This window comes from Pseudomonas sp. NFR09, assembly GCF_900111535.1.
Taxonomy (GTDB): domain Bacteria; phylum Pseudomonadota; class Gammaproteobacteria; order Pseudomonadales; family Pseudomonadaceae; genus Aquipseudomonas; species Aquipseudomonas extremorientalis.
On sequence record NZ_FOIH01000010.1, the window covers coordinates 111,226 to 306,360 of the forward strand.

General features: G+C 60.5%; 172 protein-coding genes, 2 tRNA genes, 1 other RNA gene and 2 pseudogenes (1 of these 177 only partly in view). 100 read left to right on the forward strand and 77 right to left on the reverse strand.

Annotation, left to right across the window (positions count from 1 at the left end; genetic code table 11):
• The 8 genes from rodA to BMX59_RS21995 form a co-directional block, all read left to right on the forward strand.
• Positions 1 to 94: the final stretch of a rod shape-determining protein RodA gene (rodA, locus tag BMX59_RS21960; protein WP_042570827.1), read on the forward strand. It extends 1,010 nt beyond the left edge of the window; 94 of the gene's 1,104 nt are visible here — the last part of the coding sequence; its start codon lies off the left edge, out of view; its stop codon occupies positions 92 to 94.
• A gap of 17 nt (positions 95 to 111) precedes the next feature.
• The gene (gene mltB, locus BMX59_RS21965; protein ID WP_071489891.1) at positions 112 to 1,122 is read left to right on the forward strand and encodes a lytic murein transglycosylase B; all 1,011 of its coding nucleotides are present in this window, start codon (positions 112 to 114) and stop codon (positions 1,120 to 1,122) included.
• Positions 1,122 to 2,120: a septal ring lytic transglycosylase RlpA family protein gene (locus BMX59_RS21970; RefSeq protein WP_071489892.1), complete on the forward strand. Its 999-nt coding sequence runs from the start codon at positions 1,122 to 1,124 to the stop codon at positions 2,118 to 2,120. Before mltB ends, BMX59_RS21970 begins: the two co-directional genes overlap by 1 nt.
• 179 nt (positions 2,121 to 2,299) lie before the next feature.
• On the forward strand, positions 2,300 to 3,457 hold the full coding sequence (locus tag BMX59_RS21975; RefSeq protein WP_071489893.1) for a D-alanyl-D-alanine carboxypeptidase family protein: 1,158 nt from the start codon (positions 2,300 to 2,302) through the stop codon (positions 3,455 to 3,457).
• Between the two features lie 84 nt (positions 3,458 to 3,541).
• Complete coding sequence (locus BMX59_RS21980) at positions 3,542 to 3,823, forward strand: DUF493 domain-containing protein (RefSeq protein WP_071489894.1); 282 nt, start codon at positions 3,542 to 3,544, stop codon at positions 3,821 to 3,823.
• Entirely contained in the window at positions 3,823 to 4,470 is a 648-nt protein-coding gene (gene lipB / locus BMX59_RS21985; RefSeq protein WP_071489895.1) for a lipoyl(octanoyl) transferase LipB, read from the forward strand. Before BMX59_RS21980 ends, lipB begins: the two co-directional genes overlap by 1 nt.
• Positions 4,471 to 4,496: 26 nt before the next feature.
• A complete protein-coding gene (gene lipA / locus BMX59_RS21990; protein ID WP_166794335.1) occupies positions 4,497 to 5,498 on the forward strand; it encodes a lipoyl synthase in 1,002 nt (333 codons plus the stop codon).
• Positions 5,499 to 5,646: 148 nt separating this feature from the next.
• Positions 5,647 to 6,567: a S66 peptidase family protein gene (locus BMX59_RS21995; protein WP_093125691.1), complete on the forward strand. Its 921-nt coding sequence runs from the start codon at positions 5,647 to 5,649 to the stop codon at positions 6,565 to 6,567.
• A 111-nt stretch (positions 6,568 to 6,678) separates the two neighbouring features.
• On the opposite strand, the gene BMX59_RS22000 is transcribed toward BMX59_RS21995, so the two are convergent.
• From BMX59_RS22000 to leuS, 5 genes are all read right to left on the reverse strand, one after another.
• Positions 6,679 to 8,004, reverse strand: a complete 1,326-nt coding sequence (locus BMX59_RS22000; protein ID WP_093125696.1) for a lytic murein transglycosylase — start codon at positions 8,002 to 8,004, stop codon at positions 6,679 to 6,681.
• Between the two features lie 61 nt (positions 8,005 to 8,065).
• On the reverse strand, positions 8,066 to 8,230 hold the full coding sequence (gene arfA, locus BMX59_RS22005; protein ID WP_003176285.1) for an alternative ribosome rescue factor ArfA: 165 nt from the start codon (positions 8,228 to 8,230) through the stop codon (positions 8,066 to 8,068).
• Positions 8,231 to 8,313: 83 nt separating this feature from the next.
• Positions 8,314 to 9,351: a DNA polymerase III subunit delta gene (gene holA / locus BMX59_RS22010; RefSeq protein WP_058427766.1), complete on the reverse strand. Its 1,038-nt coding sequence runs from the start codon at positions 9,349 to 9,351 to the stop codon at positions 8,314 to 8,316.
• Between the two features lie 39 nt (positions 9,352 to 9,390).
• Positions 9,391 to 9,996 (reverse strand): LPS-assembly lipoprotein LptE, encoded by a 606-nt coding sequence (lptE, locus tag BMX59_RS22015; RefSeq protein ID WP_093125699.1) that lies wholly within the window; start codon positions 9,994 to 9,996, stop codon positions 9,391 to 9,393.
• Between the two features lie 88 nt (positions 9,997 to 10,084).
• On the reverse strand, positions 10,085 to 12,691 hold the full coding sequence (gene leuS / locus BMX59_RS22020; RefSeq protein WP_093125702.1) for a leucine--tRNA ligase: 2,607 nt from the start codon (positions 12,689 to 12,691) through the stop codon (positions 10,085 to 10,087).
• Between the two features lie 261 nt (positions 12,692 to 12,952).
• On the opposite strand from leuS, the gene BMX59_RS22025 reads away from it, so the two are divergent.
• Positions 12,953 to 13,270, forward strand: a complete 318-nt coding sequence (locus BMX59_RS22025) for a hypothetical protein (RefSeq protein WP_093125706.1) — start codon at positions 12,953 to 12,955, stop codon at positions 13,268 to 13,270.
• A 98-nt stretch (positions 13,271 to 13,368) separates the two neighbouring features.
• Positions 13,369 to 14,130 (forward strand): YdcF family protein, encoded by a 762-nt coding sequence (locus BMX59_RS22030; protein ID WP_092248156.1) that lies wholly within the window; start codon positions 13,369 to 13,371, stop codon positions 14,128 to 14,130.
• A gap of 62 nt (positions 14,131 to 14,192) precedes the next feature.
• On the opposite strand, the gene lnt is transcribed toward BMX59_RS22030, so the two are convergent.
• From lnt to miaB, 5 genes are all read right to left on the reverse strand, one after another.
• Positions 14,193 to 15,716, reverse strand: a complete 1,524-nt coding sequence (gene lnt / locus BMX59_RS22035) for an apolipoprotein N-acyltransferase (protein WP_092248159.1) — start codon at positions 15,714 to 15,716, stop codon at positions 14,193 to 14,195.
• An 8-nt stretch (positions 15,717 to 15,724) separates the two neighbouring features.
• The gene (locus BMX59_RS22040; RefSeq protein WP_010206772.1) at positions 15,725 to 16,564 is read right to left on the reverse strand and encodes an HlyC/CorC family transporter; all 840 of its coding nucleotides are present in this window, start codon (positions 16,562 to 16,564) and stop codon (positions 15,725 to 15,727) included.
• A gap of 41 nt (positions 16,565 to 16,605) precedes the next feature.
• Complete coding sequence (gene ybeY, locus BMX59_RS22045; protein WP_093125711.1) at positions 16,606 to 17,064, reverse strand: rRNA maturation RNase YbeY; 459 nt, start codon at positions 17,062 to 17,064, stop codon at positions 16,606 to 16,608.
• Positions 17,057 to 18,061 carry a PhoH family protein gene (locus BMX59_RS22050; RefSeq protein ID WP_092248165.1) on the reverse strand — a complete coding sequence of 335 codons (1,005 nt, stop codon included), beginning with the start codon at positions 18,059 to 18,061 and terminating at the stop codon, positions 17,057 to 17,059. The genes ybeY and BMX59_RS22050 overlap by 8 nt, the downstream gene beginning before the upstream one ends.
• A 203-nt stretch (positions 18,062 to 18,264) precedes the next feature.
• The gene (miaB, locus tag BMX59_RS22055; protein ID WP_093125715.1) at positions 18,265 to 19,593 is read right to left on the reverse strand and encodes a tRNA (N6-isopentenyl adenosine(37)-C2)-methylthiotransferase MiaB; all 1,329 of its coding nucleotides are present in this window, start codon (positions 19,591 to 19,593) and stop codon (positions 18,265 to 18,267) included.
• 131 nt (positions 19,594 to 19,724) lie between these two features.
• Between miaB and BMX59_RS22060 the strand changes: the two genes are divergently transcribed.
• Positions 19,725 to 20,051 carry a DUF1820 family protein gene (locus BMX59_RS22060; RefSeq protein ID WP_003194436.1) on the forward strand — a complete coding sequence of 109 codons (327 nt, stop codon included), beginning with the start codon at positions 19,725 to 19,727 and terminating at the stop codon, positions 20,049 to 20,051.
• A gap of 8 nt (positions 20,052 to 20,059) precedes the next feature.
• Here the strand turns inward: BMX59_RS22060 and BMX59_RS22065 are convergent, their stop codons facing one another.
• From BMX59_RS22065 to BMX59_RS22080, 4 genes are all read right to left on the reverse strand, one after another.
• Positions 20,060 to 20,614 carry a tetratricopeptide repeat protein gene (locus tag BMX59_RS22065; protein ID WP_071489908.1) on the reverse strand — a complete coding sequence of 185 codons (555 nt, stop codon included), beginning with the start codon at positions 20,612 to 20,614 and terminating at the stop codon, positions 20,060 to 20,062.
• A gap of 225 nt (positions 20,615 to 20,839) precedes the next feature.
• Positions 20,840 to 22,123, reverse strand: a complete 1,284-nt coding sequence (gene hemL / locus BMX59_RS22070; RefSeq protein WP_092248174.1) for a glutamate-1-semialdehyde 2,1-aminomutase — start codon at positions 22,121 to 22,123, stop codon at positions 20,840 to 20,842.
• Positions 22,124 to 22,134: 11 nt separating this feature from the next.
• Complete coding sequence (thiE, locus tag BMX59_RS22075; protein ID WP_093125718.1) at positions 22,135 to 22,764, reverse strand: thiamine phosphate synthase; 630 nt, start codon at positions 22,762 to 22,764, stop codon at positions 22,135 to 22,137.
• Positions 22,765 to 22,782: 18 nt separating this feature from the next.
• The gene (locus tag BMX59_RS22080) at positions 22,783 to 23,580 is read right to left on the reverse strand and encodes a hydroxymethylpyrimidine/phosphomethylpyrimidine kinase (protein ID WP_093125722.1); all 798 of its coding nucleotides are present in this window, start codon (positions 23,578 to 23,580) and stop codon (positions 22,783 to 22,785) included.
• Positions 23,581 to 23,855: 275 nt separating this feature from the next.
• Between BMX59_RS22080 and BMX59_RS22085 the strand changes: the two genes are divergently transcribed.
• The 4 genes from BMX59_RS22085 (at position 23,856) to BMX59_RS22100 (ending at position 30,330) form a co-directional block, all read left to right on the forward strand.
• On the forward strand, positions 23,856 to 26,246 hold the full coding sequence (locus tag BMX59_RS22085; protein ID WP_093125726.1) for a hybrid sensor histidine kinase/response regulator: 2,391 nt from the start codon (positions 23,856 to 23,858) through the stop codon (positions 26,244 to 26,246).
• Positions 26,247 to 26,315: 69 nt separating this feature from the next.
• On the forward strand, positions 26,316 to 27,971 hold the full coding sequence (locus tag BMX59_RS22090) for an acyl-CoA dehydrogenase family protein (RefSeq protein WP_092248186.1): 1,656 nt from the start codon (positions 26,316 to 26,318) through the stop codon (positions 27,969 to 27,971).
• Between the two features lie 179 nt (positions 27,972 to 28,150).
• Positions 28,151 to 29,623, forward strand: coding sequence for an AMP nucleosidase (amn, locus tag BMX59_RS22095; RefSeq protein WP_161630243.1), 1,473 nt, complete (start codon positions 28,151 to 28,153; stop codon positions 29,621 to 29,623).
• Between the two features lie 71 nt (positions 29,624 to 29,694).
• Positions 29,695 to 30,330 carry a pseudouridine synthase gene (locus BMX59_RS22100; RefSeq protein WP_093125731.1) on the forward strand — a complete coding sequence of 212 codons (636 nt, stop codon included), beginning with the start codon at positions 29,695 to 29,697 and terminating at the stop codon, positions 30,328 to 30,330.
• Here the strand turns inward: BMX59_RS22100 and BMX59_RS22105 are convergent.
• The gene (locus BMX59_RS22105) at positions 30,325 to 30,534 is read right to left on the reverse strand and encodes a DUF2788 domain-containing protein (RefSeq protein WP_025999909.1); all 210 of its coding nucleotides are present in this window, start codon (positions 30,532 to 30,534) and stop codon (positions 30,325 to 30,327) included. The genes BMX59_RS22100 and BMX59_RS22105 overlap by 6 nt on opposite strands.
• Before the next feature lie 199 nt (positions 30,535 to 30,733).
• The gene (locus BMX59_RS22110; RefSeq protein ID WP_003194418.1) at positions 30,734 to 31,213 is read right to left on the reverse strand and encodes an Lrp/AsnC family transcriptional regulator; all 480 of its coding nucleotides are present in this window, start codon (positions 31,211 to 31,213) and stop codon (positions 30,734 to 30,736) included.
• A gap of 397 nt (positions 31,214 to 31,610) precedes the next feature.
• Here BMX59_RS22110 and BMX59_RS22115 point away from each other — a divergent pair, with 397 nt between their 5' ends.
• On the forward strand, positions 31,611 to 32,639 hold the full coding sequence (locus BMX59_RS22115) for a DUF6515 family protein (RefSeq protein WP_093125734.1): 1,029 nt from the start codon (positions 31,611 to 31,613) through the stop codon (positions 32,637 to 32,639).
• On the opposite strand, the gene BMX59_RS22120 is transcribed toward BMX59_RS22115, so the two are convergent.
• A complete protein-coding gene (locus BMX59_RS22120) occupies positions 32,636 to 33,529 on the reverse strand; it encodes a cation diffusion facilitator family transporter (RefSeq protein ID WP_093125738.1) in 894 nt (297 codons plus the stop codon). The two genes, BMX59_RS22115 and BMX59_RS22120, sit on opposite strands and share 4 nt — an antisense overlap.
• A gap of 9 nt (positions 33,530 to 33,538) precedes the next feature.
• On the reverse strand, positions 33,539 to 33,958 hold the full coding sequence (locus BMX59_RS22125; protein WP_071489917.1) for a polyribonucleotide nucleotidyltransferase: 420 nt from the start codon (positions 33,956 to 33,958) through the stop codon (positions 33,539 to 33,541).
• Positions 33,959 to 34,082: 124 nt separating this feature from the next.
• Here BMX59_RS22125 and hrpB point away from each other — a divergent pair, with 124 nt between their 5' ends.
• Positions 34,083 to 36,593 (forward strand): ATP-dependent helicase HrpB, encoded by a 2,511-nt coding sequence (gene hrpB, locus BMX59_RS22130; RefSeq protein WP_093125742.1) that lies wholly within the window; start codon positions 34,083 to 34,085, stop codon positions 36,591 to 36,593.
• Between the two features lie 122 nt (positions 36,594 to 36,715).
• Here the strand turns inward: hrpB and BMX59_RS22135 are convergent, their stop codons facing one another.
• Both BMX59_RS22135 and BMX59_RS22140 read right to left on the reverse strand, forming a co-directional pair.
• Complete coding sequence (locus BMX59_RS22135; RefSeq protein WP_092248198.1) at positions 36,716 to 37,804, reverse strand: endonuclease/exonuclease/phosphatase family protein; 1,089 nt, start codon at positions 37,802 to 37,804, stop codon at positions 36,716 to 36,718.
• Positions 37,805 to 37,844: 40 nt separating this feature from the next.
• On the reverse strand, positions 37,845 to 38,504 hold the full coding sequence (locus BMX59_RS22140) for a YciC family protein (protein ID WP_071490028.1): 660 nt from the start codon (positions 38,502 to 38,504) through the stop codon (positions 37,845 to 37,847).
• Positions 38,505 to 38,679: 175 nt separating this feature from the next.
• Between BMX59_RS22140 and BMX59_RS22145 the strand changes: the two genes are divergently transcribed.
• The 3 genes from BMX59_RS22145 to BMX59_RS22155 all read left to right on the forward strand — a co-directional run bounded on the left by BMX59_RS22145 (position 38,680) and on the right by BMX59_RS22155 (position 40,649).
• Complete coding sequence (locus tag BMX59_RS22145; RefSeq protein WP_068932002.1) at positions 38,680 to 39,417, forward strand: DUF2076 domain-containing protein; 738 nt, start codon at positions 38,680 to 38,682, stop codon at positions 39,415 to 39,417.
• A 118-nt stretch (positions 39,418 to 39,535) separates the two neighbouring features.
• Entirely contained in the window at positions 39,536 to 40,012 is a 477-nt protein-coding gene (locus BMX59_RS22150; protein WP_025858209.1) for a LabA-like NYN domain-containing protein, read from the forward strand.
• 25 nt (positions 40,013 to 40,037) lie between these two features.
• Positions 40,038 to 40,649 (forward strand): 3'-5' exonuclease, encoded by a 612-nt coding sequence (locus tag BMX59_RS22155; RefSeq protein ID WP_092248204.1) that lies wholly within the window; start codon positions 40,038 to 40,040, stop codon positions 40,647 to 40,649.
• An 80-nt stretch (positions 40,650 to 40,729) separates the two neighbouring features.
• Here the strand turns inward: BMX59_RS22155 and BMX59_RS22160 are convergent, their stop codons facing one another.
• Together BMX59_RS22160 and BMX59_RS22165 are read right to left on the reverse strand one after the other, a co-directional pair.
• Positions 40,730 to 41,413 carry a cyclase family protein gene (locus BMX59_RS22160; protein WP_092248207.1) on the reverse strand — a complete coding sequence of 228 codons (684 nt, stop codon included), beginning with the start codon at positions 41,411 to 41,413 and terminating at the stop codon, positions 40,730 to 40,732.
• Positions 41,403 to 41,858, reverse strand: a complete 456-nt coding sequence (locus tag BMX59_RS22165; protein ID WP_092248210.1) for an Lrp/AsnC family transcriptional regulator — start codon at positions 41,856 to 41,858, stop codon at positions 41,403 to 41,405. Before BMX59_RS22165 ends, BMX59_RS22160 begins: the two co-directional genes overlap by 11 nt.
• A 160-nt stretch (positions 41,859 to 42,018) precedes the next feature.
• On the opposite strand from BMX59_RS22165, the gene yedA reads away from it, so the two are divergent.
• Together yedA and BMX59_RS22175 are read left to right on the forward strand one after the other, a co-directional pair.
• Complete coding sequence (gene yedA, locus BMX59_RS22170; protein ID WP_092248213.1) at positions 42,019 to 42,915, forward strand: drug/metabolite exporter YedA; 897 nt, start codon at positions 42,019 to 42,021, stop codon at positions 42,913 to 42,915.
• A gap of 48 nt (positions 42,916 to 42,963) precedes the next feature.
• A complete protein-coding gene (locus BMX59_RS22175) occupies positions 42,964 to 44,298 on the forward strand; it encodes an RNA helicase RhlE1 (RefSeq protein ID WP_071489925.1) in 1,335 nt (444 codons plus the stop codon).
• Between the two features lie 120 nt (positions 44,299 to 44,418).
• Here BMX59_RS22175 and BMX59_RS22180 read toward each other — a convergent pair whose 3' ends face one another.
• Positions 44,419 to 45,645 (reverse strand): TIGR03862 family flavoprotein, encoded by a 1,227-nt coding sequence (locus BMX59_RS22180; protein WP_093125757.1) that lies wholly within the window; start codon positions 45,643 to 45,645, stop codon positions 44,419 to 44,421.
• Positions 45,646 to 45,811: 166 nt separating this feature from the next.
• Positions 45,812 to 46,732: a histone deacetylase family protein gene (locus BMX59_RS22185; RefSeq protein ID WP_093125762.1), complete on the reverse strand. Its 921-nt coding sequence runs from the start codon at positions 46,730 to 46,732 to the stop codon at positions 45,812 to 45,814.
• Positions 46,733 to 46,807: 75 nt separating this feature from the next.
• Here BMX59_RS22185 and BMX59_RS22190 point away from each other — a divergent pair, with 75 nt between their 5' ends.
• The 3 genes from BMX59_RS22190 to BMX59_RS22200 are packed head-to-tail and all read left to right on the forward strand — an operon-like array spanning position 46,808 to position 48,881.
• A complete protein-coding gene (locus tag BMX59_RS22190; protein ID WP_071489928.1) occupies positions 46,808 to 47,377 on the forward strand; it encodes a GNAT family N-acetyltransferase in 570 nt (189 codons plus the stop codon).
• A 38-nt stretch (positions 47,378 to 47,415) separates the two neighbouring features.
• Positions 47,416 to 48,285, forward strand: a complete 870-nt coding sequence (gene tesB / locus BMX59_RS22195; RefSeq protein WP_025858197.1) for an acyl-CoA thioesterase II — start codon at positions 47,416 to 47,418, stop codon at positions 48,283 to 48,285.
• A complete protein-coding gene (locus tag BMX59_RS22200; RefSeq protein ID WP_093125766.1) occupies positions 48,282 to 48,881 on the forward strand; it encodes an HAD family hydrolase in 600 nt (199 codons plus the stop codon). The genes tesB and BMX59_RS22200 overlap by 4 nt, the downstream gene beginning before the upstream one ends.
• A 99-nt stretch (positions 48,882 to 48,980) precedes the next feature.
• Here the strand turns inward: BMX59_RS22200 and BMX59_RS22205 are convergent, their stop codons facing one another.
• The 3 genes from BMX59_RS22205 to BMX59_RS22215 are packed head-to-tail and all read right to left on the reverse strand — an operon-like array spanning position 48,981 to position 51,313.
• A complete protein-coding gene (locus tag BMX59_RS22205) occupies positions 48,981 to 49,955 on the reverse strand; it encodes a hypothetical protein (RefSeq protein WP_093125769.1) in 975 nt (324 codons plus the stop codon).
• On the reverse strand, positions 49,956 to 50,843 hold the full coding sequence (locus BMX59_RS22210; RefSeq protein WP_092248227.1) for a KPN_02809 family neutral zinc metallopeptidase: 888 nt from the start codon (positions 50,841 to 50,843) through the stop codon (positions 49,956 to 49,958).
• A gap of 53 nt (positions 50,844 to 50,896) precedes the next feature.
• Entirely contained in the window at positions 50,897 to 51,313 is a 417-nt protein-coding gene (locus tag BMX59_RS22215; RefSeq protein WP_071489932.1) for a membrane lipoprotein lipid attachment site-containing protein, read from the reverse strand.
• Between the two features lie 184 nt (positions 51,314 to 51,497).
• On the opposite strand from BMX59_RS22215, the gene BMX59_RS22220 reads away from it, so the two are divergent.
• Positions 51,498 to 52,376: a DMT family transporter gene (locus BMX59_RS22220; protein ID WP_071489933.1), complete on the forward strand. Its 879-nt coding sequence runs from the start codon at positions 51,498 to 51,500 to the stop codon at positions 52,374 to 52,376.
• Between the two features lie 13 nt (positions 52,377 to 52,389).
• On the opposite strand, the gene BMX59_RS22225 is transcribed toward BMX59_RS22220, so the two are convergent.
• On the reverse strand, positions 52,390 to 53,724 hold the full coding sequence (locus BMX59_RS22225) for an MFS transporter (protein ID WP_093125775.1): 1,335 nt from the start codon (positions 53,722 to 53,724) through the stop codon (positions 52,390 to 52,392).
• A 220-nt stretch (positions 53,725 to 53,944) separates the two neighbouring features.
• On the opposite strand from BMX59_RS22225, the gene quiC reads away from it, so the two are divergent.
• Positions 53,945 to 55,846: a 3-dehydroshikimate dehydratase QuiC gene (gene quiC / locus BMX59_RS22230; RefSeq protein ID WP_093125780.1), complete on the forward strand. Its 1,902-nt coding sequence runs from the start codon at positions 53,945 to 53,947 to the stop codon at positions 55,844 to 55,846.
• A gap of 78 nt (positions 55,847 to 55,924) precedes the next feature.
• Positions 55,925 to 56,566, forward strand: a complete 642-nt coding sequence (locus tag BMX59_RS22235; protein WP_093125784.1) for a TetR/AcrR family transcriptional regulator — start codon at positions 55,925 to 55,927, stop codon at positions 56,564 to 56,566.
• A 138-nt stretch (positions 56,567 to 56,704) separates the two neighbouring features.
• Here the strand turns inward: BMX59_RS22235 and BMX59_RS22240 are convergent, their stop codons facing one another.
• Both BMX59_RS22240 and aroQ read right to left on the reverse strand, forming a co-directional pair.
• Positions 56,705 to 57,553 carry a shikimate dehydrogenase gene (locus BMX59_RS22240; RefSeq protein ID WP_093125788.1) on the reverse strand — a complete coding sequence of 283 codons (849 nt, stop codon included), beginning with the start codon at positions 57,551 to 57,553 and terminating at the stop codon, positions 56,705 to 56,707.
• A complete protein-coding gene (aroQ, locus tag BMX59_RS22245; RefSeq protein WP_010206717.1) occupies positions 57,550 to 57,999 on the reverse strand; it encodes a type II 3-dehydroquinate dehydratase in 450 nt (149 codons plus the stop codon). Before aroQ ends, BMX59_RS22240 begins: the two co-directional genes overlap by 4 nt.
• Positions 58,000 to 58,205: 206 nt before the next feature.
• Here aroQ and BMX59_RS22250 point away from each other — a divergent pair, with 206 nt between their 5' ends.
• The 9 genes from BMX59_RS22250 (at position 58,206) to BMX59_RS22290 (ending at position 68,857) form a co-directional block, all read left to right on the forward strand.
• Positions 58,206 to 58,727 (forward strand): RNA polymerase sigma factor, encoded by a 522-nt coding sequence (locus tag BMX59_RS22250; protein WP_092248238.1) that lies wholly within the window; start codon positions 58,206 to 58,208, stop codon positions 58,725 to 58,727.
• 63 nt (positions 58,728 to 58,790) lie between these two features.
• Positions 58,791 to 59,789, forward strand: coding sequence for a FecR family protein (locus BMX59_RS22255; protein WP_093125795.1), 999 nt, complete (start codon positions 58,791 to 58,793; stop codon positions 59,787 to 59,789).
• Positions 59,790 to 59,939: 150 nt separating this feature from the next.
• Positions 59,940 to 62,597 carry a TonB-dependent receptor gene (locus tag BMX59_RS22260; protein WP_093125800.1) on the forward strand — a complete coding sequence of 886 codons (2,658 nt, stop codon included), beginning with the start codon at positions 59,940 to 59,942 and terminating at the stop codon, positions 62,595 to 62,597.
• Positions 62,598 to 62,678: 81 nt separating this feature from the next.
• Positions 62,679 to 63,299, forward strand: coding sequence for a heme acquisition protein HasA (locus BMX59_RS22265; RefSeq protein ID WP_093125807.1), 621 nt, complete (start codon positions 62,679 to 62,681; stop codon positions 63,297 to 63,299).
• Between the two features lie 162 nt (positions 63,300 to 63,461).
• Positions 63,462 to 65,198: a type I secretion system permease/ATPase gene (locus BMX59_RS22270; RefSeq protein ID WP_093125810.1), complete on the forward strand. Its 1,737-nt coding sequence runs from the start codon at positions 63,462 to 63,464 to the stop codon at positions 65,196 to 65,198.
• The gene (locus BMX59_RS22275; RefSeq protein WP_093125815.1) at positions 65,195 to 66,520 is read left to right on the forward strand and encodes an HlyD family type I secretion periplasmic adaptor subunit; all 1,326 of its coding nucleotides are present in this window, start codon (positions 65,195 to 65,197) and stop codon (positions 66,518 to 66,520) included. The genes BMX59_RS22270 and BMX59_RS22275 overlap by 4 nt, the downstream gene beginning before the upstream one ends.
• A complete protein-coding gene (locus tag BMX59_RS22280; RefSeq protein ID WP_093125819.1) occupies positions 66,517 to 67,830 on the forward strand; it encodes a TolC family outer membrane protein in 1,314 nt (437 codons plus the stop codon). Before BMX59_RS22275 ends, BMX59_RS22280 begins: the two co-directional genes overlap by 4 nt.
• A gap of 134 nt (positions 67,831 to 67,964) precedes the next feature.
• Positions 67,965 to 68,393 (forward strand): DUF4160 domain-containing protein, encoded by a 429-nt coding sequence (locus tag BMX59_RS22285; RefSeq protein WP_093125823.1) that lies wholly within the window; start codon positions 67,965 to 67,967, stop codon positions 68,391 to 68,393.
• A complete protein-coding gene (locus BMX59_RS22290; RefSeq protein WP_093125831.1) occupies positions 68,390 to 68,857 on the forward strand; it encodes a DUF2442 domain-containing protein in 468 nt (155 codons plus the stop codon). The genes BMX59_RS22285 and BMX59_RS22290 overlap by 4 nt, the downstream gene beginning before the upstream one ends.
• Here BMX59_RS22290 and trmA read toward each other — a convergent pair.
• Together trmA and BMX59_RS22300 are read right to left on the reverse strand one after the other, a co-directional pair.
• Positions 68,840 to 69,919, reverse strand: coding sequence for a tRNA (uridine(54)-C5)-methyltransferase TrmA (trmA, locus tag BMX59_RS22295; protein WP_093125837.1), 1,080 nt, complete (start codon positions 69,917 to 69,919; stop codon positions 68,840 to 68,842). The genes BMX59_RS22290 and trmA overlap by 18 nt on opposite strands.
• The gene (locus BMX59_RS22300; RefSeq protein WP_058427718.1) at positions 69,916 to 71,211 is read right to left on the reverse strand and encodes an NCS2 family permease; all 1,296 of its coding nucleotides are present in this window, start codon (positions 71,209 to 71,211) and stop codon (positions 69,916 to 69,918) included. The genes trmA and BMX59_RS22300 overlap by 4 nt, the downstream gene beginning before the upstream one ends.
• A gap of 173 nt (positions 71,212 to 71,384) precedes the next feature.
• Here BMX59_RS22300 and BMX59_RS22305 point away from each other — a divergent pair, with 173 nt between their 5' ends.
• From BMX59_RS22305 to BMX59_RS22320, 4 genes are all read left to right on the forward strand, one after another.
• On the forward strand, positions 71,385 to 71,831 hold the full coding sequence (locus BMX59_RS22305) for a DUF4879 domain-containing protein (RefSeq protein ID WP_092248266.1): 447 nt from the start codon (positions 71,385 to 71,387) through the stop codon (positions 71,829 to 71,831).
• 96 nt (positions 71,832 to 71,927) lie between these two features.
• Positions 71,928 to 72,434, forward strand: a complete 507-nt coding sequence (locus tag BMX59_RS22310; protein ID WP_071493627.1) for a (2Fe-2S)-binding protein — start codon at positions 71,928 to 71,930, stop codon at positions 72,432 to 72,434.
• Complete coding sequence (locus BMX59_RS22315; protein WP_092248269.1) at positions 72,431 to 73,420, forward strand: FAD binding domain-containing protein; 990 nt, start codon at positions 72,431 to 72,433, stop codon at positions 73,418 to 73,420. Before BMX59_RS22310 ends, BMX59_RS22315 begins: the two co-directional genes overlap by 4 nt.
• Positions 73,417 to 75,600 carry a xanthine dehydrogenase family protein molybdopterin-binding subunit gene (locus BMX59_RS22320; protein WP_093125845.1) on the forward strand — a complete coding sequence of 728 codons (2,184 nt, stop codon included), beginning with the start codon at positions 73,417 to 73,419 and terminating at the stop codon, positions 75,598 to 75,600. Before BMX59_RS22315 ends, BMX59_RS22320 begins: the two co-directional genes overlap by 4 nt.
• Positions 75,601 to 75,720: 120 nt before the next feature.
• Here BMX59_RS22320 and BMX59_RS22325 read toward each other — a convergent pair whose 3' ends face one another.
• Entirely contained in the window at positions 75,721 to 76,971 is a 1,251-nt protein-coding gene (locus tag BMX59_RS22325; RefSeq protein ID WP_093125849.1) for an MFS transporter, read from the reverse strand.
• Between the two features lie 319 nt (positions 76,972 to 77,290).
• On the opposite strand from BMX59_RS22325, the gene BMX59_RS22330 reads away from it, so the two are divergent.
• The 3 genes from BMX59_RS22330 to BMX59_RS22340 are packed head-to-tail and all read left to right on the forward strand — an operon-like array spanning position 77,291 to position 79,919.
• Positions 77,291 to 78,730 carry a cytochrome ubiquinol oxidase subunit I gene (locus BMX59_RS22330; protein WP_071489952.1) on the forward strand — a complete coding sequence of 480 codons (1,440 nt, stop codon included), beginning with the start codon at positions 77,291 to 77,293 and terminating at the stop codon, positions 78,728 to 78,730.
• A gap of 1 nt (position 78,731) precedes the next feature.
• On the forward strand, positions 78,732 to 79,739 hold the full coding sequence (cydB, locus tag BMX59_RS22335) for a cytochrome d ubiquinol oxidase subunit II (protein WP_092248277.1): 1,008 nt from the start codon (positions 78,732 to 78,734) through the stop codon (positions 79,737 to 79,739).
• A 12-nt stretch (positions 79,740 to 79,751) separates the two neighbouring features.
• Positions 79,752 to 79,919: a DUF2474 domain-containing protein gene (locus BMX59_RS22340; RefSeq protein WP_071489954.1), complete on the forward strand. Its 168-nt coding sequence runs from the start codon at positions 79,752 to 79,754 to the stop codon at positions 79,917 to 79,919.
• A gap of 66 nt (positions 79,920 to 79,985) precedes the next feature.
• Here the strand turns inward: BMX59_RS22340 and BMX59_RS22345 are convergent, their stop codons facing one another.
• The gene (locus BMX59_RS22345) at positions 79,986 to 81,110 is read right to left on the reverse strand and encodes a methyltransferase (protein WP_092248281.1); all 1,125 of its coding nucleotides are present in this window, start codon (positions 81,108 to 81,110) and stop codon (positions 79,986 to 79,988) included.
• A 160-nt stretch (positions 81,111 to 81,270) separates the two neighbouring features.
• Entirely contained in the window at positions 81,271 to 81,981 is a 711-nt protein-coding gene (locus BMX59_RS22350; RefSeq protein ID WP_092248284.1) for a helix-turn-helix transcriptional regulator, read from the reverse strand.
• Between the two features lie 380 nt (positions 81,982 to 82,361).
• Here BMX59_RS22350 and BMX59_RS22355 point away from each other — a divergent pair, with 380 nt between their 5' ends.
• Positions 82,362 to 83,138, forward strand: a complete 777-nt coding sequence (locus BMX59_RS22355; RefSeq protein ID WP_093125859.1) for a ferredoxin--NADP reductase — start codon at positions 82,362 to 82,364, stop codon at positions 83,136 to 83,138.
• 43 nt (positions 83,139 to 83,181) lie between these two features.
• Here BMX59_RS22355 and mscL read toward each other — a convergent pair whose 3' ends face one another.
• Entirely contained in the window at positions 83,182 to 83,598 is a 417-nt protein-coding gene (mscL, locus tag BMX59_RS22360; RefSeq protein ID WP_071489958.1) for a large-conductance mechanosensitive channel protein MscL, read from the reverse strand.
• A 287-nt stretch (positions 83,599 to 83,885) separates the two neighbouring features.
• Between mscL and katB the strand changes: the two genes are divergently transcribed.
• The 4 genes from katB to BMX59_RS22380 are packed head-to-tail and all read left to right on the forward strand — an operon-like array spanning position 83,886 to position 88,169.
• The gene (katB, locus tag BMX59_RS22365; protein WP_071489959.1) at positions 83,886 to 85,427 is read left to right on the forward strand and encodes a catalase KatB; all 1,542 of its coding nucleotides are present in this window, start codon (positions 83,886 to 83,888) and stop codon (positions 85,425 to 85,427) included.
• A 58-nt stretch (positions 85,428 to 85,485) separates the two neighbouring features.
• Positions 85,486 to 86,025: an ankyrin repeat domain-containing protein gene (locus BMX59_RS22370; protein WP_092248290.1), complete on the forward strand. Its 540-nt coding sequence runs from the start codon at positions 85,486 to 85,488 to the stop codon at positions 86,023 to 86,025.
• A gap of 35 nt (positions 86,026 to 86,060) precedes the next feature.
• Entirely contained in the window at positions 86,061 to 87,428 is a 1,368-nt protein-coding gene (gene radA / locus BMX59_RS22375; protein ID WP_049711449.1) for a DNA repair protein RadA, read from the forward strand.
• Between the two features lie 15 nt (positions 87,429 to 87,443).
• A complete protein-coding gene (locus BMX59_RS22380) occupies positions 87,444 to 88,169 on the forward strand; it encodes a hypothetical protein (protein ID WP_093126025.1) in 726 nt (241 codons plus the stop codon).
• Positions 88,170 to 88,173: 4 nt separating this feature from the next.
• Here BMX59_RS22380 and BMX59_RS22385 read toward each other — a convergent pair whose 3' ends face one another.
• Positions 88,174 to 88,542, reverse strand: a complete 369-nt coding sequence (locus BMX59_RS22385; protein WP_058427704.1) for a PilZ domain-containing protein — start codon at positions 88,540 to 88,542, stop codon at positions 88,174 to 88,176.
• A gap of 174 nt (positions 88,543 to 88,716) precedes the next feature.
• On the opposite strand from BMX59_RS22385, the gene BMX59_RS22390 reads away from it, so the two are divergent.
• The 3 genes from BMX59_RS22390 (at position 88,717) to yjiA (ending at position 92,093) form a co-directional block, all read left to right on the forward strand.
• Positions 88,717 to 90,783, forward strand: coding sequence for a carbon starvation CstA family protein (locus BMX59_RS22390; RefSeq protein WP_058427703.1), 2,067 nt, complete (start codon positions 88,717 to 88,719; stop codon positions 90,781 to 90,783).
• A gap of 15 nt (positions 90,784 to 90,798) precedes the next feature.
• A complete protein-coding gene (locus BMX59_RS22395; RefSeq protein ID WP_003194308.1) occupies positions 90,799 to 90,996 on the forward strand; it encodes a YbdD/YjiX family protein in 198 nt (65 codons plus the stop codon).
• 137 nt (positions 90,997 to 91,133) lie between these two features.
• The gene (gene yjiA / locus BMX59_RS22400) at positions 91,134 to 92,093 is read left to right on the forward strand and encodes a GTPase (protein ID WP_093125864.1); all 960 of its coding nucleotides are present in this window, start codon (positions 91,134 to 91,136) and stop codon (positions 92,091 to 92,093) included.
• A gap of 183 nt (positions 92,094 to 92,276) precedes the next feature.
• Here the strand turns inward: yjiA and glyA are convergent, their stop codons facing one another.
• On the reverse strand, positions 92,277 to 93,530 hold the full coding sequence (gene glyA, locus BMX59_RS22405) for a serine hydroxymethyltransferase (protein ID WP_093125868.1): 1,254 nt from the start codon (positions 93,528 to 93,530) through the stop codon (positions 92,277 to 92,279).
• Between the two features lie 229 nt (positions 93,531 to 93,759).
• Complete coding sequence (locus BMX59_RS22410) at positions 93,760 to 97,611, reverse strand: sensor domain-containing protein (protein ID WP_093125871.1); 3,852 nt, start codon at positions 97,609 to 97,611, stop codon at positions 93,760 to 93,762.
• A 287-nt stretch (positions 97,612 to 97,898) separates the two neighbouring features.
• On the opposite strand from BMX59_RS22410, the gene ettA reads away from it, so the two are divergent.
• The gene (gene ettA / locus BMX59_RS22415; protein WP_071489964.1) at positions 97,899 to 99,563 is read left to right on the forward strand and encodes an energy-dependent translational throttle protein EttA; all 1,665 of its coding nucleotides are present in this window, start codon (positions 97,899 to 97,901) and stop codon (positions 99,561 to 99,563) included.
• A gap of 245 nt (positions 99,564 to 99,808) precedes the next feature.
• Positions 99,809 to 101,146, forward strand: a complete 1,338-nt coding sequence (gene gdhA, locus BMX59_RS22420; RefSeq protein WP_093125875.1) for an NADP-specific glutamate dehydrogenase — start codon at positions 99,809 to 99,811, stop codon at positions 101,144 to 101,146.
• Here the strand turns inward: gdhA and BMX59_RS22425 are convergent.
• Positions 101,143 to 101,631, reverse strand: a complete 489-nt coding sequence (locus BMX59_RS22425) for a GreA/GreB family elongation factor (RefSeq protein WP_071489966.1) — start codon at positions 101,629 to 101,631, stop codon at positions 101,143 to 101,145. The two genes, gdhA and BMX59_RS22425, sit on opposite strands and share 4 nt — an antisense overlap.
• Before the next feature lie 70 nt (positions 101,632 to 101,701).
• Positions 101,702 to 102,058, reverse strand: coding sequence for a hypothetical protein (locus BMX59_RS22430; RefSeq protein WP_093125878.1), 357 nt, complete (start codon positions 102,056 to 102,058; stop codon positions 101,702 to 101,704).
• A gap of 427 nt (positions 102,059 to 102,485) precedes the next feature.
• Here BMX59_RS22430 and BMX59_RS22435 point away from each other — a divergent pair.
• Positions 102,486 to 102,659, forward strand: a pseudogene (locus BMX59_RS22435) (DUF3077 domain-containing protein); the annotation flags it as partial.
• Positions 102,660 to 102,698: 39 nt separating this feature from the next.
• Here the strand turns inward: BMX59_RS22435 and BMX59_RS22440 are convergent.
• From BMX59_RS22440 to BMX59_RS22455, 4 genes and pseudogenes are all read right to left on the reverse strand, one after another.
• A pseudogene (locus BMX59_RS22440) lies at positions 102,699 to 103,785 on the reverse strand (type I restriction endonuclease).
• Positions 103,786 to 104,001: 216 nt separating this feature from the next.
• Entirely contained in the window at positions 104,002 to 104,301 is a 300-nt protein-coding gene (locus tag BMX59_RS22445) for a chorismate mutase (protein WP_092248313.1), read from the reverse strand.
• 158 nt (positions 104,302 to 104,459) lie between these two features.
• Positions 104,460 to 106,313: an Lnb N-terminal periplasmic domain-containing protein gene (locus BMX59_RS22450; RefSeq protein ID WP_093125883.1), complete on the reverse strand. Its 1,854-nt coding sequence runs from the start codon at positions 106,311 to 106,313 to the stop codon at positions 104,460 to 104,462.
• Positions 106,314 to 106,406: 93 nt separating this feature from the next.
• Positions 106,407 to 106,895: a DUF3015 domain-containing protein gene (locus BMX59_RS22455; RefSeq protein ID WP_015885974.1), complete on the reverse strand. Its 489-nt coding sequence runs from the start codon at positions 106,893 to 106,895 to the stop codon at positions 106,407 to 106,409.
• Between the two features lie 267 nt (positions 106,896 to 107,162).
• On the opposite strand from BMX59_RS22455, the gene BMX59_RS22460 reads away from it, so the two are divergent.
• Together BMX59_RS22460 and BMX59_RS22465 are read left to right on the forward strand one after the other, a co-directional pair.
• The gene (locus BMX59_RS22460; protein ID WP_093125887.1) at positions 107,163 to 109,601 is read left to right on the forward strand and encodes a Lon protease family protein; all 2,439 of its coding nucleotides are present in this window, start codon (positions 107,163 to 107,165) and stop codon (positions 109,599 to 109,601) included.
• Positions 109,602 to 109,983: 382 nt separating this feature from the next.
• A complete protein-coding gene (locus BMX59_RS22465; RefSeq protein WP_058427690.1) occupies positions 109,984 to 110,292 on the forward strand; it encodes a PA4575 family protein in 309 nt (102 codons plus the stop codon).
• A 3-nt stretch (positions 110,293 to 110,295) separates the two neighbouring features.
• Here BMX59_RS22465 and BMX59_RS22470 read toward each other — a convergent pair whose 3' ends face one another.
• On the reverse strand, positions 110,296 to 112,119 hold the full coding sequence (locus BMX59_RS22470; protein WP_083351507.1) for a hypothetical protein: 1,824 nt from the start codon (positions 112,117 to 112,119) through the stop codon (positions 110,296 to 110,298).
• A 166-nt stretch (positions 112,120 to 112,285) separates the two neighbouring features.
• Between BMX59_RS22470 and BMX59_RS22475 the strand changes: the two genes are divergently transcribed.
• Positions 112,286 to 112,774 carry a TIGR00645 family protein gene (locus BMX59_RS22475; protein ID WP_071489973.1) on the forward strand — a complete coding sequence of 163 codons (489 nt, stop codon included), beginning with the start codon at positions 112,286 to 112,288 and terminating at the stop codon, positions 112,772 to 112,774.
• A 15-nt stretch (positions 112,775 to 112,789) separates the two neighbouring features.
• Here the strand turns inward: BMX59_RS22475 and BMX59_RS22480 are convergent, their stop codons facing one another.
• The 9 genes from BMX59_RS22480 to BMX59_RS22520 form a co-directional block, all read right to left on the reverse strand.
• Positions 112,790 to 114,223 carry an ArnT family glycosyltransferase gene (locus tag BMX59_RS22480; protein WP_093125891.1) on the reverse strand — a complete coding sequence of 478 codons (1,434 nt, stop codon included), beginning with the start codon at positions 114,221 to 114,223 and terminating at the stop codon, positions 112,790 to 112,792.
• Between the two features lie 116 nt (positions 114,224 to 114,339).
• A complete protein-coding gene (locus BMX59_RS22485) occupies positions 114,340 to 115,365 on the reverse strand; it encodes a hypothetical protein (RefSeq protein WP_093125895.1) in 1,026 nt (341 codons plus the stop codon).
• Positions 115,366 to 115,477: 112 nt separating this feature from the next.
• The gene (locus BMX59_RS22490; protein ID WP_093125900.1) at positions 115,478 to 115,729 is read right to left on the reverse strand and encodes a DUF6124 family protein; all 252 of its coding nucleotides are present in this window, start codon (positions 115,727 to 115,729) and stop codon (positions 115,478 to 115,480) included.
• A gap of 669 nt (positions 115,730 to 116,398) precedes the next feature.
• A complete protein-coding gene (locus BMX59_RS22495; RefSeq protein ID WP_093125904.1) occupies positions 116,399 to 118,267 on the reverse strand; it encodes a DUF2075 domain-containing protein in 1,869 nt (622 codons plus the stop codon).
• A gap of 24 nt (positions 118,268 to 118,291) precedes the next feature.
• Positions 118,292 to 118,675: a nucleotide pyrophosphohydrolase gene (locus BMX59_RS22500; RefSeq protein WP_093125908.1), complete on the reverse strand. Its 384-nt coding sequence runs from the start codon at positions 118,673 to 118,675 to the stop codon at positions 118,292 to 118,294.
• 396 nt (positions 118,676 to 119,071) lie between these two features.
• Positions 119,072 to 119,468, reverse strand: a transfer-messenger RNA (tmRNA) gene (gene ssrA, locus BMX59_RS22505).
• Between the two features lie 104 nt (positions 119,469 to 119,572).
• Complete coding sequence (locus BMX59_RS22510; RefSeq protein ID WP_010206635.1) at positions 119,573 to 119,851, reverse strand: hypothetical protein; 279 nt, start codon at positions 119,849 to 119,851, stop codon at positions 119,573 to 119,575.
• Positions 119,852 to 119,988: 137 nt separating this feature from the next.
• Positions 119,989 to 122,799, reverse strand: coding sequence for an FAD-binding and (Fe-S)-binding domain-containing protein (locus tag BMX59_RS22515; protein ID WP_093125912.1), 2,811 nt, complete (start codon positions 122,797 to 122,799; stop codon positions 119,989 to 119,991).
• Between the two features lie 70 nt (positions 122,800 to 122,869).
• Positions 122,870 to 124,564 carry a lactate permease LctP family transporter gene (locus BMX59_RS22520; RefSeq protein ID WP_071489983.1) on the reverse strand — a complete coding sequence of 565 codons (1,695 nt, stop codon included), beginning with the start codon at positions 124,562 to 124,564 and terminating at the stop codon, positions 122,870 to 122,872.
• A 249-nt stretch (positions 124,565 to 124,813) separates the two neighbouring features.
• Here BMX59_RS22520 and BMX59_RS22525 point away from each other — a divergent pair, with 249 nt between their 5' ends.
• Positions 124,814 to 125,581 (forward strand): GntR family transcriptional regulator, encoded by a 768-nt coding sequence (locus BMX59_RS22525; RefSeq protein WP_092248351.1) that lies wholly within the window; start codon positions 124,814 to 124,816, stop codon positions 125,579 to 125,581.
• Positions 125,582 to 125,618: 37 nt separating this feature from the next.
• On the opposite strand, the gene smpB is transcribed toward BMX59_RS22525, so the two are convergent.
• On the reverse strand, positions 125,619 to 126,101 hold the full coding sequence (gene smpB, locus BMX59_RS22530) for an SsrA-binding protein SmpB (RefSeq protein ID WP_058427663.1): 483 nt from the start codon (positions 126,099 to 126,101) through the stop codon (positions 125,619 to 125,621).
• A 166-nt stretch (positions 126,102 to 126,267) separates the two neighbouring features.
• On the opposite strand from smpB, the gene BMX59_RS22535 reads away from it, so the two are divergent.
• Both BMX59_RS22535 and BMX59_RS22540 read left to right on the forward strand, forming a co-directional pair.
• Complete coding sequence (locus tag BMX59_RS22535) at positions 126,268 to 126,702, forward strand: type II toxin-antitoxin system RatA family toxin (RefSeq protein ID WP_093125917.1); 435 nt, start codon at positions 126,268 to 126,270, stop codon at positions 126,700 to 126,702.
• Positions 126,695 to 126,997, forward strand: a complete 303-nt coding sequence (locus BMX59_RS22540) for an RnfH family protein (protein ID WP_092248354.1) — start codon at positions 126,695 to 126,697, stop codon at positions 126,995 to 126,997. Before BMX59_RS22535 ends, BMX59_RS22540 begins: the two co-directional genes overlap by 8 nt.
• 63 nt (positions 126,998 to 127,060) lie before the next feature.
• Here BMX59_RS22540 and BMX59_RS22545 read toward each other — a convergent pair whose 3' ends face one another.
• Positions 127,061 to 127,588, reverse strand: a complete 528-nt coding sequence (locus BMX59_RS22545) for an outer membrane protein assembly factor BamE (RefSeq protein WP_071489987.1) — start codon at positions 127,586 to 127,588, stop codon at positions 127,061 to 127,063.
• Between the two features lie 98 nt (positions 127,589 to 127,686).
• On the opposite strand from BMX59_RS22545, the gene fur reads away from it, so the two are divergent.
• On the forward strand, positions 127,687 to 128,091 hold the full coding sequence (gene fur, locus BMX59_RS22550; protein WP_003194220.1) for a ferric iron uptake transcriptional regulator: 405 nt from the start codon (positions 127,687 to 127,689) through the stop codon (positions 128,089 to 128,091).
• 87 nt (positions 128,092 to 128,178) lie between these two features.
• Here fur and recN read toward each other — a convergent pair whose 3' ends face one another.
• A complete protein-coding gene (gene recN / locus BMX59_RS22555) occupies positions 128,179 to 129,852 on the reverse strand; it encodes a DNA repair protein RecN (protein ID WP_092248357.1) in 1,674 nt (557 codons plus the stop codon).
• A gap of 254 nt (positions 129,853 to 130,106) precedes the next feature.
• On the opposite strand from recN, the gene grpE reads away from it, so the two are divergent.
• The 8 genes from grpE (at position 130,107) to BMX59_RS22595 (ending at position 140,571) form a co-directional block, all read left to right on the forward strand.
• Positions 130,107 to 130,664: a nucleotide exchange factor GrpE gene (grpE, locus tag BMX59_RS22560; RefSeq protein WP_093125925.1), complete on the forward strand. Its 558-nt coding sequence runs from the start codon at positions 130,107 to 130,109 to the stop codon at positions 130,662 to 130,664.
• A gap of 102 nt (positions 130,665 to 130,766) precedes the next feature.
• A complete protein-coding gene (dnaK, locus tag BMX59_RS22565) occupies positions 130,767 to 132,683 on the forward strand; it encodes a molecular chaperone DnaK (protein ID WP_092248363.1) in 1,917 nt (638 codons plus the stop codon).
• 317 nt (positions 132,684 to 133,000) lie between these two features.
• A complete protein-coding gene (dnaJ, locus tag BMX59_RS22570; RefSeq protein WP_071489991.1) occupies positions 133,001 to 134,125 on the forward strand; it encodes a molecular chaperone DnaJ in 1,125 nt (374 codons plus the stop codon).
• Positions 134,126 to 134,135: 10 nt separating this feature from the next.
• A complete protein-coding gene (gene dapB / locus BMX59_RS22575) occupies positions 134,136 to 134,942 on the forward strand; it encodes a 4-hydroxy-tetrahydrodipicolinate reductase (protein WP_092248366.1) in 807 nt (268 codons plus the stop codon).
• A 259-nt stretch (positions 134,943 to 135,201) separates the two neighbouring features.
• Complete coding sequence (gene carA / locus BMX59_RS22580; RefSeq protein WP_071489993.1) at positions 135,202 to 136,338, forward strand: glutamine-hydrolyzing carbamoyl-phosphate synthase small subunit; 1,137 nt, start codon at positions 135,202 to 135,204, stop codon at positions 136,336 to 136,338.
• A 105-nt stretch (positions 136,339 to 136,443) separates the two neighbouring features.
• On the forward strand, positions 136,444 to 139,665 hold the full coding sequence (gene carB / locus BMX59_RS22585) for a carbamoyl-phosphate synthase large subunit (protein ID WP_010206612.1): 3,222 nt from the start codon (positions 136,444 to 136,446) through the stop codon (positions 139,663 to 139,665).
• Positions 139,662 to 140,138, forward strand: a complete 477-nt coding sequence (gene greA, locus BMX59_RS22590; protein WP_060752268.1) for a transcription elongation factor GreA — start codon at positions 139,662 to 139,664, stop codon at positions 140,136 to 140,138. The genes carB and greA overlap by 4 nt, the downstream gene beginning before the upstream one ends.
• A 28-nt stretch (positions 140,139 to 140,166) precedes the next feature.
• A complete protein-coding gene (locus tag BMX59_RS22595) occupies positions 140,167 to 140,571 on the forward strand; it encodes an MFS transporter (protein ID WP_092248371.1) in 405 nt (134 codons plus the stop codon).
• A 9-nt stretch (positions 140,572 to 140,580) separates the two neighbouring features.
• On the opposite strand, the gene yhbY is transcribed toward BMX59_RS22595, so the two are convergent.
• On the reverse strand, positions 140,581 to 140,889 hold the full coding sequence (yhbY, locus tag BMX59_RS22600; RefSeq protein WP_093125936.1) for a ribosome assembly RNA-binding protein YhbY: 309 nt from the start codon (positions 140,887 to 140,889) through the stop codon (positions 140,581 to 140,583).
• Between the two features lie 106 nt (positions 140,890 to 140,995).
• Between yhbY and rlmE the strand changes: the two genes are divergently transcribed.
• The 16 genes from rlmE to BMX59_RS22680 all read left to right on the forward strand — a co-directional run bounded on the left by rlmE (position 140,996) and on the right by BMX59_RS22680 (position 157,219).
• Positions 140,996 to 141,646, forward strand: a complete 651-nt coding sequence (gene rlmE, locus BMX59_RS22605; RefSeq protein WP_010206606.1) for a 23S rRNA (uridine(2552)-2'-O)-methyltransferase RlmE — start codon at positions 140,996 to 140,998, stop codon at positions 141,644 to 141,646.
• A 200-nt stretch (positions 141,647 to 141,846) separates the two neighbouring features.
• Positions 141,847 to 143,757 carry an ATP-dependent zinc metalloprotease FtsH gene (gene ftsH, locus BMX59_RS22610; protein ID WP_058427653.1) on the forward strand — a complete coding sequence of 637 codons (1,911 nt, stop codon included), beginning with the start codon at positions 141,847 to 141,849 and terminating at the stop codon, positions 143,755 to 143,757.
• 8 nt (positions 143,758 to 143,765) lie between these two features.
• The gene (gene folP, locus BMX59_RS22615) at positions 143,766 to 144,617 is read left to right on the forward strand and encodes a dihydropteroate synthase (RefSeq protein ID WP_071489995.1); all 852 of its coding nucleotides are present in this window, start codon (positions 143,766 to 143,768) and stop codon (positions 144,615 to 144,617) included.
• 16 nt (positions 144,618 to 144,633) lie between these two features.
• Positions 144,634 to 145,971, forward strand: a complete 1,338-nt coding sequence (gene glmM, locus BMX59_RS22620; protein ID WP_093125940.1) for a phosphoglucosamine mutase — start codon at positions 144,634 to 144,636, stop codon at positions 145,969 to 145,971.
• 66 nt (positions 145,972 to 146,037) lie between these two features.
• Positions 146,038 to 146,793, forward strand: a complete 756-nt coding sequence (tpiA, locus tag BMX59_RS22625) for a triose-phosphate isomerase (RefSeq protein WP_058427650.1) — start codon at positions 146,038 to 146,040, stop codon at positions 146,791 to 146,793.
• Positions 146,794 to 146,797: 4 nt separating this feature from the next.
• Positions 146,798 to 147,181 (forward strand): preprotein translocase subunit SecG, encoded by a 384-nt coding sequence (gene secG, locus BMX59_RS22630; RefSeq protein ID WP_003194191.1) that lies wholly within the window; start codon positions 146,798 to 146,800, stop codon positions 147,179 to 147,181.
• Between the two features lie 22 nt (positions 147,182 to 147,203).
• Positions 147,204 to 147,289 (forward strand) — tRNA-Leu (locus BMX59_RS22635).
• A gap of 96 nt (positions 147,290 to 147,385) precedes the next feature.
• Positions 147,386 to 147,462 (forward strand) — tRNA-Met (locus tag BMX59_RS22640).
• Positions 147,463 to 147,602: 140 nt separating this feature from the next.
• Positions 147,603 to 148,061, forward strand: coding sequence for a ribosome maturation factor RimP (rimP, locus tag BMX59_RS22645; RefSeq protein ID WP_003235029.1), 459 nt, complete (start codon positions 147,603 to 147,605; stop codon positions 148,059 to 148,061).
• 47 nt (positions 148,062 to 148,108) lie between these two features.
• On the forward strand, positions 148,109 to 149,590 hold the full coding sequence (gene nusA, locus BMX59_RS22650; RefSeq protein ID WP_025857112.1) for a transcription termination factor NusA: 1,482 nt from the start codon (positions 148,109 to 148,111) through the stop codon (positions 149,588 to 149,590).
• Positions 149,591 to 149,617: 27 nt separating this feature from the next.
• Positions 149,618 to 152,143, forward strand: a complete 2,526-nt coding sequence (infB, locus tag BMX59_RS22655; RefSeq protein WP_071489997.1) for a translation initiation factor IF-2 — start codon at positions 149,618 to 149,620, stop codon at positions 152,141 to 152,143.
• Between the two features lie 159 nt (positions 152,144 to 152,302).
• Positions 152,303 to 152,698 carry a 30S ribosome-binding factor RbfA gene (gene rbfA, locus BMX59_RS22660; RefSeq protein WP_093125945.1) on the forward strand — a complete coding sequence of 132 codons (396 nt, stop codon included), beginning with the start codon at positions 152,303 to 152,305 and terminating at the stop codon, positions 152,696 to 152,698.
• Between the two features lie 3 nt (positions 152,699 to 152,701).
• A complete protein-coding gene (truB, locus tag BMX59_RS22665; RefSeq protein ID WP_043051764.1) occupies positions 152,702 to 153,619 on the forward strand; it encodes a tRNA pseudouridine(55) synthase TruB in 918 nt (305 codons plus the stop codon).
• A gap of 115 nt (positions 153,620 to 153,734) precedes the next feature.
• Positions 153,735 to 154,004 carry a 30S ribosomal protein S15 gene (gene rpsO, locus BMX59_RS22670; RefSeq protein ID WP_003177875.1) on the forward strand — a complete coding sequence of 90 codons (270 nt, stop codon included), beginning with the start codon at positions 153,735 to 153,737 and terminating at the stop codon, positions 154,002 to 154,004.
• 194 nt (positions 154,005 to 154,198) lie between these two features.
• Positions 154,199 to 156,304, forward strand: a complete 2,106-nt coding sequence (gene pnp / locus BMX59_RS22675; protein WP_092248380.1) for a polyribonucleotide nucleotidyltransferase — start codon at positions 154,199 to 154,201, stop codon at positions 156,302 to 156,304.
• A 294-nt stretch (positions 156,305 to 156,598) separates the two neighbouring features.
• Positions 156,599 to 157,219: a BON domain-containing protein gene (locus BMX59_RS22680; protein ID WP_071489999.1), complete on the forward strand. Its 621-nt coding sequence runs from the start codon at positions 156,599 to 156,601 to the stop codon at positions 157,217 to 157,219.
• A gap of 162 nt (positions 157,220 to 157,381) precedes the next feature.
• Here BMX59_RS22680 and BMX59_RS22685 read toward each other — a convergent pair whose 3' ends face one another.
• The 14 genes from BMX59_RS22685 to dksA form a co-directional block, all read right to left on the reverse strand.
• Positions 157,382 to 160,300, reverse strand: a complete 2,919-nt coding sequence (locus tag BMX59_RS22685; protein ID WP_093125951.1) for a DUF748 domain-containing protein — start codon at positions 160,298 to 160,300, stop codon at positions 157,382 to 157,384.
• An 88-nt stretch (positions 160,301 to 160,388) separates the two neighbouring features.
• Complete coding sequence (locus BMX59_RS22690) at positions 160,389 to 161,405, reverse strand: class I SAM-dependent rRNA methyltransferase (RefSeq protein WP_093125956.1); 1,017 nt, start codon at positions 161,403 to 161,405, stop codon at positions 160,389 to 160,391.
• Between the two features lie 57 nt (positions 161,406 to 161,462).
• Positions 161,463 to 162,332 (reverse strand): oxygenase MpaB family protein, encoded by an 870-nt coding sequence (locus tag BMX59_RS22695; protein WP_093125959.1) that lies wholly within the window; start codon positions 162,330 to 162,332, stop codon positions 161,463 to 161,465.
• Between the two features lie 16 nt (positions 162,333 to 162,348).
• Positions 162,349 to 164,304 (reverse strand): acetate--CoA ligase, encoded by a 1,956-nt coding sequence (acs, locus tag BMX59_RS22700; protein ID WP_093125963.1) that lies wholly within the window; start codon positions 164,302 to 164,304, stop codon positions 162,349 to 162,351.
• 105 nt (positions 164,305 to 164,409) lie between these two features.
• Entirely contained in the window at positions 164,410 to 166,074 is a 1,665-nt protein-coding gene (pgi, locus tag BMX59_RS22705) for a glucose-6-phosphate isomerase (protein WP_071490004.1), read from the reverse strand.
• A gap of 224 nt (positions 166,075 to 166,298) precedes the next feature.
• On the reverse strand, positions 166,299 to 167,150 hold the full coding sequence (gene panC, locus BMX59_RS22710; RefSeq protein WP_093125969.1) for a pantoate--beta-alanine ligase: 852 nt from the start codon (positions 167,148 to 167,150) through the stop codon (positions 166,299 to 166,301).
• Positions 167,147 to 167,947, reverse strand: coding sequence for a 3-methyl-2-oxobutanoate hydroxymethyltransferase (gene panB / locus BMX59_RS22715; protein ID WP_092248400.1), 801 nt, complete (start codon positions 167,945 to 167,947; stop codon positions 167,147 to 167,149). The genes panC and panB overlap by 4 nt, the downstream gene beginning before the upstream one ends.
• A gap of 214 nt (positions 167,948 to 168,161) precedes the next feature.
• Positions 168,162 to 168,659, reverse strand: a complete 498-nt coding sequence (folK, locus tag BMX59_RS22720; RefSeq protein WP_092248403.1) for a 2-amino-4-hydroxy-6-hydroxymethyldihydropteridine diphosphokinase — start codon at positions 168,657 to 168,659, stop codon at positions 168,162 to 168,164.
• A 2-nt stretch (positions 168,660 to 168,661) separates the two neighbouring features.
• Entirely contained in the window at positions 168,662 to 170,056 is a 1,395-nt protein-coding gene (locus BMX59_RS22725) for a polynucleotide adenylyltransferase PcnB (protein WP_071490008.1), read from the reverse strand.
• A gap of 708 nt (positions 170,057 to 170,764) precedes the next feature.
• Positions 170,765 to 172,195: a sigma-54-dependent transcriptional regulator gene (locus BMX59_RS22730; RefSeq protein ID WP_093125975.1), complete on the reverse strand. Its 1,431-nt coding sequence runs from the start codon at positions 172,193 to 172,195 to the stop codon at positions 170,765 to 170,767.
• 22 nt (positions 172,196 to 172,217) lie between these two features.
• Complete coding sequence (locus tag BMX59_RS22735) at positions 172,218 to 175,172, reverse strand: sensor histidine kinase (RefSeq protein ID WP_162276390.1); 2,955 nt, start codon at positions 175,170 to 175,172, stop codon at positions 172,218 to 172,220.
• The gene (locus tag BMX59_RS22740) at positions 175,156 to 175,332 is read right to left on the reverse strand and encodes a hypothetical protein (protein ID WP_003176118.1); all 177 of its coding nucleotides are present in this window, start codon (positions 175,330 to 175,332) and stop codon (positions 175,156 to 175,158) included. The genes BMX59_RS22735 and BMX59_RS22740 overlap by 17 nt, the downstream gene beginning before the upstream one ends.
• A 62-nt stretch (positions 175,333 to 175,394) precedes the next feature.
• Positions 175,395 to 176,282 carry a tRNA glutamyl-Q(34) synthetase GluQRS gene (gene gluQRS / locus BMX59_RS22745; protein WP_093125979.1) on the reverse strand — a complete coding sequence of 296 codons (888 nt, stop codon included), beginning with the start codon at positions 176,280 to 176,282 and terminating at the stop codon, positions 175,395 to 175,397.
• A gap of 83 nt (positions 176,283 to 176,365) precedes the next feature.
• A complete protein-coding gene (gene dksA / locus BMX59_RS22750; protein WP_058427634.1) occupies positions 176,366 to 176,809 on the reverse strand; it encodes an RNA polymerase-binding protein DksA in 444 nt (147 codons plus the stop codon).
• 319 nt (positions 176,810 to 177,128) lie between these two features.
• Between dksA and BMX59_RS22755 the strand changes: the two genes are divergently transcribed.
• Entirely contained in the window at positions 177,129 to 178,301 is a 1,173-nt protein-coding gene (locus BMX59_RS22755; RefSeq protein ID WP_071490012.1) for a pyridoxal phosphate-dependent aminotransferase, read from the forward strand.
• Positions 178,301 to 179,011 carry a DNA/RNA nuclease SfsA gene (sfsA, locus tag BMX59_RS22760; protein WP_093125983.1) on the forward strand — a complete coding sequence of 237 codons (711 nt, stop codon included), beginning with the start codon at positions 178,301 to 178,303 and terminating at the stop codon, positions 179,009 to 179,011. Before BMX59_RS22755 ends, sfsA begins: the two co-directional genes overlap by 1 nt.
• On the opposite strand, the gene BMX59_RS22765 is transcribed toward sfsA, so the two are convergent.
• Positions 179,008 to 179,325: a Rieske (2Fe-2S) protein gene (locus BMX59_RS22765; RefSeq protein WP_071490014.1), complete on the reverse strand. Its 318-nt coding sequence runs from the start codon at positions 179,323 to 179,325 to the stop codon at positions 179,008 to 179,010. The two genes, sfsA and BMX59_RS22765, sit on opposite strands and share 4 nt — an antisense overlap.
• A 155-nt stretch (positions 179,326 to 179,480) precedes the next feature.
• On the opposite strand from BMX59_RS22765, the gene BMX59_RS22770 reads away from it, so the two are divergent.
• Genes BMX59_RS22770 through BMX59_RS22780 form a run of 3 tightly spaced genes read left to right on the forward strand, consistent with a single transcriptional unit; the run spans position 179,481 to position 182,160 of the window.
• Positions 179,481 to 180,359: a heme/hemin ABC transporter substrate-binding protein gene (locus BMX59_RS22770; RefSeq protein WP_093125988.1), complete on the forward strand. Its 879-nt coding sequence runs from the start codon at positions 179,481 to 179,483 to the stop codon at positions 180,357 to 180,359.
• On the forward strand, positions 180,356 to 181,393 hold the full coding sequence (locus BMX59_RS22775; protein WP_071490016.1) for a FecCD family ABC transporter permease: 1,038 nt from the start codon (positions 180,356 to 180,358) through the stop codon (positions 181,391 to 181,393). The genes BMX59_RS22770 and BMX59_RS22775 overlap by 4 nt, the downstream gene beginning before the upstream one ends.
• Positions 181,393 to 182,160 (forward strand): heme ABC transporter ATP-binding protein, encoded by a 768-nt coding sequence (locus tag BMX59_RS22780; protein WP_093125991.1) that lies wholly within the window; start codon positions 181,393 to 181,395, stop codon positions 182,158 to 182,160. The genes BMX59_RS22775 and BMX59_RS22780 overlap by 1 nt, the downstream gene beginning before the upstream one ends.
• Before the next feature lie 245 nt (positions 182,161 to 182,405).
• Here the strand turns inward: BMX59_RS22780 and BMX59_RS22785 are convergent, their stop codons facing one another.
• The 3 genes from BMX59_RS22785 to BMX59_RS22795 form a co-directional block, all read right to left on the reverse strand.
• Entirely contained in the window at positions 182,406 to 182,678 is a 273-nt protein-coding gene (locus tag BMX59_RS22785) for a TfoX/Sxy family protein (RefSeq protein ID WP_092248424.1), read from the reverse strand.
• Positions 182,679 to 182,870: 192 nt separating this feature from the next.
• Positions 182,871 to 183,215, reverse strand: coding sequence for a pentapeptide repeat-containing protein (locus BMX59_RS22790; RefSeq protein ID WP_071490019.1), 345 nt, complete (start codon positions 183,213 to 183,215; stop codon positions 182,871 to 182,873).
• A 93-nt stretch (positions 183,216 to 183,308) separates the two neighbouring features.
• Positions 183,309 to 184,865, reverse strand: a complete 1,557-nt coding sequence (locus BMX59_RS22795; protein ID WP_093125998.1) for a bifunctional aminoglycoside phosphotransferase/ATP-binding protein — start codon at positions 184,863 to 184,865, stop codon at positions 183,309 to 183,311.
• A 118-nt stretch (positions 184,866 to 184,983) separates the two neighbouring features.
• Here BMX59_RS22795 and mrcB point away from each other — a divergent pair, with 118 nt between their 5' ends.
• The 9 genes from mrcB (at position 184,984) to msrQ (ending at position 194,802) form a co-directional block, all read left to right on the forward strand.
• Positions 184,984 to 187,308: a penicillin-binding protein 1B gene (gene mrcB / locus BMX59_RS22800; protein ID WP_071490021.1), complete on the forward strand. Its 2,325-nt coding sequence runs from the start codon at positions 184,984 to 184,986 to the stop codon at positions 187,306 to 187,308.
• A gap of 16 nt (positions 187,309 to 187,324) precedes the next feature.
• On the forward strand, positions 187,325 to 188,059 hold the full coding sequence (locus BMX59_RS22805; protein ID WP_093126001.1) for a tetratricopeptide repeat protein: 735 nt from the start codon (positions 187,325 to 187,327) through the stop codon (positions 188,057 to 188,059).
• Positions 188,059 to 188,388, forward strand: coding sequence for a YqcC family protein (locus tag BMX59_RS22810; protein ID WP_071490023.1), 330 nt, complete (start codon positions 188,059 to 188,061; stop codon positions 188,386 to 188,388). Before BMX59_RS22805 ends, BMX59_RS22810 begins: the two co-directional genes overlap by 1 nt.
• 431 nt (positions 188,389 to 188,819) lie before the next feature.
• Positions 188,820 to 190,544, forward strand: coding sequence for an acetolactate synthase 3 large subunit (locus BMX59_RS22815; protein WP_071490031.1), 1,725 nt, complete (start codon positions 188,820 to 188,822; stop codon positions 190,542 to 190,544).
• Positions 190,545 to 190,546: 2 nt separating this feature from the next.
• Entirely contained in the window at positions 190,547 to 191,038 is a 492-nt protein-coding gene (gene ilvN / locus BMX59_RS22820) for an acetolactate synthase small subunit (RefSeq protein WP_003176102.1), read from the forward strand.
• 47 nt (positions 191,039 to 191,085) lie between these two features.
• Positions 191,086 to 192,102: a ketol-acid reductoisomerase gene (gene ilvC, locus BMX59_RS22825; RefSeq protein ID WP_003176099.1), complete on the forward strand. Its 1,017-nt coding sequence runs from the start codon at positions 191,086 to 191,088 to the stop codon at positions 192,100 to 192,102.
• Positions 192,103 to 192,247: 145 nt separating this feature from the next.
• A complete protein-coding gene (pssA, locus tag BMX59_RS22830) occupies positions 192,248 to 193,105 on the forward strand; it encodes a CDP-diacylglycerol--serine O-phosphatidyltransferase (protein WP_093126005.1) in 858 nt (285 codons plus the stop codon).
• Between the two features lie 63 nt (positions 193,106 to 193,168).
• Positions 193,169 to 194,182, forward strand: coding sequence for a protein-methionine-sulfoxide reductase catalytic subunit MsrP (msrP, locus tag BMX59_RS22835; RefSeq protein ID WP_093126009.1), 1,014 nt, complete (start codon positions 193,169 to 193,171; stop codon positions 194,180 to 194,182).
• Positions 194,182 to 194,802 (forward strand): protein-methionine-sulfoxide reductase heme-binding subunit MsrQ, encoded by a 621-nt coding sequence (msrQ, locus tag BMX59_RS22840; protein WP_093126014.1) that lies wholly within the window; start codon positions 194,182 to 194,184, stop codon positions 194,800 to 194,802. Before msrP ends, msrQ begins: the two co-directional genes overlap by 1 nt.
• Positions 194,803 to 195,135 lie beyond the last annotated feature (333 nt).

The window sequence follows — 195,135 nt, forward strand, 5'->3', positions numbered from 1 at the left end:
TAGCTACGGCGGAACTTCGCTGGTGACATTGCTGTCAGCGTTTGGGGTTTTGATGTCGATTCATACGCATCGCAAATGGATCGCACAGGTTTGAATAAGGTGAAGATGTCAATGCAAGTAATGCGCGGCTGGGCGACTCGGCACGCGTCCTGGATGGGCCTGATTGGGCTGCTGGGCGCAACGCAGGAGGCGCAGGCCGGTGACTATGATGGTTCACCCCAGGTCGCCGAATTTGTCGGTGAGATGACCCGCGACTATGGTTTCGCCGGTGAACAGCTGATGGGCGTGTTCCGCGAAGCGCAGAAAAAGCAGGCGATCCTCGATGCCATCTCGCGCCCCGCCGAACGTGTGAAGCAGTGGAAGGAATATCGCCCGATGTTCCTCACCGACGCCCGCGTGGCCCGTGGCGTGGACTTCTGGCGCCAGCACGAGGCCGTGCTGGCTCGCGCCGAGCAGGAGTACGGCGTGCCGGCCCAGGTCATCGTTGCGATCATCGGCATTGAAACCTTCTACGGGCGCAATACCGGCAGCTATCGGGTGATCGACGCCTTGTCGACCCTGGGCTTCGATTATCCGCCCCGCGCCGAGTTCTTCCGCAAGGAACTGCGCGAGTTCCTGCTGCTTGCCCGCGAAGAGCAGGTCGACCCGCTGAGCCTCAAGGGTTCCTATGCGGGTGCGATGGGCTTGCCGCAGTTCATGCCGAGCAGCTTCCGCGCCTATGCAGTGGACTTCGACGGCGACGGGCATATCAATATCTGGAGCAACCCCGACGACGCCGTCGGCAGCGTGGCCAGCTACTTCAAGCGCCATGGCTGGGTCGCCGGCGAGCCGGTGGTGATCCGCGCCGATGTCAGTGGGGACCGCGTCGATGAAGGTCTGACTCAGGGCATCGAGCCGGCCAAGACGGTCGGGGAGTTGCGGGCGCTGGGCTGGTCGAGTCAGAATGCGCTGCCTGACGATATGCCGGTCACGGCATTCCGCCTTGAGGGCGAAAACGGCCCGGAATACTGGATGGGCCTGAAGAATTTCTACGCAATCACGCGTTATAACCGCAGTGTGATGTACGCCATGGCCGTGCATCAGCTGTCAGACATGCTGGTCCAAGCACGGGGCACTAAGTAATGCGGGCATCGCCGTTCAATCAACCGCTCAAGCTGGTGGCGTTCGTCGCGTTGTCCCTGCTGGTCGTCAGTTGCTCCACCAGCCGCGGTCCGGCGCAGAAGTCCGGGGGCACCGCAGTTCGTTCCCAGCCGGGCCTGGACATCAACCGTGCGCACAAAGACGGCGCGCCGTGGTGGGATGTCGATGTGTCGAAGATCCCGGACGCCACGCCCACCCTGCACACCGGTGCCTACAAGGCCAACCCGTACACCGTGCTGGGCAAGACCTATTTCCCGTTGCAGGACTCCAAGACCTACGTGCAATCGGGCACGGCTTCCTGGTACGGCACCAAGTTCCATGGCCAGAACACTGCCAACGGCGAAGTGTATGACCTGTATGGCATGAGTGCGGCGCACAAGACCCTGCCGCTGCCGAGCTATGTGCGGGTGACCAACCTGGACAACAACCGCACGGTGATCCTGCGCGTGAACGACCGTGGCCCGTTTTACTCGGACCGTATCATCGACCTGTCCTACGCCGCCGCGAAGAAACTCGGCTACGCCGAAACCGGCACTGCGCGGGTCAAGGTCGAAGGCATCGACCCGGCGCAGTACTGGGCCCAGCGCGGCAAGCCGGCGCCGTTGATGCTCAACGAGCCGCAGACACCACAACCGCAAATTACCGCATCGGCCGGCAAGGTCGAGCAATGGACACCGCCGCCACAGCAGCACGCCCCGGACACCGTGGCTGTGCCGCAGGCTGCCCAGGGCGCGTCGCTGGCTGGCGGCCAATACTTGCAGGTGGGCGCTTTCGCCAACCCGGATGCGGCAGAACTGTTAAGGTCCAAGCTCAGCAGCATGGTCAACGCGCCGGTCTTCATCAGTTCCATCGTGCGTAACCAGCAGACATTGCACCGTGTGCGCATGGGCCCGATCGGCTCGCCGAGCGAAGTGGCGCAAGTGCAGAACAGCGTGCGCCTGGCCAACCTGGGGCAACCCAGCGTGGTCACCGCTGAATAAACAGAATTGATGGTTCTGGCCCGTGCGCGGGGCAGGGCTGTGGTTGTTGGCTCGTTGAACAATAAAAACCCGGGGGCAAGGGGTGAGCGGGCAACCGAACACGTGACAGTCTGGTAGCGGACTGTCTGAATAAGTTTTGCCCGCGAGGGCAAGTTTCCATAAGCAATTTCGAGAGACGGATGAACATCACCACCTTAGCCAAACGCACGTGCCTGCTTCTTTCGCTGATCATCACCCCGGCCGCCTGGGCGGTTGAAATGGTGCCGGCTTCCCCGCAACTGGCTGCCAAGGCCTGGGTCCTCATGGATGCCGCCAGCGGCAACGTGCTGGTCGAGAACAACGGTGACCAGCGCCTGCCACCGGCCAGCCTGACCAAACTGATGACCGCCTACATCGCGACCCTGGAAATCCGTCGCGGCCAGATCGGCGAGAACGACCCGGTTACCGTCAGTGAAAACGCCTGGCGTACCGGCGGTTCGCGGATGTTCATCAAGGTGGGTTCGCAGGTGACTGTGAGCGACCTGCTGCACGGCATCATCATCCAGTCCGGTAACGACGCCAGCGTCGCCCTGGCCGAGCACATCGCCGGCAGCGAAGACGCGTTCGCCGACATGATGAACAAAACCGTGGCCGACCTGGGCATGACCAACAGCCACTTCATGAACCCGACCGGCCTGCCGAACCCGGAGCACTACTCGTCGGCGCACGACATGGCGATCCTGGCGCGCGCGATCATTCGTGTCGACCCGGTGCACTACGCGATCTACTCCCAGAAGGAGTTCTTCTGGAACAACATCAAGCAGCCTAACCGCAACCTGCTGCTGTGGCGCGACAAGACCGTCGACGGTCTGAAAACCGGCCACACCGAAGAAGCCGGCTACTGCATGGTGTCGTCCGCTGTGCGCGACGGCCAACGCCTGATCGCCGTAGTCTTCGGCACCAACAGCGAGCAGGCCCGTGCGGCCGAGACGCAGAAACTGCTGACCTACGGTTTCCGTTTCTTCGAAACCCAGACCTTCTACCAGAAGGGTACTGAGCTGGCGACCGCGCCGGTGTGGAAGGGCGCTACCTCCCAAGTCAAGGCCGGCCTGGCTGAAGACCTGACCCTGACCATGCCTAAAGGCCAGCTGAAGAAGCTCGCTGCCAGCATGACCATGAACCCGCAACTGGTTGCGCCCATCGCCAAGGGCGACGTGATCGGTAAAGTCGAAGTGAAGCTGGACGACAAGGTGGTGCACAGCGCCGACCTGATCGCCCTGGACGCCGTCGACGAAGGTGGTATCTTCCGCCGCGTGTGGGATAGCATCCGTCTATTCTTCTACAGCCTGTTCAACTGATTGTGTGCACCTGCAAGGCCCCGTGTTGATCCGACGCGGGGCTTTGCCCGTCGCCACGGCTTACGCTTACGAGGCCGTTACGCCATGACCGATAAAGAAGCAGAAGTAAAGGCGCCCAAGATCGAGTTCCCAGTGACGGATTATCCCGTCAAGGTGATCAGCGATACCGGCGTGGGCCGTAAGGACACGATTCTCGCGATCGTTCGCAAATACGCGACGATCAATGACAACCGCGTGGACGAGCGTCAAAGCTCGACCGGCAAATACACCACGATCCAGTTGCACATCGTTGCGACGGATCAGGACCAGCTCTACAACATCAACAGCGAACTGCGGGCTACCGGCTTCGTGCACATGGTGCTGTGATGTCACAGGTCCTGGGCTTTCGCGAGCTCGGCCGGATGGACTACGAGCCCGTCTGGCACGCCATGCAGCGCTTCACTAACGAGCGCGGCACGTCGGCCCCCGATGAGATCTGGCTGGTGGAACACCCGCCCGTGTTCACCCAGGGCCAGGCCGGCAAGGCCGAGCATCTGCTGCTGCCGGGGGAAATTCCGGTGGTGCAGGTCGACCGAGGTGGCCAAGTGACTTACCATGGGCCCGGCCAACTCGTGGCTTATTTGCTGCTGGATGTGCGCAAGCTGGGGTTTGGCGTGCGCGACCTGGTCAGCCGCATGGAGGCTTGCCTGATCGAGCTGCTGGCCAGTTACGGAGTGACTGCTGCGGCCAAGCCGGATGCGCCGGGTGTGTACGTTGATGGCGCGAAGATCGCCTCCCTGGGGCTGCGGATTCGCCACGGCTGTTCCTTTCATGGCCTGGCCCTGAACGTGGACATGGACCTGGCACCGTTCCGGCGGATCAACCCGTGTGGCTATGCCGGGTTGGCGATGACGCAACTGAGCGACCACGCCACACCGATTAAATTTGCCGAGGTAAGTGCCCGGCTGCGTGCGCAGCTCGTCAAACACCTCGACTATGCTGAGCAGACGACCCTTACGGGCGGAATCGACTGATTATGACTACTGATGCAGTGCAAACCATGATCCCGACGGTGGACGTTACCGAACGCCCAGCCCCGGCCCCGCGTGCCAAGGTGGAAGCCGGCGTCAAGCTGCGCGGCGCCGAAAAGGTTGCACGCATCCCGGTGAAGATCATTCCGACCACCGAACTGCCGAAGAAACCCGACTGGATCCGCGTGCGCATCCCGGTTTCGCCGGAAGTCGACCGTATCAAGGCGCTGCTGCGCAAACACAAGCTGCACAGCGTCTGCGAAGAGGCCTCCTGCCCGAACCTGGGCGAGTGCTTTTCCGGCGGCACCGCCACCTTCATGATCATGGGGGATATCTGCACCCGTCGTTGCCCGTTCTGCGACGTTGGCCACGGCCGTCCGAAGCCACTGGACGTCAACGAGCCGGAAAGCCTGGCCATCGCCATCGCCGACCTGCGCCTCAAGTACGTGGTGATCACCTCGGTAGACCGCGACGACCTGCGTGACGGCGGTGCCCAGCACTTTGCCGACTGCATCCGCGAAATCCGCAAGCTGTCGCCGAACGTGATGCTCGAAACCCTGGTGCCGGACTACCGCGGTCGCATGGACGTGGCGCTGGAAATCACCGCAGCCGAGCCGCCGGATGTGTTCAACCACAACCTGGAAACCGTGCCGCGCCTGTACAAGGCTGCCCGCCCCGGTTCGGACTACCAGTGGTCGCTGACCCTGCTGCAGAAATTCAAGCAGATGATGCCGCACATCCCGACCAAGTCCGGCTTGATGCTGGGCCTGGGCGAGACCGACGAAGAAGTCATCGAAGTCATGAAGCGCATGCGCGAACACGACATCGACATGCTGACCCTCGGCCAGTACCTGCAACCGTCCCGCAGCCACTTGCCGGTGCAGCGTTTCGTGCACCCGGACACCTTCGCCTGGTTCGCCGAGGAAGGCTACAAGATGGGCTTCAAGAACGTGGCGTCCGGCCCGCTGGTGCGTTCTTCGTACCATGCGGACGAGCAGGCCAAGCTGGTCAAGGCAAGCCTGGTTTCCTGATAGCGCTGTGAGCGGCACCGCAGGTTAATGTGGGAGGGGGCTTGCCCCCGATAGCGGACTGTCAGTCAGCACTTCTGATACTGATACACCGCCATCGGGGACAAGCCTCCTCCCACAGTTGTTTCGCGTTAGCCAAGGAGAGTCGTGGATGACCGCTGCAGTACCTGCCCTCCGTAGCGAAGGCACCATCGCCCTGATCGCCCCCGCCGGCCCCGCCACCCTGGACGTTGAAAAAGCCGGCCAATGGATGCGCACCCGCGGCTACGACCTGCGCATCTTCCCGGGTGTCTATGAACGCGACGGCTACCTCGCCGGCAGCGATAAAACCCGCCTCAACGACCTGCACACAGCTTTCGCCGACCCTGAAATCGACGCCATCTTCTGCCTGCGTGGCGGCTACGGCACGCCGCGCCTGCTCGATAGCCTGGACTTCGACCTGCTACGCGCCAATGCCAAACCCTTCGTGGGTTACAGCGACATCACCGCGCTGCACCTGGCAATCAGCCGTTACGCCGGCTTCGTGACCTTCCATGGGCCGATGCTCAACGCCGATCTCTTGGGCGACAAGCAACCACCTACCGAGTCTTCATTGTTCAGCATGCTGCGCGGCCAGTTGGGCGCTGGCAGCGAGTTGATGCACCCCGTGGCGTGCCCGCTGACCACAATCGAGCCTGGCATTGCCTGTGGGCGCTTGCTGGGTGGCAATCTGTCGATGATCGCGGCAGTCATGGGCACACCCTTTGAGATCGACGCAGATGGCATCATCCTGTTGATCGAGGACGTCAACGAGCCGATCTACCGTATCGACCGCCTGCTGACGCACCTGCGCCTGGCGGGCAAGCTGGAGCAGGTCGCCGGCGTACTGGTAGGGGACGTGGCGGGTGTGGATCAGGTTGCGCTGGAGCGCTTGCTCAAGCAGACCTTCGAGCCATTGCGCATCCCGGTGTTGTCCGGTTGGCGCAGTGGTCATTGCGACCCGAACCTGACGTTGCCGATGGGCGCATTGGTGCGGTTGGATGCGGGGGAGCAGCGGGTGGTGTTGGAGCAGGATGTGGTGTTCAAAGCCTGAGCTTTTTAGTCTGTCAGTCCGTCATCGGGGGCAAGCCCCCTCCCACAATGGAATGCTGTCGAAATGTGGGAGGGGGCTTGCCCCCGATAGCGATAGCCGCCATAGGCAGCTCTATCGATTCTGCAACGACTCCAGCAGCTTCACGGTCGGATACCCATCCGCCGGCCAGCCCAAGGCCTGCTGCGCCGCACGAATCGCCTTGCGCGTATTGGCGCCGATAATCCCATCCGGGTTGCCCGCGTCATAGCCGTTGGCACTCAAGGCCGTCTGCAAGTCGATGCGCTGTGAGCGGCTCAATGGCAGCTCATCCTTCGGCCAATCGCCACGGATCACTCCACCGCCACCAAAGCGTTCCGACAACAAGCCAACCGCCAGTGCATAGGACGAGGAGTTGTTGTACTTGAGGATCGCGCGGAAGTTATCCAGCACCAGGAACGCCGGGCCACGGTAACCGGCCGGCAATAGCAGCGCAGCGGAGAGTTGGTCGACGTTGGGTGGCATGCTTGCGCCGGGCGGCAGTTGGATACCCAGTTTCAGCCATTCTGCGACCGTCTTGCGGATGCCGCCATCGGCCAGGGCGTAATCGAAGTTCGCCGGCAGTTGTTTCACTTCGAAACCCCACGGTTGGCCTTTCTGCCAGCCGGAGCTCTGCAGGTAGTGTGCGGTGGAGGCGAGGGCGTCTGACGGGCTGTTCCAGATATCGCGGCGACCGTCGCCATCGAAGTCGACGGCGTGGGTGTTGTAGGTGGTTGGGATAAATTGGGTCTGGCCCATGGCGCCGGCCCAGGAACCTTTCATCTGGTCGGCCTGGATATCGCCGTGCTGGATGATCTGCAGCGCCGCCAGCAATTGCGCCTGGGCAAATGCCGGGCGGCGGCCTTCGTAGGCCAGGGTCGCCAGGGAGCGGATCACCGAGTTGTTGCCTTGGAACTGGCCGAAGTTACTTTCCATGCCCCATACCGACACCAGCGCCTGGCGGTCGACGCCATAACGTTGTTCGATGCTTTGCAGGATGTCGGCGTACTTGACCAGCAACGCCTGGCCGTTGCGCACGCGCACGGGCGACAGGGCGCCGTCGAGGTATTCCCACACCGGGCGGGAAAACTCCGGCTGGCTGCGGTCGGCGCGGATCACCGCCATGTCGGGTGTGACGTTGGCGAATGCGTTGTCGAACACGGTGGCGGTGATGCCGGCCTGCAGGGCTTGCACGCGAAAGGCCGCCTGCCATTCGGCGAAGGTCTGGGTCGGCTGGATATCAAGATTATCCACAGCCAGCGGGGCCACGACAGCGGGCGCAACCACAGGGGCGGTCTGGAGCTTGGGCAGCGGTTGAGCGTCGGCGGCGGTGGGTTTCTCCGCACAGGCGACGAGCAGGATGAGGCTGGAGGCAGCGATCAATTGGCGAAAGTGCCAACGACGGGAAAGACTAGAGGGCATGCACAGGTCCAGGGATTGCAAATCAGGTGCAGACCTTATCATGCCAGAGGGCTGCTTGCCTTCAGGCAGCCAGAAAGTAAGAAGCCTCCCAGCTATTAGACTGGAAGGCTTCGCGGCGGTAGCTGCCTTTGCCCTTGCCGGCGCGTTCCTGACGGCTACGGAACAGAGGCTGGGCGATGATGGATTTGGCCTTGTTGGGGCCATGCTTGGATGGCTTTTTGCTCATGGTCGTTACTCTCGTTGGGTGGTTGAAGCGGTGCAAATCATCTGCCGATGTTGCGCCGCTGTAAAGCCCTTCGAGAGGTAGGACTATTCTGCCGGCAATGTCAGGCGCTGGCCGGCCATCAACAATGATAAACGGCTCAGGCTCATCCACGGCGAACCCGCCGCCTGGCCCTTGATCTGCGCGTCGATGCGTTGCGCTTCCAGCAGCAATTGCGCCCAGCGTTGCGCCGAGTGCCGCTGCAGTGCTTTGCTCATCAAGGGTTTGCGCTTGTCCCACACCGGTGGCTTGGCCTGGCTGAAGCATTTGTCCAGCGGCGTACCCTGGCTGTATTGCAGGGCAATATTGGCCAGCACCCGCAGTTCCCGGGCCAGGGCCCAGAGAATCACCGGCGGTTCCACGCCTTCGCCGCGCAGGCCTTCAAGCATACGCAAAGCGTGGGCGGGTTCACCGTTGAGGATCGCATCCACCAGCCCGAACACATCGAAGCGCGCGCTATCGGCCACGGCGCCCTGGACGGTCTCGACGGTAATCTGCCCGTCTTCGGCCATCAGCTTGAGCTTTTCGATCTCCTGGGCAGCGGCCAGCAAATTGCCTTCAACCCGGGCGGCGATCAACTCCACTGCGTCCTGGGTCGCCGACAGTCCCGACTGCGACAGCCGCTGGCGAATCCATTGCGGCAACTGGCTGCTGTCCACCGGCCAGATCTGGATGAACTGGGTCTGCGCCCCTTCCACCAGGGCCTTGCCCCACTTGGTTTTCTGCGCGCTGCCATCAAGCTTGGGCAGGCTGATCAACAGCACGGTGTCTTCGGCGGGGCGCGAGCAGTATTCCATCAGGGCGGCCGCGCCTTTGTCGCCAGGCTTGCCCGAAGGCAGGCGCAGTTCCAGCAGGCGCTTCTCGGCAAACAGCGACATGCTCGCACCGGCCTGCAGCAGCGTGCCCCAGTCGAAGCTGGCGTCGGCGCTGAAGACCTGGCGTTCGTCGAAACCTTGCTGGCGTGCCGCCGTGCGAATGGCGTCGGCGGCTTCCTGACACAGCAGCGGATCATCACCGCTGACAATGTAGACAGGCGCAAGGCCACCTTGCAGGTGTTTGGCGAGTTGGGCAGGGGCGAGTTTCATAGGCGGGGTAAACGGGGCGCTTGGGGCGCCCCGTCCGGCTTACTCGACAGGGACTTCAACAGGCGACTGTTTCGGTGTGTTGTCTTCGTACTCTTTGGCAGCTTTCAGCGCGTCGGCCTCGGCCTTGGCCTTGTTGTCAGCCTGTTGCTGCAGGGTCTCCAGTTGTTCCGGAGTCAGCATCGACAGGCGCAGCACAATGCGCTGTACCAGTTCGCGACGCATTTCCTTGCGCACCTGCTGGATTTCGGAGTCCGAACCCACCAGGTTGTTGCCATCGTGGCTGACCACTTTCTGCACCTGGATCTTGTCACCCATCAGCGGCAGATGATCGCGGCCCTGGATTTCGAAGTTGAGCGCAGTGTTCAGTTCGATGTCGGACGCACGCCCGGCGCTGGCGTAGCTCAGGTTACGCTGGGTTTCTCTTTCGTCCACCAGGAACAGTTTGTACGTCGCGCCGGTGTAGACGTGCACGCCGCTGTTTTCCAGCACCTGACGCAATTGCGTCACCGTATCGCCGTAGGCGTTGCGGGCGCTGACGTCGAGTTCCTTGATCGTCAGGTCATTGGTGGCAGTACCGCGCAGCTGGAAGCCGCATGCGCTCAGCAGCACGGCAAGGCCCATCACCAGCAAATTGCGTTTGATCATTTTGTTGCTCCCCTTGAAACCATGTGGGCCTTATCGAGGCCCTGAAGGCTTTGTTCGACGCAGGGCCCAAGCCCTGCGCCCGATCCGATTAGCTCGCGACGATATTGACCAGTTTGCCAGGCACCACGATCACTTTGCGAATCGTCAGGCCTTCGGTAAAGCGCAGCACGTTTTCGTTGACGCGGGCAGCCGCTTCAACGTCTTCGCGGCTGGCGGTGGCTGGCATGTCGATCTGGCCACGCAGTTTACCGTTGACCTGGATCACCAGTTGCAGCGTGTCCTGTACCAGGGCGCTGTCATCCTGCACCGGCCAGCGCGCATCGATGACGGCGTCGTTGTGGCCCAGGCGGTTCCACAGGTCGTGGCTGATGTGCGGCGTGATCGGCGCCAGCAGCAGGGTGACCGTTTCCAGGCCTTCCTGTACCAGTGCGCGATCCTGCTCAGTCACTTGTGGGGCTTTTTCCAGCACATTCATCAGCGTCATTACCTGGGCGATGGCGGTGTTGAACTTGTGGTTCTGGCCCACGTCCTGGCTGGCTTGCTTGATGGCCAGGTGGGTGCTGCGGCGAATGAGTTTCTGCTCGTCGCTCAAGGCGGCCACGTCCAGTTTGCCCGGCAGGCCCTGGCTGATGTGAGCGTGCGCCAGGCGCCAGACGCGCTTGAGGAAACGGTGCGAGCCTTCGACGCCGGAGTCGGACCATTCGGCGCTCATGTCAGGCGGCGAGGCGAACATCATGAACAGGCGGCAGGTGTCCGCGCCGAACTGATCGATCATCGACTGCGGGTCAACGCCATTGTTCTTGGACTTGGCCATCTTCTCGGTGCCGCCGATTTCCACCGGCAGGCCGTCGGCGATCAGCTTGGCGCTGATGACCTTGGCTTTGCTGTCGCGCTCAAGCTCGACGTCTGCCGGGTTGAACCAGGTGTAGGCGCCATTGGCTTCACGGCGATAGTAGGTCTCGGCGACCACCATGCCCTGGGTCAGCAGGTTCTTGAACGGCTCATCGGAACTCACCAGGCCTTCGTCACGCATCAGCTTGTGGAAGAAGCGCGCGTACAACAGGTGAAGGATGGCGTGTTCGATACCGCCGATATACTGGTCAACCGGCAACCAGTGGTCGGCCGCGGATTTCTCTACCAGGCCGCCTTCATAGTGCGGCGAGGCGTACCGGGCGTAATACCACGAGGACTCTACGAAGGTGTCCATGGTGTCGGTTTCACGTTTGGCAGGCGCGCCGCATTTGGGGCAACTGCATTCGTAGAATTCGGGCATGCGCGCCAATGGCGAACCGGCGCCGTCCGGCACCACGTCTTCCGGCAGGACGACTGGCAGTTGATCTTCCGGTACTGGCACGTCGCCACAGCTTGCGCAGTGGATGATCGGGATCGGGCAGCCCCAGTAGCGCTGGCGGCTGATACCCCAGTCGCGCAGGCGGAACTGGGTGCGCGAGGCACCGAGGTTTTTCTTGATCAGGGCGACTTCAATGGCGTCGAAGGCGCCCTGGAAGTCCAGGCCATCAAACTCGCCGGAATTGATCAGCTCACCGTGCTCGCCGTAGGCGTCCTGCCACGGGGCCGGGTTGGTGTCGCCCGAGCTGGTACGCACCACGGACTTGATTGGCAGGCTGTACTTGGTGGCGAATTCGAAATCGCGCTCGTCGTGAGCCGGCACAGCCATGACAGCGCCATCGCCGTAGTGCATCAGCACGTAGTTGGCCACCCACACCGGCAGCTTTTCACCGGTGAGTGGGTGCTCGACGAACAGGCCGGTCGGCAGGCCTTTTTTCTCCTGGGTGGCGACGTCGGCCTCGGCCACGCTACCGCCTTTGCATTCGGCGATGAACGCCTGCAACTCAGGGTTGTTCTGTGCAGCCTGGGTGGCCAGCGGGTGTTCGGCGGCCACGGCGACGTAGGTCGCGCCCATCAGGGTATCCGGGCGGGTGGTGAAGACTTTCAGTGCGCCCGCTTCGCCGATCGAGTCGACGTTGTACGGGAACTGCACTTCCATGCCCTTGGATTTGCCGATCCAGTTGCGTTGCATGGTCTTGACCTGCTCCGGCCAGCCCGGCAGGTCGTCGAGGCTCGACAACAGTTCATCCGCGTAGGCGGTGATCTTGAAGTAGTACATCGGGATTTCGCGCTTTTCGATCAGCGCGCCGGAGCGCCAGCCGCGACCGTCGATCACTTGCTCGTTGGCAAGGACGGTCTGGTCGATCGGGTCCCAGTTCACGGTGCCGCTTTTTTTGTAGATCACACCTTTTTCGAACAGGCGCGTGAACAGCCATTGTTCCCAGCGGTAGTAATCCGGCTTGCAGGTGGTGACTTCGCGGGACCAGTCCACCGCCAGGCCCAGGCTGCGCAGCTGGGTCTTCATGTAGGCGATGTTTTCGTAGGTCCACTTGGCGGGGGCCACGTTGTTTTTCATCGCGGCGTTTTCCGCCGGCATGCCGAAGGCGTCCCAACCCATGGGTTGCAGGACGTTCTTGCCTTGCATGCGCTGGTAACGGGAAATCACGTCGCCGATGGTGTAGTTACGCACGTGCCCCATGTGTAGCTTGCCGCTGGGGTAAGGGAACATCGATAGGCAGTAGTAAGTCTCCTTGCCTGGCTGTTCACTGACTTCAAAGGACTTTTGCTCGTCCCAGAAGGTTTGGGCGGCATTTTCTATTTCACGGGGCTGATATTGTTCGTGCATGGCTACTTTTGAACTGAATAGGGGTGGCCTAATCCTCTTCGGTGCAACATTCAGGTTGATCGACACCAAAAAGCGGCGCGTCCGTGCCCAAACCCTGCGGGAAGTGGAGTTACAGGAAGCGCCGTAGCATACATGACCCCACTCTATCGAGGGAAACCCTGATTGCTCTGGCAGGGCCGTCTGTCGCGGCGCCGGGCAGGCGCAGCCACGGGGGCTACGCTGTTTATTGGGGAGCAAGTCTTTCTTCAATGAGGTGAGGGGATGGTTGAATCGCAGCGAATCGTAACGAAACCGGAAATCTACGAAGGACTGATCGACCGATTGGGTCGTGCATTGGATGCAGCGAGGACAGCGGGCCGATTGCGTGATGAACGGCCTGTGGAGTTGGAACTGCGCGGTTTGACCCGTGCGGAGCTGGAACTGATCAAGGCTTTTCTGGAACGGAATGGGCGCGGTGCGCCTCCTCTGGTGGCAACCCCGCCACTCAAGGAGCCCACGCACTCTGCCAAGGTGGTGTGGCTCAAGGACTTGTCGGTCGGTCGCGGCCCGGAAAAACGCCGCTTCGTACGCTACAAGTAGTTCACTCCCCCAGAGCAACACCTTCGCGTCATGTCACGGTAAAGATTGTCGCTAAACCCCGTTACACCTTAGGCTTCGGGCATCTTTGGAGATGCCCGATGCCTATTCGTTACTTCATCAAACAACTGCTCCTGCCGCCCGGCATTCTTTTGCTGTTGCTGGCCCTTGCCTGGTGGTTTCGGCGCAGCCGGCCACGCTTGGCGGGTTGCTGCTTTGCGCTGGGGTTTGGCGGTATGTGGCTGATCAGTCTGCCGGTGATGGTGGAGTGGGGCGCGCGAACCCTGGAAACCGAGCCGCCGTTGGCGCGGGAAGACTGGTCGACGCTGGCGCAGCGCGCCGATGCGATCGTGGTGTTGGGCTCCGGGCGGGAGCGCGGGGACCCGGCCTGGGGCACCGATCAGCCGACGGGTATCGGCCTGGAGCGCCAGCGCTATGCCGCACGATTGGCCAAGGCCTCCGGGCTGCCGGTGCTGACTACCGGCGGCCTGCATTACGGCACACCGCCCAGCGAGGCGGAACTGATGGCGGTATCGATGCAGGATGACTTCGGCGTGACAGTGCGCTGGAAGGAAGAACGCAGCCGAACCACCTGGGAAAACGCGCAGATGAGCGCGGAAATTCTCTTGCCCGAAGGCATCAGTCGCGTGGTGGTGGTGACCCAGGCCTGGCACATGCCGCGTTCGGTGTGGAGCTTCGAGAAGGCCGGTTTCACCGTGGTGCCTGCGCCGGTGGGCTTCCTGGGCGTGGATAACGCCCGGCCACTGGGTGGCTGGATGCCTGAGTTCGTATCAGTGTGGCGCAGCGGGCAGTTGATCAACGAAGCGGTGGGGCAGCTGGGTTATCGGTTGTTCTATCGATAACACGGCAGATCAACATCTGGGAGGGGGCAACCCCCCCTCCCACATTGGTTATGGGTTGTCTGTCAGACGGTTTTGGACATGCGGCCCGCCAGCAGCGCCCAACCGAACAGCCCCAGGCACAGGATGATCAACGGCCACGAACGCCATTGCAGGTACGGCGTGAGGTTGTGCATCGGCACCACTTCGCCGTAGAGAATGCCGCGTTCGAATTGCGGGATCTGCGCCGTGATCTGCCCGAACGGGTTGATCAGGCCGGTCACGCCATTGTTGGTGGCGCGGATCATCCAGCGCCCGGCTTCCAGCGCACGCATCTGCGCCATTTGCAGGTGCTGCAACGGGCCGATGGAGCGGCCGAACCAGGTGTCGTTGCTGATGGTCAGCAGCAGATCGCTCTGGGCCGACAGGCCGGCGGCGAATTCCGGGTACACCACTTCGTAGCAAATGAACGGCGCAATCTGATAACCCTTGGCCTGCAGCATCGCCTGGTCAGAGGGACCGCGGGCGAAGTCCGACATCGGTAGATCAAAAAAGGCAATCAGGCCACGCAACATGTCCTGCAGCGGCACGTATTCACCGAACGGCACCAGCTTCTGCTTGAGGTAGGTACCGTCGCCTTCGCCGACCACGGTGATGCCATTGAAGTAGCGCTTCTGGTGGTGCACTTCCTGGCGAATCGGTACCCCGGTGATCAGCGCGGTGTGCCGGTCGGCGGCGAACTTGCCCATCATGCCCAGGTAGCCTTCGACAGACTCCTTGAGCACCGGCACCGCCGTTTCCGGCCATACCAGCAAGTCGACACGCTTGGAGCTGAAGCTCATGTCGCGATACAGCGCCAGCTGCGCGTTGAGCTGCTCCGGGTCCCACTTCATGCTCTGTTCGACGTTGCCCTGGATGGCGGCCACGCTCAGCGGCGCGCCGGACGGACTGGTCCAGGCGTGATGCTTGAGTGCCAGGCCGATCGCCCAGGGTGCTACCAGCAATACCAGGCCGGCACCGATAAAGGCGTTGCGCTTGCCGGCCAGCAGGCGCGGCAGGTTGCACAGCAGGGCGGCGGTGAGTGCCAGGGCAAAGGAGATCAGCCACATCCCGCCCAGCGGCGCGAGGCCGGTGAGCGGGCCATCGAGTTGGCTGTACCCGGAATACAACCATGGGAAACCGGTGAGGAACCAGCCGCGAAATGCTTCCTGGCCCACCCACAACGCCGCGAAGGTCAGGGCATCGGCCAGCGGCGCTTCGTTGCGACGCAACCAGCGCGCCCACAGCCAGGCGGGCAGGGCGAAGAACCAGGCGATGGCGGCGGTGAACAGCAGCATCAGGAACCCCGCCAGCAGCACCGAAGCGCCGCCGAAGTGGTGGATGCTGTAGTAGATCCAGCTGGTGCCGGCGCCGAACAGGCCGAAGCCGAAACACCAGCCACGGCCCAGGGCCTGGCGTGGGCTCAGTTCCCGCAGTCCGACATAGAACAGGCCGACCGCCACCAGCGCAAAAGGCCACAGGTCGAACGGCGCCAGCGCCAGGGTGGTGATGGCGCCGGCCACCACGGCCAGCAAATTACCGGGCCAGCCGGGGCGGGTTAGGCGCTGCATGTCATTCCTTAGCGGGCAATTGGTGTCAGGCGGATCAGGTGGATGCGACGGCTGTCGGCATTCAGGATACGGAAGCGATACGCGCCGATCTCGGTGGTTTCGTTACGCTTGGGCAGGTGCCCGAACGCACTCATCACCAGGCCGCCGACGGTGTCGAACTCATCGTCGGAGAATTCGCTGTCGAAGAACTCGTTGAAGTTCTCGATCGGCGTCAGCGCCTTGATCAGGAAGTCACCGCTGGGCAGTGGCTTGATGTAGCTGTCTTCTTCGACGTCGTGTTCGTCTTCGATATCGCCGACGATCTGTTCCAGCACGTCTTCAATCGTCACCAGGCCAGCTACGCCGCCGTATTCGTCGATCACAATGGCCATGTGATTGTGGTTGGCGCGGAATTCGCGCAGCAACACGTTCAGGCGCTTGGATTCAGGCACGAAGGTGGCCGGACGCAGCAAGTCCTTGATATTGAAGCTGTCGCCGTTCTCCTTGAGGATCAGCGGCAGCAGGTCCTTGGCCAGCAGGACGCCCATGACATCGTCATGGCTTTCACCGATCACCGGGTAGCGCGAGTGCGCCGAGTCGATCACGGCCGGGAGGAACTCCCGTGGGGTCTGGGTCGCCTTGATGCTGATCATCTGCGAGCGGGGGACCATGATGTCCCGTACTTGCAGGTCAGCCACCTGGATGGCGCCCTCGACAATGGCCAGCGCTTCGCTGTCCAGCAACTTGTTCTGATGGGCCTCGCGCAGCAGCTCCAAGAGCTCCTGGCGGTTTTTCGGCTCGTGGGCAAAAGCCTGGGTCAGTTTACCCAGCCATGACTTCTGCCCGTTGCTCGATCGGTCTTCGCTCATAGCGATTACTCTGAATCCTTTATTGTTACAGTTGAGTGTTTTTAAGCTTCATCGTCGGCATATGGGTCCGGATGACCCAATTCTGCAAGCAACGTTTGTTCCAGTGTTTCCATTTCCTCGGCTTCCTCATCGTCTATATGGTCGTAACCCAAGAGATGCAAGCAGCCGTGGATGACTAGATGGGCCCAGTGGGCTTCAAGTTCCTTGCCTTGTTCCTTTGCCTCGCGCTCCACCACGGCGACACAGATGACCAGATCGCCCAGCAACGGGATATCCAGCAGCTCATCCGGCACATCGGCGGGGAAGGACAGCACATTGGTCGCGTAATCCTTCTGGCGCCAGGTGTGATTCAGTTCGCGGCCCTCGGGCTCGTCCACCAGGCGAATGGTCAGTTCCGAGTCGGCGGTGCGCTGGCGCAGGGCCAGGGCGCACCACTGACGGAACTGGGCTTCGCTGGGGGCGGGCGCTTCGGTGGCCAGCTGCAGGTCTAGCTCAAGCATCGCGGCGAAGGTCCTTGGCCGGTGCATCGTCGCGATGGTCGAAGCGCTCGTAGGCTTCGACGATGCGCTGCACCAGCGGGTGACGAACCACATCCTTGGGCATGAAGTGCGTGAAGCTGATGCCCGGCACGTCCTTGAGCACCTCGATCACCTGGGCCAGGCCCGACTTGGTGCCTTTGGGCAGGTCGACCTGGGTGACATCGCCGGTGATCACGGCGGTGGAGCCGAAACCGATGCGGGTGAGGAACATCTTCATCTGCTCGACCGTGGTGTTCTGGCTTTCGTCGAGGATGATGAAGCTGTTGTTCAAGGTACGACCACGCATGTAGGCCAGCGGGGCGATCTCGATCACCTGGCGTTCGATCAGCTTGGCCACGTATTCGAAGCCGAGCATCTCGTACAGTGCGTCGTAGAGCGGGCGCAGGTACGGGTCGATTTTCTGGGCGAGGTCGCCGGGCAGGAAGCCGAGCTTCTCGCCAGCCTCGACCGCCGGGCGTACCAACAGGATGCGGCGCACTTGCTCGCGTTCCAGCGCGTCGACTGCGCAGGCCACGGCCAGGTAGGTCTTGCCGGTACCGGCAGGGCCGATGCCGAAGTTGATGTCGTTGCCGAGGATTTCCTTGACGTACTTCTGCTGATTCAAGCCGCGCGGGCGAATCATGCCTTTTTTGGTACGCAGGGCCACGCTGGCTTCGGCCACGGGGTTATTGGCCAGGTCTTCGACGGCCGATTCCTGCAGGTACAGGTGCACGGTTTCCGGCGACAGCTCGCTACCCTTGGTTTCGCGGTAGAGGCGGCGCAGCAGGTTTTCTGCGGACGTGGTGTGTTGGGGTTCACCAATGAGCTCGAACTGATTGCCGCGGTTGCGGATCTCGATGCTCAGGCGTTGCTCGATCAGGCGCAGGTGCTCGTCGAACTGTCCGCACAGATTGGCGAAACGGCGAGCCTCAAAGGGCTCGAGGAGAAAACGATGGGGTTCTGCTATGGGTGCGTTCAAGGTTGTTTTTAGCCGCCCTTTGGCTGTTGAGGTGAAAGAGAGAATAACGCCAGCTGCCCGTGCGCGAAAGCACTTACGTCATCGGAATGTTGCACGGTCAGAATGTGGGAGGGCGCTTGCCCCCGATAGCGCCGGTTCAGATAAAACATCTGTGTCTGACACGCCGTCAGCGGGGGCAAGCCCCCTCCCACCTAATCAGGCAATTATTGCCGCAATGACCCGCGCAACGAATGCGGCTGCGCCGCATCGATGTGCACATCGGCAAACTGGCCGATCAGGGTTGGATTATCGCAACGGAAGTTTACGATTCGGTTGTTCTCGGTACGCCCCTGCAATTCGCCCGGGTCTTTTTTCGAATAGTCGGTGACCAGGATGCGCTGGACAGACCCGACCATTTGTCGGCTGATCTCGAAACCCTGCTGGTTCAAGCGGTGTTGCAGCGCATTGAGGCGCTCTTTTTTCAGCGCTTCCGGGGTGTCGTCCGCCAGGTCGGCCGCCGGGGTGCCGGGGCGTTGGCTGTAGACGAACGAATAGGAGAAGTCGAAGCCGACATCTTCGATCAGCTTCATGGTCTGATCGAAGTCTTTCTCGGTCTCGCCGGGGAAGCCGACGATAAAGTCCGAACTGATGCAGATGCCCGGCACCGCTGCGCGCAATTTGCGCAGTTTGGATTTGTATTCCAGGGCGGTGTGGTTGCGTTTCATGGCCGCCAGGATGCGGTCCGAGCCCGATTGCACCGGCAAGTGCAGGTGCTTGACCAGTTCCGGCACTTCAGCGTGGGCCTGGATCAGGCTGTCGGAGAACTCCAGCGGGTGTGAGGTGGTGTAGCGGATGCGCTCGATACCGTCCACGGCAGCCACCACGCGGATCAGCTCCGCCAGGTCGGCCAGGCGGCCATCCTCGGTCAGGCCGCGGTAGCCATTGACGTTCTGGCCCAGCAGGGTCACTTCGCGCACGCCGTTTTCGGCCAGGTGGATGATTTCCGACAGCACATCATCAAATGGCCGGCTGACTTCTTCACCGCGTGTGTAGGGCACCACGCAGAAGGTACAGTACTTGCTGCAGCCTTCCATCACCGACACATAGGCGCTTGGCCCATCGATACGGGGTTCGGGCAAGTGGTCGAATTTTTCGATCTCCGGGAACGACACATCCACCTGCGGCAGCTTGGTAGCGCGTGCGGCATCGATCATTTCCGGCAGGCGGTGCAGGGTCTGCGGGCCGAAGACCACGTCGACATAAGGTGCGCGGTCGCGGATCGCGGCGCCTTCCTGGCTGGCCACGCAACCGCCGACGGCGATCACCATGTCCGGGTTGGCCAGTTTCAATTCGCGCCAGCGGCCCAGTTGCGAGTACACACGGTCCTGGGCCCGCTCGCGGATCGAGCAGGTATTGAGCAGGATCACGTCGGCATCTTCGGCGCGGGCGGTGACTTCCAGGGCCTGGTGTTCGCCCAGCAGATCGACCATGCGCGAGCTGTCGTACTCGTTCATCTGGCAACCGTGGGTTTCGATGTAAAGCTTCTTGGCCATGGGAATCGTCAACTGGTGGTAAAGAACCGCGCATTATAGGGGGCATGCCCATTGGTTCCTAGCGTTGTGCATCGGGTGCCATGCTATAGTTCGCGCCCTCTTTTATATCCCCGATGTGTTGTTCGCCCACCATGACCAAACGTGAAGCTCCAATCTACAAGGTGATTTTCCTCAACCAGGGCCAGGTGTTCGAAATGTACGCCAAGCAGATCTATCAAAGTGATCTGTGGGGTTTCCTGGAGGTGGAAGAGTTCGTCTTTGGCGAGCGCACCCAGTTGGTCGTCGACCCGGGCGAAGAGAAGCTCAAGGCGCAGTTCGAAGGCGTGGTGCGCAGCTTTGTGCCGATGCATTCGATTGTGCGCATCGATGAAGTCGAGCGCCTGGGCACGCCGAAGATCAGCGAGGCGCGGGGCACCAGCAATGTGATGCCATTTCCGATGCCAATGCCGGAGAAGTAGGGCGGCTGTCAGGGCAGCGGTGAGAAGGGCGAACGCCCATCGGCGCTCTGCAGTTCCAGAAGGTAGTTGCGGAAAATCTGGCCCAGCACCTGGGTCGCCACTTCCAGTTCATCGCGCTGCATGTGCTCGGCGACTTCGTCGGCGGTGTCCAGCGCGTCTTCAGCGCCGTTGACCGCGGCCATTTTCAGCACGATGTAGGCCTGGACGTTGTTGGCCGGCACGCCTTCGCCCTTGAAGAACATGTTGCCCAACTGGAATTGCGCTTGGGCATGGCCCTGCAACGATGCTTTCTCGAAGTAGCTCAAGGCCTTGTTGAGGTCGCGCGCAGGGTTCTTGCTGTCGTGGAAGTACTCGCCCAACTCGTATTGCGCCTGCGCATCCCCGCCGTCGGCCTGCTTCTGGCACGCGCTCAGGGCTTCGGCCTGGCTGTCTGGCTGGGTATTGAGGGTGCAACGACCCATCGCTGGGATTAACAACGAGTTGCCGCCTGCTTGTGCATGTGCCAGCAGCGGCTGAAGGAGCAACAGGCAGCCCAGAACCAGGGTGCGGCCGGTGCGTTTCATGGGAATCGACTTACCTCTGACGGGGCACGCGGACCCTCGGGGGATCCAATAAGCGCGCATTATGAAATAAGCAGGCCTCTGCTTACAAAGTCTTTACTCGTTTTTCTGCTGCTTGGGCAAGTTATCTGCCGGATTGCAGGTGAATTCTCGGAAAAACTCGGAAATATCTGTAAGCAAAGTAGCAAATCAGACACCGTTTGCGGGGTGCCTGATGGTTGCGGCCTGTTACTTCAGTGCGGCGAAGGCGCGTTCGGCGGCGTCGAGGGTCAGTTTCAGCTCGGCTTCGCCGTGGGCGATCGAGGTGAAGCCGGCTTCGAAAGCGCTCGGTGCCAGGTATACGCCGCCTTCCAGCATCAGGTGGAAGAAGCGTTTGAACAGACCGGCATCGCTGCCCATTACGTCGTCAAAAGTGACGATATCGTCGGCACCGCTGAAGTACAGGCCGAACATACCGCCCGCCTGGGTGGTGACAAACGGAATGCCGGCGGCATCGGCGCGCTGTTGCAGGCCGTCGAGCAGGCGCGTGGTGTAGTCGGTCAGCTCGGCGTGGAAGCCCGGGCGGCTGATCAGGCGCAGGGTGGTCAGGCCGGCGGCCATGGCCAGTGGGTTACCCGACAAGGTGCCCGCCTGGTACACCGGGCCCAGCGGCGCGATGTGTTGCATGATCTCGCGCTTGCCGCCGAAGCAACCCACCGGCATGCCGCCGCCGATGATCTTGCCGAAGGTGCTCAGGTCCGGCGTGACGCCGTAGTGCGCCTGGGCGCCGCCGAGGGCGACGCGGAAACCGGTCATCACTTCGTCGAAAATCAGCACCACGCCGTGTTTGTCGCACTGTTCGCGCAGGCCTTCCAGAAAGCCTGGCGCGGGCGGCACGCAGTTCATATTGCCGGCCACCGGCTCGACGATGATGCAGGCCACGTCCTGGCCCACTTCATTGAGCATCTGCTCGACGGCGGCGATGTCGTTGAACGGCAGGGTCAGGGTGTGCTTGGCAAACGCGGCAGGCACGCCCGCCGAGCTAGGGACACCTTGGGTCAGCGCGCCAGAACCGGCCTTGACCAACAGGCTGTCGGAGTGGCCGTGGTAGCAGCCTTCGAACTTGATGATGCTGTCGCGGCCGGTGAAACCACGGGCCAGGCGGATTGCGCTCATGGTGGCTTCGGTGCCGGAGCTGACCATGCGCACCATTTCCATCGACGGCACGATCGAGCAGACCAGGTCCGCCATCTCGGTTTCCATGGCGGTCGGCGCGCCGTAGGACAGGCCGTGTTCCAGTTGCTTGCGCACCGCGTCCAGCACGTCCGGGTGGCTGTGGCCGAGGATCATCGGGCCCCAGGAGCCGACGTAGTCCACGTAGCGCTTGTCATCTTCGTCGGTGACGTAGGCGCCTTCGGCATGCTTGAAGAACAGCGGCGTGCCGCCCACGCTCTTGAACGCACGCACGGGGGAGTTCACACCGCCGGGGATGTGTTTCTGGGCATTGGCAAACAGCGTTTCGGAACGGGACATGATCGGGCTCTCTAAACTGAAATTTTAAGAAGGTCGTTGAACGCTCGGGCGCGGCGCGTGACTTCCTGGGTGCTATCGGCGCCAAACAGGCCGTGCACCACCGCCAGCAGGTCGGCACCGTGGGCCACCAGGGGTTCGGCGTTCTCCAGGGTGATGCCGCCGATCACGCAGATCGGCAGCTGCAGGCGCGCACGGGCCTGGGCCAGCATTTCGACGGTGGCGGCCGGGGCGCCGGGCTTGGTACTGGAATTGAAGAAGCGACCGAAGGCGACGTAGCTCGCACCTTCCTTGGCAGCCTGCTCGGCCAGTTCGATCTGGCTGTGGCAGGTGGAACCGATGATGGCCTTGGAGCCGAGCAGGGCACGGGCCGGGGTCAGCGGGCCGTCGGTCTGGCCCAGGTGCACGCCGACGCCGAGGCGCGCGGCCAGTTCGGCGTCGTCGTTGATAATGAGTTGGGTTTTGTAGCGCGAGCACAGCTCCCGCAGCTTTTCTGCTTCACGCAGGCGCCGGGCTTCGTCGCTGCTTTTGTCGCGGTATTGCAGCAGGGTCACGCCACCGTCCAGCGCCGCTTCGACGTAGGCGAGGAATTTGCCGGCCAACAGTTGGCTGTCGGTAATGGCGTAAAGGCCACGTAGTTTCATCAGGCAGGCCTCGTGCTGTTAAGAGCAGAAATCCAGCGGCAGACGGCGCGGCACGAACTGGCCCTGGCCGAGTTGTTCAGCGTCACGCAGGGTGCGCCAAGTGTAGTTGAGGGCCGATTGCACGGCGCTCACCAGGCCTTCGCCTTGGGCGATCCGGCCCGACAGGGCACTGGCCAGCGTGCAGCCCGAACCGTGATAACTGCCAGGCAGGCGCTGGCAGGTAAAGGTCTGGCGCGTGCCGTCGCGGCTGTAGAGGCGGTTGTGTACTTCGTGCTCGTCGCCATGCCCGCCGGTGATCAGCAAATGCCTGATATACGGCAGCAGCTTCTCGGCGCATTCGTCCGCCGAGCCTTCCGGCAGCTCGGCGAGGATGCGCGCTTCGGGCAGGTTCGGCGTGGCGATCAGCGACAACGGCAACAGCCGCTCGCGCATCGCATAACCGACCTCGTCCTTGCCCAGGCTACCGCCGCCACCGGCGCGCAGTACCGGGTCGCACACCACCGGCAGGTGCGGATGCGCCTGCAGCAGTTCGACCACGGTGTCGACCATCGCGGTGGAACCGAGCATGCCGAGCTTGACCGCCGCCACTTCGGAGTCGCCGAGCACGGCATTGGCCTGGGCCAGTACCCATTCGCGGTCGAGCACGCGGAAGTCGCTGACGTTGACCGTGTTCTGCACGGTCAGTGCGGTGATGGCCGGAGCCGCATGGCAACCCTGGGCGAGCAGGGCTTCGATATCTGCCTGCAAGCCGGCGCCACCACTGGGGTCATGGCCGGAGAGACAGAGGACAACGGGGCGAGAGCTGTAGATATTCATGGTGCGCGAGCTTACCACCAAACGCTTTTGGCGGGGCTGTTGCGCGAAAGAGGATTTTCACCGCGGGTGGAAGGTTTCAGCAATCCAGGTCAGTGCATGAATATTGCTGAAAGCACCGTTCTAGAGCCTTTCAAAAAATTATTTCAATGGTGTCCAATAGCCTTTAGTGGCTATGCTAAAGTGGATCCAAACTACTAACTGTATTGCCGGTGTACGTCTTCTCAAAAGGAATGGGGGGCTTTTTGACATAACCGGGCAGGCCACGCTGGGGCTCTATGCGCTATTTGCTGATTTTATTGTTGTGCGGGCTGCCGCTGCTCGCCAGCGCCATCGAGTTCAACCAGGACACGCGAAGCCTGCCGCTGGGTCGAGCCTTGCAAGTGCTCGAAGACCCGACCGATGCCCTCACGATCGCCGATGTCAGCGCACCCTCTGCCGTCACGCAGTTCAAGCCCCACGATAAAGACACGCTCAACGCCGGTTACTCACGTTCGGTGTTCTGGCTCAAGGTCAATCTGCACTACCTGCCTCAGAATCCTGAAGCCCAACGCACCTGGTTGCTGGAGCTGGCCTACCCGCCGCTCGACCATCTGGACCTGTACCTGCCCGACAGCACAGGCACCTATCGCCTCGCCGGGCGCACAGGGGATGCGCTGCCGTTTGCCGCCCGTGAGATTCGCCAGAACAACTACCTGTTCAAGCTCGACTTCACGCCGGGCGAAGCGAAAACCGTCTACCTGCGCCTGCAAAGCGAAGGCTCGATCCAGGCGCCCTTGACGCTGTGGTCCAGCACCGCCTACCTGGAACAACAGCCGCTGCGCCTGTATGTGTTGGGCCTGATCTACGGCGTGTTGCTGGGCATGCTGGTGTACAACCTGTTCATCTATCTCAGCGTGCGCGACACCAGCTACCTCTATTACATCCTGTATATCGCTTCATTCGGCATGTACCAGCTGTCGGTCAACGGCGCGGCAGTGGAGTACTTCTGGCCGGACAACCCCTGGTGGGCGAATGCGGCGACGCCGTTCCTGATTGGCTCGGCCGCGTTGTTCGGCAGCCTGTTTGCGCGCAGCTTTCTGCACACGGCCCAGCACAGCCGCTGGATCAACCGTCTGTTGCTGGGGCTGGTGGCGTGTGGCGGTGTGGTGATGCTGCTGTCGTTGATGACCAGCTACGCCCTGGCGCTGCGCCTGGCCACCGGCTTGGCGCTGGTATTTACCGTGACCATCTTTGTCGCGGCCATCAAGGCCTGGTATTGCGGGCAGCGGGTGGCGCGCTATTTCATCATTGCCTGGTCGGCGTTCCTGCTCGGCGGGGTGGTCAATACCCTGATGGTGCTGGGCTACCTGCCGAATGTGTTCCTGACCATGTACGCCAGCCAGATCGGTTCGGCGATCGAAGTAGCGTTGTTGTCCCTGGCCCTGGCCGACCGCATCAACGCAATGCGTGAGCAACAGGCGCAGATCCTGTTCGATGCCAGCCAGAAGCTCGAAGTGCTCAACCAGCAATTGGCCCGCAGCAACCGCCTCAAGGATGAATTCCTCGCCACCCTGACTCACGAACTGCGCACCCCGATGAACGGCGTGATCGGCTCCCTCGAACTCATGCAAACCGTGCCGCTGGATGCGGACCTGGCGCAATACCAGCAAACCGCTGCCGGCTCGGCGCGGGACATGATGCGCATGGTCAACGGCATCCTCACCCTCACCGAGTTGCAGGCCGGGCGCCTGGTTGCGCGGCCCGAGGTGTTCAGCCTGCGCGGTACGCTCGACACCTTGCGCCAGCAGTTCAGCGCCAGCGCCCAGAGCAAGGGCCTGGCCTTTTCCATCGATGTGGCGGACGAGCTGCCGGACCGCGTGCTGGGCGATGCCGACAAACTGCTGCAGTGCCTCGATTGCCTGCTGGATAACGCCTTCAAGTTCACCCACGAAGGTTCGGTGCGCCTGCGGCTGGTCGGTGTGCCCCACAGCGATGGTCGCCTTCGCCTGAGTTTTATCGTCACCGACACCGGGATCGGCTTTGCTTTCCTTGATGAAGCCACCCTGTACCAGCGCTTCTTCCAGCTGGATGGCTCCACCACTCGCGAGTACGGCGGCCTGGGCATCGGCCTGGCCATCTGCCGGCAACTGGTCGAACTGCTGGGCGGGCGCCTCACCCATCATTCCGAGCCGCGCAAAGGCAGCCGCTTTCAGCTGGAAGTAGAGGTCAGCCCGGTCCCGTCCGAGTCAAAGCCTGGACCGGACAAACAACGTGCGCCCCAGGAATGCTCGGTGCTGCTGGTGGATGACAACAGCGTCGGCCAGTTGGCGGTGCGCGGTATGTTGCTCAAGCTCGGTTACCGGGTGAAAACCGTGGACAGCGGCCCGAGCGCGCTGGCGGCGTTGCAGGCAGCGGATTTCGATGCAGTGCTGTTGGATGTTCCAGAAGGCGGTTTCTCGTTGTGCTGTCAGATTCGTGCGTTGCCTGGCTGCGGCGAATTACCGGTGATCGCCTTGAGCTCGTCACTGAATGTGTCGGAGCGCGAGGGCTGCCATGGCATCGGGATTTCCGAGCGCCTGGCCAAGCCAGTACGTTTCGAGGCGTTGCAGGTGGTGTTGGAGCGTCGGTTGTTGTGTCCGTTAGAGGGCAAAAGCGCCGGACAATCGGCGGGTATGTCACTTTTTTAAGCGGTATGACGGTGCTTAACTGAAATGCAGGCCTCAACTGAACGTGGCCTTTTTTCTTGGAGGCCCGTCATGAACCTGCATCAATTTGCCGAAACCCACGACGTCACCAACCAGCCGCCGTCCCTGGACGGCACCAACCTGTACCGTATCGATCTGCCCCTGCAGGAATGGTCGCGCCGCTTTGGCGCCGGCTGGGCGCAGGCGCGTATCGACGCCTACGGTGCGTTGGCGGGTGGGCCGTTGATGGAAGCCGGGTTCCTGGCCAACCAGAACAAGCCGGTGTTCAACAGCCATGACCGTTATGGTCGTCGCATCGACCTCGTGGAATTTCACCCGGCTTATCACGAGCTGATGCGCACCGCCGTCGAACACGGCCTGCCGTCACTGCCCTGGGCCCATCCGCAGTCCGGCGCCCACGTGGCCCGCGCCGCCATGACCTACCTGCACAGCCAGGCCGAAGCGGGCACCGGCTGTCCGCTGACCATGACCTTCGCCTGTGTGCCGGCGCTGCGTTTGCAGCCGGACCTGGCCGATATCTGGCTGCCGAAAGTCCTCGGCACCCAATACGATTCGCGCAACGTTGGCATCGCCCACAAGGCCGGTGCCACCATCGGCATGGCCATGACTGAGAAGCAGGGCGGCACCGATGTGCGTGCCAACACCACCCGGGCATATCCGGTGGGCGCTGGCGGGCCAGGGCAGGCCTATGAACTGGTGGGCCACAAGTGGTTCTGTTCGGCACCGATGTGTGATGCGTTCTTGACCCTGGCGCAAACCGACAAGGGCCTCACCTGTTTCCTGCTGCCCCGGCACCGTCCGGATGACACACGCAACGAGTTCTACATCCAGCGCCTGAAAAACAAACTCGGCAACTGCTCCAACGCTTCCAGCGAAGTCGAATTCCGTGGCGCCCTGGCCTGGATGATCGGCGAAGAAGGCCGTGGCGTGCCGACCATCATCGAGATGGTCGCCATGACTCGCTTCGATTGCATGGTCGGCTCCAGCGCCCTGATGCGCCAGGCGCTGACCCAGGCCAGCCATCATTGTGCCCATCGTTCGGTCGGCGGCCGCGTGCTCAGCGAGCAGCCGTTGATGCAGAACGTGCTGGCGGACCTGGCGCTGGAAAGCGAATCCGCACTGGCCCTGAGCCTGCGCATGGGCCGGGCGCTGGATCATCTGGACGATGAACAGGAAGCCAAGTTCGCCCGGCTGGTGACGGCGGTGGGCAAGTATTGGATCTGCAAACGTGCGCCAGCGATGATCAACGAGGCCGCTGAGTGCATGGGCGGCGCGGGGTATGTGGAAGACAGCATTCTGCCGCGCCTGTACCGTGAGGCACCGGTGAACTCGACGTGGGAAGGGTCCGGCAATGTGCAGTGCCTGGACGTGCTGCGGGCGTTGTCGAAAGAGCCGGGCGTGCTGGAGGCGCTGTTTGTCGAACTGGGCGATGGGCACGGCGACCGGCAGCTGGCGCGGCATATCGAGCAGTTGAAGTCGGCATTCATGGACACCCAGGACATCCAGTACCGTGCGCGGCAACTCACCGAAGACATCGCCGTGGCATTGCAGGCCAAGTTGTTGCTGGAGGCGGGGAATGCGGCGGTGAGTGATGGGTTTATTGCCAGTCGGTTGGGTGGCTTGTCTGGCCGTGTGTATGGAACCTTGCCACGCGGCGTAGATGTGGAGGCTCTCATCGCCCGCTCCACCCCCAATCTATCGGACTAAAATGCGGTAAACATGTGGGAGGGGGCTTGCCCCCGATAGCGGTGTGTCAGCGATAGATGTGTTGGCTGACAATCAGCTATCGGGGGCAAGCCCCCTCCCACATTTACCGCATTCCAACTCTGGTGTTTCGGTGAGGCCGGTATACAGGCAAGATAAAGGCCTGCAAGTCAGAACACAGGATGCTTACCGTGACCGAAGCTTTTGTTGTCGTTCAAACCGCTGAAGAAGCCGTGGACCGGCTGGCGGCCCTGCACGAGCGTGCCACTGGCGCGCTCAATCAAGCCCTCAAGCAATACCTCAAAGACCGCGTCGAGCCCGACGCCGAACAACGTGCGCTGTTTCGCTACCCGGAACTGCGCCTGACCTACCATTGCCACGGCGAAGTCCCACAGACCACCCGGGCGTATGCCAAGGTCCAGTTGCCGGGAACCTACAGCGTCACCGTCACCCATCCTGCGGCGTTCCGTAAATACCTGCTGGAGCAACTGGTGCCGTTGATGCACGACTTCACCGTGACCGTGGAAGTCGGCGTGAGCCAGCAGAACATCCCGTACCCGTACGTGGTGGAGCAGGGCGACGAACTGGCCGGTTCCGGCGTGACCGCCGCGACCCTGGCCCGTGTATTCCCCAGCACCGACCTGTCGGCCGCCACCGATGGCATCGCCGACGGCTTGTACGACTGGGAAAACACCGACCCACTGCCCCTGGCACTGTTCGATGCGGCCCGCGTGGACTTCTCCCTGCGCCGCCTGGTGCACTACACCGGCAGCGACTGGCGCCATGTGCAGCCGTGGATCCTGCTGACCAACTACCACCGGTATGTCGACCAGTTCATCCTGCATGGCCTGGAGCAACTGCGCAGCGACCCGCGCTTTATCCGCATGGTGCTGCCGGGCAACGTGGTGATCGACAAGAGCATGGATCACGGCGAGGCGTCGGCAATTGCCGCCGGTGTGGTGTGGCACCGTTACCAGATGCCGGCCTATCACCTGCAGGCCACTGATGGCCATGGCGTGACCCTGGTGAACATCGGCGTCGGCCCGTCCAACGCCAAGAACATCACCGACCACTTGGCCGTGCTGCGTCCGCATTGCTGGTTGATGATCGGCCACTGCGGCGGCCTGCGCCAATCCCAGACCATCGGCGACTACGTACTGGCGCACGCCTACATGCGCCGCGACGGTATTCTCGACCGCGTGGTGCCGCCGAACATCCCGATCCCGGCGCTGGCTGAAGTGCAGCTTGCGTTGCAGCAAGCGGCGGCTAACGTTACCGGCGAAAAAGGCGAAGAGCTGAAAAAACGCCTGCGTACCGGCACCGTGTTGACCTACGACGACCGTAACTGGGAATTGCGCTGGGCCCAGGAACGCCCACTGATCAACCTGTCCCGCGCCGTGGCCGTGGACATGGAGAGCGGCACCATCGCCGCGCAAGGCTATCGTTTGCGGGTGCCGTACGGCACCTTGTTGTGTGTATCGGACAAACCGCTGCACAGCGAAATCAAGCTGCCGGGTTCGGCCAACGCGTTCTATGAGCGTGCGGTCAGCCAGCACTTGAAGATCGGCATCGAGGCGGTGGACCTGTTGCGCACCGAACTCAACTCGCTGCACTCGCGCAAACTGCGCAGCTTCGACGAGCCGCCGTTCCGCTAAGCGGTTGGGATGGTCATTTAACGGTCAGGCCACTAGCATTGTCGGTCCTGACCGTTAGATGTTCCTTTGCCATGTCCCGTCCCACCCGTCCCGATTCGCGCCGCCCTGGCGTGAACCCCCCGTATTCCGCTGCGCGGCGTGTCGCCAAGGCGCCTCCGGCCGAGCCGAAGTTGATCCTGTTCAATAAACCGTTCGATGTGCTGACCCAGTTCAGCGACGAAGGCGGCCGCGCGACGCTCAAGGATTTCATCGATATTCCCGGCATCTACCCGGCGGGCCGTTTGGACCGTGACAGCGAAGGCCTGCTGCTGCTGACCAATGACGGCCAGTTGCAGGCACGGATTGCCGATCCCAAACATAAACTGGCGAAAACCTACTGGGTGCAGGTGGAAGGCGAACCCACCGAAGAACAGTTGCAACGCCTGCGCAAAGGCGTCGAACTGAACGACGGCATGACCTTGCCCGCCGAGGCTCGGCAGTTGGATGAGCCCGAGCTGTGGCCGCGCAACCCGCCCGTGCGCTTTCGCAAAAGCGTCCCGACGCATTGGCTGGAACTGGTCATTCGTGAGGGGCGCAACCGACAGGTACGGCGCATGACCGCTGCTGTCGGTTTGCCTACTTTGCGTCTGGTGCGCGTGCGGATTGGCGATTGGTCGATCGACGGCCTGGACCAAGGCCAGTGGAAGGAAGTGCCGGCGCGCTTATAAGGCGCCGGACTCGATCAGGCCGATCACCACGCTCTTGATGATGAACGCGGCCACGCCCAGGCCCAGCACGAAGAACAGAATGAACGAGCCAAAGCGCCCGGCCTTGGACTTCTTCGCCAGGTCCCAGACGATAAAACCCATGAAAATGATCAGGATCGTGACCAGGCCGGTCATCATCCATTCTTCGAAGAGGGCGGGGTCGATGTTGTTCATGGGGGATTTTTCCGACAGGGCAGGCGGGCAGTATACGGCAGCGTTACCGACGCAACATTGACCTGGATCGAAGTGCAATCCAAATGTGGGAGGGGGCTTGCCCCCGATAGCGGTGGGTCAGTTGATAAATAACTGACTGACACTCAGCCATCGGGGGCAAGCCCCCTCCCACATTTGACCTTCACCGATCTTAAGTGCGCAGGTGGGTCAGGGGCAGTTCGGTGCTGTTCAATACCTGATTGAGCACAAAGCTGGAGCGCACGCTGGTCACACCTTCGATGCGGGTCAAGTGCCCGAGCAGCAATTTCTGGTAGTGGTCCATGTCCGGCACCACCACCTTCAACTGATAGTCCGCATCCATCCCCGTCACCAAACTGCACTCCAGCACCTGGGGCAGGGTGCGGATCGCCGCCTCGAAGTTCTCGAAACGCTCGGGGGTGTGGCGGTCCATGCCGATCAGCACGTAGGCGGTCAGGCTCAGGCCGAGCATCTTTCGGTCGAGCAACGCGACCTGGCGGGCGATGTAGCCGTCATCCTCCAGTTGCTTGACCCGGCGTGAGCAGGGCGACGGCGACAAGCCGATGCGTTCGGCCAACTCCTGGTTGGAGATCCTCGCGTCGCGCTGCAATTCCGCCAAAATACTCAGGTCGTATCGGTCAAGCTTGCTCATTGGGTTGGCCTTTGTCGTAACTATTGCGGCGAATTATCCATGAAGGGTTAAAAATTGCGCAAGCACTGTTTATTGACGCAATCTTCGCAATCATCTGTCGGGCGCCTACGGGTATCTTTATCAACAGAATCACCGCCTGGACAACAGTCCACAGCAGCCCGCCCAATCAGGCTCGCTGCGGCCGCTACCCCAGCAGGGTTGAGCCGGCCTCCAGGCTGCACACTGTCCATAAGACGGCGTGAGGTGAGCCAACGTCAAAAGCGTTGAGCCAGGACGAAGTTCTCAAGGGGTGGCCGACGGGTCACCCCTTTTCTTTTGCCTGCTGATAACCTGTGCGAGAACCGGGCCTGGCTTTTCCAGTCTCATGGACAGGCCCTAATCCGCAGTGAGGAATAGCATGAAGCGCATCTGGCGTATGGCAGGTGTAGGTTTGCTGGTGGTTACCGTTGGCGCCCAGGCAGTGGCCGACGAACGTGACAACGGGCCGCGTGGTGAAGGCGGTGGTCAGCATGAAAGAGGGCCGGAGGGCGGACGGCCAGGGGGCAATGAACAGCCGCGCCCCCAGAGCAACCCGCCACGGCCGGAGAACAATCAGCCACGCCCGCAGAATCAGCACTTTGATCGCGGCGGCCAGAACGGTGGCGGCCAATGGCAGGGACGTCCCCAGGGCAATGAGCAGGGGCGGCCGGTGCAACCCCCACCGCCACAACCGTCGAACAACCTGCCGATCCAGGGCCGCCCCGACACCGTACGCCAGACCCAGGAGCCCCGTCAGGGCTACTACCGCGACATCCCGCGCCGCAATGACGGCAATCCACACTGGGAAGCCGGCGGGCCCGGCTCGCGTCCCGGCGACAACCGCTGGCCAGGGCGCCCCGACGGCCACGGCAATGGCTGGGGCCCAGGCCCGCAACATCGCCCAGGCTATGTGATCGACCGTTTCCCCGACCGCAACTACCGTGTGCCTTACCGTGGCCAGGATTACTTCTACTCCGGCGGCTATTGGTATCGCCCGCAAGGCCCGCGTTATGTGGTGGTGACGCCACCGTACGGCATCCGTGTGCATTACCTGCCGGACTACGCGCGTGAAGTGTGGGTGGGTGGCGCGCTGTTCTTCCTCGCCGCGGGTGCCTATTACACCTACGAAAGCAGCTCCCAGCAGTACGTGGTCGTGCAACCACCGACGCAGGTGCCGCCGCCGCCCGCGCCGCAAGGCAATGGCTATGACGTGGTGGCGTACCCCGTCAACGGCCAATCGCCGGCCCAGGTGCAGCAGGACGGTTATGACTGCTATCGCTGGGCGGTGCAGCAAAGCGGTTTCGACCCGCAGCAAGTGACCTACGCCCCCGACCCTGCAGTGGTGCAAACCTATCGCCAGGCCCAGGGCAACTGCCTGAGCAGTCGCGGCTATCAGGTGCAGTACTAGGGTTTATTGCCCGTGACCACTTCCCGTGGGTCGGCGTGCACCAGCACTTCGGCACGCGGGTAGGCTTTGTGAATGGCATCGGCGGCCTGGTCGCTGATGCCGTGGGCCACTGACAGCGTCAACTCCCCCGGCAATTCCAAGTGCAACTGTACGAACCAGTGGCTGCCGGAAATCCGCGTGCGCAAATCATGGGCGCCCAACACTCCGGGCACACCACGGGCCAGTTCCAGCATGTGCTGGCTGACCTCCGGCGGCAGCTCCTCGTCCATCAGTACTGCAAAACTTTCCCGGGCGATCTGGATCGCGCTCCACAAGATATAAGCGGCAATGCCCAGGCCGAACCAGGCGTCCACCTGATGGTAGCCAAACCCTGCCAGCACCAGCGCCACCAGGATGCTGCCGTTGAGCAGCAGGTCCGAGCGATAGTGCAGTGAGTCGGCGCGCACGGCGTTGGAGCCGGTTTCGCGGATCACCCGGTGTTGCAGCATCAACAAGGCCACGGTCAGGACCAGGGAAAACACAATCACGCCAATGCTCAGCCACGGTGCGCCGACCGGCTCCGGGTGTTGCAGGCGCTGGTAGGCCTGGAACGCGATCAACACCGCACTGCCGCCGATGAATAGCGCCTGGGCCATGCCGGACAGCGACTCAGCCTTGCCATGCCCATAGCGGTGATCGTCATCGGCCGGGCGCAAGGCGTAGTGCACCGCGAGCAAATTCAACAGCGAGGTCACGCCGTCCAACAGCGAATCGGTCAAGCCGGCGAGCATGCTCACCGAGCCGCTGAGCCACCAGGCGATGGCCTTGGTGATAATCAGCGCACAGGCCACGCCCACCGAAGCGCGGGTGGCCAGGCGCAAGAGCCTGGCGTGTTCGGGACTGCTGGTCATGGACAGTCCTTATGCGGCGGGTTGCAGGCCCAGGGACGCGAGTTGCTGCACACTCCCTTTGAACTGGATCATGCGCGGGTCGTCCAGCGGCAGGCTGCGGCCGGTTTCCTTCTGGATGATGCTTTGCAGCTTGGCATTGTCGACCTTGCCGTCGGCGCCAATGGCGTCGTGGAGTTTGGCCGGGTCGACCTGGGCAGTCTTGCCCGGTTCGAAATAGATGGCGCCGGTGGCGAAGTCCACGCCGAACGCGATCAGGCCGGGGATCACATAGAACAGCAGGCCCACGGCGTCGAGCACGGCAATGGTCGGGTCGATCTTGCCGTCGATCTGGCCACGGCGGTCGGGGTAGAAAATCGACCCGCAGGCGGTGAGTTGGCTCAGCAGGGTGACGGCGAGGACACCGCCGATGACACGGGAAGCGATACGCATGGGGACTCTCCTGAACACGGTGGATACGCGACTATATAGCAACGGCCTTACAGCAATGGCCTTGAGACCATCGTCGGCATTCGGCAGTTCGCCGTTATACTCGCCGCTCTGCTTTGGAGCCAGTATGAATTCGTTGCCGATCGATGAAGTTTTACCCGCACTGCGTGACGCCTTGGCGAATCGCCATGAAGCCGTGCTGGAAGCACCGCCCGGCGCCGGTAAAACCACCCGTGTGCCTTTGGCGTTGTTGAACGAGCCCTGGCTGGCCGGGCAGACCATCCTCATGCTCGAACCCCGCCGCCTGGCCGCCCGTGCCGCCGCCGAACGCCTGGCCAGCGAGCTGGGTGAAAAGGTCGGCGAAACGGTCGGCTATCGCATCCGCCTGGACAGCAAAGTCGGCCCTGACACCCGTATCGAAGTGGTCACCGAAGGCATCCTCACCCGCCGTCTGCAGGACGACCCGGCGCTGGACGGTGTGGGCCTGTTGATCTTCGACGAGTTCCACGAGCGCAGCCTCGACGCCGACCTGGCGCTGGCCCTGAGCCTCAACGGCCGCGAACTGTTTCGCGATGAGCAACCGCTGAAGATCCTGCTGATGTCCGCCACTCTGGAAGGCGAGCGTCTGGCCAGCCTGCTGGATGACGCGCCGATCCTGCGCAGTGAAGGCCGCATGTTCCCGGTGCAGATGCGCTGGGGCCGCCCTTATCAGCCCGGTGAATTCATCGAACCGCGGGTGGTGCAAACCATCCTCGAAGCCCTGCACGACGAAACCGGCAGCGTGCTGGTCTTCCTGCCAGGGCAGGCAGAAATTCGTCGGGTCCACCAGCAACTGGCCGACGTCCTCGGCGAGCGCCCCGATGTGCTGTTGTGTCCGCTGCATGGCGAGTTGGACCTCAACGCTCAACGCGCCGCCATCGACCCGGCGCCCGCCGGTAAACGCAAAGTCGTGCTGGCGACCAACATTGCCGAGACCAGCCTCACCATCAACGGCGTGCGCGTGGTGATCGATGCCGGGCTGGCACGCGTACCGCGTTTCGACCCGGGCAGCGGCATGACTCGCCTCGACACCCAGCGCATCTCCCGCGCCAGCGCCACCCAGCGCGCCGGTCGGGCAGGGCGCCTTGAGCCGGGCGTGTGTTATCGCCTGTGGTCCGAAGACCAGCATGAAGGCCTGGCCGCCTACGGCAGTGCGGAAATCCTCGCCGCCGACCTGGCGGGCCTGGCCCTGCAGCTGGCGCGCTGGGGCGTTACACCCAATCAATTGGTGTGGCTGGATGTGCCGCCGACCGCCGCGTATGCCCAGGCCCAGGATTTGCTGGTGCGCCTCGGTGCGTTGAATGACGACACACTCACCGCCCACGGCCAGAAAATGGCCGAACTGCCGGCCCACCCGCGTATCGCCCATCTGCTGTTGCGCGGGCAGGACCTGGGGCTGGCAAGCACCGCGTGCGATGTCGCCGCGCTGTTGGGCGAGCGCGATATCTTGCGCGGCAGCGGTGCGGACTTGCACAGTCGCTTGGCGCTGCTGTCCGGTGAAGAGCGCTCGCGCGGTACGCAAGGCGGCGTGCAACGGGCCAGGCAGTTGGCCCGGCAATACCGCGGCTATTTAAGAGGGCAGGCGACTCAAGCAGTGGCCGACCCCGATCATCCGCGCTGGCTCGGCGCCTTGCTGGCACTGGCCTACCCGGACCGCGTTGCCCAGCAACGTCGCCCAGGCGGTGCCGAGTACCGCCTGGCCAACGGCCGCGCGGCGCTGTTCGCCGAGGCCGATAGCCTGATGAAACAACCCTGGCTGGTCATCGCCGACCTGGGCAGCCGCCAGGGCCAGCGTGAAGAGCGCATCTACCTGGCGGCGGATTTTGACCCGGCGCTGTTCGACACGGTGCTTGCCGAACAAGTGCGCAGCGTCGATCAACTCGACTGGGACGAGCGTGAAGGCGTGCTGCGCGCCGAGCGCCAACGCAAAGTTGGTGAGTTAGTGCTCAGCCGCGAACCCCTCACCGGCCTCGATGAGTCCGCGCGCAGTCAGGCACTGGTCAACCTGGTGCGTCGCAAAGGCCTGGAACTGCTGCCGTGGACGCCGGAACTGCGCCAATGGCAGGCCCGCGTCATGCTGCTGCGTCACCTTGACGCCGGCAAAACCAGTGAATGGCCGGATATCAGCGACAGTGCCTTGCTCGCCAGCCTCGAACACTGGCTGATGCCCTACCTGGGCAAAGTGTCGCGCCTGAGCCATTTCGCCAACCTGGATATCTCCAGTTTCCTGCACAACCTGCTGCCGTGGCCGCTGCCCCAGCGTCTCGATGAACTGGCGCCGCAGCATGTGAAAGTGCCGTCGGGCTCGTCGGTGCGGCTGGACTACAGCGAACAGCCACCGATCCTCGCGGTGCGCTTGCAGGAGTTGTTCGGGCTGGCCGACACCCCGCGCATTGCCGGTGGGCGCCAGGTGGTGAAGCTGCACCTGCTGTCCCCGGCGCGACGGCCGGTGCAGGTCACCCAGGATCTGGCGAACTTCTGGCGCAGCACCTACGCCGAGGTGAAGAAGGATCTGAAGGGGCGCTATCCCAAGCATTACTGGCCGGATGATCCGTTGGTGGCCGAGGCAACAGCGCGGATCAAACCCCGCAAGTCGTAACACCACAGGGTCCAAATGTGGGAGGGGGCTTGCCCCCGATAGCGGTCTGTCAGCTAGAGAGGTATTGGCTGGCACACTGTAATCGGGGGCAAGTCCCCTCCCACATGGGTTTGTGGTGTTGGTTATGGCGCGGCCGGTAGCAGGAACCGGGCGATCACCGGCAGGTGGTTGGATATCCGCAAGGTGTCTTCCTGCCGCACTTTCGCCTCGACCCGCTTGATCCGTGGGCTGTAGAACAGGTAATCCAGCGTGCGGTCCGGCCCGTCCACGCTTGGGTCGTTAGGGAAGTGCGTCAGCCACTTCTCACGGTCGATGCCGCTGGATTGGCTGTTGCTCGGGACCATCGGGTATTTGTCCCACAGCAGATGCAGCTCGCTGTCCGGCGAATACTGCCCGCGCTTGCCGGCGTCCAGGCGCAGGAATTGGCCCAGGGGCAGCAGGTTGAAATCCCCGCCGATCAGCCAGGGCGTGCCGCGCCCTTCGAATTTATCCAGCAGCTTGACCGTGGTCTGTACTTGTTCCAATACCGCGCTGCGCCCTGGGGCGTCACCGTCCAGGCGCGTGTTGAGCACCGCCAGTTGGCCGCCGTCGCTCAGGGGCAGGTAAGTCAGCAGCAAGGCCGGCTTGGGCTGGAACTGGCGGCTGAGGATGTTGGCATCGGACGCCGGCAATTGCAGGCGTTCGGCGTGTTCGATCTGATAGCGGCTGAGTGTCGCGAGCTTGCGGCCGACGCTGCCGAAGATATGCCAATCGGGCACGAAGTCGGCTTTCCAGTCGAAGGCCTGGGCGCTGCATGGGTACAGGTCGACCAGGCGTTCCTGCAGCAGGGCCAGTTGGTCCTGATAGTGGGAAGGCTTGGCGTTTTCGTCGAGCTCCTGCAAGAGCAGGATGTCGGGTTGTTCGTCGCGGATCACCCGCGCCACTTCGTCAAGGCTGGCGGCCATGTCTTCCACGGTAGGCCGATCATCCGGGCCGCTGCCATCGGCCGTGTCGTACCAGAACACGTAGTTCTTGCCGGCCAGGTATTGCACGTTCCAGGTCATGACCTTGAGCGCCTGCCCCGGCAGCAGCGTGGGCGCACGCGGCGCAACGCAACTCACCGGCAGGGTTTCCTTGGGCTCGGGACGCCAGGTCAGGCTGTAGACCATGGCTGCAAACAGCCCCGCGATGATCAGCAGGCTCAGCAAGGTGATGCGCAATAAACGGGTCATCGGCTCGGCTTATAGCGTTTCAGAAGTGGCACGGAGCATATCACCGCGCGTCGGCATCGCCACCGATCAGCATGAATAAACGGAACAGTACCACGCTGGTAAACAGCTGCAGGAAGCTGTGGGCGCTGTCCAGTAACAGGCCCAGCAGCGGCGCGGGCTCGGGGTAGGCCGCTACGCTGGCGCCCTTGAGCAGCCACAACGGCGTCATCACACACAGCAGGCACACCAGGATCCGCCAGAAATGCCCACGGCTCAGGCGGAAACTTTCCTTCATCGCCTCCAGCGCTGGCATGCCGCGCAGCACCAGCAGGTACTCGGCAAACGCCAGCACCACCATCAGCCACAGGCCCGGCAGGAAATACAGCGACAGCCCCAGCAGGATCAGCAGTGTGCTCATGGCCGTCAGCAGGGCAAAGCGCGGCCACAGGGTCAGGGCCATGGCCCAGACATCCTTGGTGCGCGGCGACTCGCCACGGGTGCGGGCATCCAGAAACAGGATCAAGGCCCCGGTGTACAGCGGGTACACCAGCAACCCCACCACCACGCTGTAGCCGGGGAATGCATCCTCGCCCACCACGTGATTCAGCACCTGTTGCAGCAGGGCTTCGAAAATCACCAACGGCAAGCACAACTGGACGATGGCGCCCAGGTTGCGTTGGGTGAAACGGAAGGAGTCGCGCAGCACGTCTAACGGATTCATCAAGTTCATCGCAGGCCTGAAAGCAAGGGCAACACTTTAACCGATCATCACCGGCGGTGAGCAAACGTAAACCTTGAGTAAAGACCATTGAAACAACTCGTAACACCCCCATAACTAGAGCGGCGCCTGATGACAGGCACACCACGATTTCTACCGGCAATCTAACGAGGTCGCCATGAACAGCGAAGAGCAAACCCTGATCGATGGACTGTTTTCACGGTTGCAACAAGCCGAAACGGACTCAGCCCCCCGCGACGCCCAGGCCGAAGCGCGGATCAAGGAGCACATGACGCGCCAACCGGCGGCCGGGTACTACATGACCCAGTCGATCCTGGTGCAGGAACATGCGCTCAAGAGCCTCGACGCGCAGAACAAGCAGCAGGCGCAGCAGATCCAGCAATTGCAGGATGAACTGCAGAGGGCCAAATCCGCGCAGCCTGCTCCGGCGAGCAGCGGCGGTTTCCTGTCGAGCATCTTTGGCGGCGGTGGTTCCCGTGATCAGCAGCCGGCTCAAAGTGCACCGCCGTCTTCTGGTGGCGGCTGGCGCGAACCGGCGCGGCCTGGGTTCAGCCAACCTGCCCCGCAGCAGAATTATCAACAGCCTGCTCCAGCCGCTCCGGTGGGCAGCGGTTTCCTCGGCGGCGCGATGAAAACCGCAGCCGGCGTGGCCGGTGGTGTATTGCTGGCCGAAGGCATCAGCAGCCTGTTCAACCACAACTCGCAACAGCCGCAAGTCGTGGAAGAAATCATTCGTGAGGAGCCAGCGCCTGCCAGTGACAACGGCAACTGGGGCAATGATGACCAGAAATACGCCGGCAACGACAGCTGGGGCAGCAACAATTCGGACAGCTTTGCCGACAGCGATTATTCCGACGATTCTTCCTCCTTCGGCGACGACGATTCCTTCGTCTGACCTACCTTGGCCCGGGGCGCTGCGTCGCCCCGGTCTGATTTTTCCCGGCAACCCTCTCGCGGCTGGCATACTTGCACCCTTTCCGGGCCCTGGCGCCTGGCTGTCATGAGGAAGTGCGGTGAAGAAAATTGCAGTGTTCGCCGATGTGCAAAACCTCTACTACACCGTCCGCCAGGCCTATGGTTGCCACTTCAACTACGCCGCGCTGTGGGCTGACATCAGCGCGCGCGGGCAGATCGTCGAGGCGTACGCCTATGCCATCGACCGTGGCGACAGCAAGCAGCAGCAATTCCAGCAGATCCTGCGCAACCTGGGCTTCACGGTAAAACTCAAGCCCTACATCCAGCGCAGCGACGGCTCGGCCAAGGGCGACTGGGACGTGGGCATCACCCTCGACATCATGGACGCCGCCGACCACGTCGATGAAATTGTGCTGGCCTCCGGCGACGGTGATTTCGACATGCTGCTCGACCGGGTTATCCACAAGCATGGCGTCGAGGCCGTGGCCTATGGCGTACCGGGGCTGACGGCCAATTCATTGATACGCGCCGCCAGCCGCTACGTGCCGATCGAAGGCGCTTTGTTGCTTAAATAGATCTTCAGATGGAGTTGGAACAGGTTTGGAACGTATAGCGGTCATCGACTTTGAAACCACCGGCATCACCCCGAGCAGCCGTTGCCGGGCCACGGAAATCGCGGTGGTCATCCTTGAGCGTGGCCAGATCGTGGACCGCTACCAGAGCCTGATGAAAACCGGCGTGCACGTGCCGGCGTTTATCGAACAACTCACCGGCATCAGCAACGCCATGCTGCGCAGCGCGCCGCCGGCGGAGCGGGTGATGAACGAGGTCAATGAGTTCGTCGGGACTACGCCGCTGATGGCGCACAACGCTGCGTTCGACCAGAAGTTCTGGGATTACGAATTGGGCTTGATCCGCCGCACGCGTTTGCAGAAGTTTGCGTGTTCTCTGTTATTGGCGCGACGCCTGATGCCGTCGGCGCCAAACCATAAGCTCGGCACGTTGAACGCCTTCGCTCAACTGCCCCACACCGGCCAGGCTCACCGCGCGCTAGCGGATGCGGAGATGGCGGCCAACCTCACGGCGCACCTGGCCCAGGAGCTGCGCCGTACCCACGGCTTGCGCGAACTGTCCCACGACCTGCTGTGCACCTTGCAGAAAGTGCCGGCGGCGAAGATCAATGAGCACTTGAAGAAGCATCGCGGGTTCTGACCTCGCCACACGCTCCAGAACACTGGGCTCTGAATGTGAAACTCAACATGTGGGAGCCGGGTTTGCCCGCGATGTCGTCGTCAGGGGATAAACGCTATCACCGATGCGGGTGAGCCCGAACCGCCTTCCAGTGCCAGGACGCCGATCACTAATGTGGCTCCTTTGACCGGCAGTTGGTCGAGGTTGGTCAGGCACTCCAACACAATCCCGTCCCCGGCCAGCACCGCACGATTCGTCGCAAATGCAGTGCTCTGCCCCGAATCAATCCCGTGGGTATCAATGCCTACACCGGCTACTTGGCGCTGCGACAACAGAAATTGAATTGCCGCCTCGCCGATCCCTGGGAAATGCGAGCCTTGGGCGTCCTGGCGGAAGAACGCCGCCGGATCATTCCAAAGGTGCTGCCAGCCGGTGTACATCAGCACCACGCAGCCCGGCTCGATAAGCCCGTGCTGGTATTCCCAGTCTTGAATGTCCTGCACGCTGATTTCGTAGTCTGGCGTGCATCGGGCCCGTACGTCGATGACCACCGCATGCCGCACCAGGTCGTGGGGTTGATAGCCGTCGATGCCTATGCCATCAGCATAAAAGCTGTTCGGCGCGTTCATGTGGGTGGCGCTGTGTTCGCCCATGCTGAAACGGCGCAGGAAGTAGCCGTCTTTGCTCAACGACGCTATGTCTTCGAACACCACCGGCGGATCCCCTGGCCACAACGGAATACGCGGGCTGATTGGATGGCTGAGGCTGACGACCTTACCCACCATTTTTCACCTCCAGTTGAGCCAACGGCACCCGCCTCTCTATCGCACTCGACAAAATAATCGAGGTCTTGCTGAACCCGAACTTCGCGATCCGGTTGATCAAATTCTCCAACTCCGGCATCGACCCCACCGCCGCCTGCATGATCACGCACGGGTCGCCGGTCACCCGATGGCATTCTGTCAGCTCGGGAATTTCCGCCAGCGCGTCGTACACCTTCTGACTGCCATGATTGGTCAACCGCAGTTCAATCACGCACTGGATCGGCAACCCCACCTTGGATAAATCCACCTTGGCCTGATACCCGGTGATCACCCCGCTGGCCTCCAATTTGGCCACGCGTTCGGCCACGGCAGGGGCGGAGAGGTTTACCGTGCGGGCCAGTTGCGCGTAGGACGCGCGGCCGTCTTCGAGCAGGGCGCTGAGGAGCATGCGGTCGTATTTGTCCATGATAAGGCTCCGGTTACGCGTGACTTTCGAAAGCACGGTTTATAGCCTTCACAACCATGCTTTGAAAAGTGTAACGGCGTTTTAAACAGGTTTTGTAACTTATGTTTAACGACCTGTCTTTTTAGAATAAGCCTCCCATCTCCTGCCATAGAGCTGCCCAATGCCTGGCCCACGTCGCTTTCCCTTACCGTTGATCGCCGCTTTTTTTGCGCTGTATGTGATCTGGGGGTCCACCTATCTGGTGATTCGCATCGGCGTTGAGTACTGGCCGCCGTTGTTGCTGGCGGGGATTCGTTTCTGCACGGCGGGGGCGTTGATGTATGGCTTCCTGCGCTGGCGTGGGGTGCCGGCGCCGACGTGGCCGCAGTGGAAAGCAGCCGGGATGATTGGTCTTTTGCTGCTCACCGTGGGCAACGGCGGTGTCAGCGTGGCGGAACACATGGGGGTGTCTTCCGGCGTGGCGGCGCTGGCCGTGGCGACGGTGCCGTTGTTCACCTTGCTGTGTGGGTATTTCTGGGGCGCGCGCAACACTCGCTTGGAGTGGGCGGGGGTGATTCTGGGGATCATCGGCATCGCCATGCTCAATATGGGCAGCACGTTGCAGTCGAGCCCGATGGGTGCTGTGTTGCTGTTGGTGGCGGCGGCTTCCTGGGCGTTTGGTTCGGTGTGGAGCCGGCAATTGCCGTTGCCCCAGGGCGCGATGGCCAGTGCTGCGGAGATGCTGGTCGCCGGTGTGGCGCTGTTGTTCGTCAGCGCGCTATCCGGTGAACGCCTGCAGGCCGCGCCGCCGCTGGAAGGCTGGCTGGCCCTGGCCTATCTGACGGTATTCGGCTCGATCATCGCCTTCAATGCCTACATGTACCTGCTCAAGCACGTACGCCCGGCGGCGGCGACCAGCTATGCCTACGTCAACCCGGCGGTGGCGGTATTGCTGGGGATTGTATTCGTGGGCGAGACCATCGGGCTGGAAGAAGCCCTGGCGATGCTGGTGATCATTAGCGCCGTCCTGCTGATCAGCCTGCCCCAGTGGCGCAAGCCCAAGCCGGAAATAAGGTAAACTGCGGCGCATTGCGACCTTGCGCTGAATTTTTCCTACGGTAAACACATGACTTTCGCCACCCTTGGCCTGATCGAACCTTTGCTGCGCGCCCTTGAGACGCTTGGCTACCAGACCCCGACGCCGGTGCAGGCGCAAGCCATTCCGGCAGTGCTGGCCGGTCGCGACCTGATGGCCGCGGCCCAGACCGGCACCGGCAAGACCGCCGGTTTCGCCCTGCCGCTCCTGCAACTGCTGACGATGGAAGGGCCGAAAGTCGCCGCCAACTCGGCGCGTGCGCTGATCCTGTGCCCGACCCGCGAGCTGGCCGAGCAGGTGCACGCCAGCGTCGCCGAGTACGCCCAACACCTGCCACTCACCACCTACGCGGTGTACGGCGGCGTGAGCATCAACCCGCAGATGATGAAGCTGCGCAAGGGCGTCGACATTCTGGTCGCCACGCCCGGTCGCCTGATCGACCTGTTCCGCCAGAACGCGCTGAAGCTCAACCAACTGCAAACCCTGGTGCTCGACGAAGCCGACCGCATGCTCGACCTGGGCTTCTCGGAAGAGCTGGCGAACATCTACCGCATGCTGCCGAAAAAGCGCCAGACCCTGCTGTTCTCCGCGACCTTCTCCGATGACATCCGCCTGCTGGCCGGGCAGATGCTCAACGACCCGCTGAGCATCGAAGTCAGCCCGCGCAACGTTGCTGCCAACACCGTGAAGCAGTGGATCGTGCCGGTGGACAAGAAGCGCAAGCCGGAGCTGTTTGTGCACCTGATGCGCAAAGGCCGCTGGAAGCAGGTGCTGGTGTTCGCCAAGACCCGTAACGGCGTGGATGCGCTGGTGGATAAGTTGCAGGGCCTGGGCATCAATGCCGACGGCATCCATGGCGACAAGCCTCAAGCGACCCGCCAACGTGCGCTGGACCGTTTCAAATCCAGTGAAGTGCAGATCCTGGTAGCCACTGATGTGGCAGCCCGTGGCCTGGACATCGAAGATTTGCCGCTGGTGGTCAACTTTGACTTGCCGATCGTGGCTGAAGACTACATCCACCGAATCGGCCGTACCGGGCGTGCGGGCAATACCGGTGAGGCGATTTCCCTGGTGTGTGCCGATGAAGTGAACATGCTGTCGGCCATCGAGATGCTCACGCGTCAGACCCTGACCCGCAAGATGGAGCCGGACTTCGAACCGGAGCACCGCGTGCCGGACACCGACGCCAGCGGGCAGGTGGTAAAGAAGCCGAAGAAACCGAAGAAGCCTAAAACGTCCGGTGGTGGCGGTAAGCGCAACCTGGGCAAGTGGGTGGACAGCGGTGAAGTGACGCCGGCGGAGCCTTCGATCAAGCCGGTGCGCAAGGTGCCCGTTTTTAATACCGGGCCGCGCAAGAAGAAGTAAGTTCTTCAGCGCGGCTGATGGCCTCATCGGGGGCAAGCCCCTCCCACACTTTGATTTGTGAATACAGTCAAATGTGGGAGGGGGCTTGCCCCCGATGGCGGCTTTGAATTCACCGCAATCTCAGCGATTGAGCCACTCCAACATCCCCCGCCCAGCTGCCCGGCCGCTGGCAAAACACCCCGTCAGCAAATACCCCCCGGTCGGCGCTTCCCAATCCAGCATCTCCCCCGCACAAAACACTCCCGGCAACTGCTTGAGCATCAAGCGCTCATCCAGCGCCTCAAACGGCACGCCGCCTGCGGTGCTGATGGCCTCATCCATCGGCCGTGTCTTCACCAGCGTCAATGGCAGCGCCTTGATCGCCACCGCCAACTTCGCCGGATCGTTGAAGTGCTCACCCGGCGCCAACTCACGCAGCAGTGCCGCTTTGACCCCCTCCAACCCCAACTGACTGTGCAGGTGTTTGCTCATCGAGCGCGAACCACGCGGCTTGGCCAGGGCAGCCAGGACCTTGTCCAGCGGCTTGCTCGACAACAGGTCGATATGCACGGTGGCCGCACCGTCGCGGTTGATCGCTTCTCGAATCGGCGCGGCCAGCGCGTAGATCAAGCTGCCTTCGATGCCGGTAGCGGTGATCACGCATTCGCCCAGCCGAGGCTTGTCGTCCCCCAGCCCGATGGCGACGTTTTTCAACGGCGCGCCAGCGAATTTGCTGACCATCAATTCGCTCCAGGCCGACACCTCGAAACCGCAGTTGCTCGGTTGCAGCGGGGCGCAGGGCACGCCGCGATCCGCCAGCAACGGGAGCCACGCACCGTCCGAGCCCAGGCGCGACCAGCTGCCGCCGCCCAGCGCCAGCAGCACGGCATCGCTGCGGACCGTTTTTTCGCCTTCGGGGCTGTGGATAAGTAAGTCGCCCTCGGCATTCCAGCCTACCCAACGATGCCGGGTGTGGATAACCACGCCCTGGTCGCGCAGACGCTTGAGCCAGGCGCGCAGCAGCGGGGCGGCTTTCATATCTGTAGGAAACACTCGGCCCGAGCTGCCGACAAAGGTCTCGATTCCCAAGCCATGAATCCACTCGCACAACGCCTCGGCCCCAAAACTGCGCAGCAGTGGCGCCATGTGCGGCGCACGTTCGGCATAGCGCGACAGAAACGCCGGGTACGCCTCGGAGTGGGTGATGTTCATGCCGCCCACGCCGGCCAGCAGGAACTTGCGCCCCACGGACGGCATGCCGTCGTACAGGTCCACCCGTACGCCTGCCTGGCTCAGGACTTCGGCGGCCGTCAATCCGGCAGGGCCGCCGCCGATGATGATGACGTGTGGGGGAGGGGTATCGGGCATGGGCTGCGCTCGCATAAATTAGCCGAGCATTCTACCCGACGAGAGTGAAAACGCCTGATCAAAAAACGTACAGCTTCCTACAGGCCTTATGATTAGTAGCTCTCACACGCTTACACTCAAGTTATCCACAGGTGGTTCCACAGGCATTGTGGGTAACGCTCACAGTTCAGTGACAACCTGATGACGTCCATACCCGTTGCGCACTGTGGTGCAGAATGCCGTGGCGGCGGGCCAGGGCCGGGCGGTCCTTGCTGTAGCCGCCGCCGATCACGCCCATCACCGGGATGTTGCGGCCCAGGCAGTGGCGCATCACGCTTTCGTCGCGGGCGGCGACGCCTTGGTCTGTCAGCTTGAGGTAACCGAGGGCGTCGTCCTTGTGCACATCGACGCCGGCGTCGTACAGCACCAGGTCCGGCTGGTAGAGCGGCAGCAGGTAGTTGAGCGCGTCGTCCACCACCTTGAGGTAGTCGGCGTCGCCCATGCCCATCGGCAGAGGGATGTCCCAGTCACTCTGGGCCTTGCGCGCGGGGAAGTTCTTTTCACAGTGCAGCGACACGGTGATGGCGTCTGGCGTGTCGTGGAGGATGCGTGCCGTGCCATCGCCCTGGTGCACGTCGCAATCGAAGATCAGCACGCGGTTGACCCGGCCACTGGCCAGCAGGTAATGGCTGATCACCGCCAGGTCATTGAAGATGCAGAAGCCCGCCGGGTAATCGTAGTGAGCGTGGTGGGTGCCGCCTGCAAGGTGGCAGGCCAGGCCGTGTTCCAATGCTTGCTCCGCTGCCAGGATGGAGCCACCGACCGCGCGCACGGTGCGCCGGGCCAGGGCTTCGTTCCAGGGCAGGCCGAGGCGACGTTGGTCCTCGCGGGACAACTCGCCGCCCATGTAGCGTTCGATATACCCAGCGTCATGGGCCAGGGCCAGAATCTCTGGCGGGCACAGCTGCGGGCGCAGCAGTTGGCTGTCCTCGGTCAGTCCGGTGGACACCAGGTGGTCGCGCAGCAGGCGGAACTTGTCCATGGGGAACCGGTGGTCCGCCGGGAACTCGGGGCTGTAGTCATCGTGGTAGATCAATGGCAGAGGCATGGGATTTTCTGACGGGAACCTGCGACGCATCTTACCCGCGTTGTACACTCACGCACATGGCAAGGGAGGGGACCCATGGAGCCGATACTCGAATTGGAAAGCGCACGCCTTTTGTTGCGCCAATGGCGCGACAGCGACCTGCCGGACTTTGCGCGCATGTGCGCCGACCCGCAGGTGATGCGTTATTTCCCGGCCACACTGAGCCACCTGGAAAGCGCCGCGTTGATCGGGCGGATTCGTGGCCACTTCGCCGAATACGGCTTTGGCCTGTGGGCGTTGCAACGCAAGGACACGGGGGAATTCATCGGTCTCACCGGGTTGCTGAATGTCAGCTTCGATGCCGACTTTACCCCGGCGGTGGAAATCGGCTGGCGCCTGGCTCGCGAACACTGGGGCCTGGGCTATGCCAGCGAGGCCGCGTGGACCGCATTGCGCTGTGGTTTTGATCGTCTGAACCTGGACGAGATTGTCGCCTTCACCACCGAATCCAATCTGCCATCACAAAAAGTCATGCAGGCCATCGGTATGCATTACGATCCCCAGGCAGATTTTGAACACCCCAAGGTCGCAGCCGATGACCCGCTGCGCCATCATGTTTTGTACCGCATCACCCGCGCCCAATGGTTGGACACGCTGCACGGATAGGCAGCCCGGAATGCCCGATAGATTTTAGGAGTTGCTCTATGAGCCAAGTATTGGAAGATCTGGTGGACCTGCTGACCCTGGAGCCGATCGAGGAAAACCTCTTTCGTGGCCGCAGCCAGGACCTGGGTTTTCGCCAACTGTTCGGCGGCCAGGTGCTCGGCCAGTCGCTGTCGGCGGCCAGCCAGACCGTAGAAGAAGCGCGGCACGTGCATTCCCTGCACGGTTATTTCCTGCGCCCTGGCGACGCGAAGTTGCCGGTGGTGTACTCGGTGGACCGCGTGCGCGACGGCGGCAGTTTCAGCACGCGCCGGGTGACGGCGATCCAGAAGGGCCACCCGATCTTCACCTGCACCACCTCGTTCCAGTACGACGAACAAGGCTTCGATCACCAGACCACCATGCCCGTGGTAGTCGGCCCGGAAAACCTGCCGTCGGAGCTGGAACTGACCCAGCAACGCGCGCACCTGATCCCCGAGCACATGCGCGACAAGCTGCTGTGCCCCAAGCCGATCGAAGTGCGCCCGGTCACCGAGAAAGACCCGTTCAACCCGCAACCGTCCGACCCGGTCAAGTACGTGTGGTTCCGCGCCGACGGCGCCCTGGCCGATGCACCGGCACTGCACAAATACCTGCTGGCCTACGCCTCAGACTTCGGCCTGCTGACCACTTCGCTGCTGCCCCACGGCAAGACCGTGTGGCAGAAAGACATGCAGGTCGCCAGCCTCGATCACGCGCTGTGGTTCCACGCCGACCTGCGTGCCGATGACTGGTTGCTCTACGCCATGGACAGCCCGTGGGCCGGCAATTCCAGGGGGTTCTCCCGAGGCAGCGTGTACAACCGCGCCGGGCAACTGGTGGCCTCGGTCACCCAGGAAGGCCTGATTCGCCATCGCAAGGATTGGGCATGAGCCTGACAGAGGTTAAACATTGGGTGTTCGACATGGACGGCACCCTGACGGTGGCCGTGCATGATTTCGCGGCCATTCGCGTGGCCCTGGAGATTCCACCTGAAGACGACATCCTCACGCACCTGGCGGCGTTGCCGAAGGAGGTTGCGGCGGCCAAGCATGCCTGGTTGCTGGAGCACGAGCGTGAGCTGGCGTTGGAGTCGGTGGCCGCCGAAGGCGCGGTAGAACTGGTGCGCGAACTGGCCGGGCGTGGCTATCGCCTGGGCATCCTGACGCGCAATGCGCGGGAGTTGGCGCATATCACCCTGGACGCTATTGGCCTGGCGGACTGTTTTGCCATGGAGGACATACTGGGGCGTGACGATGCGCAGCCGAAGCCGGATCCGGACGGCCTGCTGAAACTCGCGGCGGCGTGGGATGTGGCGCCAAGCGAGATGGTGATGGTCGGTGATTACCGCTTTGACCTGGACTGCGGCCGGGCAGCGGGGACGCGAACGGTGTTGGTGAATCTGCCGGAGAACCCGTGGCCGGAGTTGGCGGATTGGCATGCATCGGACTGCGCGGTGCTGCACCAGATGATCCAGCCCAGACAATAGAGATCAACTGTGGGAGGGGGCTTGCCCCCGATAGCGGTGTATAAATCAGCACATGTGTAGTTGGCAGACCGCAATCGGGGGCAAGCCCCCTCCCACAGGTTATGGCGTGAACAGTACTTTCTGGCCCTCGGGCGACGTAAACATCCCATCCCCGTTATGCCCCACTCCCGGCACTTCCACCAGCGTGTGACTCAACTGCGGGTGCCGCTGCTTGAGGTAGTCAAAATAGTTGTGCCCACGAATCAGGCGGTACGCGCCCTGGGTCTCGGCGGCGCAGCTTTTGTCCAGCGCCGGGTGGTTCGGGTCGGTGTCCTGCTGGCCCAGCAGGTAGGTGATATTGCGTGACACGTAAGCCTGCTCCAGCTGTTGGGCGCTCTGGCCCTTGGCGTAGTCGGGCAGGTTGTGCAGGCCGTACTTCCAGTCGTTGAAGCCTGGGCAACTCGCGGTGTCGAACTTCACTGGGCGTTGTGGGGTGAAGTAGGCGTAGGACGAAGGGTTGGCCACCACGTAACGCAGGCTGATGCCTTCGGTTTGCAGCAGCGGGTGGTCGTGCCCGATGAGGGCGAAGCGCTGCACCACCTGGCCGCCGCCGGAGTGGCCGGCCACGACAATTTCCTTAAGCGTCGGGAACAGCTTGCGGTTGCCCAGGTGCTTGATGAGCTGGTCGAGGACGCCGTAGGAACTGATGTGTCCCGGACCGGTGGAGGGTTCGCCGGCCATCCAGTCATTGCCGTTCCAGCGCAGTACCTGATTGTCCAAGTGGTTGCGCTTGACGTCGGACGCATTCAGAAACTGCGGCGCAATCACCAGTGTGTTGGCGCTCTGGCCTGCGTGCTCGGCGGCGTCTTCGGCGCTTTGCAGGTAGGTTTGCGCATTGCGCAGGCGGCCGTGCACGATGATCAATGCGCGGGTGACCTGGGGCAGTGGCTGGCGCCAATCCTGGCTCAAACCGAGGCTGAGATCGCCGGCCTCCAGGTGGAAACGATGGGGGCTGACGTCCTTGACGCCGTGTTCGGCGGCCCAGGTTGAACACGTGACTAACAAGCCCAGCAGCCATCCCAAGCGTTTATTCATTTAAAGACTCTTGGCGGTAAACGTGTCGCATTGAGTGATCTGGCCCTGGGCGAAGCCGGTCTTGAACCAGCGAACCCGCTGTGCCGAGGTGCCGTGGGTAAACGAGTCCGGCACAACACGCCCCTGACCCTGTTGCTGCAAGCGGTCATCGCCAATGGCGTTGGCCGCGTTCAGTGCTTCTTCGATATCGCCGGGTTCCAGCCAGTTGAGGCGCTTTTGCGCACGGTTGGCCCACACCCCGGCGAAGCAGTCGGCCTGCAGTTCCTGGCGCACCAGCAGTCCGCCATCACCTTGCATCGGCCGACCCTGCTGGCGTGCGGCCTGGATTTTCGACGAGATGCCCAGCAAGGTCTGCACGTGATGCCCGACTTCGTGGGCGATCACGTAGGCCTGGGCGAAATCACCGGCGGCCTGGAAGCGCTGCGACATTTCCCGGAAGAAATCCAGGTCCAGGTACACCTGCTGGTCAGCCGGGCAATAGAACGGGCCGCTGGCCGAGGTGGCTCCCCCGCAGGCGGAATTGACCCGGCCACGGAACAGAATCAGTTTCGGATTCTTGTAGGCCAGGCCGTTTTCCTGGAACACCTGGCCCCAGGTGTCTTCGGTATCGCCCAGCACGGCGCGGACAAAGTCCGCTTGCTCGTCGTTGGCCGGCGGCGCCTGACGTGTCTGCGTACTCACCGAGGGTGCCTGTTCCATCTGGCCGGTCAGTTGGCCGAGGATCTGCAACGGGTCCTGGCCGGTCAACCAGCCGATGCCGACAATCAGCACGATGGCCGTGAGGCTCAGACCCTTGCCGCCCCCAAAGCGCATACCGCCCCCACCACCGCCGCTGTCATCGCGGGCGTCGACCACGTTGTCGCTGCGTCGGCCTTTTTTCCATAGCATGGGGCAATCCTCTTGGTGAACGGTCCTACATTAATTGGGGAAGAGTATGGCCGTTAATCGCGGCAATAGCCTTCGCCGGTATCGACAATCAGGCAATCCTTTTTATCCGCCAACCATTTCAAACCGGTGGCTTCGCCGTCGCCTGCGCTCAATTGCTGGGGGCCGTCCGGGCGGGTAAAGGCGATGCCGTCTTCGTTGGCTTCACCTTTGAAGGTGCCGGAGTCGTCGTCATCAAGGCCATATTTCATGGTCAGAATGTAGTGACCACGGCCAATACTGTCGTCCTTGGCGATGGTGAGGTAGAGGCCTTCTACGCCGATCCACTTGCCGAGCCATTTGTCGGTGGGCGGCGTTGCCGGCACCAGGGTGGCTTGCACGGACGCCGGTGCCGGCTTGGGGGCTGGCTGCTCTTGCTGGTTGCACGCGGTGAGCAGGGCAAGGGCAGACAGGACAAAGAGGATTTTTTTCATAGCAGCAAGGCCTTGATTAAAAAGTGTGCAACACGGCGGTCAACGTGCAGCGTTGGACTCGAATCCCGTGATTTAGTGCGCTGTTCGCACGGTGTTTGGTTATGCTCTAGGGGCAGACGCAGGCCCGGCTGCTAGATTACCGGGTTGAGTGCCACGCGTTCAGCTCGCCACGCAAGAGAATTCCATGACTGTCAGCACCCCCCTTTCCGGCGTCAACCACCCCTTCAAAGGCATTTTGCTGATTGTACTGGCGACGTTCCTGTTCTCCAGCCACGACGCCTTGTCCAAATACCTGGCCGGGTTCTATCCGATCGTGATGGTGGTGTGGGCGCGTTACCTGGTGCACACCCTCTTGATGGCCGGCATCTTCCTGCCGCAATCGGGCTTGCGCGTGCTGCGCAGCAAGCGGCCGGGGATGCAGGTGGTGCGGGCGCTGTGCCTGTTGGGCACCAGCCTGTTTTTCACCTCGGCGCTGCACTTCATCCCTCTGGCGGAAGCCACGGCGGTGAACTTCCTTGCACCGATCCTGGTAACGGCGCTCTCGGTGCCGCTGCTCGGCGAACATGTGACGCGTGGCCAGTGGCTGGCGGTGATCTGCGGGTTTGTCGGGGTGCTGGTCATCATCCACCCGGGCGGCGAACTGTTCACCCCGGCGGTCTTGTTGCCCCTGTGTTCGGCGCTGTTCTTCTGCTTCTACCAACTGCTCACGCGCATTCTCAGCCAATACGACACGCCCACCACCAGCAACTTCTTCGCCGGCCTGTGCAATACCTTGGTGATGAGTGCGATGGTGCCGTTTTTCTGGCAAGTGCCGACGCTGTGGCACGGCGTGTTGATGCTGGCCCTGGGCACCTGCGGGATGACCGCGCATTTGATGCTGACCCAGGCGTTCCGCTTCGCGGCACCGGCCTTGCTGGCGCCGTTTGGCTATTGCCAGATCGTGTTCGCGGGGTTGTTGGGCTGGCTGGTGTTCAACCACACCCCGGACCTGACCACGGTGGTCGGTATCGGGGTGATCTGCATGAGTGGGCTGGCCGCTGCCTGGCAGCAGCGGCGCCGGTAGCTGAGACGGTAGATCAAACGTCCACGGTAGGGATCTTGCGCGGCGCCATGAAGTACATCCAGGTCAGCGCAATGAAGTACATCGCCGGGATCAGGGTGAACAACACGGTGTAGTTGTTGTTAGTGACCGTCAGGATGTGGCCGACGATCTGGGTCATGAACATGCCGCCGATGGCCGCGCACATGCCACCAAAACCGAACACCGTGCTCATCATGTGCTTGGGTGTGTAGTCCATCACCAGGCTCCAGATGTTGGCGGTCCAGGCCTGGTGTGCGCCAATCGCCAGGGAGATGGCAAACACCGCGACCCACAGCTGGCTGGAACCGGCGGCCATGATCACGCCGACGATGCAGCAGGCAAACAGCAGCATCGACAGCAGCCGCGCCTTGATCGAGTTCATGCCTCGGCCGATCAGGAACGACGACAGAATCCCACCCCCCACGCTGCCGAAGTCGGCGGTCAGGTAGATGATGATCAGCGGGATACCCATCTGGGTCACGTTGATGCCCAGGTTGTATTGCTGGTTCAGGAACGGCGGCAGCCAGTACAGGTAGAACCAGAACACCGGCGCGGTCATCGAGTAGGCGAAGGCGAAGGCCCAGGTGCCACGCATGCGCAGGATGCGGCTGAAGGGCACGCGGGGTTGTTCCGGTTCGACTTCCTGTTGCACGTAGTCCAGTTCGGATTGTTTGACGGTGGGGTGGTCTTCCGGGTTGAAGTACTTCAAGCCCCAGAACAGCAGCCAGATCCCGCCGAGCGCCGACATGCACAGGAACGCCGCCTGCCAGCCCCACACGTGCAGGATCAACGGCAGCAGCATCGGCGTCATCATCGCACCCACGTTGGTGCCGGCGTTGAAGATACCGGTGGCCACTGCCCGTTCACCGGCCGGGAACCACAGGCGCGTGGTCTTGACGCAGGCCGGGTAGTTGGCGGCTTCGGTCAGCCCGAGAATGAAACGACAGACCATGAAGCCCACCGCCGAGGTGGCCAGGCCGTGGGCGCCGGTGGCCAGGCTCCACAACAGGACCGCGCAGAAGAACACGCGTTTCACACCGACCCGGTCGATCAAGCGGCCCTGCAGCACAAAGCCGATGGCATAGCCGACCTGGAACCAGAAGTTGATGTTGGCGTAGTCCATCGCCGTCCAGCTCATCTCCTTGGCGAGGATAGGCTGCATCACGCCCAATGCGGCGCGGTCGATGTAGTTGAGGGTGGTGGCGAAGAACACCAGGGCCAACATGCCCCAGCGCGTTTTGCCCACGGCCAGGGCGCCGCGGATCTTGTCGCCGATGCCGGCGTGCGGTGTGCCCGGGCGGTCGGCCAGGACGGAGTTTTGCAGAGGCATGAGGTCGTACCCGTTTTTTGAAATTTTTATGGTGTGTTCTGGGTCTTGTTACTGAATCGATGGTGCGCAGCGGCTAAAAAATCGTCAATTCGCCAAAACGGCTTTGTGTTCGATAATCGCACCAAAAACTAACCGGTTCGTACATTTTAATTGCTGTGAACAGTTTAGCGGCCAATAATTTGCCGTAAATAAGACGCGCCTTAAATGCCGGGAGTCGCCCATGCAACGCTCTATTGCCACCGTTTCCTTGAGCGGAACCCTGCCGGAGAAACTCGAAGCCATCGCGGCCGCCGGGTTCGACGGCGTAGAAATCTTCGAAAACGATCTGTTGTATTACGATGGCAGCCCCCGTGAAGTGAGGCAAATGTGTGCCGACCTGGGCATTGCCATCACCTTGTTCCAGCCGTTTCGCGATTTTGAAGGCTGCCGTCGAGACCGCCTTGCACGCAACCTGGAGCGCGCCGAGCGCAAATTCGACTTGATGCAGGAACTGGGCACCGACCTGGTGCTGGTGTGCAGCAATGCCTCCGCCGATTGCGTGGGCGACGAGCGCATTCTGCTCGATGACCTCGGCCTGCTCGCCGAACACGCCGGCCGTCGTGGCTTGCGCATTGGCTATGAAGCGCTGGCCTGGGGCAAGCATGTAAATACCTGGCAACAGGTGTGGAACCTGGTGCGTCAGGTCGATCACCCGAGCCTTGGTGTATTGCTCGACAGCTTTCATACCCTGTCCCTCAAGGGCGACCCGAGCGCCATCGCCGAGATCCCCGGCGACAAGATCTTCTTCGTACAAATGGCCGACGCGCCGATCCTGGCCATGGACGTGCTGGAGTGGAGTCGGCACTTCCGTTGCTTCCCCGGCCAAGGCGAATTCGACTTGGCTGGGTTCCTCGCGCCGATCATCAAGAGCGGCTACACCGGGCCGCTGTCCCTGGAAATTTTCAACGACGGCTTCCGCGCCGCGCCCACCCGTGCGAATGCGGCGGATGGCCTGCGCTCCCTGCTGTACCTCGAAGAGAAAACCCGCGAACGCCTGAAGCAGGAAGCGCCGACGCAACCGGTCGAGATTCTGTTTGATACCCCGCCTGCCAGCGAATACGACGGCATCGAGTTCCTTGAATTTGCCGTGGACGAGAGCCTTGGCGCCAAGCTCACCCACTGGCTGGAACGCCTGGGGTTCGTCAAGGCCGGGCAGCATCGCTCCAAGAGCGTGAGCCTGTTGCGCCAGGGCGATATCAACCTGATCCTCAACTGCGAACCCTATTCGTTTGCCCACAACTTTTTCGAGGCCCACGGGCCGTCGCTGTGTGCCACCGCGATTCGGGTCAAGGACAGCGCCAAGGCCCTGGAGCGGGCGGTGGCGTACAAAGGCCAGCCGTATCGCGGCCTGGTCGGGCCGAATGAGCTGGAGCTGGCGGCGGTACGTGCGCCGGATGGCAGCCTGATTTACCTGGTGGATCAGAGTGAAGGCGGGCTGTACGACACCGACTTCAACCTGCAGCCCGGCGTGTCATCCAGCGGCGGCTTGCTGCGTATCGACCATATGGCCATGGCCCTGCCAGCCGACAGCCTCGACAGCTGGGTGCTGTTCTACAAGAGCCTGCTGGATTTCGAAGCCGATGACGAAGTGGTACTGCCCGACCCTTACGGCCTGGTGAAAAGCCGCGCGCTGCGCAGCCGTTGCAGCTCGATCCGTCTGCCGCTGAACATCTCCGAGAACCGCAACACGGCGATTTCCCACGCGCTGTCGAGCTATCGCGGCTCGGGTGTGCACCATATCGCCTTCGACTGCGCGGATATCTTTGCCGAAGTGCGCCGCGCCAAGGAGGCCGGTGTGCCGCTGCTGGATATCCCGCTCAACTACTACGACGACCTGGCGGCGCGTTTCGATTTCGACGATGAGTTCCTCAGTGAGCTGGCGTACTACAACGTGCTGTACGACCGCGATACCCAGGGCGGCGAGTTGTTTCACGTCTACACCGAACCCTTCGAAGGGCGGTTTTTCTTCGAGATCATCCAGCGCAAGAACGGTTATGCCGGCTACGGTGCGGCCAACGTGGCGGTGCGCCTGGCCGCCATGGCCAAATCGCGCAGCGGTGCGGTGCGCCAGGCACGTTTATAACGACGGTTGCGGTGCTTTCTTTCGGGGAGCGTCGCGGCCCATAATCACGGCCTGCATAACACTGGCCGTGAGCGCACCATGACCACCGAGGCACCTCGCAAGAGTCGTAAGAACAATCCGGAAAAGACCCGCGAAAACATACTCCAGGAAGCCATCGTCGAGTTTGTCCAGCAGGGCCTTTCCGGCGCTCGCGTGGACGCGATCGCCGAGCGTATCCACACCTCCAAGCGCATGATCTATTACTACTTCGGCAGCAAGGAGCAGTTGTACGTCGAGGTGCTGGAGAAACTCTACGGCGACATCCGCAACACCGAGACCCGCATAAACCTCACGGCCCTGGAGCCGCGTGAAGCGATCCGGCGGCTGGTGGAGTTCACCTTTGATCACCATGACCAGAATGTGGATTTTGTGCGCATTGTCAGCATCGAAAATATCCACAATGCCGAGTACGTGAAGCGTTCCGACTCGATCAAGGCGATGAACAGCAACATCCTGGAAGCGCTGGGTGCGACGTTGCGCCGTGGCGCTGAGATGGGGGTGTTCCGGGCAGGGTTGGAGCCGCTGGACGTGCACCTGCTGATCAACTCATTCAGTTTTTATCGCGTGTCCAACCGTCATACCTTCAGTGAAATTTTTCAGATCGACCTGTCGGATGAGGCGGTTAAACAGCGGCATCGGGACATGATTTGTGATTCGGTGATGCGTTACCTCCAGGCCTGAAGTCTCAGGTTGGAATGCATTCAAAATGTGGGAGGGGGCTTGCCCCCGATGACAGTGGGTCAGCTACAGATAAGCTGGCTGATCCACCGCTATCGGGGGCAAGCCCCCTCCCACATTTGGATTTTTATTCCAACTCAGTCAGGTATTCATGCTCTGGAAGTGCGCCAGCATGCGCTGCGCATCCGGCACTTCCCCACAGAACAGCTCAAACGCCTTCACCGCCTGAAACACCGCCATGTTGCCGCCATCCAGGGTGCGGCAGCCCAACGCGCGGGCATCGCGCAGCAGTTCGGTTTCCAGCGGGAAATACACGATTTCCGCCACCCACAGGTCTGCCCTTAGCAAAGCGGCGGGCACCGGTGTGCCGGGCAGCTTGGCCATGCCCATCGGCGTGGTGTTCACCAGCCCATCGGCCTCGGCCACGGCGTTTTCTACGTGGTTGCCCACTTGGGCGCGCCCTGGGCCGAAACGGAGCGTGAGGTTCTCCACCAGGTCGCGGGCACGGGCGGGGTCCACATCGAAAATACTCAACTGTTGCACTCCCTCGGCCAGCAGCGCATGGGCCACTGCGGCACCTGCACCGCCGGCGCCCATCTGCACCACGCGTTGGCGGGCGACATCACTCAAGTTGCGCCGGAACCCTTCGGCAAATCCAAGGCAATCGGTGTTGTGGCCGATGCGCTTGCCGTCCTTGAACACCACCGTGTTGACCGCGCCAATGCCATGGGCCTCGTCGGAGAGTTCATCGAGCAGCGGTAGGATAGCCTGCTTGCACGGGTAGGTAATGTTCAGCCCGGTAAAGCCCATGAGCTCGGCGGCGCGCAGCAGATCGGGCAAGGCGTCGATGCCCAACTGCCGGGGCTCAAGGTCGATCAGGCGGTACAAGTAGCGCAAACCTTGGGCATCGCCTTCCTGTTCATGCAGCGCGGGCGTGCGGGAAGCCTGGATGCCAGCGCCGATCAGGCCGGCGAGGATGCGTGTTTTCATCGGGCCGATCCTTTGAGCAACTGGCTGAAGTGTTCCAGCGCCAAGTGGTAGCCGTGGCTGCCGAACCCTGCGAGCACGGCCTTCGCGATGGGTGACACAAAGGAGTGATGACGGAACGCTTCGCGGGCATGCACGTTGGAGAGATGCACTTCGATCACCGGCACTTCACTGGCCACCAGCGCATCACGGATCGCCACCGAGGTGTGGGTCCAGGCCGCCGGATTGATCACGATCCCGGCGCAGCGGGCGCGGGCGCCGTGGATCCAGTCGAGCAGTTCGCCTTCATGATTGGTCTGGCGGAATTCGATTTTCAGGCCCAGCTGTTCAGCGCTGCGGCCGCACAAGGCCGCCACATCGGCCAGGGTTTCATGGCCGTAGGTAGCGGGCTCGCGGGTGCCGAGCAGGTTGAGATTGGGACCGTTGAGCACCAGCACGATAGGCGGCATGGGGTGTTCTCCACAATTCTTGTTAGTTGTGCAGATAAAATGTACTGAATGGTTAATTTGGTCAATTGATGGCGGCGTATGTGTTCGATTATCGAACCGTTAATCAGGCCGTTCATAAAGGCGGATCAGATTAGATATCAATTGAAAATCATTCTCGACAACGCTTAAGATGCCCGCCTGTTTCCTTAACATTCCAGGGAGTCGGTTTGTCGGACGTGGATCTCAAAGGCCTGTTTCTCAAGCATGCCGATGCCTTGCGCGGGTATCTGGCGCGCAAGGTACGGGACCCGCAGTTGGCCGCAGACCTGGTGCAGGAGAGCTTCCTGCGCCTGGCGGAAAAGCCGGCGGGCGAGCGCATCGACAACTCCCAGGGCTATCTCTATCGAACGGCAAGCAATCTGCTGATCGACCATATTCGCCAGGAAGCGCGGCGCAAGACTGACTCCGTGCCCCATGAGGCGCTGGCCGAGATTGAAGATGACGTGGCTGGGTTGGAGGTTCAGGCAATGGCGCAGCAACAGCGACAGGCATTGAAGCAGGCACTGGCGGAGTTGCCGGAGCGCACCCAGCAGATTTTCCGCCTCAACCGCATCGAAGGCATGACCCACGCCCAGGTCGCCCGGCACCTGGACATCTCTGACAGCTGCGTCCAAAAGCACCTGGCCAAAGCGTTGGCCTACGTGATGCAACGCTTGCAGGAAGGCGAGAGGGCACCATCCGACGAATGAATTACCGAAAAACGCCCGTTCACTCGTCACAGCGTTATATAACGAAAAATTCGAGATTCACACGTGAATAGCCAGGGTCCGCAGCAGCACAGCATTACCGAGGCGGCCGCCGAGTGGGCGGTGCGCCTGCACGCCGGTGCCCTGACCGAACAGGAGCAGGCCGAATTGCGGCATTGGATCGCCTGCGACAGCCGCCACGAAGCGGCATTGCGTTTTGCCGAACAGACCTGGGCGGCACTGGGCGAGGTGTACAAGGAACCGCCTGTGAACCGCCAGCGCCCGTCGACGGCGACGCAGCCTGCGCGCGGGACCAGGCGGCGCCGGCCATGGCAACGTGCGGCGGCCGTCGCGCTGGTCGTGGTGGTAGCCGGTGTCGGCTGGGTGCGTGGTCCGGACTTGTTGCTGCACATGCAGGCCGACTACATCACCGAGAAAGGCGAAGTGCGCACCGTGCACCTGGCCGATGGCAGCAAGGTCGAGCTGGATTCCGCCAGTGCCATCCGCCTGGATTACGACAGTGTGCAACGCCGCATCAGCCTGCTGCAGGGCTCGGCGATCTTTGATGTGGCACCGAAGGTGGGCGAGGAAACCCGACCGTTCGTGGTGCAGAGCGCCGGCGGGCAGACCCGGGCGCTGGGCACGAAGTTTGTGGTGGAGCGCGAGGGCGATAGCAAGGCGTGGACCGGGGTGTTGGAACACAGTGTCGAGGTCACGCTGCAAGCCATCCCGAAAAAAGGCCCGGCCGACAAAGTGGTCAAACAAGGCCAGGCCGTACGCTACAGCACTCAGGAAGGCATCGTGCCTTTGGATCAACTCGACGTCGCGCGCGCCACCAGTTGGCGACGCGGTGTGTTGATCTTTGATCGCCAGCCGTTGGCCAATGTCATCGAACAACTCAACCGCTACCGTCCCGGGCGCGTGGTGTTGACTGACTCGGCCCTCGGCGAGCGTGAAGTCAGCGGCGTGTTCCGCCTCGACATGCTCGACACCGCCCTTGCCACGCTGACCCAGGAACTGCAGGTGCAACGCCTGGACCTGGCTGGCCTCAGCCTGATCTATTGATGACCCGGTGGGAGCCTGCTCCCACCGCCTGAAATCCCCCTTCCTGAAAAACTTTCAAAAAACCTTACTGACTTCCTGCGCGTCGCACGTCTTTCTAGGTGAGAAGCATTCGCATAAACAAGAAAACGCTCAGCGCAGGGAACAACAGAAATGTCAGCACTCAACAAGGGGCGTATCACCGCAAGCCGGTTAGCCCTGGCCATCCACTTGGGCCTGTTCGCCGCTGTGGCTCCGGTATTCGCTGCTCAGTCTCAGGCGAATGCTGCACGCCCTGCGGTGCTGATGCTGGATATCCCCGCGCAGTCCCTGGGCAGTGCTGTGCTGGCATTCGCCGACCAGGCCGGCCTGCAAGTGCTGTTCGACAGCCAGCGCCTGGCCGGTTTGCAGAGCACGGCCGTGAGAGGGCAATACAGCGTGCAGGAAGGTTTGGCGCGTCTGTTGGGGAATGCGCCGGTGGAGTATCGCTTCAATGGCGAACGCCAAGTCACCCTGACCCGCGTCGAGCAGAGCGGCGCCGCGTTGGCACTGGCAACTACCACGATCACCGGCCTGCACCCCAACGACTGGGTGTATTCATCGCCACGGTCGGTGAGTGTGGTCGGGCGTGAGCAACTGGATCGCAACCCACCACGGCATGCCGCCGAGATGCTCGAAGAGGCGCCGGGCGTCTACTCGGCGGTCAGCCAGCAAGACCCCGGTTTGTCGGTGAATATTCGCGGCATCCAGGACTACGGCCGGGTCAACATGTCGGTGGACGGCATGCGCCAGAACTACCAGCAAAGTGGCCACCAGCAACGCAATGGCACGCTGTATGTCGACCCGGAATTGCTGTCGGAGGTGGTGATCGAAAAGGGCGCCACGTCCACGATGGGCGGCGCCGGGGTGATCGGTGGTGTGGCCAATTTTCGCACCGTGGAAGCCGCCGACCTGCTCAAGGGCGGCAAGGAAATCGGTGGGCGCATCCGCTTGACCACCGGGCTGGGTGGGCGCAGCAACGGCACGCATTTTATCGGCAGTTCGGCGTTTGCCGTGGGCACCGATGTGTGGGACATGTTGGTGGCTGCCAGTGAACGTCATCTCGGCGACTACAAACCCGGCACCCGGGGCAGCATCGGCGAGTTGCGCACCGGCAGTTCTTTCCTGCCGGCCAGTGAAGACCGGATCAAAAACTCCACCGTCGAGTACACCGGCTCGGTGATGCGTTCACGCCTGCTCAAGCTGGGTCTGAACCTGCCGGTGGATCAGCGTCTGCAATTGAGCTACCTGACCACCGAGGTCGACTACGACGACGTCAACATGATGACCGCCGAAAAGGCCCAGCTGTGGGAGAAGCTCGGCAGCAGCAATGTCACGGCGCAGAACTTCGCACTGGACTACAGCTACACGCCGGACAACCCGCTGATCGATTTCAAGGCCAAGCTCTACTACGTCGACACCCGCAATGACCAGACCACACTGACCCGTGGCAGCAGCAAGGGCTACGACGTTACCTACCAGACCAACACCTATGGTTTGCAGGCGCAGAACATCTCGACCTTCGCCTTGAGCGAGCTGTCGGTGATCAAGGCCAACTACGGCCTGGAGTTTTTCTACGACAAGGGCCGGCCGGATTCCAATCAAATGGTGGCCGCCGATTCGGCGGTGACGGCCTCGGCGGCGGAAAGCATCACGCCCAGAGGTGACCGGGCGATGGGCAGCCTGTTCGCGCGCCTGGACTACGACTACGACAACTGGCTGAACCTCAATGCCGGGTTGCGTTACGACCGCTATCGGCTGCGCGGCGAGACCGGCCTGAACACCCGTACCTTCATCATCGGCACCACGCGACAGATCGGCTTGCCCATGACTTATGACGTGGATCGGGAAGAGGGGCACGTCTCGCCGACCTTCGGCCTGTCAGTCAAGCCCGGCGTGGATTGGCTGCAACTGTTCGCCACGTACGGCAAGGGCTGGCGCCCTCCGGCCGTCACCGAAACACTGGTCAGCGGCCGGCCCCACGGCGGCGGTTCGGAGTCGATTTTCCCCAACCCGTACTTGAAGCCCGAGACGTCCACGGCCTGGGAGGTCGGCTTCAACGTGCTCAAGGAAGACCTGCTGTTCGCGGAGGACCGCGTGGGCATGAAGGTGTCCTACTTCAACACCCGCGTCGATGACTTTTCCTATATGGCCCTGGGGGTGCAGCCGCCCGGTTATGGCATCGCCAATATCGGCAATGCGGCGTATGTGAACAACCTGGAAACCACCCGTTTTCGCGGCCTCGAGTACCAGCTGGATTACGACGCCGGGTTCGCCTACGGCCAGTTCAACTACACGCGCATGCTCGGCAGTAATACGTTCTGCAGCAAGACCGCGTGGCTGGGTGGTGTCACCAAGATCCAGAAGGGGCCGGGCAGCCGAGCGCCGGTAGACGCGATGGTGCCGGACGACGTGGCCAATGCGGGTCAGAGCTGCAGCGCGATCCTGGGTTCCTCCGAACACATGCCGATGGACCGCGGCACCGCGACGCTGGGCGCACGCTTGTTCGAGCGCAAGTTGGATGTGGGGGTTCGTGCGCGCTACAGCGGCGGTTACTACGTCAAAGGTGGCGCCGGCGTGACCACCTCGCAAACCGGCGTCTACCCGGCTGACTGGAAGCCCTACACCGTCTATGACCTCTACAGCAGCTACCGCGCCACCGAGCAGTTGACCCTGCGCCTGGCCATGGAAAACGTCACCGACCGCGCCTACCTGGTGCCGCTGGGCGACGTACTGGCCTTCACCCTCGGGCGTGGGCGCACCTTACAGGGCACCGTTGAATATCAGTTCTGACCGATTTTGCCCAGTGACGGGCAAAACCACAGCAGGCACTGGCTTGCTGCGGAGATACCACCCCATGACTTGGAGTTTTGCATGAGCATTTCTATTTCATACAGCACCGCCTTCGCCGCGAACACCGTTGCCGAGTACCTGAGCGACTGGTCGGCTTACTTTGGTGACCTGAACCACCGTGAAGGGTCGGTCAAAGAGGGTTCGAACACCGGTGGTTTCAATCCTGGCCCGTTCGACGGCACCCAATATGGCGTGTCGAGCACCGTCAGCGATGCCGCGGTGGTGGCCAACGGCGACCTGCATTACACCTTGTTCAACCCGCCGTCGCACACCTTGTGGGGTTCGATCGACTCGCTGGACCTGGGCACCATTCTGACGGGCGGCGCTGCCGGCGGTAGCTACGCCCTCGCCGAGCAGGAAGTCAGCTTCGCCAACCTGGGCCTGTCGAGCCTGCAGTCCGAAGGCCGCGACGGCCAGGTGCACAAAATCGTCTACGGCCTGATGAGCGGCGACAGCTCGGCACTGGCGTCGGCGATCGACTCCCTGCTCAAGGACATCGACCCAAGCCTGTCGATCAACTCGACGTTCGACCAACTGGCCGCTGCCGGTGTGGCGCATGTGGACTCGGCTGCTGTCGCCGCCTCCGACGTGGCGCTGGTGGGCGTACAAGAGGTGCCTCAGGACTTCGCGCTGGCCGCTTAAGCAAAAAAGCGAATGGAAGATCGCTCTCCCATTCGCCGCATGACACACCGCCGTCGCCCAAGCCTTCTATCTCTTCAGCGACGGCGGTGCCGAATTCTGCGCAGCGTCGTACAGCCTGTCAACGCGACGGCGCTGCCCGCTCAACCCTTTGAGAATCCCCAGATGCGCCACGCCGGCAACGAAACCCTGGCTGCCCTCACGGCCTATAAAAGTGGCTTCTTCAACATCGGCCTGTTCTCGGCGGTGATCAACCTGCTGATGCTCGCCCCGGCGCTGTACATGCTGCAGGTGTACGACAGGGTGCTGGCTTCGGGCAACCAGATGACCCTGCTCATGCTGACGCTGATGATCCTTGGCCTGGTCGGCCTGATGGGCGCGTTGGAGTGGGTGCGCAGCCAGGTGGTGATCCGTCTCGGCACGCAGATGGACATGCGCTTGAACCAGCGGGTGTACGACGCCGCGTATGAAGCGCAACTCAAGGGCGGCACCCAGGCGGCCGGCCAGGCGTTGCATGACCTGACCACGCTACGTCAGTTCGCCACCGGCCAGGCGTTGTTCGCGTTTTTCGATGCGCCGTGGTTTCCGGTGTACCTGTTGGTGATCTTTCTGTTCCACCCCTGGCTCGGGCTGTTGGCGCTGGTCGGCGCAGTGCTGTTGATCGTGCTGGCGTGGGTCAACCACCACGTCAGCCAGGCCCCGATGGCCCTGGCCAGCCAACTGTCGATCAGCGCCAGCCAGCAGGCCACGGCTAACCTGCGCAATGCCGACACCATCGAAGCCATGGGCATGCTCGCCACCTTGCGCGCGCGTTGGTTCGGCCAGCACCAGGCGTTCCTGGCGCAGCAGAACCTGGCCAGTGAAAAGACCGCGACGGTCACCGCCTGGTCCAAGGGCGTGCGCCTGGCATTGCAGTCGCTGGTGCTGGGCCTGGGCGCGTTGCTCGCGGTGCAGGGTGACATCACGCCGGGGATGATGATCGCCGGTTCGATCCTCATGGGCCGCGTGCTCAGCCCCATCGACCAGTTGATCGGCGTGTGGAAGCAGTGGGGCTCGGCGCGCCTGGCGTTTGATCGCCTGTCACAGATGCTGGAGGCCAACCCGGCCCGGCCCGAACGCATGAGCCTGCCGGTGCCAAAGGGCCAACTGAGCGTCGAGCAAATCAGGGCCTGCGCCCCCGGCAGCCGCCGACCGGCGCTGGCCAACCTGGGTTTCAGCCTGGCGGCGGGCGAGGTACTGGGGGTGATCGGGCCGTCAGGCTGCGGCAAATCCACCCTGGCCCGGATCCTGGTGGGCGCCTGGGCACCCTTGGCCGGCAAGGTGCTGCTGGACGGCGCCGACCTGGCCCTGTGGGACAAACAGCAACTGGGCCCGCACATTGGCTACCTGCCGCAGGACATCCAGCTGTTCGCTGGCAGCATCGCGCAAAACATCGCGCGGTTTGCCGAGGTCGACGCGGACAAGGTCCTCGCCGCCGCACAAATGGCCGGCGTGCATGAGCTGATCCTGCAACTGCCGCAAGGCTACGACACGCCGTTGGGCGAAGGCGGCGCCGGGCTGTCCGGTGGCCAGAAACAGCGGGTCGGCCTGGCGCGTGCGCTGTACGGCCTGCCTGTGCTGATCGTGCTGGACGAGCCCAACGCCAACCTCGACGAGGTGGGCGAACAGGCCCTGCTCCAGGCCATCGGCCAGCTCAAGCAACAGCGTCGCACGGTGATCCTGATCACCCACAAGCCCAACGTACTGACCCTGACGGACCAGTTGCTGATCCTCAAGGACGGCCAGTTGCAGGCCTTCGGGCCGACGGCCCGCGTGTTGGAGGCACGGCAGAAACCGGCAGCGAGCAAGCCAGTGTCGACCCTGAACATGAGTTACCGCCTTGGTGAAGGAAAACAGGCATGAGCCAGAGCAAACCCGTGCTGATCAGTGACGCGCCGAACAATGTGCTGGCGCTGGATGATAAAAAATATTCGCGCCTGGGTTGGCTGCTGATGCTCGGCGGTTTTGCCGGGTTTCTCGGCTGGGCAGCGTTGGCGCCGTTGGACAAGGGTGTTGCGGTGCCGGGCAAGGTCATGGTCTCGGGCCATCGCAAGACGGTGCAGCACCCGGCCGGGGGGATCGTGGAACGCATCGAGGTGCGCGACGGTGATGTGGTCAGCGCTGGCCAGGTCCTGCTGCGCTTGAAAGAAACGCCTTTGCGCGGGCAGATGCAGTCCCTGCGCAGCCAGTACCTGGCATCCCTGGCCAGTGAGGCGCGCTTGAGTGCCGAAAGCGAAGGGCTGGCGGCGATCAGCTTCGGCCCCGAGCTGCTCAACGATCCCGAGGCGACGGGCACGCTGAGCCTGCAACGGCAACTGTTCCAGAGCCGGGCCCAGGCACTGGCCACCGAGCAACAAGGCCTGCGCGAAACCATCGCCGGCGCCGAGGCGCAGTTGCGTGGCACGCGGGATTCGCAAGCGAGCAAAGTCCGGCAGCGGGCGGCGTTGAATGAGCAACTGCAAGGCCTGCGCGAGTTGGCGCGTGACGGTTACATCCCGCGCAACCGCCTGCTCGACAGCGAGCGCCTGTACTCCCAGATCGACGGCGCCATCGCCGAAGACGACGGGCGCATCGGCCAATTGCAGCGCCAGGTGATGGAACTGCGCCTGCGTATCCGCCAGCTTGGCGAAGACTTCCAGAAAGACCTGCGCGGCCAGTTGGCCGAGACCCGCACCCGCAGCGACGACCTGCGCAATCGCCTGGCCTCGGCCGAGTTCGAACTGGCCAACAGCCTGGTGCGAGCGCCGGCGTCGGGCGTGGTGGTGGGGTTGGACGTGTACACCGAAGGTGGCGTGATCAAGCCCGGCCAGGCGTTGATGGACATCGTGCCCCAGGGCGAGCCCTTGCTGGTGGAGGCGCGGGTGCCGGTGCAGATGGTCGACAAAGTGCATCCGGGCTTGCCGGTGGAGTTGATGTTCTCGGCGTTCAACCAATCCACCACGCCACGAGTGGCCGGTGAGGTGACGCTGGTTTCGGCGGACCGCCAGGTCGATGAGCGCACCGACGAGCCGTATTACACGCTGCGTGCCCAGGTCAGCGCGGCGGGCATGCAGCAACTGGACGGCGTGCAGATCCGTCCGGGCATGCCGGTGGAAACCTTCGTCAAGACCGGGGAGCGCTCGATGCTCAACTACCTGTTCAAACCGTTGATGGATCGCACCCACATGGCGCTGGTGGAAGAATGAAGGCGCTGCTGTTTACCTTGTGTTTGGGGTGTACCTCGGCGCACGCCTTGGGTTTGCTGGATGCCTACGACCTGGCCCTGCGCAATGACCCGACCTTTCAGGCCGCGATCCAGGAGCGTGAAGCCGGTGAAGAAAACCGCGTGATCGGCCGCGCGGCGCTGTTGCCGAACCTGTCGTGGAGCTACAACAATTCGCGCAACGAATCCGAAGTGACGGCGGGTGATGTCACCAGTGACCGTGACTACCGCAGTTACGCGTCGACCCTGACCTTGCAACAACCGCTGCTGGATTACGAGGCCTACGCGCGCTTTCGCCAGGGCACCGCCCAGGCGTTGATGGCCGATGAACGCTTTCGCGGCAAGAGCCAGGAGCTGGCGGTGCGGGTGCTCAACGCCTACAGCCAGGCTTTATTGGCCCAGGAGCGAATCGAGCTGAGCCGCGCACAGAAACGTGCGTATGCCGAGCGCCTGCAACTCAATGACCGCCTGCTCAAAGGTGGCGAAGGCACGCGCACCGATGTGCTGGAAACCCAGGCGCGCCTGAGCCTGGCCCAGGCCGAAGAAATCGAATCCCAGGATGCCCAGGACAGCGCCCTGCGCGAGTTGGAAGCCATCGTCGGCCAACCGTTGCAGATCGAAGAACTGGCGCCACTGACGCGCCAATTCGAGATCCCGCCGCTGGAACCCAACCGTTTCGAAACCTGGCGCGAACTGGCCATGGCCAACAACCCGGAACTCCAATCCCAGCACCACGCCCTGGACGTGGCCGCCTATGAAGTGGAACGCAAACGTGCCGGGCACCTGCCCAAGGTCAGCCTGTACGCCACCAGCCGCCAGACCCACTCCGACTCGGAGAGCAGCTACAACCAGAAGTACGACACCAACACGGTCGGCATCCAGGTCAGCTTGCCGCTGTTTGCCGGTGGCGGCGTGTCGGCCTCTACGCGCCAGGCGGCTAATCAACTGTCCCAGGCCCAATACGAACTGGACGCGCAAACCTCGGCCACGCTGGTGGAGTTGCGCAAACAGTTCAACCTCAACACCAGCGGCGCGGCCAAAGTGCGTGCTTATGAAATGGCCGTCAGCTCTGCCACGGCTTTAGTCGCTGCGACGAAAAAGAGTGTGGCCGGCGGTGAGCGGGTCAACCTCGACGTGCTCGACGCAGAACAACAACTCTTCACCGCCCGCCGCGATTTGGCGAATGCGCGACATGCGTATCTGCTGGCGAGGATTCAGCTGAAGTATTACGCGGGGTTGCTGAGCGAGCAGGACTTGCGGGCCTTGGCGGGGTATTTCCAGCCTTCGGCATAAGTGGTTACAACCCGGCATTCGCCGGGTTTTTTGTGCTTACTAATCTGTGAATCAGCTTCGGGAAATGGGGCCGGTTGTCGGGTGACAGGGGAAAATTGTTACTTGGCGGAAAATAACCTAACGGATGGGTTACGATGAGAGTAGGCAATTACAAAGGATATGTGATTTCGGTGTTTATCAGGGATGAGCATTGCCCGCCCCATGTGCATGTGCGGGGGAAGGAATGGGATGCGCGTTTTCGTTTCAGCTTTCTGGACGGGGACGTGGAGTTGTGGGACGTAGAGCCTGAGCGGCGGCGGCCACCCATGGCGGTTTTGAAAGAAATACGCTGGGCGATCATGCAGCGGCATTACTTGGCGCGGGCACGTAGGCTCTGGTGGGAATACCTGCAAACGGTCTGCCTGGAGAATCATTCCTGGGATTGGGAGGCCGGTGAGTTGGTGCCAGGGTTGGTTATTCGACGTGGAGTCCACGTCATCGCAAGTGCTCGGCACGATGTCGTAGCGCAGAGGACAATTTTGAATCTGGTAAGAGCACCAGACTGCGTGGGGATTGATCTATGAAAATCGTAAAAGCCAAAGTTGTACCCTATAAACCGCTCACTGAGGCCGACGTCGAAAAGGCGATAGCCCGAGGGCGCAAGACACGGCACCTTTATGCCCGTGCCAGCGCTGTGCGTTATGAAGACAACTGCATTTCCATCGGCTTCATCGACGGTAGTCGCATTGTACTGCCGGTAGCGGGTCTGCCCGAGTTCGCAGGGTTTTCCCTGGAGGACTTTGAGCAACTGGAAGTCGGCTTTGGCGGAAAGGCGCTGTGCTGTGAGGCCCAAGACCTGGATGTTTCGATCACGGGCCTGATTGCCACCAGCAAACCCCTGATGGACCTGGCGATCAGCCTGGTTGCTTCGCGCAACGGTCGCAAAAGCAGCGCCGCCAAAGCCGCCGCCGCTCGCGCCAATGGCAAGAAGGGCGGGCGGCCGCGCAAGAAGGAACCGGAGGACGTCGAGTTACCGCCGAGTCAATAACACCCCGGATTCCATATGGTGCGTCCACGGAAACTGGTCAAACATCGCGCATTTCGTAATCTTATGCGTGTCATGCAGTTGCGCGATGTTCGCCGCCAACGTCTCCGGGTTGCAGGAGATGTACAGGATGTTGTCGAAGCGTCGGGTCAGTTCGCAGGTGTCCGGGTCCATGCCGGCGCGCGGTGGGTCGACGAACACGCTGCCGAATTCGTAGCTTTTCAGGTCGATGCCGTGCAGGCGGCGGAACGGGCGCACTTCGTTGAGGGCTTCGGTGAGTTCTTCGGCAGAGAGACGCACCAGCGTGACGTTACCCACCGCGTTTTCATCGAGGTTGCTCAGGGCCGCATTCACCGAGGTCTTGCTGATTTCGGTAGCCAGCACGTTGCGCACGCGCGTCGCCAGGGGCAGGGTGAAGTTGCCGTTGCCGCAGTACAACTCCAGCAGATCATCCGGGCGATCGCCCAGGGCGTCGTAGGCCCAGTTGAGCATCTTCTGGTTCACCGTGCCGTTGGGCTGGGTGAAGGCACCTTCGGGCTGGCGATAGCTGAAGGTGCGCCCGCCGACTTCGAGCTTTTCCACCACGTAGTCATGGCCGATCACATCGCGCTTGCCCTTGGAGCGGCCGATGATGCTGACATTCAAGTCGGCAGCCAGCTGGTTGGCGGCGGTGTGCCAGTGCTCGTCCAGCGGGCGGTGATAGCACAGGGTGATCATCGCGTCGCCGGCCAGGGTGGTGAGGAACTCCACCTGGAACAGCTTGTGGCTCAGGGCGGCACTGGCTTGCCAGGCGGCCTTGAGCTGCGGCATCAATTGGTTGATGCGCTGGCTGGCGATGGGGAACGCTTCGATCAGGATCGGCGTGCGCTTGTCGTCCTGGGAGAACATCGCGTAGTGGCGTTCACCGCCTTCGCGCCACAGGCGGAACTCCGCGCGCAGGCGGAAGTGCTGCAGCGGCGAGTCGAAGACCTGCGGCTCGGGCGCGTCGAACGGTGCCAACAGGTCACGCAAGCGCGTGACCTTGTCTTGCAGTTGAGCGGTGTAGCGTGCGGCGTCAAAAGTCATGCGTTGAACCAGCCCAGCTTGATCACGAACAGAATCGACAGAATCACCAGCGCCGGGTTCAGCTCACGGTAGCGGCCCGAAAGCAGCTTGATGGCGGTCCAGGCGATGAAACCGAAGGCGATGCCGTTGGCGATGGAGTAGGTGAAAGGCATTGCCAGGGCGGTGATCACCACCGGCGCTGCTACGGTAATGTCGTCCCAGTCGATTTCGGCCAGGCCCTGGGTCATCAGCACTGCCACGAACAGCAGGGCCGGCGCGGTGGCGAAGGCTGGGACGCTGGCGGCCAGTGGCGAGAAGAACAACGCCAGCAGGAACAGGATCGCGACCACGATGGCGGTCAAGCCGGTGCGGCCGCCGGCGCTCACGCCCGCCGCCGACTCGATGTAGCTGGTGGTGGTCGAGGTGCCGAGCAGGGAGCCGGCCATGGCGGCGGTGCTGTCGGCGATCAGCGCACGGCCCATTTTTGGCATGTGGCCATCCTTGCCCATCAGGCCGGCACGCTTGGCCACGCCGATCAGGGTGCCGGAGTTATCGAACAGGTCGACGAACAGGAAGGCGAAGATCACGCTGACCAGGCCGATATCCAGCGCGCCCTTGATATCCAGCTGCAGGAAGGTCGGGGCCAGGGACGGTGGCATCGACGTGACGCCGCCAAAAGGCGTGACGCCCAGCAGGATGGACACGAGGGTCACCGCCAGGATGCCGATCAGCACCGCGCCGCGCACGGCCAGGGCTTCCAGGGCCACGATCAGCACGAAACCGAGGGTGGCGAGAATTGGTGCCGGTTGTTTCAAGTCGCCCAGGCCCACCATGGTGGCCGGGTTGCTGACCACGATGCCGGCGTTGTGCAGGGCGATCAAAGCCAGGAACAGGCCGATACCGGCGGCAATCGCCGAGCGCAGGGGCAGGGGGATGGCGTTGATGATCCACTCACGGATACGGAAGATCGACAACAGGAAGAACAACACCGCCGAAATGAACACCGCACCCAGCGCCACCTGCCAGGTGTGGCCCATGTGCAGCACCACGGTGTAGGTAAAGAAGGCGTTGAGGCCCATGCCCGGCGCGAGGGCGATCGGGTAGTTGGCGATCAGTCCCATCACGGTCGAGCCGATGGCGGCCGCCAGGCAGGTCGCGACGAACACCGCGCCCTTGTCCATGCCGGTCTCGCCGAGGATGCTCGGGTTCACGAACAGGATGTAGGCCATGGCCAGGAATGTCGTGATGCCCGCGAGGATCTCGGTGCGCACGTTGGTGTTGTGTGCCTTGAGTTGAAACAGCTTTTCCAGCATGCCTGCTCCCTGTGACGCTCTGTGGCGTCGTGATTTGTTGACCTCTAAGTCAAAGCACAAACTGCGCCAAGCGCCTTTGGTTTCAGAGAGGATCGGAAAAAGCGGCGCATCATACCAGCAGCCGAGGCCTTGAGGCATACTGCGCCGACGTTTAAACCAAGGTCATCTGCAACATGAAAAACGCCAGCCTGTGGAGTCTAGCCCTGATCCCCTGTATCAGCCTGTTGCTCGGCGCAGCACCGGCCTGGGGCGCGACTGCACCGCCGTTGAGCGAAGTGCGCGTGTTCAAGGTTGAATCGGCGGCGTGCACGGAAACCATCCCCGAGCGCGCACAAAGCACGCAGATGTGCACGCACCGTGGGCCCACCAAGGTGTCAGTCATGGAAGTCGGCCTGGGCAACAACCCCATGGGCCGCTTTGATGGCGCAGAGCTCAATGGGCAGCGCACGGCGGTCTGCCAGGTCGGCAACATCAGCGAGGCCTGCAACGGGGCCGGCACACTGATGGGCTACATCTATGTATTTGACCTGAACGTGCAGGCCCAGGGCTGGTTCCAATACAGCAATTCCTCGATCAACCCCCCGCAGAACACCCTGACGACGCTGCTCAATATCCGCTGATCAATCACCTTGAACGCTCATTACCCCGGGAAGTCGTACCCCTGAGACGGCGATTTCCCTGAACGCCGCGGATGTCCACCAACCCGTGAGGTGTTTATGAGCGCAACCCCCAATGGCGCGGCGGCCCAACCGTTCGTCAGCCACTCGATACGCCTGAGCCTCAACGGCCAGGACCGCCAACTGGATGTATTGCCGTGGACCACACTGCTCGACCTTCTGCGCGAGCAACTTGACCTTGTCGGTAGCAAAAAAGGCTGCGACCACGGCCAATGCGGCGCCTGCACGGTATTGCGCGACGGCAAGCGGATCAATGCCTGCCTGACCCTGGCGGTGATGTGCGACGGCGCCGAGCTGACCACTATCGAAGGCCTGGCCGACGGCGACCAACTGCACCCGATGCAGCAGGCGTTTATCAAGCACGACGCCTTCCAGTGCGGCTACTGCACCCCCGGCCAGATCTGTTCCGCCGTGGGCCTGGCCAATGAAGGCCGTGCCCACGACACCGCGCAGATCCAGGAGCTGATGAGCGGCAACCTGTGCCGCTGCGGCGCCTACAGCAATATCCGCGATGCCATCGAGGAAGTCCTGGAGGGCAAACCATGAACCCCTTCCATTACAGCAGGCCGACCGGCGTACAGGAGGCCGTGCACCTCAGCAGCGCCGCATCGCGCTTTATCGCCGGCGGCACCAACCTGCTGGACCTGATGAAAGAGAACATCAGCCGCCCCGAACACCTCATCGACATCACCGGCCTGCCGCTGCATGACATTCAGCAAACGTCCAGTGGCGGACTGTTGATCGGCGCCCTGGTGAGCAATGCCGACCTGGCCTGGCACCCGTTGATCGAACAGCGTTACCCGTTGCTCTCCCAAGCCATCCTCGCCGGTGCCTCGCCGCAGCTGCGCAATATGGCCAGTACCGGCGGCAACCTGTTGCAGCGCACCCGTTGCTACTACTTCTATGACGCCACGGTACCGTGCAACAAGCGCGAGCCCGGCAGTGGCTGCCCGGCGCGCACCGGCTTGAACCGCATCCATGCGATCCTCGGTGCCAGTGAGCAGTGTGTCGCTACCCATCCTTCGGACATGTGTGTCGCCCTGGCGGCATTGGCGGCGCGGGTGCATGTCGAGGGCCGTGGCGGTGCGCGGATCATCGAGTTCGCCGACTTCCACCGCCTGCCCGGTGATACGCCGCAACGGGACAACCTGCTGGCCGACGATGAACTGATCACCGCCATCGAACTGCCTGCCGACAACCTGGCAAGCCATAGCAACTACCTGAAGATTCGCGACCGCGCCTCTTACGCCTTCGCCTTGGTGTCTGTCGCTGCAGCCCTTGAGCTGGACGGCGACCGCATCATTGATGCGCGCCTGGCGCTCGGCGGCGTGGCCCACAAACCCTGGCGCGACCGCGCGGTGGAAGCCGGGCTGATCGGCCAGGTTGTCAGCCGCGAAACCTTCAGCCAAGCCGCCGACGCCCTGTTGCAAGACGCAGAACCCTTGGAACACAACGGCTTCAAGATCAAGTTGGCGCGCCGGGGCATCATTCGTGCCCTGAGTGACGCCGCTGTTGCAGGAGAACGCCCATGACTGCCATCGGCAAACCCTTGGACCGGGTCGACGGTCTGCTCAAGGTTACCGGCCAGGCGCGTTACGCCGGTGAGTTTCCCGAGGAGGGCCTGCTGCATGGCAGCGTGGTGTCCAGTACCGTCGCCAAGGGCCGCGTGCTGCGTATCGACGCTTCCAGGGCGTTGGCGCTGCCGGGGGTGGTGGCGGTAATTGATCACCTCAACCGGCCAAGAATCGCCAGCTACGACGACGCTTTCCAGGACGACGACGCAGCCGATGGCTCGCCGTTCCGCCCGCTGTACAACGATCGCGTGCTGTACAGCGGCCAACCCCTGGCCTTGGTGATCGCCGACAACCTCGAATTGGCGCGGCATGCCGGCTCCCTGGTGGAGATCGAGTACGCAACCGAAGCCTTCGAAACCGACCTGCTGGCCATGCAGGAACAGGCCTATGCCTCGCCGCAAACCCCGCCCAAGCCGCGCGGCAACTTCCAGGCCGAGTGGAGCGGCGCCCCCTTCAGCCTGGACCTGCACTACAGCACGCCCGTCGAACATCACAACCCGATGGAGCCCCACGCCAGCACCGTGCTGTATCAGCCGGACGGCACCCTGCATATCCATGACAAGACCCAGGGCCCGCAGAACTGCCAGGCCTATGTGCAAAAAGTCTTCGGCCTGGATAAAAGCCAGGTGCGCATCTTTGCCGCGTTCGTGGGCGGCGCGTTTGGCTCAGGTTTGCGCCCGCAGTACCAATTGCCGCTGGGGGTGATGGCGTCCCTGGCGCTCAAACGCTCGGTGCGCGTTACCCTGACTCGCCAACAGATGTTCACCTTCGGCTACCGCCCGCGCACCTTGCAGCGTTTGCAGATGGGCGCGGCCGCCGACGGTCGTTTGCTCGCGCTGGGCCACACCGCTATCGGCCAGACCTCGCGCTTCGAGGATTTCAGCGAACATGTGGTGGAGTGGAGCGGCATGCTCTATCACTGCGACAACGTGCAACTGACTTACAACCTGGTGCCCCTGGACGTGTTCACGCCCCTGGACATGCGCGCACCTGGCGCAGCGCTCGGGGTGATCGGCCTGGAGTGCGCCATGGATGAACTGGCCTGCGCCTTGGGAATCGACCCGGTGCAACTGCGCCTGATCAACTACGCCGAGCGCAACCAGAACGAAGACAAACCCTGGTCAAGCAAGGCCCTGCGCGAATGCTACAGCGAAGGTGCCGAGCGTTTCGGCTGGAGCCAGCGCAACCCGGAACCGCGCAGCATGCGCGACGGTCGCCAGTTGATCGGCTGGGGCATGGCCGGCGGGGTGTGGGAAGCCATGCAGATGAAGGCCAGCGCCAAGGCGCGGATCGACGCGCAGGGCAAGCTGACGGTCAGCAGCGCCACCACCGATATCGGCACCGGCACTTACACGGTGATGACCCAGATTGCGGCGCAGGCCAGTGGCGTGGCAGTCGAGGACGTGGTCTTTGTGTTGGGCGATTCCTCATTGCCTACCGCACCGCTGCAGGGCGGCTCGTTTACCGTGTCTTCGGTGGGCACGGCGGTGCAGCAGGCCTGCGAAGCGTTGACCGGCAAACTGCTGGTCATTGCTCGGCAGACTTACCCGGTCTTCACGCAGGCCGAATCCGTACGCTTTGAAGACGGCCAGTTGCATACCGGTGACGTGAGTGTGTCGTTGGCGCAGTTGGTCAAGGACAGTGGCGAAGACGCGCTGGAGGTGCAGGTCGACAGCGAGCCCGACAAAAAACGCGAGGGCTATAGCACCGCGACCCATTCGGCGGTGTTTGTGGAAGTCCGGGTCGACGAAGACCTGGGCACCATCAAGGTCAGCCGCGTGGTCAGTGCGATTGCCGCCGGGCGCGTGGTCAACCCCAAGATGGCCCGCAGCCAGATTCTCGGCGGGGTGGTGTGGGGCATCGGCATGGCCCTGCATGAGGAAACCCAGACGGATCATCAGTTGGGGCGCTTCATGAACCACAGCCTGGCCGAGTACCACATCCCGGTGAACGCGGACATCGGCGAGATCGACGTGGTGTTTGTCGAGGAGCATGACGAGATCGTCAACGCCCTCGGGTCCAAGGGCGTGGGGGAGATCGGCATCGTCGGTGTTGCGGCGGCGGTGGCGAATGCGATTTATCACGCCACCGGCAAACGGGTGCGGGAATTTCCCATCACCCTCGATAAGGTGCTCTGACACGCTCTAGCCAGCACTGGTTATCAAGTGTGGGAGGGGGCTTGCCCCCGATGGGGGGTGTCAGTCAACGATGCTGTGACTGACATGGCGCTATCGGGGGCAAGCCCCCTCCCACATGGGTTATACGCTGGTTTTTTGAATAGGCTCTTCCACCGGCACGTGCATGCGGTCACGGTTGGCCAGGGTCGGGAACAGCTTGATCCACACGCCTGTTATCACCAGCGTACCGATCCCGCCCATGACCACGGCCGGCACGGTGCCGAACCAGTGGGCCGTGATCCCGGATTCGAATTCGCCCAACTGGTTCGACGCACCGATAAACAGGCCGTTGACCGCACTGACCCGACCGCGCATTTCATCCGGGGTTTCCAGCTGCACGAAGGACGCACGGATGACCATGCTGATCATGTCCGCTGCCCCCAGCACCACCAGCACCGCGAGGGAAAACCAGAAGGAGGTGGACAGGCCGAAGGCGATGGTCGCCACGCCGAACACACCGACAGCGGTGAACATCACGCGGCCCACATGGCGGTCCACCGAGAACCGCGCCAGCCACAGCGACATCAGCAACGCCCCCACCGCCGGCGCCGAGCGCAGCAGGCCCAGGCCCCAGGCGCCGGTCAGCAGGATGTCCTTGGCGAACACCGGCAACAGCGCGGTCGCACCGCCCAGCAGCACCGCGAACAGGTCGAGGGAAATGGCGCCGAGAATGTCCGGGCGGCTGCGGATAAACCGGATGCCGGCCAGCAGCGAATCCAGGGTGGCCTTGCCTTTATTCAATGGGGTCTGGCGGGCGGGCAGGTTGAGGGTCAGCACGCAGGCAATGAGGTACAGCACCACGGTAGGGCCATACACCCACACGCTGCCGAACGCGTAGAGCAAACCGCCGAGCGCCGGCGCGACAATGGTTGCCAGTTGCTGGGCCGACTGCGACGAGGCCACGGCGCGTGGGAACAGCGCGCTGGGCACGATGCTTGGCAGCAGTGCCTGGGTGGTGGGCATTTCGAACGAGCGCGCGGCACCCAGCAGGAAGGCGAGGATAAAGATCATCTCGCGGGTCACGTTGCCGGTCAGGCCGCCGATGGCCAGGCTCAGGGCAATCAGCGCCTGCACGGTCTGGCAGATGGCGGCCACCTTGCGTCGCTCATAGCGGTCGGCCACATGCCCGGTGTGCAGCATGAACAGTACGCGGGGTACGAACTCCACCAGGCCGACCAGCCCCAGGTCCAGCACATTGCCGGTCAGTTGGTAGAGGTTCCAGCCGATGGCCACGGTGAGCATCTGGAAGCCGCTGGCGGTGAAGATGCGCGCCAGCCAGAACGCGATGAAAGGGCGGTGGTGACGCAACAGCAACGCGGGTTCACTAGGCATCGGGGAATTCAGATCAGAGCCAAAGGAAGCGCCGAGATTATCATTAAGTTGTAACAGATAGTTGCAACAACTGAGCTGAGGCAGTCTGTCACGCGGCAAAAGACCACACAGTTCATTCCTGAAAATGGGACTACTCTTTCAGCAATGCTTGATCCAGATCAATGCCCGCCCGGGCATCGGCCTGGTGGCCTGCGGGCCAGATTCCCTACGCGGTTGGCTAAAAAAAGAAACGAATCGAAATTCGCCAGACTCCATATCCGTGGGGGCAGTGGGTGCAGGCTCCCGCCAGCAGCCGGTATTACCTGACAGAGGAAGACTTATGTTCGGTTTGGAGGCGCTCGATCTCGCCCGAATTCAATTTGCGTTCACCATCTCGTTCCACATCCTGTTCCCGGCGATCACCATCGGCCTGGCCAGTTACCTCGCGGTGCTGGAAGGCTTGTGGCTCAAGACCCACAACGACACCTACCGCGATCTCTACCACTTCTGGTCGAAGATCTTTGCCGTCAACTTCGGCATGGGCGTGGTGTCCGGCCTGGTCATGGCCTACCAGTTCGGCACCAACTGGAGCCGCTTCTCGGACTTTGCCGGCGCCGTCACCGGCCCGCTGCTTACGTACGAAGTGCTCACGGCGTTCTTCCTCGAGGCCGGTTTCCTCGGCGTGATGCTGTTCGGCTGGAACAAGGTCGGGCGCAACCTGCACTTCTTCTCCACCGTGATGGTGGCCGTGGGGACGTTGATTTCCACGTTCTGGATCCTTTCGTCCAACAGCTGGATGCAGACGCCCCAGGGTTTTGAAATCATCGATGGCCGTGTGATCCCGACCGACTGGTTCGCCGTGGTCTTCAACCCGTCGTTCCCCTATCGCCTGGCGCACATGGCCACGGCGGCCTTTGTGGCCACCGCGTTCTTCGTCGGCTCCTCGGCAGCCTGGCACTTGCTGCGCGGCAAGGACAACCCGGCGATCCGCAAGATGCTCTCCATGGCGATGTGGATGGCCCTGATCGTTGCGCCCATCCAGGCGGTGATCGGTGATTTCCATGGCCTCAACACCCTGAAGCACCAACCGGCGAAAATCGCCGCGATTGAAGGCCACTGGGAAAACATCGGCAACGAACCGACTCCGCTGATCCTGTTTGGCTGGCCCGACATGAAGGCCGAGAAAACCAAGTACGCGGTGGAGATCCCGTACCTGGGCAGCCTGATCCTCACTCACTCCCTGGATAAGCAAGTGCCGGCCCTCAAGGAGTTTCCACCGGAAGACCGCCCCAACTCGACCATCGTGTTCTGGTCGTTCCGGGTCATGGTCGGCCTGGGCTTCCTGATGATCTTCACCGGCCTGTTCAGCCTCTGGCTACGCCGGGGCGACAAGATGTACACGTCCAAACCGTTCCTGTACCTGGCGTTGTGGATGGGGCCGTCCGGCCTGATCGCCATACTTGCGGGTTGGTTCACCACCGAGATCGGCCGCCAGCCGTGGGTGGTCTACGGGCTGATGCGCACGGCGGACGCGTCCTCCGGGCATAGCCTGGCGCAGATGACCATCACCCTGGTGTTGTTCGTGGTGGTGTACTTCGCGCTGTTCGGCGCAGGCCTGGGCTACATGATGCGCCTGGTGCGCAAAGGGCCTCAGACCCACGAAGGCAGCGAGCCCACCCATGGTGGCCCGGGCCAGAAACGTACACCGGCCCGTCCGTTGTCCGCCGCCGATGATGGCAGCGACGACGATCACGCGCACATCCAGCACAAGGGGCATTGAGATGGGTATTGATCTTCCGCTGATCTGGGCCGTGATCATTATCTTCGGCATCATGATGTACGTGGTCATGGACGGCTTCGACCTGGGTATCGGCATCCTGTTTCCGTTTATCCCGGGCAAGACCGACCGTGACGTGATGATGAACACCGTGGCCCCGGTGTGGGACGGTAACGAAACCTGGCTGGTACTGGGCGGCGCAGCGTTGTTCGGTGCGTTCCCGCTGGCCTATTCGGTGGTGTTGTCGGCGCTGTACCTGCCGCTGATCCTGATGCTGATCGGGCTGATCTTCCGCGGTGTGGCCTTCGAGTTCCGCTTCAAGGCCAAGGACCACAAGCGTCATCTATGGGACAAGGCCTTTATCGGCGGTTCACTGGCCGCCACGTTCTTCCAGGGCGTGGCGCTGGGCGCGTTCATCGATGGCATCCCTGTAGTGAACCGCCAGTTTGCCGGCGGTTCGCTGGACTGGCTCACGCCGTTCACGATGTTCTGCGGCGTGGCGCTGATCGTGGCCTACGCGTTGCTCGGCTGCACCTGGTTGATCATGAAGACCGAAGGCCCGCTTCAGGAAAAAATGCACAACCTGGCGCGACCGTTGGCCTTCGTTTTGCTGGCGGTGATCGGCATTGTGAGTATCTGGACGCCGCTGACGCACCCGGAAATCGCCTCGCGCTGGTTCACCCTGCCGAACCTGTTCTGGTTCCTGCCGGTGCCGATCCTGGTGCTGGTGACCCTGTACGGGTTGTTCCGTGCCGTGGCGCGTAATGCGCACTACACGCCGTTCCTGCTGACGCTGGTGTTGATCTTCCTGGGCTACAGCGGCTTGGGTATCAGCCTGTGGCCCAACATCATTCCGCCATCGGTGTCGATCTGGGACGCTGCCGCGCCGCCGCAAAGCCAAGGCTTCATGCTGGTGGGCACCTTGTTCATTATCCCGTTCATCCTGGGCTATACCTTCTGGAGCTACTACGTGTTCCGCGGCAAGGTCACCCACGAAGACGGTTACCACTAGGAGGGGCGTTCCATGTCCGGCAAACCTTCGTTGCACGAGATTGAACAGGCCGAGAAGCAGCCGTTGTGGCGGCGCCTGGGGTGGCTGGCGATGATCTGGACGGGCAGTGTGCTGGCCCTGTTCGTCGTGGCCAGCCTGATGCGCATGTTTATGAGTGCGGCTGGCCTGACCACCCACTGACATCCCGATCCGGGCTTTGCGGCCCGGCTTTCCAGCCCTGCTTTTCGCCAGAGAAGCAGGGTTTTTTTATTTGCGCGCCTTGAGGATCACGAATTTTGGCGTGGTGGCGACTTGCTCGACACCCCGGAACAGGCGCGCCAGCTTGGTGTGATAACCGAGGTGGCGGTTGCCGACGATATAAAGGGCGCCGCCCACCACCAGGGCTTCCCGTGCCTGTTGGAACATGCGCCAGGCGAGGAAATCGCCGACCACCTGCTGCTGGTGGAACGGTGGATTGCACAGCACCACGTCCAGGGATTGCGGCTCTTGCCCCGCCAGGCCGTCGGCGGCACGCACGATCACATCGCGATCACCAAGGGCCGCTTGCCAGTTTTCGGCCGCCGATTGCACCGCCATGTAGGACTCGTCCACCAAGGTGTAGTGCGCTTCGGGGTTTTGCAGGGCGCTGGCAATCGCCAGTACGCCGTTGCCGCAACCCAGGTCTGCCACGCGGGCGCTGCCCAGGTTTTTCGGCAGGTGGGGCAGGAAGGCGCGAGTGCCGATGTCCAGGCCTTCGCGGCAGAACACGTTGGCGTGGTTCAGCAGTTCGATAGCCGGTGCGTCCAGGGTGTAGCGGGTGGGGTAGGGCGACACGGCAGCAGGGCGATCTTCAACGGTGGCGATCAGCAATCGCGCCTTTTTTACCGCGAGCGATGCGTGCATCGGGCCAATGTAACGCTCCAGCAACTCGCCCGCCGCCCGTGGCAAATGCTTGATCATCGCCCCGGCGATCACTTCGGCGCCTGGGGCCAGCTGGCCTTGCAAGCGAATCAGTTGTTCTTCCAGCAATGCCAGGGTTTTGGGTACGCGGATCAGCACCCGGTCGAACGGCCCGGTGGGGATATGGCTGGCCGGGATGAACGCAACGGCGTCAAACGCCTTGCCGTTGCGCACCAGGTTTTTTTCCAGGCCTTGCGCCGCCAGGAACGAATCGCCACTGGAGGTCAGTTGCACGTTGCCTTGAAGGCTGGCCGCAAGGGCGCCGAAGCTGTCATTGAGCACCAGCACCCGGGTTTGTGCGGTCGGCTGCTGTTCCGCCAAGTGGCTGAGCAGGTACTCGTCGGCGGCATCGAAGGCTTGCAGCGGATCGTTGTGTTGCTCTGGCTGGCGGATCAGATCGAGCTGGGCAAAGGGGCTTTCGAGCAGGGGCATGGCGGGGGAGACTCTGGGTAAACGATGGGTGTTCGACAGCGGTTGCCGAACCGTCTGAGTGAACCACGGGCGACACCCCGGAGGGGTCGCTCAGCACTCAGAGTGGGTGGTAAATGTTACGTTTTTTTCAGCGCGATTACATGCGGTGTTTCTTGGCCGGTTAAATAATCCCGGCCTGCGCGGCGCGAAGCACGGCGGCGATTTTGTTGTTGACGCCCAGTTTCTTGAGGATACTGCTGACATGAAAGCCTACCGTACGCTCGGACAAACAAAGTATGGCGGCGATATCTGCTGCGGTCTTGCCCATGCCAGACCACATAAGGACTTCCGTTTCCCTAGGGGTCAATTTGCTTGCAGGGTTGACGCTGGGTTTTTCGGCAAACTTCTGCGCCAGCACGGCATGCATGGCGTGGCAAAGCCATAGCGCCATTCCTGCTTTTTCATACAATTCTTCCGGGCTGATGTCACCTTTGCCACGGCTCAACGTCAGCATGCTGAAGACCCCCCGGAAATCATGCACGCTGATGGTCAACGCCTTGTGTACCTCCAAGGTAGCGGCCAAAGACCAAAGACTGGGCACGTCTTTGAATGTTTCCTCCTTCCAGACAAGGGGTAACACGCCCTCCCTACAATGTTTCACTACGGGGTCTACATCGAAGTAGTGCGCTTGGTGGTATAGATTTTTCCATTCAATTGGATAGTTCGTCAGTTCCACCGGTTTGTTTTCACCGTTGGTGAGTTGAGAACTCATCTTGAAGGAACAGTATTGGAAACCGAGTTCGTAGGCCTTGTTGATGGTCATTTCAAATACGCTGGTGACCTCGTCCTCACCTTCCAGCGAGTGGAGTCGTGTATTTCGCCAGTTAAGCATGGGTAAATCTCCATGGGGTCTCCGTGACTTGGGGTACGTCCTTTATCCCCAACGTTGCACGAAAATCAGTGTAGGACACGTACTACATGGCGAGAGGAAAATTTCGTTCTTGCGCTGTAAGGTTTAAGAATTTTTCCACAGGAAGGTAGTTAGCCAAGCAATTGGCAAGTTCGAAACTCGCGATTTATTAGGGGGTTGAAGCGCCTGTAACAACCCACTAACAGCGGCTATATGAGGTAGTTTTTAAAGCTAATAGCGAATTGATCGAAGGTGAAATCAACTTGCCATCATTGCGTACTGGTGTGATGCCACTTCCTATCGTAGGTGTTTCCGCGCACGACTTTGAGCGACACTAGGGCACTTGTAGAACGGAGCCCCCCATGACGGCCAGTGCTGAGAAATTTACCCGCCAGATCTTGCTCGACGTGCAATCGCTGACCCCCAGTCTGTTTACCCTGCGCACCACCCGCGATCCGGGCTTTCGTTTTACCGCGGGCCAGTTTGTACGCCTGGGTGTCACCAAGGCGGATGGCAGCACGGTATGGCGTGCGTATTCCTTGGTGTCCTCGCCGTTTGATGAGCACCTGGATTTTTTCTCGATTGTCGTCCCGGACGGTGAGTTCACCAGCGAGCTGAGCCGTCTGCGAGTCGGCGATACCTTGATGGTGGAGCGCCAGGCCACGGGGTTCCTGACCTTGAACCGCTTCGTCGACGGTCGGGATTTGTGGATGCTTGGCACCGGCACCGGGGTGGCGCCGTTTTTGTCGATCCTGCAAGACTTCGAGGTCTGGGAGAAATTCGAGCGCATCATCCTGGTGTACAGCGCACGGGAAGCCAGAGAGCTGGCTTACCAAGAGCTGATCAACGAGTTGGGCGAGCGCGAATACCTGACCGAATACGCGCACAAACTGACCTACATCCCCATTGTTACCCGCGAACAACACCCCGGCGCATTGAATGGGCGCATCACCACGCTGATCGAAAATGGCGAACTGGAGCGCGCGGCCGGCGTCGAACTGACCCCGGAGCATTCCCGCGTGCTGATTTGCGGCAACCCGCAGATGGTCGATGACACGCGCCAATTGCTCAAGCTGCGCGATATGAACCTGAGCTTGAGCCGGCGACCCGGCCAGGTGGCGGTGGAGAACTACTGGTAATAAAAAAGGCGCCTCAAACAGGCGCCTTTTCATGCCGGCTCGATTAGAGCGGCTTGTCGTTCTGTGCCTTGAGCAGATCGCGGATCTCACCCAGCAGCACTTCTTCCTTGGTCGGCGTCGGCGGCAGGCTTGGCGCCACGGCCTCTTCACGTTTGAGGCGATTGATCGCCTTCACGCCCATGAAGATCGCAAACGCGATGATCACAAAGTCGATGACGCTCTGGATGAACTTGCCGTATGCCAGGACCACCGCAGGCACATCGCCTTGGGCAGCCTTTAGCGTTATCGCCAGGTCACCGAAGTCCACGCCACCGATCAACAGACCAATGGGCGGCATCACCACGTCGCCTACAAACGAGGAAACAATTTTGCCGAAGGCTGCGCCGATGATAATACCGACGGCCATGTCGACCACATTACCTTTGACCGCGAAGGCCTTGAACTCACTGATCACGCCCATAGGTTATTCCTTGTTACAGATGAGAAGGGTGGTACCCAGTGTAAGTCAGTCGTAGAGGGCTTGCCTGAAACAACCGCTCACACTGTTAGCTTTTATCGACACATTAAAACGCAATTAGTTTGCAAAGTGCCATCAATCGCGCGCGAAATACCCGCCAAATCAGCGACTTACCAGATTATTTTATCAATCGGGTTGTTATGACTTTTCTATTTATCTTCTGACTCGCGGGTCACTAGCCTCTGGCAAGCACAACTGAATGTGCACTAAAAAAACCAGAGGAAACCTCGATGAACAATCCAATGAGCCGCGGGCCTGTTACCGCGCGATCCGCGCTGGTACTGGTGACCGCCAGCCTGCTTTCCCTGTCTGTACACGCCGCCAACCTGACCCGCGACAACGGTGCCGCCGTCGGTGACAACCAGAACTCGCAAACCGCCGGCGCCAATGGCCCGGTGCTACTCCAGGACGTGCAGCTTATTCAGAAATTGCAGCGCTTCGACCGCGAACGTATCCCCGAGCGCGTTGTACACGCCCGTGGTACCGGTGCCCACGGCACCTTTACCGTCACTGATAGCCTCAGCGACCTGACCAAGGCCAAGGTGTTTGCCGCCGGCGAGGCCACCCCGGTGTTCGTGCGCTTCTCCGCCGTGGTCCACGGCAACCACTCCCCGGAAACCCTGCGTGACCCACGCGGTTTCGCCACCAAGTTCTATACCGCCGAAGGCAATTGGGATTTGGTGGGCAACAACTTCCCGACGTTCTTCATCCGTGATGCCATCAAGTTCCCTGACATGGTCCACGCGTTCAAGCCAGACCCACGTACCAACCTGGATGACGATTCGCGGCGCTTCGACTTCTTCTCCCACGTGCCCGAAGCCACCCGTACGCTGACCGAGTTGTACTCCGACTCCGGCACCCCGGCCAGTTATCGGGAGATGGACGGCAACGGTGTGCACGCCTACAAGCTGATCAACGCCAAGGGGGAAGTGCACTACGTCAAGTTCCACTGGAAAAGCCTGCAAGGCATCAAGAACCTCGATCCCAAGCAGGTCACCGAAGTGCAGGGCCGCGACTACAGCCACATGACCAATGACCTGGTCACCCACATCAACAAGGGCGACTTCCCCAAGTGGGACCTGTACGTGCAGGTGCTCAAGCCTGAAGACCTGGCCAAGTTCGATTTCGACCCGCTGGACGCCACCAAGATCTGGCCGAACGTGCCTGAGCGCAAAGTCGGGCAAATGGTGTTGAACCGCAACCCGGCCAACGTGTTCCAGGAAACCGAGCAGGTAGCCATGGCCCCGGCCAACCTGGTGCCGGGCATCGAGCCGTCGGAAGATCGCCTGCTGCAAGGCCGGGTGTTCTCCTACGCCGACACCCAGATGTACCGCCTGGGCGCCAATGCCCTGCAACTGCCGATCAACGCGCCACGGGTGACCGTCAACAACGGCAACCAGGACGGCGCGATGAACTTCGGCAAGACCACCACCGGTGTGAACTACCAGCCAAGTCGCCTGTTGCCACGGGAAGAACCGCAAACCGCGCGCTACAGCCAGTCGGCGCTGTCAGGCAGCACCCAGCAGGCGAAGATCCAGCGTGAGCAGAACTTCAAGCAGGCGGGTGACTTGTACCGCTCCTACAGCAAGAAAGAGCGTCAGGACTTGATCGAAAACTTCGGCGGCTCGCTGGCCACCACCGATGACGAGAGCAAACACATCATCCTGTCGTTCCTCTACAAAGCCGACCCGGAGTACGGCACCGGTGTAGCCAAGGTGGCCAAAGGTGACCTGGCGCGCGTGAAGGCGCTGGCGGAAAAACTGACTGACTGATCCGTTGGTTACGGTCGACGCCCCGATACGGGCGTCGACCCCTGGCAGGAGAACAACCATGCGAATTTCTATCGGCTTGCTGATGGCCATGCTGGCCTTTGTCGCCCAGGCCGAGACTCCCGACCCGGTGGCGCTCAAGGCCCAATTGCAGGACTACTATTTCGACGCCGCCCGCCGTGGCGACCTCGACATGCTCAATACCTTTATCGACTCCGGCTACAGCCTCAACACCCAGGACGACAAGGGCTACACCGCGCTGATCCTCGCTGCCTACCACGGCCAGGGGCCTTTCGTGGAGCGCCTGCTCAACGCCGGTGCCGACGCCTGCGTGCAGGACAAACGCGGCAACACCGCGCTGATGGGCGCGATCTTCAAGGGCGAGTTGAAAATCGCCCAGCGCCTGCTGGCCACCGACTGCAACCCCGACCAGCGCAACGGTGCCGGACAGACCGCGGCCATGTACGCCGGGCTGTTCAAGCGTGTCGAGCTGCTGGATGAACTCAAGGCCAAGGGGGCCGATCTCAATGCCGAAGACCCGGTCGGTAACACCGCTTCACGCTTGGCCAGTGGTGAAATCCGGACCCCGGCGTCGCGCTGAGCTATCATCGCGGTTTTTCGGTTGGAGGTTCTCAAATGGCAAAGGCCAAGCGCATGTACGGCTGCACGGAGTGCGGCGCGACCTTTCCCAAGTGGGCCGGCCAGTGCTCCGAGTGCGGTGCGTGGAACACCCTGACTGAAACCATGATTGAGAGTGGCGGTGCGGCGGCCCCCACCGGCCGGGCCGGCTGGACCGGGCAGCAGGCGCAGATCAAGACCCTGGCTGAAGTCAGCGTCGAAGAGATCCCGCGTTTTTCCACGGCATCCGGCGAATTGGACCGCGTGCTGGGCGGCGGCCTGGTGGACGGCTCGGTGGTGCTGATCGGCGGCGACCCGGGCATCGGCAAGTCGACGATTTTGCTGCAAACCCTGTGCAGCATCGCCAGCCGCATGCCGGCGCTGTACGTCACCGGCGAAGAATCCCAGCAACAAGTGGCCATGCGCGCCCGCCGCCTGGGGTTGCCCCAGGATCAGCTGCGGGTCATGACCGAGACCTGCATCGAAAGCATCATTGCCACGGCCCGTATCGAAAAGCCCAAGGTCATGGTGATCGACTCGATCCAGACCATTTTCACCGAGCAGTTGCAATCGGCGCCGGGTGGCGTGTCCCAGGTGCGCGAGAGTGCGGCGCTGCTGGTGCGGTATGCCAAGCAGAGCGGCACGGCGATCTTCCTGGTCGGCCACGTCACCAAGGAAGGCGCGCTGGCCGGGCCTCGGGTGCTCGAGCATATGGTCGACACGGTGCTGTATTTCGAGGGCGAGTCCGATGGTCGCCTGCGCTTGCTGCGGGCGGTGAAGAACCGTTTCGGGGCGGTGAACGAGTTGGGTGTATTCGCCATGACCGACCGGGGGCTGAAAGAAGTCTCCAACCCATCAGCGATTTTCCTGACGCGTGCCCAGGAAGAAGTCCCTGGCAGTGTGGTGATGGCAACGTGGGAAGGCACCCGGCCGATGCTGGTGGAAGTGCAGGCGTTGGTGGATGACAGCCACCTGGCCAACCCGCGCCGCGTGACCCTGGGCCTGGACCAGAACCGCCTGGCGATGCTGTTGGCGGTCCTGCACCGCCACGGTGGCATCCCGACCCATGACCAGGACGTGTTCCTCAACGTGGTCGGCGGGGTCAAGGTGCTGGAGACCGCCTCCGACCTGGCGTTGATGGCGGCAGTCATGTCCAGCCTGCGTAACCGGCCATTGCCCCATGACTTGCTGGTGTTTGGTGAAGTCGGTTTGTCCGGTGAAGTTCGCCCGGTGCCCAGCGGCCAGGAGCGCTTGAAGGAAGCGGCCAAGCATGGTTTCAAGCGCGCCATCGTGCCCAAGGGCAACGCGCCGAAGGAATCGCCGCCCGGGATACAGATTATTGGGGTGACCCGCCTGGAGCAGGCATTGGATGCACTTTTCGAGTAAACAGGGATGGGCGCAATGCAACGAACGAATCGCTGGGGCGTGCTCGCCCTGTTCATGACCTTGGCCGGTCTGCCTGTCCTGGCGTGGGCCGACTTGCCGGCGGGATATCGCCTGGCGCAAGAGCTGGTCACGGAAGAAGGCAGCGTGCTGCAGGTGCTGGAAGACCAGCGCATCAGCGCTCAATTGCATAAGGACAGTTGGGGCAACGGGTTGGACGCAGACTCGTTCGACGAGCCCGGTGACCTGGTTGAAAACCCGTTGCTCGACGCCCAGCTGCGTCTGGTGTCGGCCTCCGGCGAGGTGATCGCGCGCAAGGACCTCGGCTACCCGCTGGCCAAGGTCAAGAAAGCCCCGCTCAAGGGACAGCCCGCGCCTGTGTATTTTTTGATCGTTGATCAGACCGCGCCCATGGGCAGCTACAGTGGCCCGGCCACGCAACTGTTGCTGCCTGCCAAGCAGCAACTGGAACCGGTGAGCTACCAGGACACCGATGGCAAACTCAAACCACTGACCCTGGCCAGCACCGGCAAGGCGGCCTGGAAGGTTTCGACGCCCGTCGACGGTAGTGCGGATGAGCTGTTGCAAATCTCGTGCTTTATGGACGGCGACGGTGACGATGATTTTGCCATGCGTTACCAGACCTACCGTTGGGTGGATGGCCAGTGGCAGGCGGCATCGACGCAGAAAGCCGGTTACTGGGACACGGAAAGCGACTTCCCGGCGCGTACGGCATTTCCCTGAGCCGTCATACTTCCAGCAAGGCGGCCAACTCCCGGTGCAGCTCGTCCTCGTCACCCAGGTTCAACTCGATCAGCCGCCGCAAGTGGCTGATCGAATCCAGGTCGATGTGCTGACACACAAACCCCAGTTGCCCAGGATCCTCATGGGTCAGTCGCACTTGCATCTTTATATGTGCCTTCGGATCGAGGCGTATATCGACGTCGAACGGCAGCGCCTTGTTGCCCTTCCAGTCTTCCGGCCGTTGCACCAGCAGGCCTTTTAGCGACAGGTCCACCAATTGCACTGGCCATTCGCGGCCGTTTTGCCGAATTTCGGTCTTGGCATCAAAGGCGATGCGGCGGAAACGACGGCGGTCAGACGGTTGCTCGGTCATGGTGAAGCCCTCCGGGGATAGGGGGATTGTAGTCGTGCGCCACTATTGGCTCGGTTTTTCTGCTTTTTTTGTCCGCAGAAGGCTCTAGACCAACGTAGGGGGGTGGCCTTTAAGTCCAGTAGCGCTAAACTCCGGATGGCTGTCCTTTCTGTCCACCCTGGCTGGAATATAAAAATGAAAAATAATAATAGCCTGCTACGCCACCTACCCTGGCTGGTGCTGGCAATCGTAGGAGCGTGCGCCCTGGGCGTAGTGGCCTTGCGCCGCGGCGAGGCGATCAACGCCTTGTGGATTGTGGTCGCTGCTGTGGCCATCTACCTGGTTGCGTACCGTTACTACAGTCTGTTCATCGCTAACAATGTGATGCAACTCGACCCACGGCGGGCCACCCCCGCAGTGCTCAACAACGACGGTCTGGACTATGTGCCGACCAACAAACACATCCTTTTTGGTCACCACTTTGCGGCGATTGCCGGTGCAGGCCCGCTGGTCGGCCCGGTATTGGCGGCGCAAATGGGTTACCTGCCCGGCACGCTCTGGCTGATTGCCGGCGTGGTGCTGGCCGGTGCGGTGCAGGACTTCATGGTCCTGTTCCTGTCCACCCGTCGCAACGGCCGTTCCCTGGGCGACATGGTTCGCGAAGAGATGGGCCGCATCCCGGGGACCATCGCGCTGTTCGGTTGCTTCCTGATCATGATCATCATCCTCGCGGTGCTGGCGCTGATCGTGGTCAAGGCGCTGGCCGAGAGCCCATGGGGCATTTTCACGGTGATGGCGACCATCCCGATCGCGATGTTCATGGGCATCTACATGCGCTACATCCGCCCGGGCCGCATCGGTGAAATCTCGATCATCGGCGTGCTGTTGCTGCTGGGTTCGATCTGGCTGGGCGGGCAGATTGCCGCTGATCCGGTCTGGGCCAAGGCGTTCACCTTCACCGGTATCCAGATCACCTGGATGCTGATCGGCTACGGTTTCGTCGCCGCCGTTCTGCCGGTGTGGCTGATCCTGGCACCGCGTGACTACCTCTCCACCTTCCTCAAGATCGGCACCATCATCGCCCTGGCGATCGGCATCCTGGTCACCATGCCAGAGCTGAAAATGCCGGCCTTGACCCAGTTCATCGACGGTACCGGCCCGGTGTGGAAGGGCGGTCTGTTCCCGTTCCTGTTCATCACCATCGCCTGTGGCGCGGTCTCGGGTTTCCACGCGCTGATTTCCTCGGGCACCACGCCCAAGCTGCTGGATAACGAAACCAACGCCCGCTACATCGGTTACGGCGGCATGCTGATGGAGTCGTTCGTGGCCATCATGGCGATGGTCGCCGCTTCGGTGATCGAACCTGGCGTGTACTTCGCCATGAACAGCCCGGCCGCTGTGGTCGGTGGTGATGTGGTGGCCGTGGCGCAAACCGTCAGCAGTTGGGGCTTTGCGATCACGCCTGAGGCGCTGCAAGCCGTGGCCCATGATATCGGCGAAACCACCATTCTGGCCCGTGCCGGTGGTGCGCCGACATTGGCGGTGGGTATCGCACAGATCCTGCACAGCGTACTGCCGGGTGAAAACACCATGGCATTCTGGTACCACTTTGCGATCCTGTTCGAAGCCCTGTTCATCCTCACGGCGGTGGATGCGGGCACCCGTGCCGGCCGCTTCATGCTGCAGGACCTGCTGGGTTCCTTCGTGCCGGCGCTGAAACGCACCGAGTCGTGGACCGCCAATCTCATTGCAACCGCCGGTTGCGTGGCGATGTGGGGTTACCTGCTGTACCAGGGCGTGATCGACCCACTGGGCGGTATCAACACCTTGTGGCCACTGTTCGGTATCTCCAACCAGATGCTGGCAGGTATCGCGCTGATGCTGGCAACCGTTGTGCTGATCAAAATGAAACGCCAACGCTACATCTGGGTGACCATGCTGCCGGCCGTCTGGCTGCTGATCTGCACCACCACGGCGGGCTTCATCAAGCTGTTCGACGCGAACCCGGCGATTGGCTTCCTGTCGCTGGCCAAGAAGTACAGCGATGCATTGGCCAACGGCCAGATCCTCGCCCCCGCGAAGAGCATCGACCAGATGCAGCACGTAATCTACAACGCCTACACCAACGCAACGCTGACGGCGCTGTTCCTGTTCGTGGTGTTCAGCATCCTGTTCTATGCGCTCAAGGTCGGCGTCGCCGCCTGGGGCAACAAAGAACGTACGGATAAAGAAGCCCCGTTCCAGGCTGTACCGGACGCGTAATCGAGGGTTGCAACCATGTTCAATGACATCAGTCGCCTCGGTAAATACCTCGGTCAGGCCGCGCGCCTGATGGTCGGCATGCCCGACTACGACACCTACGTCGAGCATATGCAAACCAAACACCCGGACAAGCCGGTGATGGACTACAAGGCGTTCTTCCGGGAGCGCCAGGAAGCCCGTTACGGCGGCAAGGGTGGGCCCAAGTGCTGTTGAGTTAACGCAATATCCCTGTGGGAGGGGGCTTGCCCCCGATAGCGGTGTGTCAGTGACAGGTAAGTGCCTGACACGCTGCTATCGGGGGCGAGCCCCCTCCCACATTTGTTTCTGTGTTCCTTCAAGGAGAATTTCTTTTGTCCTCTCCCATTCCAGTCACGGTCCTCAGCGGCTTCCTGGGTGCCGGCAAGACCACCTTGCTGCGCCACCTGCTCAAAGCCGAGCACGGCCTGAAAATCGCCGTGATCGAAAACGAATTCAGTGACGCCGGTATCGACACCCAGCTGTTGGGCGCAGAACCGGTGCAAGTCATGACCCTGTCCAACGGCTGCGTGTGCTGCACCATCCACACCGACCTGACCAAGGCCCTGTACCTGCTGCTCGAGCGCCTGGACAGCGGCGAGATCGCCTTCGACCGCCTGGTGATCGAGTGCACCGGCCTGGCCGACCCGGCACCTGTGGCCCAGACCTTTTTCATCGACGAGGAACTGCGCGAGCGCTATATCCTCGACGGCATCATCACCCTGGTGGACGCGGCCCACGCCGAACACCACCTGACCCAGACCATTGCCCAGGCCCAGATCGGCTTTGCCGACCGCCTGTTGGTGAGCAAACGCGACCTTGTGGATGACGCTACCTTCGATGCGCTCAGTGAACGCCTGACCCGCATCAATCGCCGTGCGCCGATCCGGGTGGTGGATCATGGCAAGATCGACCTGGCCGAGTTGCTCGATGTGCGCGGCTTCAACCTCAATGCCGGCATGAGCTTGCGTCCGGTGAGCAAGGCGCCGTCCATCGACCGTATCTCCAGCCTGGTATTGCGCACCGACCAGCCGCTGGATATCGACCGACTCAGTGAGTTCATGAACGAACTGCTGGAAGACCACGGCAAGCAACTGCTGCGCTACAAAGGCGTGCTGAACATTGCCGGGGAAGACCGGCGCATGGTGTTCCAGGGCGTGCTCAAGCTCTACGGTTTCGATTGGGATACCGAATGGGCCGAAGGCGAGGTGCGAGAGAGTGTGATCGTGTTCATTGCCGATGAGTTGCCCGAAGACAAGATTCGCGAAGGTTTTGCCAAGGTCTACCAACCCTGACTTGAAACACAATCCAATGTGGGAGGGGGCTTGCCCCGATGAGGGTGTGTCAGTAGATAACTCTGTGACTGACACACTGCTATCGGGGGCAAGCCCCCTCCCACAATTAACTGTATTTCAAATTGGAATTTGGAATAAAAAAGCCCGGCTCAAGAGCCGGGCTTTTTAGTCAAGCAACTGCAATCAAGCGCCGTACACCGGCAGCTTCTTGCAGATGGCCTTGACCTTCTCACGTACCGCGTCGATCACGGCTTCGTTGTTCAGGTCGGCCAGGATGTCGCAGATCCAGCCGGCCAGTTCCTTGCACTCTGCTTCCTTGAAGCCGCGAGTGGTCACAGCCGGGGTGCCGAAGCGCAGGCCGGAGGTGACGAACGGCGAACGTGGGTCGTTCGGCACGGAGTTCTTGTTCACGGTGATGAAGGCTTTGCCCAGGGCCGCGTCAGCATCCTTACCGGAGATGTCCTGCTTGATCAGCGACAGCAGGAACAGGTGGTTTTCAGTACCGCCAGACACTACGTCAAAGCCGCGCTCGATGAACACGCTGGCCATGGCCTGGGCGTTCTTTACCACTTGTTGCTGGTAGGTCTTGAACTCAGGCTGCAGCGCTTCCTTGAAGCAGATCGCTTTAGCGGCGATCACGTGCTCCAGCGGGCCACCCTGGGCGCCTGGGAATACGGCGGAGTTCAGCTTCTTCTCGATGTCGGCGTTGGCGCGAGCCAGGATCAGGCCGCCACGTGGACCGCGCAGGGTCTTGTGGGTGGTGGTGGTCACGACATCAGCGAAAGGTACCGGGTTCGGGTAGACGCCAGCGGCGACCAGACCGGCCACGTGGGCCATGTCGACGAACAGGTACGCACCGACCTTGTCAGCGATGGCGCGGAAGCGTGGGAAGTCCAGGATCTGCGAGTAGGCAGAGAAACCGGCCACGATCATTTTTGGCTTGTGTTCAACCGCCAGGCGCTCGACTTCGTCGTAGTCGATCAGGCCGTTGGTATCGATACCGTATTGAACGGCGTTGTACAGCTTGCCGGAGGAGGAAACGCTGGCGCCGTGGGTCAGGTGACCGCCGTGGGCCAGGCTCATGCCCAGGATGGTGTCGCCGCCTTGCAGCAGGGCCAGGTACACGGCGCTGTTGGCTTGGGAACCGGCGTGCGGCTGGACGTTGGCGTAGTCGGCGCCGAACAGTTCCTTGGCACGGTCAATGGCCAGTTGCTCAACCACGTCGACGTACTCGCAACCACCGTAGTAGCGCTTGCCCGGGTAGCCTTCGGCGTACTTGTTGGTCAGAACCGAACCTTGAGCCTCCATCACCGCAGGGCTGGTGTAGTTTTCCGAAGCGATCAGCTCAATGTGCTCTTCCTGGCGCACGGCTTCTTGCTCCATGGCGGCGAAGAGATCGGCGTCGTACTTGGCAATAGTCAAATCACGGCTGAACATGGCGGTCCTCAAGGATCGGGGGCAGAAAAGGAGGGCATTCTAACCCAATGGGTTTTAGATGGCATATGAAAGGACATCATGTCGCGGACAAGTGGGGCTCATCTGGGGATAGGCGGTGGCTGTGAGTGCCTTATCGGGGGCAAGCCCCTCCCACAGTTGAATGTGTTCGCAGATCAGAATGTGGGAGGGGGCTTGCCCCCGATGAGGCCAGTGGCCTCACCGCAGAATTTCAGTCGAACATGAACAGCGCATCATTGCTGAACTGCGCTTCGAACCGATTCGCCGGCATCGGCCGCCCGAACAGGTAGCCCTGCACCTCATCGCAGCCATGCTCACGCAGAAAATCCAGCTGTTCATGGGTTTCCACACCCTCGGCGATCACCGCCAGGTTCAGGCTGTGGGCCATGGCAATAATGGCGCGGGCGATCTGGGCGTCCTGTTCGCCGGAGGGCAGGCCGTCGACGAAGGTGCGGTCGATCTTCAACACGTCGATGGGGAACTGCTTGAGGTAGTTGAGCGACGAGTAACCGGTGCCAAAGTCGTCGACCGCAATGCTCAGGCCCAGGTTCTTCAGGCTGTCGAGGATCTGCATGGCCTCGTTGACCTCACGCATCAGGATGCTTTCGGTCAGCTCCAGCTCCAGGCACGCCGGCGGCAGGCCGGTGTCCTTGAGGATGGTCGCGATGCGCGTACCCAACTGGCCGTCGGAGAATTGTCGCGCCGAGATATTCACCGAGACTTTCGGCACCCGCACCTTGTTCTGGTGCCAGGTCTTGAGCTGGCGACAGGCTTCGCTGATCACCCAGTCGCCCACGTCCACCACCAGGCCCAACTCTTCCAGCACCGGGATGAAGTCTCCCGGCGGCACCAGCCCGCGTCGAGGGTGGCGCCAGCGCAGCAGGGCTTCGGCGCCGGTCAGGCGTTTGCCGTCGCCGCTGAACTGCGGCTGGTAATAGAGCACGAATTCGTTCTGGTCCAGGGCGTGGCGCAGGTCGCTTTCCAGCTCCAGGCGTTCCAGGGCGCTGGCGTTCATGTCGGCCTGGTAGAACTGGAAGTTGTTCTTGCCGCGTTCCTTGGCGTGATACATCGCCGTGTCGGCGTTTTTCATCAACTGGCTCAGTTCGTTACCGTCCTGCGGGCTCAGGGCGATACCGATACTGGCGGTCACGAAGAACTCACGACCTTCCAGTACGAAAGGTTTCACCAGGCTGGCGAGGATCTGCTCGGCCACATGAATCGCACGGTTGAGTGCCATGTCACGGTTGACCCGTGGCTGCAGGAGCAAGGTGAACTCATCACCGCCCATGCGCGCCACAGTGTCGTCTTCGGCGACGCAGCCCAGCAGGCGGGTGGCCATTTCCTTGAGCATGCGGTCGCCGGCGGCGTGGCCCAGGGAGTCGTTGATCGGCTTGAAGCGGTCGAGGTCGAGGAACATCAGCACCACCCACGACTTCTGCCGTTCGGCGGACTGCAGCGCGGTGTGCAGGCGGTCCTGGAACAGTGTGCGGTTGGGCAGGTGGGTCAGGGCGTCGTAATAGGCCAGGCGGTGGATGCGCTGCTCGCTGGCCTTGCGCTCGCTGATATCACTGAAGAAGCATACATAGCTGGCCAGGTCGCCTTCGTCGTCGAACACCGCAGTAATGCCGACCCACGCCGGGTAATGCTCGCCATTGCGGCGCTTGAGCCACACTTCGCCTTCCCAGGTGCTGTGCTGGTGCAACTGCTTGAGCACATAGCGCAGGTGGGCTTCCTGCTGTTCATCGACGGTGAGCATGTTCGGCAACTGGTCGAGTACATCGCTGACCGCATAGCCGCTGACCCGGCTGAACGCCTCGTTGGCCTGCACGATATAGCCGGCGGGGTCAGTGATCAGGATCGCCGAAGTGGAGTGCTCGAATACCGTGGCCGCCATGCGCAGGTCTTTCTCGGCGCGGCGTTGCTGGCTGATGTCGCGGCCCACCCCAAGGATGCCCTCGAAAGCGCCGTGTTCGTCCCACACCAGCACCAGGCGCAGTTCGATCGGCACCTTGCGACCGTCGGCGCGCAGGCAGTCGAACAGGAAGAGCTGGGTCTGGATCTCATCACGCAGCCTGTTCAGTGCATCAGGATCGCCCAGCGCGCGGCTGACCTGTTCCATCAGGCTGTAAATGCCGGTCAGTTGCTGCGGGTTGGCGATGATCGACTGCCAGCCGTTCTTGAACACCCAGTCCACGTTATAGCCCAGCACGGCGTTGACCGACGGGCTGACGTAGTTGAGGGCCAACTGACTGTCGGTGGAACAGATCACGTCGCTGATACTTTCGGCCAGCATGCGGTAGCGTTGTTCGCTGTCACGCAGGGATTCGCTGGCTTCGATCTGGTCGGTGATGTCCTTGGCCACGCCGATGATGCGGGTGATCTGCGCGGTCTTGTCCCGCGCCAGGGCTTGTTCGCGGATATCGAAGCGCCGCCATTCATTATTGCGGTGACGGAAGCGCAACTGGCATTGCAGTTGGGTGGTGTAGCCGACCTGGCGCTGTTGCTGGCGCAAGTCGTGGTAATGCTCGGCGTCTTCGGGGTGCAGCAGGATTTCCCAGAAGTACTCGCCCATTTGCTGCAATTCGGCCTTGTTATAGCCGAGGGTGTGGCCCAGATGGTGGTTGCTGAAAATCATGCGCTGGCTGATTACGTCCTGCACATACAGGTGGTCGGGCACGGTGCGCACCACGTCCGACCAGAAACTCTCGCGTTCCACCAGCGACAGTTCGATCAGCTTGCGGCTGGTGATATCGCTGATGCTGAGGATCACCGCCTTGAAATCGTCCTGCTGCTCGGGCAGGCGCATCACCAGCCACAGGTATTGCTCGTTGCCGGCCACGTCCTTGAGCTGGATTTCCAGCTCCAACTGGCTTTGTCGGGTCAGCACGGCTTCGAGTATCTGGTAACCGATGGACGTGGCGTTGCGTGGGCAGTCATCGATCAGGCGTTCCCAGGCCTGCTCGCAGGAACCTACGTTCAACAGGCTGACCGCCACCTGGTTGACCTCGGTGACGCGCAGCTCCTTGAGCAGTTGCTGGCGCTCGCTGGAGTTGTGCTGCAGCCAGGCGTGCAGCTGCTCGCGGGTCTCCAGCCGCGTCTTGTCGAAGAACGCGTTCAGCCCCGACAGGTCCAGCACGCACAGGGCCACGCCGGTGCCTTCGAAAATATCCTGGTAGCGCCGCCGCCCCTCATGCACCTGGCGCTGACGGCGGCGCATGTTCAGCAGCACGATCACCGGGATCAACGAGAACGCCAGGCCCAGCAGGCATTTGCCGATGAAGGCCGGCAGCAGTTGCTCCAGCACCGCGCTGCGGTCGAACAGCCCGCGCAGTTGCCAGTCGCTTTTGCTCAACGGCGTGATCAGCACGCTTTTATTCAGTTCGTCCGGGGTCAATGCAGACGCCCACTGCGCGGGCATGCCGCTGTCGCGGCTGACCACGCGATGGTTGATGCGGTTCTCGATGGCCCACATCGGGCGCTGGCCCTGGCCGTCCTGGCGGGTGAGGTTGGTCAGGTAGTTGGGGGCCAGGCGCAGCGCCCAATACATCCGTGAGCCGCCACTGGGCTGATGCAACAGTAGATAGATGAGGGTGCCGTCGTTGCTGTTGCTCAGGTAATAAGACTGGCCGTGGCTGCGTTGCACCAGTTCTTCGAGCCAGGCGCTGTCCTGGCTGTCGCTGGCACTGTCGCTGATCATCGCGCCGCTGGGGGCAAGCAGGGCGATGCTGCGCAATTCCGGCAGCGAACGTTGCAAGGTCCGCATCAAGGCCTGTTGCTGTTCGCTGTCACGCGGTGGCTCGACCATCGGCAGCAGGTTCAGGGCAATCTTTGCGCTGAGGGCCATGTTCAGGCTGATCTGTTCAGCCAGGTCGGCGCTGTAGTCGATGGTGTATTGCTGCTGGTTCTTCTGGTTTTGCTGCAACTGGTCCAGCAGTTGCCAGAACAATAACGCGAGCAGCATAAGGACAAGCGTCGCCAATGCGCCCTTGAGGGTGCCGTGCAGGGGCGCTCCCGGCGCTATATGAGCGGCGCGCAGGGGAGTTGGCGGCGTGACTTTGGACAAGCTGTGATCCTGCGGTTTGGCTGGACTGGCGCGCGACGTGCACTATAAGCCGGACGCCCGGAGGGCGGCTAGCATGCCTTGACTTGTGGCAAAGTGCCAGCCCTTGCCTGGCTGGACTGACCAAGCGCATTCAGGTAGCTTTGCCGGTTACGCGGGGGCGTTCCAGCCCCAGATATTCAGGCTTTATACCGCACGCTGGCATTGATGATAGTCAACGGCCCGCGCCGCGCATGGCCTGGCACGGGCTTCGCCCGCTTAATTCATCAGTCACTGACGCTAGGTTCACCATGGCTCAATACGTCTTCACCATGCATCGGCTGGGCAAAGTTGTCCCCCCGAAGCGGGAAATCCTGAAAAACATTTCGTTGTCCTTTTTCCCCGGCGCCAAGATCGGCGTACTCGGCCTCAACGGTTCGGGTAAATCCACGCTGCTGAAAATCATGGCCGGCGTCGACACCGAGTTCGAAGGCGAAGCCCGCCCGATGCCAGACCTGAACATCGGCTACCTGCCGCAAGAGCCGATCCTGGATCCGACCAAGACCGTGCGTGAAGTGGTCGAAGAAGCCGTCAGCGTGATCAAGGACGCCCAGGCGCGCCTGGACGAGGTCTACGCCGCCTACGCCGAACCGGATGCCGACTTCGACAAGCTCGCCGCCGAACAGGCCAAGCTCGAAGCTATCCTGCAGGCCGGCGACGGTCATAACCTGGAGCGCCAGCTGGAAGTCGCCGCCGACGCGCTGCGCCTGCCGGCATGGGACGCCAAGGTCGAACACCTGTCCGGTGGCGAGAAGCGCCGCGTGGCCCTGTGCCGCCTGCTGCTGTCGGCCCCCGACATGCTGCTGCTCGACGAACCGACCAACCACCTGGACGCCGATTCCGTCGCCTGGCTGGAACACTTCCTTCACGATTTCCCAGGCACCGTGGTTGCGATCACGCACGACCGCTACTTCCTGGACAACGTCGCCGGCTGGATCCTCGAGCTCGACCGTGGCGCCGGTATCCCTTACGAGGGCAACTACTCCGGTTGGCTGGAAGCCAAGTCCGACCGTCTGGCCGCCGAATCCAAGCAGCAATCGGCCCATGAAAAAGCCATGAAGGAAGAACTGGAGTGGGTGCGCAAAGGCGCCAAGGCCCGCCAGTCCAAGTCCAAGGCGCGTCTGCAACGCTTTGAAGAAATGCAATCGCAGGAATTCCAGAAGCGCTCGGAAACCAACGAGATCTACATCCCGGCCGGTCCGCGCCTGGGTGACAAGGTCATCGAGTTCAAGAACGTGACCAAAGGCTATGGCGACCGCGTACTGATCGACAACCTGTCGTTCTCCATGCCAAAAGGCGCGATCGTCGGCGTAATCGGCGGTAACGGTGCGGGTAAATCCACGCTGTTCCGCATGCTGATGGGCAAGGAAACCCCGGATTCGGGCACCATCGAAGTCGGCGAAACCGTGCAACTGGCCTGCGTGGACCAGAGCCGTGAAGACCTCGACGGCAGCAAGACCGTGTTCCAGCAGATTTCCGACGGCTCCGACCAGATCCGCATCGGCAACTATGAAATCCCATCCCGTACCTATGTAGGCCGTTTCAACTTCAAGGGCGGCGACCAACAGAAGTTCGTCAAGGACCTGTCCGGTGGTGAGCGCGGTCGCTTGCACCTGGCCCTGACCCTGAAGGAGGGCGGCAACGTCCTGCTGCTCGACGAACCGTCCAACGACCTCGACGTTGAAACCCTGCGTTCCCTGGAAGAAGCCCTGCTGGACTTCCCGGGTGCTGCCATTGTGATCTCTCACGATCGGTGGTTCCTTGACCGCGTCGCGACGCACATCCTGGCGTACGAAGACGACTCGCAAGCGGTGTTCTTCGAAGGTAACTACACCGAGTACGAAGCGGACCGTAAAAAACGCTTGGGCGAAGCTGCTGCCCAGCCGCACCGTGTTCGTCACAAAAAACTGGCCTGATCCGGGCTGGTGGTTTGAAAGAGCGGAGCCTTCGGGCTCCGTTTTTTTGCCTGGAAATTGATGGTGCGTGCGGTTTGATTTGAATCCCTGAAAGGGTGCATAAAAGCCCCTGAAACTGGATAAATTTATATAAAACGCACCATTTAAATTCACAAAGGCGACATTTTGCCCTGTCGCAGTGCGGAATGAATTGATAAAGTCCGGCTCAATCTCCGTTAACAACTAAAAATTTGCCGAGACTTTTCATGATCGAATCCGTCGAATCCTTCCTTGCCCGCCTCAAGAAACGCGACCCGGACCAGCCGGAATTCCACCAGGCCGTAGAAGAAGTCCTACGCAGTCTGTGGCCGTTTCTGGAAGCCAATCCTCACTACCTGACCTCGGGCATCCTGGAGCGCATCTGCGAGCCGGAACGCGCGATTACCTTCCGGGTGTCGTGGGTGGATGATCATGGCAAGGTCCAGGTCAATCGCGGTTTCCGTATCCAGATGAACAGCGCCATCGGCCCTTACAAAGGCGGCTTGCGCTTCCACCCGTCGGTCAACCTGGGCGTGCTGAAATTCCTCGCCTTCGAGCAGACCTTCAAGAATTCCCTGACGTCGCTGCCCATGGGCGGCGGCAAGGGCGGCTCGGACTTTGATCCAAAAGGTAAGAGCGACGCCGAAGTCATGCGCTTCTGCCAGGCCTTCATGAGCGAGTTGTATCGCCATATCGGCGCGGATGTGGACGTGCCGGCCGGTGACATCGGCGTAGGTGCCCGTGAGATCGGCTTCCTGTTCGGCCAGTACAAGCGCCTGAGCAACCAGTTCACCTCGGTGCTGACCGGCAAGGGCATGACCTACGGCGGCAGCCTGATTCGCCCGGAAGCCACCGGTTTTGGCTGCGTGTACTTCGCCGAAGAAATGCTCAAGCGCAACAACCAGCGGGTTGAAGGCAAGCGCGTGGCGGTGTCCGGTTCCGGCAACGTGGCGCAATACGCGGCGCGCAAGGTCATGGACCTGGGTGGCAAAGTGATTTCACTGTCCGATTCCGAAGGCACCCTGTACGCCGAAAGCGGTTTGACCGAGGAGCAATGGTCGGCCCTGCTGGAGCTGAAAAACGTGCAGCGCGGGCGCATCAGCGAACTGGCTTCGCGTTATGGCCTGGAATTCCGCGCCGGTAAAACCCCTTGGGAACTGGCCTGCGATATTGCACTGCCCTGCGCTACGCAGAACGAACTCGACGCCGAGGCCGCCCGCACTCTACTGCGCAACGGCTGCATCTGCGTGGCCGAAGGCGCCAACATGCCGACCACCCTGGAGGCTGTGGATATCTTTATCGAGGCCGGCATTCTGTTCGCCCCGGGCAAGGCGTCCAATGCCGGTGGCGTGGCGGTGAGTGGCCTGGAAATGTCACAGAACGCCATGCGCCTGCTGTGGACCGCCGGTGAGGTGGACAGCAAGCTGCACAACATCATGCAGTCGATCCACCATGCCTGCGTGCACTACGGCGAAGAAAACGGCCGCATCAACTACGTCAAAGGCGCGAACATCGCAGGTTTTGTCAAAGTTGCCGACGCGATGCTGGCCCAAGGCATCGTCTAGGCCTCTGGCTCGACCCGCAGCACTTCGATCAACTGATCGCCGACGGGGCGTTGCCACAACACCTCGTCGCCGACCTGGGCGCCCAGCAAGGCGCGGCCCAGGGGCGAGCCCCAGTTGATCAAGCCTGCGCCGGCATCGGCCTGGTCTTCACCGACCAACTGAATGCGTTGCTGTTCGTCCAGCTCATTGGCGAAGGTCACCCAACTGCCGATCTGCACCTTGTCGGTGGACGTCGCCGGTGCCACCACTTGGGCGCTTTGCACCCGTTGGTTGAAGTAACGCAAATCCCGCTCAAGATCCGCCTGGCGCTGTTTATCGTCTTTGGCGGATTCCAGGCCATATTCGTGCTGCAACTGCGCAACCTTGGCCTGCAACTGCGCCAGCCCTTGCGCGGTGAGGCGGTTGGGTTGCTCGCTGACCTGGCGCTCCACCGGCTGGTCGGCCTGGGCAGCGGCGTTGTCCTCGTTTACAAAAGCTCGGCTCATGACGTTCTCCCTCAATGGAGTTTGGGCCATGATCGCCGCGCATTAGTTTCGATGGATGTCTGAAAGCGACCTACTGCGAACGATAGGCCCGGGCGGCGTCGCGGTCCTTTTCGTGTTGCCAGTCGCGTTCGCGGTCATCCCAGTGATTGTCCTTGTAGTCGCGCAGCTCTTCGTTCTCGCGCATGGCCTTGCACTGGCGAAAGCCATCTTCCCAGCCCTCGGCGTATTCACGGACCTTGAGATAACGCGGCACGTTCTTGCGGAACTCCCCGCTGATCACCCCGGCCGCCTGGCGACCGCTGCTGCAACCGTCATCAAAACCATCGGCAAACGCCGGTGGGTAACCCTTGGCCAACAACTCTTGATGGGTCGACTGGCAACCCGCCAACACCACCACTGCACACAGCATTACCGCACACCGCCACATGGCGTACTCCCTGGCCGTTTCACGGCTGATAGGGGAAGTCTAGAAGGGTAATTGTCGGGGAGGTGTGAAAGGGAGGTGAGAATGGCGTTGGGTCAAAGGGGCATCAACGACGATTCGCTTTAAATTGCAGGACGTTTCCTAGAGAATCTCTGGCCTATTGTGCCGTACCGTTTGGATCATTAGCCTCTTTGGGTCGCTGCATATCAGCGACCGGGTTTAGCGATCCGAGCCTCAAGAGTGGCACCGCTCCCAAAAGTATTAGCTGGCATCTGTTAGCTTTTAGCGTTTTATGGCGGCTGTGTGCGGGAGACTTTTGAGTCTACCCGGGGTGCTCTCAGACCCGGATCGCTAACCTGCACACAGCTGCCACCCTCTTCATGTTTAGCGATGTGATCTGGTGGCTCGACTTCACAAGAGAGCAATCATCATTAGCAAAGTCGTCCCTGATCCACCCTTGTCCGCAATCACCACACTTGGTGTCGTCACTTTCGGCGACTACGGCGAAAACGAAAAACCGCTGTTTCGTGTCAATTCCGGCATGCCGATTGAGGAAGCCTTGGAACACGCCTCCACTTTGCTTTTTTATTCCAAGAAACTCGCTACGGGGTTATCGACGGCTGAAAATATTCCGGTGCGGCCTTCAGTCGTAATAACCCACTGTTTTTTTCAGTTGATCCGCGTATTCGTAAATCTCATCAATGGATGAAATGGCGTGCCGGGTTTCATTTTTTTCCTCGTCGAATATCCCGAGGTATTTTTGGCTGCGATTGAAGTGAAGACGGCAGATAGGCTTGCGATTGTTGTCGTCCAGTAATATCCCAAAATAGCTTTGGGTATCGCGTTGAACGATTCGTTTGGCATCGACAACGGAGCGTACGACAGCGCGGACGATGTGAGAGCCCTCCAGTTCTTCAAGCGTCGTCAGGATCTTGTCTTCCGATTCGTCTCGTTCCTGAAGATCCGTATTTGCGCTGTTCGTGACGGTCAATGAAGCTATCGTCGGTTGAATTACCCCGCTCATGGCCGACTTGAGTCGATCATTGATCTGGTCATTCAGAAACTGAGCCAAGGCTTTACGTGTCAGTTCGAAAAACTGCTCACGGACTCTCTGAGTGATGACTCCCTCGTAAACGCGGGAGGCAAAGAATTTAACGAAGTCGTCTTCCGGTTTTACTGACTTGAGCGCCAATCAGCTTCTTGAGCTGGCTGACATATTTCAGCTCTCCCGCAGCGTTGATGATTGAATCGACGTCGAAGGCTGACTTGGTCAGCTTTATCAACTCCGGTACGGAGTATTCATCAATATCCAGCAGGTCTAGCTCAAGAAATGGCTTTTCGTCCATTTTATTCGGTGCGTCCAAGTCAGTAAAAAACCGATAGACCTGGCCGTTGGTGAGAATTGAGATTCTTGCGCTGGTGACATGAAAATACCGAAACAGCTGCGAGGCATGATTGATGCTCAGTGACTCGCCGATCTTTTTGCATTCAATGAGTATCTGAACTTCACCGTCTTTCATGATGGCGTAGTCGATTTTTTCACCTTTCTTCGTCCCGACATCGCAGACAAACTCAGGCGTCACCTCCTGCGGATCAAACACGTCATAACCCAGTACCGTGTTGATAAACGGCATTACAAAAGCATTTTTGGTCGCTTCTTCTGTTTGAATGGCCGGGCCTTGCAACCGAACCTTGGCGGCCAGACTGGTGAGCTTTTCGAAAAATTCCATAGTAAGCCTCTTACCTATTCAGATCCGTGTATAGACGTGGTGGCAATTTGATTGCTACCCGAGACTAGACACAAATCCCCATAAAGCGAGGCTTCGTCGGAGCAAGTTTTCGATGACTCAAAAAAGCTAAAAAAACCGCAAGATTTCCTTCTTAGTAATCAGGGGCTTGAGGATGGCTTGTGAGTTTGCTGTGTAGGCGAATAATTTGGGTAATTCTTAGCGAGTTTCCGTGAGCGCAGCATGCTCCGCCAATTCCTGCTGGATAAACGCCGCAATCATCGCGCGATACACCTGTTCCGTGACCTCGGGATTGGCACCCACTGCCTGGGATATCTCCCGCACCTTGGCGATTACCTGTTCAACCCGTTGTGGGGCCTTGACGCTGTCTGTGTCTTTCTTGAAGCGCGCGGCCTGGGAGACGTAGCCGCCACGCTCGGCCAGCAGGGTGACGATCTGCTGGTCGAGGCGGTCGATGTGGGTGCGGACTTCTTCGAGGCTGGTGCAGTTAACGGCCATGTTGGTGGGGCTCCTTTTAGAAGAAACTGAATAGACGCTGACCCAATGTGGGAGGAGGCTTGCCTCCGATGGCGGCGTGTCAGGCGATGGATATGTGACTGATGCACTGCTATCGGGGGCAAGCCCCCTCCCACATATTGATCTCGGCCAGGCTTTAGTCAGTAGTGATACCACTTCACTTCAAGCATCACTTCATTCACCGGCGTCGACAAGTGGCTGTACTCGCGCTGTGCACTCAGGCGTAGTCCCAGGTTGCGCGACAATTCCCACTGTTGATTCAGGCTGATACTGCGGCGCACTTCGCCATTGGTGAAGAAGTCACCCTTGGCTTCCAGGCTCAGGTTGCCCAGCGGGTTCTTCCACAGCACGCCGGTGTTGAACCCGGCCGCCGGGGAGATGGCTTCGCTGAAGTCGTTGTTGTGCTCCACGCGCACGGTGCCGAGGGCGAAGCCGAGCATGTCGTCACTCAACTGCCAGGTGCCGCCGGCGCCGCCGTTGACGTGGGCGACCAGGGTTTCGTCGTCGTGTTTGCCGGGCACGCGTTCAAGGCCGCCAGTGACTTGCCAGGACCACGGCTGCAACAGGGCGTTGCGTGGGGTCAGGGAGCGGATGGTGGCCAGGTCCAGTTGCTGCAGCTGCCAGTGGTTGCCTTCGTACTGGCGCAGTTTCATTTGCAGGATTTCGATCTGTGCGCCGAGGGGGAAACCTTCAGCGTTGTCGTTGAGGTCGTGGTAGGCCATGCGCAGGCCGTATTCGCCGAAGGCCTTGTCGCCCCGGGTGCCGATGCCGGCTTGCCAGGTGCGCGATTCGTGGCCGTTTTCCGGCAGGCCGGGCGGTGTGATCTTGAGGTCGGGCGCCGGGTTCTGGTTGATCGCGCGCAGCAGTTCGAAGCTGCGTTGGGAGCGGACGGTGTCGCGTTCCAGGCCGTTGGCGCGGTAGCGGCCGAGGCGGTAGGCGGCGTCGATGATCAGGGCCTGGCGGTCGCGGGGCAGGGCTTTGAAGGCCGGTTCCTGCAATTGCTGCTGGTCATCGCTGACCTTCAACACCCATTGCTGTTCGTCGCTGTCCAGCGGCTTGGCGCGCTCCAACAGCTCGCGTTCACGGGACGGGCGGTAGTCGATCCTTTCCACCAGGCCCGCATCTTTCACGGCCTTGACCGTATCGGTCGGGATGGCGGTCAGTGGAAACTGTTCGGTCAGGCGCAGGCCGGGGCGGGCCACTTGCAGCAGTTCGAGCAGGCGATAGGAGCAGTTTTCGTCGAAAAAGAAGTAATCGAACTGGATCTGCTTGAGCTCCCACACGTGCTCGACCATGCGCTCGGTCTCGACCTGGGTGAGGTTGAGGCGGTATTCCCACAGGTCGCGGTTCTCAAGGCTACGGTATTCGGAGAGTTTTTCCTGGTAGGGCACCAGGGCGAACAGGCCGGGATAACCACCCATCAGGCCTTTCCAGGCATAGAGGATGCTGTTGTCGGAGCCTTCGATATAGGCACCGAAGTTGATCGCGTAGCTGAGCAGGGCGGTGTTGTTGCTTTGCACGTCGGCCTGGTCGATGCGCAGCAGGGTGTGGCCGAACATCGACGACGGGCTGTTGAGGTAAGCCGCCGGGAAGATCATCACCGCGCTGTGAGGGGCGACGTCCTTGAACCATTGCTTGAATTCCGTGCAGTCCACGGCGGGCAGGTCAGTGAGGTGCAACTGATCCTTGAGCCAGCGGGTACGTGCGGGGTAAACGCATTGGGCGTGTTTTTCACCCAGGCTGGCCGGCGCGTAGAGCGCGTCAACGGTGGCCGTGAGTTCGGCGTCCGGGTGGTGGCCGCCATCGGCTGCGAGGAAGAATTTCTTGTCGCTGACATAACTGCGCCAGCCACTGATTTTGCCGGCTTCATAATGGCCGAGGGACAGCCAGAACGGATCGTTGGCCAATTGCTGCAAACGTTGATCATCAAGATGCGGTGCCGCGTACAGCGGGGCGCAGGCGAAGAGTGCCGTCCAGGCAAAGCGTTTGAGCATAGGGGCAACTTAAGTCGGAATTAAGAGAGACCCAAAGGGGAGGCGGGCCCAAAAATAAAACCCGCGCCTTAAGCAGGCGCGGGCTGGACGAGCTTAAGCCTGGGTAGCGTATTTCGCCAGACGGGCATCGCTTTTCAGTACAGCAATGGTGTTGTTGTGCACGTCGTCAGCGGTCACGTCAGCCTTGCTGAAGATCTGCTGGAAGTGCTCGTGGGTCACGGCCGCGAAGTGTTCGCGATCTTCCGGGGCCACGCCCAGTACCACGGCGTAGGTGGTCAGCGCTTCGCCATTACCCTTGGCCATGTCTTCGGACAGCTCGTTCATCATGCCATTCATGGCAATCCACGATTTGCCGCCGTAAGTCAGGGCGCTGTTGGTGCTGCAACCGTTGGTGCCCGAGGTCATGCCGAACGTGGCGTTACCCGAAGTACCGTTAGTGGTGGAAGCCAGGAAGTGAGCTGGAGTGCCGCGCTGGCCTTCGAACAACATGTTGCCCCAACCGCAGTTCGGGCCACCTGGTGCTTCTGCCATTGCATTGAGGGAGACGACGGTGAAGAGAGTACCGAGAAGGATCCGTTTCATAGCTTTGTTCTCTTTGTGTGCAAACCAATGGACAAGGGTTCAGGCGCATCGCGGCGCCCTAGGGGCCAGTTATTAGTCCAACCCGCGCAGTTTGGAGTTTAGGCACGTTCCAAGGGTTCCGTGCATTTTTCTAAAACATTCGATGATGACCCGATATTTTTACAGGGCGCGTCCCGTGTCTATGCTTTCCCACAGGCGCGCCTTGCCAGAGCGCGTAACCGGGAGCCAGAATGCCGTCATCTGCCCCGCCTGATGTAAGGAAGCCCGATGCCTGATCCTGTTGCTGCCAGCTTGCGTCTAGCGCCCGAAGCGCTGACTCGCCCTTTCTCCGCTGAACAGTTCAGCTTCTCGACCACCAATGATTTGGAGCCCTTTCGCGGTGTGCTTGGCCAGGAACGTGCGGTTGAAGCGTTGCAGTTCGGTGTGGCCATGCCACGCCCCGGTTACAACGTGTTTGTCATGGGCGAGCCCGGGACCGGTCGCTTTTCGTTCGTCAAACGCTACCTTAAGGCCGAAGGCAAGCGCCTGCAGACCCCGTCGGACTGGGTCTATGTGAATAATTTCGATGAGCCTCGCGAGCCGCGTGCCCTTGAATTACCGGGCGGCGGTGCGGCGGCGTTCATCAACGACATCAACGGTCTGGTCGACAACCTTGTCGCCACCTTCCCGGCAGTCTTCGAGCACCCGACTTATCAACAGCGCAAGAGCGCGATCGACCGCGCCTTCAACCAGCGCTACGACAAGGCCCTGGACGTGATCGAACGCCTGGCCCTGGAAAAGGACGTGGCGTTGTACCGCGACAGCTCCAACATTGCCTTCACGCCGATGCTCGACGGCAAGGCGCTGGACGAGGCCGAGTTCTCGCAGCTGCCGGAAGCTGATCGCGAGCGCTTCCACACGGATATTTCCGAGCTGGAAGAGCGCCTCAACGAAGAGCTGGCCAGCCTGCCGCAGTGGAAGCGTGAGTCGAACAACCAACTGCGCCAGTTCAACGAAGAAACCATCACCCTGGCCCTGCAGCCTCTGCTTGCGCCATTGTCGGAAAAGTACGCAGAAAACGCAGGCGTCTGCGGCTACCTGCAAGCCATGCAGGTGTACTTGCTCAAGACCGTGGTCGAGCAATTGGTGGACGATGCCAAGACCGACGCCCAGGCGCGCAAGCTGCTTGAAGAGCAGTACTGCCCAAGCCTGGTGGTGGGCCATCCGGTCAACGGTGGCGCGCCGGTGGTGTTTGAGCCGCACCCGACCTACGACAACCTGTTCGGCCGCATCGAGTACAGCACCGACCAGGGCGCGCTCTACACCACCTATCGCCAGCTGCGCCCCGGCGCCTTGCACCGTGCCAACGGCGGTTTCCTGATTCTCGAAGCCGAAAAAATGCTCGGCGAGCCGTTCGTGTGGGACGCCCTCAAGCGCTCCCTGCAATCGCGCAAGCTGAAGATGGAATCGCCGCTGGGCGAACTGGGCCGCCTGGCCACCGTGACCCTCAACCCGCAGATGATCCCGTTGCAGGTCAAGGTGATCATCATTGGTTCGCGTCAGTTGTACTACGCGTTGCAGGACGCCGATCCGGACTTCCAGGAGATGTTCCGCGTACTGGTGGACTTCGACGAAGACATCCCGATGGTCGACGAAAGCCTGGAGCAGTTCGCCCAATTGCTGAAAACCCGCACGTCGGAAGAAGGCATGGCACCGCTGACCTCGGATGCGGTGGCGCGGTTGGCCACCTACAGCGCCAGGCTGGCGGAGCACCAGGGGCGCTTGTCGGCGCGTATCGGGGATTTGTTCCAGCTGGTCAGCGAGGCGGATTTCATTCGCCATCTGGCAGGCGACGAGATGACCGATGCCGGGCATATCGAACGCGCACTCAAGGCCAAGGCCACGCGTACCGGGCGGGTGTCCGCGCGGATCCTCGACGACATGCTCGCCGGGGTGATCCTGATCGACACCGCCGGTGCGGCGGTGGGCAAGTGCAACGGGCTGACGGTGCTGGAGGTGGGCGATTCGGCATTCGGTGTGCCGGCGCGGATTTCCGCCACGGTGTACCCGGGCGGCAGCGGTATTGTCGACATCGAGCGTGAGGTCAACCTCGGCCAGCCGATCCACTCCAAGGGCGTGATGATCCTCACCGGTTACCTGGGCAGCCGTTATGCCCAGGAATTCCCGCTGGCGATCTCGGCGAGTATCGCGCTGGAGCAGTCCTACGGTTATGTGGACGGCGACAGTGCCTCCCTGGGCGAGGCGTGCACCTTGATCTCGGCCTTGTCGAAAACCCCGCTCAAGCAGTGCTTCGCCATCACCGGCTCCATCAACCAGTTTGGTGAAGTGCAGGCGGTGGGCGGGGTCAACGAGAAGATCGAAGGGTTCTTCCGCCTCTGCGAAGCGCGTGGCCTGACCGGTGAACAGGGCGCGATCATTCCCCAGGCCAACGTCGCTACGCTGATGCTGGATGAGAAGGTGCAGCAGGCCGTGCGTGCCGGGCAGTTCCATATCTATGCGGTGCGCCAGGCGGACGAGGCGTTGAGCCTGTTGGTGGGCGAGGATGCCGGTGAGCCGGATGCCGAAGGGCAGTTTCCGGAAGGCACGGTGAATGCGCGTGTGGTAGAGCGGTTGCGCGCGATTGCCGAGATGATCAGCGAGGAAGACCTGAAGGAAGCGGAGAAGGAGTTGGCGCAGGAAGCGTTGGCGGAAGCCAAGCCCATCTGATGGCGACGTGAATTGTGGCGAGCGGGCTTGTTGTGGCGAGCGGGCTTGCCCCGCGTTGGGCTGCGAAGCAGCCCTAAAACCAGACAATTCAATCTCACTGGCACACCGCAGCGGTCCTATTGGGGCTGCTGCGCAGCCCAACGCGGGGCAAGCCCGCTCGCCACAACTAGCACCATAGCCACAACAATCCCATCACCACATGACGGGTAAAACCGTCATGAATTTGGCGCGACTGTAAGACCAACGCCCGTTGGTCCCTACAACCTTGGTTTGTCGTGGTTTTCTTCTATTCTGTGCTCAAGGGATATCCACAGGAGTCGCGGGATAGAAACAGCCTCGCCCCGGGCGCAGGTTGAACACCGATCTACCGAGGGTCGCCGCCATGCCGCGCAACCTTTGCCTTACCCGCCAGTGCTTTGGCCTGGTCACCCGTATCGAATGTTCCATTCGCCCTCTTGCGGGGGATAACGGGATGTGGACCTTGTTGTTTGCCGCCGGAATGACCGGTGAACAGCCGTCCACCATCAAGTCTCAAGGCCCGTTCCCCGGGCCCTTCGTCGCGGAAAACATGCTTGAGTCCATCGTCGACAGCCTGACCCAGCACGGCTACGAGAAGGCGGGTGACCCGCAGATCTGGTGCCTGCACATGCAGGCCCATCTGCGACAGCTCAATGGTGACACCCAGCACTGACCGCTATTTGCTCTCGGGTTTGTCCAACTTGACCTCGAAGCCATATTGCACGGTGCTCAGGTCGGTGCGCTGGTAGCTTTCCAGGGTGGTCGGCCGGCCGTAGAAGTAATGCACGTCAAACAGTGCCGTGCCGTACTCCTCGGCGCGGTGGCTGACGCCGAGGATTTCCTTGAGGTAGTTGCCGCTGGCGTCCTTGGCGTAGAAGCGCCAGCTGTCGGCGGGGAAGGCCTTCTGGTCGACGATCAGCGCGTTGTCCTTGAGCGACAGCCCCTTGGGCAGCTTGGCCACGTCGATCTCGGCTTTGTCGATGGTCGCCAGGAACAGCGGAATCGAGCCCACCACATACGCCGGGTTTTCCGGGAACAGGTTCAGGTCGTAGGTGAGGGTGCCGCGTGCCGGGTTCAGTTCAAACGCCTCGGCCGGCAGTTCGATCGGCTCGCCACGTTCGCCTTTTTCGTCGGCGGTGAAGAAGGTCACCGGTGATTCGCTGCTGTTGCGCTCGCTGCCCACTAGGTCGTCATTGAAGGTGAACGGGTGGTCGAACACGATGTGCGCGGCGCTGGCGTCTTCAACCGACTGGCTGATGGTGACGCTGTTTTTCAGCTGGTCCTCGGTCATGCCCGCGTCTTTGAGCCAGCTGGCGGCGCCGTCGTCATACACGGTGACCGGCATCGGCAGGGCCTGGACGGTGTTCTGCAGGCTGTTCTTGTCGAAGCGCATCACGGGCAGGTCGAGGTCTTTGCGCGTGCGCGTGGCGGTGGAAAAATCCAGTACGTTGACCTGCAGGTTGTCGATCACGCCATTGAAATACACCTTGGCGTAATGGCTGCTCTGTTTGTGTTCGAAAGCTTTTTGTTCCTCGGTGAGCTGTTTTTCGAACGCCTCCGACCAGGCTTTCTGCTTTTGCATCTCGGCCAGTTGTTTTTCGTAGAACGCCACCTGGGCGCTGCTTTCGTTGATCGAGCCCGACCGGGTGAGGAACTGCCCGGTGCTGTCCCGCGCCTGCACCAGCAGCGGGTTGGGCGATTCGTCACCGACTTCAGGCGCCAGCGGTTGGCTGTTGGTCAGCTCGATCTCGGCGTAGTTTTTTTCCAGGAGCAACAGGTTGAGGGTGATGTTGCCCTCGGTGCGCTTGTGGCCTACGTCTTTTTTCGACAGATCAAAGGTCAACACCTTGCCCGGCGCGACCACTTCCACTGTGCCCTTGAGGCTGACGGGCTGTGGCTGGCTCTTGTTTTCCGTCTCGATGCCGTCGATGAACGGGTAGGTCACCGTCAGGTCGTCGGGGTTGGTCAGGTTGGAGCTGCTGGGGCTCAGCTGGATGCCCGGATCGGTTTCCGACCATTCCGGCTGGAAGGGGATGACCTTGTTGTTGCTCAGGGTCACCGACTGCCATTCCAGGCCGTGGGGGAAGGGGAACTGGTCAGGCATGTTGAAGTTGAACGGGAACACCGGCTGCAAGTCGGTCAGGTAGTCGGAATGGGAGCTCTTGCGCAGCACAAACAGGCCATTGATGTAGGTGTCCACCAACGCCTGGGGCGTGGGGTAGTGCTTGAGCAGGGCCAGGGAGTCTTCGCCGTACTCGGCTTCGATGGGCTTGCTGGCGAGTTTGACCCGCGCCCGCTCCAGTAACAGCAGCGAACCGCCCAGGTCGGCGACGGCGTCACGCAGCTTGGGGTCCTGGATGCTGTCCAGGGAGTGTTCGAACTTTGCGGTTTTCTCTTCGAGGGTGGTCTGCTTCTGCTCGTCACTGGGGGAGCAGCCGCCAGCCAGCAGCAATGCCGCGCACAGGCCGATACTGGCCAAAGGGGATCGCACATCCATCATCTGAGTTTTTCCTGTCCGACGTCATCGAGCCGAGTTGTTATTGGGCTCGACACTAGCAGAAAAATTCTCTTACAGATGCCGCACAGGTCAGTTTTCTCGTGGTTACAGCTGTCTTGTAGCGGCTGGTATACTCGCCGCCATTTCTAGCCAAGCTGTGTGAGATCCAATGGAACGCTTTATCGAAAATACTATGTACGCCTCACGCTGGCTGCTGGCGCCTATCTATCTGGGGCTTTCCCTGGGCCTGCTGATCCTGGCGCTGAAGTTCTTCCAGGAAATCATCCACGTCCTGCCCAATGTGTTTTCCATGCTGGAAGCTGATGTGATCCTGCTGCTGCTGTCGTTGATCGACATGGCCCTGGTCGGCGGCTTGCTGGTGATGGTGATGATTTCTGGCTACGAGAACTTCGTCTCGCAGCTGGATATCGATGAAAACAAAGAGAAACTCAACTGGCTGGGCACCATGGACTCTTCGTCGCTGAAGATGAAAGTGGCGGCGTCCATCGTGGCGATTTCGTCCATCCACTTGCTGCGCATCTTCATGGACGCCAAGAACGTCGATCCGCAGCACCTGATGTGGTACGTGATCATCCACATGACCTTCGTGGTCTCGGCGTTTGCCATGGGTTACCTGGACAAGGTCACCAAACACTGATGCCCTGCGCCAGCCTTACTGCTCCACGAAGTAGTAAGGCTGGCGGTTGATCGGCATCTGCTTGATCACCTTCACCGGGGTGGCCAGGTCGTTGGTATGGTCCAGCAACGCAATGTTGCCGGGCTTGGCTCCTAAGTAGTTGTGCAGCTCGGCCTCGGTCTTCAGGATCGGCAAGTAGGCCTGCAGATAGAACACGCTGGCCCCGGCGATGCGCTCGTTGGGTTGGAACAGCACCACTTCCTTACCTTCATCCTTGAACGCCTGAACCTGGCTGATCACCGGGACGAACGACTGGCGCACATCGGCCTTGGGCGCAAACCAGAACGCTGCAATCAGATAGCAGCCCACGGCCAGGGTGAACACGCCGCCCACGAGGGTTCTGTGATGTGTGTAGAGCGCAGGTTTGCGGGTTTTCAGCCACGCCAGCAGCACCCGTGCATATTCCGCGGCCAGTACGGCGGCGGCCGGGGCCAGTGCCATCAGGTACACCGTGCGTTTGCTCGAGGCCAGGGTCAACAGGGTGAACTGCGCCACCAGCCAGACGCTGAAGAACAGGTGGTAGCGGTTGCGCACCAGGCTTTTGCGGAAATGCCACAGACCCAGGTACACCAGAATATTCCACGGCAGGAACGCCTCGGGCAGCTTGGCGATGTAGTAGTAGAACGGCTCGTAATGGCCTGCCTCGACAAACGAGCCGCTGAACCGGCCGACGCTGTTGGTCAGCAGCACTTCGGCCACCGCTTGCATGCCGCCACGCTGGAACAGGAAGCCCAGCCAGATCACCAATGGCACCAGCGCCAGCAAGGTGAACAGCGCGGGCTTGAGCCAGTCGCCAAGGCGCAGGCGCTTGTCCATGAGGCTGGTGCTGACCAGATATACAAAAATCACAATGCCCGGCATCGCCAGGCCCAGCACGCCTTTGCTGAGGGTGGCAATCACCATCCCTGCGGTAAACAGTGCCCATGCGCCTGTGCTTGACCCTTCACGATCGGGCCGCACGGCCTGGTAAAACCCCAGCAGTGCGGCGGTCACGCCGAGGGTGAGCAGCGAATCCTCACCCACACCGCGCGCATTGCTCCAGTAACTGGCCATGGTCGCCAGGATCAGCGCGGCGCTGAAGGCCAGCGTCTGCGGCCGGCCGAACCTGCGCAGCATGGTGTAAAGCAGCATCACGCTGAACAACCCGGCAAATGCTGAAGCCAGGCGCACGGCCCAGGTGGTGCCGCCAAACAGGCGAATCGCCCCGGCATCGATCCACAGGCTCAAGGGTGGTTTTTCCAGGAACGGTTCACGAAACAACTGGGGCACCACCCAGTTATTGTCCAGGTGCATGGCCATGGCGATCCCGGCCACGCGGGCTTCGGTGGAGCCTTGCAGCTCGTGGTTACCCAGGGCAAAGAAGAACAACAGACCAGCAAGCAGGAACAGCAGGGGAGCGGGACGCGTCATGGAGTGTGGCTACCAGGGCAGGAGGACCGTCCGGGGGAACGGTCATTGCAATGGGCTAGTATCCGTCGGCGTTTCTGAATATTTCGTGAACGAATGTGGGTTTTTTGTAAGGTCGCTCACGGCGCCATCAGGCTGGGCAGTGCGGCTCTACCTGCCGGGCTCAGCACCGGCTCCAGTTGCTCCCAGGTAAAACTCAGTTCGTTATCACAGCCATCACCCTGGGCGGGCGTCGACAGTTGCAGGCCCTGGGTGTTGAAGCTCAAGTCGAACGAGGAATAACTGGTCACGGCCGGGCACCCTTCGTCGGTGGTGGTCTGCTTGGCCAGCCAGCTGCTGAAAGCGGCCGGCAACTTGACCTGGCCCGAGTAGGGCGTGTCCCATTGCTCATGGCCGCCCAACCACGTCCAGGGGTCGATCTTTTCACCGGTTTGCAGGTTCCAACTGTGCAGGCCCCAACTGATGCCCCCGCGTCCGTAGCCCGCCGACCAGCGATAGAACCGCACGGTGATCCAGTGCGATGACCAGTAGAACGGCTCCACCGCGATCTCACTGGTGGTGGTGCCGCCGCTCTGGTCCAGTGAGTTGCGCCGCTCCCTGTAGAAATCGGCCTGCCCGTCCGGGTTGATGGCCATGCGCGCGAGCTCTCGGTTGATCTTGTCGATGGCCGCACCGTCGCCTTCAAGTTTCAGGATGACCTGGCCTCCTTGGGTCTTCACTTGATAGGCGTGTTCGGCGAAGGTTTTCCGTTCGACCTTTACCGCGGGTGGCACGGCTTCAAGCGCATTGTTATAGGCATCGCTGGCGCAACCGTCCGTGTCCCTGCGTTTCAGCACCAACGCCAGGCTTTTACCCTCGAGGGATTTGCTCCAGGTACCCGTCAACGTGTCGCCTTGGGGATCATCCAACTGCCAGAACCCGGTTTGCCCTTCTTCAACCCACGGCTCACTGGCGTTGACCTGAGTGAGCTGAATGGGCGTCAGGATGCGTTGGTAGTAGTAACTGCCATTGGCGCCGTGGGCACCGTTGAAACACACGGTGATCGCGGATTTACCCAAGGTGCCTGTCCAGACACCGGCCAGGTCGGCGGCGTTTGCAAGCAGAGGGGAGCAGGCAAGGGTGAGGATGGCGAGGGGCTTGAGCACGGGTATCGGACTTCCGGGTGTCTGATAGAGGAGAGCAGGGTAATCGCAAGTGTGGCGGGATTCCAGACGCACAACAAAAGGCCGAGTCGCTGAACGCGTCTCGGCCTTTTGGTTACTGGAATGTTTGTGTGTCTTGAGTGAGCACCAGCACGCGCTCAACCAACAACTCGCCCAGCACGATCAGTTGCTGGGTGGCCAGCAGCTTGTGACGGTGGACGCCTTCGAGTTCGAAAGCCAGGTCGGTGGTCATGGCGTTGAGAGAGGCGAGGGTTTCGCTGGCTTGGATCAGCAGGGTTTCGGGGGAGATGTCTGGGGCGAGGGTGAAGAGGGTTGTGGAGGGGGGATTGGGGGTGATCTTTTTCATGGCTGAAACTCCTTGATTGATGGAGTCGCCAGACATCGCTGCTAAACGAAACGGGTGGCGACTGTGCGCGGGTTAGCAGACCAGGAATCAAGGAACCCGGCGCACCCGAAAGTGCCCCACGCACAGCCGCCATAATACGCACCAGCGGATGCTGACAGCATCGCTGGAACGGATGGTGGCTTTGCAGGCCTTGATAGTAAACGAGCTGCTAAACCCGGTCGCTGATTTTGCAGCGACTGGGGGAGGCTATCTGCGTGGTAGGAGTTGTACTAGTTCATCGATGGCGCGATATCTTGAAGGAAAATTCTGAGCGTTCATTTTGTCGAGCTTTCGAAACCCCAGAAATGACAAAACCCGCACTGGGCGGGGTCGGTTGATTCTGAAGTGGTGGGCCTGGGTAATCTGAAACAAGTCGGTATCTATCTGTTTTTTGCAAGTTAATAATTGTTCGGTCAACTTGCTTGGAATACCAGTTGGAACGCTGCGTGGTTTGGCTTCCGATGGACGGTGCTTTTTGAGTTCCGCGCCATTAACTAATCGGCATCGAATCTATCAAGCAAATGTTCCTGTAAACGTTAGCCATGGCTGGTGACCAGCTGCTGTTGATCCTTGCCCCTGCGCGTACGGTGCCCCACTCGCAGGTGCAGAGGCTCCTAGCAAACGATACCGTCAGTGACTGCTGTAATGGCTAAGTCGACTCTCGAAGTATTGCGCAGTCTCTTTGTCGATGCAGTACAGGTAGCAACCCTTCATCCCGCGAGTCATGAGGGTTCGGTACGTATTTTTGATGATCAGGTCAGTTTCTTTTTTCGCCAGAGCAGGTTGCTCCTTCATCATTTTTTTCCAGCCGCGAATCGATTTATCGTGTTTGTCGCGCTCATCCGGGGATGTCACAACGTTGTCATCACGTACGACCAGGTCTGGCCCGATGATGACTCCGATATAGTCGACTTCCAGACCTTGGCAGGTATGAATGCAGCCAACTTGCTCGATGGAGTTCTCAGCGATGATCCACAGGCTGCCATCCTGATCCAGGTTCCATTGTCGCTTGTAGTCACCGATGACGATATCGGTAGCGTTGGGGTCTTTCTTGCTCAACCAAGGCCAGCAGTAGCCCGCGACTACGCGAGCCTTGTTTCCATGGTTTTTCTCGTCGATGGCGTCATGCAGCGCCTGAGGCGAGTCGAACACCTTGAACTCGTACTCCGAGGTGTCGAGCGTCGGATTTGCTGTCGAGCGAATGCCAAGGACGTCATCCAGCCATGCCATGTAACCGTCAGAACCACTGCAGCGAAACTGTGAAGACAGTACATATTCCTCGACCACCGCCCCCTTGGCTTTGGCAAAGGCGCGTATCGCCTGCTTGCTGCCTATGTCGCTCAGGGTCACACGTTGGTCTTCATCGATGAAGAAAATTGAGCATTTCGCTGATTCAATCAGCTCCTTGATCTGGTTTTCGCCAAGGTTCCCATAAAGCCCGCTTTTCTCATTCAGCCGGTGAGCTTCGTCCACGATAAGCGCATCGAATGTGTTGGGCTCAGTGTCGATGAACGCCCCAGAGCCTGAAAAGAAATTCGAGAAATGGCTGCGTTTGATGGTGCCAACCAGTTTGCTTTCGTAGACCTTGCGTGGGGCGGCATTCTTCGAGACATATTTGCTTAACAGCCTCCGTTCTGTGAGCCTCACAAGTAAATTGATAGCCAGAACGGTTTTCCCAGTGCCCGGCCCCCCCTCAATGATCAGCACCTTTGGTGCCTGGTCCGAGGCTTCGCTTGCTGCCGCAAGCGCTGATTCGAAAATTGCTTTTTGATCGTCAATCAATACGAATTCTGGCTTGCCCGTCATCAGCCCTTCGAGGGCTTCGGCTAGCGCTTTGGACGGACGGATTTTTCCATCGGACAGTTCGTAGAGAACCTCTTTGTTGTCGCCGTGAGCGATATGCTTTTTCAGGAAGCTTCTGAGTTTGGTGAGCTCGTCAGGTCCTTTCAGGAACAGTGGGGCTTTGCTGATGTGGGGCTCGTAGTGAGCTGAGTCGATGATGCCGTCGCTGACGTAGTTATGAAGGTAGGCACACGGACGGATCTCGATGCTTTTGTCATACACCGCCTCGTTGAAGCCCTCCAGCAGCGCGGCGTATGACCATACTTGATACGACGGGTGAATGGTCTCAACGAGGCCGCCACCCAATGCCGTTTTGACGATGGCATCCTTGGTAGTGGCGCTGGCCTTGCTCCATTGCTTCAATTCGATCAAGACGGCTTTTTTTGCCTGATTTTCGTCGCGACCGGTGAGCAGAAAATCGATTCGCTTCGACGACTGCGGAATGTGCAGCTCAATGGCCAGGCCCGCATCGCCCGGCAGCCCTTCATCCCTGAGTACCTTGGCCATATACGTTAGAGATCCTTGCCACGACCTGATTTCCGACCTGCCAACGGTCTTGCCGGTGGCTTCCTTGAAATGCCTGAGGATCACGTCCTCGATGTCATCGTTATCGTTGTCTTTTAGAAATTGCTGTTTGGTCGCAGCGTACACGATCACGGGTTGTCCTTAGATTAGGGCTGATCAGAGTCGGTCGTACTTTTTGCTGCTGCTTTTGGCTTTATCCACGGGGTACTTCTGGCCGTTCGAGGCGAGTTTCCGTGTCACCGCCTCGTTGAGGTCGATGCCGAGCACGCTGCTCAGGCGAACCAGGTACATCAGTACGTCCGCCAATTCGTCTTTTACGGCGAGGCCTATTTCGGGATCTTTAGCTACGGAGAGCGAATCGGCATCGCTCATCCATTGGAAGATCTCGCATAGCTCTCCTACCTCGCCAGTGAGCGCCAAGATGAGATTTTTTGGGGAGTGGAACTGCTGCCAGTCGCGGTCATCTGCGAAACGCTGAAGTGATGCGGCAAGCTTCACTACGTCAACCAGCGGCACGGATGAGGTGTCTGAGTTACTCACGGGGCAATCTCTTGAGTATCGGGGGGCACAAAGAATGTGTAGGAAATCTGCGTGGGATTGTAAGAGTTTTCGCCGCTTGCGCAGCTTTTTTGTGTTTTTTCTTACACGCTCTCTGAGTTCCGCATTGCTTGCCAATATTCGATAGGTACTTTTAGCATCGCTAAGTAGGCCGCAACGACCCCCATGCCCACCGGCTAGCGGCTTTTCCCCTCTGTTCGTTAGTTTGAAAAATGGGCCGTTTCTGGGCTAGCAAGTGATGGCAGTCGGCACCAGACGGACGGATGTTGGCCGTGACGTAAATTATTGTTGGGGTTGGACGCAAAGCGCAGAAGGCCGCGTATTTACTAGATCGCAGGCACAAAAAAAGACGTCCATAGACGTCTTTTTTCGTTGATTTGGTGGAGCCGGGGGGATTTGAACCCCCGTCCGCCAGTACTCCGCTGTCGGTACTACATGCGTAGCCGTTTCTATTAAGTTAACCCTCAGCGACCCGAAGGGCAGGGTGCTTTGGGCGAGTTGTGTAAGTTTTAGCCGCTTCGTCCACAACGTACTGCACGGCGATTCTGTTCTATATGACAATCACTTTGGGTTTACAGACATCCCCTGGTGATTGCTGGACCCGAAGGTACCAGAAGCTCAGGGCTAAGGCTGCTTACGCAGCGAGAGCGAATTCCTGGCCGTAGTTTTCGTCATTGGCAACTATAAGAAGTTGCAACAGTGGATTTACGAGTTCTGTTACCAACTCGGCATGCACCTAAAGTTTCGCGACCGGCGTCGAATCCTAAACGGCCCCGTGCTTGTAACTCGTTGTTTCTTAGTGAGTGACAAGCCTATGCAGTGTACGCCAAACACTCGCGGAAGGCCAACCCGAAGGTTGGTCTTCCGCTATGGCGCTGCCTATTGGCCGCCTTTTTCGCTGTTCTGCAGGTCTTGCAGCGCCTTCGAGGTGATCTCGATGCACTTTTTGTCATCACCCGCGGCGTGGGCCGCCTTGGCCTGGGAGACGGCGGTGTCTATCTCGCCGCTTTTACCACTGGTGTCGGTGGCGAGCAGCGCTTTACCGTTGTTGATTTTGTCCAGATTGATTTTGCACAGATCGGGCTCGCCCGCCGCGAACACGGGGGAGGCCAGCATCGCAGCGGTAATGAACAAGCCAGCAAGAGCGGAACGCTTCATAGGGTATCTCCTTGCGCAAAAGGGCTCGACGCTGCTGGCGTTCAACCGCTGCCAGCGACATCACTGATAAACCTCGCTTGGCGAGGCCTATGCAGATGACTACGCCGGCGCGCAGGGGTTCTGTTTTTTTTGCAGGCTCAGTGAGCGCGGGCCTGGGTGACGCGGTCCACCAGGTAGACCAAGCCGTGATAGTCGATGCCGCCATGCTGGCTCAGGCCGATCTCACAGGTGCGGCTGGTGGAGATGCCTTCGCTGCAATATTGCACCGCATCCTTGAGGGTGCGCAGTGAGTGGGCGTTGAGTTCCGGCGTGGTGAAGCCCTTGTCGCCGGCGAACCCGCAGCAATGAATGCCTTCCGGGATCACCACGGTGTTGGAGCAGCGGCGAGCGAGGTCGATCAGGGCCTGGCTCTCGCCCAGGTGCTGGGTGCTGCAGGTGACATGCACCGCGATGGGGGCTTCCTGGGGGGTGAAGTCGAGGCGGTCCATCAGGTGCGTGCGGATAAATCGTACGGGGTCGTAAAGATCCAGGCGCGTTTCGCCCAGCCCCTGCACCAGGCGCAGGGTGCAGGGGCTGGTGTCGCAGTAGATCGGGTCGAGCCCGCCACGGCTGGCGTGGAGCAGTGCGCCGATCAGTTCCTGACGCTTGTGTTCGGCCTGTTCGGCGTAGCCTTTGGAGGCGAAAGGCTGGCCGCAGCACAGGCTGTCCTGATTGTCGGGGAACACGACTTGGTAACCGGCTTTTTCCAACAGGTTGCGGGTTTTGTCGTACAGCGACATCTGCTCTTTATCGCCCGCCGCCGGGCCCATGGCGCGTGAGACGCAGGCCGCCAGGTAGACCACCCGGGGTCGCTCGTCCGTCACCGCCGGGCTGAAGCGAATGGCTTTCTCCGGCTGCGGCATGGCGTTTGTCCACTGCGGAATCTGCCCCTTGGACAGCCTGGTCACGCTGGCCGATAGCTTCGCCAGGCGCGGGGCGCCCAGCAGCATGCGTGCGCCATTGGCCACATGCAGTGTAAAACGCGCGCCTTGCAGCGCGGTGGCGAAATGCGTGGCGAGCCATTCGGCGGTTTTCGTACGGTCAGCTTCGCGGCTGCGCAGTTTTTTCACCAGGTCGCCGGTATTGATTCCTACAGGGCAGCGCTGGGCGCAAAGCCCGGTGGCGGCGCAGGTGTCGATGCCTTGGTACTGATAGGCGGCTTCCAGCTCAGCGGTGTCGATACCAGCGCGTTTTTTCGCCTGGATATCGCGCCAGATCACGATGCGCTGGCGCGGGCTCAGAGTCAGGCCTTTCGACGGGCACACCGGCTCGCAGAAACCGCACTCGATGCACTTATCCACAAGCTCGTCGGCGGCGGGCAGCGGCTTGAGGTGCTTGAGGTGGATTTGCGGGTCTTCGCTGAGCACCACGTCCGGGTTGAGAATGCCGTTGGGGTCGAGCAGGCGCTTGAGTTGCCACATCAGTTGATAGGCATCGCTGCCCCATTCCAGTTCGACGAACGGGGCCATATTGCGGCCGGTGCCGTGTTCGGCTTTCAGCGAACCACCGAATTCCACCGCTACCAGTTGTGCCACGTCGTCCATGAACGCTTGGTAGCGTGTGACTTCTTCCGCGCTGTTGAATCCTTGGGTGAACACGAAGTGCAGATTGCCTTCCAGCGCGTGTCCGAAAAGTATCGCTTCGTCGTAGTGATGTTTGTCGAACAGCTCGATCAAGCGATTCACGCCGATTGCCAGTTGTTCGACCGGGAAGGTCACGTCCTCGATGATTACCGTGGTGCCGGTTTTGCGCACGGCGCCGACGGCGGGAAAGGTGTCTTTGCGGATCGCCCACAGGCGGGCGTTTTCCACGGGGTCTTCGGTGAAATCGACCTGCTTCTCGACCGGAAACTGGGCCAGGGAAGCCATGATCAGCGCCAGTTGCTCGTGCAGTAACGACGAGGACGCTGCACGCGACTCGATCAATAGGGCGCAGGCATTTTCCGATAGGTGCTGTACGAAAGCGGGCATGCCCGGCTTGTTCTGTACCGAGCGCATGCTGCGACGGTCCAGCAGCTCAACGGCCGAAACGGGTTGGGTCTTGAGGACGGTGACTGCATTGCAGCAGGTTTCGACGTCCGGAAACACAATCAACGCCGACGCTTTGTTGGGGTGATCGATCACGGTGTCGTAGGTGACCGCGCTGATAAATCCAAGGGTGCCCTCGGAACCTACCAACAGATGGCTGAGGATATCGAGGGGGGCGTCGAAATCCACCAAGGCATTGAGTGACAGCCCGGTGGTATTTTTCAGACGGTATTTGTGGCGGATCTTTGCCGCCAGTTCAGTATTTGCGCGGGTCTCGCGCCCCAGTGTCGCCAGACGCTCAAGCAGCGCGCCGTGCTGTTCGTGAAACGCCGCCACGCTGGCTGCGTCTTCGGTATCCAGGCGGCTGCCGTCAGCCAATACCAGGCGTATCCCGGCCAGGGTGTGGTAGGTGTTCTGCGCCGTGCCGCAGCACATGCCGCTGGCATTGTTGGCGACGATGCCGCCGATTTTGCAGGCGTTGATCGACGCTGGGTCCGGCCCGATCTTGCGCCCGAACGGCGCCAGCCACGCGTTGGCCTGGGCGCCGATCACGCCGGGCTGCAGGCGGATTTGTGTGCCTTGGCCGCGAATTTCGCGGCCATTCCAGTTGTCCCCCAGTACGATCAGCACCGAGTCGCTGATGGCTTGCCCGGACAGGCTGGTGCCAGCGGCACGGAAGGTGACTGGAACGTGGTCGCGTTGAGCCAGTTGCAGCAGCGCGACGACTTCGTCTTCCGACTCCACGCGGATTACCAGCTGTGGGATCAGTCGGTAAAAACTGGCGTCGGTGCCGAAGGCGAGGGTGGAAAGCGGGTCGTCGAAGCGTCGATCTTTCGGGATCAGTTGTGCGGCGTCGCGCAGGAAAGCAGCAGGCAGGCTCATCGGTCCTCCAGAAATAGCAGACGCCGGAACCGTTGTCCGGCGTCGATTCTTACCCTATTGCATGCAGGTCTCAGTGCACCAGCATACCGGTGAACCAGTAGGCCTGGGCCAGGGTGATCAGCCCGACGATGGTGGCAAAGAACAAGCTGTGCTTGAGGGTGAAGCGAAACAGGTCGGATTCCTTGCCCACCAGGCCGGTGGCGGCGCAGGCCACGGCGATGGATTGTGGCGAGATCATTTTGCCGGTGACGCCGCCGCTGGTATTCGCGGCAACCAGCAGGGTGTCGTTCACACCGATCTGATGCGCAGTGGTGGCTTGCAGCGAGCTGAACAGGGCGTTGGACGACGTGTCGGAGCCTGTCAGGAAAACCCCCAGCCAGCCGAGGAAAGGCGAGAAGAACGGGAAGGCTGCACCGGTGCCAGCTAATACCAGCGCCATGGTCGACGACATGCCGGAGTAGTTGGTGACGAAGGCAAAGGCCAGCACCATGCCGATGGACAGGATCGGCCAGCGCAGTTCGTAGAAGGTCTCTTTTAAAGTGGTAAGACCAGTCTTGATGTCGATCTTCAGTACCAGCATCGAGATCAGCGCGGAGAAGAAAATCGCGGTGCCGGTCGCGGAAATCGGGTCCAGCTTGAACACGGCCGGAATCGCAGTGGGGTTGGTCACGATCGGTGCGACCTTGATCACCAGTTGATCCAGGTGCGGGATCGCAAAGTTGAACACCCAGCTGTACATCGAGCCACCGGCGGCGAACATCGCCTTGAACGGCTTGAGGGTCCAGATGGTGACCAGCACCGTGAGAATCAGGAACGGCGACCAGGCCTTGAAAATCTGCACCAGGCTGTAGGGCGAGACAGTCGTGTTGCGCGGCAGGCCGAAACCGCCCGCACTCGCGGTGACCGCAGCGCTGGATGTGGCGCCGGCTATCTGTGCGCCCGCAGTGCGCTTGGGCTGCCAGACTTTCAGGAACAGCGTCAGGGAAATCAGGCTGGCCAGGGCCGAGGTGATGTCCGGCAGTTCCGGGCCGATGAAGTTGGAGGTGAAGTACTGGGTGATGGCAAAGCTCAAACCTGCAACCAGAGCGGCCGGCCAGGTTTCACGCACGCCGCGCAAACCGTCCATCATGAACACCAGCCAGAAAGGCACGAACAGCGACAGCAGCGGCAATTGGCGGCCGGTCATGGCGCCGATCTTGAACGCGTCGATGCCGGTGACTTGCCCGGCCACGATGATCGGGATGCCCAAGGCGCCGAATGCGACAGGCGCGGTGTTGGCGATCAGGCACAGGCCGGCGGCGTACAGCGGGTTGAAGCCCAGGCCGACCAACAACGCTGCGGTGATGGCCACGGGGGCGCCAAAACCGGCCGCACCTTCCAGGAAGGCGCCAAAGCAGAAGCCGATCAGCAGCACTTGCAGGCGTTGGTCATCGGTAATCGACAGGACCGAACTGCGGATGATCTCGAATTGGCCGCTTTTGACCGTGAGTTTGTAGAGGAACACGGCCGCGACGATGATCCACGCGATAGGCCATAGGCCGTAGGCAAAGCCGTAACCGGCGGCGGCCAGCGCCATGTCCACCGGCATCTGGAAGGCGAAGATCGCCACCAGGATCGACAGCGCCAGGGTGATGCTGCCGGCCACATGCCCTTTGAGGCGAAACACGGCCAGGGCCAGGAAGAAGAATACGATCGGGATGACGGCCGCCAGTGCGGACAGGCCGAGGCTGCCGAGCGGGCTGTAGAGCTGTTGCCAGGTTTGCATATGGGGTGGCCCCTGATTGTTGTTGTTTGGTCAGCTTGGATAATTGGTAATACCAATTTACAATCGCTGTTGGCTAGAGTAAAAGCCTTGCCAGGGGCGTGTCAATTTGCCGCTTGCGAAACTTTGGTCGTAGGTCGGTGTGCAGGGGGGCTGATCGGTTGAAAGGAAGGCGTTCTGATAGGTGCCGCAAGCGCTGCGATAGGCCAGAATAGAGCCCCGGCGAGTGGTCGGGATGGTGGAGAGTGAGTGATGGGGTTTGATCAGGTGCGTCAGCGCCGTTTGTCTGACGATATTGTCGAGCAGCTTGAGGGCATGATCCTCGAGGGCACGCTGAAGTCGGGCGAGCGCTTGCCGGCCGAGCGCGCTTTGGCTGAGCAGTTCGGGGTGTCGCGGCCTTCCTTGCGCGAGGCGATCCAGAAGTTGGCGGCCAAGGGTTTGCTCGTCAGCCGTCAAGGCGGTGGCAATTATGTGGCTGAGTCCCTGGGCTCCACGTTCAGTGATCCGTTGCTGCACCTGCTGGAGAACAATCCCGAGGCCCAGCGTGATCTGCTGGAGTTTCGTCAGACCCTCGAAGCGTCTTGCGCCTATTACGCCGCGCTGCGCGCCACGGAGGTTGATCGCGAGCGGCTGACGGCGGCGTTCGAGGTGCTACAGGATTGCTACACCCGCTGCGATGAAGTGAGTCGAGCGGAAGAGGGCGCGGCCGATGCACGGTTTCACTTGGCGATCGCCGAAGCCAGTCATAACGCCGTGTTGCTGCACACCATTCGCGGTCTGTTCGACCTGCTGAAACGAAATGTGGTGACCAACATTGGTGGCATGTACCAGCAGCGTACGGAAACCCGTGACATGCTGATCAGTCAGCATCGGGATTTGTACCTGGCGATTATCGAAGGTCGCGCCGAGCAGGCGCGCGAGGTTTCAACACGTCACCTGCTGTATGTGCAGGAAGTGCTGGAGGAAGTACGTCAGGAAGTTCAGCGCGTGGCGCGTGCGGAGCGGCGCAAGGGGATGTAGCCGAGGGGGGGCGCCCACGGCTGCATCGCAGCAAGGATTATTCTTCCTTGCCCTTGTTGCGCACGGCGCGATGCAGTTCGCGGTTGGAATCACGTTCGCGCTCGGAATCACGCTTGTCGTATTCCTTCTTGCCCTTGCCCAGTGCGATTTCGCACTTGACCAGGTGCTTGCTCCAATACCAGGACAGACAGACGCAGGCATAGCCCTTCTGCTGTACAGCGGCTGCGAGCTTTTCCAGTTCGCGGGCATTGAGCAGCAGCTTGCGCGTACGCACCGGGTCGGCGATCACGTGGGTGCTCGCGGTGGTCAGCGGGGTGATATGACTGCCGAGCAGCCATGCCTCGCCATCCTTGAGCAGCACATAACTGTCGACCAGTTGCAGCTTGCTGGCACGCAGACTCTTTACTTCCCAGCCGGCCAGGACCAGACCAGCCTCGAACCGATGTTCGATGAAGTAATCGTGTCGCGCCTTTTTGTTTTGCGCGATGGTCCCTGTGGGGTGTTTCTTTTGTTTAGCCATAGGGGCGGCATTATAGGGAGTTGCGAGCGTGTCGGCTACGGTCAACCTGCGTGCTTGAGCGTGTTGGATGAATCCCGGACAATGCAGGCAGTTCTCTGGATTTTTTCTTTCGCGGATCGGGCTGTTTTTTCGCGATGTTTGCCTCAGCTGTGGAAATAACGCACACATGACGACGCACATTCAACGTTCAGCGCTGTTGCCCTATCCGGCACAGGCGCTCTATGACCTGGTCAACGACGTGGCGCGTTACCCGGAATTCCTGCCGTGGTGCTCAACGGCCGAGGTGCTGGAAGGTAGTGATGACCACATGGTCGCCAGTGTCGGGGTCGCGAAGGGTGGCCTTAGTCAGCATTTTGTTACGCGTAATGTGCTGGTGCCCGGTAAGTCCATCGAAATGAATTTGCAGGAAGGGCCGTTTACCCAACTGCATGGCGTATGGGTGTTCAAGGCGCTGACGGATAAGGCCTGCAAAATCAGCCTGGATCTTTCTTTTGACTATGCCGGGCCTATTGTGCGGGCGACGTTGGGGCCGTTGTTCAACCAGGCCGCCAATACCCTGGTGGATGCATTTTGTCAGCGAGCCAAGCAACTGCATGGTTGAGATCGAAGTGGTGTATGCCGCCGAGGATCGCCAAGTGTTGCTCGCGGTGTCGGTGCCGGTGGGCACCCATCTGCGTGCTGCAGTGCAGGCGTCCGGTATTGCAGCGCGATTTCCCGAGCTGGATCTAGCGAATTGCCCTTTGGGGATATTCGGCAAGGTGGTTGCGGATGCCGACGTGCGCGCAGTGCAGGCCGGTGACCGTATTGAGATTTACCGTCCGTTATTGGTGGATCCGAAAGAGGTGCGCCGGCTCCGCGCGGCCAAGGCGGCCCTGGCCAAGCAGCAGCACCCATAGGCCAGCCAAATGGCAGGCAACAAAAAGCCCGGCATGCCGGGCTTTTTGTTGAGCGCCGCACACTTACTGCGGGCTGGTGTCCAGAGGCTGCGGCGTCGGGACGGGTACTGTCTCCACCCCGTCGACGTCTTTCTGGATCTTGTCAAGCAAGGAGCCAGGCTTGGCCGGTACTTCGGACTTCGGCTTCTCGCCTTCCTGCGCAGGCGCAGTCACGTTGTTACCGTTATCCTTGCCAAGCAGGGCTTCATCACGGCTTACGCCGGGCATGAAGTCGCCGGACAGGCTGACAAGCTGGTCATTGCCATTGAAGATGACACTGACGCGCTCCTGCTGGCGTTCACCGCCACCTGGTTGCAGGCTGTAGAGATAATCCCAGCGATCGGCATGGAAAGTGTCGGTCAGCAGGGGATTACCCATGATAAACCGTACTTGCCGTCGGGTCATTCCGGGGCGTAACTGGTCTATCATGTCCTGCGTGACGACATTGCCCTGCTGGATGTCGATTTTGTAAACCCCGGGGAATGAACAACCGGCGAGTGCGAGCAGTCCCACAAAGGTGAAACTGGTTAGCAAGAGCTTGGTGTTTTGCATCGGTGGGCGACTTCCACTATCTTGGCTGGGACAACGTAAACGCCGATCATACCCGTATTAAGAGAAGCTGCGAAGCAGCATCCGCGAGAAAGCTAACCATGGTTGAAAATAGCGAACTACGCAAAGCCGGTCTCAAAGTGACTCTGCCACGAGTCAAGATTCTACAAATGCTCGATTCTGCTGAGCAGCGCCACATGAGTGCCGAGGATGTCTACAAGGCGCTGATGGAGTCTAATGAGGACGTTGGTCTGGCCACGGTTTACCGTGTGCTGACCCAGTTTGAAGCCGCTGGGCTGGTGGTTCGTCATAATTTCGACGGCGGTCATGCAGTGTTCGAATTGGCTGACGGTGGTCATCACGACCACATGGTTGACCTGGATACCAACGAGGTTATCGAGTTCACCAGTCCGGAAATCGAAGCGTTGCAGCATAAGATTGCTGAAGAGCATGGCTTCGATCTGGTTGACCATAATCTGGTCCTGTACATCCGTAAGAAAAAGTAACAAGCGCTGCAGATTTACGCTGCAAAACGATCGAAGGCGACCTCAGGGTCGCCTTCGTGCTTTCTATAAAGAAGGAATGTTGTTCGCTCAGGCCTTTGCTGCCACGACCATTTTCTTCGCGTGCGCCAACGACTCCTTGGTCAAATCAATACCGCCGAGCATGCGCGCCACTTCTTCCACACGTTCGGATTTGTTCAGCTTGGACACGGCCGTGTGCGTCGCATCATTGCCGCGTACCTTGTGCACAAACAAGTGTTGATGACCTTGGGCTGCCACTTGCGGTAAGTGGGTGACCGTCAGTACCTGGCCTCGATCCCCCAGGCGTCGCAACAGTTGGCCAACAATTTCTGCTGTCGGCCCGCCAATGCCCACGTCAACTTCGTCGAATACCAGTGTCGGTACCCGGGAGGTTTGCGCGGTAATCACCTGGATCGCCAGGCTGATCCGCGAGAGCTCGCCGCCGGATGCCACTTTTGCCAACGCCTTGAGCGGCTGCCCAGGGTTGGCGCTTACCAGTAGTTCAACCTGCTCCAGTCCGTGGGGTTGCAGCTCGTTGCTGGTGTTGGCGTGCAGTTCGATGGTGAAGCGCCCGCCCGGCATGCCCAGGCGCTGGATCTCCAGCTCCACTGCGCTGGCCAGGCCGGTCGCGGCTTGTTGGCGCAGGTCGCTCAGTTCGCGCGCTTTCTCCTGGTAATGACGAGCGAACGAGGCGAGTTCTTCGCCCAGTCGTTCGATGGACTCGTCATTCGCATTCAGGGTCTCGATTTCATCCAGCAGTTTTTGCTGCATTGTCGCCACTTCGGTGGGCTGGATTCGGTGCTTGCGCGCCAGGGTGTAGATGGTGTCCAGGCGTTCTTCTATTTCCTGCAGGCGTGCCGGGTCGGCATCGAAGTGATCCAGGAAGCGATTCAGTTCGCCGACCGCTTCCTCCACCTGAATCTGTGCACTGGTGAGCAGCGTCGTAGCTTCGCTCAGCGAGCCGGAGGCATTGTTCACGCTCGACAAGCGATTGAGGCTGGCAGTCAGTGCATTGAGCACGTTGCCCGAGTCGCTTTCACTGCATTGCTCAACCACCTGGCGACAAATACCCAGCAGGGTTTCTGCGTTGGTGAGGTTCTTGTGTTCCTGCTCAAGCTGCTCCAGTTCGTTCTCGCCCAGGCCCAGGCTCTCCAGTTCTTCGAGTTGATAGCTGAGCAATTGATGGCGAGCACGTTGTTCATCGCCGGAGTTGGAGAGTCGCTCCAGTTCCTGGCGAGTCTGGCGCCAGCGCTGGGCGGCCAGTTGCACCTGGCGGGCAAGGTCTGTGGCGCCGGCGTATTCATCTAGCAGGCGGCGATGGGTGTCGGTCTTCAGGAGCGACTGGTGCTCATGCTGGCTGTGGATATCGATAAGCAGCTCGCCCAGGGCTTTCAGGTCGCCCAGTGGGCAGGGCGTACCGTTGATATAGCCGCGAGAGCGACCCTCCGCCGTGATAACCCGTCGCAGGATGCACGGGCCTTCATTATCAAGGTCGCGTTCGGCCAGCCAGGTTTCGGCCTCGGGAATATCGGCCAGGTCGAAGGTGGCCAGGATATCTGCCTTGTCTGCGCCGGGGCGCACCACGCCGCTGTCGGCGCGATCACCCAGGGTGAGACCCAGGGCATCAAGCATGATCGACTTGCCGGCGCCGGTTTCGCCTGTGATTACGCTCATCCCGCGATCCAGTTCGAGATCCAGGTGCTCAACGATGGCGTAGTTATGTACGGACAGGTGCACGAGCATGACGGCCGCTCCCAAGCTTTAGGTCTGGTTATTTATACAGTGTTTTGTTCGAGGCTGACAATCCTGGCGTTTAGCTCGATTTGCTTGAATAGGCGTGTTTTTTAGCGCGCTGAGGAATGAAAGAGCAGGAATTGATCCCGGTCATGGGAAAGACTTTTGGTAACGCCTACGCCCTTGAACCTTGAAATTGTGGCCCCATATACCGGAACAGAAGCGCGAGTTGAGTTCGCGCATGATTTTGAAAGGAGAAAACTATGGCTGACGAACAGACGCAGGATACGCAAACTCCAGACGCCAATTCGGCTGTCGGCGACGAGCTGACAAGTCGCGTGCAAACGCTCGAAGAGCAATTGGCCGCTGCGCAGGATCAGTCTTTGCGTGTTGCCGCCGATCTGCAGAACGTCCGCCGCCGTGCCGAGCAGGATGTAGAGAAGGCTCACAAGTTCGCACTGGAAAAATTCGCCGTTGACTTGCTGCCGATCATCGACAGCCTGGAGCGTGGTCTCGAGTTGTCCAATCCGGATGACGAAAACATCCGCCCAATGCGCGAAGGGATCGAGCTGACCCTGAAAATGTTCCAGGACACCCTGAAGCGTTATCAACTGGAAGCCATCGATCCAACCGGCGGCGAACCGTTCAACGCTAAACATCACCAGGCCATGTCCATGCAGGAAAGCCATGACCTGGAGCCTAACAGCGTGCTGAGAGTGTTCCAGAAGGGCTATCAGCTCAACGGTCGCCTGCTGCGCCCGGCGATGGTCGAGGTGAGCAAGGCGGCACCGGTTGCGCCTTCTATTGATGAGCAGGCTTGAAATACGCTGTAAAGCCCCCATCTATAAGTCAAGCGTTTAAGTGCTACCGCAGTTAGCCACCACTGCTGCGGCAACCAAATTCAAGTTTCGGGAGAGTAAATCATGGGCAAAATTATCGGTATCGACCTGGGGACCACCAACTCGTGTGTGTCCGTCATGGAAAATGGCAAGGCCAAAGTCATCGAGAACGCGGAAGGCGCGCGTACCACACCGTCGATCATTGCTTACGCAAATGATGGCGAGATCCTGGTCGGTCAGTCGGCCAAGCGCCAGGCTGTCACCAACCCGCACAACACTCTGTACGCAGTAAAGCGTCTGATCGGTCGTAAGTTCGACGAAGAAGTCGTACAGAAAGACATCAAGATGGTGCCTTACAAAATCGCCAAGGCTGACAACGGTGACGCCTGGGTTGAAGTAAATGGCGCCAAGATGTCTGCACCGCAGATTTCGGCTGAAGTCTTGAAAAAGATGAAGAAGACGGCCGAAGACTACCTGGGTGAAACAGTGACCGAGGCGGTGATCACCGTTCCGGCCTACTTCAACGACAGTCAGCGTCAGGCCACTAAAGACGCCGGCCGCATCGCGGGCCTGGACGTAAAACGCATCATCAACGAACCAACCGCAGCTGCGCTGGCTTACGGTATGGACAAGGCCAAAGGCGACCACACCGTGATCGTTTATGACCTGGGTGGTGGTACGTTCGACGTGTCGGTTATCGAGATCGCTGAAGTTGACGGCGAGCACCAGTTCGAAGTGTTGGCCACCAACGGTGACACCTTCCTGGGTGGTGAAGACTTTGACATTCGTCTGATCGACTACCTCGTTGACGAATTCAAGAAAGAAAGCGGCATCAACCTCAAAGGTGATCCGCTGGCGATGCAGCGTCTGAAAGAAGCTGCTGAAAAAGCCAAGATCGAACTGTCTTCGAGCAATTCGACCGACGTGAACCTGCCGTACATCACTGCAGATGCCACCGGTCCTAAGCACTTGAACGTGAAGATTTCTCGCGCCAAGTTGGAAGCACTGGTTGAAGACCTGGTTCAGCGCACCATCGAACCTTGCCGCATCGCGCTGAAAGACGCCGGTATCGACGTTGGCTCCATCAACGACGTGATCCTGGTCGGCGGTCAGACCCGTATGCCATTGGTTCAACAGAAAGTTACCGAGTTCTTCGGCAAGGAAGCACGTAAAGACGTGAACCCGGACGAAGCGGTTGCCATGGGTGCTGCCATCCAGGGTGCGGTACTGGCCGGCGACGTGAAAGACGTGCTGCTGCTGGACGTCAGCCCGCTGACCCTGGGTATCGAAACCATGGGCGGCGTGATGACTGCGCTGATCGAGAAAAACACCACGATTCCTACCAAGAAATCCCAGGTGTTCTCGACTGCCGACGACAACCAGGGCGCGGTGACCATTCACGTGCTGCAAGGTGAGCGTAAGCAGGCTGCTCAGAACAAGTCCCTGGGCAAGTTCGACCTGGCCGAGATTCCACCAGCTCCACGTGGCGTGCCACAAATTGAAGTGACCTTCGACATCGATGCCAACGGCATCCTGCACGTTGGTGCGAAAGACAAGGCGACTGGCAAAGAGCAGAAGATCACCATCAAGGCCAACTCCGGTCTGTCTGATGAAGAAATTCAACAGATGATTCGTGATGCTGAAGCGAACGCTGATGCGGATGCCAAGTTTGCCGAGCTGGCTGGCGCCCGTAACCAGGGTGATGCGCTGGTTCACTCGACGCGCAAAATGGTCGCTGATGCTGGCGATAAAGTGACTGCCGAAGAGAAGGCTGCCATCGAAGCTGCTGTCGTTGCCCTGGAAACCGCCGTGAAAGGCGATGACAAGGCAGCTATCGAAGCCAAGATCGAAGAACTGTCGAAAGTGTCTGCGCCAGTTGCTCAGAAAATGTACGCCGAACAAGGTCAGCCAGCTGACGGTGCTGCGCAACAGGCAGAGCCTGAAGCCAAGCACGACGACGTTGTCGATGCCGAGTTCGAAGAAGTCAAAGACCAGAAGTAAGTTGGTCGCCCGGTTGACCGCTATCAAGCGGTGACTGGTAGGATGTCGCCGCGCGGGAGCTTGCTCCCGCGTTGGCGTGTCTGGGGTATGCGAATTTTTACAGCATGCGACAGTCTTCGGATGCTGGCGGTGTGATCGGGAATGCTCCTGCTTTCCGAGCAGTAAATACCGCATTTTTGGCCGGGTCCCTGGCTAAAAGTAGTAATGACCAGGATCGTTGAATTGACGTGAGTTGGGTCCGGGCCTGTATTGGGGCTCAACGAGTTTGGCAAGGCTCAGGAGGGTCTGGCCGAACGTCCTTAAGAGTGCAAAGACTTATGGCAAAGCGTGACTATTACGAAGTATTGGGTGTGGAGCGCGGCTCCAGCGAGACGGACCTGAAGAAGGCCTACCGTCGCCTGGCGATGAAGCATCACCCGGACCGTAATCCGGATAGCAAAGAATCCGAGGAAATGTTCAAAGAGGCCAACGAGGCCTACGAATGCTTGTCTGATCCCAACAAGCGGGCAGCGTACGACCAGTATGGCCACGCCGGTGTCGACCCGAGCATGGGCGGCGGCGGTGCCGGTTTTGGTGGCCAGAACTTCTCCGATATCTTCGGCGATGTATTCAGCGACTTCTTCGGTGGTGGCCGGGGTGGTCAGCGTGGCGGCGCCCAGCGTGGCAGCGACTTGCGCTACACCCTGGAGTTGAACCTGGAAGAAGCCGTACGCGGCACCAGCGTCAATATCCGTGTGCCGACGCTGGTCAATTGCAAGCCGTGCGACGGTTCGGGGGCCAAGAAAGGCTCTTCGCCGATCACCTGCCCAACGTGCGGCGGTATTGGTCAGGTCCGTATGCAGCAGGGCTTCTTCTCTGTGCAGCAGACCTGCCCGCGCTGCCATGGCCAGGGCAAGATCATTTCCGACCCATGCGACTCCTGCCACGGCGAAGGTCGTGTCGAAGAGTACAAAACCCTTTCGGTGAAAGTGCCGGCGGGTGTGGATACCGGTGATCGCATTCGTCTGTCGGGTGAGGGCGAGGCGGGTACGCAGGGTGGCCCTACGGGGGACTTGTACGTGGTGATCAATGTGCGCGAGCACTCGATCTTCCAGCGTGACGGTAAGCACTTGTTCTGCGAAGTGCCGATCAGCTTTGTTGATGCGGCGCTGGGTGGCGAGCTTGAGATTCCAACGCTCGACGGTCGGGTCAAGCTCAAGATTCCTGAGGGCACCCAGACTGGCAAGCAATTCCGTATCCGTGGCAAGGGCGTTGCGCCGGTGCGTGGCGGCGGTGCTGGCGACCTGATGTGCCGTGTGGCGGTAGAGACTCCGGTCAACCTGAATCGTCGTCAGCGCGAACTGCTTGAGGAGTTCCGCAGCTCGATGGAGGGTGATGACTCTCACTCGCCGAAAACCGCGGGCTTTTTCGACGGTGTGAAGCGCTTCTTCGGCGACCTGTAAGGAATTGAATATGCGACGTATAGCCGTAATGGGCGCTGCCGGGCGCATGGGCAAGACGCTGGTCGAGGCGGTGCAGCAACGCTCGCCGGCCTCCGGGCTGACGGCGGCGATCGTCCGCCCGGGCAGCACGTTGATCGGCGCGGATGCCGGTGAGCTGGCTTCGCTGGGGCGCATCGGCGTTTCGTTGTCGGGCAACCTGGAGCAGGTGGCTGACGAGTTCGACGTACTTATCGACTTCACCCTGCCGGAAGTGATGCTGAAAAACCTGGCGTTCTGCCGCAAGGCGGGCAAGGCGATGGTGATCGGTACCACCGGTTTGACGGTTGAGCAGAAGCAGTTGCTGGTGGAGGCGGGCAAGGATATTCCTATCGTCTTCGCGGCCAACTTCAGCGTGGGCGTGAACCTGTCGCTCAAGTTGCTTGATCTGGCAGCGCGCGTGCTGGGGGACGAGGCGGATATCGAAATCATCGAGACCCATCATCGCCACAAGATCGATGCGCCGTCGGGCACCGCGCTGCGCATGGGCGAGGCGATCGCTGATGCGCTGGGTCGCGACCTGTCGAAAGTGGCGGTATACGGCCGCGAAGGCCATACCGGCGCGCGTGCGCGTGACACCATCGGCTTTGCAACGGTGCGCGGGGGGGATGTGGTGGGTGATCACACCGTGTTGTTCGCCACTGAGGGCGAGCGCCTGGAAATCACGCACAAAGCGTCCAGTCGCATGACGTTTGCCAAGGGTGCGGTGCGTGCAGCACTCTGGTTGGAAGGTCGCGAAGCGGGTCTTTACGACATGCGCGATGTGCTGGATCTGCACTAAGCAGTAGCTAAAGCGGGGCCTCAAGCTTATGCTTAGGCCCCGTTTTTACCCGCTGAGCGACGCCCTGTCGCATTCCCCTGCCTTTAAGGCTCATTAGCGGTGGACCAAAAAAGCCTTTTTCTGTAAGCTACAGCTTTAGTGTGTCCACTAAAAGCGCGCAGAATAATTCAGTGAAGAAGCGGGGTGACGTGTCCATACGTCACTCCGCTTTTTTACAACCTGCGATCGCCCTTTCAGGCTTTATTTACGGGAGGTCTTCTTGACTAAGCCAGCCATACTCGCCCTTGCTGATGGCAGCATTTTTCGCGGCGAAGCCATTGGAGCCGACGGTCAGACCGTTGGAGAGGTAGTGTTTAACACTGCCATGACCGGCTATCAGGAAATCCTTACCGATCCTTCCTACGCCCAACAGATCGTTACCTTGACCTATCCGCACATCGGCAACACCGGTACTACACCGGAAGACGTCGAGTCTGATCGTGTCTGGTCGGCCGGTCTGGTGATTCGTGACCTGCCTCTGGTTGCGAGCAACTGGCGTAACACGATGTCGCTGTCCGATTACCTGAAGGCCAACAATGTTGTGGCGATCGCGGGTATCGACACGCGCCGCCTCACGCGCATCCTGCGTGAGAAGGGGTCGCAGAACGGCTGCATCATGGTCGGTGACAATATTTCCGAAGAGGCGGCGATTGCCGCAGCCCAAGGTTTCCCTGGCCTGAAGGGCATGGACCTGGCGAAAGTCGTCAGCGTCAAAGAGAAGTACGAATGGCGCTCCACGGTCTGGGACTTGAAGACCGACAGCCACGCGACCATCGAAGCCGCGGACCTGCCTTACCACGTAGTGGCCTACGACTACGGCGTGAAGTACAACATCCTGCGCATGCTGGTCGAGCGCGGTTGCCGCGTGACCGTGGTGCCGGCGCAAACCCCGGCCAGCGACGTGCTCGCCCTGCAACCGGACGGCGTGTTCCTGTCCAATGGCCCGGGTGACCCTGAGCCATGCGACTACGCCATCCAGGCGATCAAGGAAGTGCTGGAAACCGAGATTCCGGTGTTCGGTATCTGCCTCGGTCACCAATTGCTGGCCCTGGCCTCCGGCGCCAAGACCCTGAAAATGGGTCATGGCCACCACGGCGCCAACCACCCGGTACAAGACCTGGATACCGGCGTTGTGATGATCACCAGCCAGAACCACGGTTTTGCGGTAGATGAAGCCACCCTGCCGAGCAACGTGCGCGCCATTCACAAGTCGCTGTTCGACGGTTCCCTGCAGGGTATCGAGCGCACCGACAAGAGCGCGTTCAGCTTCCAGGGCCACCCTGAAGCCAGCCCGGGCCCGAACGACGTAGCGCCGCTGTTCGACCGTTTCATCAATGAGATGGCCAAGCGACGCTGACTGAGCGGCCTGCGGGCGGCCCCGGATGTCGGTGGCCCCCGCAGGCTCTTCAAAGATTGTTCAAGACGGCTTGCCGACTGACCTGCGGATTTGAGTGACAAACCCATGCCAAAACGTACAGACATAAAAAGCATCCTGATTCTCGGCGCTGGCCCGATCGTGATCGGCCAGGCCTGTGAATTCGACTACTCCGGCGCCCAGGCCTGTAAGGCCCTGCGCGAGGAGGGCTACCGCGTCATCCTGGTGAACTCCAACCCGGCCACCATCATGACCGACCCGGCCATGGCCGACGCCACCTACATCGAGCCGATCAAGTGGCAGACCGTTGCCAAGATCATCGAGAAAGAGCGTCCGGACGCGCTGCTGCCGACCATGGGTGGCCAGACCGCACTGAACTGCGCCCTGGACCTGGAGCGCGAAGGCGTCCTGGAAAAGTTCGGCGTAGAGATGATCGGCGCCAATGCCGACACCATCGACAAGGCTGAGGACCGTTCGCGCTTCGACAAGGCCATGAAGTCCATCGGCCTGGCCTGCCCGCGTTCCGGTATCGCCCACAGCATGGAAGAAGCCAATGCGGTCCTCGAGACCCTGGGCTTCCCGTGCATCATTCGTCCGTCGTTCACCATGGGCGGCACCGGTGGCGGTATTGCTTACAACCGTGAAGAGTTCGAAGAAATCTGCGCCCGCGGCCTGGACCTGTCGCCGACCAAAGAGCTGCTGATCGACGAATCCCTGATCGGCTGGAAAGAATACGAGATGGAGGTTGTCCGCGATAAAAAGGACAACTGCATCATCGTCTGCTCCATCGAAAACTTCGACCCGATGGGTGTGCACACCGGTGACTCGATCACCGTGGCTCCGGCACAGACCCTGACCGACAAGGAATACCAGATCCTGCGTAACGCCTCCCTGGCGGTATTGCGCGAGATCGGCGTGGAAACCGGCGGCTCCAACGTTCAGTTCGGTATCTGCCCGAACACTGGCCGCATGGTCGTGATCGAGATGAACCCGCGCGTATCCCGTTCGTCGGCCCTGGCTTCGAAAGCCACCGGCTTCCCGATCGCCAAGGTCGCGGCCAAGCTGGCCGTGGGTTACACCCTGGACGAGCTGTCGAACGACATCACTGGCGGCAAGACCCCGGCGTCCTTCGAGCCTTCCATCGACTACGTCGTCACCAAGCTGCCGCGTTTTGCCTTCGAAAAATTCGCCAAGGCTGATGCGCGCCTGACCACCCAGATGAAGTCTGTCGGTGAGGTCATGGCCATCGGCCGTACCTTCCAGGAATCCCTGCAGAAAGCCCTGCGCGGCCTGGAAGTGGGCGTTTGCGGCCTGGACGAGAAACTCGACCTGAGCAACCCGGAAAGCATGAGCGTGCTCAAGCGTGAGCTGACCGTGCCGGGCGCCGAGCGCATCTGGTACGTGGCGGACGCGTTCCGTGCCGGCATGACCGTTGAAGACATCTTCGGCATGAACATGATCGACCCGTGGTTCCTGGTGCAGATCGAAGATCTGATCAAGGAAGAAGAGAAGGTCAAGACCCTGGGGCTGGCCAGCATCGACCGCGACATGATGTTCCGCCTCAAGCGCAAAGGTTTCTCTGATCAGCGTCTGGCCAAACTGCTGGGTGTGACCGAGAAGAACCTGCGTACCCATCGCCACAAGCTGGAGATCTTCCCGGTCTACAAGCGTGTTGACACCTGCGCGGCCGAGTTCTCCACCGACACCGCGTACCTGTACTCCACCTATGAGGAAGAGTGCGAAGCCGCACCGTCGGGTCGCGACAAGATCATGATCCTGGGCGGCGGTCCGAACCGCATCGGCCAGGGTATCGAGTTCGATTACTGCTGTGTCCACGCTGCCCTCGCCCTGCGCGAAGATGGCTACGAGACCATCATGGTCAACTGCAACCCGGAAACTGTTTCTACTGACTACGACACCTCCGATCGTCTGTACTTTGAGCCAGTGACCCTGGAAGACGTGCTGGAAATCGTGCGCGTCGAGAAGCCGAAAGGTGTGATCGTCCAGTACGGCGGGCAAACTCCGCTGAAACTGGCGCGTGCCCTGGAAGCGGCCGGCGTGCCGATCATTGGTACCAGCCCGGACGCTATCGACCGTGCAGAAGACCGCGAGCGCTTCCAGCAAATGGTTGAGCGCCTGAACCTGCGTCAGCCGCCAAACGCCACTGTGCGCAGCGAAGACGAAGCCATCCGTGCCGCCAGCAAGATCGGCTACCCGCTGGTGGTGCGTCCGTCCTACGTGCTGGGCGGTCGTGCGATGGAAATCGTCTACGAAGAAGAAGAGCTCAAGCGTTACCTGCGTGACGCGGTGAAAGTATCCAACGACAGCCCGGTGCTGCTGGACCACTTCCTCAACTGTGCCATCGAGATGGACGTGGACGCGGTGTGCGACGGTACCGACGTGGTGATCGGCGCGATCATGCAGCACATCGAACAGGCGGGCGTTCACTCCGGTGACTCCGCTTGCTCGCTGCCGCCGTACTCGCTGCCGGCGCACATCCAGGACGAAATGCGCGAACAGGTCAAGAAAATGGCCCTGGAGCTGGGTGTTGTCGGCCTGATGAACGTGCAGCTGGCGTTGCAAGGCGAAGACATCTACGTGATCGAGGTCAACCCGCGTGCTTCGCGTACCGTGCCGTTTGTTTCCAAGTGCATCGGTGTGTCCCTGGCCATGATCGCTGCCCGCGTGATGGCTGGTAAGACCCTGAAGGAAATCGGCTTTACCAAGGAAATCATTCCGAACTTCTACAGTGTGAAAGAGGCGGTGTTCCCATTCGCCAAATTCCCTGGCGTGGACCCGATCCTGGGCCCAGAGATGAAGTCGACCGGTGAAGTAATGGGCGTTGGCGATACCTTTGGTGAGGCGTTTGCCAAGGCCCAGATGGGCGCCAGCGAAGTGCTGCCGACCGGCGGTACTGCGTTTATCAGTGTGCGTGATGACGACAAGCCACTGGTTGCAGGCGTGGCCCGCGATCTGATCAACTTGGGCTTCGAAGTCGTGGCCACTGCCGGGACCGCCAAGCTGATCGAAGCTGCCGGCCTCAAAGTGCGTCGCGTGAACAAGGTGACGGAAGGCCGTCCGCACGTGGTCGACATGATCAAGAATGACGAAGTCACCCTGATCATCAACACCACCGAAGGTCGCCAGTCGATCGCGGATTCCTACTCTATTCGTCGTAACGCCTTGCAGCACAAGATCTACTGCACCACCACCATTGCTGCTGGCGAAGCCATCTGTGAAGCGCTCAAGTTCGGTCCGGAAAAGACCGTGCGTCGCTTGCAGGATCTACACGCAGGATTGAAGGCATGACCAAATACCCAATGACCGTCCAGGGCTTCAAGGCCCTGGAAGAGGAGCACGCCCACCTGACCAAGGTCGTCCGTCCGAAGCTTAGCCAGGACATCGGGACGGCCCGCGAACTGGGTGACCTGAAGGAAAACGCCGAATACCACGCTGCCCGCGAGCAGCAAGGTATGGTCGAAGCGCGGATCCGTGACATCGAAGGCCGTCTGCAGAACTCGGTGGTCATCGATGTGACCACCATTCCTCATACGGGCAAGGTGATCTTCGGTACGACCGTCGAAATCGCCAATGTCGAGACCGATGAAAGCGTGACCTACCACATCGTGGGAGAGGACGAGGCCGACATCAAGCAAGGCAAGATCTCTGTGGGGTCTCCGATTGCCCGCGCCTTGATCGCCAAGGAAGAGGGTGATGTGGTCGCTGTGAAAACGCCGAGCGGTGTGATCGAGTACGAGATTGTTGAAGTTCGTCACATCTGAAAGATGGCGCCCGCTTCGTGCGGGCGCCATGCTTTGGCAGCTCTCCCAGATGCTTTGGGTTGGCGGCCTGTGGTTGTTGCACATCGGTGTGTTGCCGGCGCTGGGCCTGATTGGCCTGGCACCGCTGCTGATCGACGAGATCGATGGACTACTCAGTGCGCTGCTGGTGGGTTTTGCGGCGGTGTGCGTGACGCTCCAGGTATTGGTGCTGGTCAAAGCCGAGGGCTTGGGGAGTTTGTGGCGGGATATTCGCGGGCAACTGCTGTTGATGGCGCTGTATGCATGCGCAATGTTTTGCGTGGTGCATGTCTGGTTGCCGGAAGCGTTGCGCTGGCAGCTATTCAGCTATCTTGTGCTAGGGTTCTCCGGCCTGGTGCTGGTTTTACAGCCTGCACCGGGATGGAGTGGCGGGGCGCGCGAAGCACGCCCGTGACCCTTTTTATTACTTGAAGCGGTGTACGTTCGACAGTTGCTTGTTGGCGCTGAAGTTCTTGCGATACAGCAGCGCCATCTTGCCGATGACCTGGACCAGGTCCGCTTTGCCTGCCTTGCACAGTTCTGCAATAGCAGCCAGGCGAGCTTCGCGATCAAGGATGTTGACCTTGATCTTGATCAGTTCATGATCGTTCAGCGCACGTTCGAATTCGGCTAACACACCTTCAGTCAAACCGTTATCTGCCACAATCAGAACTGGTTTCAGATGGTGGCCAATGGATTTGTACTGTTTCTTCTGCTCTTGAGTGAGCGGCATAATCTGACCCCTGCGTCTGATCTTGTAAAAAGCGGCGGCCAGTTTACCCGAGCGAGTCCGGGACCGCCCAGTTAATCACGACCCGTTTTATTTTTCGAGGTGGCCCGTGGCCCGTTCCAAAACCAGCCTTAAGTGGCTACAAGAACATTTCAACGATCCTTACGTCAAAAAGGCGCAAAAGGACGGTTACCGGTCCCGGGCCAGCTACAAGTTGCTGGAACTCCAGGACAAGGACAAATTGTTCCGCCCAGGCATGAGCGTGATCGACCTGGGTGCCGCCCCGGGTGGCTGGTCCCAGGTGGCCAGTCGTCTGATTGGTGGGCAAGGCCGGTTGATCGCTTCTGACATCCTGGAGATGGACAGCATCCCGGATGTGACGTTCGTGCACGGGGACTTTACCCAGGACGCGGTCCTGGCCGAAATCCTGGAAGCCGTCGGAAATTCGCAGGTGGACCTTGTGATTTCCGACATGGCCCCCAATATGAGTGGATTACCGGCTGTTGATATGCCGCGAGCCATGTTCCTGTGCGAGTTGGCGCTGGATCTGGCGGGTCGGGTATTGCGTCCGGGTGGTGATTTCCTGGTCAAGGTCTTCCAGGGTGAAGGCTTCGACGAGTACCACAAGAACATTCGCAAGCTGTTCGACAAGGTGCAAATGCGTAAGCCGGACTCCTCGCGTGACCGGTCTCGCGAGCAGTATCTGCTGGCGCGGGGGTTCCGTGGCATCGAAGGCGCCGCCAGTGATGAGCGTCTTTGAGGGTTTGAAGGGAGTCGATAGGTTTTTTTATATCGCTTTCGTCACGAAGCTTTACGAATATTGTGTAGTCAAAGTTTCACAAAGGGTTACAGACGGCGCCTGCCAGTGTTGTAGGTAATGTAGTAAGTTAGGCCGGTGAATATCATGCGAAGCGCGCGCCAGTAGCGGAGCTTGCTTCAGAGGGTAGTTAATTGAACGATATGGCAAAGAATCTGATCCTGTGGTTGATCATCGCGGCTGTCCTAGTGACGGTGATGAACAACTTCTCCAGCCCTAACGAGCCGCAGACCCTCAACTATTCCGACTTCATCCAGCAAGTTAAGGATGGCAAGGTCGAGCGCGTAGCGGTTGATGGCTACGTGATCACCGGTAAACGCAACGATGGCGACAGCTTCAAGACCATTCGTCCGGCCATCCAGGACAACGGTCTGATCGGTGATCTGGTGGATAACCACGTGGTCGTCGAAGGCAAGCAGCCTGAGCAGCAGAGCATCTGGACCCAGTTGCTGGTAGCCAGCTTCCCGATCCTGGTGATCATCGCGGTGTTCATGTTCTTCATGCGCCAGATGCAAGGTGGTGCGGGAGGCAAGGGCGGACCGATGAGTTTCGGCAAGAGCAAGGCACGCCTGCTCTCCGAAGACCAGGTGAAAACCACGCTGGCTGACGTTGCCGGTTGCGACGAAGCCAAGGAAGAAGTGGGCGAGCTGGTCGAGTTCCTGCGCGATCCGGGCAAGTTCCAGCGATTGGGCGGCCGCATTCCTCGTGGTGTGCTGATGGTTGGCCCTCCGGGTACCGGTAAAACTTTGCTGGCCAAGGCGATTGCCGGCGAAGCCAAGGTGCCGTTCTTCACCATTTCCGGTTCCGACTTTGTCGAGATGTTCGTCGGTGTGGGCGCCAGCCGTGTTCGTGACATGTTCGAGCAGGCTAAGAAACATGCGCCTTGCATCATCTTCATCGATGAAATCGACGCCGTCGGTCGCCATCGTGGCGCCGGCATGGGCGGCGGTCATGATGAACGTGAGCAGACCCTCAACCAGTTGCTGGTTGAGATGGACGGCTTTGAAATGAACGACGGCATCATTGTGATCGCTGCTACCAACCGTCCGGACGTGCTGGACCCTGCATTGCTGCGTCCAGGCCGCTTCGACCGTCAGGTTGTGGTGGGCTTGCCGGATATCCGTGGTCGCGAACAGATCCTGAAAGTACACATGCGCAAAGTGCCAATGGGTGATGATGTGGCTCCGGCCGTGATTGCCCGTGGTACTCCTGGCTTCTCCGGTGCCGACCTGGCCAACCTGGTCAACGAGGCCTCGTTGTTCGCTGCCCGTACCGGCAAGCGTATCGTGGAGATGAAAGAGTTCGAATTGGCCAAGGACAAGATCATGATGGGCGCCGAGCGCAAGTCCATGGTCATGTCCGAGAAAGAGAAGCAGAACACCGCTTATCACGAAGCCGGTCACGCCATTGTCGGTCGTGTTGTGCCTGAGCACGACCCGGTCTACAAAGTTTCGATCATCCCGCGTGGTCGGGCGCTGGGTGTCACGATGTTCCTGCCGGAAGAAGACCGTTACAGCCTGTCCAAGCGCGCACTGATCAGTCAGATCTGCTCGCTGTACGGTGGTCGGATTGCCGAAGAGATGACCCTTGGCTTCGATGGCGTCACCACCGGCGCTTCCAACGACATCATGCGTGCCAGCCAGATTGCACGGAACATGGTGACCAAGTGGGGCTTGTCGGAAAAACTCGGTCCGCTGATGTATGCCGAAGAAGAAGGCGAAGTGTTCCTGGGGCGTGGCGGTGGTGGTCAAAACGCCAGCTTCTCCGGTGAGACAGCCAAGCTGATCGACTCCGAGGTGCGCAGCATCATTGACCAGTGCTACGGCACGGCCAAGCAGATTCTCACGGATAACCGCGACAAGCTGGATGCCATGGCGGATGCGCTGATGAAGTACGAGACCATTGATGCCGACCAGATCGACGACATCATGGCCGGCCGCACGCCGCGTGAACCTCGCGATTGGGAAGGCGGTTCTGGCACCTCTGGCACTCCACCCGTGGTTCAGAATGAACGCCCTGAAACCCCGATTGGCGGCCCGGCAGCTGACGTCTAAGGTTTGAAATGACTTCTGTGTTGTCCTCCACCCGGTTGCCTTGCGGCAACCGGGTTCTTGATTTGGCCCATACGCATGTCATGGGCATTCTCAATGTAACCCCCGACTCTTTCTCTGATGGCGGCCGCTTCAGTCAGCGCGATGCTGCATTGCGTCATGCAGAGGCCATGGTGGCGGCGGGAGCGACCCTGATTGATGTCGGCGGTGAGTCGACTCGGCCTGGTGCTCGACTGGTTTCTCCCTTGGAGGAGCTGGAGAGGGTCGCGCCAATAGTTGAACGCATTGCGCGTGAACTGGACGTGATCATCTCGGTTGATACATCCACCCCGGCGGTAATGCGCGAAACTGCACGCCTGGGGGCGGGAATGATTAACGATGTCCGCTCCCTTCAGCGTGACGGTGCGCTTGATGCGGCAGCGGCCACCGGTTTGCCGGTGTGTCTGATGCATATGCTGGGTGAGCCGAGCAATATGCAGGACAGTCCTCACTATGATGATCTTGTTGGTGAGGTGAGTGGATTTCTTGCCGAGCGGGTTGCGCACTGCGTTGCCGCTGGGATTGCTGTGGAAAAGATCGTCCTCGATCCCGGTTTCGGCTTTGCCAAGACCCTGCAGCACAATCTAAGTCTGTTCAAGCATATGGAGTCCTTGCATGCCCTTGGTCGGCCTCTTCTGGTCGGCGTTTCGCGCAAGAGCATGATAGGGCTTGCGCTGAATCGCCCGGTGGGTGAGCGACTGTACGGTGGTCTTGCACTGGCGGCGCTTGCAGTCACCAAGGGTGCGCGTATCTTGCGGGTGCATGATGTTGCCGAGACGGTGGATGTGGTGCGTATGATTGCCGCGGTAGAATCAGCCGAATAAGAATGATGGAGCACTTATGACTAAAAAATATTTTGGCACCGACGGTATTCGCGGTCGGGTCGGCGAGTTTCCGATTACTCCTGATTTCATGCTCAAGCTCGGCTGGGCCGCAGGTATGGCGTTCCGCAGCATGGGCGCGTGCCGCATCCTGGTGGGCAAGGACACTCGGATTTCGGGTTACATGTTCGAGTCGGCGCTGGAGGCGGGGTTGTCTGCTGCGGGTGCCGATGTGATGCTGCTGGGGCCGATGCCGACGCCGGCCATCGCTTACCTGACGCGCACCTTTCACGCTGAAGCCGGTATCGTGATCAGTGCTTCGCATAATCCTCATGATGACAACGGCATCAAGTTCTTCTCGGGTCAGGGCACCAAGCTGCCGGACGAGATCGAGTTGATGATCGAAGAGCTCCTGGATGCGCCGATGACGGTGGTTGAGTCCAGCAAGCTTGGCAAGGTGTCGCGTATCAACGACGCCTCCGGCCGATACATTGAGTTCTGCAAAAGCAGCGTGCCAAGCAGCACCAATTTTGCCGGCCTGAAGATTGTGGTCGATTGCGCCCATGGTGCGACCTACAAGGTGGCGCCGAGCGTATTCAAGGAGTTGGGCGCAGACGTGACAGTGCTGTCGGCCCAGCCTAACGGGTTGAACATCAACGAGAACTGCGGCTCCACCCATATGGAGCAGTTGCAGGCCGCTGTACTTGCCGGGCATGCCGACCTGGGTATTGCCTTTGATGGTGATGGTGATCGTGTACTGATGGTGGATCACACGGGTGTCATTGTTGATGGTGATGACCTCCTGTTCATCATTGCTCGCGACCTGCACGAGCGTAACAAGCTGCAGGGCGGTGTCGTCGGTACGCTGATGAGTAACCTGGGGCTTGAACTGGCCCTGGCGGATCTGGGTATTCCGTTCGTGCGTGCCAATGTCGGTGACCGCTATGTGATCGCGGAACTGCTTGAGCGCAACTGGCAGGTAGGTGGTGAGAATTCCGGACACGTAGTCTGCTTCCAGCACACCACGACAGGCGATGCGATCATTGCTGCGCTGCAGGTGCTTATGGCCATGAAGCGTCGTGAAGAAAGTCTGGCCCAGGCGCGCCAGGCCGTGCGCAAGTGCCCGCAAGTATTGCTGAACGTGCGTTTTGCGGGCGGCTCAAATCCTATTGAGCATCCGGCTGTCAAAGAGGCATGTGAGCGTGTAACCCTGGCAATGGAGGGGCGTGGCCGTGTGTTGTTGCGCAAGTCCGGCACAGAGCCGTTGGTGCGTGTCATGGTCGAAGGTGATGACGAAACACAGGTTCGCGGCCATGCCGAAGACCTGGCAAAACTGGTAACTGAAGTTTGCGCCTGAATTCGGCTTGCCAGTGATGATGTGGTTGGGTAACATCTGCGCCCACTTTGACCGACGAGGTACAGCATGCGTCGCACTATGGTAGCTGGTAACTGGAAGATGCACGGTACCCGCGCCAGTGTCGCTGAGTTGATCAATGGCCTTCGTCACTTGGCCTTGCCGAGCGGTGTTGATGTCGCGGTTTTCCCGCCTTGCTTGCATATCACCCAAGTGGTTGATGGCTTGAAGGGCAAGTCGATCCAGGTCGGCGCGCAGAATTCTGCGGTGGAAGCCATGCAAGGCGCATTGACCGGTGAGATTGCACCGAGCCAGTTGGTCGATGCGGGTTGTTCCTATGTGCTTGTCGGGCACTCCGAGCGCCGTCAGATGATGGGCGAGCGTGATGGAACACTCAATCGCAAGTTCGCAGCAGCACAGGCTTGTGGCTTGATTCCGGTGTTGTGCATAGGGGAAACCCTGGAGCAGCGCGAATCGGGCAAGACTCTTGAAGTTGTCTCGCGTCAGCTGGGCAGCATCATCGAGGAGTTGGGTGTTGGTGCGTTTGCAAAGGCAGTAATCGCTTACGAGCCGGTCTGGGCCATTGGTACCGGGCTGACTGCTACACCGCAACAAGCGCAGGATGTGCACGCAGCCATCCGCGCGCAGTTGGCGGCAGAGAATTCTGAAGTCGCACAAGGTGTGCGTCTTCTATACGGCGGCAGCGTGAAGGCGGCCAATGCGGTCGAACTGTTCGGCATGCCGGATATCGATGGGGGGCTCATTGGTGGAGCTTCCCTGAATGCAGATGAGTTCGGTGCGATCTGTCGCGCCGCGGGAAACTGAAAAAATGCTGGAAACAGTCGTAGTCGTTTTTCATCTGTTGGCTGCTCTGAGCGTAGTTGCTCTGGTTTTGCTGCAACAGGGTAAAGGTGCGGATGCTGGTGCGTCTTTCGGTGCAGGTGCTTCAAATACTGTGTTCGGAAGCCAAGGTTCCTCTACCTTTCTTAGTAAGTTTACTGCTATACTTGCCGCCGGTTTCTTCATAACCAGCTTGGGGTTAGGTTACTTTGCTAAAGAGAAAGCTCATGTGCTGACTCAAGTAGGTCTCCCGAACCCAGCAGTGTTGGAAGTACCAAAAGCAAAACCGGCTTCTGATGATGTCCCGGTGCTTCAAGAGCAAAAGTCGGCTACTCCAGCGACTGACGTGCCTCCAGCTCAAGAGCAGAAGTAAGAAGGGTTGTAAACGCTGTATTGCCGAGGTGGTGGAATTGGTAGACACGCAACCTTGAGGTGGTTGTGCCCATAGGGTGTAGGGGTTCGAGTCCCCTTCTCGGTACCAATTGTCAGGAGAGCCCGCTGTTGCGGGCTTTCTTGTAGGTGGAAGGTTACATTGACCCTGTAAGGGATCGGTCGTATACTTCCGCCCCAGCTTTGTCGCGGGGTGGAGCAGTCTGGTAGCTCGTCGGGCTCATAACCCGAAGGTCGTCGGTTCAAATCCGGCCCCCGCAACCAGTTTTAGCGGAGCCCCTTTTAAGGGGCTTTTTGTTAGCTGGACACTTTCAACGCCGCTGTTCGACGGCGTTTCAAGGATGGGCGTTTCGCCCATTTTTTTATTTTGCACAGCATGCACATACATGCACGAGGGGGTTCAGGTGTCGAGCAAGCTAGAAGAGTTGCAGGCCTTGTTGGCCCCGGTGGTCGTGGCCCTAGGCTATGAATGCTGGGGTATTGAGTTTTCGGCTCAAGGTCGCCACTCAATGTTGCGCGTTTATATCGATAAAGAGGGCGGCGTGCTGGTGGACGATTGTGCCATTGTCAGCCGGCAGATCAGCGGTGTGCTGGATGTTGAAGATCCGATCTCCGTTGAATATACCCTCGAAGTTTCCTCGCCAGGCATGGAACGCCCACTGTTCACTATTGATCAGTTTGCAAAATTTGCCGGTGAACAAGTGAAGATCAAGCTGCGATCTCCCTTTGAAGGGCGACGCAACTTTCAGGGCCTTCTGCGCGGTGTAGAAGAACAGGATGTCGTGGTGCAGGTAGAAGACCATGAATTCCTGTTGCCGATCGATATGATCGACAAGGCCAACATTATTCCCAGTTTTGACTGAGACGCGGATCCCGCGGATCCAATGGCTTGCGAAAGGCGAGGCGTACGATGAGCAAAGAAGTACTGCTGGTTGTTGAGTCGGTATCCAATGAAAAGGGCGTACCGGCAAACGTGATTTTTGAAGCGCTGGAGCTGGCCCTGGCCACTGCTACCAAAAAGCGTTTTGAAGACGAAGTTGATCTGCGTGTGGAAATCAACCGCCACACCGGTGCCTATGAGACTTTCCGTCGCTGGACGGTCGTCGAAGAAGCCGATCTTGATGATCCGGCCATCGAAACCTGGCCAAGCAAGGTTGCCGAAACGCATCCTGGTGCCAAGGTCGGTGATGTCGTCGAAGAAAAGATCGAATCGATCGAATTCGGCCGTATCGCTGCACAGACCGCCAAACAGGTCATCGTGCAGAAGGTTCGCGAAGCCGAGCGCGCTCAAGTCGTTGACGCCTATCGCGAGCGCCTGGGTGAAATCATCTCCGGCACCGTGAAAAAAGTCACCCGCGATAACGTGATCGTCGACCTGGGCAACAACGCCGAAGCGTTGCTGGCTCGCGAAGACATCATTTCCCGCGAAACCTTCCGTGTCGGCGTGCGCCTGCGTGCGCTGCTCAAGGAAATCCGCACCGAGAACCGCGGCCCGCAGCTGATCCTGTCGCGTACCGCACCGGAAATGCTGATCGAGCTGTTCCGTATCGAAGTGCCGGAGATCGCCGAAGGCCTGATCGAAGTCATGGCTGCGTCCCGCGACCCGGGTTCGCGCGCCAAGATCGCGGTCCGCTCCAAGGACAAACGCATCGACCCGCAGGGCGCGTGCATTGGTATGCGCGGTTCGCGTGTTCAGGCAGTGTCGGGCGAGTTGGGTGGTGAGCGTGTGGACATCGTGCTGTGGGACGATAACCCGGCGCAGTTCGTCATCAACGCCATGTCGCCGGCTGAAGTGGCGGCAATTATCGTTGACGAGGATGCCCATGCCATGGACATCGCCGTTGGCGCAGACAATCTGGCTCAGGCCATTGGTCGTGGTGGTCAGAACGTGCGTCTGGCCAGCCAACTGACTGGTTGGACCCTGAACGTGATGACCGAATCGGACATCCAGGCTAAGCAGCAAGCTGAAACCGGTGACATCCTGCGCAACTTCATCGAAGAGCTCGAAGTCGATGAAGACCTGGCGCAGGTGCTGGTAGATGAAGGCTTCACCAGCCTGGAAGAGATTGCCTACGTACCGTTGGAAGAAATGCTCAACATCGACGGCTTTGACGAAGACACCGTCAACGAGCTTCGCGCTCGGGCCAAGGATCGTTTGTTGACTAAAGCCATCGCTACTGAGGAAAAGCTGGCAGACGCCCATCCGGCCGAAGACCTGCTCTCGCTTGAGGGTATGGACAAGGATTTGGCGATGGAACTGGCGGTGCGCGGCGTAATTACCCGCGAAGACCTGGCCGAGCAGTCTATTGACGATCTGCTCGACATCGACGGCATTGACGATGATCGTGCCGGCAAGTTGATCATGGCCGCCCGAGCCCATTGGTTCGAGTAACTAGGCGCGGCCTGAGGAGAGAAGTGCATGACGCAAGTCACGGTGAAACAACTGGCCGATGAGGTCAAAACACCGGTAGAGCGCCTGTTGCAGCAGATGCGTGAGGCAGGTCTGCCGCACACCGCCGCCGATGAAGGTGTGAGCGATAGTGAGAAGCAGTCTTTGCTGACTCACTTGAAGAGCAGCCACAAGGCGAAAGTGGAAGAACCGCGCAAGATTACATTGCAGCGCAAAACCACCAGCACCCTGCGTGTTGCTGGTAGCAAGAGCATCAGCGTTGAAGTACGCAAGAAGAAAGTCTTCGTACAGCGCAGCCCGGAAGAAATCGAAGCCGAGCGCAAACGCGAACTGGAAGAACGTCGCGCAGTAGAAAATGCTGCTCGTCAGAAGGCTGAAGAAGAAGCCAAGCGTCGCGCCGAAGAAGAAGCGCGTCGCCAGCCTGCTGCTGCGCAACCTGCTGCCACTGAAGCGGTCGCCGCGCCTAGCGCGCCAGTTGAAGCTGTGCGTGAGGCCGCTCCGGTTGCCGCTGCACCAGCACCGGCTGCTGACGCCCGTAAACGCGACGAACCTCGTCGTCCGGACAAACCACGTGCCGACGATAACAATCGTCGCGGTGGTGGTGGCGATGGCGAGCGCAAAAACGCTCCGCATCGTGCCTCGGTCAAAGAGAAAGCGCCTGCTCCACGCGTTGCCCCACGTACTACCGACGAAGAAAGCGATGGCTTCCGTCGTGGTGGTCGCGGCAAGGCCAAGCTGAAGAAACGCAACGCCCACGGTTTCCAGAGCCCAACCGGCCCTGTCGTGCGTGAAGTGAAGATCGGCGAGACCATCACTGTGGGCGATCTGGCCCAGCAGATGTCGGTCAAGGCTGCTGAAATCATCAAGTTCATGTTCAAGCTGGGCACACCGGCCACCATCAACCAGGTACTGGATCAGGAAACTGCCCAGCTTGTGGCTGAAGAACTGGGCCACAAAGTGACCCTGGTCAGCGACACCGCCCTGGAAGATTCCCTGGCCGAGTCCCTGAAGTTTGAAGGTGAGGCGGTTTCCCGTGCACCGGTTGTGACCGTAATGGGCCACGTTGACCACGGTAAAACCTCCCTGCTCGACTATATCCGTCGTGCCAAGGTAGCCGCAGGCGAAGCCGGCGGTATCACCCAGCACATCGGCGCGTACCACGTTGAAACCGACCGTGGCATGGTGACGTTCCTCGATACCCCTGGTCACGCTGCGTTTACCGCAATGCGTGCCCGTGGTGCCAAGGCGACCGACATCGTGATCCTGGTGGTTGCAGCCGACGACGGCGTGATGCCACAAACTATCGAAGCCGTTCAGCATGCCAAGGCAGCTGGCGTTCCGCTGGTAGTCGCTGTGAACAAAATCGACAAGCCGGGCGCCGATCTCGATCGCATCCGTAGCGAACTGTCGGTTCACGGCGTGACATCCGAAGAGTGGGGTGGCGACACTCCATTCGTACCGGTTTCCGCGAAGATGGGTACTGGTGTTGACGAACTGCTCGAAGCCGTTCTGCTGCAAGCCGAAGTTCTGGAACTGACTGCCACTCCATCGGCTCCTGGCCGTGGCGTTGTAGTTGAGTCCCGTCTGGACAAGGGCCGTGGCCCGGTTGCGACCGTTCTGGTTCAAGACGGTACCCTGCGCCAAGGCGACATGGTGCTGGTCGGTTCGAACTACGGCCGTGTACGTGCCATGCTCGACGAGAACGGCAAGCCAATCAAGGAAGCCGGCCCGGCTATCCCGGTCGAGATCCTCGGCCTGGACGGTACACCGGACGCTGGTGACGAGATGAGCGTGGTTGCCGACGAGAAGAAAGCCCGTGAAGTGGCTCTGTTCCGTCAAGGCAAGTTCCGTGAAGTCAAGCTGGCCCGTGCTCACGCCGGCAAGCTGGAAAACATCTTCGAGAACATGGGCCAGGAAGAGAAGAAGACGCTTAACATCGTCCTCAAATCTGACGTACGTGGTTCCCTCGAAGCGTTGAACGGCGCTTTGAACGGCCTGGGTAACGACGAAGTGCAAGTGCGCGTTGTCGGTGGCGGTGTCGGTGGTATCACCGAATCCGACGCCAACCTGGCACTGGCTTCCAACGCTGTACTGTTCGGCTTCAACGTGCGTGCCGATGCCGGCGCTCGCAAGATCGTCGAGCAGGAAGGCCTGGACATGCGTTACTACAACGTCATCTACGACATCATCGAAGACGTCAAGAAAGCCCTCACCGGCATGCTTGGCAGCGACGTCCGGGAGAACATCCTGGGTATTGCCGAAGTACGTGACGTGTTCCGCTCGCCGAAATTCGGCGCGATCGCCGGCTGCATGGTGGTTGAAGGCACTGTGTACCGTAACCGTCCAATCCGTGTACTGCGTGAAGACATCGTTATCTTCGAAGGCGAGCTGGAATCCCTGCGCCGCTTCAAGGATGACGCTTCCGAAGTACGTGCCGGCATGGAATGCGGTATCGGCGTCAAGAGCTACAACGACGTCAAGGCTGGCGACAAGATCGAAGTCTACGAGAAGGTTCAGGTTGCTCGCAGCCTCTAACTCGCGCACTTCAGGAGCCACGCAACGCGTGGGCATGCAATTGCCCCGCGCAGCGTACGGACTCTAAACGCAACGCCCGGTCTGGCTTTTGTCAGGCCGGGCGTTTGCCGCTTTCAGACCCCACGGGTTTCACCGTGTGGCAGTAACAGGTAACAAGACATGGCAAAAGAATACAGCCGTTCCCAGCGTATCGGCGATCAGATGCAGCGCGAGCTGGCCCAATTGATCCGTCGCGAAGTCAAAGACCCACGCGTTGGCCTGGTCACCATCACCGCCGTTGAAGTGAGCCGTGACGTGGGTCACGCCAAGATCTTCATCACCGTGATGGGGCAGGACAACAGCGAAGAAATCGCGCAAAGCATCAAGGTGCTCAACTCGGCTGCAGGCTTCCTGCGCATGCAGTTGGCCCGTGAAATGAAGCTGCGCAGTGTTCCTCAGCTGCACTTTCACTACGATGAGAGCGTCGTGCGGGGTGCACATCTGTCGGCCCTGATCGAGCGCGCCGTGGCTGAAGACAGCCAGCACCCGTCCACACCTGAAGACGCCAAGGAGTAAGCGGTGGCTCAGGTCAAACGTATCCGTCGCAACGTCAGCGGCATCATTCTGCTCGACAAGCCCATTGGTTTTACCTCCAATGCCGCGTTGCAGAAGGTCCGCTGGCTGCTCAATGCCGAAAAGGCCGGGCACACCGGCAGCCTCGATCCACTGGCCACCGGCGTGTTGCCGTTGTGCTTTGGCGAGGCCACCAAGTTCTCCCAATACCTGCTCGACTCCGACAAGGGTTATGAAACCCTGATGCAACTGGGCAAGACCACCACCACGGCCGACGCCGAAGGTGATGTTTTGCAGGTTCGCGAAGTGACCGTTGGTCGTGCTGATATTGAAGCTGCTTTACCCGCTTTTCGTGGGGAAATCAGTCAGATACCGCCGATGTACTCGGCGCTCAAGCGTGATGGCCAGCCTCTTTACAAGCTGGCACGTGCGGGCGAAGTAGTGGAGCGCGAACCGCGTTCTGTTACTATTGCGCGCTTGGAATTGCTCGCCTGTGAAGGCGACACCGCCCGGTTGGCCGTGGACTGCAGCAAAGGCACCTATATCCGTACCCTGGTGGAAGATATTGGTGAAAAGCTCGGTTGCGGCGCGTACGTTGCAGAACTGCGGCGCACCCAGGCCGGTCCTTTCAGCCTGGCCCAGACGGTCACGCTGGAAGAGTTGGAAGCGGTACACGCCGAAGGCGGCAATGAAGCAGTTGATCGCTTCCTGATGCCATCGGACAGCGGTTTGCTCGATTGGCCATTGCTGCACTTCTCGGAGCACAGCGCGTTCTACTGGCTCAACGGCCAGCCGGTACGTGCCCCGGATGCCCCGAAGTTCGGCATGGTGCGGGTACAGGATCATAACGGTCGCTTTATCGGTATCGGTGAAGTGAGCGAAGACGGGCGCATCGCGCCGCGTCGACTGATTCGGTCAGAATGACCGAACGAGTGTGGCTGTTAACAGGCACGGTCAACACTCATTTTTAGATACAGGGATTTGTCCCTGGCCTGTTGAAACTGCCCTTTGGGTGGTTTCCTGAAAAAAGGATTGCCTCATGGCTCTCGACGTTCAAGAAAAAGCACAAATCGTTGCTGACTATCAGCAAGCTGTTGGTGACACTGGTTCGCCAGAAGTGCAAGTTGCACTGCTGACCCACAACATCAACAAGCTGCAAGGTCACTTCAAGGCCAACGGTAAAGACCACCACTCGCGTCGTGGTCTGATCCGCATGGTAAACCAGCGCCGTAAGCTGCTGGACTACCTGAAAGGCAAGGATCTGGGTCGTTATCAGACTCTGATCGGTCGCCTGGGTCTGCGTCGCTAATAAGCGATTGCGCTAGAGGTTGGTTGTCTGCCGTGTGCCAGTGGGATTCCCGCTGGCCCATGGCAGGCTCCCAGCCTCAAGTTTTATCTGGACACACGTTTTACCCTGGACGAGCGTCGGGCCGATTCCCGGCATTGCCCAAGAATTTCGCAAGAAGACAAGTTCCCCAAGAGCCACAAAGAAGGTAGGACACCGTGAACCCGGTTATCAAAAAATTCCAGTTCGGTCAGTCGACCGTTACCCTCGAGACAGGCCGTATCGCCCGTCAAGCCTCCGGCGCAGTGCTGGTTACCGTTGATGACGACGTTACCGTACTGGTGACCGTTGTTGGCGCCAAGACCGCTGACCCGAGCAAAGGCTTCTTCCCCCTGTCCGTTCACTACCAGGAAAAGACTTACGCTGCCGGTAAGATCCCTGGCGGTTTCTTCAAGCGCGAAGGCCGTCCTTCCGAGAAAGAAACCCTGACTTCCCGACTGATCGACCGTCCGATCCGTCCGCTGTTCCCAGAAGGCTTCATGAACGAAGTGCAGGTTGTCTGCACCGTCGTTTCCACCAGCAAGAAGACCGATCCGGACATCGCTGCGATGATCGGTACCTCGGCGGCCCTGGCCATCTCCGGTATTCCTTTCGATGGCCCGATCGGCGCAGCCCGCGTTGCGTTCCACGAAAGCACCGGCTACCTGCTGAACCCGACTTACGAGCAACTGAAAGCATCGAGCCTGGACATGGTCGTTGCCGGTACCTCGGAAGCCGTGCTGATGGTTGAATCGGAAGCCAAAGAGCTGACCGAAGACCAGATGCTGGGCGCCGTACTGTTCGCCCACGACGAGTTCCAGGCTGTCATCAAGGCTGTCACCGAACTGGCTGCCGAAGCGGCCAAGCCAACCTGGAGCTGGGCTCCACAGGCTGAAGCCACCGAACTGCTGGGCGCTATCCGCTCCGAGTTCGGCGCTGCCATCTCCGACGCCTACACCATCACCGTCAAGGCCGACCGTTATGCTCGCCTGGGCGAGTTGAAGGACCAGGTTGTCGCCAAGCTGTCCGGTGAAGAAGGCCAGCCTTCCGCCAGCGACGTCAAAGCGGCTTTCGGTGAGATCGAATACCGCACCGTCCGCGAAAACATCGTTAACGGCAAGCCACGTATCGACGGTCGCGACACTCGTACCGTGCGCCCGCTGAACATCGAAGTCGGCGTTCTGCCGAAGACTCACGGTTCGGCCCTGTTCACCCGTGGTGAAACCCAGGCGCTGGTCGTTGCGACCCTGGGTACCGCCCGTGACGCACAGTTGCTGGACACCCTGGAAGGCGAGAAAAAAGACCCGTTCATGCTGCACTACAACTTCCCTCCGTTCTCGGTGGGCGAGTGCGGTCGCATGGGTGGTGCTGGTCGTCGCGAAATCGGTCACGGCCGTCTGGCCCGCCGTTCGGTCCAGGCCATGCTGCCTGCCGCTGACGTGTTCCCGTACACCATCCGTGTTGTGTCGGAAATCACCGAGTCCAACGGTTCCAGCTCCATGGCTTCCGTTTGCGGTGCTTCCCTGGCACTGATGGACGCCGGTGTGCCGATGAAGGCGCCGGTTGCCGGTATCGCCATGGGCCTGGTTAAAGAAGGCGAGAAGTTCGCCGTCCTGACCGACATCCTGGGCGACGAAGACCACCTGGGCGACATGGACTTCAAGGTAGCCGGTACCGCCAAAGGTGTGACCGCGCTGCAGATGGACATCAAGATCAAGGGCATCACCGAAGAGATCATGGAAATCGCCCTGGGCCAAGCCCTGGAAGCGCGCCTGAACATCCTCGGCCAGATGAACCAGATCATTGGTCAGTCCCGTACCGAACTGTCGGAAAATGCTCCGACCATGATCGCGATGAAAATCGACACCGACAAAATCCGTGATGTTATCGGTAAAGGCGGCGCGACCATTCGTGCGATCTGCGAAGAAACCAAGGCTTCGATCGATATCGAAGACGACGGCTCGATCAAGATCTTCGGCGAAACCAAGGAAGCGGCTGAAGCAGCACGTCAGCGCGTCTTGGGCATCACTGCCGAGGCCGAGATCGGCAAGATCTACGTCGGTAAGGTTGAGCGCATCGTCGACTTCGGCGCATTCGTCAACATCCTGCCGGGCAAAGACGGTCTGGTGCACATCTCCATGCTGAGCGACGCTCGCGTTGAGAAAGTCACCGACATTCTGAAGGAAGGCCAGGAAGTGGAAGTGCTGGTACTGGACGTGGACAACCGCGGCCGTATCAAGCTGTCCATCAAGGACGTAGCAGCAGCCAAAGCTTCGGGCGTTTAATCACCCAAGGCTTAAGGTTGAAAAAGAGGACTCTTCGGAGTCCTTTTTTTTGGATGCAGGAAAGTACCTAAAAATCAGGCGCTTAAATGAGAGCAAAAGCCGCAACTTGCATGCAGGCGCGGGCGGCATCATGCAAGTTGCACGAATCCGAAATTTTCTGTTTTTTATAAGTTGTTGTTTATAAAGGGTTTTATTGATGATTCGGACTTGGCACACTGCCTGCAATAACCCTGTTAACGCTGCAGCATCAAGGTTCACACACTGCAGACTTTTAATAAAACAGGAGTTACTCGTATGAAGAAGTTCGCTCTCGCTACTGCTACCGCTCTGACCCTGGCCATGGGTGCCAACGTTGCCTTTGCCCAGACTTCCCAAGCGCCAATGACCCTTGCAGCGGGTGAAGCCACCAAGGCGAAAGAAGCTACTTCCGACACTTGGATCACTACCAAAGTCAAAGCTGACCTGCTGACCGAAAAAGGTATTCCAGGTTCCGACATCAAGGTTGAAACCAATAAAGGCGTGGTTTCCCTTTCTTCTGACGTCGCTATCTCGGACTCGCAAAAAGCGACTGCCGTAGCTATCACCAAAAAAATCAAAGGTGTAACCGCTGTTTCGGCTGACGGCCTGCTGGCTGGCGGCGCGACCAAGGCGGACAACATCGACAAAACCAAAAGCGCAGCAGCAGGCGCTAAAGAGTCCACCTCCGATACCTGGATCACCACCAAAGTAAAAGCTGACCTGGTAACCGAGAAAGGCATTCCTGGTACCGACATCAAAGTCGAAACCAATAAAGGTGTAGTGTCCCTGTCTTCGACCACCCCGGTCACTGAAGCTCAGAAAACTACCGCGGTGAACATCACCAAGAAAATCAAAGGCGTTAAAGCTGTATCGGCCGACGGCCTGAAAGCAGAGTAACCCTTGGAGCTTCGTCTGAACGAGACGGCGGCGGCTTAGGGTGAGTTAGATATCCACCCGATGCACCTCTGGAGTTCATGCGACCGACCACACGGATGTGGTCATTACAGGCCCCGGCACTTGTGTCGGGGCCTGTTCTATTGTGGGCGGTTCCTACAGGGCTTATTCGGCATCCAGGTGCATTGGCGTAACGACGCGACCATCTTTCTCCGCCTGGCCCAGATTGGCATCAATGAAGTACACCCGGTCATCTTCCAATTGGCCTTTATCCACCAGGTAATCCTTGATGGTGCTGGCACGGTCCTGGCCAAGTTGGCGTAGCAGTACGTCGCTGCCACTCCAGAATTTGATCACGCCGTCGCGAAGCTTCGCGCTGCGCTCATCGCTGCTCAGGTCCTTCCATTCGGCCGGCGGTTGTTGTTTCAGGCGGGTGCGGTAGATGCCTTCCAGCAAGGGGGCTTTTTCCTTCTCGGGTACGACGAGCAACGACGCCTGGGCGGGTACTTTGTCACCGCGACGTTGAAGAATCTTGTAGTAGTTGTACTGGTATTCACGCTCTAGCCGCTGGGCCGCAAGGAATGGCCCATCGCTGCTGGCTGCGGCGGTGCCTTCGATTTCCAGGCGCAGGGTAGGACGCTCTTTCAGCGCTTTGGCCAGTGTGTTCAAGGCGCTTTCGGCATCCTTGTTCAACTCGCTGGAACCTGCGGCGAACGACACATTACCGAGATCTTCCGAGCTGCCACCGGTCACCAACCCACCGATAAACTTGAAAGGCGCCGTTGCCGCGCGTACCACGAGGTTACGCAGGGTCTGCCATACGATCGGCATCACGCTGAATTGCGGGTTGTTCAAGTCACCGGTTACCGGCAATTCGATGGAGATCTTGCCATCACTGTCCTTGAGCAAAGCGACGGCCAGGCGAATCGGCAAGTCCACGGCATCGGCGCTGTCGACTTTCTCGCCCAATTGCAATTGCTCAACCACCACCTTGTTCTCGGCCTTCAACTGGCCTTTGGTGATTACGTAGTGCAGGTCGAGGTTCAGCCGTCCCTTGCGGATACGGAAGCCAGCGAACTTGCCGGAGTAAGGCGTCAGGGTGGTCAGTTCGACACGCTTGAAGCTGGTCGCAATGTCCAGCGCCGCCATCGGGTCGAACGGGTTCACGCTGCCCTTGATAGTCACTGGCGCATAGCGATCAACCTTGCCCTTGATATCGACGCTGGCCGGTTTGGCCTGCCGACTGTCGATAGTGCCGATCTGCCCGTTGAGCTGTTGAATCGCGGTGGCGAAGTTGGGGGTAAGGCTGAAATCGGCAAAATTGGCCGAGCCGTCATTAATCGCAATCTGCCCGATGCGGATGCCCAGGGGCTTGTCCTTGCTGGCGGGTTTGGAACCTTTGTCGGGCGCTTGTGGAATCAGCAGGTCATCCACGTTGGTGGTGCGGTCGTCGTTGATCATGAAGCGCGCATACGGCTGCAGCAGGTTGACCTTGTCGATCGACAGGCTGTCGCCGTGCTGGTAGTTCACGCCTTCGAGCACCAGGCGCTGCCATTTGAGAAAGTCGCGGGTCTTGAGGGTATCCAGGGTGTGCAATTGATCGACCTGAGCCCGGCCGGTGACCTGCAACTTCAGCGGATCGGTGCTTTTGAGGTTCACATCAAGATTGCTGCTGAGCATACCGCTGCGCAGTTCCAGGCGAATGAACGGGCTGATGTAGGACTGGGCCACCCGCAGGTCGATGTCCTGGGTATTCACTTTCAGCCTGGCACTGACCGGGTCGAGGTTGACCTCGCCGGTTGCCTGGAGCTTGCCTTGCTTGCCCACGCCGGAGTCGACCTTCACGGTAAACGGACTCCGGTTGAGGCTGTCGAAATTCTGCATGTCGACGTTCAACGGGCCGAGTTCCAGCGCTACTGCTGGCTTGGCCTGTCGATCGGCCAGGTGCACCTGGTAGTTACGCAGTTGCACGTCCTTGAGCAGCACTTGCCACGGTTTGCTTGGCGCGGTGGGTTCGGCTTTTGGCGAGTCGGCGGTGGCGGGGGCGTTTTTCGCTTCGGGCGCCTTGGCCGGTTTGCTCGGCTGGCTGGCGAACAGTTTCTGCCAGTCCAGTTGCCCGTCAGCCTCAACGGCCGCCCAGGTCTCCAGTTTGTTACTGCGGATCTTGCCGACCACCACTTGCTGCTTGGCCAGGTCCACCGTGGTCTCGCTGACGTCCAGGCGCTCCAGGCGCACCAATGGGCGGCCGTCCGGTGCCTTGATGGCAAAGGGCGCGATGCTGGCGGCGGTGTTGGTCAGGTTCAGCTCGGTCTCTTTGGCCAGGCTGAATTTGTACTCGGTGCTGAAGTTGAGCACGCCGTCTTCAAGCACCAGTGGCAGCGCGTCACGTACGTAGGGCCACCAGGCTTTCATCTTGCCGTTGGTGACCTTCAACGTGCCTTCGGAAGTGATCGGCACCAGGCTGAAATTGCCTTTCCAGTCGATCTGTCCACCTGCGGGGCCGGCTGCGACCAGGGTCATGTCGGCATTGTCTTCGGGCAGGGTGCTGAGGTTCTTCAGCTCGAAGTCGAGTGTGTCGTAGAGGAATTCGATGGGCTCGCTGGGGCGCAAGTCTTCGAAATGCACATAGCCGCCGGCCAGCTTGATGCTGTCGATACGCAAAGGGAACGGTTTGGCATCCGGATTGGTCGGTGTTGGCTCGCTGGGCGGCAGTTTGAACAACTGCGCCAGGTTGAGTTGGCCGGACTTGTCGAACAGCAGCTCGGTCTTGGGCTTGTCCAGCTGTATATCGGCCAGGTGCAGGGCGCGGGTCCAGAGGCTGTCGATCTGCAGGTTGGCGTAGAGGCGTTCGAACCCGACTTGTTCCTTGCCGGGTTCACCGATCTTCAGGCCCCACAGGGTCAGTTCCAGGCTGAACGGGTTGAGCTCGATTCGCTCGATCCGCGCTGGCACTGTGGCGTAATTGGCCAACTGCTGGTTGGCGATGCGAAGGGCGATGCCGGGGAGAATCAAAAAGCCCAGCAAGCTGTACAGGGCAAGGGCGGTCAACAAGGCGCCAGCGGCGCGAATCAATCCTTTGGGCATGGGGCGGCGCCATCTATGTCAAACAGGAGTGCCTTGGAGTATGGCACGGGTTTTCGGTTCCGAAGAGCAAGGGCCTTTGAGAAACGTCTTACAGTTGGAGTATCAGGGTTTTCAGGGGCGGTTGCTGATCCTGGGACGGGAAGTCCGCTCCAGGCGTCATGATTTTCCAGTCACGCACCGGGCGCCCGGCTTTTTCCGAGCAGCGCAGCACCTGTTCGCGCCAATCCTCCATGCTGACTTTCGCCAGGTTGTTGCAGCAGATCAGCACGCCATTGTCAGCGGTGGCCAGCAGGGCTGGCTTGAGCAGGCTCTGGTAGTCGCGCAGCAGGTCGACGGTGCCGAACGCGCTCTTGGCCCAGGCCGGTGGATCCAGCAGCACCAGGTCGTATTGACGTTGCTCCAGGCGCGGATAACTCGGCAGCTTTTGCCCACGGCGCTGGGTGATCGGCAGGCCTGCCAATTGGCGAATCGCCGGGAAGTAGTCGGACTGTACGAACTCCATGCTCGGCAATTGCGGGTTCAGCAAGCCGTTTTCGCGACCGACCGCCAGGTTGCCCTCGGCAAAGTCCAGGTTGCACACCTCGCGGGCGCCACCGGCGGCTGCGCTCAGGCCCACGCCGCAGGTGTAGGCGAACAGGTTGAGCACGCTTTTTCCGGCGCTGTTGGCCTTGACCCAGCCGCGGGTGTTACGCAGGTCGAGGAACAGCAGCGGGTCCTGCCCGGCATGCCGCCCACGCACGCGGTAACTGAGGCCCCACTCGTGGCCAACCAGGTCCTGCAGTGCGGCGGGTTCGGCGCGATACACCGTGTCTTCGCGGTCGATGCGCGAATTGCCACGGGCGCGATCGTTGTACACCAGCAACAACTCCAGGCCCATGTACTGGTTGACCTGTTGATGCAGGTCCAGCAGGTCGGCGGTTTCCAGGGATTGGTGGAAACTCTGCACCAGCAACTGCGGGCCGTAGCGGTCGATGGTCAGGCCCCCGGCGCCTTCCTGGCTGCCATGGAACAGCCGGTAACAGTCGGTACCCTGTGCGTGCAACTCGCTGATCAGATCTTGGCGATGATCGAGGGCGGCGCGCAGCGCCTGATTCAAGGGAGACATGGAGCGCGCCTTGCTGGGGAATTGAGGGCGCGAAGTTTAACAGCTATGCGCCGTCGCCTACATCAACCCCATCCGGCGATGGGCGCGTTGCACAGAGCCATTGCGCATCGCCCAGCGCAACATCGGGGCACTGCGTTTGACGCCAGCACGGATCATCTGGCGTTGCAGCGGGCTCTGGTGCTGGTCGAGCATCGCGCTGGCCCAATCCGGCAGCAGGTCGATCCCGGCGCGCATCATCAAGCTGCCAAATGGCTTGGCCAGCAGGCTGGGGGAGGGAGCATCCAGCAGTAGCCGCAGCACTTCGCGGCTGCGATCGTCGCACAGCAATTGCGGGCGGATGCGAGCCAGATAATCCGAAACGTCCTGCCGAGAACGCGGAACATGCCGCGCACCCAGCTGTTCAGCGACCAAGGCAATTTCACTGTAGTAACGGTCCTGGTCGCGACCGGACAGGTGCGGGTTGCAATAACGCAAGTGAGCGGCCAGGAAGTGACTGACCTCCGCCACATGCACCCAGGTCAGCAATTCCGGGTCGCTGGCCGCATAAGGCCGGCCATCCGGGGCGTGGCCGACCACCTGCAAGTGAATGGTGCGGACTTTTTCGATCAGCCATTCGGCGTCTCTGCGCGAGCCGAACGTCGTGCCCGAAATGAACTGCGAGGTCCGCCGCAAGCGCCCGAGCATGTCCTGGCGAAAGTTGGAATGGTCCCACACGCCCGCCAGGGCCAGCGGATGCAAGGCTTGCAGCATCAAGGCGCTGATGCCGCCGATGAGCATACTGCTGAAGTCGCCATGCACTTGCCAACTCACCGAGTCGGGCCCGAACAAGCCTGGGTCGCCCTTGGGGTTTTCCAGGTCCAGTTGGCCCAGCGACAGGCCGGTCAGGCTCATCAACTGGGTTTCGATACGGCTGCGGATAAATTCCATGGCGACGTGGGGTTTCCTATCGGTTCAGGCGTTTGTCGATCAAACCGTCGACCACGCTCGGATCGGCCAGGGTCGAGGTGTCACCCAGGCTGTCCAGTTCGTTGCAGGCAATCTTGCGCAAGATCCTGCGCATGATTTTGCCGGAACGGGTTTTCGGCAAGGCCGGGGCCCATTGGATCAGTTCCGGCTTGGCGAAGCTGCCAATTTCTTTGCTGACCAGATCCAGCAGGTGTTTTTTTAGCGCATCGCTGGGTTCCACGCCATTCATGGGGGTGACAAAGGCATAGATGCCCTGGCCTTTGACATCATGGGGATAGCCCACCACGGCGGCCTCGGCCACCACGGCGGCCTCGGCCACCTGGTCGTGCAGCACCAGGGCGCTTTCTACCTCGGCAGTGCCGATGCGATGGCCTGACACGTTGATCACATCGTCGATGCGCCCGGTGATCCAATAATCGCCGTCTTCATCGCGGCGTGCGCCGTCACCGGTGAAGTAGTAGCCGGGGTAGGGGTTGAAGTAGGTGTCGACCATGCGCTGCGGATCGCCGTACACACTGCGGATCTGCCCCGGCCAGCTGGCTTTGATCGCCAGTACGCCACTGCCGGCGCCGCTGAATTCCTTGCCGTGTTCATCGAGGAGTACCGGCTGTACGCCGAACATTGGCTGGGTCGCGCACCCTGGCTTGATTCGCTGGGCGCTGGCCAGTGGGCTGAGCATGATGCCGCCGGTCTCGGTCTGCCACCAGGTATCCACAATCGGGCAGCGTTGTTCGCCCACGGCATTGAAGTACCAGTCCCAGGCCTCCGGGTTGATCGGTTCGCCGACGCTGCCCAGCAGGCGCAGGCTGGCGCGCGAGGTGTTCTCCAGCGGGCCGTGGCCTTCGCGCATCAGCGCGCGCAGGGCGGTGGGCGCGGTGTAGAAGATGTTGACCTGGTGCTTGTCGATCACCTGCCAGAAGCGCGAACTGTCCGGATAGCTCGGCACGCCCTCGAACATCAGCGAGGTCGCGCCATTGGCCAACGGACCGTACACGATGTAACTGTGGCCGGTGACCCAGCCCACATCGGCGGTGCACCAGAACACTTCACCGTCGCGGTAATCGAGCACGTACTTGAAGGTCATCGCCGCTTGCAGCAGATAGCCGCCGGTGGTGTGCAGCACGCCCTTGGGTTTGCCGGTACTGCCGGAGGTGTAGAGGATGAAGAGCGGGTCTTCGGCGTCCATCGGCTCGGGCGGGCAGTCGCTGCTGGCCGCATCCAGGGCTTGTTGATACTTGAGGTCGCGACCTTCGCTCCAGCCAACGGTCGCTCCGGTGCGCTCCACTACCAGCACCGTGCTCACATTCGGACAACTGGCCAGGGCCTTTTCGACATTCTGCTTCAGTGCAACGGGCTTGCCGCCGCGCACGCCTTCGTCTGCGGTGATCACCGTGCGGCAGTCGGCATCGAGAATACGGTCACGCAAGGCATCCGGCGAGAAACCACCAAACACCACGGAGTGCACCGCGCCAATCCGTGTGCAGGCGAGCATGGCGTAGGCGGCCTCCGGGATCATCGGCATGTAGATGCATACCCGGTCGCCTTTCTTCACGCCACGGCTTTTCAGCACATTGGCCAGGCGGCTGACGTTCTGGTGCAGTTGGAGGTAGGTGATTTTTGAAGATTTTGTCGGATCATCGCCTTCCCAGATGAAGGCCGGCTGATCGGCGCGTTGCGCCAGGTGACGGTCGATGCAGTTGTAGCTGACGTTGAGTTGACCACCGGCAAACCATTGGGCGGCGCCGGTGTGGATGTCTGAGCGTTGAACGGTGTGCCAGGGGGTTATCCAGTCGAGAAAGCGCTCGGCCTGTTCAGCCCAGAAGGTATCCGGCTGTTCGATGGATTGGCGGTAGAGGCGCTGATAGTCCTCTTGACTGAGTTGCGCAGCCCGGCGGACGGCATCGGCGGTGGGGAACGTGCTGATATCGAACATGAGCGATCCTTATTCTTGTTTTTGCGACAAGTCATAAAGATGCACCCGGCAGGGGTAGGGTTCAAGGCCAACCTCCAAATGGACATTGGCCTTGCAAAACCCGGATCAGCCGCGGTGACGACCGCGGAAGTAATTGATCAGGCCCTGGGTCGAAGCGTCCTCGGCCGAGGTCTCTTCGGCGCCGGTCAGGCGGTTGTAGACGCCCTTGCCCAGCTCCTTGCCCAGCTCCACGCCCCATTGGTCGAAGGCGTTGATACCCCAGATCACGCTCTGTACGAACACTTTGTGTTCGTACATGGCTACCAGGGCGCCCAGGCGACGCGGGCTGATGCGTTCGACCACGAGGGTGTTGCTCGGGCGGTTGCCCGGAATCACCTTGTGCGGTGCCAGCTTCTGCACTTCGTCTTCCGGGATACCTTTGTCGCGCAGCTCGGCTTCCGCTTCGGCGCGGGTCTTGCCGAGCATCAGCGCCTGGCTCTGGGACAGGCAATTGGCGTACAGCCATTGATGGTGGTCGGACACCGGGTTGAAGCTGACGATCGGCACGATAAAGTCGGCCGGGATCAGTTGGGTACCCTGGTGCAGCAACTGGTGGTAAGCGTGCTGGCCGTTGCAGCCAACGCCGCCCCAGATCACCGGGCCGGTATCGGTAGCGACGGGCGTACCGTCCTGGCGCACGCTCTTGCCGTTGGATTCCATGTCCAGCTGTTGCAAGTGTTTGGTGATGTTACGCAGGTAGTGGTCGTACGGCAGGATCGCGTGGCTCTGCGCGCCCCAGAAGTTGCCGTACCACACGCCCAGCAAGCCCAGCAGCACCGGCATGTTCTGTTCGAACGGGGCGTTCTGGAAATGCTGGTCCATGGTGTAGGCACCGGACAGCAGTTCCTTGAAGTTGGACATGCCGATGGCCAGGGCGATCGGCAAGCCGATGGCCGACCACAGCGAGTAACGGCCGCCGACCCAGTCCCACATCGGGAAGATGTTTTCTTCGCGAATTCCGAAGGCCACGGCCGCCGCGTTGTTGCTCGACACGGCGATGAAGTGGCGATACAGCTCGGCTTCCGAGCCACCCTGGGCCAGGTACCAGGCACGGGCGGCCTGGGCGTTTTTCAGGGTTTCGAGGGTGTTGAAGGATTTTGACGAGACGATGAACAGCGTGGTCTCGGCGCGCAGCTTCAGGGTCAGCTCGTGGAACTCGCTGCCGTCGATGTTCGCCAGGTAGTGGCAGCGCACGCCTTTGTGGGCGTAGGACAGCAGCGCTTCGGAGACCAGCTCCGGGCCGAGGAACGAGCCACCGATACCGATGTTCACCACGTCGGTGATTGGCTTCTCGGTGTAGCCACGCCACAGGCCGTCGTGGATGCGGCCGACCAGGTCGGTGATCTGGTTCAGCACTTTGTGCACGTCAGGCATGATGTTCACGCCGTTGACCGACAGCTTGTCACCCACCGGACGGCGCAGTGCGGTGTGCAGCGCTGGGCGGCCTTCCGACGAGTTGACCGGTTCGCCTTTGTACAGCGCGTCAATCGCTTCCTTGAGGTGGACCTCTTTGGCGAGGTTTACCAGCAGGTCACGGGTTTCGCCGGTGATCAGGTTTTTCGAGTAATCGAGGAAAAGTCCGCAGCTGCTCAAGGTGAACTGGGAAAAACGCTGAGGATCGGCATTGAACGCTTCGCGCATGCTGAAATCCTGCATGGCTTGGCGATGTTGATTGAGCGCTTGCCAGGCGGGCAGAGCGGTAACGTCATGAGGGGTGCGGTAGTACGCCATCGCTGCGGGTTTCCTTTTATTACGGGGACTGCCTTTAGGACACTTATTTGCCTGGAACATCCAGTCTTTGATCAAGCAATGGGTTCCAGACAGCGCTAACCATAGCGCAGGGCGATTACATTAAACCTAGCGTGTCGATATGTCTTGGCTTTGTCTGCGCTAAGGCCGGTACTTTTTTATACCGGCACTTTTTATTTACGCAGTGAGGAGGGCAACTGGAAGGGTCAGTCGAGGATCAGATGCAGGTTATCGATGAGACGGGTGGCCCCCAAGTAGGCGGCGACCAGGATCACGATATCCCGGTCTTCGGCCGTGGCCGGGCGCAAATGCACGCCTTGGCGCACTTCGAGGTAGTCCAGGCGCAGCCCGGCGGCTTCGATCTGGCGGACCTGTTCGGCGCGCAGCTTGGCGAAGTCATGGTCACCGGCCTTGATCGCAGCGCCTATCTGGCTGAGGCTGCGGTACAGCACCGGCGCAATGGCGCGCTGTTCGTCGCTGAGGTAGCCGTTGCGCGACGACAGCGCCAGGCCGTCGCCGGCGCGCACGGTGGGCTCGCCGATGATCTGGATCGGCATGTTCAGGTCATGCACCATGGCGCGGATCACGGCCAGTTGCTGGTAATCCTTCTGGCCAAACACGGCCATGTCCGGCTGCACCATGTTGAACAGCTTGCTGACCACCGTCGCCACGCCTTCGAAATGCCCGGGACGGCTGGCGCCACACAGGCCTTCGGACAGTTGCGGCACGCTGACACGGGTCTGGCCGGTCATGCCGCCGGGGTACATTTCCTCGACGGTAGGTGCGAACAGCAGGTTGCAGCCGGCTTGCAGCAACTTTTCCTGATCGGCGGCCAGGGTGCGGGGGTATTTGTCCAGGTCTTCGCCGGCGCCAAATTGCAGCGGGTTGACGAAGATGCTGGCGACCACGAAATCCGCCTGCTGGGCGGCCTTGGTCACCAGGGTGGCGTGGCCGCTGTGCAGGTTGCCCATGGTCGGCACAAAGCCGATACGCTTGCCGGCGCTGCGGGCATGGGTTACGGCGGCCCGCAGTTCACGTACGGTTTTAACGGTGTTCATGCAGAGAACCCATGTTCGGCGGCCGGGAAGGTCACGCCTTTGACTTCGGCGACGTAGGCGCTCAAGGCGTCATGGATGCTGGTCTGGCCAGCCATGAAGTTCTTCACGAACTTCGGCACACGACCGCTGATCGACAGGCCGAGCATGTCGTGCAGCACCAGCACCTGGCCATCGGTGGCCGAACCTGCGCCGATACCGATTACTGGCACTTTCACGGCCTGGGTGATTTCTGCCGCCAACTCGCTCGGCACACATTCGAGCAGGATCATGGCCGCGCCGGCCTGTTCCAGGGCGATGGCGTCCGCACGCATCTGGCGCGCCTGGGCCTCATTCCGGCCCTGGACCTTATAGCCGCCAAGGATGTTCACGGACTGCGGCGTCAGTCCCATGTGCACACACACCGGCACGCCGCGTTCCGCGAGCAGGCGGATCGACTCGGCGAGCCATAACGCGCCTTCAATTTTGATCATGTGCGCGCCGGCTTGCATCAGCTTGCCGGCATTCTGGAAGGTTTGTTCGAGCGTCGCGTAACCCATGAACGGCAGGTCGGCGATGATGAAGGCGCCATCGTTACCGCGCTTGACGCTGGCGGTGTGGTACGCAAGTTCATCGGTGGTGACGGGCAGGGTGCTGTCATTCCCTTGAAGAACCATGCCCAGGGAGTCGCCCACCAGCAGCACTTCAACCCCGGCCTGGCAACTGGCGTGGGCGAACGTGGCGTCGTAGCAGGTCAGCATGGCGATTTTTTCACCTTTGAGCTTGAGGCTCTGCAAGGTGGTCAGGGTAATGTCTGGCATGAAAAGGGTCCTCGTTCAGGCGCTTGGAAACAGCGAGTAACGCGCGTGAGTCTTCGTTTATACAGGCGCACTGTCTTGAGAGCAGTGCTTATAAGGCCTGGATTGCGCCCTTCAGCGCCGGGTTGGCGGCAGCGGGACGCCTATAGTCGTGAGGAGGACACGGGAAGTCAATTGGATGTGTTACCGCATTGTTACGATGACGGTGTTACCGCTGTTACTGACGCGATTCAGCAACGGTGAGCCGTTCAAGACCGACAAACGGGCAGGCTTCAAGCAGTTCGTTGAGGGTTTGGCCATCGGGTAACGCCAGGCTGGCGGGCGCCAGTTCGGCCAACGGGTACAGCACAAAAGCCCTCAGGTGCATCTGGTAGTGCGGCACCTTGAGACGCGGTTCGTCGATCAGGCGATCGCCAAACAGCAGGATGTCCAGGTCAAGCGTGCGCGGGCCCCAGCGCTCGAGGCGTTCGCGGCCCTGGTCGTTCTCGATGGCTTGCAGCGCATCCAGCAGCTCAAGAGGGGCGAGGTTACTGTCAAGGGCAGCCACTGCATTGGTATAGCGCGGTTGGCCCGGGAGCAGGGAGTCACTTTGATAGAAGGCAGAGACACCGGCGACGTGCGTGCCGGGCAATTGCGCCAGTGCTTCGATAGCGCTGCGCAATTGCTGATCCGGGGCCGCCAGGTTGCTGCCCATGCCGATGTAGATGCGTTCCACGCTTATTCGCCCGAGGCGTCGGCCGCGCTGCGCTTGCGCTTGCTGCTGCTGCGGCGACGCTTCTTCGGCCCGGCGCCTTCGCCATCGCCTTTGCTGCCGAGGTCACGGATCATGTCGCGGCGTTCGCTGTCATTGGCGTCCTGGTAGTCGGTCCACCATTCGCCCAGGCCGTCGGTCTGCTCGCCGGCGCTCTCACGCAACAACAGGAAGTCGTAGCCGGCGCGGAAACGCGGGTTGTCCAGCAACAGGTCGGCACGTTTGCCACTGCGGCGTGGCAGGCGCTCCTGCATGTCCCAGATCTCACGGATCGGTATGGTGAACCGTTTTGGAATGGCGATGCGCTGGCACTGCTCGGCGATCAGCTCATGGGCGGCTTCCTGCATGGCCGGGATCGGCGGCATGCCACGCTCCTGCAGGCGCAGCACGCGCTTGGGCAGGGCCGGCCACAACAGGGCGGCAAACAGGAACGCCGGGGTGACCGGTTTGTTCTGCTTGATGCGCAGGTCGGTGTTGATCAGTGCTTCGCTGATCAGGGTGTGGGTGTACGTCGGGTTGTATTCCAGCGCCTCGGCGCTGGCCGGGAACAGTGGGTCGAACAACTGCAGGTCGACGAGCATTTCGAAGGTGTCGGCGGCGTAGCCCGAGAGGAACAGCTTCAACACTTCTTCGAACAGGCGCGCCGAAGGGATCTCCCGCAGCATCGGTGCCAGTTCGCGAATCGGCGCGGCGGTGTGTTTCTCGATGCCGAAGTTGAGCTTGGCGGCAAAACGCACCGCACGCAGCATGCGCACCGGGTCTTCCTGGTAGCGCTGGACCGGGTCACCGATCAGGCGGATCAGGTTGTTGCGGATATCGTGTACGCCATTGGCGTAATCGAGAATGCGCTCGCTGACCGGGTCGTAATACAAGGCATTGATGGTGAAGTCGCGGCGCTGCGCGTCTTCCTCGAGGGTGCCGTAGACGTTGTCACGCAGGATGCGCCCGCTTTCGTTGCGGGAGGACTGATTGGTGTCTTCCTCTTCATCGTTTTGCGGGTGGCCGGCGCGAAACGTCGCAACTTCGATGATTTCGCGACCGAAGTGGATATGCACCAGCTTGAAACGCCGGCCGATGATCCGCGCATTGCGAAATTCGGCACGCACTTGCTCAGGCGTGGCGCTGGTGGCGACGTCGAAGTCCTTGGGCGTGATATTGAGCAGCATGTCGCGTACACAACCGCCCACCAGATAAGCCTGGTAGCCGGCGTTCTGCAAACGTTCGACGATATTCACGGCATAACGGCTGAATTGAGCGCGTTGCAGCGAATGCTGGCTGCTGTTGAGCACTTCAGGCGTGCTGCGTTTGTGTTGCGTACGACGCAAGGGAGAACGGAATGACTGGAACAACTTCTTCAGCATGGGATGCACTGTTTGAAGGAATGTTCGGCCATAACGAAGAATGACCGCATGATGGGCGGGGATTCTAGCATTTAGTCAGGGGATGGTGTAGGAACAAGCTGCAAGCCCCAAGCCAAAAGCTTCAAGAGGTTGCTGGGTGGTCAAATGGCGGAAACTACAAGGGGAGCCGAAGCTCCCCCAGAAGTAGTTGCGTGCTCTATTTTTATTATGGATTGCGGGCTTCTTGTTTTTGTTGATCGCCCTCGCCATGAAGCTTCACCTTCATGACACTCCCAATCGGGAGTCAAGAGCAAACGGATTGCTTTGGTCGCTGTGTTGCTGATCTACGATCCAACCAGTTCAGGCTCTGCCTTAGGGCAGTTTTTGTTGTTCTCGGCCTGGTTGCGGGGCAAGCCCCAAATGCAACGCCTCTCCAAAAGAATCAGTTAGCTGCGCCTCCGCCGTGTTGTTTTTGTTATGCGTGAGTCGATTCGTCTTATTTTTATTGTCTTGTACAAAGCTTGTTATTGTTTTTGTACTAAGCATATAGCAGGGTGCGTGCCAACTTTTGCACCGCCCAGCAAAACCGGGGGGTTGAGGTGGTATCGGGCTTTTGACGGCCCAAAAAAAACCGGGGCTTCGTTACCGTAAGCCCCGGCTTTTGTTACGCGAAATATCCGCGGTAACAGTTTTTTCACATCTGCGGGTGTTACCTGTGGGGGCGCGCCCTCAACTCTCGCTGGCCACGCCGGTCTTGCGCCGCGGAATGCCCAGGCGCTGGCGACGTTCCCACAGGCATTTACGGCTCACGCCCAGCTTGCGCGCCAGTTCGGTCTCGGTCATATGGTCCTGGTGCTCAAGGACGAAATGCTGGAAGTAATCTTCCAGTGACAGATCTTCCGTCGGCTCGTGGCTGGTGTTGCTACCGCCGCCCTGTTGTGGGGCCAGGCCGATGAAGTCGTCGTCCTCCAGATCGCTCAGCTCAATGTCGATACCCAGCAGCTCGGCGGAAATCTCCGGGCTCTCCGACAGGATCACCGCACGCTCGACCGCATTTTCCAGCTCCCGCACGTTACCCGGCCACGAGTAATGGCGAATCGCCTGCTCGGCGTCCGGGGCAAACTTCAGGTCGGTACGGTTGATGCGCGCGCTCTGGCGCAGCAGGAACGCGTTGGCGATCTCGTTGACGTCGGCGCCACGCTCACGCAGGGCCGGCAACTTGAGGGCGATCACGTGCAGGCGGTAATACAAGTCTTCACGGAACTGGCCGATCTTGGCCAGGCTCTTCAGGTCCCGGTGGGTCGCGGCGATCAGTCGAACATCGACCTTCTGCGATTGCACCGAGCCCACACGGCGAATCTCGCCTTCCTGCAACACGCGCAGTAACCGCGCCTGGGCTTCCAGAGGCAGTTCGCCGATTTCGTCGAGGAACAGCGTGCCGCCGTCCGCCGCTTCCACCAGGCCCGCACGCCCGGCGCTGGCGCCGGTAAACGCGCCTTTTTCGTGGCCGAACAGTTCGGACTCGATCAGGGATTCAGGGATCGCCGCGCAGTTCACCGAGATCATCGGCGCCTTGGCACGCTTGGACAGGTTGTGCAGGGCGCGGGCCACCAGTTCTTTACCGGTGCCAGACTCGCCCTGGATCAATACATTGGAGTCGGTGGGCGCGACTTTGCGGATCTTGCTGTACAGGTCCTGCATGGGGGGGCAGGAACCGATGATGCCGATCTCGCCGTTGCTGTTGTCGACGCCTGGCTTGTCATTGGTTTTGCTCGCCGGTCGTTGCTCGGCCGGCGTGCTGCTGGCCGACTGGCGGTCGCGCAGGATACGGGCCACCGCCTGGAGCATCTCGTCATGGTCGAATGGCTTGGCGATGTAATCCACCGCGCCCATCTTCATGGAGTCCACCGCCGACCGCAGGCTGGCGTAGCTGGTCATGATCAGCACCGGAGTGCCCTGGCCCAGTTTGATCAACTCGGTACCAGGCGCGCCAGGCAGGCGCAGGTCGCTGACAATCAGGTCGAACGTGGGAATGCTGAACCGCTCCTGGGCTTCCTGCACCGAGCCGGCTTCGCTGACCTGGTACTGATTTCGTTCAAGCAGGCGACGCAAGGCAGAGCGGATAATGGTTTCGTCTTCGACGATCAAAATGTGCGGCATTGATTCAATTCTCTCGACGGTCTCAGTTCACAGCGGACGTCGCTTCGACATGACGCGGCAAGGTCACCCGAATACGGGTGCCGCGTTGGCTTTCGGTGTCAGCCGGGCTGTCGATGGTGATTTGTCCATAATGCTCTTCAACGATGGAATAGACCAGTGCAAGGCCCAGACCGGTACCTTCACCTGGGTCCTTGGTGGTGAAGAAGGGTTCGAACAATCGGTCCATGATGTTCTGTGGAATACCGCTGCCTTCATCTTCGACGATCAGATCGACCGTATGTTCGAAAGCCTCGGTCTTGACGCGCACCGCACCGCCGGCCGGGGTGGCGTCACGGGCGTTGGACAGCAGGTTGATCAGCACTTGGGCGAGGCGTTGGGAGTCGCCGTCGACCCAATGGTCGGGGTCGCATAAATTGAAGAACTGTACTTCGAAATTGCGCCGGTTCAAGGCCAGCAGCCCAATGGCGTCCTGTGCCACCTCGGCCAGGCACACGGCTTCGTCGTGGTTCTGGTGGGCGCCGGCGTGGGCAAAGCTCATCAGCGACTGCACGATGCGCGAAACACGCTTGGTCTGTTCGAGGATCTGCCCGCTGATTTCGGTGATTTCGCCGTCGTCTTCACGCTCTTCCCGCAGGTTCTGCGCCAGGCAGGCAATACCGGTGATCGGATTGCCGATTTCATGGGCCACGCCCGCCGCCAACCGACCGATACTGGCCAGGCGCTCGGAGTGCACCAGCTTGTCTTCGAGCATCTGGGTTTCGGTCAGGTCTTCCACCAGCAGCACCAGACCACTGTTACCGGGGGCCAGGGGTTCGTCGATGGCGGCTTTGTGCAGGTTGAGCCAGCGGGTCTGGCCGTCGAGGGCCAGGTGCTGCTTGTGCAGGTGTTCGTCGGGCAGATTGATGAAACCTTGCAACAGTTCTTTCCACGGCTCGCCCAGTGTATTCAGGCGTGAGCCGACTACGCGTTGCGCCGCGATACCGGTGAGTTCTTCCATGGCCTTGTTCCACATCAGGATCTCTTGATCCTTGGCCAGGGAGCAGACGCCCATCGGGAGTTCCTGCAGGGTCTGGCGGTGGTAGCGACGCAGGGCATCGAGTTCGGCGGCCAGGCCTGTGAGGCGGGAGTGGTAGTCCTCCAGCCGGCTTTCGATGAAATGGATGTCTTCGGTTACGTAGTTTTCGCCGCCGGCCTTGTAGGGCAGGAAGGTTTCCACCATGTCCTGGGACACGCTCGGCCCCATCAATCCGGACAGGTTGGCTTCGATACGGTCACGCAGGCGGCGCAGGGCGTACGGGCGGCGCTCATCGAACGGCAGGTAGAGATCGCGCAGCGCCTGCTCGACTTCCTTCTGTGCCGCCTTGGCACCCAACGGCTTGGCCAGTTGCGTGGCGAATTCCTGGGGTGAGGCGGCATGCAATTCACGTCGTTGCGGACGGCGTACGTTATCCACCGCGCAAGCTTCGGCGGCGCTGGTTTCTTCCGGGCTGGCGTTGGTAAACAGTGAGATCAGGGTGAACATCAAGACGTTGGCGGCCAGCGACGCAATCGCGGCCATGTGCCAACTGGTGTCATCCAGCACGTAGATCATGTTCAGCAACGGGATGTAGAAGCCCTGCAGGTTGCCGACCAGCGGCAGCAGCATGGTCACGACCCACACCAGGATCCCCGCCAGCAGCCCGGCGATGAAGCCACGGCGATTGGCGGTCGGCCAATACAGTACCGACAGCACGCCCGGCAGGAACTGCAAGGTGGCGACAAATGCAACGATCCCCAGGTTGGCCAGGTCTTGACCCGCGCCCAGCAGCAGGTAGAAACCATAGCCGGCCATGATAATCGCGACGATCAGCGCGCGCCGTGTCCATTTCAGCCAGCGGTAGATATTGCCCTCGGCCGGTGGTTGGTACAGCGGTAACACCAGGTGGTTGAGTGCCATCCCCGAGAGAGCCAGGGTGGTCACGATGATCAACCCGCTGGCAGCCGATAGCCCCCCGACGTACGCCAATAGCGCCAAGGCCGGGCTATTCGCGGCTATGCCGATGCCCAGGGTGAAATACTCAGGATTGGTGGTGGCCCCCAGTTTCAGACCGGCCCACAGGATCAGCGGCACCGCCAGGCTCATCAACAGCAGGAACAACGGCAAACCCCAGCTGGCGCTGACCAGCGAGCGCGGGTTGAGGTTTTCGGTAAAGGTCATGTGGTACATGTGCGGCATCACGATTGCCGAGGCGAAGAACACTAGCAGCAGTGTGCGCCAGGGGCCTTCCTGCAATGGCGTATGCAGGGCGGCGAGGGCGGTCTGGTTCTGCAGCAGCCACAGTTCCAGCTGTTGCGGGCCGTCGAACACGCCGTAGAGCGCGTACAGGCCAACGCCGCCGATGGCGATCAGCTTGATCACCGACTCGAAGGCAATCGCGAACACCAGGCCCTCGTGCTTCTCGCGGGTGGCGATATGGCGTGAGCCGAAGAAAATCGTGAACAGCGTGATCAGCGCGCAGAAGGCCAGGGCCACCCGATGTTGCACCGGTTCGCGGGTCAGGATGCTGATGGAGTCCGCCACCGCCTGGATTTGCAGGGCCAGCAACGGCAGCACGCCGATCAGCATGAACATGGTGGTCAGCGCGCCGGCCCAGGTGCTGCGAAAGCGGAAGGCGAACAGGTCGGCCAGGGAGGACAGTTGGTAGGTGCGGGTGATCTTCAGGATCGGGTAAAGCAGCACCGGTGCCAGCAGAAACGCACCGGACACCCCGAGGTAGCTGGAAAGAAAGCCGTAACCGTATTGATAGGCCAGGCCTACGGTGCCATAGAACGCCCAGGCGCTGGCGTAAACGCCAAGGGACAAGGTGTAGGTCAGCGGATGGCGAATGATCGCCCGCGGAATCATTCCACGCTCACTGATCCAGGCCACCCCGAACAGCGCGGCCAGGTAGGCGGCGCTGATCAGCAGCATCTGGGTCAGGCTAAAGCTCATCGGCATCTTTTTGGCTCTGCAGGATGAAAGTCACGACGATCAGGATCAGCCACAGCAGATAAGGGCGATACCAGGCGCCCGTGGCGTCGATCCACCAATCCATGATGGCGGGGGAAAACAGGTAGATCCCGACGACCAGCAGCAGGACCAATCGATAGATGTACATGTTGGCCTCTGATTGAAAAACTGCGGCGATGGTAACGGATGCCGGCCAAGCTGCAAGCGCCTTCAGCTCAATTGCGCTTCTGCCAGCGTGAGTGTGTGCGGTATCCGCGTGGCGTCCCAGTGCTGGATGCCCCAATCCAGCAGTTCCCGTGGGCTGGCGTGGAGCAGCTCGTCACCGGGTTGCTGCCCGAGGGCGCGCAGGGCCCTTAATAGCAAAGGCGTGGCCTGGTCGGGTGTCAACGGCGGGGAACGATAGGATTTGCCCAATTTGTTACCGTCCGGCTGGACGATCAGTGGCACATGCAGGTAGCGCGGTTGGCGCAGGCCGAGCAGTTCCTGCAGGTAGAGCTGGCGCGGCGTGGAGTCGAGCAGGTCGGCGCCGCGCACGATGTCGGTAACACCTTGCCACGCATCGTCGAGGACGACTGCCAATTGATAAGCATAGAGCCCATCGCGGCGACGGATGACGAAATCGCCTACATCGCGACCCAGGTGCTGTCGGAATTCGCCCTGGACGCGGTCGGTAAAGTGGTAAGCAAGCTCAGGAACACGCAAACGGATGGCGGCATCTTGCTGATCGTGGCCGGCATTGCGACACAGGCCCGGGTAGATGCCGTTGTAGGCCTCCAGTTGTTTACGTGAGCAAGTGCAGGCGTAGGCGAGGCCGTGGTTGAACATATCGTTCAGTACTTTGGCATAGGCTTCGTGCCGTTCGCTTTGTCGGACCAGTTCGCCGTCCCACTCAAACCCGTAGCTTTCCAGTGCGTGCAGGATCGCTGCCTGGGCGCCGGGCTCTTCGCGGGGCGGGTCGAGGTCTTCCATGCGCATCAGCCAGCGGCCTTGGTTGGCGCGGGCGTCGAGGTAGGAGGCGAGGGCGGCGACCAGTGAGCCGAAATGCAAGTGGCCGCTGGGCGTTGGGGCAAAACGCCCGATATAGGTAGAGGCTGTCATGGGCCGGATACTACTGGAAATTCGGTAAACCCCAGAAACAAAAATGGGGCGTTCGCACGCCCCATTCGTTCAGCTCGGCTGGATTACTTGCCGACCTGTTTTTCCTTGATTTCGGCCAAGGTCTTGCAGTCTACGCAGAGGTCTGCGGTTGGGCGGGCTTCCAGGCGACGAATACCAATCTCGACACCGCAGGATTCGCACCAGCCGTATTCTTCGTCCTTGATCAGCTGCAGCGTCTTGTCGATCTTCTTGATCAACTTGCGCTCGCGATCACGGGCGCGCAGTTCCAGGGCGAATTCTTCTTCCTGGCTCGCGCGGTCGGCCGGGTCAGGGAAGTTGGCTGCTTCGTCCTTCATATGGTCAACCGTACGGTCGACTTCCTGCATCAAGTCCTGTTTCCACTTGTTCAGGATCTTGGTGAAGTGCTCGCGCATGGGCTCGCCCATGTACTCCTCACCTTTCGTCTCTACGTAAGGTTCGAAGCCGTTGAGGCCTTGAGTCTGCTGTTGCTTTGCTTGGGTGGACATGAATAGACCGCCTCTCACTCTTCTAATCCATTGCGCAGGATTGCAACGTCACCGACACCTGCCGGCCCTGCGGCTGCAAGCGGGCGAACTTACCAGATAGATTCGGGGTGCGCCACTCCCGGTTGTCGAGGCCCACCGCAAAGGGGTTGCAAACTGCGACTGCCCGCCATTGCTGGGTATGTGTTGCCTCGAATGTAGATTTTAGTCGGTTTGCACGCGCTTGCCCGGACTGCACATGCCGCCGGGCAGGCAATAGAACATGTTTTACGGCGCGGGTTCGGTAGAATCCAGATTTTGTCCTCACCGTTAAGGAAGGCTAATGGCCCAGCCCTACAGTGCGCGCAGTCGCGCCATCGAACCTTTTCATGTCATGGCATTGCTGGCGCGGGCCAATGAGCTGCAGGCCGCCGGCCATGATGTGATCCACCTGGAAATCGGCGAGCCGGATTTCACCACCGCCGAGCCGATCATCCAGGCCGGCCAGGCGGCATTGGCCAATGGTAAGACCCGTTACACTGCAGCCCGTGGCCTGCCAGAGTTGCGCGAAGCCATCAGCGGTTTTTATCAGCAGCGTTACGGCTTGAACGTGGATCCCGAGCGCATTCTGATCACTCCTGGCGGGTCCGGCGCGTTGCTGCTGGCCAGCAGCCTGCTGGTTGACCCGGGCAAGCATTGGCTGCTCGCAGACCCTGGTTACCCCTGCAATCGCCACTTCCTGCGCCTGGTAGAGGGCGCGGCGCAACTCGTGCCGGTAGGCCCGGAGGTGCGCTATCAGTTGACCGCCGACCTGGTGGCCAGGCACTGGGATCAGGACAGTGTGGGCGCGCTGGTGGCCTCGCCAGCCAACCCGACGGGGACGATCCTCACCCGTGACGAATTGGCCGGGCTTTCTGCGGCCATCAAGGCGCGCAACGGCCACCTTGTGGTGGATGAGATCTACCATGGCCTCACTTACGGCACCGACGCAGCCAGCGTGCTGGAAGTCGACGACGACGCCTTCGTCCTCAATAGTTTTTCCAAGTATTTCGGCATGACCGGCTGGCGCCTGGGGTGGCTGGTTGCACCCCCGGCGGCAGTGGGCGAGTTGGAGAAGTTGGCGCAAAACCTCTACATCAGTGCTCCTAGCATGGCCCAACACGCGGCGCTGGCGTGTTTCACCCCACAGACCCTGAGCATTCTCGAAGAGCGCCGTGCCGAATTCGGTCGCCGTCGCGACTTCCTGTTGCCCGCCCTGCGCGAGCTGGGGTTTGGCATCGCCGTTGAGCCGGAAGGGGCGTTCTACTTGTACGCCGATATCAGCGCATTTGGCGGTGATGCCTTCGCATTCTGCCGCCATTTTCTCGAAACCGAGCATGTGGCTTTTACGCCTGGCTTGGACTTTGGCCGCTACCAGGCCGGTCATCATGTGCGTTTTGCCTACACGCAGAACCTCGATCGGCTACAAGAAGCGGTGGAGCGGATCGCCCGTGGTCTGCGGAGCTGGCAAGGCTGATGCGCTTTAATCCTCCACTTGAAGAAGCGCGACTGATTCGCCGCTACAAGCGTTTTCTCACCGATATCGAGACCGTTACCGGCGAGTTGCTGACCATTCACTGCCCCAACACGGGCTCAATGCTCAATTGCATGGTGGAAGGTGGGCAGGTCTGGTTCAGCCGCTCCAATGACCCAAAGCGCAAATTGCCCGGCACCTGGGAAATCGCCGAGACGCCCCAGGGCCGGTTGGCCTGTGTGAACACGGCGCGGGCCAATCAATTGGTCGAGGAGGCGCTACATGCAGGGGTGATCACTGAGCTCAATGGCTTTACCGCGTTGAAACGCGAAGTGCCTTACGGCCAGGAGAAAAGCCGCATCGACTTTCGCCTGGATTATCCCGACGGCGCGGCCTATGTCGAAGTCAAAAGTGTGACCCTGGGCTATGACGGCTCTGCGGTTGCGGCGTTTCCCGACGCGGTGACCCAGCGCGGCGCCAAGCATTTGCGTGAGCTGGCGCACCTGGCACGGGAGGGTGTGCGCGCGGTGCAGCTGTACTGCGTCAATCTCTCGGGGATTGAGGCTGTGCGACCCGCGGTGGAAATCGACCCCGGTTATGCCGCTGCCCTGCGTGAAGCCAAGGCGGCAGGGGTGGAAGTGCTGGCGTATGGCGTGCGTGTGACCTGCGAAGAAATCTGTGTAGACCGGCAACTGGACGTGCTGCTCGACTAGAGTTCCACCCATAGGCCTTGAGCGTCTTCGCAGCCGCGCAGGGCGGTCAGGCTCTGCCCGGCGCAAGGGCCGGCGATGCATTCGCCATTCTCGATCAGGAACAGGGCGCCGTGGGTCGCACACTGGATCAGGCTGGCGCTGTCGTCGAGAAACTGGTCGGGTTGCCATTCCAGTGGAATGCCACGATGGGGGCAACGGTTGATGTAGAAGTACGCAACGCCGTCGCGACGCACGGCCAGCAGCTTGCACCCGTCGATATCAAAACCGAGGCTGCTGTTGGGCGCGAGTGCGGTGGAGGGGCAGAGAAACTTCATTTCACTCCTTAAGTGCCTTGACGTTCAAATGCAAACAATTATCAAATGCCGGCTCGCCCGTCAGCTGACCGGGCGCTCAATACGATGCCAGACGGGCGTTTGCTGTCACATCAATGAGTGCTTGAGCGGCCCTGCCCTTGGAAGGAAACCCTGTTATGCGACTGAGTACCAGCGCTATTGCGCTCGTTGTCGGACTGCTGGTCAACCACGGGGCGCAAGCCTCTGAACTGCCACAACGCTGGGTGAGTGCCGGTGGGGCGCTGTCGGAATGGGTGACGGCCCTGGGCGGCGAGTCGAAACTGGTCGGGGTGGACACTACCAGCCAGCATCCCGAGTCCCTCAAGGCGTTGCCGAGCATTGGTTATCAGCGGCAATTGTCGGCGGAAGGCATTTTAAGTCTGCGCCCGCAGGTGCTGGTCGGCACCGAAGAAATGGGGCCGCCGCCGGTGCTGGCGCAGATTCGCAGTGCAGGCGTGCAGGTGGAAATGTTCTCGGCGCAGCCGGACCTGCCAACGTTGAAAGGCAATCTTCAACACCTGGGTAAGTTGCTGGGCAGCGAGGCCAAGGCCACCGAATTGTTTACCGGATATGAGCAGGCGCTGGATCAGCAGAAACGCTGGGTGACCAAGGCCCAGTCCACGCAAAAGGCGCCAGGCGTGTTGTTGTTGCTCGGGCATGCAGGCGGCAAGCCGCTGATCGCGGGCAAAGACACGGCGGCCGACTGGATGTTGCAACAGGCGGGCGGGCGCAATCTGGCGGTCCATGAAGGTTACAAGCCGTTTTCGGTGGAGTCGTTGGCGGGCTTGAGCCCGGATGTACTGGTGTTTGCTGACCGTGCCTTGACCGCAGACGCAGCGCGTGCGGCACTGTTCAAGGAAAACCCGATCCTGGCGTCCACGCCGGCGGCCAAGAGCGGGCGAGTGTTTGAGGTCGATCCCACCCTGTTGGTCGGCGGACTTGGGCCGCGTATGCCGCAAAGCCTCGCGGACCTGTCTGCCGGGTTTTACCCGTCCCAGGCCAAACCAGCCCCATGACCACTCCGGTAAAACCGAAAACGCTGTTTGTTGGGTTGGCGTTGTTGTGTGTCTTGGCGATCTGGCTTTCGCTGGCGCTGGGGCCAGTCAGCTTGCCTCTGTTGGATACGCTCAAAGCCGCCTTGCGCTTGATGGGGCTGCCGATTGAGCCCCAAGGGCTGGAGCAGGCTGAGCTGATCCTGGGGCAGATCCGTTTGCCACGCACGCTGCTGGGCTTGGCTGTCGGCGGGGTATTGGCCTTGTCGGGGGTGGCGATGCAGGGGTTGTTCCGCAATCCTCTGGCGGATCCGGGTTTGGTCGGGGTCTCCAGCGGTGCTGCGCTGGGGGCGGCGGTGGCGATTGTCGGCGGTTCGTTTTTCGGTGGTTTGCCGGATGCAGTTGGACCTTACCTGTTGTCACTTTGCGCATTCCTGGGAGGGCTGGGTGTGACGGCACTGGTATATCGCTTGGGGCGGCGCAACGGCCAGACCAACGTCGCGACGATGCTGCTCGCGGGCATTGCCCTTACGGCTCTCGCCGGTTCGGCGGTGGGCCTGTTCACCTATCTGGCCGACGACGCCACCTTGCGCACCCTGACATTTTGGAACCTGGGCAGTCTCAACGGCGCCAGCTATTCGCGGTTATGGCCGCTGTTGCTCGTGAGCGCGGGTGTGGCGCTGTGGTTGCCGCGCCGGGCCAAGGCGTTGAATGCCCTGTTGCTCGGTGAGTCGGAGGCCAGTCATCTCGGCATCGATGTGGAACGGCTCAAGCGCGAATTGGTGTTGTGCACGGCGCTGGGCGTGGGGGCGGCGGTTGCCGCAGCGGGCATGATCGGTTTCGTGGGGCTGGTGGTGCCGCATCTGGTGCGCTTGTTGGCGGGGCCGGATCATCGTGTGCTGTTACCGGCATCGGTCTTCGCGGGTGCGAGCCTTTTGTTGTTTGCCGATCTGGTCGCACGGCTTGCCTTGGCACCGGCTGAGTTGCCGATCGGTATCGTTACAGCGTTTATCGGTGCGCCGTTCTTTCTTTTCCTGTTGTTGCGGGGGCGTGCCTGATGCTTCGTGTGGAAGACCTGCACATCCGTCGCGGGCGCAAAACCGTATTGGCGGATATCACACTCGACCTGTTGCCGGGTGAAGTGCTCGGCGTGTTGGGGCCCAATGGTGCAGGCAAAAGTACGCTGCTCGGTGCGTTGTGCGGCGAGTTGCATCCCGACCAAGGCACAGTGTGCCTGGATCAACGTCCTTTGCAGGCGTGGAGTGGGGCACGACGAGCACAGCGCCTGGCGGTATTGCCGCAAAGCTCGACGTTGGACTTCGCTTTCCGTGTCGAAGAGGTTGTCGGCATGGGCCGCTTGCCTCATCAGACCGGGCGCGTGCGCGATGACGAGATCATCGAGGCGGCCTTGCAGGCGGCTGACGTCGGGCACTTGAGCGGTCGCAGCTACCTGGCGTTGTCCGGTGGCGAGCGCCAGCGGGTGCACCTGGCGCGCGTGCTTGCACAATTATGGCCAGGTGAAGCGGGGCAGACGTTGTTATTGGATGAGCCGACGTCAATGCTGGATCCTTTGCATCAACACACGACCTTGCAGGCCATTCGTACCTTCGCCGATCGTGGGGCGGCGGTGCTGGTGATCCTTCATGACTTGAACCTCGCAGCCCGTTACTGTGACCGTATTCTGTTGCTGGAGGCGGGGCGTCCGCATGCCTTGGATACGCCGGCGCAAGTGATGCAGCCTGAGCCCCTGAAAGCTGTTTTTGGTCTGGATGTGCTTGTGCAGGCTCATCCCGAGCGTGGGCATCCTCTGATCATTGCGCGCTGAATTCGACTTTTCCATAGGCAAAAAAAGACCCGGCAAAAGCCGGGTCAAATAACCGTGATTAGCCTGATGAGGAGATAATCTGAGAGTCCGAACCAATGGTCTTTCAGTTATCGGCTGATCTCGCGACCAGTTGTGATAATCATAACGATTCTCATTTGAGAGTCAACCTTTGTTTTCTCGGTGTCTTGGGGTTTTCTCAAACGCCCGTTCGGAATGTCTATAAACAGGGGGGCCTGATAGTCGATCTAATTCTTTTGGCGCGTTGAAAGAGCGTCGAGTTGACGGTTCAGCGCTTCCTTGCGCTCGGCAGGAATGTCATTCCAGTGCACGTCCATCAATGCCCCTTCGATGGCATACAGCAGCACTTTCGATGCACGAAACCCGCGCGTTCGCACGGCCCGGTAGGCATCAACCGCACCCAGGCGACGCAAGTCGGACGCGCTGTGGATGCCCACCGCATGCAGCCACTGTGCTGATGTCTTGCCAAGGTTTTTCAGGTGTTGCAGCTCATCGTTCATCAAGCCTCCTTGCGACGGCCGAATGGTGCGGTGGGTATGTGACCAGGCAAGCCTGAACAGAAGTGTAGCGCTCAGTAGGAAAAGCGTAGTTCTTTAGTCGGAAACGGCCTAAAGACGTATAAGCATGACCAGGTCAGGCAGGCGGGAAGTCCCCGGCACGCCTGCGCGAAACCGGGGCGGAAGCAGAGGGTTTCAGCGAGTGCGATAGCGCAGGCGTGTGCCGAAATTGACCGACATGAGAATCTCGTCAGCGCTCAGTTCGGGCGGGAAGTATGTGCCGGAAATCTGCGCGTGGGCCAGGCTGGCGCCCTCCAGCGGGCAGTCGCGCAGGTCCAGCCCGCGTAAATCGGCAGATCGGAAATAGGCGTCGGTAAAGTCCACGCCTGCCGTGTTCAGTTCGCGCAGATCCAGCCCACGGAAGTCGCCACCGCGCATGTCGATGGCACCGTCTTTTGGACGTTCCCGGTTGAAGCCTCGCACATCGTCTTTATGCAGGAGCGAGTAAAGCGGCGTATCAAGAAGCTTGGGCTGACTCATGACGGCAACTCCCGTTGGATTTATGGCGCCATTATAGTGCCACCATTGCTTGGTCGCGTGGCCCAAGTAGGCGACACGACCAAGAAATTTTTCTTACAGGCCCGGCAGGCGCTGGCGGATATGCGCCACCAGTGCATCGAGGGTCCCGCTTTCATTGGTCTCGACGCGCTTGCTGAGGAGCAACTCCTCGGCGGTGAGTGGCTCGCGATTGGCTTGCTGTTCTTTGATAACAGTCAGTGTCGCGTCGGAAGGGTCGTTGTTGTCCTCCTGACGTTGCGCCAGCCAACTGGCGATAACTGCTTGTGGGGCGTTGCAATCCAGAATCAGGAAAGGCGCACCCGTGGCTTCGGCAACAGTGGCGGCCGCATCGCGTTGTTCACGTTTCAGGAAGGTCGCATCCAGCACGACCGGGTAGCCGGCGCGCAGCACGGTATCGGCGATTTCATTCAGGCGTGCGTAGGTCGCAGCACTGGCGTCGGCCGCATAGATACCGGCCTGTGGTGTGTTTTCCACGTGCTGCTCGCCAAACAGGCGCTTGCGCTCCACGTCCGAGCGCAGGCGCACGGCACCCAGTGCCTCCACCAGGCGCATGGCCACATGGCTTTTACCGACAGCCGAAACGCCGTGGGTAATGGCCAGGAAGCGCGATGGAATGGTGCTGTAGCTTTCCGCCAGGTTGGCATAGTTGCGGTATTGGCGCAGAGTCGTGGCGCGCTGCACCGGGCTGGCTTCGCTCGGCATGCTGAACAGCGCGATCTTGGCGCGGACCAGGGCGCGATAGGCTTTGTAGAAGTTCAGCACTTCCAGGCCCTGATAGTCACCGGTCAATTCCAGATACTGGCTGATGAAGCGGCGTGCCAGGGACTTGAGTCCACGGTCTTCCAGGTCCATGGCCAGGAAGCCGGTATCGGCGTACACATCGGTGAAACGGAAGGGCTCGTTGAATTCGATGCAATCGAAGATCACCACGTGGCCGTCGATCAACGTTGCATTACCCAGGTGAATATCACCGTGGCATTCGCGGGTGAAGCCGTCCAGCTTGCGCTGGGAAAACAGTGGCTTGAGACGCTCGAAGCTGCTTTCGGCCCAGGCCTGCAGGGCTTCCAGCTGGGTCAGGTCAGTCTTGTCGCTGAGGAATGGACGGATCTGGTCGAAGTTCTGGCGAACCGGCGCCATTACCTCATCCGGCGTGCCGGCCGGGTGTTCCTGCGGCACTTTCGGTGCGCAGAGGTGGAAGTGCGCGATCTGCTTGGCCATCTCATCGATGTGTGCGCTGGTCAATTCGCCGTTGGCTTGCAGGGTGCTGAGTAGTTGGCTCTGCGGAAACTGGCGCATTTTCAGTGCGTATTCGATCACCGGGCCATCGCCACCCAACTGCGGGGCTTCGGCTGTGCCGGTGATCGGCAACACTTCAAGATACAAATCTTCGGTCAGACGCTGATTGAGGCGCAGCTCTTCGTTACAGAAGTGGCCGCGCTTGTCCAGGTCGGTAAAATCCAGAAATCCGAAGTTCATCGGCTTTTTCAGCTTATAGGCGTAAGGACCGGTCAGTACGACCCAGGAAATATGGGTCTCGATGACTTGGAACGCTTTAACCGGATGGGGATATAAAGCCGGATTTTGCAGGGCAGCGATCAGGGACTGGCTCACGGGCGATCCTTCAGAGTCTGGGGAAAAACATGGCGGGCATTATGGCTGCTGCGACCGCTTGTGCAAACCGCTGTCCGGCTCATGTTGATCATCAATAAAGTGCGTATAATCCGCCGCCATGACTCGAACCCGATCTCCCCGTTCCCGTAAAAAACCTCCTTCCCGTGGCCTGCGCCCCTGGCTTGGCTGGGCGCTCAAGCTTGGCCTGGTAGGCCTTGTGGTACTTGCCGGCTTTGCGGTCTACCTCGACGCTGTGGTGCAGGAGAAGTTCTCCGGCAAGCGCTGGACCATTCCGGCCAAGGTGTACGCGCGCCCGCTGGAATTGTTCGCAGGCCAGAAGCTGAGCAAGGATGACTTCCTGACCGAACTCGACGCCTTGGGCTATCGTCGTGAGCCCGTGAGCAACGGTCCGGGTGCAGCGGCTGTCAGCGGAAATACCGTCGACCTGAACACCCGTGGCTTCCAATTCTATGAAGGCCTGGAAAAAGCCCAGCCGGTGCGTGTGCGTTTCTCCGGCGATTACGTCGCCGAGTTGTCGTCCCTCAATGGCTCGAAGCTGCCTGTGGTTCGCCTGGAGCCGCTGATGATCGGCGGCATTTACCCGAAGAACCTTGAAGATCGCATCCTGATCAAACTTGATCAGGTGCCGCCTTACCTGCTGGAAACCCTGGTAGCCGTTGAAGACCGTGATTTTTACCATCACTGGGGGGTCTCGCCGAAGTCGATCGCCCGCGCAGTCTGGGTGAATACGTCCGGCGGCAAGATGACCCAGGGCGGCAGTACGCTGACGCAACAATTGGTCAAGAACTTCTACCTGACCAACGAACGCAGCCTGACCCGCAAGCTCACCGAAGCCATGATGGCGATGCTGTTGGAGTTGCATTACAGCAAGCAGGAAATCCTCGAGGCGTACCTCAACGAAGTATTCGTCGGCCAGGACGGTCAGCGCGCGGTGCATGGTTTCGGTCTGGCCAGCCAATTCTTCTTTGGCCAGCCGCTGTCCGAACTGAAGCTGCACCAGGTTGCGTTGCTGGTGGGCATGGTCAAGGGGCCTTCCTACTACAACCCGCGTCGCAACCCCGAGCGTGCGCTGGAGCGTCGCAACCTGGTGCTGGATGTTCTAGAGCAGCAAGGTGTTGCCACCGCCGAACAAGTTGCCGCCGCGAAGAAAATGCCACTGGGTGTCACCACCCGCGGCAAGTTGGCAGACAGCTCCTTTCCGGGCTTTATCGACCTGGTCAAGCGCCAGTTGCGTGAAGACTACCGTGACGAAGACTTGACCGAAGAAGGCCTGCGGATCTTCACCAGTTTCGATCCGATCCTGCAGATGAAAGCCGAAGCGTCGGTCAATGACACGTTCAAGCGAATGACCGGCCGCAAAGGCGCGGATGAAGTCGAAGCGGCCATGGTCGTGACCAACCCGGAAACCGGTGAGGTCCAGGCCCTGGTCGGCAGCCGCCTGGCCAGCTTCGCCGGTTTCAACCGCGCCCTGGATGCCGTGCGACCGATTGGTTCGTTGGTCAAGCCGGCGGTCTACCTCACGGCCCTGGAAAAACCGAGCAAGTACACCCTGACCAGTTGGCTGTCTGACGACCCGCTGTCAGTAAAAGGCGCTGACGGGCAGGTGTGGACGCCACAGAACTTCGATCGCCGTTCTCATGGGACAGTGTTCCTGTACCAAGGGTTGGCGCACTCCTACAACATCTCCACTTCGCGTCTCGGCCTCGAAGTGGGCGTACCGAATGTCCTGAAGACCCTCGCGCGACTGGGCATTACGCGTGAGTTCCCGGCATTTCCATCGATCCTGCTGGGTGCCGGCGCAATGACCCCAATGGAAGTCGCGACTATGTACCAGACCCTGGCCAACGGTGGTTTCAATACGCCGATGCGCGGGATCCGAAGCGTGCTGACGGCTGAAGGCGAGCCGCTCAAGCGTTATCCGTTCCAGATCCAGCAGCGTTTCGATGCGGGCTCCATCTACTTGATCCAGAACGCCATGCAGCGTGTGATGCGTGAGGGTACTGGTAGTTCGGTCTATAAGGTGCTGCCGTCCAACCTGACCCTGGCGGGTAAGACCGGTACTAGTAACGATTCGCGCGACAGTTGGTTTGCGGGTTTTGGCCAGGATGTGCTGGCGGTGGTTTGGATGGGGCGTGACGACAACGGCAAGACACCGTTCACCGGTGCCACCGGTGCGCTGCAGGTCTGGACCAGTTTCATGCGCAAGGCCGACCCGCTGCCGTTGAACATGCCGCAGCCGGACAACATCGTGCAGGCCTGGATCGATCCGCACACCGGGCAGGGGTCCGATGCCAACTGTCCGGGCGCGGTGCAGATGCCGTATATTCGCGGCAGCGAACCGCCACCCGGCGCCGCATGCGGTGGCAGTGCCCCTGCTGACGCGGAATCGGTGATGGATTGGGTCAAGGGCTGGATGAATTAAGCAAAGAGGGTTTCAAGTGAACAAGTGGTGGATTCCAGCTATTACAGCTCTGGCTTTGCTCAATGGTTGCGCCAGCGTGCAGCGCGGCTCCATTCCCGTGGTGGACTCGAGCACGACCGTGTCCAATAACGACCGGATCTCGGCCAACGGCGGGTTCCGCCAGACCGTGACCAACCGTCCCGCCCAGGCCAAGCCGCAAGCTGTGCCGCAGGATTCAGGTGTGGTGGTGATGGTGCCGGGTGGTGGCGCAGCGACGTCGGCGCCGATCAGCGCCGAGCCGTGGACCCCGGGGCCAAGCACCTCCGGTCCGATTGACGCGACCCCGATTCAGACGGCCCCGATCAACCAGGGCACCTACAACATGCCATCCACCCCGAGCGGCATTCCATCGTCCTCCAGCGCCGGCGGCCTGTCGGCTGACGAGCAATTGGATGGCCCGGTACTGGCCTTGCTGACCACTGCACAGCAGCAGCAGGCGAGTGGCGACCTGAATGGTGCGTCGTCGAGTCTCGAGCGCGCCCAGCGCGTTGCGCCGCGTGAACCGCAAGTGCTGTATCGCCTGGCCCAGGTGCGCATGGCCCAGGGCGATGCGCCGCAGGCCGAGCAATTCGCGCGTCGTGGCCTGACCTTGGCCAATGGTCGTCCCGACCTGCAAGCCAGCCTGTGGGCCTTGATTGGTGACGCGCGCGCCGCACAAGGCGACGCCGCCGGTGCCGCCCAGGCGCGCCAGAAAGCCAAGGTCAGTCTCTGATGGATGCACGGTTTCCCGCGATTGCCGAACAGTTATTGCTGATCGAGCGAGAGTTGCGTGTCCAGGGCTGGTGGGACGAGGTGTCCCCCAGCGTCGAGGCGCTCAGCAGTGTCGAACCCTTTTCGGTGGACACTCTGGACTTTCACCAGTGGCTGCAATGGATATTCCTGGTACGCATGAAGCAGATCCTCGAACAGGACCTGCCGCTGCCCAATGCGTCGGGCATTCTGGAAATGGCCGAGATGGTTTACGCCGATCGCCCGCTGGAAAGCCTTGGCTTACGCAATGCGCTGAAAAAGTTCGATCAACTGATCGTCGACGCTCGTTAATTGCCTGACTGCCGGCTTTTTCGGCAGTCTTGCGCATATTTCTACCGCTTGACGACATTCAGGCGAGTTTTATCCCTCCTCAAAGCCCTTTCTTCTACGTTCTCATGCGCTTAGTTGGAAAAAAGCGCAATTATTGCTTGACTTGAAGGGCCTGAAACAGAAGAATCCAAAGTCCGCTGTATCGGGACTGCCAGAAGCAGGCCCGCTCAGCAGATCATGAGGCGCACATCCGCGCCGACCTGTTACACCCGCAACGCGTTACCTCGCGCTGGGTGGGAAAAGCCCGCAACACTTGGGACGATCCCAATACTTGCTCAGTCAGTGCTGACGTAGTCGGCGACCACCGTCGCTCATGCTCTGTTGAGAAGTAAACCTATTAAGACCCGTCGGTTTTCAACGGACGGTATTCTGGCGTTTTAGAGGTGAACAACGTGGAGCTTTTATCTGGCGGTGAGATGCTCGTCCGCTTTTTGCGTGACGAAGGCGTCGACTATATCTACGGGTACCCAGGTGGTGCTCTGCTGCATGTTTACGACGCACTGTTCAAGGAACCGGCTGTTACCCACATCCTGGTTCGCCACGAACAGGCCGCGACCCATATGGCTGACGGTTATGCCCGTGCCACCGGTAAAGCCGGCGTGGTACTGGTAACGTCCGGCCCTGGCGCAACCAATGCCATCACCGGCATCGCGACTGCGTATATGGACTCTATCCCGATGGTGGTCATTTCCGGCCAGGTGCCCAGCACCATGGTGGGGACCGATGCATTCCAGGAAACCGACATGATCGGTATCTCCCGGCCGATCGTGAAACACAGCTTCATGATCAAGCATCCTTCGGAAATCCCGGAAGTCATGAAAAAGGCCTTCTACCTCGCACAGTCCGGTCGTCCGGGTCCTGTGGTGGTCGATATCCCCAAGGACATGACCAACCCGGCCGAAAAATTCGAATACATCTTCCCGAAGAAAGCCAAGCTGCGCTCCTACAGCCCGGCGGTCCGCGGGCACTCGGGGCAAATCCGCAAGGCGGCAGAAATGCTGTTGGCGGCCAAGCGCCCAGTGCTGTACTCCGGTGGTGGTGTGATCCTGGGCGGCGGTTCTGCACAGCTGACCGAACTGGCCAAGCTGCTCAACCTGCCGGTCACCAACACCCTGATGGGCCTCGGCGCCTTCCCGGGTACGGACCGTCAGTTCGTCGGGATGCTCGGCATGCACGGCAGCTACACCGCCAACCTGACCATGCACCATGCCGACGTGATCCTGGCCGTGGGTGCGCGGTTCGATGACCGTGTGATCAACGGTGCGAGCAAGTTCTGCCCGAATGCCAAGATCATCCATATCGACATCGACCCGGCGTCCATTTCCAAGACCATCAAGGCCGACGTGCCGATCGTAGGTCCTGTTGAAAGCGTGTTGACCGAAATGGTTGCCGCGCTCAAGGACATCGGCGAGGCGCCGAACAAGGAATCCGTTGCCAGCTGGTGGAAGCAGATCGACGAATGGCGCGGTGATCGCGGCCTGTTCCCTTACGACAAGGGTGACGGCAGCATCATCAAGCCACAAACCGTGATCGAGACCCTGTGCGAAGTGACCAAGGGCGACGCCTTTGTGACCTCCGACGTGGGCCAGCACCAGATGTTCGCCGCGCAGTACTACAAGTTCGACAAGCCTAACCGCTGGATCAACTCCGGTGGCCTGGGCACGATGGGCTTTGGTTTTCCTGCGGCCATGGGCGTGAAACTGAGCTTCCCAGACACCGACGTCGCGTGCGTCACCGGTGAAGGCAGCATCCAGATGAATATCCAGGAACTGTCGACGTGCCTGCAGTACGGCCTTCCCGTGAAGATCGTCTGCCTGAACAACGGCGTGCTGGGCATGGTTCGTCAATGGCAGGACATGAGCTACAACAGCCGTCACTCCCATTCCTACATGGAGTCGTTGCCGGATTTCGTAAAATTGGTTGAAGCCTATGGCCACGTCGGCATTCGCATCACTGATTTGAAAGATCTGAAGCCGAAGATGGAAGAGGCGTTCGCCATGAAGGACCGCCTGGTATTCATCGATATTCAGGTGGATACCAGCGAGCACGTCTACCCGATGCAGATCAAGGACGGCTCTATGCGCGACATGTGGCTGAACAAGACGGAGCGTACTTAATCATGCGGCACATTATCTCCCTGCTTCTGGAGAACGAACCCGGCGCTCTGTCTCGTGTTGTCGGCCTGTTTTCGCAGCGTAACTACAACATCGAAAGCCTGACCGTGGCTCCGACCGAAGACCCGACCCTGTCGCGTCTGACGTTGACCACTGTGGGCCACGATGAGGTGATCGAGCAGATTACCAAGAACCTCAACAAGCTGATCGAAGTGGTCAAGCTGGTCGACCTGTCGGAGAGTGCCCACATCGAGCGCGAGCTGATGCTGGTTAAAGTCAAGGCTACGGGTGCCCAACGTGCCGAGATCAAGCGCACGACCGACATCTATCGCGGGCAGATCGTCGATGTGAGCGCCAGCGTTTATACCGTTCAACTGACCGGTACAAGCGACAAGCTGGACAGCTTCATCCAGTCGATCGGGACGGCCTCGATTCTGGAAACGGTACGCAGTGGTGTCACCGGGATTGCCCGTGGCGACAAAGTACTCAGCATCTAACCCAAATTAGCGAATGGCCTTACGGCCTGGATATATAGAGGAACCTCATGAAAGTTTATTACGATAAAGATTGTGACCTGTCGATCATCCAGGGCAAGAAAGTCGCCATCATCGGCTACGGTTCCCAGGGCCACGCTCAAGCGTGCAACCTGAAAGATTCCGGCGTTGACGTGACCGTTGGCCTGCGCAAAGGCTCGGCCACTGTTGCCAAGGCTGAAGCCCACGGCCTGAAAGTGACTGACGTCGCTTCCGCTGTTGCTGCTGCCGACCTGGTCATGATCCTGACCCCGGACGAGTTCCAGTCCGCGCTGTACAAGAACGAAATCGAGCCGAACATCAAGAAGGGCGCCACCCTGGCCTTCTCCCACGGCTTCGCGATCCACTACAACCAGGTCGTGCCACGCGCCGACCTGGACGTGATCATGATCGCGCCAAAAGCGCCGGGTCACACTGTACGTTCCGAGTTCGTCAAGGGCGGCGGTATTCCTGACCTGATCGCGATCTACCAGGACGCATCGGGCAACGCCAAGAACGTGGCACTGTCCTACGCCGCTGGCGTGGGTGGCGGTCGTACCGGCATCATCGAAACCACCTTCAAGGACGAGACTGAAACCGACCTGTTCGGCGAGCAAGCCGTACTGTGCGGCGGTACCGTCGAGTTGGTAAAAGCCGGTTTCGAAACCCTGGTTGAAGCTGGCTACGCGCCGGAAATGGCCTACTTCGAATGCCTGCATGAACTGAAGCTGATCGTTGACCTCATGTACGAAGGCGGTATCGCCAACATGAACTACTCGATCTCCAACAACGCCGAATACGGCGAGTACGTGACTGGCCCGGAAGTGATCAACGCCGAGTCCCGTCAGGCCATGCGCAACGCCCTGAAACGTATTCAGGACGGCGAATACGCCAAAATGTTCATCAGCGAAGGTGCTACCGGCTACCCTTCGATGACCGCCAAGCGTCGTAATAACGCCGCTCACGGTATCGAAGTCATCGGCGAGCAACTGCGCTCCATGATGCCGTGGATCGGTGCCAACAAGATCGTCGACAAAGCCAAGAACTAAGTCGTACGTATCAAGGGAAAACGCGGCCTAGGCCGCGTTTTTTCGTTTGGGCGGCGGGTTCTGGTATAAAGCTGCATCGTTTGCGGGCGAACACTCGCCGCAAGTATCTGTCGAACTTTTTTCACACCGTTGCAAGGTAAAGTCCATGAGCGAACGTCCCGAAGAGCCAAGCCAGGCTCCTGACGCCGAAAGCCTGCTGCCGATCGATGAACATGTCGAAGAAGGGCATGACGCGGAAGGTCGCAAGGTCCGGCATCGTGGCATCTATCTTCTGCCCAACCTGTTCACCACGGCGAACCTGTTTGCCGGGTTCTATTCCATCATCAATTCCATGAGCGCGCAGAGTGCTCTGGCGGCGGGTGATGCGGCGAGTGCCAGCAAGTATTTCGGTTTTGCTGCCATCGCAATCTTCGTGGCCATGGTGCTCGACGGCCTTGATGGCCGTGTGGCGCGCATGACCAACACACAAAGCGCCTTCGGTGCCGAGTACGACTCGCTGTCGGACATGGTTGCGTTTGGTGTCGCCCCCGCGTTGCTGGCGTTTGCCTGGGCGTTGGGTGATATGGGTAAGGTTGGCTGGATGGTTGCCTTCATCTATGTCGCCGGTGCTGCCCTGCGCCTGGCGCGCTTCAACACCCAGGTTGGGACCGCCGACAAGCGTTACTTCATCGGTCTGGCCAGCCCTGCTGCTGCGGGTGTGGTGGCAGGTATCGTCTGGGCTTTCAGTGATTACGGCATCCAGGGTTCGAAAATGTCGTTCCTGGTGGTCTTGATGGTGGCCGCTGCCGGCATGCTGATGGTCAGCAACATCAAGTACAACAGCTTCAAGGAACTGGACTTGAAGGGGCGTGTACCTTTCGTGGCAATTCTGGCGGTAGTGCTGGTATTTGCCGTGGTGTTCAGTGATCCACCGCGCATCCTGTTGCTGGCGTTCCTGGTGTACGCCGCTTCGGGGCCGGTTCAATACCTGCTGCATCTGCGCCGCGACAAAACATTGCCTTAATGTAATTTCCCCCATACTCCGCAGTCTATTGGTGCATCAGTCCTCCAATGCTGCGGAGTTGCCATGTTAATCAAATTACCCAAAGCGTCCGATTGCCACGAGTCGGATGTCACGCCTGAATCCTTCTATTTCTCTCGCCGTAGCTTGCTCGGTGGTGCGCTTGCCGGCATTGCAGCCAGTAGCTTGCCGCGTTGGGCCAGTGCTGACGAGGCCTCGCGTTATGCCGATGTTGAAGCGGGCAAGGCGCCTGGCTGGTTTACCGAGAAACTGCCAGGCACAAAATGGCAGGCCATCACGGTGAAGGACGAGGCGATCACGCCTTTCAAAGACGCTACGCACTACAACAACTTCTATGAGTTCGGTACAGGTAAGGGGGACCCGGCCACGAATGCCGGTTCACTCAAGACCGAGCCGTGGAGCGTTGTCATTGATGGTGAGGTTGCCAAGCCAGGCCGTTATGCCCTGGAGGACTTCATCAAGCCCTATCAGTTGGAAGAGCGGATCTACCGTCTGCGCTGTGTAGAGGCCTGGTCGATGGTTATTCCATGGATCGGTTTTCCCATCTCGGCGCTGCTCAAGCAAGTTGAGCCGACCTCGAAGGCCAAATACATCCGTTTTGAAACCCTCCAGGATCCCAAAAGTATGCCGGGGCAGCGTTCGAGTTTTGGCTTGATCGATTGGCCTTATGTGGAGGGCTTGCGTCTGGATGAGGCGATGAATCCTCTGGCGATCCTGGCGGTGGGTATGTATGGGCGTGAGTTGCCCAATCAGAATGGTGCGCCGCTGCGCCTGGTGGTGCCTTGGAAGTACGGCTTCAAGAGTGTGAAGTCGATTGTACGGATCAGTCTCGTGAGTGAGCAGCCGAAAACCACGTGGCAGAGCATTGCTGCTGACGAGTATGGCTTCTACGCGAACGTGAACCCTACGGTCGATCATCCACGTTGGACTCAGGCGCGGGAGCGTCGTCTGCCGAGTGGGCTGTTCAGTCCTAATGTACGTGAGACTCAGATGTTCAATGGGTACTCGGATGAGGTGGCTTCTCTTTATACCGGTCTCGATCTGCGGAAGAACTACTGATGCGTTACCCGATCTGGCGTGTTGGCGTCTTTATAGCAGCGGCGATTTGGCCGCTCTTCTGGCTCTATGAAGCGTGGAGTTCTGCTCTCGGGCCGGATCCGGGCAAGGTATTGGTGGATCGGCTGGGGCTCGGCACGTTGATTCTGTTACTGATTACCCTGGCAATGACGCCGCTGCAGAAGCTCAGCGGTTGGGCGGGGTGGATAGCGGTGCGTCGGCAACTGGGGTTGTGGTGCTTTGCCTACGTTGTGCTGCATCTGGCGGCTTATTGTGTATTTGTGCTTGGGCTGGATTGGTCGCAGCTGGGGGTGGAGTTGCGCAAACGGCCCTACATTATTGTCGGGGCGCTGGGGTTTATTTCCCTGTTGGTTCTGGCGGTGACGTCGAATCGTTACAGTCAGCGTCGGTTGGGGGCGCGTTGGAAGAAGCTGCATCGCTTGGTGTATGTAGTTCTTGGACTGGGTTTGCTGCATATGTTGTGGATCGTGCGAGCGGACCTCAAAGAGTGGGCTATCTATGCTTCTGTAGGTGCGTTCCTGTTAGTGCTGCGGATACCGGCCGTAATGCGGCGAATCCCACGGCTTATTGCGAAAAAACCACTTTCTGCAACAAAAACGTAATTAAGGGTTGACGGCAGATTCTGGAAGTCTATAATTCGCCCCACTTCCGGCGCAGTCGAAACGGAAAACTCCTTGGTAAACAAAGAGTTACGCAGAATTCGACAGCGACTTGCTTCAGTTCATCGAAGCCCAGAAGCAGTTGATAGGGCAGTGTTGTCTGGCTCTATTAACGTTTCGATCTTCTCGGTCGAAAGCGGAGAAAAAGAGGTGTTGACAGCAGCGTGTAACGCTGTAGAATTCGCCTCCCGCTAACGAGAGATCGGAAGCGCAAGTGGTTGAAGTTGTTGAAGAAATCTTCGAAAACTTCTGAAAATAATCACTTGACAGCAAATG

Coding starts and splice junctions, on each gene's coding strand:
- mltB (WP_071489891.1), top strand. CDS start 112: ATGCAAGTAATGCGCGGCTGGGCGACTCGGCACGCGTCCTGGATGGGC.
- BMX59_RS21970 (WP_071489892.1), top strand. CDS start 1,122: ATGCGGGCATCGCCGTTCAATCAACCGCTCAAGCTGGTGGCGTTCGTC.
- BMX59_RS21975 (WP_071489893.1), top strand. CDS start 2,300: ATGAACATCACCACCTTAGCCAAACGCACGTGCCTGCTTCTTTCGCTG.
- BMX59_RS21980 (WP_071489894.1), top strand. CDS start 3,542: ATGACCGATAAAGAAGCAGAAGTAAAGGCGCCCAAGATCGAGTTCCCA.
- lipB (WP_071489895.1), top strand. CDS start 3,823: ATGTCACAGGTCCTGGGCTTTCGCGAGCTCGGCCGGATGGACTACGAG.
- lipA (WP_166794335.1), top strand. CDS start 4,497: ATGATCCCGACGGTGGACGTTACCGAACGCCCAGCCCCGGCCCCGCGT.
- BMX59_RS21995 (WP_093125691.1), top strand. CDS start 5,647: ATGACCGCTGCAGTACCTGCCCTCCGTAGCGAAGGCACCATCGCCCTG.
- BMX59_RS22000 (WP_093125696.1), bottom strand. CDS start 8,004: ATGCCCTCTAGTCTTTCCCGTCGTTGGCACTTTCGCCAATTGATCGCT.
- arfA (WP_003176285.1), bottom strand. CDS start 8,230: ATGAGCAAAAAGCCATCCAAGCATGGCCCCAACAAGGCCAAATCCATC.
- holA (WP_058427766.1), bottom strand. CDS start 9,351: ATGAAACTCGCCCCTGCCCAACTCGCCAAACACCTGCAAGGTGGCCTT.
- lptE (WP_093125699.1), bottom strand. CDS start 9,996: ATGATCAAACGCAATTTGCTGGTGATGGGCCTTGCCGTGCTGCTGAGC.
- leuS (WP_093125702.1), bottom strand. CDS start 12,691: ATGCACGAACAATATCAGCCCCGTGAAATAGAAAATGCCGCCCAAACC.
- BMX59_RS22025 (WP_093125706.1), top strand. CDS start 12,953: ATGGTTGAATCGCAGCGAATCGTAACGAAACCGGAAATCTACGAAGGA.
- BMX59_RS22030 (WP_092248156.1), top strand. CDS start 13,369: ATGCCTATTCGTTACTTCATCAAACAACTGCTCCTGCCGCCCGGCATT.
- lnt (WP_092248159.1), bottom strand. CDS start 15,716: ATGCAGCGCCTAACCCGCCCCGGCTGGCCCGGTAATTTGCTGGCCGTG.
- BMX59_RS22040 (WP_010206772.1), bottom strand. CDS start 16,564: ATGAGCGAAGACCGATCGAGCAACGGGCAGAAGTCATGGCTGGGTAAA.
- ybeY (WP_093125711.1), bottom strand. CDS start 17,064: ATGCTTGAGCTAGACCTGCAGCTGGCCACCGAAGCGCCCGCCCCCAGC.
- miaB (WP_093125715.1), bottom strand. CDS start 19,593: ATGGCCAAGAAGCTTTACATCGAAACCCACGGTTGCCAGATGAACGAG.
- BMX59_RS22060 (WP_003194436.1), top strand. CDS start 19,725: ATGACCAAACGTGAAGCTCCAATCTACAAGGTGATTTTCCTCAACCAG.
- BMX59_RS22065 (WP_071489908.1), bottom strand. CDS start 20,614: ATGAAACGCACCGGCCGCACCCTGGTTCTGGGCTGCCTGTTGCTCCTT.
- hemL (WP_092248174.1), bottom strand. CDS start 22,123: ATGTCCCGTTCCGAAACGCTGTTTGCCAATGCCCAGAAACACATCCCC.
- thiE (WP_093125718.1), bottom strand. CDS start 22,764: ATGAAACTACGTGGCCTTTACGCCATTACCGACAGCCAACTGTTGGCC.
- BMX59_RS22080 (WP_093125722.1), bottom strand. CDS start 23,580: ATGAATATCTACAGCTCTCGCCCCGTTGTCCTCTGTCTCTCCGGCCAT.
- BMX59_RS22085 (WP_093125726.1), top strand. CDS start 23,856: ATGCGCTATTTGCTGATTTTATTGTTGTGCGGGCTGCCGCTGCTCGCC.
- BMX59_RS22090 (WP_092248186.1), top strand. CDS start 26,316: ATGAACCTGCATCAATTTGCCGAAACCCACGACGTCACCAACCAGCCG.
- amn (WP_161630243.1), top strand. CDS start 28,151: ATGCTTACCGTGACCGAAGCTTTTGTTGTCGTTCAAACCGCTGAAGAA.
- BMX59_RS22100 (WP_093125731.1), top strand. CDS start 29,695: ATGTCCCGTCCCACCCGTCCCGATTCGCGCCGCCCTGGCGTGAACCCC.
- BMX59_RS22110 (WP_003194418.1), bottom strand. CDS start 31,213: ATGAGCAAGCTTGACCGATACGACCTGAGTATTTTGGCGGAATTGCAG.
- BMX59_RS22115 (WP_093125734.1), top strand. CDS start 31,611: ATGAAGCGCATCTGGCGTATGGCAGGTGTAGGTTTGCTGGTGGTTACC.
- BMX59_RS22120 (WP_093125738.1), bottom strand. CDS start 33,529: ATGACCAGCAGTCCCGAACACGCCAGGCTCTTGCGCCTGGCCACCCGC.
- BMX59_RS22125 (WP_071489917.1), bottom strand. CDS start 33,958: ATGCGTATCGCTTCCCGTGTCATCGGCGGTGTCCTCGCCGTCACCCTG.
- hrpB (WP_093125742.1), top strand. CDS start 34,083: ATGAATTCGTTGCCGATCGATGAAGTTTTACCCGCACTGCGTGACGCC.
- BMX59_RS22135 (WP_092248198.1), bottom strand. CDS start 37,804: ATGACCCGTTTATTGCGCATCACCTTGCTGAGCCTGCTGATCATCGCG.
- BMX59_RS22140 (WP_071490028.1), bottom strand. CDS start 38,504: ATGAATCCGTTAGACGTGCTGCGCGACTCCTTCCGTTTCACCCAACGC.
- BMX59_RS22145 (WP_068932002.1), top strand. CDS start 38,680: ATGAACAGCGAAGAGCAAACCCTGATCGATGGACTGTTTTCACGGTTG.
- BMX59_RS22160 (WP_092248207.1), bottom strand. CDS start 41,413: ATGGTGGGTAAGGTCGTCAGCCTCAGCCATCCAATCAGCCCGCGTATT.
- BMX59_RS22165 (WP_092248210.1), bottom strand. CDS start 41,858: ATGGACAAATACGACCGCATGCTCCTCAGCGCCCTGCTCGAAGACGGC.
- yedA (WP_092248213.1), top strand. CDS start 42,019: ATGCCTGGCCCACGTCGCTTTCCCTTACCGTTGATCGCCGCTTTTTTT.
- BMX59_RS22175 (WP_071489925.1), top strand. CDS start 42,964: ATGACTTTCGCCACCCTTGGCCTGATCGAACCTTTGCTGCGCGCCCTT.
- BMX59_RS22180 (WP_093125757.1), bottom strand. CDS start 45,645: ATGCCCGATACCCCTCCCCCACACGTCATCATCATCGGCGGCGGCCCT.
- BMX59_RS22185 (WP_093125762.1), bottom strand. CDS start 46,732: ATGCCTCTGCCATTGATCTACCACGATGACTACAGCCCCGAGTTCCCG.
- BMX59_RS22190 (WP_071489928.1), top strand. CDS start 46,808: ATGGAGCCGATACTCGAATTGGAAAGCGCACGCCTTTTGTTGCGCCAA.
- tesB (WP_025858197.1), top strand. CDS start 47,416: ATGAGCCAAGTATTGGAAGATCTGGTGGACCTGCTGACCCTGGAGCCG.
- BMX59_RS22200 (WP_093125766.1), top strand. CDS start 48,282: ATGAGCCTGACAGAGGTTAAACATTGGGTGTTCGACATGGACGGCACC.
- BMX59_RS22205 (WP_093125769.1), bottom strand. CDS start 49,955: ATGAATAAACGCTTGGGATGGCTGCTGGGCTTGTTAGTCACGTGTTCA.
- BMX59_RS22210 (WP_092248227.1), bottom strand. CDS start 50,843: ATGCTATGGAAAAAAGGCCGACGCAGCGACAACGTGGTCGACGCCCGC.
- BMX59_RS22215 (WP_071489932.1), bottom strand. CDS start 51,313: ATGAAAAAAATCCTCTTTGTCCTGTCTGCCCTTGCCCTGCTCACCGCG.
- BMX59_RS22220 (WP_071489933.1), top strand. CDS start 51,498: ATGACTGTCAGCACCCCCCTTTCCGGCGTCAACCACCCCTTCAAAGGC.
- BMX59_RS22225 (WP_093125775.1), bottom strand. CDS start 53,724: ATGCCTCTGCAAAACTCCGTCCTGGCCGACCGCCCGGGCACACCGCAC.
- quiC (WP_093125780.1), top strand. CDS start 53,945: ATGCAACGCTCTATTGCCACCGTTTCCTTGAGCGGAACCCTGCCGGAG.
- BMX59_RS22235 (WP_093125784.1), top strand. CDS start 55,925: ATGACCACCGAGGCACCTCGCAAGAGTCGTAAGAACAATCCGGAAAAG.
- BMX59_RS22240 (WP_093125788.1), bottom strand. CDS start 57,553: ATGAAAACACGCATCCTCGCCGGCCTGATCGGCGCTGGCATCCAGGCT.
- aroQ (WP_010206717.1), bottom strand. CDS start 57,999: ATGCCGCCTATCGTGCTGGTGCTCAACGGTCCCAATCTCAACCTGCTC.
- BMX59_RS22260 (WP_093125800.1), top strand. CDS start 59,940: ATGTCAGCACTCAACAAGGGGCGTATCACCGCAAGCCGGTTAGCCCTG.
- BMX59_RS22265 (WP_093125807.1), top strand. CDS start 62,679: ATGAGCATTTCTATTTCATACAGCACCGCCTTCGCCGCGAACACCGTT.
- BMX59_RS22270 (WP_093125810.1), top strand. CDS start 63,462: ATGCGCCACGCCGGCAACGAAACCCTGGCTGCCCTCACGGCCTATAAA.
- BMX59_RS22275 (WP_093125815.1), top strand. CDS start 65,195: ATGAGCCAGAGCAAACCCGTGCTGATCAGTGACGCGCCGAACAATGTG.
- BMX59_RS22280 (WP_093125819.1), top strand. CDS start 66,517: ATGAAGGCGCTGCTGTTTACCTTGTGTTTGGGGTGTACCTCGGCGCAC.
- BMX59_RS22285 (WP_093125823.1), top strand. CDS start 67,965: ATGAGAGTAGGCAATTACAAAGGATATGTGATTTCGGTGTTTATCAGG.
- BMX59_RS22290 (WP_093125831.1), top strand. CDS start 68,390: ATGAAAATCGTAAAAGCCAAAGTTGTACCCTATAAACCGCTCACTGAG.
- trmA (WP_093125837.1), bottom strand. CDS start 69,919: ATGACTTTTGACGCCGCACGCTACACCGCTCAACTGCAAGACAAGGTC.
- BMX59_RS22300 (WP_058427718.1), bottom strand. CDS start 71,211: ATGCTGGAAAAGCTGTTTCAACTCAAGGCACACAACACCAACGTGCGC.
- BMX59_RS22305 (WP_092248266.1), top strand. CDS start 71,385: ATGAAAAACGCCAGCCTGTGGAGTCTAGCCCTGATCCCCTGTATCAGC.
- BMX59_RS22310 (WP_071493627.1), top strand. CDS start 71,928: ATGAGCGCAACCCCCAATGGCGCGGCGGCCCAACCGTTCGTCAGCCAC.
- BMX59_RS22315 (WP_092248269.1), top strand. CDS start 72,431: ATGAACCCCTTCCATTACAGCAGGCCGACCGGCGTACAGGAGGCCGTG.
- BMX59_RS22320 (WP_093125845.1), top strand. CDS start 73,417: ATGACTGCCATCGGCAAACCCTTGGACCGGGTCGACGGTCTGCTCAAG.
- BMX59_RS22325 (WP_093125849.1), bottom strand. CDS start 76,971: ATGCCTAGTGAACCCGCGTTGCTGTTGCGTCACCACCGCCCTTTCATC.
- BMX59_RS22330 (WP_071489952.1), top strand. CDS start 77,291: ATGTTCGGTTTGGAGGCGCTCGATCTCGCCCGAATTCAATTTGCGTTC.
- cydB (WP_092248277.1), top strand. CDS start 78,732: ATGGGTATTGATCTTCCGCTGATCTGGGCCGTGATCATTATCTTCGGC.
- BMX59_RS22340 (WP_071489954.1), top strand. CDS start 79,752: ATGTCCGGCAAACCTTCGTTGCACGAGATTGAACAGGCCGAGAAGCAG.
- BMX59_RS22345 (WP_092248281.1), bottom strand. CDS start 81,110: ATGCCCCTGCTCGAAAGCCCCTTTGCCCAGCTCGATCTGATCCGCCAG.
- BMX59_RS22350 (WP_092248284.1), bottom strand. CDS start 81,981: ATGCTTAACTGGCGAAATACACGACTCCACTCGCTGGAAGGTGAGGAC.
- BMX59_RS22355 (WP_093125859.1), top strand. CDS start 82,362: ATGACGGCCAGTGCTGAGAAATTTACCCGCCAGATCTTGCTCGACGTG.
- mscL (WP_071489958.1), bottom strand. CDS start 83,598: ATGGGCGTGATCAGTGAGTTCAAGGCCTTCGCGGTCAAAGGTAATGTG.
- katB (WP_071489959.1), top strand. CDS start 83,886: ATGAACAATCCAATGAGCCGCGGGCCTGTTACCGCGCGATCCGCGCTG.
- BMX59_RS22370 (WP_092248290.1), top strand. CDS start 85,486: ATGCGAATTTCTATCGGCTTGCTGATGGCCATGCTGGCCTTTGTCGCC.
- radA (WP_049711449.1), top strand. CDS start 86,061: ATGGCAAAGGCCAAGCGCATGTACGGCTGCACGGAGTGCGGCGCGACC.
- BMX59_RS22380 (WP_093126025.1), top strand. CDS start 87,444: ATGCAACGAACGAATCGCTGGGGCGTGCTCGCCCTGTTCATGACCTTG.
- BMX59_RS22385 (WP_058427704.1), bottom strand. CDS start 88,542: ATGACCGAGCAACCGTCTGACCGCCGTCGTTTCCGCCGCATCGCCTTT.
- BMX59_RS22390 (WP_058427703.1), top strand. CDS start 88,717: ATGAAAAATAATAATAGCCTGCTACGCCACCTACCCTGGCTGGTGCTG.
- BMX59_RS22395 (WP_003194308.1), top strand. CDS start 90,799: ATGTTCAATGACATCAGTCGCCTCGGTAAATACCTCGGTCAGGCCGCG.
- glyA (WP_093125868.1), bottom strand. CDS start 93,530: ATGTTCAGCCGTGATTTGACTATTGCCAAGTACGACGCCGATCTCTTC.
- ettA (WP_071489964.1), top strand. CDS start 97,899: ATGGCTCAATACGTCTTCACCATGCATCGGCTGGGCAAAGTTGTCCCC.
- gdhA (WP_093125875.1), top strand. CDS start 99,809: ATGATCGAATCCGTCGAATCCTTCCTTGCCCGCCTCAAGAAACGCGAC.
- BMX59_RS22425 (WP_071489966.1), bottom strand. CDS start 101,631: ATGAGCCGAGCTTTTGTAAACGAGGACAACGCCGCTGCCCAGGCCGAC.
- BMX59_RS22430 (WP_093125878.1), bottom strand. CDS start 102,058: ATGTGGCGGTGTGCGGTAATGCTGTGTGCAGTGGTGGTGTTGGCGGGT.
- BMX59_RS22445 (WP_092248313.1), bottom strand. CDS start 104,301: ATGGCCGTTAACTGCACCAGCCTCGAAGAAGTCCGCACCCACATCGAC.
- BMX59_RS22450 (WP_093125883.1), bottom strand. CDS start 106,313: ATGCTCAAACGCTTTGCCTGGACGGCACTCTTCGCCTGCGCCCCGCTG.
- BMX59_RS22455 (WP_015885974.1), bottom strand. CDS start 106,895: ATGAAACGGATCCTTCTCGGTACTCTCTTCACCGTCGTCTCCCTCAAT.
- BMX59_RS22460 (WP_093125887.1), top strand. CDS start 107,163: ATGCCTGATCCTGTTGCTGCCAGCTTGCGTCTAGCGCCCGAAGCGCTG.
- BMX59_RS22465 (WP_058427690.1), top strand. CDS start 109,984: ATGCCGCGCAACCTTTGCCTTACCCGCCAGTGCTTTGGCCTGGTCACC.
- BMX59_RS22470 (WP_083351507.1), bottom strand. CDS start 112,119: ATGATGGATGTGCGATCCCCTTTGGCCAGTATCGGCCTGTGCGCGGCA.
- BMX59_RS22475 (WP_071489973.1), top strand. CDS start 112,286: ATGGAACGCTTTATCGAAAATACTATGTACGCCTCACGCTGGCTGCTG.
- BMX59_RS22480 (WP_093125891.1), bottom strand. CDS start 114,223: ATGACGCGTCCCGCTCCCCTGCTGTTCCTGCTTGCTGGTCTGTTGTTC.
- BMX59_RS22490 (WP_093125900.1), bottom strand. CDS start 115,729: ATGAAAAAGATCACCCCCAATCCCCCCTCCACAACCCTCTTCACCCTC.
- BMX59_RS22510 (WP_010206635.1), bottom strand. CDS start 119,851: ATGAAGCGTTCCGCTCTTGCTGGCTTGTTCATTACCGCTGCGATGCTG.
- BMX59_RS22515 (WP_093125912.1), bottom strand. CDS start 122,799: ATGAGCCTGCCTGCTGCTTTCCTGCGCGACGCCGCACAACTGATCCCG.
- BMX59_RS22520 (WP_071489983.1), bottom strand. CDS start 124,564: ATGCAAACCTGGCAACAGCTCTACAGCCCGCTCGGCAGCCTCGGCCTG.
- BMX59_RS22525 (WP_092248351.1), top strand. CDS start 124,814: ATGGGGTTTGATCAGGTGCGTCAGCGCCGTTTGTCTGACGATATTGTC.
- smpB (WP_058427663.1), bottom strand. CDS start 126,101: ATGGCTAAACAAAAGAAACACCCCACAGGGACCATCGCGCAAAACAAA.
- BMX59_RS22535 (WP_093125917.1), top strand. CDS start 126,268: ATGACGACGCACATTCAACGTTCAGCGCTGTTGCCCTATCCGGCACAG.
- BMX59_RS22540 (WP_092248354.1), top strand. CDS start 126,695: ATGGTTGAGATCGAAGTGGTGTATGCCGCCGAGGATCGCCAAGTGTTG.
- BMX59_RS22545 (WP_071489987.1), bottom strand. CDS start 127,588: ATGCAAAACACCAAGCTCTTGCTAACCAGTTTCACCTTTGTGGGACTG.
- fur (WP_003194220.1), top strand. CDS start 127,687: ATGGTTGAAAATAGCGAACTACGCAAAGCCGGTCTCAAAGTGACTCTG.
- recN (WP_092248357.1), bottom strand. CDS start 129,852: ATGCTCGTGCACCTGTCCGTACATAACTACGCCATCGTTGAGCACCTG.
- grpE (WP_093125925.1), top strand. CDS start 130,107: ATGGCTGACGAACAGACGCAGGATACGCAAACTCCAGACGCCAATTCG.
- dnaK (WP_092248363.1), top strand. CDS start 130,767: ATGGGCAAAATTATCGGTATCGACCTGGGGACCACCAACTCGTGTGTG.
- dnaJ (WP_071489991.1), top strand. CDS start 133,001: ATGGCAAAGCGTGACTATTACGAAGTATTGGGTGTGGAGCGCGGCTCC.
- dapB (WP_092248366.1), top strand. CDS start 134,136: ATGCGACGTATAGCCGTAATGGGCGCTGCCGGGCGCATGGGCAAGACG.
- carB (WP_010206612.1), top strand. CDS start 136,444: ATGCCAAAACGTACAGACATAAAAAGCATCCTGATTCTCGGCGCTGGC.
- greA (WP_060752268.1), top strand. CDS start 139,662: ATGACCAAATACCCAATGACCGTCCAGGGCTTCAAGGCCCTGGAAGAG.
- BMX59_RS22595 (WP_092248371.1), top strand. CDS start 140,167: ATGCTTTGGCAGCTCTCCCAGATGCTTTGGGTTGGCGGCCTGTGGTTG.
- yhbY (WP_093125936.1), bottom strand. CDS start 140,889: ATGCCGCTCACTCAAGAGCAGAAGAAACAGTACAAATCCATTGGCCAC.
- ftsH (WP_058427653.1), top strand. CDS start 141,847: ATGGCAAAGAATCTGATCCTGTGGTTGATCATCGCGGCTGTCCTAGTG.
- folP (WP_071489995.1), top strand. CDS start 143,766: ATGACTTCTGTGTTGTCCTCCACCCGGTTGCCTTGCGGCAACCGGGTT.
- glmM (WP_093125940.1), top strand. CDS start 144,634: ATGACTAAAAAATATTTTGGCACCGACGGTATTCGCGGTCGGGTCGGC.
- tpiA (WP_058427650.1), top strand. CDS start 146,038: ATGCGTCGCACTATGGTAGCTGGTAACTGGAAGATGCACGGTACCCGC.
- secG (WP_003194191.1), top strand. CDS start 146,798: ATGCTGGAAACAGTCGTAGTCGTTTTTCATCTGTTGGCTGCTCTGAGC.
- nusA (WP_025857112.1), top strand. CDS start 148,109: ATGAGCAAAGAAGTACTGCTGGTTGTTGAGTCGGTATCCAATGAAAAG.
- infB (WP_071489997.1), top strand. CDS start 149,618: ATGACGCAAGTCACGGTGAAACAACTGGCCGATGAGGTCAAAACACCG.
- rbfA (WP_093125945.1), top strand. CDS start 152,303: ATGGCAAAAGAATACAGCCGTTCCCAGCGTATCGGCGATCAGATGCAG.
- rpsO (WP_003177875.1), top strand. CDS start 153,735: ATGGCTCTCGACGTTCAAGAAAAAGCACAAATCGTTGCTGACTATCAG.
- BMX59_RS22680 (WP_071489999.1), top strand. CDS start 156,599: ATGAAGAAGTTCGCTCTCGCTACTGCTACCGCTCTGACCCTGGCCATG.
- BMX59_RS22685 (WP_093125951.1), bottom strand. CDS start 160,300: ATGCCCAAAGGATTGATTCGCGCCGCTGGCGCCTTGTTGACCGCCCTT.
- BMX59_RS22690 (WP_093125956.1), bottom strand. CDS start 161,405: ATGTCTCCCTTGAATCAGGCGCTGCGCGCCGCCCTCGATCATCGCCAA.
- BMX59_RS22695 (WP_093125959.1), bottom strand. CDS start 162,332: ATGGAATTTATCCGCAGCCGTATCGAAACCCAGTTGATGAGCCTGACC.
- acs (WP_093125963.1), bottom strand. CDS start 164,304: ATGTTCGATATCAGCACGTTCCCCACCGCCGATGCCGTCCGCCGGGCT.
- pgi (WP_071490004.1), bottom strand. CDS start 166,074: ATGGCGTACTACCGCACCCCTCATGACGTTACCGCTCTGCCCGCCTGG.
- panC (WP_093125969.1), bottom strand. CDS start 167,150: ATGAACACCGTTAAAACCGTACGTGAACTGCGGGCCGCCGTAACCCAT.
- panB (WP_092248400.1), bottom strand. CDS start 167,947: ATGCCAGACATTACCCTGACCACCTTGCAGAGCCTCAAGCTCAAAGGT.
- BMX59_RS22725 (WP_071490008.1), bottom strand. CDS start 170,056: ATGCTGAAGAAGTTGTTCCAGTCATTCCGTTCTCCCTTGCGTCGTACG.
- BMX59_RS22730 (WP_093125975.1), bottom strand. CDS start 172,195: ATGCCGCACATTTTGATCGTCGAAGACGAAACCATTATCCGCTCTGCC.
- BMX59_RS22735 (WP_162276390.1), bottom strand. CDS start 175,172: ATGCCGATGAGCTTTAGCCTGACCCAGATGCTGCTGATCAGCGCCGCC.
- BMX59_RS22740 (WP_003176118.1), bottom strand. CDS start 175,332: ATGTACATCTATCGATTGGTCCTGCTGCTGGTCGTCGGGATCTACCTG.
- gluQRS (WP_093125979.1), bottom strand. CDS start 176,282: ATGACAGCCTCTACCTATATCGGGCGTTTTGCCCCAACGCCCAGCGGC.
- dksA (WP_058427634.1), bottom strand. CDS start 176,809: ATGTCCACCCAAGCAAAGCAACAGCAGACTCAAGGCCTCAACGGCTTC.
- BMX59_RS22755 (WP_071490012.1), top strand. CDS start 177,129: ATGGCCCAGCCCTACAGTGCGCGCAGTCGCGCCATCGAACCTTTTCAT.
- sfsA (WP_093125983.1), top strand. CDS start 178,301: ATGCGCTTTAATCCTCCACTTGAAGAAGCGCGACTGATTCGCCGCTAC.
- BMX59_RS22765 (WP_071490014.1), bottom strand. CDS start 179,325: ATGAAGTTTCTCTGCCCCTCCACCGCACTCGCGCCCAACAGCAGCCTC.
- BMX59_RS22770 (WP_093125988.1), top strand. CDS start 179,481: ATGCGACTGAGTACCAGCGCTATTGCGCTCGTTGTCGGACTGCTGGTC.
- BMX59_RS22775 (WP_071490016.1), top strand. CDS start 180,356: ATGACCACTCCGGTAAAACCGAAAACGCTGTTTGTTGGGTTGGCGTTG.
- BMX59_RS22780 (WP_093125991.1), top strand. CDS start 181,393: ATGCTTCGTGTGGAAGACCTGCACATCCGTCGCGGGCGCAAAACCGTA.
- BMX59_RS22785 (WP_092248424.1), bottom strand. CDS start 182,678: ATGAACGATGAGCTGCAACACCTGAAAAACCTTGGCAAGACATCAGCA.
- BMX59_RS22790 (WP_071490019.1), bottom strand. CDS start 183,215: ATGAGTCAGCCCAAGCTTCTTGATACGCCGCTTTACTCGCTCCTGCAT.
- mrcB (WP_071490021.1), top strand. CDS start 184,984: ATGACTCGAACCCGATCTCCCCGTTCCCGTAAAAAACCTCCTTCCCGT.
- BMX59_RS22810 (WP_071490023.1), top strand. CDS start 188,059: ATGGATGCACGGTTTCCCGCGATTGCCGAACAGTTATTGCTGATCGAG.
- ilvN (WP_003176102.1), top strand. CDS start 190,547: ATGCGGCACATTATCTCCCTGCTTCTGGAGAACGAACCCGGCGCTCTG.
- ilvC (WP_003176099.1), top strand. CDS start 191,086: ATGAAAGTTTATTACGATAAAGATTGTGACCTGTCGATCATCCAGGGC.
- pssA (WP_093126005.1), top strand. CDS start 192,248: ATGAGCGAACGTCCCGAAGAGCCAAGCCAGGCTCCTGACGCCGAAAGC.
- msrP (WP_093126009.1), top strand. CDS start 193,169: ATGTTAATCAAATTACCCAAAGCGTCCGATTGCCACGAGTCGGATGTC.
- msrQ (WP_093126014.1), top strand. CDS start 194,182: ATGCGTTACCCGATCTGGCGTGTTGGCGTCTTTATAGCAGCGGCGATT.